The sequence below is a fragment of the Diaminobutyricimonas sp. LJ205 genome (assembly GCF_009755725.1).
In the GTDB taxonomy this organism is placed as follows: domain Bacteria; phylum Actinomycetota; class Actinomycetes; order Actinomycetales; family Microbacteriaceae; genus Ruicaihuangia.
Genome location: NZ_CP046619.1, coordinates 170,443 through 399,829 on the forward strand (window position 1 = coordinate 170,443; position 229,387 = coordinate 399,829).

The 229,387-nt window shown below is 67.1% G+C and carries 218 protein-coding genes, 7 tRNA genes, 1 other RNA gene, 2 pseudogenes and 1 riboswitch (2 of these 229 running past the window's edge); of the genes and pseudogenes, 136 read left to right on the forward strand and 92 right to left on the reverse strand.

The annotated features are described in order from the left end of the window. From GO591_RS00850 to upp, 4 genes are all read right to left on the reverse strand, one after another. Positions 1–56, reverse strand: the 5' end (the start) of a protein-coding gene (locus GO591_RS00850; RefSeq protein WP_157155075.1) for a hypothetical protein. Its footprint begins 781 nt before the window's first position; only the first 56 of its 837 coding nucleotides appear in the window; the start codon lies at positions 54–56; its stop codon lies off the left edge, out of view. A 3-nt stretch (positions 57–59) separates the two neighbouring features. Next, positions 60–500: a MarR family winged helix-turn-helix transcriptional regulator gene (locus tag GO591_RS00855; protein ID WP_157155076.1), complete on the reverse strand. Its 441-nt coding sequence runs from the start codon at positions 498–500 to the stop codon at positions 60–62. Between the two features lie 304 nt (positions 501–804). Further along, on the reverse strand, positions 805–1,545 hold the full coding sequence (locus GO591_RS00860) for a winged helix-turn-helix domain-containing protein (protein ID WP_157155077.1): 741 nt from the start codon (positions 1,543–1,545) through the stop codon (positions 805–807). A 301-nt stretch (positions 1,546–1,846) separates the two neighbouring features. Then, positions 1,847–2,479 (reverse strand): uracil phosphoribosyltransferase, encoded by a 633-nt coding sequence (gene upp / locus GO591_RS00865; protein WP_157155078.1) that lies wholly within the window; start codon positions 2,477–2,479, stop codon positions 1,847–1,849. A gap of 46 nt (positions 2,480–2,525) precedes the next feature. Between upp and GO591_RS00870 the strand changes: the two genes are divergently transcribed. Next, positions 2,526–2,957, forward strand: coding sequence for a nucleoside deaminase (locus GO591_RS00870; protein ID WP_157157710.1), 432 nt, complete (start codon positions 2,526–2,528; stop codon positions 2,955–2,957). Here GO591_RS00870 and GO591_RS00875 read toward each other — a convergent pair whose 3' ends face one another. Then, positions 2,958–3,191: a TFIIB-type zinc ribbon-containing protein gene (locus tag GO591_RS00875; protein WP_157155079.1), complete on the reverse strand. Its 234-nt coding sequence runs from the start codon at positions 3,189–3,191 to the stop codon at positions 2,958–2,960. It abuts the gene before it with no gap. 90 nt (positions 3,192–3,281) lie between these two features. Next, the gene (locus GO591_RS00880; RefSeq protein ID WP_157155080.1) at positions 3,282–4,244 is read right to left on the reverse strand and encodes a cation diffusion facilitator family transporter; all 963 of its coding nucleotides are present in this window, start codon (positions 4,242–4,244) and stop codon (positions 3,282–3,284) included. A gap of 23 nt (positions 4,245–4,267) precedes the next feature. Between GO591_RS00880 and proC the strand changes: the two genes are divergently transcribed. Beyond that, a complete protein-coding gene (gene proC / locus GO591_RS00885; RefSeq protein WP_157155081.1) occupies positions 4,268–5,101 on the forward strand; it encodes a pyrroline-5-carboxylate reductase in 834 nt (277 codons plus the stop codon). Between the two features lie 17 nt (positions 5,102–5,118). On the opposite strand, the gene GO591_RS00890 is transcribed toward proC, so the two are convergent. Together GO591_RS00890 and GO591_RS00895 are read right to left on the reverse strand one after the other, a co-directional pair. After that, positions 5,119–5,790, reverse strand: coding sequence for a potassium channel family protein (locus GO591_RS00890; protein WP_157155082.1), 672 nt, complete (start codon positions 5,788–5,790; stop codon positions 5,119–5,121). After that, entirely contained in the window at positions 5,783–7,228 is a 1,446-nt protein-coding gene (locus GO591_RS00895; protein WP_157155083.1) for a TrkH family potassium uptake protein, read from the reverse strand. The genes GO591_RS00890 and GO591_RS00895 overlap by 8 nt, the downstream gene beginning before the upstream one ends. Before the next feature lie 69 nt (positions 7,229–7,297). On the opposite strand from GO591_RS00895, the gene GO591_RS00900 reads away from it, so the two are divergent. The 3 genes from GO591_RS00900 (at position 7,298) to GO591_RS00910 (ending at position 8,238) form a co-directional block, all read left to right on the forward strand. Beyond that, positions 7,298–7,756 carry an ArsR/SmtB family transcription factor gene (locus GO591_RS00900; RefSeq protein ID WP_157155084.1) on the forward strand — a complete coding sequence of 153 codons (459 nt, stop codon included), beginning with the start codon at positions 7,298–7,300 and terminating at the stop codon, positions 7,754–7,756. Between the two features lie 86 nt (positions 7,757–7,842). Then, the gene (locus tag GO591_RS00905; protein WP_157155085.1) at positions 7,843–8,037 is read left to right on the forward strand and encodes a helix-turn-helix domain-containing protein; all 195 of its coding nucleotides are present in this window, start codon (positions 7,843–7,845) and stop codon (positions 8,035–8,037) included. A gap of 102 nt (positions 8,038–8,139) precedes the next feature. Further along, a complete protein-coding gene (locus GO591_RS00910) occupies positions 8,140–8,238 on the forward strand; it encodes a 30S ribosomal protein bS22 (RefSeq protein WP_003792170.1) in 99 nt (32 codons plus the stop codon). Between the two features lie 75 nt (positions 8,239–8,313). Here the strand turns inward: GO591_RS00910 and GO591_RS00915 are convergent, their stop codons facing one another. Continuing rightward, on the reverse strand, positions 8,314–9,078 hold the full coding sequence (locus tag GO591_RS00915) for an HAD family hydrolase (protein ID WP_157155086.1): 765 nt from the start codon (positions 9,076–9,078) through the stop codon (positions 8,314–8,316). 35 nt (positions 9,079–9,113) lie between these two features. Between GO591_RS00915 and GO591_RS00920 the strand changes: the two genes are divergently transcribed. Then, positions 9,114–9,368, forward strand: a complete 255-nt coding sequence (locus tag GO591_RS00920) for a glutaredoxin family protein (RefSeq protein ID WP_157155087.1) — start codon at positions 9,114–9,116, stop codon at positions 9,366–9,368. Then, positions 9,365–9,661: a Dabb family protein gene (locus GO591_RS00925; RefSeq protein ID WP_157155088.1), complete on the forward strand. Its 297-nt coding sequence runs from the start codon at positions 9,365–9,367 to the stop codon at positions 9,659–9,661. The genes GO591_RS00920 and GO591_RS00925 overlap by 4 nt, the downstream gene beginning before the upstream one ends. Before the next feature lie 134 nt (positions 9,662–9,795). On the opposite strand, the gene aspS is transcribed toward GO591_RS00925, so the two are convergent. After that, positions 9,796–11,136: an aspartate--tRNA(Asn) ligase gene (gene aspS / locus GO591_RS00930; protein ID WP_167137235.1), complete on the reverse strand. Its 1,341-nt coding sequence runs from the start codon at positions 11,134–11,136 to the stop codon at positions 9,796–9,798. 37 nt (positions 11,137–11,173) lie between these two features. Between aspS and GO591_RS00935 the strand changes: the two genes are divergently transcribed. Genes GO591_RS00935 through ccsB form a run of 5 tightly spaced genes read left to right on the forward strand, consistent with a single transcriptional unit; the run spans position 11,174 to position 15,684 of the window. Then, positions 11,174–11,815, forward strand: a complete 642-nt coding sequence (locus GO591_RS00935; RefSeq protein ID WP_157155089.1) for a histidine phosphatase family protein — start codon at positions 11,174–11,176, stop codon at positions 11,813–11,815. Then, positions 11,812–12,405: a TlpA family protein disulfide reductase gene (locus GO591_RS00940; protein WP_232466226.1), complete on the forward strand. Its 594-nt coding sequence runs from the start codon at positions 11,812–11,814 to the stop codon at positions 12,403–12,405. Before GO591_RS00935 ends, GO591_RS00940 begins: the two co-directional genes overlap by 4 nt. Next, the gene (locus tag GO591_RS00945; RefSeq protein WP_370455315.1) at positions 12,406–13,137 is read left to right on the forward strand and encodes a cytochrome c biogenesis CcdA family protein; all 732 of its coding nucleotides are present in this window, start codon (positions 12,406–12,408) and stop codon (positions 13,135–13,137) included. Next, positions 13,115–14,710, forward strand: a complete 1,596-nt coding sequence (gene resB / locus GO591_RS00950; RefSeq protein WP_157155090.1) for a cytochrome c biogenesis protein ResB — start codon at positions 13,115–13,117, stop codon at positions 14,708–14,710. Before GO591_RS00945 ends, resB begins: the two co-directional genes overlap by 23 nt. Next, positions 14,707–15,684 (forward strand): c-type cytochrome biogenesis protein CcsB, encoded by a 978-nt coding sequence (gene ccsB, locus GO591_RS00955; protein WP_473964363.1) that lies wholly within the window; start codon positions 14,707–14,709, stop codon positions 15,682–15,684. The genes resB and ccsB overlap by 4 nt, the downstream gene beginning before the upstream one ends. A gap of 380 nt (positions 15,685–16,064) precedes the next feature. Here ccsB and GO591_RS00960 read toward each other — a convergent pair whose 3' ends face one another. The 11 genes from GO591_RS00960 to GO591_RS01010 form a co-directional block, all read right to left on the reverse strand. Next, complete coding sequence (locus GO591_RS00960; protein ID WP_157155091.1) at positions 16,065–16,832, reverse strand: IclR family transcriptional regulator domain-containing protein; 768 nt, start codon at positions 16,830–16,832, stop codon at positions 16,065–16,067. A 9-nt stretch (positions 16,833–16,841) separates the two neighbouring features. Beyond that, positions 16,842–18,014, reverse strand: a complete 1,173-nt coding sequence (locus GO591_RS00965; RefSeq protein ID WP_157155092.1) for a thiolase family protein — start codon at positions 18,012–18,014, stop codon at positions 16,842–16,844. A 5-nt stretch (positions 18,015–18,019) separates the two neighbouring features. Further along, on the reverse strand, positions 18,020–18,655 hold the full coding sequence (locus GO591_RS00970) for a 3-oxoacid CoA-transferase subunit B (RefSeq protein WP_157155093.1): 636 nt from the start codon (positions 18,653–18,655) through the stop codon (positions 18,020–18,022). After that, positions 18,652–19,371, reverse strand: a complete 720-nt coding sequence (locus GO591_RS00975) for a 3-oxoacid CoA-transferase subunit A (RefSeq protein WP_157155094.1) — start codon at positions 19,369–19,371, stop codon at positions 18,652–18,654. The genes GO591_RS00970 and GO591_RS00975 overlap by 4 nt, the downstream gene beginning before the upstream one ends. 250 nt (positions 19,372–19,621) lie before the next feature. Next, positions 19,622–20,008 carry a 4-carboxymuconolactone decarboxylase gene (gene pcaC / locus GO591_RS00980; protein ID WP_157155095.1) on the reverse strand — a complete coding sequence of 129 codons (387 nt, stop codon included), beginning with the start codon at positions 20,006–20,008 and terminating at the stop codon, positions 19,622–19,624. Continuing rightward, positions 20,008–20,778, reverse strand: coding sequence for an alpha/beta fold hydrolase (locus GO591_RS00985; protein WP_157155096.1), 771 nt, complete (start codon positions 20,776–20,778; stop codon positions 20,008–20,010). Before GO591_RS00985 ends, pcaC begins: the two co-directional genes overlap by 1 nt. Next, positions 20,775–22,112 carry a class-II fumarase/aspartase family protein gene (locus GO591_RS00990; protein WP_232466227.1) on the reverse strand — a complete coding sequence of 446 codons (1,338 nt, stop codon included), beginning with the start codon at positions 22,110–22,112 and terminating at the stop codon, positions 20,775–20,777. Before GO591_RS00990 ends, GO591_RS00985 begins: the two co-directional genes overlap by 4 nt. Continuing rightward, positions 22,099–22,686: a protocatechuate 3,4-dioxygenase subunit alpha gene (pcaG, locus tag GO591_RS00995; protein ID WP_157155098.1), complete on the reverse strand. Its 588-nt coding sequence runs from the start codon at positions 22,684–22,686 to the stop codon at positions 22,099–22,101. The genes GO591_RS00990 and pcaG overlap by 14 nt, the downstream gene beginning before the upstream one ends. After that, entirely contained in the window at positions 22,683–23,465 is a 783-nt protein-coding gene (pcaH, locus tag GO591_RS01000; RefSeq protein WP_157155099.1) for a protocatechuate 3,4-dioxygenase subunit beta, read from the reverse strand. Before pcaH ends, pcaG begins: the two co-directional genes overlap by 4 nt. Positions 23,466–23,560: 95 nt before the next feature. After that, on the reverse strand, positions 23,561–24,322 hold the full coding sequence (locus tag GO591_RS01005; RefSeq protein ID WP_157155100.1) for an IclR family transcriptional regulator: 762 nt from the start codon (positions 24,320–24,322) through the stop codon (positions 23,561–23,563). 42 nt (positions 24,323–24,364) lie between these two features. Continuing rightward, positions 24,365–25,225: an Fpg/Nei family DNA glycosylase gene (locus tag GO591_RS01010; protein WP_157155101.1), complete on the reverse strand. Its 861-nt coding sequence runs from the start codon at positions 25,223–25,225 to the stop codon at positions 24,365–24,367. Positions 25,226–25,316: 91 nt separating this feature from the next. On the opposite strand from GO591_RS01010, the gene GO591_RS01015 reads away from it, so the two are divergent. Then, entirely contained in the window at positions 25,317–26,240 is a 924-nt protein-coding gene (locus tag GO591_RS01015) for a DMT family transporter (RefSeq protein ID WP_198295514.1), read from the forward strand. Between the two features lie 130 nt (positions 26,241–26,370). On the opposite strand, the gene GO591_RS01020 is transcribed toward GO591_RS01015, so the two are convergent. The 4 genes from GO591_RS01020 to GO591_RS01035 all read right to left on the reverse strand — a co-directional run bounded on the left by GO591_RS01020 (position 26,371) and on the right by GO591_RS01035 (position 29,907). Then, positions 26,371–27,105, reverse strand: coding sequence for a maleylpyruvate isomerase family mycothiol-dependent enzyme (locus GO591_RS01020; protein ID WP_157155103.1), 735 nt, complete (start codon positions 27,103–27,105; stop codon positions 26,371–26,373). A gap of 3 nt (positions 27,106–27,108) precedes the next feature. Next, the gene (locus GO591_RS01025; RefSeq protein ID WP_157155104.1) at positions 27,109–27,930 is read right to left on the reverse strand and encodes a fumarylacetoacetate hydrolase family protein; all 822 of its coding nucleotides are present in this window, start codon (positions 27,928–27,930) and stop codon (positions 27,109–27,111) included. 7 nt (positions 27,931–27,937) lie between these two features. Then, positions 27,938–29,020 carry a cupin domain-containing protein gene (locus tag GO591_RS01030; RefSeq protein ID WP_157155105.1) on the reverse strand — a complete coding sequence of 361 codons (1,083 nt, stop codon included), beginning with the start codon at positions 29,018–29,020 and terminating at the stop codon, positions 27,938–27,940. A 74-nt stretch (positions 29,021–29,094) separates the two neighbouring features. Beyond that, on the reverse strand, positions 29,095–29,907 hold the full coding sequence (locus GO591_RS01035; RefSeq protein ID WP_157155106.1) for an IclR family transcriptional regulator: 813 nt from the start codon (positions 29,905–29,907) through the stop codon (positions 29,095–29,097). Between the two features lie 94 nt (positions 29,908–30,001). Here GO591_RS01035 and GO591_RS01040 point away from each other — a divergent pair, with 94 nt between their 5' ends. After that, entirely contained in the window at positions 30,002–31,195 is a 1,194-nt protein-coding gene (locus tag GO591_RS01040) for an FAD-dependent oxidoreductase (RefSeq protein ID WP_157155107.1), read from the forward strand. Here GO591_RS01040 and GO591_RS01045 read toward each other — a convergent pair. Next, positions 31,185–32,165: an o-succinylbenzoate synthase gene (locus GO591_RS01045; protein ID WP_157155108.1), complete on the reverse strand. Its 981-nt coding sequence runs from the start codon at positions 32,163–32,165 to the stop codon at positions 31,185–31,187. The genes GO591_RS01040 and GO591_RS01045 overlap by 11 nt on opposite strands. Positions 32,166–32,207: 42 nt before the next feature. Between GO591_RS01045 and GO591_RS01050 the strand changes: the two genes are divergently transcribed. From GO591_RS01050 to GO591_RS01060, 3 genes are read left to right on the forward strand one after another with little or no spacing between them, the layout of a single operon-like run. After that, positions 32,208–32,633: a hypothetical protein gene (locus GO591_RS01050; RefSeq protein WP_157155109.1), complete on the forward strand. Its 426-nt coding sequence runs from the start codon at positions 32,208–32,210 to the stop codon at positions 32,631–32,633. A gap of 10 nt (positions 32,634–32,643) precedes the next feature. Next, positions 32,644–33,555 (forward strand): 1,4-dihydroxy-2-naphthoyl-CoA synthase, encoded by a 912-nt coding sequence (locus GO591_RS01055; protein WP_157155110.1) that lies wholly within the window; start codon positions 32,644–32,646, stop codon positions 33,553–33,555. Continuing rightward, positions 33,555–34,658 (forward strand): AMP-binding protein, encoded by a 1,104-nt coding sequence (locus GO591_RS01060; RefSeq protein WP_157155111.1) that lies wholly within the window; start codon positions 33,555–33,557, stop codon positions 34,656–34,658. The genes GO591_RS01055 and GO591_RS01060 overlap by 1 nt, the downstream gene beginning before the upstream one ends. Positions 34,659–34,672: 14 nt before the next feature. Here the strand turns inward: GO591_RS01060 and GO591_RS01065 are convergent, their stop codons facing one another. Continuing rightward, complete coding sequence (locus GO591_RS01065) at positions 34,673–36,385, reverse strand: cation:proton antiporter (protein ID WP_157155112.1); 1,713 nt, start codon at positions 36,383–36,385, stop codon at positions 34,673–34,675. Between the two features lie 91 nt (positions 36,386–36,476). On the opposite strand from GO591_RS01065, the gene GO591_RS01070 reads away from it, so the two are divergent. After that, on the forward strand, positions 36,477–37,436 hold the full coding sequence (locus GO591_RS01070) for a 1,4-dihydroxy-2-naphthoate polyprenyltransferase (protein WP_370455316.1): 960 nt from the start codon (positions 36,477–36,479) through the stop codon (positions 37,434–37,436). On the opposite strand, the gene GO591_RS01075 is transcribed toward GO591_RS01070, so the two are convergent. Next, on the reverse strand, positions 37,398–37,709 hold the full coding sequence (locus GO591_RS01075) for a DUF4229 domain-containing protein (protein WP_157155114.1): 312 nt from the start codon (positions 37,707–37,709) through the stop codon (positions 37,398–37,400). The genes GO591_RS01070 and GO591_RS01075 overlap by 39 nt on opposite strands. A 108-nt stretch (positions 37,710–37,817) precedes the next feature. Here GO591_RS01075 and GO591_RS01080 point away from each other — a divergent pair, with 108 nt between their 5' ends. The 5 genes from GO591_RS01080 (at position 37,818) to GO591_RS01100 (ending at position 42,012) form a co-directional block, all read left to right on the forward strand. Further along, positions 37,818–38,183, forward strand: a complete 366-nt coding sequence (locus tag GO591_RS01080) for an ArsR/SmtB family transcription factor (RefSeq protein ID WP_198295515.1) — start codon at positions 37,818–37,820, stop codon at positions 38,181–38,183. After that, entirely contained in the window at positions 38,180–38,665 is a 486-nt protein-coding gene (locus GO591_RS01085) for an SRPBCC family protein (RefSeq protein ID WP_157155116.1), read from the forward strand. Before GO591_RS01080 ends, GO591_RS01085 begins: the two co-directional genes overlap by 4 nt. A 150-nt stretch (positions 38,666–38,815) precedes the next feature. After that, positions 38,816–39,151, forward strand: coding sequence for a PLD nuclease N-terminal domain-containing protein (locus GO591_RS01090; protein WP_157155117.1), 336 nt, complete (start codon positions 38,816–38,818; stop codon positions 39,149–39,151). Then, positions 39,129–40,841 (forward strand): 2-succinyl-5-enolpyruvyl-6-hydroxy-3-cyclohexene-1-carboxylic-acid synthase, encoded by a 1,713-nt coding sequence (gene menD / locus GO591_RS01095; protein ID WP_157155118.1) that lies wholly within the window; start codon positions 39,129–39,131, stop codon positions 40,839–40,841. Before GO591_RS01090 ends, menD begins: the two co-directional genes overlap by 23 nt. Positions 40,842–41,187: 346 nt before the next feature. Next, positions 41,188–42,012, forward strand: coding sequence for a polyphosphate kinase 2 family protein (locus GO591_RS01100; protein ID WP_157155119.1), 825 nt, complete (start codon positions 41,188–41,190; stop codon positions 42,010–42,012). Positions 42,013–42,399: 387 nt separating this feature from the next. On the opposite strand, the gene GO591_RS01105 is transcribed toward GO591_RS01100, so the two are convergent. Continuing rightward, a complete protein-coding gene (locus GO591_RS01105; RefSeq protein WP_232466228.1) occupies positions 42,400–43,632 on the reverse strand; it encodes an isochorismate synthase in 1,233 nt (410 codons plus the stop codon). Between the two features lie 73 nt (positions 43,633–43,705). On the opposite strand from GO591_RS01105, the gene ubiE reads away from it, so the two are divergent. From ubiE to argG, 4 genes are all read left to right on the forward strand, one after another. Then, positions 43,706–44,467: a bifunctional demethylmenaquinone methyltransferase/2-methoxy-6-polyprenyl-1,4-benzoquinol methylase UbiE gene (gene ubiE, locus GO591_RS01110; RefSeq protein WP_157155120.1), complete on the forward strand. Its 762-nt coding sequence runs from the start codon at positions 43,706–43,708 to the stop codon at positions 44,465–44,467. 16 nt (positions 44,468–44,483) lie between these two features. After that, on the forward strand, positions 44,484–45,545 hold the full coding sequence (locus GO591_RS01115) for a polyprenyl synthetase family protein (protein WP_157155121.1): 1,062 nt from the start codon (positions 44,484–44,486) through the stop codon (positions 45,543–45,545). 43 nt (positions 45,546–45,588) lie between these two features. Then, positions 45,589–46,947 carry an FAD-dependent oxidoreductase gene (locus GO591_RS01120; RefSeq protein WP_157155122.1) on the forward strand — a complete coding sequence of 453 codons (1,359 nt, stop codon included), beginning with the start codon at positions 45,589–45,591 and terminating at the stop codon, positions 46,945–46,947. Positions 46,948–47,077: 130 nt separating this feature from the next. Then, positions 47,078–48,496, forward strand: coding sequence for an argininosuccinate synthase (argG, locus tag GO591_RS01125; protein WP_157155123.1), 1,419 nt, complete (start codon positions 47,078–47,080; stop codon positions 48,494–48,496). A 61-nt stretch (positions 48,497–48,557) separates the two neighbouring features. Here argG and cls read toward each other — a convergent pair whose 3' ends face one another. The 3 genes from cls to GO591_RS01140 form a co-directional block, all read right to left on the reverse strand. Beyond that, positions 48,558–50,021 carry a cardiolipin synthase gene (gene cls / locus GO591_RS01130; protein WP_157155124.1) on the reverse strand — a complete coding sequence of 488 codons (1,464 nt, stop codon included), beginning with the start codon at positions 50,019–50,021 and terminating at the stop codon, positions 48,558–48,560. Between the two features lie 50 nt (positions 50,022–50,071). Further along, a complete protein-coding gene (locus tag GO591_RS01135; protein ID WP_157155125.1) occupies positions 50,072–50,560 on the reverse strand; it encodes a YajQ family cyclic di-GMP-binding protein in 489 nt (162 codons plus the stop codon). A gap of 66 nt (positions 50,561–50,626) precedes the next feature. Continuing rightward, the gene (locus GO591_RS01140; RefSeq protein WP_157155126.1) at positions 50,627–51,652 is read right to left on the reverse strand and encodes a LacI family DNA-binding transcriptional regulator; all 1,026 of its coding nucleotides are present in this window, start codon (positions 51,650–51,652) and stop codon (positions 50,627–50,629) included. Positions 51,653–51,833: 181 nt separating this feature from the next. Between GO591_RS01140 and GO591_RS01145 the strand changes: the two genes are divergently transcribed. The 3 genes from GO591_RS01145 (at position 51,834) to GO591_RS01155 (ending at position 54,239) form a co-directional block, all read left to right on the forward strand. Beyond that, positions 51,834–51,918, forward strand: a tRNA-Tyr gene (locus tag GO591_RS01145). 91 nt (positions 51,919–52,009) lie between these two features. Beyond that, entirely contained in the window at positions 52,010–52,807 is a 798-nt protein-coding gene (locus GO591_RS01150; RefSeq protein WP_157155127.1) for an inositol monophosphatase family protein, read from the forward strand. Positions 52,808–52,871: 64 nt separating this feature from the next. Next, positions 52,872–54,239: a peptidoglycan DD-metalloendopeptidase family protein gene (locus GO591_RS01155; protein WP_157155128.1), complete on the forward strand. Its 1,368-nt coding sequence runs from the start codon at positions 52,872–52,874 to the stop codon at positions 54,237–54,239. Positions 54,240–54,472: 233 nt separating this feature from the next. On the opposite strand, the gene GO591_RS01160 is transcribed toward GO591_RS01155, so the two are convergent. After that, on the reverse strand, positions 54,473–56,173 hold the full coding sequence (locus tag GO591_RS01160) for a glycoside hydrolase family 13 protein (RefSeq protein ID WP_157155129.1): 1,701 nt from the start codon (positions 56,171–56,173) through the stop codon (positions 54,473–54,475). A 276-nt stretch (positions 56,174–56,449) separates the two neighbouring features. Between GO591_RS01160 and GO591_RS01165 the strand changes: the two genes are divergently transcribed. From GO591_RS01165 to GO591_RS01200, 8 genes are all read left to right on the forward strand, one after another. Continuing rightward, positions 56,450–57,676, forward strand: a complete 1,227-nt coding sequence (locus GO591_RS01165) for a sugar ABC transporter substrate-binding protein (protein ID WP_157155130.1) — start codon at positions 56,450–56,452, stop codon at positions 57,674–57,676. Positions 57,677–57,749: 73 nt separating this feature from the next. Continuing rightward, the gene (locus GO591_RS01170) at positions 57,750–59,378 is read left to right on the forward strand and encodes an ABC transporter permease subunit (RefSeq protein ID WP_157155131.1); all 1,629 of its coding nucleotides are present in this window, start codon (positions 57,750–57,752) and stop codon (positions 59,376–59,378) included. Further along, positions 59,378–60,274, forward strand: coding sequence for a sugar ABC transporter permease (locus GO591_RS01175; protein ID WP_157155132.1), 897 nt, complete (start codon positions 59,378–59,380; stop codon positions 60,272–60,274). Before GO591_RS01170 ends, GO591_RS01175 begins: the two co-directional genes overlap by 1 nt. Positions 60,275–60,293: 19 nt before the next feature. After that, on the forward strand, positions 60,294–62,147 hold the full coding sequence (locus GO591_RS01180; protein WP_157155133.1) for a glycoside hydrolase family 13 protein: 1,854 nt from the start codon (positions 60,294–60,296) through the stop codon (positions 62,145–62,147). A gap of 84 nt (positions 62,148–62,231) precedes the next feature. Then, positions 62,232–62,303: transfer RNA gene (locus GO591_RS01185), tRNA-Thr, on the forward strand. 25 nt (positions 62,304–62,328) lie between these two features. Continuing rightward, positions 62,329–62,402 (forward strand) — tRNA-Met (locus GO591_RS01190). A 270-nt stretch (positions 62,403–62,672) separates the two neighbouring features. Further along, a complete protein-coding gene (locus GO591_RS01195) occupies positions 62,673–63,581 on the forward strand; it encodes a hypothetical protein (RefSeq protein ID WP_157155134.1) in 909 nt (302 codons plus the stop codon). A 110-nt stretch (positions 63,582–63,691) separates the two neighbouring features. Next, positions 63,692–64,192 (forward strand): hypothetical protein, encoded by a 501-nt coding sequence (locus GO591_RS01200; RefSeq protein ID WP_157155135.1) that lies wholly within the window; start codon positions 63,692–63,694, stop codon positions 64,190–64,192. Between the two features lie 75 nt (positions 64,193–64,267). On the opposite strand, the gene GO591_RS01205 is transcribed toward GO591_RS01200, so the two are convergent. Both GO591_RS01205 and GO591_RS01210 read right to left on the reverse strand, forming a co-directional pair. Next, positions 64,268–64,924 carry a response regulator transcription factor gene (locus GO591_RS01205; RefSeq protein WP_157155136.1) on the reverse strand — a complete coding sequence of 219 codons (657 nt, stop codon included), beginning with the start codon at positions 64,922–64,924 and terminating at the stop codon, positions 64,268–64,270. Beyond that, a complete protein-coding gene (locus GO591_RS01210) occupies positions 64,924–66,387 on the reverse strand; it encodes a sensor histidine kinase (protein WP_157155137.1) in 1,464 nt (487 codons plus the stop codon). The genes GO591_RS01205 and GO591_RS01210 overlap by 1 nt, the downstream gene beginning before the upstream one ends. Positions 66,388–66,500: 113 nt before the next feature. On the opposite strand from GO591_RS01210, the gene GO591_RS01215 reads away from it, so the two are divergent. The 4 genes from GO591_RS01215 to GO591_RS01230 are packed head-to-tail and all read left to right on the forward strand — an operon-like array spanning position 66,501 to position 69,315. Continuing rightward, complete coding sequence (locus tag GO591_RS01215) at positions 66,501–67,328, forward strand: hypothetical protein (RefSeq protein ID WP_198295517.1); 828 nt, start codon at positions 66,501–66,503, stop codon at positions 67,326–67,328. A gap of 9 nt (positions 67,329–67,337) precedes the next feature. After that, complete coding sequence (locus GO591_RS01220) at positions 67,338–67,784, forward strand: FAS1-like dehydratase domain-containing protein (protein WP_157155139.1); 447 nt, start codon at positions 67,338–67,340, stop codon at positions 67,782–67,784. Beyond that, complete coding sequence (locus GO591_RS15830) at positions 67,781–68,191, forward strand: MaoC family dehydratase (protein ID WP_157155140.1); 411 nt, start codon at positions 67,781–67,783, stop codon at positions 68,189–68,191. The genes GO591_RS01220 and GO591_RS15830 overlap by 4 nt, the downstream gene beginning before the upstream one ends. Then, positions 68,188–69,315, forward strand: coding sequence for a UDP-N-acetylmuramate dehydrogenase (locus GO591_RS01230; protein WP_232466229.1), 1,128 nt, complete (start codon positions 68,188–68,190; stop codon positions 69,313–69,315). The genes GO591_RS15830 and GO591_RS01230 overlap by 4 nt, the downstream gene beginning before the upstream one ends. 158 nt (positions 69,316–69,473) lie before the next feature. On the opposite strand, the gene GO591_RS01235 is transcribed toward GO591_RS01230, so the two are convergent. From GO591_RS01235 to GO591_RS01260, 6 genes are all read right to left on the reverse strand, one after another. Next, positions 69,474–70,088 carry a response regulator gene (locus GO591_RS01235; protein ID WP_157155141.1) on the reverse strand — a complete coding sequence of 205 codons (615 nt, stop codon included), beginning with the start codon at positions 70,086–70,088 and terminating at the stop codon, positions 69,474–69,476. Further along, positions 70,085–71,197, reverse strand: a complete 1,113-nt coding sequence (locus tag GO591_RS01240) for a sensor histidine kinase (protein WP_157155142.1) — start codon at positions 71,195–71,197, stop codon at positions 70,085–70,087. Before GO591_RS01240 ends, GO591_RS01235 begins: the two co-directional genes overlap by 4 nt. Beyond that, positions 71,198–72,154 (reverse strand): ABC transporter permease, encoded by a 957-nt coding sequence (locus GO591_RS01245; protein ID WP_198295518.1) that lies wholly within the window; start codon positions 72,152–72,154, stop codon positions 71,198–71,200. It abuts the gene before it with no gap. Then, the gene (locus GO591_RS01250) at positions 72,151–73,032 is read right to left on the reverse strand and encodes an ABC transporter ATP-binding protein (RefSeq protein ID WP_157155143.1); all 882 of its coding nucleotides are present in this window, start codon (positions 73,030–73,032) and stop codon (positions 72,151–72,153) included. The genes GO591_RS01245 and GO591_RS01250 overlap by 4 nt, the downstream gene beginning before the upstream one ends. A 173-nt stretch (positions 73,033–73,205) precedes the next feature. Beyond that, positions 73,206–73,457, reverse strand: a complete 252-nt coding sequence (locus GO591_RS01255) for a hypothetical protein (protein ID WP_157155144.1) — start codon at positions 73,455–73,457, stop codon at positions 73,206–73,208. Further along, positions 73,454–74,971 (reverse strand): PspC domain-containing protein, encoded by a 1,518-nt coding sequence (locus GO591_RS01260; protein WP_157155145.1) that lies wholly within the window; start codon positions 74,969–74,971, stop codon positions 73,454–73,456. Before GO591_RS01260 ends, GO591_RS01255 begins: the two co-directional genes overlap by 4 nt. Positions 74,972–75,075: 104 nt before the next feature. Between GO591_RS01260 and GO591_RS01265 the strand changes: the two genes are divergently transcribed. Next, complete coding sequence (locus tag GO591_RS01265; RefSeq protein ID WP_232466230.1) at positions 75,076–76,221, forward strand: ATP-binding protein; 1,146 nt, start codon at positions 75,076–75,078, stop codon at positions 76,219–76,221. After that, a complete protein-coding gene (locus tag GO591_RS01270; protein ID WP_157155147.1) occupies positions 76,218–76,862 on the forward strand; it encodes a LuxR C-terminal-related transcriptional regulator in 645 nt (214 codons plus the stop codon). Before GO591_RS01265 ends, GO591_RS01270 begins: the two co-directional genes overlap by 4 nt. Positions 76,863–77,113: 251 nt before the next feature. On the opposite strand, the gene GO591_RS01275 is transcribed toward GO591_RS01270, so the two are convergent. Beyond that, a complete protein-coding gene (locus GO591_RS01275; RefSeq protein ID WP_157155148.1) occupies positions 77,114–78,349 on the reverse strand; it encodes a pyridoxal phosphate-dependent aminotransferase in 1,236 nt (411 codons plus the stop codon). Between the two features lie 168 nt (positions 78,350–78,517). On the opposite strand from GO591_RS01275, the gene GO591_RS01280 reads away from it, so the two are divergent. The 9 genes from GO591_RS01280 (at position 78,518) to GO591_RS01320 (ending at position 85,021) form a co-directional block, all read left to right on the forward strand. Beyond that, positions 78,518–78,590 (forward strand) — tRNA-Trp (locus GO591_RS01280). A 57-nt stretch (positions 78,591–78,647) separates the two neighbouring features. Beyond that, positions 78,648–78,926 carry a preprotein translocase subunit SecE gene (gene secE / locus GO591_RS01285; protein ID WP_157155149.1) on the forward strand — a complete coding sequence of 93 codons (279 nt, stop codon included), beginning with the start codon at positions 78,648–78,650 and terminating at the stop codon, positions 78,924–78,926. Positions 78,927–78,955: 29 nt separating this feature from the next. Further along, the gene (nusG, locus tag GO591_RS01290; protein WP_157155150.1) at positions 78,956–79,888 is read left to right on the forward strand and encodes a transcription termination/antitermination protein NusG; all 933 of its coding nucleotides are present in this window, start codon (positions 78,956–78,958) and stop codon (positions 79,886–79,888) included. Between the two features lie 122 nt (positions 79,889–80,010). Beyond that, a complete protein-coding gene (gene rplK, locus GO591_RS01295; protein WP_157155151.1) occupies positions 80,011–80,442 on the forward strand; it encodes a 50S ribosomal protein L11 in 432 nt (143 codons plus the stop codon). Between the two features lie 69 nt (positions 80,443–80,511). Further along, positions 80,512–81,201, forward strand: a complete 690-nt coding sequence (gene rplA / locus GO591_RS01300) for a 50S ribosomal protein L1 (RefSeq protein ID WP_157155152.1) — start codon at positions 80,512–80,514, stop codon at positions 81,199–81,201. 134 nt (positions 81,202–81,335) lie between these two features. Beyond that, on the forward strand, positions 81,336–82,988 hold the full coding sequence (locus GO591_RS01305) for a helix-turn-helix transcriptional regulator (RefSeq protein WP_157155153.1): 1,653 nt from the start codon (positions 81,336–81,338) through the stop codon (positions 82,986–82,988). A 75-nt stretch (positions 82,989–83,063) separates the two neighbouring features. After that, entirely contained in the window at positions 83,064–83,384 is a 321-nt protein-coding gene (locus tag GO591_RS01310; RefSeq protein ID WP_157155154.1) for a hypothetical protein, read from the forward strand. Then, the gene (locus tag GO591_RS01315; protein ID WP_157155155.1) at positions 83,381–84,442 is read left to right on the forward strand and encodes a flavin-containing monooxygenase; all 1,062 of its coding nucleotides are present in this window, start codon (positions 83,381–83,383) and stop codon (positions 84,440–84,442) included. The genes GO591_RS01310 and GO591_RS01315 overlap by 4 nt, the downstream gene beginning before the upstream one ends. A 33-nt stretch (positions 84,443–84,475) precedes the next feature. Then, positions 84,476–85,021 (forward strand): GNAT family N-acetyltransferase, encoded by a 546-nt coding sequence (locus GO591_RS01320; protein ID WP_157155156.1) that lies wholly within the window; start codon positions 84,476–84,478, stop codon positions 85,019–85,021. 15 nt (positions 85,022–85,036) lie between these two features. Here the strand turns inward: GO591_RS01320 and GO591_RS01325 are convergent, their stop codons facing one another. Further along, positions 85,037–85,729 carry a hypothetical protein gene (locus GO591_RS01325; RefSeq protein ID WP_157155157.1) on the reverse strand — a complete coding sequence of 231 codons (693 nt, stop codon included), beginning with the start codon at positions 85,727–85,729 and terminating at the stop codon, positions 85,037–85,039. A 67-nt stretch (positions 85,730–85,796) separates the two neighbouring features. Between GO591_RS01325 and GO591_RS01330 the strand changes: the two genes are divergently transcribed. Both GO591_RS01330 and GO591_RS01335 read left to right on the forward strand, forming a co-directional pair. Next, a complete protein-coding gene (locus GO591_RS01330) occupies positions 85,797–86,300 on the forward strand; it encodes a methyltransferase family protein (RefSeq protein WP_157155158.1) in 504 nt (167 codons plus the stop codon). A 2-nt stretch (positions 86,301–86,302) separates the two neighbouring features. Beyond that, the gene (locus tag GO591_RS01335; protein ID WP_157155159.1) at positions 86,303–86,659 is read left to right on the forward strand and encodes an iron chaperone; all 357 of its coding nucleotides are present in this window, start codon (positions 86,303–86,305) and stop codon (positions 86,657–86,659) included. 111 nt (positions 86,660–86,770) lie between these two features. On the opposite strand, the gene GO591_RS01340 is transcribed toward GO591_RS01335, so the two are convergent. Together GO591_RS01340 and GO591_RS01345 are read right to left on the reverse strand one after the other, a co-directional pair. After that, the gene (locus GO591_RS01340; protein ID WP_157155160.1) at positions 86,771–87,724 is read right to left on the reverse strand and encodes an NADP-dependent oxidoreductase; all 954 of its coding nucleotides are present in this window, start codon (positions 87,722–87,724) and stop codon (positions 86,771–86,773) included. Between the two features lie 37 nt (positions 87,725–87,761). Beyond that, the gene (locus GO591_RS01345; protein WP_157157718.1) at positions 87,762–88,352 is read right to left on the reverse strand and encodes a YqaJ viral recombinase family protein; all 591 of its coding nucleotides are present in this window, start codon (positions 88,350–88,352) and stop codon (positions 87,762–87,764) included. A 155-nt stretch (positions 88,353–88,507) separates the two neighbouring features. Here GO591_RS01345 and GO591_RS01350 point away from each other — a divergent pair, with 155 nt between their 5' ends. After that, a complete protein-coding gene (locus GO591_RS01350; protein ID WP_157155161.1) occupies positions 88,508–89,671 on the forward strand; it encodes a glycerate kinase in 1,164 nt (387 codons plus the stop codon). A gap of 10 nt (positions 89,672–89,681) precedes the next feature. On the opposite strand, the gene GO591_RS01355 is transcribed toward GO591_RS01350, so the two are convergent. Continuing rightward, positions 89,682–90,869, reverse strand: a complete 1,188-nt coding sequence (locus tag GO591_RS01355; RefSeq protein ID WP_157155162.1) for an ROK family transcriptional regulator — start codon at positions 90,867–90,869, stop codon at positions 89,682–89,684. A gap of 116 nt (positions 90,870–90,985) precedes the next feature. Here GO591_RS01355 and GO591_RS01360 point away from each other — a divergent pair, with 116 nt between their 5' ends. The 7 genes from GO591_RS01360 (at position 90,986) to GO591_RS01390 (ending at position 98,959) form a co-directional block, all read left to right on the forward strand. Continuing rightward, on the forward strand, positions 90,986–92,098 hold the full coding sequence (locus GO591_RS01360) for a Gfo/Idh/MocA family protein (RefSeq protein WP_157155163.1): 1,113 nt from the start codon (positions 90,986–90,988) through the stop codon (positions 92,096–92,098). Then, a complete protein-coding gene (locus GO591_RS01365) occupies positions 92,095–93,600 on the forward strand; it encodes a sugar ABC transporter ATP-binding protein (RefSeq protein ID WP_157155164.1) in 1,506 nt (501 codons plus the stop codon). Before GO591_RS01360 ends, GO591_RS01365 begins: the two co-directional genes overlap by 4 nt. Next, positions 93,597–94,610, forward strand: coding sequence for an ABC transporter permease (locus tag GO591_RS01370; protein WP_157155165.1), 1,014 nt, complete (start codon positions 93,597–93,599; stop codon positions 94,608–94,610). Before GO591_RS01365 ends, GO591_RS01370 begins: the two co-directional genes overlap by 4 nt. Further along, positions 94,591–95,685, forward strand: a complete 1,095-nt coding sequence (locus GO591_RS01375) for an ABC transporter permease (RefSeq protein WP_157155166.1) — start codon at positions 94,591–94,593, stop codon at positions 95,683–95,685. Before GO591_RS01370 ends, GO591_RS01375 begins: the two co-directional genes overlap by 20 nt. Next, entirely contained in the window at positions 95,686–96,894 is a 1,209-nt protein-coding gene (locus tag GO591_RS01380; protein WP_370455318.1) for a substrate-binding domain-containing protein, read from the forward strand. Positions 96,895–97,085: 191 nt separating this feature from the next. After that, positions 97,086–97,958, forward strand: a complete 873-nt coding sequence (locus GO591_RS01385) for a sugar phosphate isomerase/epimerase family protein (RefSeq protein WP_157155167.1) — start codon at positions 97,086–97,088, stop codon at positions 97,956–97,958. Then, positions 97,955–98,959, forward strand: a complete 1,005-nt coding sequence (locus tag GO591_RS01390; protein WP_157155168.1) for a sugar phosphate isomerase/epimerase family protein — start codon at positions 97,955–97,957, stop codon at positions 98,957–98,959. Before GO591_RS01385 ends, GO591_RS01390 begins: the two co-directional genes overlap by 4 nt. 18 nt (positions 98,960–98,977) lie before the next feature. Here the strand turns inward: GO591_RS01390 and GO591_RS01395 are convergent, their stop codons facing one another. The 3 genes from GO591_RS01395 to GO591_RS01405 are packed head-to-tail and all read right to left on the reverse strand — an operon-like array spanning position 98,978 to position 101,160. Next, positions 98,978–99,853 carry an LLM class F420-dependent oxidoreductase gene (locus GO591_RS01395; protein ID WP_157157720.1) on the reverse strand — a complete coding sequence of 292 codons (876 nt, stop codon included), beginning with the start codon at positions 99,851–99,853 and terminating at the stop codon, positions 98,978–98,980. Positions 99,854–99,856: 3 nt separating this feature from the next. After that, positions 99,857–100,123: a protealysin inhibitor emfourin gene (locus GO591_RS01400; RefSeq protein ID WP_157155169.1), complete on the reverse strand. Its 267-nt coding sequence runs from the start codon at positions 100,121–100,123 to the stop codon at positions 99,857–99,859. Further along, positions 100,120–101,160: a M4 family metallopeptidase gene (locus tag GO591_RS01405; RefSeq protein ID WP_157155170.1), complete on the reverse strand. Its 1,041-nt coding sequence runs from the start codon at positions 101,158–101,160 to the stop codon at positions 100,120–100,122. The genes GO591_RS01400 and GO591_RS01405 overlap by 4 nt, the downstream gene beginning before the upstream one ends. Positions 101,161–101,269: 109 nt before the next feature. Between GO591_RS01405 and GO591_RS01410 the strand changes: the two genes are divergently transcribed. The 8 genes from GO591_RS01410 to GO591_RS01445 all read left to right on the forward strand — a co-directional run bounded on the left by GO591_RS01410 (position 101,270) and on the right by GO591_RS01445 (position 110,329). After that, a complete protein-coding gene (locus GO591_RS01410; protein WP_157155171.1) occupies positions 101,270–101,998 on the forward strand; it encodes a response regulator transcription factor in 729 nt (242 codons plus the stop codon). Next, positions 101,995–103,464: a sensor histidine kinase gene (locus GO591_RS01415; protein WP_157155172.1), complete on the forward strand. Its 1,470-nt coding sequence runs from the start codon at positions 101,995–101,997 to the stop codon at positions 103,462–103,464. The genes GO591_RS01410 and GO591_RS01415 overlap by 4 nt, the downstream gene beginning before the upstream one ends. A gap of 287 nt (positions 103,465–103,751) precedes the next feature. After that, the gene (rplJ, locus tag GO591_RS01420; protein ID WP_157155173.1) at positions 103,752–104,267 is read left to right on the forward strand and encodes a 50S ribosomal protein L10; all 516 of its coding nucleotides are present in this window, start codon (positions 103,752–103,754) and stop codon (positions 104,265–104,267) included. A gap of 42 nt (positions 104,268–104,309) precedes the next feature. Continuing rightward, complete coding sequence (rplL, locus tag GO591_RS01425) at positions 104,310–104,693, forward strand: 50S ribosomal protein L7/L12 (RefSeq protein WP_157155174.1); 384 nt, start codon at positions 104,310–104,312, stop codon at positions 104,691–104,693. 324 nt (positions 104,694–105,017) lie between these two features. Next, positions 105,018–106,352 (forward strand): ABC transporter substrate-binding protein, encoded by a 1,335-nt coding sequence (locus GO591_RS01430; protein WP_157155175.1) that lies wholly within the window; start codon positions 105,018–105,020, stop codon positions 106,350–106,352. 78 nt (positions 106,353–106,430) lie between these two features. Then, the gene (locus GO591_RS01435) at positions 106,431–107,402 is read left to right on the forward strand and encodes a carbohydrate ABC transporter permease (protein ID WP_157155176.1); all 972 of its coding nucleotides are present in this window, start codon (positions 106,431–106,433) and stop codon (positions 107,400–107,402) included. Further along, a complete protein-coding gene (locus GO591_RS01440) occupies positions 107,399–108,370 on the forward strand; it encodes a carbohydrate ABC transporter permease (RefSeq protein WP_157155177.1) in 972 nt (323 codons plus the stop codon). Before GO591_RS01435 ends, GO591_RS01440 begins: the two co-directional genes overlap by 4 nt. Positions 108,371–108,463: 93 nt before the next feature. Next, positions 108,464–110,329 carry an ABC transporter ATP-binding protein gene (locus GO591_RS01445; protein ID WP_198295519.1) on the forward strand — a complete coding sequence of 622 codons (1,866 nt, stop codon included), beginning with the start codon at positions 108,464–108,466 and terminating at the stop codon, positions 110,327–110,329. A 21-nt stretch (positions 110,330–110,350) separates the two neighbouring features. Here GO591_RS01445 and GO591_RS01450 read toward each other — a convergent pair whose 3' ends face one another. Both GO591_RS01450 and GO591_RS01455 read right to left on the reverse strand, forming a co-directional pair. Further along, positions 110,351–110,992 carry a DUF305 domain-containing protein gene (locus GO591_RS01450; protein ID WP_232466232.1) on the reverse strand — a complete coding sequence of 214 codons (642 nt, stop codon included), beginning with the start codon at positions 110,990–110,992 and terminating at the stop codon, positions 110,351–110,353. Beyond that, on the reverse strand, positions 110,985–111,695 hold the full coding sequence (locus GO591_RS01455; protein ID WP_157155179.1) for a DUF3105 domain-containing protein: 711 nt from the start codon (positions 111,693–111,695) through the stop codon (positions 110,985–110,987). Before GO591_RS01455 ends, GO591_RS01450 begins: the two co-directional genes overlap by 8 nt. Before the next feature lie 119 nt (positions 111,696–111,814). Between GO591_RS01455 and GO591_RS01460 the strand changes: the two genes are divergently transcribed. Continuing rightward, positions 111,815–113,182 (forward strand): cystathionine beta-synthase, encoded by a 1,368-nt coding sequence (locus GO591_RS01460; RefSeq protein ID WP_157155180.1) that lies wholly within the window; start codon positions 111,815–111,817, stop codon positions 113,180–113,182. Positions 113,183–113,216: 34 nt separating this feature from the next. Beyond that, on the forward strand, positions 113,217–114,380 hold the full coding sequence (locus GO591_RS01465; RefSeq protein ID WP_198295520.1) for a cystathionine gamma-synthase: 1,164 nt from the start codon (positions 113,217–113,219) through the stop codon (positions 114,378–114,380). Positions 114,381–114,443: 63 nt separating this feature from the next. Here the strand turns inward: GO591_RS01465 and GO591_RS01470 are convergent, their stop codons facing one another. Beyond that, entirely contained in the window at positions 114,444–115,082 is a 639-nt protein-coding gene (locus tag GO591_RS01470; protein WP_157155181.1) for a hypothetical protein, read from the reverse strand. A gap of 175 nt (positions 115,083–115,257) precedes the next feature. Between GO591_RS01470 and GO591_RS01475 the strand changes: the two genes are divergently transcribed. The 5 genes and pseudogenes from GO591_RS01475 to GO591_RS01490 all read left to right on the forward strand — a co-directional run bounded on the left by GO591_RS01475 (position 115,258) and on the right by GO591_RS01490 (position 120,231). Further along, positions 115,258–117,303 carry a sensor histidine kinase gene (locus GO591_RS01475; RefSeq protein ID WP_167137048.1) on the forward strand — a complete coding sequence of 682 codons (2,046 nt, stop codon included), beginning with the start codon at positions 115,258–115,260 and terminating at the stop codon, positions 117,301–117,303. Then, positions 117,296–117,937 (forward strand): response regulator transcription factor, encoded by a 642-nt coding sequence (locus tag GO591_RS01480; protein WP_157155183.1) that lies wholly within the window; start codon positions 117,296–117,298, stop codon positions 117,935–117,937. Before GO591_RS01475 ends, GO591_RS01480 begins: the two co-directional genes overlap by 8 nt. A 191-nt stretch (positions 117,938–118,128) precedes the next feature. Further along, a pseudogene (locus tag GO591_RS16100) lies at positions 118,129–118,590 on the forward strand (amino acid permease); the annotation flags it as partial. Positions 118,591–118,624: 34 nt separating this feature from the next. Beyond that, positions 118,625–119,326 carry an amino acid permease gene (locus GO591_RS16105; protein WP_370455320.1) on the forward strand — a complete coding sequence of 234 codons (702 nt, stop codon included), beginning with the start codon at positions 118,625–118,627 and terminating at the stop codon, positions 119,324–119,326. Then, positions 119,323–120,231, forward strand: coding sequence for a cyclase family protein (locus GO591_RS01490; protein ID WP_157155184.1), 909 nt, complete (start codon positions 119,323–119,325; stop codon positions 120,229–120,231). The genes GO591_RS16105 and GO591_RS01490 overlap by 4 nt, the downstream gene beginning before the upstream one ends. A 16-nt stretch (positions 120,232–120,247) precedes the next feature. Here the strand turns inward: GO591_RS01490 and GO591_RS01495 are convergent, their stop codons facing one another. The 6 genes from GO591_RS01495 to GO591_RS01520 form a co-directional block, all read right to left on the reverse strand. Continuing rightward, entirely contained in the window at positions 120,248–121,510 is a 1,263-nt protein-coding gene (locus tag GO591_RS01495) for a sugar ABC transporter permease (protein WP_157155185.1), read from the reverse strand. Beyond that, entirely contained in the window at positions 121,507–122,346 is an 840-nt protein-coding gene (locus GO591_RS01500; protein WP_157155186.1) for an ATP-binding cassette domain-containing protein, read from the reverse strand. The genes GO591_RS01495 and GO591_RS01500 overlap by 4 nt, the downstream gene beginning before the upstream one ends. Positions 122,347–122,425: 79 nt before the next feature. Then, positions 122,426–123,511 carry a sugar ABC transporter substrate-binding protein gene (locus tag GO591_RS01505; RefSeq protein WP_157155187.1) on the reverse strand — a complete coding sequence of 362 codons (1,086 nt, stop codon included), beginning with the start codon at positions 123,509–123,511 and terminating at the stop codon, positions 122,426–122,428. A 105-nt stretch (positions 123,512–123,616) separates the two neighbouring features. After that, positions 123,617–124,801: an ROK family transcriptional regulator gene (locus GO591_RS01510; protein ID WP_232466233.1), complete on the reverse strand. Its 1,185-nt coding sequence runs from the start codon at positions 124,799–124,801 to the stop codon at positions 123,617–123,619. 150 nt (positions 124,802–124,951) lie between these two features. After that, a complete protein-coding gene (locus GO591_RS01515; RefSeq protein ID WP_157155189.1) occupies positions 124,952–126,046 on the reverse strand; it encodes a Zn-dependent alcohol dehydrogenase in 1,095 nt (364 codons plus the stop codon). Positions 126,047–126,147: 101 nt separating this feature from the next. Then, positions 126,148–126,708, reverse strand: a complete 561-nt coding sequence (locus GO591_RS01520) for a TetR/AcrR family transcriptional regulator (protein WP_157155190.1) — start codon at positions 126,706–126,708, stop codon at positions 126,148–126,150. An 89-nt stretch (positions 126,709–126,797) separates the two neighbouring features. On the opposite strand from GO591_RS01520, the gene GO591_RS01525 reads away from it, so the two are divergent. The 11 genes from GO591_RS01525 (at position 126,798) to GO591_RS15730 (ending at position 138,488) form a co-directional block, all read left to right on the forward strand. After that, positions 126,798–128,234, forward strand: a complete 1,437-nt coding sequence (locus GO591_RS01525) for a GH1 family beta-glucosidase (protein WP_157155191.1) — start codon at positions 126,798–126,800, stop codon at positions 128,232–128,234. Between the two features lie 9 nt (positions 128,235–128,243). Continuing rightward, a complete protein-coding gene (locus GO591_RS01530) occupies positions 128,244–128,918 on the forward strand; it encodes a phosphatase PAP2 family protein (RefSeq protein ID WP_157155192.1) in 675 nt (224 codons plus the stop codon). Positions 128,919–128,927: 9 nt separating this feature from the next. Further along, positions 128,928–130,211 carry a saccharopine dehydrogenase family protein gene (locus GO591_RS01535; RefSeq protein ID WP_157155193.1) on the forward strand — a complete coding sequence of 428 codons (1,284 nt, stop codon included), beginning with the start codon at positions 128,928–128,930 and terminating at the stop codon, positions 130,209–130,211. Then, a complete protein-coding gene (locus tag GO591_RS01540) occupies positions 130,208–132,019 on the forward strand; it encodes a helicase HerA-like domain-containing protein (RefSeq protein WP_157155194.1) in 1,812 nt (603 codons plus the stop codon). The genes GO591_RS01535 and GO591_RS01540 overlap by 4 nt, the downstream gene beginning before the upstream one ends. A gap of 145 nt (positions 132,020–132,164) precedes the next feature. Continuing rightward, positions 132,165–133,049 carry a LysR family transcriptional regulator gene (locus GO591_RS01545; protein ID WP_157155195.1) on the forward strand — a complete coding sequence of 295 codons (885 nt, stop codon included), beginning with the start codon at positions 132,165–132,167 and terminating at the stop codon, positions 133,047–133,049. Between the two features lie 176 nt (positions 133,050–133,225). Further along, positions 133,226–134,311 carry an ABC transporter substrate-binding protein gene (locus GO591_RS01550; RefSeq protein ID WP_157155196.1) on the forward strand — a complete coding sequence of 362 codons (1,086 nt, stop codon included), beginning with the start codon at positions 133,226–133,228 and terminating at the stop codon, positions 134,309–134,311. Positions 134,312–134,318: 7 nt separating this feature from the next. After that, positions 134,319–135,101 carry an ABC transporter ATP-binding protein gene (locus GO591_RS01555; protein WP_198295521.1) on the forward strand — a complete coding sequence of 261 codons (783 nt, stop codon included), beginning with the start codon at positions 134,319–134,321 and terminating at the stop codon, positions 135,099–135,101. Continuing rightward, positions 135,102–135,950, forward strand: a complete 849-nt coding sequence (locus GO591_RS01560) for an ABC transporter permease (RefSeq protein ID WP_157155198.1) — start codon at positions 135,102–135,104, stop codon at positions 135,948–135,950. Positions 135,951–136,039: 89 nt separating this feature from the next. Next, on the forward strand, positions 136,040–136,435 hold the full coding sequence (locus tag GO591_RS01565) for an SCP2 sterol-binding domain-containing protein (protein ID WP_157155199.1): 396 nt from the start codon (positions 136,040–136,042) through the stop codon (positions 136,433–136,435). Continuing rightward, positions 136,432–137,424: a glycogen debranching N-terminal domain-containing protein gene (locus GO591_RS15725; RefSeq protein WP_198295522.1), complete on the forward strand. Its 993-nt coding sequence runs from the start codon at positions 136,432–136,434 to the stop codon at positions 137,422–137,424. The genes GO591_RS01565 and GO591_RS15725 overlap by 4 nt, the downstream gene beginning before the upstream one ends. After that, a complete protein-coding gene (locus tag GO591_RS15730) occupies positions 137,406–138,488 on the forward strand; it encodes an amylo-alpha-1,6-glucosidase (RefSeq protein WP_198295523.1) in 1,083 nt (360 codons plus the stop codon). Before GO591_RS15725 ends, GO591_RS15730 begins: the two co-directional genes overlap by 19 nt. Positions 138,489–138,494: 6 nt before the next feature. Here GO591_RS15730 and GO591_RS01575 read toward each other — a convergent pair. The 8 genes from GO591_RS01575 to GO591_RS01610 form a co-directional block, all read right to left on the reverse strand. Then, positions 138,495–138,582, reverse strand: a tRNA-Ser gene (locus GO591_RS01575). A 132-nt stretch (positions 138,583–138,714) separates the two neighbouring features. Beyond that, positions 138,715–139,878 (reverse strand): sugar ABC transporter substrate-binding protein, encoded by a 1,164-nt coding sequence (locus GO591_RS01580; protein WP_157155200.1) that lies wholly within the window; start codon positions 139,876–139,878, stop codon positions 138,715–138,717. 87 nt (positions 139,879–139,965) lie between these two features. Then, on the reverse strand, positions 139,966–141,156 hold the full coding sequence (locus tag GO591_RS01585; protein WP_157155201.1) for a cytochrome P450: 1,191 nt from the start codon (positions 141,154–141,156) through the stop codon (positions 139,966–139,968). 33 nt (positions 141,157–141,189) lie between these two features. Then, positions 141,190–142,221: an ABC transporter permease gene (locus tag GO591_RS01590; RefSeq protein ID WP_157155202.1), complete on the reverse strand. Its 1,032-nt coding sequence runs from the start codon at positions 142,219–142,221 to the stop codon at positions 141,190–141,192. Beyond that, positions 142,218–143,747: a sugar ABC transporter ATP-binding protein gene (locus tag GO591_RS01595; protein ID WP_157155203.1), complete on the reverse strand. Its 1,530-nt coding sequence runs from the start codon at positions 143,745–143,747 to the stop codon at positions 142,218–142,220. Before GO591_RS01595 ends, GO591_RS01590 begins: the two co-directional genes overlap by 4 nt. A gap of 502 nt (positions 143,748–144,249) precedes the next feature. Next, positions 144,250–145,131, reverse strand: coding sequence for an alpha/beta hydrolase (locus tag GO591_RS01600; protein WP_157155204.1), 882 nt, complete (start codon positions 145,129–145,131; stop codon positions 144,250–144,252). A gap of 16 nt (positions 145,132–145,147) precedes the next feature. After that, a complete protein-coding gene (locus tag GO591_RS01605) occupies positions 145,148–146,866 on the reverse strand; it encodes an amidohydrolase (protein WP_157155205.1) in 1,719 nt (572 codons plus the stop codon). A 90-nt stretch (positions 146,867–146,956) separates the two neighbouring features. Then, the gene (locus tag GO591_RS01610) at positions 146,957–147,553 is read right to left on the reverse strand and encodes a TetR/AcrR family transcriptional regulator (protein ID WP_157155206.1); all 597 of its coding nucleotides are present in this window, start codon (positions 147,551–147,553) and stop codon (positions 146,957–146,959) included. 113 nt (positions 147,554–147,666) lie between these two features. Here GO591_RS01610 and pta point away from each other — a divergent pair, with 113 nt between their 5' ends. The 9 genes from pta to GO591_RS01655 all read left to right on the forward strand — a co-directional run bounded on the left by pta (position 147,667) and on the right by GO591_RS01655 (position 158,716). Next, the gene (gene pta / locus GO591_RS01615; RefSeq protein WP_157155207.1) at positions 147,667–149,757 is read left to right on the forward strand and encodes a phosphate acetyltransferase; all 2,091 of its coding nucleotides are present in this window, start codon (positions 147,667–147,669) and stop codon (positions 149,755–149,757) included. Next, positions 149,754–150,878, forward strand: a complete 1,125-nt coding sequence (locus GO591_RS01620) for an acetate/propionate family kinase (RefSeq protein WP_157155208.1) — start codon at positions 149,754–149,756, stop codon at positions 150,876–150,878. The genes pta and GO591_RS01620 overlap by 4 nt, the downstream gene beginning before the upstream one ends. A gap of 64 nt (positions 150,879–150,942) precedes the next feature. Beyond that, entirely contained in the window at positions 150,943–151,920 is a 978-nt protein-coding gene (locus GO591_RS01625) for an AraC family transcriptional regulator (protein WP_157155209.1), read from the forward strand. Between the two features lie 172 nt (positions 151,921–152,092). Further along, positions 152,093–153,214 carry a sugar ABC transporter substrate-binding protein gene (locus tag GO591_RS01630; RefSeq protein WP_157155210.1) on the forward strand — a complete coding sequence of 374 codons (1,122 nt, stop codon included), beginning with the start codon at positions 152,093–152,095 and terminating at the stop codon, positions 153,212–153,214. A gap of 65 nt (positions 153,215–153,279) precedes the next feature. Then, a complete protein-coding gene (locus GO591_RS01635; RefSeq protein ID WP_157155211.1) occupies positions 153,280–154,803 on the forward strand; it encodes a sugar ABC transporter ATP-binding protein in 1,524 nt (507 codons plus the stop codon). 17 nt (positions 154,804–154,820) lie between these two features. Further along, the gene (locus GO591_RS01640; protein ID WP_157155212.1) at positions 154,821–155,843 is read left to right on the forward strand and encodes an ABC transporter permease; all 1,023 of its coding nucleotides are present in this window, start codon (positions 154,821–154,823) and stop codon (positions 155,841–155,843) included. Between the two features lie 5 nt (positions 155,844–155,848). Continuing rightward, positions 155,849–157,306, forward strand: a complete 1,458-nt coding sequence (locus GO591_RS01645; protein WP_157155213.1) for a benzaldehyde dehydrogenase — start codon at positions 155,849–155,851, stop codon at positions 157,304–157,306. A 116-nt stretch (positions 157,307–157,422) separates the two neighbouring features. After that, positions 157,423–158,493 carry an iron-containing redox enzyme family protein gene (locus tag GO591_RS01650; protein ID WP_232466234.1) on the forward strand — a complete coding sequence of 357 codons (1,071 nt, stop codon included), beginning with the start codon at positions 157,423–157,425 and terminating at the stop codon, positions 158,491–158,493. A 1-nt stretch (position 158,494) separates the two neighbouring features. Next, positions 158,495–158,716, forward strand: a complete 222-nt coding sequence (locus GO591_RS01655; RefSeq protein WP_157155214.1) for a CDGSH iron-sulfur domain-containing protein — start codon at positions 158,495–158,497, stop codon at positions 158,714–158,716. Between the two features lie 54 nt (positions 158,717–158,770). On the opposite strand, the gene GO591_RS01660 is transcribed toward GO591_RS01655, so the two are convergent. Next, positions 158,771–159,457, reverse strand: coding sequence for an SDR family oxidoreductase (locus GO591_RS01660; RefSeq protein ID WP_157155215.1), 687 nt, complete (start codon positions 159,455–159,457; stop codon positions 158,771–158,773). 28 nt (positions 159,458–159,485) lie between these two features. On the opposite strand from GO591_RS01660, the gene ffs reads away from it, so the two are divergent. Continuing rightward, an RNA gene (gene ffs / locus GO591_RS01665) (signal recognition particle sRNA small type) lies at positions 159,486–159,582 on the forward strand. 136 nt (positions 159,583–159,718) lie between these two features. Here the strand turns inward: ffs and GO591_RS01670 are convergent. Beyond that, positions 159,719–160,585 (reverse strand): type IV toxin-antitoxin system AbiEi family antitoxin domain-containing protein, encoded by an 867-nt coding sequence (locus GO591_RS01670; protein WP_157155216.1) that lies wholly within the window; start codon positions 160,583–160,585, stop codon positions 159,719–159,721. Positions 160,586–160,941: 356 nt separating this feature from the next. Here GO591_RS01670 and GO591_RS01675 point away from each other — a divergent pair, with 356 nt between their 5' ends. Both GO591_RS01675 and recR read left to right on the forward strand, forming a co-directional pair. Further along, the gene (locus tag GO591_RS01675; RefSeq protein ID WP_157155217.1) at positions 160,942–163,056 is read left to right on the forward strand and encodes a DNA polymerase III subunit gamma and tau; all 2,115 of its coding nucleotides are present in this window, start codon (positions 160,942–160,944) and stop codon (positions 163,054–163,056) included. After that, complete coding sequence (gene recR / locus GO591_RS01680; RefSeq protein ID WP_157155218.1) at positions 163,057–163,656, forward strand: recombination mediator RecR; 600 nt, start codon at positions 163,057–163,059, stop codon at positions 163,654–163,656. It begins immediately after the preceding gene. A 79-nt stretch (positions 163,657–163,735) separates the two neighbouring features. Here the strand turns inward: recR and GO591_RS01685 are convergent, their stop codons facing one another. Together GO591_RS01685 and GO591_RS01690 are read right to left on the reverse strand one after the other, a co-directional pair. Beyond that, the gene (locus GO591_RS01685; protein ID WP_347877687.1) at positions 163,736–164,503 is read right to left on the reverse strand and encodes a PRC and DUF2382 domain-containing protein; all 768 of its coding nucleotides are present in this window, start codon (positions 164,501–164,503) and stop codon (positions 163,736–163,738) included. Between the two features lie 210 nt (positions 164,504–164,713). Further along, positions 164,714–165,358 carry a hypothetical protein gene (locus tag GO591_RS01690; RefSeq protein WP_157155220.1) on the reverse strand — a complete coding sequence of 215 codons (645 nt, stop codon included), beginning with the start codon at positions 165,356–165,358 and terminating at the stop codon, positions 164,714–164,716. Positions 165,359–165,502: 144 nt separating this feature from the next. Here GO591_RS01690 and GO591_RS01695 point away from each other — a divergent pair, with 144 nt between their 5' ends. Next, positions 165,503–166,768 (forward strand): aspartate kinase, encoded by a 1,266-nt coding sequence (locus GO591_RS01695; protein ID WP_157155221.1) that lies wholly within the window; start codon positions 165,503–165,505, stop codon positions 166,766–166,768. A 14-nt stretch (positions 166,769–166,782) separates the two neighbouring features. Then, the gene (locus tag GO591_RS01700) at positions 166,783–167,838 is read left to right on the forward strand and encodes an aspartate-semialdehyde dehydrogenase (RefSeq protein ID WP_198295524.1); all 1,056 of its coding nucleotides are present in this window, start codon (positions 166,783–166,785) and stop codon (positions 167,836–167,838) included. Between the two features lie 108 nt (positions 167,839–167,946). Here the strand turns inward: GO591_RS01700 and GO591_RS01705 are convergent, their stop codons facing one another. Continuing rightward, positions 167,947–168,831, reverse strand: coding sequence for an endonuclease domain-containing protein (locus tag GO591_RS01705; RefSeq protein WP_157155222.1), 885 nt, complete (start codon positions 168,829–168,831; stop codon positions 167,947–167,949). A 225-nt stretch (positions 168,832–169,056) separates the two neighbouring features. Further along, positions 169,057–171,066 (reverse strand): acyltransferase family protein, encoded by a 2,010-nt coding sequence (locus GO591_RS01710; protein ID WP_232466235.1) that lies wholly within the window; start codon positions 171,064–171,066, stop codon positions 169,057–169,059. A gap of 185 nt (positions 171,067–171,251) precedes the next feature. Here GO591_RS01710 and GO591_RS01715 point away from each other — a divergent pair, with 185 nt between their 5' ends. The 6 genes from GO591_RS01715 (at position 171,252) to GO591_RS01740 (ending at position 177,495) form a co-directional block, all read left to right on the forward strand. Next, complete coding sequence (locus GO591_RS01715) at positions 171,252–172,724, forward strand: malate:quinone oxidoreductase (protein WP_157155223.1); 1,473 nt, start codon at positions 171,252–171,254, stop codon at positions 172,722–172,724. Positions 172,725–172,755: 31 nt separating this feature from the next. Next, positions 172,756–173,838 (forward strand): Rv2578c family radical SAM protein, encoded by a 1,083-nt coding sequence (locus GO591_RS01720; protein ID WP_157155224.1) that lies wholly within the window; start codon positions 172,756–172,758, stop codon positions 173,836–173,838. A 62-nt stretch (positions 173,839–173,900) separates the two neighbouring features. Beyond that, positions 173,901–175,079, forward strand: a complete 1,179-nt coding sequence (locus GO591_RS01725) for a sensor histidine kinase (protein ID WP_157155225.1) — start codon at positions 173,901–173,903, stop codon at positions 175,077–175,079. Next, entirely contained in the window at positions 175,072–176,196 is a 1,125-nt protein-coding gene (locus GO591_RS01730; RefSeq protein ID WP_157155226.1) for a hypothetical protein, read from the forward strand. The genes GO591_RS01725 and GO591_RS01730 overlap by 8 nt, the downstream gene beginning before the upstream one ends. After that, positions 176,186–176,872: a response regulator transcription factor gene (locus GO591_RS01735; protein ID WP_157155227.1), complete on the forward strand. Its 687-nt coding sequence runs from the start codon at positions 176,186–176,188 to the stop codon at positions 176,870–176,872. The genes GO591_RS01730 and GO591_RS01735 overlap by 11 nt, the downstream gene beginning before the upstream one ends. After that, positions 176,872–177,495, forward strand: coding sequence for a thymidine kinase (locus GO591_RS01740; RefSeq protein WP_157155228.1), 624 nt, complete (start codon positions 176,872–176,874; stop codon positions 177,493–177,495). Before GO591_RS01735 ends, GO591_RS01740 begins: the two co-directional genes overlap by 1 nt. A 44-nt stretch (positions 177,496–177,539) precedes the next feature. Here the strand turns inward: GO591_RS01740 and GO591_RS01745 are convergent. The 3 genes from GO591_RS01745 to GO591_RS01755 form a co-directional block, all read right to left on the reverse strand. Next, positions 177,540–177,616: transfer RNA gene (locus tag GO591_RS01745), tRNA-Pro, on the reverse strand. Positions 177,617–177,634: 18 nt separating this feature from the next. After that, on the reverse strand, positions 177,635–178,606 hold the full coding sequence (locus GO591_RS01750; RefSeq protein WP_157157726.1) for a metallophosphoesterase: 972 nt from the start codon (positions 178,604–178,606) through the stop codon (positions 177,635–177,637). Next, the gene (locus GO591_RS01755; protein WP_157155229.1) at positions 178,602–181,163 is read right to left on the reverse strand and encodes a transglycosylase domain-containing protein; all 2,562 of its coding nucleotides are present in this window, start codon (positions 181,161–181,163) and stop codon (positions 178,602–178,604) included. The genes GO591_RS01750 and GO591_RS01755 overlap by 5 nt, the downstream gene beginning before the upstream one ends. A gap of 51 nt (positions 181,164–181,214) precedes the next feature. Between GO591_RS01755 and GO591_RS01760 the strand changes: the two are divergent. Together GO591_RS01760 and GO591_RS01765 are read left to right on the forward strand one after the other, a co-directional pair. Continuing rightward, positions 181,215–181,355, forward strand: a pseudogene (locus GO591_RS01760) (DUF4177 domain-containing protein); the annotation flags it as partial. 14 nt (positions 181,356–181,369) lie between these two features. Next, positions 181,370–181,831, forward strand: a complete 462-nt coding sequence (locus tag GO591_RS01765) for a RidA family protein (protein ID WP_157155231.1) — start codon at positions 181,370–181,372, stop codon at positions 181,829–181,831. 96 nt (positions 181,832–181,927) lie between these two features. Here the strand turns inward: GO591_RS01765 and GO591_RS01770 are convergent, their stop codons facing one another. After that, the gene (locus GO591_RS01770; protein WP_157155232.1) at positions 181,928–184,507 is read right to left on the reverse strand and encodes a transglycosylase domain-containing protein; all 2,580 of its coding nucleotides are present in this window, start codon (positions 184,505–184,507) and stop codon (positions 181,928–181,930) included. A 214-nt stretch (positions 184,508–184,721) separates the two neighbouring features. Next, on the reverse strand, positions 184,722–186,686 hold the full coding sequence (acs, locus tag GO591_RS01775; protein WP_157155233.1) for an acetate--CoA ligase: 1,965 nt from the start codon (positions 186,684–186,686) through the stop codon (positions 184,722–184,724). A 104-nt stretch (positions 186,687–186,790) separates the two neighbouring features. Here acs and GO591_RS01780 point away from each other — a divergent pair, with 104 nt between their 5' ends. The 7 genes from GO591_RS01780 (at position 186,791) to GO591_RS01810 (ending at position 192,858) form a co-directional block, all read left to right on the forward strand. Further along, a complete protein-coding gene (locus tag GO591_RS01780) occupies positions 186,791–188,212 on the forward strand; it encodes a lipase maturation factor family protein (protein ID WP_157155234.1) in 1,422 nt (473 codons plus the stop codon). A gap of 16 nt (positions 188,213–188,228) precedes the next feature. Next, positions 188,229–189,674, forward strand: coding sequence for a phytoene desaturase family protein (locus GO591_RS01785; protein WP_157155235.1), 1,446 nt, complete (start codon positions 188,229–188,231; stop codon positions 189,672–189,674). 251 nt (positions 189,675–189,925) lie between these two features. After that, positions 189,926–190,984, forward strand: coding sequence for a TadA family conjugal transfer-associated ATPase (locus tag GO591_RS01790; protein WP_370455321.1), 1,059 nt, complete (start codon positions 189,926–189,928; stop codon positions 190,982–190,984). Then, on the forward strand, positions 190,953–191,858 hold the full coding sequence (locus GO591_RS01795) for a type II secretion system F family protein (RefSeq protein ID WP_157155236.1): 906 nt from the start codon (positions 190,953–190,955) through the stop codon (positions 191,856–191,858). The genes GO591_RS01790 and GO591_RS01795 overlap by 32 nt, the downstream gene beginning before the upstream one ends. Positions 191,859–191,940: 82 nt before the next feature. Continuing rightward, on the forward strand, positions 191,941–192,129 hold the full coding sequence (locus GO591_RS01800) for a DUF4244 domain-containing protein (protein ID WP_157155237.1): 189 nt from the start codon (positions 191,941–191,943) through the stop codon (positions 192,127–192,129). Continuing rightward, entirely contained in the window at positions 192,107–192,448 is a 342-nt protein-coding gene (locus tag GO591_RS01805) for a TadE family type IV pilus minor pilin (RefSeq protein ID WP_255446921.1), read from the forward strand. The genes GO591_RS01800 and GO591_RS01805 overlap by 23 nt, the downstream gene beginning before the upstream one ends. An 11-nt stretch (positions 192,449–192,459) precedes the next feature. Next, a complete protein-coding gene (locus tag GO591_RS01810; RefSeq protein ID WP_232466236.1) occupies positions 192,460–192,858 on the forward strand; it encodes an Rv3654c family TadE-like protein in 399 nt (132 codons plus the stop codon). 63 nt (positions 192,859–192,921) lie between these two features. On the opposite strand, the gene GO591_RS01815 is transcribed toward GO591_RS01810, so the two are convergent. Together GO591_RS01815 and GO591_RS01820 are read right to left on the reverse strand one after the other, a co-directional pair. Next, positions 192,922–193,143: a YbdD/YjiX family protein gene (locus GO591_RS01815; RefSeq protein WP_157155239.1), complete on the reverse strand. Its 222-nt coding sequence runs from the start codon at positions 193,141–193,143 to the stop codon at positions 192,922–192,924. Further along, entirely contained in the window at positions 193,143–195,413 is a 2,271-nt protein-coding gene (locus tag GO591_RS01820) for a carbon starvation CstA family protein (protein ID WP_157155240.1), read from the reverse strand. The genes GO591_RS01815 and GO591_RS01820 overlap by 1 nt, the downstream gene beginning before the upstream one ends. Before the next feature lie 197 nt (positions 195,414–195,610). Between GO591_RS01820 and topA the strand changes: the two genes are divergently transcribed. The 7 genes from topA to GO591_RS01855 all read left to right on the forward strand — a co-directional run bounded on the left by topA (position 195,611) and on the right by GO591_RS01855 (position 203,135). After that, on the forward strand, positions 195,611–198,313 hold the full coding sequence (gene topA / locus GO591_RS01825) for a type I DNA topoisomerase (protein ID WP_157155241.1): 2,703 nt from the start codon (positions 195,611–195,613) through the stop codon (positions 198,311–198,313). Continuing rightward, positions 198,313–198,930 carry a dTMP kinase gene (gene tmk, locus GO591_RS01830; protein ID WP_157155242.1) on the forward strand — a complete coding sequence of 206 codons (618 nt, stop codon included), beginning with the start codon at positions 198,313–198,315 and terminating at the stop codon, positions 198,928–198,930. The genes topA and tmk overlap by 1 nt, the downstream gene beginning before the upstream one ends. A gap of 204 nt (positions 198,931–199,134) precedes the next feature. Beyond that, positions 199,135–200,286, forward strand: a complete 1,152-nt coding sequence (locus tag GO591_RS01835; RefSeq protein ID WP_157155243.1) for a DNA polymerase III subunit delta' — start codon at positions 199,135–199,137, stop codon at positions 200,284–200,286. After that, complete coding sequence (locus tag GO591_RS01840) at positions 200,283–201,791, forward strand: alpha/beta hydrolase (protein ID WP_157155244.1); 1,509 nt, start codon at positions 200,283–200,285, stop codon at positions 201,789–201,791. The genes GO591_RS01835 and GO591_RS01840 overlap by 4 nt, the downstream gene beginning before the upstream one ends. A 55-nt stretch (positions 201,792–201,846) precedes the next feature. After that, the gene (locus GO591_RS16015; RefSeq protein ID WP_157155245.1) at positions 201,847–202,464 is read left to right on the forward strand and encodes a TetR/AcrR family transcriptional regulator; all 618 of its coding nucleotides are present in this window, start codon (positions 201,847–201,849) and stop codon (positions 202,462–202,464) included. Positions 202,465–202,509: 45 nt separating this feature from the next. Beyond that, positions 202,510–202,585, forward strand: a tRNA-Thr gene (locus GO591_RS01850). 169 nt (positions 202,586–202,754) lie between these two features. Continuing rightward, complete coding sequence (locus tag GO591_RS01855) at positions 202,755–203,135, forward strand: YybH family protein (protein ID WP_157155246.1); 381 nt, start codon at positions 202,755–202,757, stop codon at positions 203,133–203,135. Positions 203,136–203,189: 54 nt separating this feature from the next. On the opposite strand, the gene GO591_RS01860 is transcribed toward GO591_RS01855, so the two are convergent. Continuing rightward, positions 203,190–203,687, reverse strand: a complete 498-nt coding sequence (locus tag GO591_RS01860) for an RNA polymerase sigma factor (RefSeq protein WP_232466237.1) — start codon at positions 203,685–203,687, stop codon at positions 203,190–203,192. 451 nt (positions 203,688–204,138) lie between these two features. Here GO591_RS01860 and GO591_RS01865 point away from each other — a divergent pair, with 451 nt between their 5' ends. From GO591_RS01865 to GO591_RS01885, 5 genes are all read left to right on the forward strand, one after another. Next, positions 204,139–204,768: a hypothetical protein gene (locus tag GO591_RS01865; protein ID WP_157155248.1), complete on the forward strand. Its 630-nt coding sequence runs from the start codon at positions 204,139–204,141 to the stop codon at positions 204,766–204,768. Between the two features lie 87 nt (positions 204,769–204,855). Then, positions 204,856–206,676, forward strand: a complete 1,821-nt coding sequence (dacB, locus tag GO591_RS01870) for a D-alanyl-D-alanine carboxypeptidase/D-alanyl-D-alanine endopeptidase (protein WP_232466238.1) — start codon at positions 204,856–204,858, stop codon at positions 206,674–206,676. 18 nt (positions 206,677–206,694) lie between these two features. Next, positions 206,695–207,261, forward strand: coding sequence for an isochorismatase family protein (locus GO591_RS01875; RefSeq protein ID WP_157155249.1), 567 nt, complete (start codon positions 206,695–206,697; stop codon positions 207,259–207,261). Positions 207,262–207,366: 105 nt separating this feature from the next. Beyond that, the gene (locus GO591_RS01880) at positions 207,367–208,371 is read left to right on the forward strand and encodes a hypothetical protein (protein ID WP_157155250.1); all 1,005 of its coding nucleotides are present in this window, start codon (positions 207,367–207,369) and stop codon (positions 208,369–208,371) included. 52 nt (positions 208,372–208,423) lie between these two features. Next, on the forward strand, positions 208,424–209,224 hold the full coding sequence (locus GO591_RS01885) for a TrmH family RNA methyltransferase (RefSeq protein ID WP_157155251.1): 801 nt from the start codon (positions 208,424–208,426) through the stop codon (positions 209,222–209,224). Here the strand turns inward: GO591_RS01885 and GO591_RS01890 are convergent, their stop codons facing one another. Continuing rightward, positions 209,225–209,452 carry a hypothetical protein gene (locus tag GO591_RS01890; protein WP_157155252.1) on the reverse strand — a complete coding sequence of 76 codons (228 nt, stop codon included), beginning with the start codon at positions 209,450–209,452 and terminating at the stop codon, positions 209,225–209,227. It abuts the gene before it with no gap. A 134-nt stretch (positions 209,453–209,586) separates the two neighbouring features. Between GO591_RS01890 and GO591_RS01895 the strand changes: the two genes are divergently transcribed. Then, positions 209,587–212,613: a glycoside hydrolase family 38 N-terminal domain-containing protein gene (locus GO591_RS01895; RefSeq protein WP_157155253.1), complete on the forward strand. Its 3,027-nt coding sequence runs from the start codon at positions 209,587–209,589 to the stop codon at positions 212,611–212,613. A 91-nt stretch (positions 212,614–212,704) separates the two neighbouring features. On the opposite strand, the gene GO591_RS01900 is transcribed toward GO591_RS01895, so the two are convergent. After that, a complete protein-coding gene (locus GO591_RS01900) occupies positions 212,705–214,606 on the reverse strand; it encodes an ABC transporter ATP-binding protein (protein ID WP_157155254.1) in 1,902 nt (633 codons plus the stop codon). 99 nt (positions 214,607–214,705) lie between these two features. Between GO591_RS01900 and GO591_RS01905 the strand changes: the two genes are divergently transcribed. From GO591_RS01905 to GO591_RS01915, 3 genes are read left to right on the forward strand one after another with little or no spacing between them, the layout of a single operon-like run. Continuing rightward, a complete protein-coding gene (locus GO591_RS01905; protein ID WP_157155255.1) occupies positions 214,706–215,632 on the forward strand; it encodes an ABC transporter ATP-binding protein in 927 nt (308 codons plus the stop codon). Then, a complete protein-coding gene (locus GO591_RS01910; protein ID WP_157155256.1) occupies positions 215,629–216,525 on the forward strand; it encodes an ABC transporter permease in 897 nt (298 codons plus the stop codon). The genes GO591_RS01905 and GO591_RS01910 overlap by 4 nt, the downstream gene beginning before the upstream one ends. Beyond that, positions 216,522–217,352, forward strand: coding sequence for an ABC transporter permease (locus GO591_RS01915; RefSeq protein ID WP_232466239.1), 831 nt, complete (start codon positions 216,522–216,524; stop codon positions 217,350–217,352). Before GO591_RS01910 ends, GO591_RS01915 begins: the two co-directional genes overlap by 4 nt. A 108-nt stretch (positions 217,353–217,460) precedes the next feature. Here GO591_RS01915 and GO591_RS01920 read toward each other — a convergent pair whose 3' ends face one another. The 5 genes from GO591_RS01920 to ribD all read right to left on the reverse strand — a co-directional run bounded on the left by GO591_RS01920 (position 217,461) and on the right by ribD (position 222,426). Beyond that, on the reverse strand, positions 217,461–218,822 hold the full coding sequence (locus tag GO591_RS01920) for an MFS transporter (RefSeq protein WP_157155257.1): 1,362 nt from the start codon (positions 218,820–218,822) through the stop codon (positions 217,461–217,463). A 165-nt stretch (positions 218,823–218,987) separates the two neighbouring features. After that, the gene (ribH, locus tag GO591_RS01925) at positions 218,988–219,458 is read right to left on the reverse strand and encodes a 6,7-dimethyl-8-ribityllumazine synthase (RefSeq protein ID WP_157155258.1); all 471 of its coding nucleotides are present in this window, start codon (positions 219,456–219,458) and stop codon (positions 218,988–218,990) included. Then, positions 219,455–220,735 carry a 3,4-dihydroxy-2-butanone-4-phosphate synthase gene (gene ribB / locus GO591_RS01930; RefSeq protein WP_157155259.1) on the reverse strand — a complete coding sequence of 427 codons (1,281 nt, stop codon included), beginning with the start codon at positions 220,733–220,735 and terminating at the stop codon, positions 219,455–219,457. Before ribB ends, ribH begins: the two co-directional genes overlap by 4 nt. After that, on the reverse strand, positions 220,732–221,403 hold the full coding sequence (locus tag GO591_RS01935) for a riboflavin synthase (protein ID WP_157155260.1): 672 nt from the start codon (positions 221,401–221,403) through the stop codon (positions 220,732–220,734). The genes ribB and GO591_RS01935 overlap by 4 nt, the downstream gene beginning before the upstream one ends. After that, positions 221,404–222,426, reverse strand: coding sequence for a bifunctional diaminohydroxyphosphoribosylaminopyrimidine deaminase/5-amino-6-(5-phosphoribosylamino)uracil reductase RibD (gene ribD, locus GO591_RS01940; protein ID WP_157155261.1), 1,023 nt, complete (start codon positions 222,424–222,426; stop codon positions 221,404–221,406). A 66-nt stretch (positions 222,427–222,492) separates the two neighbouring features. Then, positions 222,493–222,614, reverse strand: a riboswitch (FMN riboswitch). Between the two features lie 201 nt (positions 222,615–222,815). On the opposite strand from ribD, the gene GO591_RS01945 reads away from it, so the two are divergent. Then, positions 222,816–224,015, forward strand: coding sequence for a hypothetical protein (locus GO591_RS01945; RefSeq protein WP_157155262.1), 1,200 nt, complete (start codon positions 222,816–222,818; stop codon positions 224,013–224,015). Positions 224,016–224,124: 109 nt separating this feature from the next. On the opposite strand, the gene GO591_RS01950 is transcribed toward GO591_RS01945, so the two are convergent. From GO591_RS01950 to GO591_RS01970, 5 genes are all read right to left on the reverse strand, one after another. Then, a complete protein-coding gene (locus GO591_RS01950) occupies positions 224,125–224,868 on the reverse strand; it encodes an HAD family hydrolase (protein WP_157155263.1) in 744 nt (247 codons plus the stop codon). Continuing rightward, positions 224,856–225,413, reverse strand: a complete 558-nt coding sequence (locus GO591_RS01955) for a GNAT family N-acetyltransferase (protein ID WP_157155264.1) — start codon at positions 225,411–225,413, stop codon at positions 224,856–224,858. Before GO591_RS01955 ends, GO591_RS01950 begins: the two co-directional genes overlap by 13 nt. Next, the gene (gene trpS, locus GO591_RS01960) at positions 225,410–226,417 is read right to left on the reverse strand and encodes a tryptophan--tRNA ligase (protein ID WP_157155265.1); all 1,008 of its coding nucleotides are present in this window, start codon (positions 226,415–226,417) and stop codon (positions 225,410–225,412) included. The genes GO591_RS01955 and trpS overlap by 4 nt, the downstream gene beginning before the upstream one ends. A gap of 104 nt (positions 226,418–226,521) precedes the next feature. Then, positions 226,522–227,370 carry an exodeoxyribonuclease III gene (locus GO591_RS01965; protein ID WP_157155266.1) on the reverse strand — a complete coding sequence of 283 codons (849 nt, stop codon included), beginning with the start codon at positions 227,368–227,370 and terminating at the stop codon, positions 226,522–226,524. 9 nt (positions 227,371–227,379) lie between these two features. Beyond that, positions 227,380–228,444, reverse strand: coding sequence for a YihY/virulence factor BrkB family protein (locus GO591_RS01970; protein ID WP_157155267.1), 1,065 nt, complete (start codon positions 228,442–228,444; stop codon positions 227,380–227,382). Positions 228,445–228,482: 38 nt separating this feature from the next. Between GO591_RS01970 and ptsP the strand changes: the two genes are divergently transcribed. Further along, positions 228,483–229,387 carry the 5' portion of a phosphoenolpyruvate--protein phosphotransferase gene (gene ptsP, locus GO591_RS01975; protein ID WP_157155268.1) on the forward strand. It continues 754 nt past the right edge of the window, so the window shows 905 of its 1,659 coding nt (coding positions 1–905); it begins with the start codon at positions 228,483–228,485; its stop codon lies off the right edge, out of view.

Here is a 229,387-nt window from a genome sequence, read left to right on the forward strand (position 1 = left end):
GCGAGCGGCAGAACGAGCGGGCAGGCGAGCAGCGCGACCAGGCGTGCCCGCGGCATCCGTCAGCCCTCGCCGGCGATGCGCAGCTTGGTGCAGAGCGCGGTGAGCTGGAGCAGCTCGTCGTCGGTCAGCGCGCCACCGACGCGTCTGTTGATGGAGGCGGCGTGGCCGAGCGCCACTCGGTGGAACAGGTCATAGCCGTCGTCGGTGAGCGCCACGATGATGCCGCGGCCGTCGCCCGGGTCGGAGGCCTTGGTGACCAGCCCACGGCTGACGAGACGGTCGATCAGCCGGCTGACGCTTGGCTGCGTGAGCAGCAACACCCGGTTGAGATCGCGGATGCGCGTCCTGCGGTCAGGCTGGCGCGAGAGGTTGTAGAGCACGTCGTACTCGTTGAGGGAGAGATCGGCGGGAAACTCGCTGTTCAACTCGCGCAGCACAACCACCTGGGCGCGGAACAGCGCTTCCCAGGCATCAACGGCGATCGCGGAGTGGTCACTCACGCGCCAAGTCTATACGTATGCAACGAGTGATGGAAAATCGAGATCCGCGGATCGAACTCGTCGAGATCTCGGCAGGCTCGATCCGCGGCCGCGGCGCTTAACGTGATTGAGGGCCGGTCGTTGAGGCTAACGACCGGCCCTCTCCCTTGCACCAAGAGTGTCCTGCAATCACATTCCGCGGTAGCTGCCACAGCAAACAACTAACGCTCTATGAATATATAACGGTCCGGTAACGGCGTCTAGTTACCGAACCGTTATTTTTCTGGAAGTTTCCTATGAGCGAGATCCGGGAACCCCGAACGGCTCAGAAGAAGTCGGGGCTCGGCGTGCTGGCGTACCGGATCGAGACATCCGCATGCCGGTCGAAACGGTATCCGGCGCCGCGGACGGTGCGCACGATGTCCTCGTAGGCGCCGAGCTTGGACCGCAGGCGGCGGACGTGCACGTCGATGGTGCGCTCGTTCGGAGCTTCGCCCTCGTCGCCGTCGCTCCAGAGCGCCTCGATCAGTTCGTGGCGTTCGATGGTGCGTCCCTCGCGCAGCACGAGGTACTGCAGCAGCTCGAACTCCTTGTAGGTGAGCGGGGCGGTTTCGCCGTCGAGCACGACGCGCTTGCGGGACAGGTCGACGATGACGCCCTCGGCGGGCTTCTCGGCGGCCTCCGGTTCGGTCGCCTGGCGGCGCTTCGCCAGCGCTGCGGGATCCTGCAGGGCCAAGCGCACCACGTCCACGTCGCGTCCACCGGCACCCTCCGGCGCGAGGGCGACGGCAGCGTGGGTCTCGGCGTCCGGAGCGAGGGCAGCGGTGAGCTTCTTCAGTGCGTCGACGATGGCGCCGAGGTCGGTGCCGGCAGCGGCAGCCTTCGCCTCATCGAGTCCGACATAGAGAACGAATCCGCGGGCTTCGGTGCCTTCGGGAACGGCGCGCAGGCGCGGCGCAGCGGTCTGCGGCGCAGTCGGCCGGGGTGCGGGCGCGGCAGTCTGGGCCGGCGCGGCCTGGACGGCGGGGGAGTAGGAGGGACGGGCGAGGTCAAGTGCGAGAGTCATTACAGCGTTCCTTCAAAAGAAAGAGGAGGTGAAGGCCTCGTAATGAAGAGGGGAATTGCCTTCGGTGTTTTCGAGCGGTGCGGGGCGCGTCCTGTTATGAGAGGAACGAGCCCGGGAGTTCAGCCCACGCGATGGGTGGTGGAACTCGGCGATGGCGGCCTTTAGGCACACATTCGACAACACATGACATTGTTCGCGGGCATCATGATGCCAGCAGTCCCGTGAGCCTCAACCGAGGTCAGGGTGCGAACGTTGTCAGTCATGCGTGCAAGTTTCTTGCACGCACGCGGGAAAAGTCAAATCAGACGAGGCCGTAGAGGCGATCTCCGGCGTCGCCGAGGCCGGGCACGATGTACCCGTGCTCGTTCAGGCGCTCATCCAGCGCGCCGAGCACGATGGTGACCTCGCGGCCCTGCGTCGCGGCATCCACAGCGGCGAGCCCTTCTGGGGTGCCGAGCAGGCACACGGCCGTGACATCCACCGCCCCGCGCGCGAACAGATAGTCGATCGCCGCGATCAGCGAGCCGCCGGTGGCGAGCATCGGGTCGATCACGAAGCACTGCCGGTTCGACAGGTCGTCGGGCAGTCGCTCGGCGTAGGTCACCGGCTGCAAGGTCTCTTCATCGCGCACCAGGCCGAGGAAACCGACCTCCGCGGTCGGCAGCAGCCGGGTCATTCCTTCGAGCATGCCGAGCCCGGCACGGAGGATCGGCACGACCAGCGGCCGCGGCGAGGCGATCTGCACCCCGGTGGTCGGGGCGACCGGGGTTTCGATGTCGACCGGGGCGACGCGCACATTGCGGGTGGCCTCGTAGGCGAGCAGGGTGACCAGCTCCTCGGTCAACTGCCGGAAAGTCGGCGATGGGGTGCGCTTGTCACGCAGCACCGTCAGCTTGTGGGTGACGAGAGGGTGGTCGGCTACGTGCACTCGCATAGGCTCAAGGCTAGTGGAGGTGCTGGTGGGGCGATACGACGAGTGGATGCTCGAGGCGGTCGCCGAGGCGCGTGCCGCACTGGCGACGGGGGACGTTCCCGTCGCCGCGTTTGTGCTCGACGGCGAGGGGCGCCGTATCGGCGTCGGCCGCAATGAACGTGAACTTCTGCAGGACCCGACCGCGCACGCCGAGGTCGTCGCGATCCGGCAGGCCGCGGCATCCGTCGGCGACTGGCACCTGACCGATGCCACCCTGGTCGTCACCCTCGAGCCGTGCGTGATGTGCGCCGGCGCGATCCTGTCCGCGCGGATCCCGCGGGTGGTCTTCGGTGCGTGGGACGAGAAGGCCGGCGCGGTCGGCAGCGTGCACGACCTGCTGCGTGACCGCCGCCTGCCGCACCGGGTTGAGGTGATCGCGGGCGTTCAGGCCGAGGCCTGCGCCGAACTGCTCGTCGAATTCTTCGAGCAGCGCCGCTGATCAGTCGAACAGCTCGCTGAGCCAGTTTTCCTTCTTGCGCTTGCCGTAAGGCTGGCCGTACGAGCGGTCGCCGTAGCCGCGCTGGTTCCCGCGGTTGTCGAAGCCGGGGGCCGGCCGCGACGGAGCCGCCGGCATGCCGGCGCGTTCGATGATCTTGTCGAGTTCTCCGCGGTCGAGCCAGACGCCGCGACACTGCGGGCAGTAGTCGATCTCGACGCCCGAGCGCTCCGACATGGTCAGGGTGAGCCGTCAATGGGGCACTGCATATTGAGGAACCTTTCGTCGCCTTGACGCTATTGCGGCAAGGTTGGAGGAATCTGACGGTCAGTCGGCCGCGCGGATCACAATCGCATCCGTGGACGGATGCTCGTCGGGGTTGCCACGGTACACGTCGGGCTCGATGTAAATCACACGGGCCACCGGGACGGCCGCGCGGATGGTCTTCTCCACCTCGTCGATCGCTGCCGCGACCTGGCCAAGTTTGTCGGTGCGCGGGAACGCGATCTTCGCGGCCACCAGCAGCTCGTCCGGCCCGAGGTAGAGCGTCTTCATGTGGATGAGGGCCTCGACCGAGGAGTGCCCGTTGATCGCGTCGCGGATGCGGTTGACGTCGTCGGGACGGGCGCCTTCGCCGACCACCAGGCTCTGCGTTTCGACGCCGAGCACGAGTGCGACGACGATGAGGAGTGCACCGATCGCGAGGGTGCCGAGAGCGTCGAACAGCGGGTTTCCGGTGAGGATGGTCAGCCCGACGCCGATCAGCGCGAAGACCAGGCCGAGCAGGGCGGCGATGTCCTCGAGCAGCACGACGGGCAGCTCGGGCGACTTGGCGTGCCGCACGAATTCGGTCCAGCTGCCCTTGCCCTTGTGCGGCAGCGACTCCTTGACCGCGGTGCGCAGCGAGAACGACTCGAGCACGATCGCGATGACCAGGACGAGCACCGGCAACCAAGGCACTTCAAGCTCGTGCGGGTGGGTGAGCTTGTCGATGCCCTCGTAGATCGAGAACATGCCACCGACGCTGAACAGCACGATCGACACCACGAACGCCCACAGGTAGCGTTCGCGGCCGTACCCGAAGGGATGCTCGGCATCGGCCTGTTTCTTCGCGCGCCGGCCGCCGAGCAGCAGCAGCAGCTGGTTGCCGGCATCCGCGACCGAGTGCACCGACTCGGCGAGCATTGAACTGGATCCCGAGAACGCCCAGGCGATGAACTTCGTGATTGCGATTCCGGTGTTCGCGAGTAGTGCCGCGATGACTGCCTTAGTTCCGCCGCTAGCGCTCATAACCCTCATCTTAGAATGGCGCGATGAGCGTCGAACTGCCTGCCATTGCCATCCTTGGAACCGGTTCGATGGGAGGCGCCATCCTGTCCGGGCTGTTGAAACCCGGCGTGAACGTGAGTGGCGGCATCCGCGTCACCAATCGCACCGCGGTCAAAGCGGATGCACTGCGATCAGATGCGGTGACCAGCTACGCCACCGAGGTGGAACCCAGGGCGAACCATCTCGCGGTCGCCGGCGCGAAGCTCGTGGTGCTCGGCGTCAAGCCGGGCATGGTGCCCGACCTGCTACGCGAGGTGGGTCCGTCGCTCGATGCAGGAGCCGTCGTGGTCAGTGTCGCGGCCGGTGTGCCCATCGCCGCGATGGAGGCAATCGTGCCTGGCGCCGTGCTGCGGGCGATGCCGAACACGCCCGCGGTCGTCGGGCGCGCGGTCACCGGGTTGGCGGCGGGAACCAGGTCGACGGATGCCGAGCTCGACCTTGCCCGGACCTTGTTCGAGACCGTGGGATCAGTGCTGGTCGTGCCCGAGGAGCAGATCGACGCGTTGGGCACGATCTCGGGATCGGGTCCGGCCTACGTGTTCTACCTGATCGAGCAGCTCACGAAGACGGCGGTCGACCTTGGCTTCACGGCCGAGCAGGCCGCGACCATGGTGGGGGACACCTTCCTCGGCGCCGCCGAGCTGCTGCGGCACACCGGGGAGGACCCGGCCGAGTTGCGCCGCCGGGTGACCAGTCCGAAGGGCACCACCGAGCGGGCCGTCGCCGTGCTCGAGCAGGGCGGCCTCAAGGAGCTGTTCGACCGGGCCACTGCCGCCGCCCTCGCCCGGACGAAGGAACTGGCCGCCGAGGCTGGGTAGCCGCTGGTTGGGGAGCTCTACGCCTGCAGGGTGGCGAACTTCTCGATGTCGCCGCTGCGGCCGGACACGATGATCAGGTCGTGGCTGGAGACCACAGTCTCCGGCGTCGCATAGGTGAATTCCTTGCCGGGAGACTTCACGCCGACGACGCTGATGCCGTACTTCTTGCGCACCTGCGACTCGGCCAGTGACAGGCCGCGCACGTTCTTCGGCGGGTACATCTTGACCAGGGCGAACTCATCATCGAACTCGATGAAGTCCAGCATCCGGCCGGACACCAGGTGCGCCACGCGCTCGCCGGCTTCGGCTTCGGGGTAGATGACGTGGTTCGCGCCGATCCGGGCGAGGATCTTGCCGTGCGACTGGCTGATCGCCTTGGCCCAGATCTGCGGGATCTTGAGATCGACGAGGTTCGCGGTGATCAGCACGCTCGCCTCGATCGCCGAGGCGGTCGCGACGACCGCGATCGAGAAGTCCTGAGCGCCGATCTGCCGGAGCGCGTCAATGCTTCTGGCATCGGCCTGCACCGCGTGGGTGACCCGCTCCGACCACTTCTGCACAAGCGCGGCATCCGCGTCAACGGCCAGCACCTCGCGGCCGAGCCGGTCAAGCTGACCAGCGGTTGCGGCGCCGAACCGGCCGAGGCCGATCACCAGCACGGGCGCGTCGTGCGCGATTCTCTCAACCAACGATGGGCCTTTCTTCGGCTCGGGTGAACAACTGACGGCGCTGGCTCGCGGCAAGCGCTGCGGCGAGGGTCACTGTACCAACGCGGCCCGCCCACATCGTCGCGGCAAGAATGAGCTGCGCGCTGTCGGGTGCTTCTGCGGTGAAGCCAGTCGACAGGCCGCAGGTGGCGAACGCCGAGATGACATCGAACAGCACGAAATCGAGGCGCTCGCCGGTGATGTGCATGAGCGCAATCGACGCGCTGGCCACGATGGTCGCCCCCCACAGGACGACGCTCACCGACAGCCGCAGCACGTCGACCGGAATCCGCCGTTCGAATGCCTGCATGTCGCGGTCGCCACGGGCTTCCGCCAGCGCGGCGAGGAACAGCACCGCCAGGGTGGTCACCTTGATGCCACCTGCCGTGGACGCCGAGCCGCCGCCGACGAACATCAGCATGTCCGTCACCAGCAGCGTGGAGCCGTTCATTTCCGCAATATCGATGGTCGCGAATCCGCCCGATCTGGTCATGATCGACATGAACACCGCGGTCATCGGAGCCGCGGCGCCGTCGTGCTGCCCAAGCGTGGCCGCGTTGTTGAACTCGAGTACCCAGATCGCGATGGCGCCCAGGAACATCAGCGCGATCGTCGTGACCAGGGTGAGCTTGACGTGCAGTGACCAGCGCCGCGGGTTCCGCCAGCCGCGCGCCAGCGCGAAGATCACCGGGAAGCCGATGGCACCGAGAAAGACGCCGATCGCGATCGCGGTCAGCATCCACGGATCGGTCGCGTACGGCGCGATGCCCTCGGGCGTGGGCATGAAGCCCGTGTTGGTGAACGCCGACGTGGCGATGTAGAAGCCCTCCCAGAGAGCCGTCCACGGATCCGCGCCCGCCACCATCAGACGGGGTGCGATCAAAAGGGTGACTCCGGCTTCGATGATCAACGCGCTCACCGCGACGGTGGCCAGCAGGCTGCCGATATCGCCGAGGCGGATTGCCTGGGACTCGACGACTGGCCCGTGATGGATGCGCAGCGGGTTGCTGTCGCTCGCTGCCATCAATTTCTGCCGCAGCCCGAGTCGGCGCGAGACCACCAGGCCCATGATGCTCGCCAGCGTCAGCACGCCGATGCCGCCGATGTTCATGCCGAGCAGGATGACGACGTTGCCGAAGCCCGACCAGTGCGTGCCCATGTCCACGGTGGACAGGCCGGTCACGCAAATCGTTGACACGGCGGTGAAGAGAGCGTCGGTGAGCGGAGTGGCGCTGCGATCCCTGGTCGCGATCGGCAGCGACAGCAGCACCGTCCAGATCAGGATCAAGGAGGTGAAGACGAGGATCGCGAACCGGGACGGCGAAGATTCGGTGATTCGGTCGACGACGTCGCGCAGACGCCCGAGCGCGGTGCGGGGTTCACCGCGGGTAAACCCCCGACGGTCTACGCTCGCGCGCATGGTTCAACCCCCAACTATTGGTGACAGCGTGTCATGGTACTCCTCGTGGGTGCTGGCTACCCTGTTGGGATGGCCGACATCTTCGACGTGGTTGCCGACGCGACTAGACGTGATCTTCTGCAAGCCCTCCGCGAGCGTTACACCTCGCCCGACTCGGCGACCGGAGAGATCAGCGTTGGCGAACTCGTGGAGCGACTGGGGGTCAGTCAGCCGACCGTCTCCAAGCACCTGAAGGTGCTCCGCGAGCACGGCATGGTCACCGTCCGGGACCACGGTCAGCACCGGTACTACCGGCTGGAAGTCTCACCGCTCGAGGAACTCGAGGACTGGCTCATCCCGTTCCTCAGCGCCGATTGGGATGGCAACGCTTCGGCCGCCTACGCAGCCTGGGCCGGCACCGAAGTGGGCAGCAATATCGGCCGGGTCACGGCGGACGGTCTGCACCAGGCGCGGACCGCGATTCACGACGCTCAGGAGCAGGTCAGCAGGCGTATTCCCTGGCTGAAGAAGAAGCCCACAGGGGAGTAGACGACGAGTCACTCCAGCCCCTATTGTTGCGATCAGACACTCCAGTCACACCCGTAACGAGTGTTCCAAACAGCAAAGGGAAGACGATGGCGCGTGATCTCTCCGAGGTGCGGTTCCTCACCGTTGCGGAGGTCGCAGAGATGATGCGGGTCTCGAACATGACGGTGTACCGCATGGTGCACTCGGGCGAACTGCCCGCGATCCGTTTTGGGCGGTCCTTCCGCATCCCGGAGTCGGCCGTTGAACACCTGATCCAGCAGCCGCTCACCGACGTCGGCTGAACCGCGTTCGCTCATTCCAGCTGGGCGCGGTAGACTGCCCCGGTACATTTTCCGCGGTTCTGAACGGACCCGGTGTCTTGTTCAGAAATCAGTGAGGTCCTTATGGGTTCCGTAATTAAGAAGCGCCGCAAGCGTATGGCGAAGAAGAAGCACCGCAAGCTGCTTCGTAAGACGCGCCACCAGCGTCGCAACAAGAAGTAGCAGCCAACTGCTGAGCGCCAGCCCCTCGGGGTTGGCGCTTTTTCTTTGCCTACCGGCTCTGGCTGCCGGCTCTGCCTACCGGCGCTTTGGCTTGACCCGCACGGCCCGGGCTTCGCGCCGAACCCGGCGGCGGGCTTCCCGGATGCTCGACGGTTTCAGCTCGAGCACCGGCCAGCTGCGCGCCTTCGCGTACCGGGCGAGGCTCGCATCCGGGTTCACCACGACCCGGTTGCCGACCAAATTCAGCAGCGGGATGTCGTTGCGGGAGTCGCTGTACGCCCAGCAGTCCATCAGCCGCGCACGCTTGCGGCGCGCCAGTTCTTCGGCGACGACCGCCTTGCGCTCGCCGTGCAGCACCGGACCCTCCAGGTTGCCGGTGTAGATGCCGTCCACCGATTCGATCCGGGTTCCCAGCGCGCCGGTCAGCCCGAGCTCCTGCGCGATGACCTGTGCCACGATCTCCGGCGTCGCGCTGATCAGCCAGACTTCGTGACCCTTGGCCAGGTGCTCCTTGGCGAGTTGCACGGTTTCGGGCCACAGCCGGTGCGACAGGTCTCGCTCGTAGATCTCTTCGGCGAGGCTGCGCAGTGTCGGCTCGGAGTGCCCGCCGATCAATTCGAGCGCGCGGTCCTTGATGGTGGAGAGGTGCCGCTTGTTCTCGCCGACGGCGACGAACCGGGCCTGATGCCAGGCGAACATCATGATGTCGCGCACGGTGACGAAGCCGCGGCGGAAGGCCCGCTTCCCCAAGTGGTAGATGCTTGCGCCTCGCATGAGCGTGTTGTCCACGTCGAAGAACGCGATGATCGGGCTATCGCTCGGGGGCGTCGCGTCAGACATCGGGCACCATCGTAGTCGGCGCCTAGGCTGGGAGCGTGCCCCCCACTCGTCTCACTCTCGTCGGCAAGCCCGGCTGCCATCTCTGCGATGATGCGCGTGCCGTGGTGCAGTCCGTACTGACCGACTTCGACGACGTTGCGTTCGAGGAACTGTCGATCCTCGAGCACGAGGATCTGCACGCGAAGTACGTGGAAGAGATTCCCGTCGTGCTGATCAACGACAAGGTGCACAACATCTGGCGGGTCAACCCCGACCGTCTGCGCAAGGCTTTGGAGGAAGCATCCGAATGATCCGTCACGTCGTCACCTGGAAACTCAATGGGGCGGACGCCTCGACCCGCGCCGCGCAGGCCACCGAGATCGCCGACGCGTTGAACGCGCTCGACGGCGTCGTGCCGCAGATCCGCGCGATCAAGGTGGGCGCGGATGTGCTCGGCAACGGCAACTGGGAAGTTGCACTGGTCGCCGACTTCGACTCACTTGACGACCTCGGCGGATACCAGGAGCACCCCGCGCACCAGGCGCTGCTGCCGATGATCCGCGGGCACGTCGCCGAGCGCAGCTGCGTCGACTTCGAGGTCTAGTCACGCCCTCCAGCTGATTGAGGAGCGCCGCGAGCGTAGCGAGTGACGCGTCTCGAAATCTGTTACTCGGATAGGTGATTTCGAGACGCGTGCGACTTCGTCGCGCGCTCCTCAATCACCGGGGGAAGTGCGTCCTAGGGCAGCAGGCGGTTCGGCCCGCGGAACAGGTAAGTCACCTCGCGGATCGAGCCCAGGCCGAGCATGAGCATGATCACGCGGGCGAGGCCCATGCCGAAGCCACCGTGCGGCGGCACCCCGTAGCGGAAGAAGTCCAGGTAGAAGCCGAGCTCCTCGGGGTCCATCCCCTTGTCCTTCGCCTGCGCGACGAGCGTGTCGATGCGGTGCTCGCGCTGGGCGCCGGTGGAGATCTCCACGCCGTGGTAGATCAGGTCGTAGCTGTTGGTGAGCGACGGGTCGCCCTCGTGCCGCATGTGGTAGAACGGCCGGATGCTCGAGGCGTAGTCGGTCAGGAAGACGAAGTCGTGACCGTAGGTCTCCTTGGCCCAGGCCGCGATCTGCCGCTCGCCCTCGGGGTCCATGTCGTCGTCGTGGCGGGGAATCTCGTAACCGCGCTCGGCGACGACGCGCTTCGCCTCGGCGAGCGGGATCCGCGGGAACGGCCGGCTGGGAACCTCGAGGGTGACGTCGAACAGCGACTCGATCTCGGCGCCGTGCTTCTCCTTGACTGCGGTGATGCCGGCGACCATGAGCTCCTCGTGCAGCTCCATGACGTCCTCGTGCGACGAGATCCAGCTGATCTCGCTGTCGATCGAGGTGAACTCGGTGGAGTGCCGCGAGGTGAACGACGGGTCGGCGCGGAACGCTGGGCCGATCTCGAAGACCTTGCCGAAGCCGGCTGGCTGGGCCATCTGCTTGAAGAACTGCGGGCTCTGCGCGAGGTAAGCGGTGGTGTCGAAGTACTCGACCTCGAACAGTTCAGCGCGCGACTCCGACGCCGAGGCCATCAGCTTCGGGGTGTGGATCTCGATGAAGTCGTTGTCGATCCAGTACTGCCGCAGCGCGTGCTCGAACGTGGTCTGGATGCGGAAGATCAGGTTCTGCTTGGGGTGACGCAGGTCGAGGAAGCGCCAGTCCATGCGCTTGTCGATCGCGGTGTCATCGGCGATCGGCGTTTCGGGGATCGCCCGGCTGGCGACATCCAGCGTGCCGATCTTCACCTCGATGCCGCCCAGCTTGACCCGCTCATCGTGCTTCAGCTCACCGCTGATGCTAATGAAGCTGCCCTCGCTGAGACCCGAGATCGTCTCGGTCAGGTCGAGGCGGGCCTCGGATGCCGCATCCTCAGGGTCGATCTCACGAGTTGCCGGGTTGACCAGCTGAACCGCGCCCGACTCGTCGCGCAGCACGATGAACTGCACCTTCTTCTGATCACGCACCGTGTCCACCCATCCAGAGACAGTCACGGGGCCGTCGGCGAGGGCGGCAAGGTTCTTGATCAGGGTGCGTTCAGTCACGGCAACCGAGTCTAGCTGCCGCTCTTACACTGGACAGGTGGTAGCGAGGCAGATCCATCTCGTCCGGCACGGCGAGGTTCACAATCCCGAGGGCGTTCTTTATGGACGCATCCCCGGCTATCACCTGTCGGAACTCGGACACCGGATGGCGGCCAATGCCGCGGAGGCCCTCGACGGCCGTCCGATCACCACGCTGTACGCGAGCCCGCTGCAGCGCGCGCAGGAATCGGCCGCTCCCTGGGCGAAGAAGTTCGGCCTCGACATCCAGACCGACGACCGGCTGATCGAGCCGACGAACAAGTTCGAGGGCAAGAAGTTCGAGTTCGGCCCGCAGGTGCTCACCCGGCCGGAGTCCTGGCCGTGGATCACCAACCCGTTCAAGCCGAGCTGGGGTGAACCGTTCGTCTCGATCGCCGCCCGCATGCTCGCCGCGGTGGAGGACGCCTGGCAGGCGACCGAGGACGGCGGCGAAGCGGTGCTGGTCAGCCACCAGTTGCCGATCTGGATGGTGCACCGCAGCGTGACCGACAAGAAGCTCTACCACGACCCCCGCCGTCGACGCTGCAACCTGTCGAGCATTACCACGCTCACGCGACAGGGCACAGTGTTCGCTGAGGTGAACTATCAGGATCCTGCACGAGACTTGCTCGCAGCATCCGTCGACTTTGGAGCCGTGTGAGACGCCGTCTTCTTCCCGCCGCCCTCGCGGTCGCCGCCGCGACCCTGCTCGCCGGGTGCACGACCGATCCGCTGGCCGCGTCGTACCGGGACGGCACCACCGAGAACTACGTCTCGGGTGACGGAACGATCACCGAGATCCCCGTCGCTGAACGCGGTGAACCGGTTGATTTCGAGGGCGAGACCGATGCCGGCGAAACCGTCTCCAGCGCCGACTACGCGGAGGAGATCCTCGTGGTGAACTTCTGGTACGCCGAGTGCCCGCCCTGCCGGGTGGAGGCCCCCGACCTGCAGGACGTCTACGAGGAATTCAAGCCTGAAGGGGTCGAGTTCCTGGGCGTCAACCTCTACAACGGCGCCGAAGGTTCGCTGGCATTCGCCCGCACCTACGGCATCACCTACCCGTCGATCATCGAGGCGGGATCGGAGACCCCGGTGCTGCTGGCATTCGCCGGCAAGGTGTCGCCCAAGGCGGTGCCCACCACCCTGGTGCTCGACCGCGAGGGACGCGTGGCCGCCAGGATCAACGGCCTCGTCGACCCGTCCGTGCTCTCCACCCTGGTCAGCGACACGCTCGCCGAGGACGCGTAGGTGGGCCCCGCTGACATCGTCGCGAATGGCAGCATGCTTCTCGCGCTGCCGCTCGCGCTGCTGGCCGGGCTGATCGCCTTCGTGTCGCCGTGCGTGCTGCCGCTGGTGCCCGGGTACCTGGCGTATGTCAGCGGGATCACGGATGCCCGTGACATCCGCCGCGGCCGGATGGTGCTCGGCGCGGCGTTGTTCGTGCTCGGTTTCAGTGTCGTCTTCCTCGGCTTCTTCATCCTGATCTCCACGGTCGGCACCTTCATGGCCGTCTACGAGGACCTGCTGATGAGGATCGCCGGCGCCATCGTGATCGTGCTCGGGCTGGCTTTCATCGGGCAGGTCACCTTCCTGCAGCGCACCATCAAGCCCACCTGGCGCCCCACCGCAGGTCTTGCCGGCGCCCCGGTGCTCGGCGCCGTGTTCGCGGTGGGCTGGTCGCCATGCATGGGACCGGTGCTCGCAGCGGTGTCGACGCTGGCGCTCGGCGAAAGCCCGGGTCGGGCGGCGATCATCGGTGCCGTGTACTGCCTGGGCCTCGGCATCCCGTTCATGCTGGTCGCGCTCGGTCTGGACTGGGTGAGCGGCTCGGTGGCCTGGGTCAAGCGGCACGTGCGCACGATCAACATCGCCGGCGGCAGCCTGCTCATCCTGATGGGCCTCCTCATGGTCACCGGCGTGTGGCGACAGCTCATGCTCATGCTGCAGGGGGTGATCGATGGAACCGTTACGCCCCTCTGACCACGTCGACTCCGTCCCGACTGCGGAACCGATCACGCAGCCGAAGCTCGGCTTCGTCGGTTACGTCCGCTTCTTCTGGCGGCAGCTGACCAGCATGCGCACTGCGCTGATGCTGCTTCTGCTGCTTGCGCTGGGCGCCATCCCCGGGTCGCTCGTGCCGCAGCGCAGCTCCGACCCCAACGGCGTCGTGCAGTACAAGACCGACCACCCCGACCTGTTCCCGGTGCTGGATTGGTTCCAGCTGTTCGACGTCTACAGCTCGGCATGGTTCTCCGCGATTTACCTGCTGCTGTTCATCTCGCTGGTCGGCTGCATCATCCCGCGCACCAAGCACCACTGGCAGGCGCTCAAGGCGCGCCCGCCGAAGACCCCGGTGCGGCTGCAACGCCTCGCCGGATACACCGAAAACCACACCACCGTCGACCCCGAAACCGCCCTCGACGACGCACGCACCCTGCTCCGCAAACAGCGGTACCGGATCGAGCGCTACGGGACCTCGCTCTCGGCGGAGCGCGGCTACCTGCGGGAGACCGGCAACCTCGTCTTCCACGCGGCCATGGTCGGTCTGCTCTTCGCGGTCGGCATCGTCAGCGGCTTCGGCTACAACGGGCAGAAGGTCATCGTCGAGGGCCAGTCGTTCACGAACGTGCTCGCGAACTACGACTCGTTCAACCCCGGACGGTTCTTCAGCGAGTCCGAACTGGTGCCCTACTCGCTCACGCTGGACAGCTTCACCGCTGAATACGGCATCGACAACACCACCGGCGCCGCGGTGCCGCTGGATTACGCGGCATCCGTCACCGCCACCATCCGCGGCGAGGAGCCGCAGGAAAGCGTCGTGAAGGTCAACGAGCCGATGTCGGTCGGCAACAACGTGGCCTACCTGCTCGGCAACGGGTACGCGCCGATCATCACCGTGTACGACGGCAACGGCAACGTGGCCTTCTCGCAGGCGGTGCCGTTCCTGCCGCAGGACGGCAACCTGACCAGCGTCGGAGTGGTCAAGGTTCCGGATGCCTTGCCCGAGCAGCTCGGACTGGTTGGCTTCTTCTACCCCTGGGCCGCCGACGGGCATGGCGGCGCGCTCGCGTCGGCGCACCCGGAACCCGGGAACCCGCTGCTCACCCTGAACGTCTTCACCGGCGATCTCGGCCTGGACTCCGGCGTGCCCAAGTCCGTCTACGAGCTCAACACCGACGACATGACTCAGGTCGCCGGCGGGGAGACGGATGTCGCCGCCCTCGAACTGGCTCCGGGGGAGAGCGTCGACCTGCCGAACGGTCTCGGCAAGGTCGAGTTCACCGAACTGCGCCGCTTCGTCAGCCTCGACATCCACGACGACCCGTCGCAGGGGTGGGTTCTCGTGTTCGCGATCCTGATCCTCGCCGGGTTGGGTGCCGCGCTGTTCGTTCCGCGTCGTCGGCTCTGGGTCAAGGCGACCCAGGGTGCGGATGGCGCCACCCGCCTCGAATACGCGGGTCTCGCCCGCGGTGAGGACCCCACCCTGGATGCCGCCGTCGACGATTTCGCGCGGCAGCACACCGAAATACTGAAGCGTAGGATGCCCTCGTGAACGCTGCCCTAGATTCCTTCTCCATCGTTTTGGTGTACTCGGCGATGGCCGTGTACACGCTCGCGTTCGTCGCGTTCACGCTTGACCTCTCCCGCCGCTCGGCCGCGAAGCCCGCGGTCGCGGCAGCCACCGGCCAGCTCGCCGCTGCCGCGCAGAATCGCGCCTCGGTCGCGGTGCTTGAGAAGATCAAGCCCGCGGAGCCGCCGCGCGAGAAGGCGTCGCCGTCGCTGCGGGTCGGCATCGCACTCACGATCCTCGGCTTCGTGATCCACCTCGTCGCCACGGTGCTGCGCGGGCTTGCCGCCGGCCGGGTGCCGTGGGCGAACATGTACGAGTTCTCGCTGACGATGACGCTGATCATCACCGCGGTGTTCCTCGCCACCCTCCTGAAGGAGGACCTGCGCTTCCTGGGCACCTTCGTCGTCGGCCTGGTCCTGGTCATCCTCGGCGTCTCCACGGTCAGCTTCTACGTGGCCGTCATCCCGCTGCCGCCCGCGCTGCAGTCGTGGTGGCTGGTCATCCACGTCTTCGTCGCGTCACTGGCGACCGGATTCTTCGCGCTCGGCTTCGCGTTGTCGGTGGTGCAGCTCATGCAGAGCCACCGGGAGAGCCTGTCGGCCGAGCTGCAGCAGGTGAAGCTGCGCTTCCTGCGGTCGCTGCCCACGGCCGAGCGGCTCGAGAACCTGGCCTACCGGATCAACATCGTCGGCTTCGTGTTCTGGACCTTCACCCTGATCGCCGGCGCGGTCTGGGCCGAACGCGCCTGGGGCCGGTACTGGGGCTGGGACACCAAGGAAGTCTGGACCTTCATCATCTGGGTGCTCTACGCGGGCTACATCCACGCCCGTGCGACCCGCGGCTGGCGGGGCACCCGCTCGGCGTGGCTGGCCATCATCGGCTTCTCGGCGATCCTGTTCAACTACGGCGTGGTGAACCTGTTCTTCAAGGGGCTGCACGCGTACAGCGGGCTGTAAGCGATCGCCCTCCCCGCTGGTCGAGCCTGTCGAGACCTCCGGGTGGCCCGGAGCGCCCGACGGAGTCGGAGCTCGGGGTGGTCCGTAGCTGGATCCTTGAGTTGTCCGTAACCAAGGAGCCCCGGCGCCACGCCGTGCCGGTTGGCTTCGGGGCGCGGCGTTGCGCGGATCGTCCTCAGTTAGGGCCATCACCACGGCGATCGCGAGAATTTTCCGGGCCCTACGGCCCGCCGCCTTCGACTGCGAGACGATCCGGAAACTCCGCTGAGGTTAGAACAGGCGCGCGGTCAACGAAACACCGCGCGGAGCCTGGCCGGGTGCCCCACGCCGTGCGGAATCAGCAGGAATGGCGGACTTTCTGTCCGGCTACGCGGGCTCGCTCAGTAGTGCTCCAGGTCGTCGCTGATCGCCCGCGCCGCCTCCAGCAGCGATGGCAGCAGCCGGTCGCGGGTGTCCGCGACATCCGTCTGTCCGGCAGCGGTCGACACGTTGATCGCCGACACCACCTTGCCGCGGCGGCGCACCGGAGCGGCGAGTGAGCGCAGGCCGAATTCCAGTTCCTGGTCGACCATCGCCCAGCCCTGTTCGCGCACCCGCTCGAGCTCATCGCGCAGCGCGTCCGGTGCGGTGATGGTGTGCGACGTGAACGCCTCGGTGCCGAAGCCCACCAGGAACTCCTCGCGTGAGGTCTCCGGCAGGTTCGCCAGCAGCACCCGTCCCATCGAGGTGGCGTGCGCGGGGAACCGGGTGCCGATGGTGATGTTGACCGTCATGATCCGCCGCATCGCCACTCGGGCAACGTAGACCACATCGGTGCCGTCGAGCACCGACGCCGACGTCGACTCTCCGACCGCGCGCGACAGCTTCTCGAGGTGTGGTTGCGCGATCTCGGGCAGTGACAGCGACGACAGGAAACTGAAGCCCAGCTCGAGCACGCGGGGGGTCAGCGAGTACTCCCGGTCGTCCGATCGGACGTAGCCGAGCTCTTCGAGCGTCAGCAGGAAGCGGCGGGCGGTGGCGCGGGTCAGGTCGGTGGCCCTGGCGATGTCGCTGAGCGTCATGCGCGGTTGCTCGGCCGTGAACGCCCGGATCACCGCCAGCCCGCGCGCGAGCGACTGGACGTACTCGCCGCTGGCAGGAGTGGTCATCCGCTCAGGTTAACGCTCGAGCACCACGGCCAGGCCCTGGCCGACGCCGATGCAGATCGCGGCCACGCCGACACCGCCGCCGCGACGCTTGAGCTCGTGGGCCACGTGTCCGATGATGCGGCCGCCGGATGCCCCGAGCGGGTGCCCGATCGCGATGGCGCCGCCGTGGATGTTGACCTTCTCGGGGTCGAGCTCCGGCCACAGCTTCAGGCAGGCGAGGCTTTGCGCGGCGAACGCCTCGTTCAGTTCGACCACATCGACATCCGCCCAGGTCTTGCCGGCGCGGGCGAGCGCGCGGTTGGCGGCCTCGACGGGTCCGATGCCGAACACGTCGGGGTCGACGCCGGATGCGCCGCGGCCGATGATCCGGGCCAGCGGTTCCGCGTCAACGGCACCCTCGCCGCCGATGATCAGCGCGGATGCCCCGTCGTTGAGCGTCGACGCGTTGCCCGCGGTGACCGTGCCGTTCTCGGCGCGGAAGGCGGTCTTCAGCCCGGCGAGGGTCTCGACCGTGGTGTCGGGGCGGATGCCCTCGTCCCGGGTCAAGGTGCTGTCGGGCACCAGAACGATCTCGTTGTCGTAGATGCCGGCATCCCACGCCGCCGCCGCGTTGCGGTGGCTGCGCGCGGCGAACTCGTCCTGCTCCTCGCGGCCGATGCCATAGCGCTCAGCCAAGATCTCGGTGCTCTCGCCGAGCGACACGGTCCACTGCTTCGACATGCGCGGGTTCACCATCCGCCAGCCGAGGGTGGTCGAGTACATGGTCTCGTTGCCCGCCGGGTACGGTTTGCCCGGCTTGGGCAGCACCCAGGGGGCGCGGCTCATCGACTCGACGCCGCCGGCGACGATGAGGTCGGCATCGCCGGTCTCGATGGCGCGGCTGGCCTGCATGACCGACTCGACGCTCGAGCCGCACAGCCGGTTGACCGTGACTCCGGGGATGCTGGTCGGGAAGCCGGCAAGGATGGCCGCCATCCGCGCGACGTTCCGGTTGTCCTCGCCGGCGCCGTTCGCATCGCCGAGGATCACGTCGTCGACGCGCCCGAGATCGAAGCCCGGGTGTCGCTCGATGAGCGCCTGCAGGGTGTGCGCGGCGAGGTCATCGGGCCGCACGTCGGCGAGGCTTTTACCGATCCGGCCGAACGGGGTGCGGACGGCGTCGTAGATGAATGCAGAGCTCATGGTGCTCATTTCGTCAGGGCGAGCCCGGTGAGCTCGCGCAACTCTTCTATTGTGGTGTCGCCGAACGCCTCGATGACGGATGCCCCGTCCGGGCCGACGGCGAAAACGGCACGGTCGGTGTAAACACGGTTCACGCAGCCGACGCCGGTGAGCGGGTAGCTGCAGGCCTCAACCAGCTTCGCGACACCGTCGCGGGTGAGCAGGTCCATCATCACCCAGACACTCTTCGCGCCGATGGCGAGGTCCATTGCGCCGCCGACCGCGGGGATGGCATCCGGTGCGCCGGTGTGCCAGTTGGCGAGGTCACCGCTCACGGAGACCTGGAAGGCTCCGAGCACGCAGACGTCGAGGTGCCCGCCGCGCATCATGCCGAACGAGTCGGCGTGGTGGAAGTACGCGGCGCCGGCAGGCTCAGTCACCGGGATCTTGCCGGCGTTGATCAGGTCGGGGTCGATTTCGTCGCCCGTCGCGGCCGGCCCCATGCCGAGCATCCCGTTCTCGGTGTGCAGCGTGATGTTGCGCTCTTCGGGCAGATAGTCGGCGACCAGGGTCGGCGCACCGATGCCGAGGTTGACATAGGCGCCCACCGGGATATCGGAGGCGATTCGGGCGGCAAGCGCCTTACGGTCGAGGCCGGTCATGCTTCCGCTTCCTCCAGTTCGGCGTCGAACTCGCTGCCGACCAGCCAGGGCCGGTCGCCCACTTCGACGACCCGGCTCACGAAGATGCCGGGGGTGACGATGTTCTCGGGGTCGAGGGAGCCGACGGGCACCACCCGGTCGACCTGGGCGATGGTGACATCCGCCGCCGCCGCCATGACCGGGCCGAAGTTGCGGCTGGTCTTGCGGTAGACGAGGTTGCCGAGCTGGTCGGCGCGGTAGGCGCTGATCAGCGCGAAGTCGGCGCGGATCGGGTACTCGAGCACGTAGTTGCGGCCGTCGATGACCCGGGTCTCCTTGCCCTCGGCGAGGGTCGTGCCGTATCCGGTGGGAGTGAAGAACGCGCCGATGCCGGCACCGGCGGCGCGGATGCGTTCGGCCAGGTTGCCCTGCGGGACCAGCTCGAGCTCGATCTTGCCTGCCCGGTACAGGGCATCGAAGACGTGCGAGTCGGTCTGCCGCGGGAACGAGCAGACGATCTTGCGGACTCGACCGGCAGCGAGCAGCGCGGCCAGCCCGGTGTCACCGTTGCCGGCGTTGTTGTTGATCACGGTGAGGTTGGATGCGCCGTGCTCGAGCAGCTGGTCGATCAACTCAACCGGTTGACCCGCTCGACCGAAGCCGCCGATCATGATCGTGGCGCCGTCGGGGATGTCCGCCAGGGCATCCGACGCCGTGGGTGTCAGCTTTGACAGCATCCGCACGTCCCTCATCAGTCGTCCGTTGTGTACGCAATGCGAACACATGTTCTTATGGTGAGCGTACACCGCGGATGGGGCCGGCGGCAAGGGCTCCGGCTCGCCAAGCGGTCGTGCGTGGTCGCGGCGCGCACGTCTGTGCCCTTCCGGTACGTCTGCGCCTGCTCGAGCAGGCACGGACGTACCGAACAGGCCCAGTCAGTGGGGTCCCGGCAGGCTCGACCAGCGGGTTACCCGACCAGCCGCCCGCCTACTCGTCGGCGTCGGGCAGCGGCAGCGTCTGCTGCAGGATGCGGAACGCAGTGTTCGCCGCGGGAACTCCGCTGTAGATCGCGGTCTGCAGGAAGATCTCGCCGATCTCCTCGCGGGTCAGCCCGTTGGTGATCGCCGCGCGGATGTGCATCGCGAGTTCCTCGTGGTGCCCGTGGGCGACCAGCGACGAGAGCACGCTTATCGACCGGCTGCGACGGTCCAGTCCCGGCCGAGACCAGACGTCTCCCCAGGCGGTGCGGGTGATGAAGTCCTGGAAGTCGGCGGTGTCGGCGGTGATGCCGGCGTTGGCGCGGTCGACGTGCGCGTCACCGAGCACCTGCCGGCGCACGCCCATGCCCTGGTCATAGCGGGTCTGGTCGTCCATCAGTGCTCCTTGCCGAAGAAGTCGGTGATCAGCCTCGTCACGTCGGCCGGCTGCTCGGCGGGGGCGAGGTGTGAGGCGCCGACCACTTCGGCGACCTCGCCGCGCTGCACGGCCGTGGCGATGGCCTCGAGCTCGGTGAATGGAGTGACCTCGTCGTGCAATCCGGCGATCGCAATCACGGGGGTGGCGATTTCGCCGAGCCGATCGCGCACGTCGAACCCGGCAAGTGCCTCGCAGCAGAAGGCGTAGCTGGCGTCATCCGCGTCCGACAGCGTGTGCAGCAGCTTGCTGGTGATCTCCGGGTTCGCCTCGACCGATCCGGGAGCGAACCAACGCTGCGCCGACGCCACCACCAGATGCGGGGTGCCCATGTTGCGCACCGCCTGCGCACGTTCGTGCCAGCCCTCGGCGGTGCCGATCTTCGCCGCCGAGCAGAGCACCGCGAGTCCGCGCACTCGGGTCGGGTAGTTGAGCGCGAGCTCCAGGCCGACGGCGCCGCCGAGCGAGACCCCGGCATAGAAGAAGGTGTCGAAGCCGGCGTCGTCGGCTCGGCGGACGACCGCATCGGCCAGGTCGGCGATGGTGAACGGGGCGGACGCCGCGGGCGACTCACCGTGCCCGGGCAGATCCCACGCGAGAACGTCGAAGCTCTGGGTGAGCAGCGGCAGCGCCGGCTCCCAGAGTGCCGTTGATGTGCCGAGGCTTGGGCCGAGTATCAGGGCCGGGCCGCTGCCGGGGGAGTGCGCGGCGACGATCGCGGGTGTCGTCAATTGGTGTCCTTCCTCGAATCGGCAACCGCGCGCGCGATGATCGCGGCGGCGGCGCCGGTGTACTGCGCGGGATCGGTGAGGTCGGCCAGCCGTTGGTCGCTCCAGTCGGCGAGCTCTGGAATCGCGTGCAGGATGTCGCGAAGGCGACTTCCGCTCCGGGCGGCGTGGTCGACGGCATCCTGCACCGCGCCCTTACCGATCACCGGGCCCAGTTCCAGCATGACCCGCTCGCTGATGACGACGTCGCCGACCCGGTCCAGGTTCTGCCGCATCCGGTCGGCGTTCACCACGAGTCCGCCGACCAGTTCCCGAGCCGTCTCGGCCTGGCCGCCGACGGTACGCAGCAACTCGCGCAGCACCTGCCACTCGCTGTGCCAGGCACCCGGCGGCCGCTCGTCGACCGTGACCGCGGCGCGATGCAGGTCCGCGGCCAGCGAGGGCGCGCGCAGGGCACCCGAGCTGATCAGGGTCGACAGCACCGGGTTCTGCTTGTGCGGCATCGCCGAGGATCCGCCGCCGCCCTCGCGGCTCGGTTCGGCCAGCTCACCGATCTCGGCGCGCGCCAGCAGCGACACGTTCGCGGCGATCACCCCAAGGGCGTCGCTGAGCGCAGCAAGCCCGTCACCGAGGCTGGTGATCGGATGCCGCTGCACATGCCAGGGCGCGACCGGCGTCACGAGGCCGAGCTGCTCGGCCAGGCCATCGACGATCGGCTGCGCGTCGTCGTGCAGGGTGGTGAACGACGCCAGCGTTCCGGCCGCGCCGCCGAGTTGCACCGGCAGCGCCCCGGCGGCTGCCCGCAGCTGGCGGGTGGCTGCCACCACGCCGGTCAGCCAGCCGGCGGCCTTGAGCCCGAAGGTGGTTGGGATCGCCGACTGGGTGAGCGTGCGACCGGTCATCAGCGTCTCGACATGGGCCTCAGCCAGCCCGGCGAGCGAGCCGATCACGGCGTCGGCGTCGGCAAGAACCAGCCGGGTGGCGTCGCGGGCAACCAGCACCAGCGCACTGTCGACCACATCCTGGCTGGTGGCGCCGCGGTGCAGCCAGGTTGCCGAGTCCGCATCAAGCATCGGCCGCAGTTCGGCCAGCAACGGGATCACCGGATTTCCGCCGCCGCGCGCGGCAATGGCCAGTTGGCCGGGATCGACGGATGCCTCGCGCAGCACCTTCTCGATGGCGTCGGCTGCCGCGGTCGGCGCCTGCACGCGAGCCAGCGCGATCTCGACCTCGAGCATGGCCGCAACTATCGCGGCGTCCCCGGTCACCGGGACGACGGCCGTGCCCGCCCAGAGTGGGGCGAGCAGTCCGACGTCAGCCCCGTCACTTGAAGGCAAGGAAGACGGTCTCCTTCTCACCCTGCAGGCGGATGTCGTGGCGCAGGTGGCCGGCCTCATCGCGGCTGGCGATCAGGGTGGCGCGTTCGGCGTCGTCGAGCGAGCTGAGCAGCGGGTCGGAGGCGATCGCCTCAGCGTTCTCGGGCAGGTAGATCCTGGTGTGCAGCTTGTTCAGCAGGCCGCGCGCGAACACGACCACCGCGAAGAACGGGGCGGCGTTCTCGGCTGCCGGGCCGGGGTTCACCGTCCAGAACTGGTACTCGCCGTCCTGGGTGGTGGCGGAGCGGCCAAACCCGGTGAATTCGGTTCCCTCCCGGCGAACTGGTGCGTCCCAGCGGTAGGCGTGGCGGCGCAGGGCGGCACGTCCGCGCGGCACCTGCCCCGTGGCATCCGTCTGCCAGATCTCCACCAGGGCGTCCGGCAGCGGATCGCCGTTGCCGTCGAGCACACGACCGGATAGTCGCACGGCGCCCGGGGTTCCCGGCGGCACCAGGTCGGTGCTGCCTTCGAACTCCATGCCGTAGTGGAAGAAGGGTCCGACGGTCTGCCCGGGAGTAGCAGCGTGCGTCGTCATCGGACGTCTCCTTCCGGCTCGGTCCAGGTTCGCTCGGAACCGGTCAGCACGATGTCCCAACGGTACCCCAGCGCCCATTCCGGGCTGGTGAGGTCGTGGTCGTACGTGGCGACAAGTCGGTCGCGGGCTCGCTGGTCCTTGATCGAGTTGTAGATCGGGTCCAGTGGGAACAGCGGGTCACCCGGGAAGTACATCTGGGTGACGATGCGCTGCGTGAAGGCGTGGCCGAAGATCGAGAAGTGGATGTGGGCGGGACGCCACGCGTTGTCATGGTTGCGCCACGGGTAGGCGCCCGGCTTGATCGTCGTGAACCGGTATTCGCCGTTGGCGTTCGTGATCACCCGTCCGGCGCCGGTGAAGTTGTTGTCGAGCGGCGCCGGGTGCTGGTCGCGCTGGTGGATGTAGCGGCCGGCGGCGTTGGCCTGCCAGAGCTCAATGAGCTGGTTCGCGACCGGGCGGCCGTCGCCGTCGAGCAGCCGGCCGGTGACGACCATGCGCTCGCCGAGCGGCTCGCCGGCGTGCTGGATGGTGAGGTCAGCCTCGATCGCGGCGATGTCCCGTTCGCCGAATGCGGGGGAGAGGAGCTCGATGGTCTCGGGGTCGACCAGCTTCGGGTTCTTGGTCGGATGCCGCAGGATGCTGGAGCGGTAGGGCCGGAAGCCGATGTCGGGCTGGGTTTCTTCGGCGGCGCCGGTCTTCAGGCCGTCCTGATAGGCGGCGTGCAGCGACTGGATCTCTTCCGTGATCTCGTGCTGGCTCGACAGGTTGGGCGCAGACATCCGGGACTCCTTTGACCGAGGGGGATCGGTTCAGCGTCCCATCAGCGCGCCGACCACGCCAAGTCGGCGCGATCCACTCAGTGGGATTAGGCCGGTCAGCGGGCGGATCGAATGGTGTCGGCGATGACCTGCGCGGTGCGGACGACCTGCGGCGCGAGCGTGTCCTCGTCGACCCGCTCGAGGTGCGTGACCACACCCACCGCGGCTGGCGGCAGGCCCTCGATCGGTGGCAGCGCCGCGGCGATCGACACGTTGCCCAGCGTCATCTCCTGCCGGGTGACCGCGTAGCCGCGCTCGCGGGCGGCCTCGATATCGGCCAGCAGATGCTCGTGCGAGGTGATCGAGAAGGTGGTGTCGCGTTCCAGCTCGACGGCGGCGTAACCGGCGAACCAGGTGTCGTCCCGGGTGGTCAACAGCGCCTTACCGACGCCGGTGGTGTGCAGCGGATGCCGCCCGCCGACGCGGCTCAGCAGCCGGATCGCGCGCGGGCCGGTGATCCGCTCGAGGTAAAGCGTCTCGTAGCCGTCGAGCACCGCGAGGTGCACGTTCTCACCGGTGGCGTCGTACAGGCTCATCAGGTGCGGCATCGCCAGGTTGCGCAGGCGCAGGCTCACCGGGGCCAGTTCGCCGAGTTCCCACAACGCGGTGCCGATCGTGTAGCGGCCGTCGGGGGTGCGGCTAAGGGCGCCCTGCTCTGCAAGGTCGGTGGCCATCCGGTGCGCGGTAGACAGCGGAAGCCCAGCCCGCTGCGCGAGTTCGGCGACGGTCAACCTGTCATGGTCGGCGTCGAACGCCCGGAGCATCCGCATTGCCCTGGCGAGCACTGACTCGCCCGGGGTCTGGATGCGTCCGGCCATGTCCTCACGCTAGTGGCGGCGCTCGCCGGGCGGAAAACGTGGCTACTTGAGCAGCCGGGACAGCACCCGGTCGGCCAGCGGCTTGCCGCCGGTCTGGCAGGTGGGGCAGTACTGGAAGGTGGAGTCGTGGAAGATCACCGAGCGGACGGTGTCGCCGCAGACCGGGCAGGCCTCGCCGTCGCGGCCGTGCACCTGCATGTGCGTGCGCTTGGAGTCCTTGAGCTGGTCGGGACGGCGACCGGATGCCTCGGCCATTGCCTCGGCGAGGGTGTCACGCAGCGCGCGGTAGAGCCGCTCCACCTCGTCGGGTTTCAGCTTGGCGGCCAGCGCATACGGCGACATGCGGGCGTTGTGCAGGATCTCGTCGGAGTAGGCGTTGCCCACCCCGGCGAACACCGACTGGTCGCGCAGCAGTCCCTTGACCTGGGTGCGCCGGCCGTCCAGGATCGCGGCGAAGTCCTCGAGCGTGAAACCGTCGGCGGTGGGATCCGGGCCGAGGCGGGCGATGCCGGGCACGTCGGCCAGGTCGCGGACGACGTAGACGGCAAGGGACTTCTTCGAGCCGGCCTCGGTGAGGTCGAATCCGGCGCCGCTGTCGAGGCGCACGCGCAGCGCGATCGGCGACTTGTTCGGCTTGATCACCGTGTTCGGCAGTTCGTCTGACCAGCGCAGCCAGCCGGCCCGGGCGAGGTGGAAGACCAGGTGCAGCCCGCCCAGATCGAGGTCGATGAATTTGCCGTGCCGGGCCGCGGCGTCGATCGAGCGCCCGGCGAGATCGCTCAGCGGAGGATCGAACGTCTTCAGCGCCGAGATCGCCGCGACGGTTGCCGTCGTCACGGCATGGCCGACCGCGTGCTCACGGAGGAATCCAACGAGCGCGTCCACCTCGGGCAGCTCAGGCACGCGATCATCGTCTCATCCGCGGCCGACATTCGCTCGGGTCGCCCGATCGCCGAGTGCTGAGTGTGTCGCGTGCGGTGGCTATCGTGGAGCAGTGAATTCGCCGCGTCTCGCCGCCTGGTCGTTGGTTGCGGTCGCAGCGGTGTGGGGTGCCGCGTTCGTCATCATGAAGCCGGCGATCGAACAGCAGCCGTTCTTCGATTTCCTTGCGCTCCGGTTCACGATTGCCGCCGTGATCATGCTCGTGGTCAGACCCCGCGTGCTGGTCGCCCTGCAGCCTCGAACGCTCGCGATGGGCGGGTCGCTCGGGGTTGTCCTGGGACTCGCCTACATCACGCAGACCATCGCCCTGGAGCTGACTACCGCGGCGATCACCGGGTTCCTGACCGGCGTGTACGTCGTGCTCACCCCGGTTCTCGGCTGGCTGTTCTTCCGCCAGCGGATCGGCGCGAAAGTGGCCATCGGGTCGGTGCTCGCCCTGGTCGGTCTCGGCTTCATCTCCATCACCGGCCTGAGTATCGAGATCGGGCAGGTCTGGGGCATCGTCTGCGCGGTGCTCTTCGCGCTGCACATCGTCGGCCTGGGACGGTTCAGCCCCACGATCGACAGCTACGCCCTCACCTTCGTGCAACTGTGTGCGGTCGCCGTGGTCTGCTGGATCGGGGCGCTCCCGGACGGCTTCCAGGGACCGCCGAATCCGGATGTCTGGATCGCGGTGCTGTTCACTGCGGTGTTCGCGACCGTGTTCGCATTCTTCGTGCAGACCTGGGCGCAGGCGAAGCTGGACGCATCCCGGGTCGCGATCATCCTCACTCTCGAGGTCGTCTTCACTGCCGCGATCTCGGTGGGCGTCGGGCAGGAGGTCCTTGCCATCAAGACCGTCATCGGCGGCGCGTTGATGATCGTGGCCATGCTCATTGTCGAGTGGCCGAGCCGCGGACGCCGGGCACGCATCGCCGGCACGGGCCGGCCCGGTGACGGCGACGAAGTGGTTCCCCTGGAACCGCTGCCGCACTGATCTCCCTGGTCGGGAGGTGGGTGGGTCGCGCCGAGAAGCCAACTAACTGACTCGTGAGCCTACGCAGATGGGGGTTATGCGGCCGCATAACCCCCATTTGTGCAGGCTCGGCGAAGTGGAGTGGGGCGACTCAGAGCCAGCGCGGCGGGTCGGGCACTTCGCCGGTGCTCGACTGCACGTCGCGGCTGCGGCCGGTGGCCCAGGCGGCGACCTGCGGCAGGCTGCCGCTGATCACGGTCGGCGCGGCCGAGTCCAGGTCGCCGTACTCACGGTCGGTGCCGTCGACGCGCAACACCAGGTCGGTGTCGGTGCCGCGGGTCTTCCAGGCGCCGGTGACGTCGTCGAGCAGGCGGGACAGCACCGATTCCGGGATGTCGGAGAGCCGGGCCCCGTTGCCGAGGTCCACTGCGTGGATCCACACCTCGCGGGTGCGCATCCACACTGTCTCCGAGGCGGGCACGATCCGGCCCTGCGCGGTGCGGACCTCGTGGGTCCAGGCATCCTGGGGCGTGTCCCGCCATTCCACGTTCAGGTGGATCGCGGCGTGCTCGTACAGGTTTCGCAGGGCGATCGGATGCAGCGTGGCGCCGTACTCGATCTCATAGCCGCGAGCCTCGGTGGACTCGTACATAGGCGTCTCGACACCGGTGTTCGCCCACTCGATCAGCCGGGCGATCGCGCGTGCGTTGTAGCCGACGTGGGAGATCACGTGGGCGCGGGTCCAGCCGGGCAACAGCGACGGTTCGCCGAACTCGGCGTCGGGCAGTTCGTTCAGCTTGCGGCCGAAGAACGCTGTGCCGCGGCGCGCGACGAGCAGCGCATCAAGCAGCTCCGGATCGGTGGCGAGATCGTGACGGGCGACCATCGGTCAGGCCTTGACTGCCTTGTTCCGCAGCGTGCCCAGGCCCTCGATCGACACCTCGACCACCTGGCCGTCGGTCAGATAGCGCTGCGGTTTGCGGGCGTGGCCGACACCACCGGGGGTGCCGGTGATGATGACATCGCCCGGGTTCAGCGTGACCATCGTCGACACGTACGACACCAGGAACGCCGGGTCGTGCACCAGGTCACCGGTGGATGCCTCCTGCATCACTTCACCATCGAGCACGGTGCGGATCGCGCCGCCCGGCGCCCACTCGTCAGTGGTGACCAGTGCCGGGCCGAGCGGGGTCGACTCCTCCCAGTTCTTGCCCTGCAGCCACTCGATCGTGCGGAACTGCCAGGTGCGCATCGACACGTCATTGGCGACGGTGTAGCCGGCGATGTAGTCGGCGGCCTCGGCTTCCGGGATCCGGCGACCGGAGCGGCCGACGATCACACCGAGCTCGGCTTCCCAGTCGATCGCGGAGTCCTCCTCGGGCAGCTCGATGTCATCGTTCGGGCCGGTCAGGGTCTCCGGGAACTTCGCGAACAGGGTCGGGTACTCGGGGAGCTCGCGGCCCATCTCGAGGATGTGGTTGCGGTAGTTCAGGCCGACGCAGATGATCTTGCCTGGGTTCGGCACGACCGGTGCCAGGTCCGCGGCATCCTTCTGGTGCAGCGGGCCGGATGCCGCGGCAGCGACCTCGCGCCAGTCCGGGTTCGCGAGCAGGGCTCCGACGTCGGCGACGCCATCAACCTCGCGGTAGCCGTCCGCCGTCTCGACGGCGGCGGCGGTGCCGGTGGTGGTGCGCAGTGTGACAAGTCGCATTGGTGAATCAGGCCCTTTCGATGAACGTGCGGTTGAAGTGGAGGCGTTCCACGATCGGCTGGTCACCGAAGCGGAACAGGTCGAACTGGGTCTCGGCCTGCAGCGACCACGGCGCCCACGACGGGACGACGACCAGGTCGCCCTTCTCGAGGTTATTCACCACGCCGTCGATCACGATCGCGCCGCGACCCTCGAACACCTGGTACACGCTCGAGCCGACCTCGCGCACAGTCTCGGTCGAGGCGCCCGCCCGCAACCGGTGGAACTCGGCACGGATGGTCGGCATGACATCGCCGCCGGTGGTGGGGTTGACGAAGCGCACGGCGGCGTGGCCCTGCGACACGGTCGCCGGCTGGCCCTCGTCCTCGAGCGCCAGCTGCTCGGTGAGAGCCCGGTCGGTGTGCTCCCAGCGGTAGGCGCCGATCGGTGAGCTGATGGTGTTGTCCAGACCCGATAGCGGACGCAGGCCGGGGTGGCCCCAGAGCCGCTCGCTGCGGGAGATGTTGGGCGTGGACTCGTCGGTGACCCGCTCGGTGCCGTACTCGAAGAACGCGGTGTCGGTGTAGTGCACGAACGGGATGTCGAGGCCGTCGATCCAGGCCATCGGCTGGTCGGTCTCGTTGTGGTGCCCGTGGAAGTTCCAGCCGGGGGTGAGCAGGAAGTCGCCGCGGCTCATCCGCACCGGATCGCCGTTCACGACCGTCCAGACACCTTCACCCTCGACCACGAATCGGAACGCATTCTGCGAGTGCCGGTGCTCCGGAGCGGTCTCGTGCCCGCCGAGATACTGGATCGCCGCCCACAGGGTCGGGGTCGCGTACGGCCGGCCACCGAGACCCGGGTTCGCCAGCGCGATCGCGCGCCGCTCACCGCCACGGCCGACCGGCACCAGGTCACCGGAGCGCTCGGCCAGCGGCAGCAGGGTGTTCCAGCGCCAGACGTGGGGAACCGCCTGCGGAGTCGGGTGCATCGGCATCAATTCGCCGATCTCGGTCCACAGCGGAATCAAGTTCTCGGAATCGAAGTCCTTGTACAGCTGTTCCAGCTGGGCTTCTTCTTCAGCCGTCGGGGCGGGGGCTGCGTTTTCCATGTCTCCTCCTTGAGCGCGGCGGTTGCCTCCCGCGAGCGTAGGACGGCGGCATCCGCCCGGCCCAACACTTTCTGTCACGCAGAATCTGGGATGTCCTCAATCCTGAAGTCTGCCAGATCGCGCTCGAGTCGGCCGCGGACGGCGAACAGCACGCCCGGCATCCTGCTGCCGACCAGCGCCCGATAGCGGATGGCTGGCACCGCGATGCTCAACCCGGCGACCACCTCGCCTGCCCCGTTGCGGACGGCGACGCCGACCGCGCTGATGCCCTCCTCGGTGGACTCCGCGTTCGCGGCGAATCCGTTGCGGCGCACGCCCTCGAGCTCGGTGAGGAACGCGGCGAATTCCTGCTCGGGAATCGCGTCACCGCCGGCCTCAGCCTGCGGGCTGCGGAACAGTTGGTCGAGCACCGGCCGATCCAACTCGGCAAGCATGGCTTTGCCGGCCGAGGCGAAGCGTGCGGGCAGGATCGCGCCTTGCCGGTCGCCCACCCGCAGCACGTTGCCACCCTCGACCGTGGTGAGGAATCGGATGTGCGAGCCGGCTCGCACCACCAGGTTCGCCGATTCGCCCAGCTCGTGCGCGAGAGCCTCCAGGTGCGGCTGGGCGATTCGGCGCAGCCTCATCGTCCAGCCTGCCGTCAGCGGGCGTTCGCCAAGGGCGGGCCCGGGAAGGTACCGCCGGCGTTCGTCCTGCACGGCAAAACCGCGGTAGACGAGCATCGCCATCAGCCGATGTGCGGTCGACGGGGAGACACCGAGCTCGGCGGCGGCTTCGGTCAACCGCACTGCGCCAGCGTCGCGCAGCAGCTCGATCAGGTGAAGGGCGCTGTCGACCGCGCCCACCGCATAGGCGGGGCGCTTCCGCTGCGGCTGGGGTTTCTGCATCCCAGAATTCTATGGAGAAACCCTGGCGCCGCGGCGGAGAGTCGTCCTGCCCGCCGTGCACCCGGCGGGAACTCGACAACGAAGTGAGGACCACATGCCCGATGCAGCACAGAACCCCGATGTAGTCGTCGTCGGAGGCGGCATGGCCGGCCTCGCAGCGGCGCTGGGCCTGAGCCGCAACGGCGGCCGGGTCACGCTGCTCGAACAAGCGCCCGAGTTCGGCGAGGTAGGCGCCGGCCTGCAACTCGCGCCGAACGCCACCCGGCTGCTGAAGGAGTGGGGACTGCTCGACGAGGCCCTCGAGCGGGGTTTCCAGCCGAAGCACCTGGTCTTCCGCGACGCCATCACCGGTGAGGAACTCACTCGTCAGGAGCTGGGTGACGCCTACATCGAGCGGTACGGTGCGCCGTATCTCGTCATCCACCGCAGCGACCTGCACGGCATCCTGCTGCGCGCCTGCGAACGCGCTGGCATCGACCTGCGCACGGGCTCGCACGTGGCGTCGGTCGAGACGATCGACGGCGGAGCGCGGGTGACGCTCAGTTCTGGTGAGGTGATCGAGCCAGGAGCGGTGATCGGCGCCGACGGCTTGAAGTCGTCGCTTCGCGCGCAGGTCAGTGACGATGAGCCGGTCGGCTCGGCTTACGTCGCCTATCGCGGCACCGTCGACCGCGCGGGCAGCGGCCACGAGAACCTCGAGGACGTTGTCGTGTTCTTCGGGCCGGACTGCCACCTCGTGCAGTACCCGCTGCGCGGCGGCGCGCTGCTCAACACCGTCGCGGTGTTCAAGTCGAAGAGCTTCGAGTCCGGCATCGAACAGAGCCCCGGCCGTGAGGAGCTCGAAGAGGCTTACGCCGACTGCATCCCCGAGGTGCGTAGCGCGATCGACAACCTCTGGCACGGCATCCGCTGGCCGATGTACGACCGCAACCCGATCCCGAACTGGGTGAACGGCCGGCTGCTGCTGATCGGCGACGCGGCGCACCCGATGCTGCAGTACCTGGCGCAGGGCGCCTGCCAGGCACTCGAGGATGCCGCAGTCCTCGAGCAGGCGAGCGCTGGTGTGTTCGATGGTTCCGGCAGCTGGGATGACGCGTTCGCCCAGGTGCAGGAGGTGCGCACCGGACGCACCGCGCGGGTGCAGGCAACGGCCCGACAGTGGGGCGAGTCCTGGCATGTCGACGGCATCGCCCGCACGCTGCGCAACCTGCTGTTCAAGTCGAAGCGAGCCGATGACTACGGCTACACCGACTGGCTGTGGGGCAAGGACGCCGCTGCTACTCGCTGAGCAGCATGTAGCAACGCTCCAGCCGCTCCAGCCACCACTGGCGGCGGTCGGCGGATGCCGCGTACTGATCGAGCAGCGCCGGGTCGACCTCGACCCGGCGCACCTCGATCGCGCCGGCTGACGGCAGCAGCGGGGCATCCGTCACGTCCGCGCTGAGCAGCGCCGCGGTGCCGAGCCCGCAGTCGAACTCGAGTTCGGGCACGGCCGCGGCCAGGTGCGCCCCCATCGAGAGACCGACCGAGGTGTCCAGGGCGCTGGAGACGACGACCGGCAGCCCGGCCTCGGCCACGATTCGCAGGGCCGTGTGGACGCCGCCGAGGGGCTGAGCCTTGATCACGAGGAGGTCGGCCGCCTCGGCCCTGGCCACGGCCAGCGGGTCGGCGGCCTTGCGGACGCTCTCGTCGGCGGCGATCGGGATGCCCATATAGCGAACCCGGGAGCGGATGTCGGCGAGCTCGTCGACGCTCGCGCACGGCTGTTCGACGTACTCCAGGTCGTACGGGGCGAGCGCGTGGATCGCATGCTCGGCCTCATCGACGTTCCAGCCGCCGTTCGCGTCGACGCGCACCCGACCCTCTGCGCCGAGGAACGCCCGCGCCGCTGCCACCCTGGCGACATCGTCGGCGAGCGTCTGTCCGCGCTCGGCGACCTTGACCTTCACGGTGCGACAGCCGGGGAAGCGGGCGAGCACGGTCGCTACCTCGCTTGCGTCGACTGCGGGCAGCGTCGCATTCACCGGGATCGACGTCCGGTGAAGAACCGGCGCCTCTTGCCACCCGAAGTCAATCGCGGCCGTCAGCCAAGTGGTCGCCTCGGCGTCGTCGTACTCGGGGAACGGCGAGAACTCGGTCCAGCCCTGCGGCCCCTCGATCAGCACGGCCTCACGTTCGGTGATGCCGCGGAACCGTGCCGCCATCGGCAGGGCGACGACGCGGGCGGTGGCGAGCAGTTCGGCGAGGGTCGGCGTCATCCCCATAGTCTGCTATCCCTCGACCGCCAGTAGGGTGGCGGCATGAGTCTTGAAACGCCGGGCGGGTTGCGATCCGCCGACGTGACGGAATTCACGGCCGACCCGCTGGACCCGGCCGACCAATCGGAGTCGTCGGACCCGGCGGACGCGCGGCACGCTCCACCCGCGGACAGCGGCGGCCGCGGCATCCGGCCCTGGTTCGGCTGGGCGATGTTCGCGCTCGCCGTCGCCGCGCTCGCCGTCGACGTGGTGATCTACTCGGTCGGCGACTCTCAGCCGGTGCTCGGCTGGACCCTGCTCTGGGTCGCGATCGGCCTGAGCGGTGTGGCCGCCGTCGGCGGTGCCGTCGCCCTGATCATGGGCTGGGGCCGAATCGGCGGGGGGATCGCTCTCGTGGTCGGTATCGCGGTCAATCCGGGAGTGTTCAGCGCCGCCATCAACGCGGCCACCTCGCTCACGCCTTACTAGGCTGGAGGGCATGACTTCCGCGGTTTCCGACCTGTTTGATGCGAACGCGTGGACGGATGTCGCAGGCTTCGACACCCTCACTGACGTGACCTACCACCACGATCTCGCCGGGCGGGTCGCTCGAGTGGCGTTCAATCGCCCCGACGTGCGCAACGCGTTCCGCCCGCACACCGTCGACGAGCTGTACCGGGTGCTGGATGACGCCCGGCAGAACCCGCGGATCGGCGTCGTGCTGCTGACCGGCAACGGCCCGAGCCCGAAGGATGGCGGCTGGGCGTTCTGTTCCGGCGGCGACCAGCGCATCCGTGGCCGTGACGGGTACAAGTACGCCGAGGGCGAGACCTCATCGGGCATCGACGCCGCCCGCAGTGGCCGGCTGCACATTCTCGAGGTGCAGCGGCTGATCCGGTTCATGCCCAAGGTCGTCATCGCGGTGGTGCCCGGCTGGGCGGCCGGCGGCGGGCACTCGCTGCACGTGGTGTGCGATCTCACCATCGCCAGCCGCGAGCACGGCAAGTTCAAGCAGACCGACGCGGATGTCGGATCCTTCGACGCCGGCTACGGCAGCGCCTACTTCGCCCGGCAGGTCGGGCAGAAGTTCGCCCGCGAGGTGTTCTTCCTCGCCGACGAGTACTCCGCCGAACGCGCCTACGAGATGGGTGCGGTGAACGCGGTAGTCCCGCACGCCGAGCTCGAGACCACGGCTTTGCAGTGGGCAAACACCATCCTCACCAAGTCGCCGACCGCGATCCGCATGCTCAAGTTCGCGTTCAACGCGGTCGACGACGGCATGGTGGGCCAGCAGGTGTTCGCCGGCGAGGCCACCCGGCTCGCCTACGGCACCGACGAGGCAGTCGAAGGTCGCGACTCATTCCTCGAGAAGCGCGACCCGGACTGGTCCCCGTACCCCTGGCAGTACTGATGACTCGGCCGCTGCGGGTGGTCACCGGCGACATCCTGCCCGAACTGCGCGCCGCGCTCGCCGGCGGTCCGGCGGTCCTGCCCCGTGAGAGCGACAGCGACAGCCCGAGCGCCGGGGGAGTGCTCCCCGAAACCGTTCCGCAGCGGATCGCCGTGGTCGTCGAGACCAGCGGCTCGACCGGCACCCCGAAGCGGGTCGCGCTCTCGGCCGACGCGCTGCTGGCGAGCGCCGCCGGATCGGACACGCTGATCGGCGGCCCGGGGCAATGGCTGCTGGCGCTGCCGTCGCACTACATCGCAGGGATCAACGTGCTCGTCCGCTCGCTCGCCGCCGAAACCGAACCGGTGCGGCTGCACGGCGATCACTTCACCGCCGAAGCCTTCATCGAGGCGACCGGCAGGATGCAGCCGAAGGTCCGGCACTACTGCTCACTGGTGCCCGCCCAGTTGTCGCGGCTGGTTGACGCTCCCGAGGCGCATGCCGCGCTGGCCTCGTTCGACGCCGTGCTGGTGGGCGGCCAGGCCACCCCGCCGAGCCTGTTCGCGGCTGCGCGCGAGCTCGGCGCCCGCGTCATCCGCACCTACGGTTCAAGCGAAACCAGCGGCGGCTGCGTGTACGACGGCGTGCCGTTCGCGAATGTCGAGGTTCGCATCGTCGACGGCGAGGTGTGGCTGGCCGGTCCCGTACTCGCCGACGGCTATCTTGACGACCCGGAGCGCACCGCCGAGCGGTTCGACGGTCGCTGGTATCGCACCGGCGACACCGGCGAGTTCACCGACGGGGTGCTGCGGGTCACCGGACGCCTGGACGATGTGATCATCTCCGGCGGCGTCAAGGTCTCGCTCGGGCTCATCGAACGCGTCGTCCGTGACCTGCCCAGGCTGGCCGACGCGGTCGTCGTGCGCGCCCCGCATCCGGAATGGGGCGAGGTGCCGGTACTGGTCTCGGAACGGGCGGTGGATCTTCCCGCGGTGCGCGCCGCGGTCGAAGCATCCCTCGGCCCGGCCGGACGCCCGGATCGGGCGATCACCCTGGAACGGATGCCTCGGCTCGCCTCGGGCAAGCCCGACCGCCGTGCGCTCGAGGATCTCGCCAGGGGTTAGCGCGCCTGTCGGCTTCAGTGCGAATCGAGCCGGGTCTCCTCGAGCTCGAGCATCGCCTGCGCCCGCGACAGAACGCGCGACGGGTAAATGCCGTCACGCCGTGCGCGCAACAGTGCCTCGTACTCGGCGAGGACCACTGCCCGCCGCAGCTGCCGGTACTGCCGGTGCGGCGTGGAACTGTTCGGCTCCCTCCGTACTCGTTCCCACGCGGCATCCACCCGCAAGGTGCTGTCGCGCCGCACCCGCTCGATGACCTTCGGGTCGAACTGCACGTCATCGCCGATCGCCCGCTCCGGGTGGTCGAGCACCTGCAGTCCCTCGGTGCTGAGTTCGGCAAGCAACTCGGCGAGTTTGCGATTCTCCCAGTTGCGGTCGGCACCCTGAATCCGCAGCATGCGGATGAGCCAGGGCAGGGTTCCGCCCTGGACGACCAGGGTGACCAGGGCGACGGTGAAGGCGATCAGGATCAGCTGGGCGCGGTACGGGGTCTCCTCGGGCAACGACTGAGCCGCAGCCAGGGTGACCACGCCCCGCATGCCCGACCAGGACAGCACAAGGCCGCCGCGCCAGTCCAGCCCGTCACGGCGGACGTGCTCGAGGTCGGCGCGCAAGCGGTTGTACAGTCGCTCGGCCCGAGCCCGGCGGCGGCGTCCCCGCTCATCCGTAGGCGGGGTGCGTCTCAACTCGGCGAGCCCGAGCCGCATCTGCAGCAGTCGCTGCTCGCTGCGCTGCGCCCGGCGATGCAGGATGAACACCATCGGATTCACCCACAGGAACCGGATCACGATCAGGGTGAGCGTTGCCAGCAGGCCGATGCCGACGGCCTGGCTGGCCGAGAGTTCAGCTGGATCGATGTCGTCGATCAGAGCCCGGATCTGCACGCCCATCAGCAGGAAGACGCCGTGCTCGAGGATGAATTGCACGCTGCGCCAGTTGACCCGCTCCGCGATGCGGGATTGCGCGCTGACGTAGCGCGGCGCATTGTGTCCGACATACAGGCCCGCGACGACCACCGCGACCACTCCTGATGCGCGCAACTCCTCGGCGGGGATGAAGGCGAGGAAGGGGACGAGAAGCGAGATGGCGTTGTCCACCAGGGCATCGTTGATCCGGGAGCGGGCCCAGACCGCGGCTGCGCCCACCACCAGGCCGATGGCCACGGAGATCGCGACGGCATAGGCAAAGTCGGCGACACCGGCCAGCGCCGTCGACACGCCACCTGCCGCGACAGCGATCGCCGACCGCAGCAGCACGAGCGCGGTGGCGTCGTTGAGCAGCCCTTCGCCTTCGAGCACCGTTACCAGGCGGGGCGGCAAGCCGAGGCGCTTGCCGATGGCGGTTGCTGCGACCGCATCCGGCGGGCTGATCACGGCGCCCAGCGCAACCGCGGCCGCGAGGTCGAGATCCGGCAGCAGCATGAACAGCACAAACCCCGACCCGAACGCGGAGGCGATCACGAGCAGAACGGACAGGCTGGCGATTGTGCCGACATTGCGGCGGAAGTCGATCACCGGCACCGTGATCGCGGCCGCATAAAGGATTGGCGGCAGCACGCCGAGCAGGATGATGTCGTGCGGCAGTTCGATCTCCGGTACCCCGGGCAGGTAGGAGATGACCACGCCGACAACCACGAGCACGACCGGAGCGGCGACGCCGAGTCGTTTTGCAAAGAGCGAGAAGCCGATGATGAGCAGCACCCCGAGGACGATCACCAGTGCGATCTCCATGGCGCCCTCCAGAACTCCGCCCGAGCAAATTGTTTCACGCCGGAACGCCCGGATGACGGGCGAGAGCGCGAGAGTTCCTAGAATCAAGGGCGTGGCACATCCAAGACAGCAGCGCATCGACCCGGCCAAGGTTCAGCGGTCCATGAAGGGCCGTGGTTCTCCCGCCGCGCCGCCCCGCAAGGCGACCGCGAGCGACTGGATCGCGGGCGCGCGGCTGCGTACCCTCCCGCTGTCGATCACCCCGGTTGCGCTGGGTGCCGCCGCGGCATCCGTCGAACCCGACGGCTTCGACCTCGTGCTCTCGCTGCTGTGCCTGGCCGTCGCACTCTTCCTGCAGATCGGCGTCAATTACGCCAACGACTACTCGGATGGCGTGCGAGGCACCGACAAGTACCGGGTCGGTCCGTCGCGGCTGACCGGATCAGGGGCGGCGAAGCCCCGTGCGGTCCTCAGCGTCGCGCTCGTCTTCTTCGGCCTCGGCGCCCTGGCGGGGGCTGTGGTCATCGTGCTCAGCCAACACTGGTGGCTGTTCGCCGTGGGTGCGGTCGCGCTGGTCGCCGCCTGGTTCTACACCGGCGGCAAGCGGCCGTACGGCTACGTCGGGCTGGGTGAACTGGTCGCGTTCCTCTTCTTCGGCATCGTCGCCACCGCCGGAACCACCTACGTGCAGATCGACGGCGTGAACATCGAGTCCTGGCTTGCGGGCGCCGCCGCCGGGTTCTTCGCCGCCGCGGTGATGCTCGTGAACAACCTGCGGGACCGGGAGCAGGATGCTCTCGCCGGCAAGCGCAGCCTTGCCGTGTTGGTCGGCGACCGGGCATCCCGGATCCTGTTCGCGGTGTTCCTCGCGTTGCCCTACGGCATTCTGGTGTTCTTCGCGGTGTTCTACGCCTGGGCGCCGTACGTCTACTTCACACTGCTGCTCGCGGTGCCGACGATGCTGATCGTGATCACCGCGAAGAGCGCGCAGGAACTCATCCTCGCGCTCAAGCTGACGAGCCTGAACGCGTTGCTATTCGGGCTGGCGCTGGCTGCCGCGATCGCCTTCTAGCGGGGCCCGCGGCGCCCCCGGGGCCTCCGGAGTCGCTCCCGGGGCGTCGCCGAGCGCGGCGTCTTCGGCCACGGCATCCGTGTCCGGCTTCTCGGGCTTCGGCGTCGACTGCGGCTGCTTGAGGAAGATGTACGAGATGCAGAGCGCGATGATCGCGGCCGCCATGCCGGCGATCCAGAGGTCGACGCGCAGCAGCATCAGGATCGCGAACACCCCACCGAACAGGGCAAGGCGGACGATCGAGTACAGGATCCACTGGGCGCGCGTAGACATCTGATCAAGTGTAAGCACCCAATTCCGCGTAAAGCCCTTGACAGCTTTCGACGACCGCTCTAGCGTATTCAATGAAATGGTTGATAAACAAAGTGGTTGCAAATGATCATGGATCCTGGCGCTGACGACCGGCTCGATCGAGCCTTCATGGCGCTGGCTGACCCGGTCAGGCGACGGATCATCGCGCGGCTCAGCCGCGGCCCTGCCACCGTGAACGAACTGGCCGAGCCGTTCCAGATCAGCAAGCAGGCGGTCTCGAAGCACATCCAGGTGCTCGAGCAGGCGCACCTCGTGACCCGCACCCGGGACGCGCAGCGCCGGCCCGTGCACCTCGACGCCGCCCGGCTTGAGGCACTCACCGCGTGGATCGACCGGTACCGATTGAGCCACGAGCAGCAATATCGGACTCTCGACACCTTGCTCGAACAGGCGGCCGACGATGTCGTCGGCCCAGACGAAAAGGAAGAGAAATGACCAACCCACTGACAGTCACCGCGCCCGAAGGTGTTCCGTACATCGACTTCGAGCGTGAATTCGACGCCCCGGTCGCGGCGGTCTTCAATGCACACAAGGATCCTGAGCTGCTCAAGCAGTGGCTCGGACCCCGCGGCTACGAGATGGTGATCGACCACTTCGACTTCCGCACGGGCGGCGGATACCGCTACATCCACCGCGACCCCGACGGCCAGGAGTACGTCTTCAACGGGGTTTACCACACCGTGCGGGAGAACGAGTTCGCGATCCAGACCTTCGAATTCGAAGGTTTCCCGGATGTCGTCAGCATCGAGTCGATGACATTCGAGGATCTCGGCAACGGCCGCACCCGGCTGCGTGGCCACTCGGTGTACCCCTCGCAGGAAGCTCGCGACGGCATGGTCTCCAGCGGCATGGAGGAGGGCATGAGTGACGGCTACGAGCAGCTCGACGAACTGCTCGCCCGGGTCGCCACCCGCTGACAGCGACGGACGGATGCCGCAGCCCGCGGCATCCGTCCCGCCCGCGTTGCGCCCGAGCGCTTCCGGCCGCGCTGATAACGATTGAGGAAAGCGTTTCGGCACTCAGCCTGCTCCCGGCTCGGCGCGATGCAAACGCCGTACAATCAGGCCATGGTGCGTTTCCTGATCGTTCTCGCCGTTGTGGTTGTGGCGTTCACGATCTACGCGCTCATCGACCTGATTATGACCGAGAAGCAGCGCGTGCGAGCGTTGAACAAGCCGCTCTGGGCGGTGCTGATCATTGTGCTCCCCATCGTCGGCGGCGTGCTGTGGCTGACCCTCGGCAAGTCCCGTCGCGGACCGAGCGGACCAGCACGGAAGCTCGCCCCCGATGACGACCCGGAGTTCCTGTACGGTCTGACCCGTGACCAGGAAGCCGAGGAGCGCATCCGCAAGCTCGAACAGGAACTCGCCGATCTCGACGATGACACTCCCAACAAGGAGTGAGGCGCCGGCCACCGTGTACGCGGTGGCCCTTTTCACGGAAATGGTGCGCCTCGGCGTGCGCGATGTCGTCCTGAGTCCCGGATCCCGGTCGCAGGCCCTCGCCCTCACCGCCGCCGCGTTCGAAGAAGCCGGCCTTATCCGGCTGCGGGTACGCATCGACGAGCGGGTCGCCGGCTTCGTCGGGGTAGGCCTGGCCGTCGAGACTCAGACGCCAGTCGTCGTCATCACGACCTCGGGCACCGCGGTCGCGAACCTGCACCCGGCCGTGCTCGAGGCACACCACGCCGGTGTCCCGCTGATCGTGCTCACCGCCGACCGGCCGGAGGAACTGCGCGGCATCGGCAGCAACCAGACCACCCGGCAGGACGGCATCTTCGGCCGCGCGGTGCGCCGCGACTGGGACGTGCCCGCGCCGACCGGGGCGGCAGGCGAGGCGGATGCTGCAGCTTCCCTCGCACGGGAGGTGATTGCCGCGGCATCCGGGCCCGGCACCTCCGCAGGCCCGGTGCACGTGAACCTGGCCTTCCGTGAGCCGCTGTCGTCCGCAGTCGACCTCTCTTCGTTGGCCCCGGAGCGCCCGAGCGCAGCGAGGACGCGTCTCGAAACCAACCCGTCCGGGCCAGTCGACCCGGCGACCGTCCTCCACCCCGCGCCGCACACGATCGTCGTGGCCGGCCAGTCCGCGGGGGAGCAGGCCGAAGAAACCGCTCGGCTGCTCGGCGCGCCCCTGATCGCCGAAATCGCCAGCGGAGCCCACTTCGGCCCGAACCTCGTCGTCTCCTACCGCGAGCTGCTCCGCGACCCCGAGTTCGGCGGCCGCGTCGAACGAGTCATCGTGTTCGGGCATCCGACGCTCACCCGCGAGGTTCCCGCGCTCATCCAGCGTGACGATGTGCAGACGATCGTGGTCCGCTCGCCGGGAGCCGACGACTACAACCCGGGGCACCGGGTGCAGCAGTTCGTCGACGCGGTCACCATCGACGGCGACCTCCCCGCCGACACCCGCGCGTGGGTCGGCAGCTGGGTGCACACCAGCCGGGCGGTGATTGCCGATTCGACGCCGGCTCCGGATGTCGCAGCCTCACGCTCGTACGACCGACTCGATCGGGCGGCGTTCGCCCGCGCCGAACTCGCCGCCGTGCGCGAACCCGTCACCCGGCGGCTGCTGGCCGAGGCCGTCTGGCGGGCGACCTGGCCGCACGACCGGCTGGTGCTCGGCGCATCCCGGATCATCCGGGACGCCGACAAGGTCGTGCCAGGCAAGAAGCTGCGGGTGCACGCGAACCGCGGTCTTGCCGGCATCGACGGCACCATCTCGACAGCGGTCGGGATCGCGTTGGCAGCGCAGGACGGGGGCCAGCCCGGCACGACCCGAGTGCTGCTCGGGGACCTTACCCTGCTGCACGATGTCGGCGGCCTGTTGTTCGGCACCGGGGAGCCTCGGCCGCGACTGCAGGTCATCGTCGGCAACGACGGCGGCGGCACCATCTTCGACGGGCTGGAAGTTGCGGCATCCACGCCCGCCTCGGCCATGGACCGCGTGATGTTCACCCCGCAGACCGTCGATCTCGCTGCGCTCGCCGCCGCGTACGGCTGGGCGTATCGCCGGGTCGAGCATCGCGGAGAACTCGACCAGGCCCTCACCGCGCCGGATGCGCAACTCATCATCGAGGTCCCGCTGCCCCGCTGACCCCGTCCCGGTGGTCGAGCCGCTTCCCTGGTCGAGCCGTTCCCGCTGGTCGAGCTTGCCGAGACCCCGCGAGACTGCGCAACCGTCGACCTCGACTCGCCAAAAGATGCCCATGTTCATGCGTGGGATGGGCATCTTTGGCGAGTCGATCGAGGATGCCTGAGGTCGGGGACTTGATTGCTCGGGACTCGATTGCTCGGGGGCCTGCTTGCTTAGCGACTCGCCAAAAACGGCCCATGTGCTGGCCTGCCATGGGCATTTGCTGGCGAGTCGATGATTGCCCTGCAGTCTCCTCGGCGGTTGCAGTCATTGCCACGTGCGACTCGACGGTCAGTAGCATCGGCACATGAATGGTGCGCTCAAAGTCGAGCCAGGTTTCTCGCTCGCGGACATTGATCCCGGATCGACTCCGGGCTTCGACGGTGACAAGGCGGCTGGTGAGCAGGAGCTGAAGGATGGCACCGCCGAACTCGCCCAGTTGCAGGAGATGCTCTTTGCCGAGAGCCGCAGCGGTGGCACTCGCCGGGTGCTGCTGGTGCTGCAGGGCATGGACACCGCCGGCAAGGGCGGCATCATGCGGCACGTCGTTGGGGCGGTCGACCCGCAAGGCATCGACCACTACGCGTTCAAGGCGCCGAGCGACGAGGAGAAGAAGCACGACTTCCTCTGGCGGATCAAGCGGCAACTTCCGGGGCCGGGCATGATCGGCGTCTTCGACCGCTCGCACTACGAGGACGTGCTGATCCATCGCGTGCGACAGCTAACCCCGCTTCACGAGATCGAGCAGCGCTACGACCTGATCAACGCGTTCGAGTCGAAGGTTGCGGCATCCGAGACCAGGATCGTGAAGGTCATGCTGCACATCAGCGCCGACCAGCAGAAGAAACGCCTGAAGCAGCGGCTGGACAATCCGGACAAGCACTGGAAGTACAACCCGGGCGACGTCGACGAGCGGCTGTTGTGGGACGACTACCAGCAGGCGTACCAGACCGCGCTCGAGCGCACCTCGACCGACACCGCGCCGTGGTACGTGGTTCCCGCGGATCACAAGTGGTACGCGCGCCTGGCTGTGCAGAACCTCCTGCTGGATGCGCTGCGCCAACTCGACCTCGACTGGCCCAAAGCCACCTTCAACGTACAAGCAGAGAAGGCGAGGCTCGCGGCGTCGTAACGGGAACCAGCTACGTGCGCGAGCGTCGCTAATCGAGGACGTCCTGCACCACGCCGCACAGAACAGCCAGTTCACCCGGCCTGTGCCGTAGATCCTTGGTTAGGAACAGCGGCAGGCCCGCTCGGGCGCTCCGGGCGACGGGGGTACGCGATTCCCACGCACTCCGCAGGACTTTCTGATGACACTCCGGCGCGCGAACCCGAACACGCCGAGTTCGCGCGAACAACTCCTGCGGAACGCAGGTAGCCCCGCGAACAACAGAGCCGCAATCGGATGGTTCGCGGGGTGTCGAGTTATGAGTGGCTGAGACGGCCACGCTTTTCGGCCGTCTCAGCCACTCATTGTTTGAGCTGAGGAGCGAACTATCCGATGGAGGCGGGTCTGGACCTACGCGAACGCCTCGACGATCGGCCGGAACTTCATTCGCGTCTCGGCGAGTTCGACCTCGGGGTCGGAGTCGGCGACGATGCCCGCGCCGGCGTAAGCCCGCACCGTCCCGTCACCGAACACCTGCGCGCCGCGCAACGCGATCGCCCACTCGCCGTCGCCGTCAGCGCCCACCCAGCCCACCGGTCCGGCGTACCGGCCGCGGTCGAACGGTTCGAGCTCTTCGATGACCGACAGTGCCGCCGGGGTCGGCGTGCCCGCGACCGCCGCGGTCGGATGCAGCGCCTGCAGGAGATCCAGTGAGGTGGCGCCGCCGCTGAGCTTGCCCTCGACGTCGGTGGCCAGGTGCCACAGGTTCGGCAGCTTCAGGGTGTACGGCACCTCGTCGCTGGTCACCGCCCGGCTGTGCGGTGCGAGCGAGCGCAGCACACTCTGCACCGCGAACCGGTGCTCATCCAGATCCTTGGTGGACGTGGCCAGTGCCGCCGCGGCATCCTCATCGCTGGCCTCATCGATGCCGCGTGCGGTGCTGCCGGCGAGCACCCGGGCGCTGACCGTGCCGTCCTGAACGCGGACGAGTGTCTCCGGGCTGGAGCCGATCAGGCCGTCGACGGCGTAAGTGTGCGTATCCGGGTACCCGAGGGCCAGGGCGGCGAGCACCCGGCGCAGGTCCGCGCCCGGCGGAAGCGTGCCGATCAGGTCGCGGGCGAGCACGACCTTGCTCACCTCGTGCCGGTCGATGCGGCCGACCGCCTCGGACACCAAGGTGGCGTAACCCTCGCCTGACAGCTCGCCGTCCGCGAACCGCACCTCGTATTCGTGGCCCCACGGACGCGCCTCGGGAATCGGCGCATCGCTGTCGACCCGGGTGACCCAGCAGACCCCGTCCCGCCGGCCGATCACCATCGAAGGCACGATCAGCACGCTTCGCGCGTCTGAGTGATCGCTGAAGCTGAAGGCGCCGAGCGCAATCAGCCCGCTGCCGGGCAGCCCCACCGGGTCGGTGACATCGGCGGCCAGGGCGACGGCCTTCCACGCGGCGGCGGCCTGCGCCATCCGATCCGGCCCGCTGAACTCCAGTCGCAGTGCTTCGCCGATGCCGACGACGCCCTGGCGGCGGCGCATGAAGACGAGCGGATGCTGCGGGTCCACCCGCGGAATCATCGGGGTGATGTCGGTGATCGTTTCGGACACCACAGTCAACGCGGGTGCTGGGGTGCTCGGGTCGCTCACCCGTCCAGCGTAGCCGGGGCAGAAACGCCGCCCAGATTAGCCAAGTAGCATGGGACGCGTGAGTAGAGCGGACATGAGCAAGGAGCCCTCCGAGGTTGCCAACATGTTCGACGATGTCGCCCACCGCTATGACCGCACCAACGCGGTGCTCTCCGTCGGCAACGCCGCACTGTGGCGCATCGCCACGGTCAAGGCGATCGACCCGAAACCGGGTGAGCGGGTTCTCGACATCGCAGCCGGCACCGGAACCAGCGCCGCCGCGATCGCCAAGTCGGGTGCGGATGTCGTTGCTCTCGACTTCTCGCGCGGCATGGTCGACGAAGGCAAGCGGCGGCATCCCGAGATCGAATTCATCGAGGGCAACGCCGAGGCACTGCCGTTTGCAGACGACACCTTCGACGCCGTGACGATTAGCTTCGGGCTGCGCAACGTGCAGCATCCGAAAACCGCCCTGGACGAGATGTACCGGGTACTGAAGCCCGGCGGCCGCGTCATCATCTGCGAGTTCAGTAAGCCCCCGGTGGCGATCGTGCGGGCGAGCTACACGGCGTACCTGAAGTGGATCATGCCGATGGTCGTGAACGTGACCAGCTCGAATTCGCCCGCCTACGGCTACCTCGCCGAGTCGATCGCCAACTGGCCAGACCAGGGCACGCTCAGCCAGTGGATCCGCGCAGCAGGATTCACCCGAGTCGCCTATCGCAACCTCACCGTCGGTGTTGTCGCCCTGCACCGCGGCCGCAAACCGACTGACGCGAAGATTCGCGAGTCAGTCGCCAAGCGCCGCAACGCGCTTCGCACCCCGCCCACCCGGCCCACAGAACAGGCCACCTGAGCAGATCGGCAATCGAGTGAACACGAGCGTTCCGCTGGCTCGTCGCAGCAACACCCTGAGCTCTTCGCTCGGACTGGGCGAGAAACTCTTCGCCTCGAGTCATGAGCGCCGGTTCGCCGACGCCATCGAGAAGGGGCTCGCCGTCGTTGAAGCGGGCCTGCTGGCGGAGATGTCGTTCGCCGACAACCTCGCCGATGTGACCGCGCGTTACCTGCTCGAGGCCGGCGGCAAGCGCGTGCGCCCGGTGCTCACGCTGCTCACCGCGCAGCTCGGCGACGGCAACACCGATGACGTCATCACGGCGGCCAAGGCGATCGAGATCACCCACCTCGCCTCGCTCTACCACGACGACGTCATGGACGACGCTCCCGTGCGCCGGGGAGTCCCCTCGGCGCAGACCAAGTGGGGCAACTCGGTGGCCATCCTCACGGGTGACCTGCTGTTCGCCCGCGCCAGCAAGCTGGTCGCCTCGCTTGGCTCGAACGCGATCGACGTGCAGGCCGACACCTTCGAGCGGCTCTGCCTCGGACAGCTGCACGAGACCATCGGCCCCCAGAATGACGAAGACGCGATCCGGCACTACCTGCAGGTACTCGCCGACAAGACGGGGTCGCTGATCGCCGCCGCCGGCCACGTCGGGGTGCTCTACTCGAACGCCCCGCGCGAGTACGTCGAGCCGGTCAAGACTTACGGCGAGAAGGTCGGCGTCGCGTTCCAGCTCATCGATGACGTGATCGACCTGGCTCCCAAGGATGACAACACCGGCAAGGACGCCGGCACCGACCTGCGCGCGGGTGTCTCGACGCTGCCTCTGCTGTATCTGACGGAGCAGGCGAAGACGGATGCCGCGGCCGCGGCACTCCTCGACCGCATCAGCAGCGCGGTGCGGGACGGTGACGACGCAGCCGCTGGTGCGGTCATCGCCGAGTTGCGTGAGCACCCGGTCACCCGGCAGACCCTCGACGAGGCACACCGCTGGGCTGACGAGGCAGTGGCGGCGCTTGAGCCGCTGCCCGAGGGCCCGGTCAAGAAGGCTCTCACCCGATTCGCAGAGGTCATCGTCGAGCGCTCCAGTTGAGGCATCCGCTCGCATTACCCGTTACAACCATGAAGGAAGCACTGTGACCAAGCTGAGGCTGGCCATTGTCGGCGCCGGACCCGCAGGCATTTACGCCGCGGACATCCTGCTGAAGTACGAAAAGCAGTTCGACGTCTCGATCGACCTGTTCGAGCACCTGCCGGCCCCGTATGGACTGGTTCGGTACGGCGTCGCGCCCGACCACCCGCGGATCAAGGGCATCATCACCGCCCTGCGTGAGGTGCTCGACCGTGGAGACATCCGGATCTTCGGCAACGTGCTCTACGGCCGCGACATCACCCTCGACGACCTCAAGCAGCACTACAACGCGGTGATCTTCGCCACCGGAGCGGTGCGCGACGCCGACCTGCGCATCCCCGGCATCGAACTGCCCGGCTCGTATGGCGCCGCCGAGTTCGTGAACTGGTACGACGGACACCCGGACTTCCCCCGGGAGTGGCAACTGGATGCCTCGAGCGTCGCCGTCATCGGCAACGGCAACGTCGCCCTCGACGTCGCCCGGATGCTTGCCAAGCACGCCGATGACCTGCTGCCCACTGAGATTCCGGCGAACGTGTATGACGGGCTCAAGGCTTCGCCGGTCACCGACGTGCACGTGTTCGGCCGCCGCGGCCCCGCCCAGGTCAAGTTCACGCCGCTCGAGCTGCGCGAGCTCGGCGAACTGCGCGACGTCGACATGATCCTCTACGACGAAGACTTCGACTACGACGAGGCGTCGAAGACCGCGATCGCCTCCAACAAGCAGGTCATGGTCATCGACCGCGTGCTGCAGCAGTGGCGACAGCGGGAAGTGGGCCAGGCCAGCCGCCGGCTGCACCTGCACTTCTGGGCGAAGCCGCTCGAGGTCATCGGCAACGGCAAGGTCGAGGGTTTCCGTTTCGAACGCACCGCGCCGGATGCCCAGGGCGGCATCGTCGGCACCGGTGAGGTGCGCGAACTGCCGATCCAGGCGATCTACCGCGCCGTCGGCTACTTCGGCTCGCCGCTTGACGGCATCCCGTTCGACGAGCACCGCGGCGTCATCCCGAACCACGAGGGCCAGGTGCTCGACGACGACAACCAGCAGGTGCACGGCGTCTACGCCACCGGCTGGATCAAGCGCGGCCCGGTCGGCCTGATCGGGCACACCAAGTCCGACGCCATGCAGACCATCCAGCACCTGGTGAACGACCAGGCGAACTGGTGGTCACCCGCTCACCCGGAGGAGTCGGCGATCGTCGAACTGCTGCACTCCCGCGGCATCGAGTACACCAACCTCGATGGCTGGCACGCGCTCGACGAGCACGAGCGTGGGCTTGGCGAGCTGGAAGGCCGCGAGCGGATCAAGGTCGTGCCGCGTGACGAGATGGTGCAGATCTCCCGAGGCTCGCTGGTCGACTGACCATTCCGGTTTGAGGTGAGTTGCCCACGTCTGTGGGTGTTTCCGCTGGAAGTGGCAACTCACCGGACCTTGCTCGTATGGCCGCGGCATCCGGAATTTCGGATGTCCCTGAACTCCTAGGATTGAACGCATGTCGAAAGTGCTCTCACGTCTGCCCGCCGGTGAACGCGTCGGAATCGCCTTCTCCGGGGGACTGGACACCTCGGTCGCCGTCGCGTGGATGCGCGAGAACGGTGCCGTGCCGTGCACGTACACCGCCAACATCGGCCAGCCGGACGAGCCCGACATCGACGCGGTGCCCGACCGCGCGAAGCAGTACGGCGCCGAGATCGCGCGCCTGGTCGATGTGCAGGCACCGCTGGTCGAGGAGGGCCTGGTCGCGCTGCAGTGTGGCGCCTTCCACATCCGCAATGCCGGCAAGACCTACTTCAACACCACCCCGCTCGGACGCGCCGTCACCGGCACCAAGCTCGTGCAGGCGATGAAGGAGGACGGCGTCGACATCTGGGGCGACGGCTCCACCTATAAGGGCAACGACATCGAGCGGTTCTACCGCTACGGCCTGCTTGCCAACCCGCGCCTGCGCATCTACAAGCCCTGGCTCGACAGCGAGTTCGTCACCCAGCTCGGTGGACGCAAGGAAATGAGCGAGTGGCTCGTCGCGCATGGCTTCCCGTACCGCGACTCGGCTGAGAAGGCGTACAGCACCGACGCCAACATCTGGGGGGCGACGCACGAGGCGAAGACCCTCGAGCACCTGAACGTCGGCGCCGAGACGGTCGAGCCGATCATGGGCGTCGCATTCTGGCGCGATGACGTGCAGATCGCCACCGAAGACGTCACCATCAGCTTCGAGGCCGGCCGCCCGGTCGCCATCAACGGCGACGACTTCGGCGGCGACGCCGTCGCGCTGGTCAAGGCCGCGAACACGATCGGCGGCCGGCACGGGCTCGGCATGTCCGACCAGATCGAGAACCGCATAATCGAGGCCAAGAGCCGCGGCATCTACGAGGCCCCCGGCATGGCGCTGCTGCACATCGCCTACGAGCGGCTGCTGAACGCGATCCACAACGAGGACACCGTCGCGAACTACCACTCCCAGGGCCGCCGCCTCGGCCGCCTGATGTACGAGGGCCGCTGGCTCGACCCGCAGTCGCTCATGCTGCGCGAGTCGATCGTGCGCTGGGTTGCCTCCGCGGTGAGCGGTGAGGTCAGTCTGCGACTGCGCCGCGGCGACGACTACTCGATCATGGACACCCGGGGACCTGCGCTCAGCTACCACCCCGACAAGCTCTCGATGGAGCGGGTCGAGGATGCCGCATTCGACCCGGGCGACCGGATCGGCCAGCTCACCATGCGCAACCTCGACATCGCCGACTCCCGTTCGAGGCTCGAGCAGTACGTGACGCAGGGGATCATCGCCGGTGAGACCGCGAAGCTGATGGGCGACCTGAGGCAGGGCGAGGCTCAGGAGATCTCCGCCGGCGAGACGCCGACCGACGAGGAAGCTGCGCTCGACCGCGCCGCCATGGAGTCCGGCACCGACTAGTCGCTGCTAGTCGCTGATCGAGCTTGTCGAGATCTCGGCAGGCTCGATCAGCGGGTAGCGGCTACTGCAGGCCGGCCGTCAGCCGCGCCAGGTTGTCGAGCACCTGCGTGCGGAACGGCCGCTTCAGCCACTCGTCGAGGGTGAGTTCGCGGCTGTTCTGCCGATAATCCTCTTCAATCTCACGCATCCGCTCGACGAATTCGCGGCCGCGCACCATCACGGAGATCTCAAGGTTCAGCGTGAACGAGCGCATGTCCATGTTGCTTGAACCGACGACCGCCACCTCGTCATCAATGGTGAAGTGCTTGCCGTGCAGCACGGTCGGCGACTTGTACAGCCAGATCTTCACGCCCGCGCGCAGCAGTGCCTCGTAGTAGCTGCGCTGCGCGTGGTAGACGGTGGGCTGGTCGGCCACCTCGCTCGCGAACAGCTGCACGTCGAGGCCGCGCTGCGCGGCAGTGGTTATCGCGTACAGCATTGACTCGTCCGGCACGAAGTACGGACTGGTGATGATGATCTTCTCCTGCGCGCTGTACAGCAGCGCGTTGAACAGGCGCAGGTTGTTCTCGCCCTCGAAGCCGGGACCGCTCGGCACGACCTGGCAGTCCAGGGGGACGGATGTCTGCACCTCACGCGCTTCAACGGTCTCGCGCAGCAACAGTTCGTCGGTCTCGCTGTACCAGTCGGTGACGAACAGGGCGTCGATGCCCGCGACGATCGGACCCTCGAACCGCACCATCAGGTCCTTCCAGTGCAGGCCCCTTCGCAGGTTCTTCTTCTTGTTGTAACTGGAGTCGATCATGTTCTGCGAGCCGGTGAAGGCGAGCGTGCCGTCGATGACGAGCAGCTTGCGGTGGTTGCGCAGGTCGGGCCGCTGGTACTTCCACTTCAACGGCTGCACCGGCAGCATGAGCTGCCATTGGATGCCCATCTTCTTCAGCCGGCGGATCGTCTTGCGGTACCCCGGGTAGCGCCACGAGGCGACGTGGTCGAGCAGCACCCGCACGGTCACGCCGCGCTTATGCGCGTCCTCCAGTGCGACGAAGAACGGCTCGCTCGTCGGGTCGAGATTGAGGATGTAGAACTCGGCGTGCACGTAGCGCTCGGCGCGGCCGACGGCATCCGTCATCGCCTTGAGCGATTCGTCGTAGTCCGAAATCAGCTCCGCGCGGTTGCCACCGACCATGGGCATCGCGCCCAGCGTGCGGTTCATCTCGACGATCGGTTCCAGCCAGGTCGGCCAGGGCGGTTCCATGCTGAGGCGCTCGATACCCTCGGTGGTTTCGAGGATGTAGGTGTTGATCGCCTCCTGGCGCTCCCGGCGCTTCCTCGGCAGCTTGGTGGAGCCGATCAGCAGGAACAGCAGGATACCTATGAACGGCAGCAGGAAGATCGCGAGCAGCCACGCGGTGGCGGTTTGCGGCCGACGGTTCCGCGGAACGACGATCAGCGCGACGACACGAACGGTCAGGTCGATCGCGATCAGCGCCACCCCGATCCAAACGGTGATCGAGGCGGCTTCCATACTCCTGAATCTTAGTGATTCTCGGGACCGGAGCCCGGTTACCGGGCGGGTTAGCGGAAGTTCACGAACTGCAGCGCGACATCCAGGTCCTTGCCCTTGAGCAGCGCCATGGTGGCTTGCAGATCGTCGCGGCTCTTGGACTGCACCCGCAGCTCGTCGCCCTGGATCTGGCTCTTGACGCTCTTCGGGCCCTCATCGCGGATGATCTTCGAGATCTTCTTGGCGTCATCAGAGGCGATCCCGTTCTTCAGGTTCACCTCGATGCGGTACTCCTTGCCGCTCGCGTACGGCTCGCCGGCATCCAGCGAACGCAGGCTGATGCCGCGCTTGATGCACTTCTGCTCGAGCACCTCGAGCACCGCCTTCACGCGCTCCTCGGCACTGGCCTTGAGCAGCAGCTTCTCGCCGCTCCACTCCACGGATGCGCCGACGCCCTTGAAGTCATACCGCTGCGCGATTTCCTTCTGCGCCTGGTTGACGGCGTTCTCCGCCTCCATCTGGTCGACCTTGCTGACGATGTCGAATGATGAATCTGCCATGCAGCGAGCCTAGCCAGTTTGGGCAGGGTCAGGGCCGAGGGGCGGTTGGCGTTGCGTCGCCGGGTGTCAGTGCCGCCGGGTGTCGGGCCGCGCGGTGCTCGAGCGCACGATCAGTTCGAACGGCAGCAGTTCGTTCGAGGAGCCGCGCTCCCGCTTACCCGGGTGCAGCTGGTCCATCAGCAGTTCGACGGCGCGGCGTCCCTGCAGGGCGGGGAACTGCGCCACGGTGGACAGCCCGAAGAAGTCGGCCAGCTCGTGGTCGTCGACGCCGATGATCGAGATGTCATCCGGCACGCTGAGGCCCATGTCCCTCGCCGCCAGGATCGCCCCGATCGCCATCTCGTCCGAGCCGGCGAACACCGCCGTCGGCCGGTTGCGCGGATTGCCGAGCAGCTGCTTCGCGGCGCGGTAACCGCCCTGGATGGTGAAGTCGGCGGTCTGGAACAGCTCGGGCTGCACCGGCAGGCCGACCGCCTCGAGCGCGGCTTCGTAACCCACCCGGCGGTTGGTCGGCAGGTGGAAGTCGAGTTCGTACTCCTTGTCACCACCGATATGGGCGATTTTCTTGTGCCCCAGCGCGATCAGGTGTTCGGTGGCCAGTCGGGCGATCTCGACGTCGTCGACACTCAGCGTGCGAACCCCGGGCAACGGCCCGCCGACGCCGACGATGGGCTTGTTGATCGCGAGCAGGCGGCTGACTTCCTCGGCGCTGAGTTCGAGGCTGACCGCGATCACCGCATCTACGCGCTTACGCATCAGGAAGTGCTCGAACACGCTGCGGCGTTCTTCGGCGCCGCCGCCGAGGTTGTACAGGGTGAGGTCGTAGCCGTGGCTGAGCAGCTCCGACTCCGCGCCCTCGAGTACCGAGCTGTAGAACCAGCGGTTGAGGAACGGGATGACGATGCCGACGTTTCTCGTCCGTCCGGTGGCGAGGCTCGACGCGTTCGAGGAAGCGACGTAGCCCAGCTCTTCGGCAGCGCGCAGCACTCGCTGGCGGGTGGCGTCCAGCACCGGGCCGTTGCCGCTCAAGGCGCGGGACACGGTCGCTGTCGAGACACCGGCTAGTTCAGCGACGTCGTTGATTCCGGGCATCCGGGCGCACCTCCTTGGTGTCCCTGATAGTAGTGGGGCTAGCCGCTGGTCGAGCCACCCGATTGTCGAGCCCGTCGAGACCCCCGAGCCCGGCGGGGTGGGATGGTTTTGAGCACCCTTGCGGGCTTGTATCATTGGTGGGCGCCTTCGATTGATGACTACATTGGTCGAGCGCGCACCTGGCGAGTTACCCAAGCGGCCAAAGGGATCTGACTGTAAATCAGACTGCATCGCATTCGGGGGTTCGAATCCCTCACTCGCCACCAAGGAAAGGCTCCCGGATTCGGGAGCCTTTCGTCGTTCGGTCGCACGTTGATGGGACGCCGCGCGGCCGCGACAGCGTGAGACAGTGGAGCCATGAGCACCGAGCTGTTGTCCATCGCCCGTGACATCGCGATCGAGGCAGGCGATCTCGCCAGCCTGCGCCGTGCCGAGGGCGTCGAGGTCGCCGACCTCAAATCGTCGGCGGTGGATGTCGTCACCCATGCCGACCGCGAGACCGAGGTGCTCATCCGTGAGCGGATCGCCAAAGCACGCCCCCACGACGGGTTCCTCGGCGAGGAGGGCGGCGGCGACCAGGGGACCAGCGGGCTCACCTGGGTCGTCGATCCGATCGACGGCACGGTCAACTTCCTCTACGGGATCCCGCACTACGCGGTGAGTATCGCGGTCGTCGAGGGCGACCCCGACCCGCTCACCTGGCGGGCGCTCGCCGGCTGCGTGGTCAACCCGGCGACCGGCGAGGTGTACTCCGCTTCGGCCGGCGCGGGGGCATTCCTCGGCGCGCACCGGTTGGCGGTCGCCCCTGCGGTGCATCCGTCGCAGGCGCTGATCGCCACCGGCTTCGGCTACTCCGCGGAACGTCGCGCCGAGCAGGGCGCCGTCGTCGCCGGGCTGCTGCCGCAGGTGCGCGACATCCGCCGGATGGGCACGGCATCGCTCGATCTCTGCTTCGTCGCGGCCGGCCGGGTGAACGCGTACTACGAGCGCGGGCTCAACCCGTGGGATCACGCGGCCGGTGCGCTGATCGCTGCCGAGGCGGGCGCCCAGGTCACCGGACGGAACGGGGCGGCCGCCAGCCACGAGTTCATCCTGGCCGCGGAACCGCAGTTTGCCGCGGCTCTGCAACCTCTCCTCGACACGCTCGGGGCCTAAGAAAAATTCAACTGGCACGACGGCCGGTCAGCCGTTACTGTTTATAAATCCGTTATGTAGGTCCATGAGCGACGACATAACAAACCCCGAAGGTCTTGGCCGAGCATCCGGCCGCACACAGAGGAGCAGTGCGCTGAAGTTCGACCAGCCCGATGAGATGGCCCTGTCCGGGTCCCGTCGGTCGACCGACCCGCTGCTTGCGGCCCTCGGTTTCGGACCCTCAACGTCGACCGCTCCCATCGCGATCCAGGCACCGGATGTCGCCGCCCCCGCCGCGACCCACTCGCCGCTGCCCGCCGCTACGCAGCCGCTGACCCGCCGCGAAATGCGCGAGCGTGAGCGCGCCGCTGCTGCGGGACTTGCCAGCGCCTCGCAGATCACTCCGTCGCAGGTCGTCGCGATCCCCGAGACCCGGGCCGCGGCGCGTTCCGTCGTCGCCCAGATGCCCCCGGCAACTGAGCGGATGACGCCCGTCGTGATCGAGCAGACGCCGACTGCGGTGCTGCCTGCTGCGCCGGCCGCAGAGCGTCAGCCCGCGGCATCCGTCGCCGAACCTGCCGTCAGCGCTACTGAGCCCGTCACCGCCGAGCCGGCCTCGCCCTTCCGCGTCACTCCGACGGTCGCCGCCCCGGATGCCACCGCCTCACCTCGCCGGAGCGGGCGCCGTGCGGCTGCTTCCGCTCCCGTGGAGTCGGCCAACCGCCGGGCGAAGCCCGCCCGCACCGCCGCATCGGCCGGCCGGGTTGCGCGCCACATCATGTCGGGCGCCGCCTTCCTCTTCGCTGGCGCACTGCTGGTCGGCACCACCGTTCCGGCAAACGCCTTCCGCACCGAGAGCTACGAGGAGCTCGGAACCGACGCGCCGAAGCAGGCGGAGGCGCAGGTCGTCGAGCTCGTCGCCGCCGACGCGGCGGCGGAGGCCGCTCCGGGCCGCGACCCGTTCACGGTTACCTCCTACGCTCAGGTCCTTCGTGAGAAGTACGGAAAGCGCGACTTCTCGTTCAGCACCACGGGCATGGGCGCAGTTCGCTGGCCGTTCGCGTTCTCGGTGCCGATCAGCTCCGGCTATGGCGACCGGGCTGCCCCCTGCCGCGGCTGCTCGAGCGACCACAAGGGCGTCGACTTCGTTCCCGGCGCCGGCACTCCGATCTCCTCGATCGCGGCCGGTACCGTGCTGAAGGCCGAGTACGGCAGCGGCTTCGGCCACTTCGTCAAGATCGAGCACGAGATCAACGGCCAGACGGTCACAAGCCTGTACGCGCACATGCAGGCCGCCAGCCCGCTGAACTCCGGCGACGTCGTGGAGCCGGGCGAGTTCGTCGGCAAGGTCGGCAACACCGGCGCCTCAACGGGAGCGCACCTGCACTTCGAGATTGAGGTCGAAGGCCTGCACGTCAACCCGTTCACCTGGCTGCGCTCTAACGCCGAGTAACTTCCGCGGGCTCACCGCACGTCAAAGCTGCGGTTCTGTGACACCGCGAGGTTTGGGCTCAGCCGTTTGGGAGTGCGCGGAGTTTGGGAACTCCGCTGATGTTTGAACCTGCGCGCGGTTAGTGAAACACCGCGGTCTGCGGCAGGGCGGGGTCTCGGCAGGCTCGACCAGCGGGGTGCGGAGACGCAGAAGCGCCCCTCCTCTGTCGAGTCGGGGCGCTTCGAGTCTGCGGGTCAGCTGAGCCAGACGGTGGTGTCTCCGGGCAGGTCGTTGCCCTCGAGCGGGGAGCTCGCCAGCAACACGGCGCCCTCGGGCAGCGCGATCGGGTCTGCACCGGTGTTCGCCACGACGGTCACTCCGCCGGTGCGGAGCACCACTACGTCGGGGCCGAAACCGTCCAGCCACTCGACTTCGCCGAGGCCCAACCCGTGCTCGCGGCGCTGGTGCAGCGCGCTGCGGTACAGCTCGAGCGTGCTGTCGGGAACACCGTTCTGCAGGTCGCGGGCGTAGGTCGCCCAGTCGGTCGGCTGCGGCAGCCAGCTCTCGCCGGTCTCGCTGAACCCGTAGGCGGGCGCGGAGGCCTCCCACGGCAGCGGCACACGGCATCCGTCGCGGCCGTATCGTTCCCCGTTCGTGCGGAACCAGGTCGGGTCCTGCCGCACCTCGTCTGGCAGGTTGATCGCCTCGGGCAGCCCGAGCTCTTCGCCCTGGTAGATGTAGGCGCTGCCGGGCAGCGCGAGCATGAGGGCGGTCGCCGCCCGGGCGCGCCGCAGGCCGACCACCGGGTCAGGCAGGCCGGGAGTCTTCGGCCCGATGCCGTGACCCTGCAGGTTCTCCGCCGTCAGGGCAAGCCGCGACGCATGACGCACGACGTCGTGGTTGCTGAGCACCCAGGTGCTGGGCGCGCCCACCGCGCTGAATGCGTCGAGCGAGTTGTCGATCACACTGCGGAGAGCGGATGCCTCCCACGGCGTCTCGAGGTAGGCGAAGTTGAACGCCTGGTGCATCTCGTCGGGGCGTACCCACTTGGCAACCTTCGGCAGCGGGTCGACCCAGGCCTCAGCCGCCAGGATCCGCTCACCGGCATACCCGTCGAGCAGCTTCCGCCATTCGCGGTAGATCTCGTGCACGCCCTCCTGGGCCCAGTACGGCGGGTCGTCATTCGCTTCGTCGCTGATGCCGGGCTCGAGCGTGGCAGTGCCGCCGCCCATGCTGCCGCCCTCGGCAGGCGGGGTGTAGTCGGGCAGGCCTTCGGCCTTGATCATGCCGTGGGCGACATCGACCCGGAAGCCGTCGACCCCGCGGTCGAGCCAGAACCGCAGGATGTCGAGGAACTCATCGCGCACGATGCGGTTGTCCCAGTTGAAGTCGGGCTGGGACGAGTCGAACAGGTGCAGGTACCACTGGCCGTCCGGCACTCGCGTCCAGGCTGGACCGCCGAACACGGACTGCCAGTTGTTCGGCGGCAGTTCGCCGTCGGCGCCGGCGCCGTCCCGGAAGACGTACCGGTCCCGCTCTGCCGAGCCGACGGGAGCGGCGAGAGCCTCCTGGAACCAGCGATGCTGGTCCGAGGAGTGGTTCGGCACCAGGTCGACGATGACCCGGATGTCGAGTTCGTGCGCCCTCGCTGTCATTTCGTCAAAGTCGGCCAGGGTGCCGAACAGTGGGTCGACGTCGCAGTAGTCGGCGACGTCGTAGCCGGCATCCTTCTGCGGTGATGTGTAGAACGGCGACAGCCAGATGGCGTCGACGCCGAGTCCTGCGAGGGAGTCAAGGCGTGCGGTGATGCCGGGCAGGTCACCGATGCCGTCGCCCGAGGCGTCCGCGAATGACCGCGGATAGATCTGATAGATGACGGCGGTGCGCCACCACTCCTGCCCCGGAGTGCTGGCGGCAGAGGTGGGTGCGAAAGCTTCGTCGCGGTCGTTGGACATGAGCGACAGAGTAGCCCAGATCGCTCAGTGGATGAAAGCGCTTACATCGGCTGAGAGATCGTCGTGCCTTTGCATGGTTGCAAGGGCTTGGCCGCTTCCGAAAAGAGAGTTGGCAAATCTGATTTGAGCCTGTATGAATGGAAGCGCTTGCACTCGCAGGCGCCCTATCAAGAGAACGACCTCTCGAGCACGTTCATGGAGTCGAGCAATCACGACTCCCCGCAGCTGGCTGTGCGTGTGCGGCGAGGTTGTCCCGCACACGAAAGGTGAACACCGATGAAGGTGAACTCACGCAGCATCCTCACCGCGGGGGCGCTCGCAACGAGCGCTGCCCTGCTGCTCGCCGGCTGCGCCGGCGGCTCCTCCGACAATGCATCCGATGACACGGCCAGCACACTGACCGTGTGGGTGGACGCGGAGCGCGTCGACGCCCTCAAGGACGCTGCCGCGGCCTACACCGACAAGACCGGCGTCAAGGTCGAGCTGGTCTCGAAGGACAACGCCGACATCAAGGATGACTTCATCCAGCAGGTGCCGACCGGCAAGGGCCCGGACATCACGATGGGTGCGCACGACTGGCTCGGCGAACTGTCGACCAACGGCGTCGTCGCGCCACTCGAACTCGGTGACAGCGCCGCTGACTACCTGCCGGTAGCGATCGATGCCGCCACCTATGAGGGCACCGTCTACATGCTGCCCTACGCGGTCGAGAACATCGCCGTGCTGCGGAACGCAGACCTCGTCCCCGAGGCAGCCACAAGCTTCGACGACATGATCGCCAAGGGCACCGCGGCCGGTCTCGACCAGCCGTTCGTGGTTGAGCAGGGTGCCGAGGGCAACCCGTACCACCTGTACCCGTTCCAGACCGCGTTCGGCGCTCCGGTGTTCGGCAGCAACGATGAGGGTTACGACCCCACCGACCTGCAGATCGGCAACGCCGGCGGCGAGCAGTTCGCAGCATGGCTCGCCAGCCAGGGCAAGAACGGCACCGGCGTCTTCAACACGGACATCGACGGTGCCATCGCGAAGCAGAACTTCATCGACGGCAAGTCGGCGTTCTGGCTGACCGGCCCGTGGAACGTGGGCGCCGCTATTGACGCTGGCATCAACGTGGCGATCGACACCGTTCCGAGCCCGACCGCAGAACCTGCGCAGCCGTTCGCCGGCGTCAAGGGCTTCTTCGTGAGCTCGGAGTCGAAGAACAAGGTCGCCGCGAACGACTTCCTGGTGAACTACCTGGGCACTGAAGACGTGCAGCTCGCGTTGTTCGAGAGCGGCAACGTCCTTCCGGCGTTGTCGGCCGCAGCCGAGTCCGCATCCAGCGACCCGATCATCGAGGGCTTCGCCGCCGTCGGTGCCGAGGCTGTTCCGATGCCGGCAATCCCCGCGATGGGCGCGGTATGGCAGTACTGGGGCATCGCCCACGCCGAGGTGATCAACGGCGCCGACCCCGCCGCCACCTGGCAGAAGCTCGCCGCCGACGTGCAGGCAGCGATCCAGTAACACCTGAGACGCTTCGGGGCGGATCGGTCATCGATCCGCCCCGAAGTCCTCCCGCGGGAAGAACGGGCACTCCATGAGCACCATCACCGACGACGAAGTCGCCACCGAGCCAGAGCGCAAGCCGACCAAGCGCCAGCGTGAAGCAGCGCGCATCGCCGACGCGGCATCCGGCGGGATCAAGGTCATTCTGGGCAAGATCCTCTTGCTCGCGATCGTCGACGCTCTGGCGCTCTACGCGATCTTCGTGCTCTTCCTGAACGACCAGTGGCTGGTCCTCGGCCTCGTCGCAGTGGTCACCGGGATCGTCAACTGGATCTACTTCTCCAGGCGCAAGCTGCCGGCGAAGTACCTGACGCCCGGCGTGATCTTCCTCGTTGTATTCCAGGTGTTCGTGCTGCTGTACACCGGCTACATCGCGTTCACCAACTACGGCACCGGCCATAACGGAACGAAAGAGCAGGCCGTCTCCGCGCTGATGAGCGCGGCGCTCGAGCGCGTGCCGGATTCGCCCACCTACGGCGTCACCGTCGTCGAGCAGCCGGGCACCGGCACCCTCGGCCTGCTGGTCACCGACCCCGAGGGCGACGTGCAGGTCGGCATGAACGACGCTCCCCTCGCTCCGGTCAATGGTGCCGACATGGAGGGCGGCAAGGCGGTCGCAGCGGACGGCTGGACCAGCCTGAGCTTCCAGCAGGTGCTCGGCCGCACCGACGAGATCACCTCGCTCGCGGTGCCCTACTCAGACGATCCGAACGATGGTGCGATCCGCACGCCTGACGGAACGAGCGGATACCTCTACGTTTCGACGCTCGAATACGACGAGGCCGCGGCGACGATCACCGATGTTGCGACCGGCACCGTCTACTCCGACATCGGCACGGGCGCCTTCACCTCGGAAGACGGTGAGGAGTTGATGCCCGGCTGGCAGATCACCGTCGGCGCCGACAACTTCGTGCGCGCCGTGACCGATGAACGCCTCGGCGGCCCTCTGCTCTACGTCACCCTCTGGACCTTCGCCTTCGCGCTGATTTCCGTGGCGACCACGTTCTTTCTCGGCCTGTTCCTGGCCATCGTCTTCAACGACATGCGGATGCGCGGGCGCAAGATCTACCGGGTGCTGATGATCCTGCCCTACGCCATTCCGTCGTTCCTGTCGGCGCTGGTGTGGGCGGGCATGATGAATGAGAGCTTCGGCTTCATCAACGAAGTACTCCTCGGTGGGGCCTCCGTGCCGTGGCTCACCGATCCGACGCTTGCGAAAGTGTCGGTGCTCATCGTGAACCTGTGGCTGGGCTTCCCTTACATGTTCCTGGTCTGCACCGGCGCGCTGCAGTCGATACCCGACGAGCTCCAGGAAGCGGCCACGGTCGACGGGGCGAAGCCATGGGCGGTGTTCCGATTGATCAAACTGCCGCTCTTGCTGGTCACGGTGGCGCCGTTGCTGATCGCGTCCTTTGCGTTCAACTTCAATAACTTCAACGTGATCTACATGCTGACGGACGGTGGACCACGCGACACCGATGCCCCGATCCCCGTTGGGTTCACCGACATCCTGATCTCCATGGTTTACAAGGTGGCCTTCACCGGGCAGACGCGTGACTACGGGCTGGCGAGTGCGTACTCGATCATCATCTTCATCGTGGTGGCCGTGATCTCGATCATCGCGTTCCGCAAGACCAAGGCCCTCGAGGAGTTGAACTGATGAGCACCATCACTGGGCGCGCGGCCTCTACGCGCCGGCCGTTCAACTTCGGCCGCTGGTTCCGCACGACCGGCTGGCGGCATGTGGTCGGCGTGATCGTGGTGATCTTCTCGCTGTTCCCGATTGTGTTCGTCGTCTCGTCGTCGCTGAACCCGAACGGCACGCTGACCGGATCGAATGCGCTGTTCTCGAAGATCGGCCTCGACAGCTATATCCGCATCATCAGCGACCCGCAGGTGCCATTCACCACCTGGTTCGCGAACACGCTGATCATCGCCGGGATCACCGCGGTCTGCACCGTGTTCCTGGGCGCCCTGGCGGCGTACTCGTTCTCGCGGATGCGGTTCACCGGACGGCGGATGGGGCTGATCACGATTGTCGTCGTGCAGATGTTCCCGCAGCTGCTTGCCGTGGTCGCGATCTTCCTGCTGATGAGCGCAATCGGTGACCTGTTCCCGGCCATCGGGCTGAATACCCACGTCGGCCTGATCATGGTCTACCTGGGTGGAGCGCTCGGCGTGAACACGTATCTCATGTACGGCTTCTTCAACACCATCCCTGCCTCGATCGACGAGGCCGCAAAGATTGATGGTGCCGGTCACGCCCGGATCTTCTTCACGATCATCCTGCGACTGGTGGCGCCGATCCTCGCGGTGGTGGCGCTGCTGTCGTTCATCTCTTCGGTGAATGAGTTCGTCATCGCCAGCGTGCTACTCGTCGACACCGAGCAGCAGACGCTCGCGGTTGGCCTGACCAAGCTGGTGTCGAACCCGCGCTACGCCGACTGGAGCGCCTTCTCTGCCGGCGCGGTGATGGCCGCACTACCCGTGATGGCCCTGTTCCTGTTCCTGCAGAAGTACATCGTCGGCGGGCTCACCGCCGGTTCGGTTAAATAGCCGGATGCAGCATAGCCGGATGCAGCCGCACCACGACGGGTCAGCCCTTTACGTCTCGACGCAGCAGCCGGCACTCGGCGAACTGGTGTCGGTCAGGCTGCGTGTGCCGACCGCGTACGGGCCGGTCGACCGGGTCAGTGTGCGGTCGAACCCGAACCGCGAACCACGGTTCAGTCCGGCGGCGCGGACGCACTCCGCCGATGGCTGGGACTGGTTCCAGGGCGAGGTGCAGGTGGAGAACCCGGTCCACGGTTACCGGTTCCTCCTCGTCGGCGCCGACGGCTCCCGCCGCTGGCTGAACGCGACCGGGCTGCACGAGATCGAGACCCTCGACGCCGAGGACTTCAAACTGGTCGCACACGAGCCGGCACCCGCCTGGGCGGCCGAGCAGGTCATGTACCAGGTGTTCCCCGACCGGTTCGCGCGGTCGGGGGCGGCCGATGCGCACGCCACCCCGGACTGGGCGATCCCCGCTGCCTGGGACGACCCGGTCGACGTATCGCCGACGGCCCGTTCGCACCAGTTCTACGGCGGCGACCTCGATGGCGTCACCGAGCACCTCGACCACCTGTCACGGCTGGGTGTCACCCTGCTGTACCTGACCCCGTTCTTCCCAGCCGCATCCAATCACCGGTACGACTCGGCCTCCTTCGACGAGGTCGACCCGCTGCTCGGCGGCAATGAGGCCCTGATCCGACTCGTCGAGGCGGCTCATGCCCGCGGCATCCGGGTCATCGGCGACCTGACCAGCAATCATTCCGGTGACCAGCACGAGTGGTTCCTCGCCGCGCAGGCCGGCGGCACGGAACGCGAGTTCTACTACTTCGCTCCTGATGGCAGCTACGAGTCCTGGCTCGGGGTGCCCAGCCTGCCGAAGCTGAACTGGAAGAATCGCGAGCTGCGTCGCCGCTTCATTGACGGGCCAGACTCGGTGGTCGGACGCTGGCTGCAGCCGCCGTTCAACCTCGACGGCTGGCGGATCGACGTGGCCAACATGACCGGCCGCCTCGGCTCGGAAGACCTGAACGCCGAGGTGCGGCAGACCATCCGGCGCACCATGCTCGAGGTCAACCCGGACACCATCCTGCTCGGCGAATCGACCAACGATGCGGCGAGCGACTTCCAGGGCGATGCCTGGCACGGCGCGATGACCTACCCGAACTTCACGAGGCCGCTGTGGAGCTGGCTGTCCGAGCCGGGCAGCCCGGCCGCCGGCGGCATCGGCTTCGCCGAGGGCGTCATTCCCACCTACACCGGGCGACAGTTCCATGCCGCGCACACCCGGTTCACCGGCGGCTTCCCGTGGCGGGTGCGCCTGGCCACCATGAACGCGCTCGACACCCACGACACCCCCCGGTTCCGCACCAGTGCGCTGCCGGGCGTCGTGCCGACCGCGGTCGGGCTGTCGGTGACGCTGCCGGGCATCCCGGTTATCTTCGCCGGCGACGAGTTCGGCCTGATCGGCGTGGACGGCGAACACTCGCGCACCCCGATCCCGTGGGACCGGGTGGGGGAGCCGGATGTCTCGCAGACGCTGTCGCTCTACGAGAGCCTGATCGGCCTGCGCCGCGCGCATCCGGTGCTCTCCACAGGTGGACTGCGCTGGCTGCACGTCTCGGACGACGTGCTGGTCTTCGTGCGCGAGTCGGCCGACGAATCGGTGCTGGTCTGCGCGTCGCGCGCGGGCTTCGACGTGGAGCTCGAGCCGGGAGCGGTGGTGGGGGAGCCCCTCCCGCTGGTCGAGCTTGCCGAGACCTCCGTGCCTGGGGAGCTCATCCTGGCTGAGACGGCCCCGCAGCTCCGTCTGGCAGCCGCCGCCGCCGTGTTCGCTGCCTGGCGCCTGTCCGGGGTGGCGGTGCCTGCCTTCGGCTGAGACGTGTCCGAAGAGGCCTCCGGCAGGTGTTATTCTTGTCCGGTTGCCAAATGGCAGGCGCGGTTTCTGCGTGCGGAAACATTCGCCCCCTTAGCTCATTGGTAGAGCACTTCCTTGGTAAGGAAGAGGTAGTGGGTCCGATTCCCACAGGGGGCTCGATCGGCACTGAGTGTCGCATCGTGGCTGGGTAGCTCAGTTGGTGAGAGCGCACGACTCATAATCGTGAGGTCGCGGGTTCGAATCCCGCCCCAGCTACCGAATAGGTCCCGCGTCTCCCTCCCCGGAGGTCGAGTAAACACACACCCTCGAAACCATCACCCCAACCTTTCCCGGTGCTGACGCGTCTTCAGTAATGTGACCCTCATGCATACCCGCCTCTCGGTGGCTCTCCGCGCAACTGCTGTAGTCGCCGTCGCGCTCCTGCTCGCCGGCTGCGGTTCCCCCGGTTCGCGCGGGCCCGACGCGGAGCCGGCCGCCGCCGTCGACTGCGCGCAGATCGATGCGGATGCCCCGGCAGCCGGCCGCGTGCCGAGCGACTTCGAACCGGTCGCCGTCTATCGCTGCGATCAGTTCGGCAGCATGGAAGACGCCGAAGGCAGGTGGTCCGCGATCACTGCCGAGCGTCTCGAGGGCGACCTCGGGCCGCTGCTCGCCGCCCTGGACGAGCCCGATGACGCGCGGTGGCTCGGCCCGTGCGCCGCCATCATGATGATGGCCCCGGAGCTCTGGCTCGTCGATCTCGACGGTGTGGCGATCCGGGTGGCGCTCCCCTCGGACGGCTGCGGCCAGCCCAAGGTTGACCCGGTGAATATGGCGCTTGCCGCGCTGACGGTGGTCGAGCGGAGCAGCCAGCCGCTCGAGCTCATTGATACTTGGGCTGCTATTGAGGCCGGCTGTCCCACCCGGTGGGCACCCTTACGGATAGCGGCCGTGGATGATCTCGACGGCCAGTCACTGATGCGCGAGGACGATTTGGTTGAGAGAGGTCTCAGCGAGCCGAAGCCCGTGCCAAGCGGCGAACCTGGCGACTCGGGTGTCGAAGTGCGCGATGTCCCGATGCCGCTTCTCGTGTCACCCGACCATATCGATGGCATGCTTCTGTGCCGGTACGCGTCGGAGCACCTGTTCCCAACGCCCGAGGCGGCCGGCACATCCGTTCATATCGGTGGGCCGGAATCGGGCCGCTTTGTGGACGGCCGCAAGCTCAGCCTCGAGGACGCGCTCACGGTGCTCGCCGCCGCTGCCAACATCGACGTGATGCCCCCGATTGATTGCACGCTGCAGGCAACGGAAGTGGTCACGCTATTCCCGCTCCTCGACAGCGCCATCACCGGCTCGCCGATCACGGTCGAGGTCGATGGGTGCCAGAGACTGACCGTGTTCGGGCCGGGCGCTATGCCCGTACCCGCCGAAGTGCTGGCGATCGTTTCCTGAGCCGGTCCGTTGGCCAGATGAACGAATTTTCATCTGCGTTTCCGATTCAGGTCATCAGCGGCTGGGAGGGTGAGTCCAGCGCGCCGGAACCGGCGCAAGTTTGGAGCAACATGAAGAAGTCCCTCGTCCTGACCGCCTCCACCTTCGTCGTGGGGGCAACCCTCGTCGGCGGCAGCGCCTTCGCCGCCACTGGCCTGCTCGCGCCGCAGGAGCAGAAGCCGGTATCGATCACGGATGTCGCCGTCCCCACCGCCGAGCGCGAGCTCGCGGCTTCCGCCGAGGGCGCCGCCGACGTCGCGACCAAGGCCACCACCGACCAGGCCCAGGCCGAGGCTGCCGCAGCCGGCGCCGTGGCCGCTGAGACCACCGGCAGCGTTCGCAGCCAGGAAGTCGCCGTCGTTCCGCGTGAGGTCGCCAAGATTGCGTCCGACAAGGGCAGCGAGACCGGCGAGACCATCTCGGAGTGGGCCAAGACCCAGGCGAACCAGCCGGTAAACGCCGAGGCCGAGGCTGGCGTTGAGGTTGGCGTCGAGGTTGAGGTCGGCGATGTCACTGTCGACACCGAGGCTTCCGCGGATGTCACCGCCGAGGTTCGCGGCGGTAACCGCTAGCGAATCCTGCCCGACCCTTCGAGGTCGCGGCCCGCCCCGTTTGCGCCTTTCGGGTAGGTGCAGACGGGGCTTCTCCTATTTCAGCCGGTACCCCATCCCGCGCACCGTCTGGATCCGGTCGCGTCCGAGCTTCGCGCGCAGGTGACGCACGTAGACATCGACGATGTTCGACTCCGGGTCGAAGTCGACGCCCCACACGCGGCTGAGCAGTTGCTCGCGGCTGAGCACCTGATCGGGGTGCTCAAGGAACTCCACCGCGAGGCTGAACTCGCGTGCGGAGAGGTCGACCATCACACCGGCCACCGACAGCCGTCGGGTGCGGTGGTCGAGTTCCAGGTCGCCATGGCGCAGCGTCCCGCTTGCTGAGGGCGCGGCATCCTTCATCCTGACCCGCACCCGGGCCAGCAGTTCGTCGAAGCGGAACGGTTTCGCGAGGTAGTCGTTGGCGCCGCCCTCGAGGCCGCGCACCGTGTCCACCGACGATCCCCGTGCGGTCAGCATGATGATCGGCAGGGTGTGCCCCTCACCGCGAAGCGTGTCGAGAATGGTGAACCCATCGATGCCGGGCAGGCCGACATCGAGGATCATCAGGTCGTGCTCGAGGCTACGGGCGAGAGCGAGCGCCTCCGGCCCGGTGTGCGCGATCGACACCGCAAATCCGGCGGCGGTGAGCCCGCTGTCGATGAAGTTCGCGATGCGCGACTCATCTTCCGCGATCAGGATGCTTGCCACTAACCGTCCTCGCTCTCGTTGTTGTCGTCATCCTCGGTTGGCGCGGGGATGACGATGGTGAAGGTCGACCCGATGCCGTGTTCGGAGTCGACGCTGACCCGGCCGCCGTGGGCCGCGGCGATCGCCGAGACGATGCTCAACCCCAGGCCGGATCCTTCGATACCGCGACCGGATTCGACCCGGTGGAAACGCCCGAAGATGAGCTCCTGCTGATCAGCAGGCACGCCGATGCCCTGGTCCCGCACCCAGAGGCGGAGTTCGCGCTGCGCGCCTGCCCCGGCGGTTTCGGCGCCGAGCATCACGGTCGTGCCCGGCTCGGAGTACTTCACGGCGTTCTGGGCCAGCTGAAGCAGTGCTTGCGCGACGCGGGTCGGGTCGAGTGCCACCACGGCATCCGTGTCCGATCGGATCCGCCAGACGTGCGCCGAGGACAACGACTTCGCCTTCTCGAGCAGTGAGCTGAGCAGCTCGTCGACGCTGGTCTCGGCGGGGACGACGAAGTCACGCATGCCGGATTCGGCGAGGACCGACAGCTCAGAAACCAGGGCACTCATCCGATCAAGCTCGTCGAGCGACATGGCCCGCACTGCGTCCACCCGGTCCGGCCGGCTGCCATCCAGCAGTTCCAGCTGGCCGCGAATGATTGTGATCGGGGTGCGCAGTTCGTGACTGACATCGTCGACGAGCCGCCGCTGCGCGCCGAACGCCTGCTCCAGCCGGGCGATCAGCGCGTTCACCGTGCGGGTCAGGCGGGACACGTCGTCATTGCCGTGCACCGGAATGCGCTCGCCGAGTTGGGCTGCCGTCATCCGGTCTGCCGTCTCCTGCAGGAGCCGGATCGGCCGCAGCAGGCGCCCGGCGACGAACCAGCCGACCACACCGATCATCAGCAGGGCGATCGAAGCGACAATCAGCGACGTACGCAGAACCTCGGTCGCGCCCTTCAGCACCGGGTCCAGCGAATACGCCGAAACGTAGAACCCGGCTGCCGGATCACCGGTCACGACGACCGGCACGATGACATATCGAACCGCCCCGATCGGGCGCACCGACGTGCCCGTCACCACCGACTCGCTGTCGGCTGCCGTGACGAGCAGGTCGACGAATTTCTCGTCCTGATCGATACGGAAGGGCAATTGCGCATCGGGCACGAACGCCGGTGCGCCGTTCAGCACACCGAGCACGCTCTCGTTCGGTTCGGGCAGGATGCGCTGCATCGCGGTGCTCAGGAATTCGTCGACGGATGCCGGCGGTCTCGCCATCGCATCACCTGCCGCGATCGACTGCAGTTGCTCGACCACTTGGAGCAATTTGCTGTCGACCTCGTTCAGCGCCGATCGCCGTTCGACGAGGTACACGGCCACCGCAGACGCGCCCATTCCGATCGCCGCCACCAGCAGGATCGCCAGCATGATGCGAGCACGGACGGACAGTTGCCCGCCATGCCCGTGTCTGCCGCCCATCGCCGAACATCCTCACACGACGAACCTGCGAGTTCGGCAGGGCGGATCACGCTTTCTTGCGATAACTGCTCACCTTGGGGCAGGGTGAGGACATCGACGGGGGAGGCCGCCTGGTGCAGTTCTGGATTCTCGGGTTCGTCGCGCTCGTCTTCGCAGCAACCTTCATCTATCGGGAGAAGCGGCCGAACCGTGCACGCATGGTCCTCGCCTTCACGGAGCGATTCTCGTACCCCACATCCGACGCTGCTATCAGCCGAATCGATCAGCGCATCCGCGACAGCCTGCGTGGGTTGTGCCTGGGTGGTCTGGTCGGAGCGGTGGTGATCGCCGTCGTCTTCCTGCTGGTTCCCGCCGCAGTCCCGGGCGGAATCGGCGGAGCCGCAACGCTGGCGTTCCTCGTCGGATTCATGGCGTCGGGATCGGGCCTGTCCGCCTATCTCGGATCCGTGAGGCTCCCGGGGAACGCCCCGGATACCCCGCCCCGGACGTCGCTGTTCGACTACCTGCATCCCGGTTGGGTCGTTGCCGCGGTCGTGCTCGTCACGGCATCCGGCACGATGGCCATTGCCGTGATGCTCGATGGCAGAGCCGTACGCGCGGATCCGGGGCTCCCGCTCGCGGTCGCGATCGTGCTCACCGGCCTGGCAGTTCTCGTCGTCATCGCGTGCTGGGCGCTGAGCCGCTCGATGCTCGCGCGTGTCGGGTGGGATGAGCTGGATCGACGCTGGGCCGACGCCCTGCGTGCATCCGATCTGCGTGACCTCTGGATCAGTGCGATCGCCTTCGCGGCGGCGGCTGTCGTGGCCACAGCCGACTGGTTCCTGCCCGATGACATGCTGTGGAGGCTTCCGGTCGGACTGCTCGGCTTCGCGCCCCTCGTGCTGCTCAGCCTGCCAGCCAGCCGGCGAACCGATCAGAGGCTCGCGCACGCCGCTGGCTAGACTGTCCGGGTGCCAGTGAACCCCGAATTGCAGGGACGTGAGTTCCCGCCCACCGCCCCGTATCTGGTCGGGCGCGAGAAGATCCGCGAGTTCGCGCGGGCAGTGTTCGCGACCAACCCGATCAACGATGATCCGGATGCCGCGGCCGCCGCCGGCTACAGCGACATCGTCGCCCCGCCCACGTTCCCCGTGGTCGTGCAGGAGCAGACGCTCGCCCAGTTACTGGCCGAACCGGATGCCGGCATCGACTTCACTCGCGTCGTGCACGGCGACCAGCGGTTCAGCTACTCGCGGCCGATCGTCGCCGGTGACGAGCTCACCGCGACGCTCACGATCGCCAGCGTGAAGAGCCTCGGCGGGCACAGCATGGTCACCGCCGAGTCCCGCATGGTGGACGCCGAAGGCAAGCACGTGGTGACCGCGACATCCACTCTCGTGGTGAGGGGCGACGAATGAGCACCGTTGTAGAACTGACCGTCGGTGACATCGTCGCCGAACGCACGTTCCCGCTGACCCGCGACTCGCTTGTGCGGTACGCCGGGGCATCCGGCGACTTCAACCCGATCCACTACCGCGACGACGTCGCGGCTGCGGTCGGACTACCTGGAGTGCTCGCGCACGGCATGCTGACCATGGGTCTCGCGGTGCAGCCGGTCGTCGACTGGCTCGGCGACCCGGGCAAGGTTGTCGACTACCAGGTGAAGTTCACCCGTCCGGTCGTCGTCGACCCGGATCTCGGTGCCGTGGTGACCGTGATCGCCAAGGTCGGCGTGATCGACGACGACGGGGCAAGGATCGACCTCACCGTCACCTACGCGGGGCAGACCGTGCTCGGCAAGGCGCAGGTGCGTGTCGCGCTGTGACGCTCGCTGAACTGACTACGCTGCAGGTCGGCGGCCCCGCTGAGCGCGTCGTGGCGCCGCTCACCACCCAGGAGCTGATCCGCACCACCCGTGAAGTATGGGCCAGCGGCGAGGACTGGCTGCTCCTCGGCGGTGGCTCGAACGTGGTCATCGCCGACGAGGGCTTCGACGGCACCGTGATCCGGGTGGTGAATCCGGGTATCGAGGTGTCGCGCAGCAACTCCGCCGATGTCGCGGCAGGCTCGTCGAGCAGTCTGGCCCCGTCCACTGTCCGTCTCCGCGTTCAGGCCGGACAGAACTGGGACGAGCTGGTCGCCTGGACGGTTGAGAACGGATGGGCCGGAATCGAAGCCCTCTCGGGGATCCCCGGGTCGGTCGGCGCCGCCCCGATTCAGAACATCGGCGCATACGGGCAGGAGGTCGCATCCGCCCTCGTCGCCGTCGACTTCCTCGATTACCAGACCGGCGAACTGGAGCACCTCGAGGTCTCCGAGCTTGGCCTCGGCTACCGCACCAGCGCTTTCAAGCGGGGCCGGCTCGGGCTGGTCCTCGCGGTCGAGTTCGAGCTGCGTGACAACGGCGGCGCAAGTGAGCCGATCGCGTACTCGCAGCTGGCGTCCGCATTGGGTGTCTCGGTAGGGGACCGGGTCGCGGTGACCCAGGTGCGCGAGGCGGTGCTGGCGCTGCGCTCATCCAAGGGCATGGTGCTGAACCCAGAGGACCCGGACTCGGTGAGCGCCGGTTCGTTCTTCACCAACCCGATCGTGTCGGAGAATTTCGCCCGCAGCCTGCCCGGTGATGCGCCGCGCTGGTCGATGGCGCCCGAGGTTCAGGATGTCGCGGTGCCGCTTGGTGCGGACCCGGCTCCGCCGCCCGCCCACGAGGAGCCGACCGTGAAGCTCAGCGCCGCATGGTTGATCGAGCAGTCGGGGATCAGTCGCGGCTACCGGCTGCCGGGTTCACGGGCAGCGGTCTCAAGCAAGCACACCCTTGCGATCACCAACACCGGCGGCGCCACCGCTACTGAGATCGTGCAGCTGGCCGAGTTCATCCAGACCAGGGTGCTTGCCCAGTTCGGGGTGAGCCTGCAGCCCGAGCCGGTGTTCGTCGGGGTGCACGGTTAGCTGACGCCTGCGCGGCTCCGCGTTCTGCAGGACTTTCTGCTGACGCGCCGGTGCAGCCCGCCGTTCAGACGGCGTGTCCTTCAGAAACTCCTGCGGAACGCTGGGTGATTTCGAGACGCGTCACTCGCTTCGCTCGCGGCGCTCCTCAATCACCGCTCCTAGAGCAGGCCGCGCTCCATCGCCAGGGTGACCGCGCGGGTGCGGTCGTTCACGCCGAGTTTCTCGAAGACGTGCAGCAGGTGCGTCTTCACGGTCGCCTCGGACAGGAACAGCTGGCGGGCGATGTCCGGGTTGCTGTGCCCCTGCGCGACCAGTTGCAGTACCTCGAGCTCTCGCGGGCTCAATGTCGGGGCCGGCTGCTTCACTCGATTGACCAGCAGCGCGGCGATCGAAGGCGCCAGCGCCACTTCGCCACGCGCCACCGACCGGATCCCGGCGAGCAGTTCCTCCTGCGGTGCAGCCTTCAACAGGTAGCCGCTGGCTCCGGCCTCGATCGCCGTCAGGATCGAGGCATCCGACTCATACGTAGTGAGCACAACCACTCGTACGTCCGGCTGGGCGGCGAGGATCCGGCTGGTGGCCTCGTCGCCGTCGAGTTCGGGCATCCGCAGATCCATCAGCACGACATCCGGCTCCAGCTCGGCCGCCAGGGCGACCGCCTCGAGCCCCGTGGTCGCCTGACCGACGACCTCGACGTCGTCGGCGGCCTGCAGCATGGCGACAATCCCGCCGCGCACAATCGGGTGGTCATCGGCTACGAGTACGCGGATCAACGGGCAACCTCCTGATGGGCAAGGGTGACAGTGAGGACGGTTCCGGATGCGTCGCTGCGGATGTCGAGAAATCCACCGACCATCGCGACCCGTTCGCGCATGCCGGCAATGCCCAAGCCGACAGCCGGCGCATCAGGGTCGAAGCCGTGACCGTCGTCCCGGATCGTGAGCGTGCGACCGTCCAGGCTGATGTGCGCCGACCGGGCGCCGGAATGCTTGCGCACGTTCGCCAAGCCCTCCTGGGCGCAGCGCAGCACCACCACCTGGCTGTCACGGTCGAGCACGTCGTCGCTCGCCGACGCCGTGACGGTGATGCCGGTGTCGCGGCTGTATCGCTCGGCGAGCCGTTGCAGAGCGGCAGACAGGCCAGCGTCGAGCGAGGTCGGTGCGCTGGCGGCGACCAAGGTGCGGGTCTCCGCCAGCGCGTCACGCGCGGCGGATTCGAGCTGCTCCAGCTGCAGGGTGCGGGCGGCGGCATCCGGTTCCAGCCGTGCGCGTTCGGCGAGCATCACCATTCCGGTCAGATCCTGCGCGATGGTGTCGTGGATCTCGCGGGCGAGCCGTTCGCGTTCTGCGGTGATCCCGGCGTCCCGGCTGAGGGCGGAGAGCTGCTCCTGCGTCGCGGTGAGCTCGTCGAGAAGGGCCTTGCGCTCCTCGCTCTCGGTGGCGGTTCTGTAGAACCACAGGCCGAAGGCCAGGCTGAAACCGAGGGAGAAGGTGACGGTGAACGCGGTCTGGGCGAGATCATCGGGCGTCGTTCCCGAGCTGAACAGGAAGCCGACGCCGATCGAAAGAGCAAGGGCGACGTTCGCGATGATCGACCCGCGGAGGGTTCTCGGCAGCGTCCACATCAGCGGGTAGCCGAGGAACTGCGCGATGGCGAACAGCGGGTGGATCGCCGTGCCCAGTCCGAAGAGCACGATCACCAGCACCGTGAAGGTGATCGCCGCGCTGTGGCTGTGGTGTGCGTGCCGTCCGATCAGGAACCATGACGCGACCAGCGCGGCGGCGACGGCGGCGAGGGCTGCAAAGTTCGGTTGCCCGATGGCGGTGCCCACGAGGGTCACCGCCATCGCGCACACCGCGACGTGCCACCACCGAGATTCCACTTAGCTATCCTTGCGGATCCAGCGGAAGGTCAGGCGACAGAGCACCAGCCCGGCGACCAGCCAGACGCCGAGCCAGAGCCCGATGCCGGGGAGATCCCAGGCGCCGCCCATCTCCAGCGCCTCGAAGTTCTCGGGGAGGAAGACGTTGCGCATCCCCTGCGCCATCCACTTCAGCGGGAAGGCGCTGGCGACGTTCTGCAGCCAGTCAGGCAGCTGCGAGAACGGCAGGTAGACGCCAGAGATGAACTGCAGCAGCAGCACGATCGGGATGACCACAGCGGTCGCCGACTTGCCGCTGCGTGGCAGGCCACTGAGTGCGATTCCGAGGACGGCGGATGTCACGATCCCGAGCACGAACACCCAGGCAAAAGTCGCCCACTTGGCGGGTTCGTTGGGCAACGCCACCCCAAACGCGAGAGCCGCGACCGCGATGATGAGCACCGCCTGCAGCACGCCGGTGACGAATACCTGGCCGATCTTCCCGACGAAGTAGCTCATCATCGGCAGCGGAGAGCCGGCCAGCCGTTTCAGGGTGCCGTCGCTCTTCTCGGTGGCGATGTCCACGGCGAGGTTCTGCACCCCGCTGAGCAGCAGGCCAGCGGCGAGCATGGCGGGCAGGTAGTAGGCCGCCGCGCTGACGTCGTTGCCATCGGCATCCTGTCCGAAGCCGCCCTCGCTGAAGGCGACCGAGAAGATCAACAGCATGATGATCGGGAAGCCGAAGGTGAAGACCAGGCCGTCCTTCTGCCGGAAGTAGGCCTTCACCTCGTAGCCGATCCGGCGGGCGCCGAGCGTGAGGGCGCTGGGCCGCTTCACGTTGATCCTTCCGCTGGTCGAGCCGCTTCCGCTGGTCGAGCTTGCCGAGACCCCGCCCGCCCCGCTGGTCGAGCCCACCCGGTTGGTCGAGCTCACCCCGCTGGTCGAACCAGTCGAGGCCCTATCTGCAACCTTGCTCATGATGCCTTCTCCAATGCGACGGTCTCATCGTGCGATGTGCCGACGAGACCCAGGTAAATGTCTTCGAGGGTGGGTCGAACGATCTCGAGGCCCTCGGGTTCGGTGGCGAGTCGCTGGTAGAGCTCGGCCACGAAAGTGCCCGGCTCGGTGGTGCGCTGCTCCAGCCGGCGACCGTTCTCCCGCCATCGCACGATCGGGACTCGCGCTTCCGCGCCGCCGATCTCGTCGATCCGGCCGATCTCCACGAGCTGTCCGCCGGCGATGACGCCGGCGCGGTCGCTGAGTTGCGCGGCCTCGTCGAGGTAGTGGGTGGTCAGCAGGATCGTGGTGCCCTCCGCGCTCAGTTGGCGGATGAGGTCCCAGAACTGGCGCCGCGCCTCGGGGTCGAACCCGGTGGTCGGCTCGTCCAGGAACAGCAGCTCCGGCCGGCCGATGATGCCCAGCGCGACGTCGACGCGGCGGCGCTGCCCGCCGGACAGGTTGCGGATCAGAGCGCCCGCCTTCTGCTCGAGCCCGACCGCGGCGATTACCTCGTCGACGCGACGGGGATTCGGGTAGAAGCTGGCGAAGTGCGCGAGTTGCTCGCGCACGGTGACGTTGCCCTGCTCCCCGGTGGACTGCAGCACGATGCCGAGCTTCGCCTTCCAGTCAAGCCGGCCGTGTTGGGGGTCGACCCCGAGCACTGTCGCCTCGCCGCCGCTGCGGTCGCGATACCCCTCGAGGATCTCGATGGTCGTGGACTTGCCCGCCCCGTTCGGGCCGAGCAGGGCGAAGGTCTCGCCCCGGTGGATGTCGAAGCTCACGCCGTCTAGTGCGGTGAAGCTGCCGTAGCGTTTTCGCAGATCGCGCACGCTGACGGCCAGGTCTGATTCGGTCATGTTTCCATGCTGGCCTCCGCCGCGGCATCCCACCATTGATGCAACGGCTGAATCCGGCATCCACCGATCGGTTGATGCCGGATTGCCTCCGTTACGACGCTGAGGTGCCCAAAAGTCCTAGTGCGCAGGCGGAAACACTAGGACTTTTGGGCACTTCACGAGAGTGCGAGGGGTTAGGGCTGAGGCGGGAAGGCTGCGGATGCCTCCGGCCCAGTCTCGGCGGCGGACTCGGGCTTCCGGCCGAGCCGCAGCACGGTGCCGAGAATCGCGGCGAGGATGAGCAGCGTGCCCAGGCCGACAGCGGCGATCACGACGATCAGCGCTGGGTTCAGTCCACTCAGGTCCACAAGGCTGCCGACCAGGAACAGGGTGGCGATGCCGAGCAGCAGCGCTCCCCAGATGATGGTGTGGATGCGGGTCTTCATCGGGAAGCTCCTTCGGTGATGATGGTGACGTTGCCGAAGCCGGCGTAGACATCCACGGCCAACTCGCGGTCAGCCTCGGAGCGGCGGTCGACTCCACTCGGCAGGATCTCGTTGAGGCTGCGCAACAGGCCGTTCTGGTCGGCCGTGCTGCCCTCTACTTCAAGTCGTCCGCCGCCGACGTTGAGGTTCAGTGCGATGTACTCGTTGTCGGGCACGATGACCGTGACGTCACCGAATCCGGAGAACACCCGCACCTCGCCGATCTCGCGCAGGTCCGTTCCGCTGCGGGTGCCCTGCCAGTATTCCTCGAGGTCGATCGTGGTGTCGCCGAAGCCGGCGAAGTACACCTCGTCGCGGTCCTCGCTGTACTCGGCCTCATAATCGCTGCTCCCGAATACGGTGACGTGTGATCCGAAGGGCGAGACGGATGTCGCTACCAGCGTGATCGCCACCACAACCGCGAGCCCGCTGGAGCCGCCCGAGCGCTTGCCGATGATGCCGTTGATGATGATCGCCACGGCGAGCACCGCGAGCATCGAGGCCAGCCCGGCGGTCAACGACTGCTCGGTCAGGGCGCCCTCCCCGACGGCGAACAGGACGAGCGCGCCGACAATGAGGGATAGCCCGATCGCGCTCAGGGTGAACAGCGGGTGGGAACGAGTGCGTTCGTGTTCGGACCGGTACGCGGCGGCCCGAGCGGCGTTTGCGCGCCTGCGTTCTTCAGCAGCGGCGGCCATCGCGGCGCGCTGGGCGTCCTGGTTGGTCCGCACGTACTCGTCGCGCTCCTGCTTGAACTTGGCCTGCTGCTGCTGCCAGGCGGCCAGGTCGGCCGGATCCGTGGGAGCCTCGGAAGCCGGGACATCCGGTGCCACCAGCGGAACGGTGGCCGCGGTCGGAGACGTCGTCGTGGCGGCCGGGTACGCAGCGGTGGGATACGCGGCCGTCGCGCCGTCCGAACCCGCGGCATCACCATCGGCCGGCGGCATCGGCGTGGCCGTCGGGGTGTTGCCCGCGCGGTTCGAGAGGGCGACGACCAGCCAGATCGCCGAGCCGACGATGGCGAGCGTCCAGAACACGCCGAAGAAGCCATCGCCGACCGCCCACGGCCAGACGTTACCGTTCCACCACGGGAAGATCGGCCCGATGAACGGGAACGCGATGTTGCCGCCAGGGATCAGTTCGAGCAGCACCATCACGCCGGCACCGGCAACGGGCGGCTCGAACCGACCGTTGCCGAGTTCCTCGGCATGGATCTTGCCGGTGTGGTCGGGCAGCAGCATCCACGCTGCGGCGTAGAGCAGCAGCATCGGGGCGCCGAGCAGGGCCACCACGACGATGATGCCGCGGACGACGAGCGGGTCGATGTTCAGGCGCAGCGCGATTCCAGAGGCAACGCCGCCGATCCAGCCGGGCTGGCGGGTGAGGCCGATGGATCGCATCCAGGCGAAGAAGCGGTTGCCCTGCGGCTGCTGCTGTGGCGCGCCGGGCGTCTCGGTGGTGGGTTCAGTTGGCATGCTTCGATGCTGGCAGTTCCCTGACATTCGGCACCATGGGGTGTTCCCCTGATCCAACCCTGAGAGCGGCCCCTGAGGGCGGTTCGACGTGCTTGGATTCTTCTGTGACCGTTCTTCGTGCTCCTTTGGTGCGCCCCCGAGACGCCGTGATCGGCGGCGTCTGCGCCGGCCTGGCCGACCACCTGGGCGTGCGGGTCGGCGTGATCCGGCTGTGGACGGTGGTCGCCGCGTTCCTCGGCGGCGCCGGCCTGCTGATGTATCTCTGGCTGTGGGCGCTGGCGCCACTCGAGAAGGCGGGTCCGGATGAGCCGGCCACCCTCCATCGGCGGTTCCCGGTCGCCCCGATCCTCACCGGCGTCGCCGGGTTCAGCGCCCTCGTCTCACTGTTGCTGGCAGGAAACGGTCACGACGCGTCGAGTTGGGTGCTGGTGACCATCGTGGTCGCCGGGGCTGCTGTGGCCTGGAGTCTGGTCTTCGACCGGCAGGATCCGAACCGTTCTGAACGGTACGGAGTGATCGTGCGCACGACCGCCGCCGGGGTGATGCTGGTCACCGCGGTGCTGCTGCTGTCGATGGAGCCCGGCACGGCGGCGTCGGTGCTCTCGGTCGGCATGATCATCGCCGGAGTCGCCGTGCTGGTCGCGCCCGCGGTCGTGAAACTCTGGACCGACCTGATGGCCGAGCGCGCCGCCCGTGTGCGTGAGGAGAGCCGCGCCGAGGTCGCCGCGCACCTGCATGACTCGGTGCTGCAGACCCTCGCGCTGATCCAGAACCGGGCCGGAGCATCCAGCGAGATCGCCCGCATCGCCCGCGCGCAGGAGCGCGAACTGCGCGACTGGCTGTTCTCCGGCACCCGGCCGAGCGACGCGGACTTCTCCTCGCAACTGCGGGAGATCGCGATCGAGATCGAGCTGCAGCACCCCGTGCGATTCGACGTCGTCACGACCGGTGACTTCACCGGCAAGTCCTTCCCGGCGGTGCTCGCCGCCGCGCGCGAGGCGATGCTGAACGCAGCCCGGCACGCCGGCGGTGACGTGTCGGTGTACGTCGAGCTGGCGGCATCCGGTCTGGATGTCTTCATCCGCGACCGCGGCGCCGGATTCGACCTCGCCGCGGTGCCTGACGGTCGGCTCGGCGTGCGGGAATCGATCATCGGCCGGATGTCGCGGCACGGCGGCACCGCAACGGTGACTTCCGGCGAGACTGGTACCGAGATCCACCTGCACCTTGAGACGGGAGACCAGCAATGAGAGTACTCATCGTCGACGACCATTCGATTTTCAGATCGGGGCTGCGCGCCGACCTCGACGGGTCGCTGGAAGTGGTCGGCGAGGCCGCGACCGTGGACGACGCGATCGCGCTGATCGCCTCGCTGGAGCCGGAAGTCGTGCTGCTCGACGTGCACTTGCCCGGCGGCGAGGGCGGCGGCGGCGCGGAGGTGATCCGGCGCAGCGCCGGGCTGCTGGACCGGGTCAAGTTCCTGGCGCTCAGCGTCTCGGATTCCGCAGAGGACGTGGTCGGCGTCATCCGGGCCGGAGCGCGCGGCTACATCACCAAGGGATCCTCGGGGGCCGAGGTGTCGCGTGCGGTGGCGACGGTCGCCGCCGGGGACGCTGTGTTCTCGCCGCGGCTCGCGGGATTCGTGCTCGACGCGTTCGGTGCGGTCGCGGGGGAGCAGGCCGTGCACGACGACGAACTCGACCGGCTCTCCGCGCGGGAGCGCGAGGTGATGCGGCTGATCGCCCGCGGCTACGCCTACAAGGAGGTGGCCAGCGACCTGTTCATCTCGATCAAGACCGTCGAATCACACGTCTCGGCGGTGCTGCGCAAGCTGCAACTGTCCAGCCGGCACGAGCTCACCGCGTGGGCACTGGAGCGCAAACTGCTCTAGCGCTTTCGGTGATTGAGGAGCGCCAGCCCGCTGGTCGAGCCTGCCGAGACCGCTAACTGAGGACGATCCGCGCCGCGCCGAGTGCCTCAGGACAAGACCGCGGCATGGTGCCGCAGGTCCTTTGTTACGGACACTCAAAGCTCCGCCTCCACAACCTCGACCCCTCCGTTTTTGCAATGTCACCCTGGGGCGACACAGCAAATACGCACTGCTGCCCTCCGAAATAAGCTGGGCGGCGTGCTGAGCGGCTACTACGCGAACAGCTGCTGCAGCCGGCGCACACCCTCGAGCAGCGGCTCGTCGCCGAGCGCGTAGGACAGGCGGATGTATCCGCTCGGGCCGAATGCCTCACCCGGGACGACGGCCACCTCGGCCTTCTCGAGGATGAGGTCGGCCAGCTCGAGCGACGTCGTCGGGGTGACGCCCGCCCATTCGCGGTTCAGCAGGCCCGTGACATCCGGGTACACGTAGAACGCGCCCTCGGGCGTCGGCGTGACCATGCCGGGGATCTTGTTCAGCTCCCCGACGATCAGCTTGCGGCGCCGGTCGAACGCCTGGCGCATGTTCTCCACGGCGTCCTGCGAGCCGTTCAATGCGGCGATCGCGGCGCGCTGCGAGATGTTCGACACGTTCGACGACAGGTGCGACTGCAGGTTCGCGGCGCCCTTGATGGCGTCGGCCGGGCCGACCATCCAGCCCACCCGCCAGCCGGTCATCGCGTAAGTCTTCGCCACACCGTTGACCAGGATGGTGCGGTCGGCGAGCTCGGGCACCGCCTCGACGATCGACTGCGCACGCACACCGTCGTAAGTGAGGTTCTGGTAGATCTCGTCGGTGATCACCCAGAGGCCGTTCTCGAGCGCCCACTGGCCGATCTCGCGGGTTTGCTCGGGGGAGTAGACGGCGCCGGTCGGGTTCGACGGCGACACGAACAGCAGCACCTTGGTGCGTTCGGTGCGCGCCGCTTCGAGCTGCTCGACGGTGACCAGGTAGCCCTGGTCGCTGCCGGCGAACACCTCCACCGGCACACCTCCGGCGAGCTTGATGACCTCGGGGTAGGTGGTCCAGAACGGCGTCGGGATCAGCACTTCGTCGCCCGGGTCGAGCAGGGTGGCGAACGACTCGTAGACCGCCTGCTTGCCGCCGTTGGTGACGATGACCTGTGCGGCCTGAACCTCGAGACCGGAATCGCGCAGCGTCTTTGCGGCGATCGCCTCGCGCAGATCCGGCAGGCCCGCCGCCGGCGTGTAGCGGTGGTTCTTCGGGTCGTGCACGGCGGCAGCGGCCGCCTCGACGATGTGCTCGGGCGTGGCGAAATCGGGTTCACCCGCTGCATAGCTGATCACCGGCGCACCCTGCGCTTGCAGGGCCTTCGCCTTGGCATCGACCTTCAAGGTCGCGGACTCGCTGATCGAGCCGATCCGACGGGAGACACGGTTCAGTTCTGGCACGGGGAACAGCCTACTGATGGGTCTCGCCGAGGGCATAGACCGCTCCTTTTGCGTGGTGGTCCCGTGTCGCCTACACTCGACCGAGGTAGTTGAAATCTGCCAAGCTTTGTCGCGCCTACTTCAGGCATCCAGCCAGTTATAACGTCGCAAAGCTATGCTGATTCACTCGTATCCTTGTTGGATACCCGCACCGGCCAGGTGCATAGGGCGGTGGCTCAATTGGTAGAGCAGCGGTCTCCAAAACCGCAGGTTGCAGGTTCGAGTCCTGTCCGCCCTGCAAGTACTCCGCTACCGGCGGAGGGCTTAACACCGTGACAGCCGGCAGAAGGTAGTGATGGCCAGGAAAGTTATCGACGAACCGAGTGAGGATGTCGTCGCAAACGCCAAGAAGGAGCGCGCGGAACGTCGCGGCCCCTTCTCCCGGCTCGCCCTCTTCTTCCGGCAAGTCACCAATGAACTGAAAAAGGTTGTCACCCCGACCCGCAAGGAGCTCTTCAGCTTCACCGGGGTCGTGCTGGTGTTCGTGATCATCATGATGGGCCTGGTGTCCCTCCTCGACTTGGGGTTCGGAACCCTGGTGTCGTACGTGTTCGGTGACGGACCGGTGAACTAGGCAACCGCCTGAAACGGAAATGAGTACCAGTGTCTGAACAAGAGCACCGCGACATCGACCTCGCGACTGCTGCCGAGCAGTCCTCGGAAGTAGACGAGGTTCAGGAGGGCAACGTGCTCGCCGCCGAGGTAGAGTCCGTCGACTCGGCCGAGCACGAGGCGATCCACATCGTCAGCGACGACGAGGAAACCGTTGAAGGCGACCTGGCGGGTCTGCTCGACGCGCTGGACGCTGCGGTCGACCCGGAGGCGGATGCCGTCGTCGACGACGCTCTCGACGTCGACTCGGTCGACGAAGCCGAGGCGGCCGCTGAGGCAACCGAGGATGAGTCCACTGAGGCTGACCCGTACGAGGCGTTCCGCGCCGAGCTGCGCGCCAAGCCGGGCAAGTGGTACGTCATCCACTCCTACGCCGGCTTTGAGAAGCGCGTGAAGTCGAACATCGAGAACCGCAAGGTGAGCCTCGGCATGGAGGACTACATCTTCGAGGTGCAGGTGCCGATGGAAGACGTGGTCGAGATCAAGAACGGCCAGCGCAAGCTGGTGAACCGCGTGCGCATCCCCGGCTACGTGCTGGTTCGCATGGAACTCAACGAGGACAGCTGGTCGGCTGTTCGTCACACCCCTGGCGTCACCGGCTTCGTCGGCAACGCACACAACCCCACCCCGCTGCGCTTCGACGAGGCGTTCTCGATGCTGAAGAGCCTCGTGCAGGTGGAGGTGGCTCCCGCGGCCAAGGCCGGCACGGGCAAGGGTGGCCAGAAGGTCGCCGCGCGGGTCATCCCGGCCGAGGTCGACTTCGAGATCGGCGAGACCATCACCATCAAGGAAGGCTCGTTCGCGGGTCTGCCAGGAACCATCAGCGAGATCAAGCCCGACAGCGGCAAGCTCACCGTGCTCGTGTCGCTGTTCGAGCGTGAAACCCCGGTCGAGCTCAGCTTCGACCAGGTCACCAAACTGTAGGTCGAAAGTTCGCCGCATTCCGCGGCTGCTTGACCAACCCATAGACCACCGCGGTCCGGAACGGCCGGAAACGCGGGAGAGCAGGATGCTCCGGCATCCGGTTCGTACGAAAGGAAAACGAAATGGCACCGAAGAAGAAGGTCACAGGTCTGATTAAGCTTCAGATCCAGGCCGGCGCCGCCAACCCTGCCCCGCCGATTGGTCCGGCGCTTGGTCAGCACGGCGTCAACATCATGGAGTTCTGCAAGGCGTACAACGCCGCGACCGAGTCGCAGCGCGGCAACGTCATCCCGGTGGAGATCACCGTCTACGAGGACCGTTCCTTCACGTTCATCCTCAAGACCCCGCCGGCCGCTGAGCTGATCAAGAAGGCTGCGGGCGTGCAGAAGGGTTCCGCCACCCCGCACACCGTCAAGGTTGCGAAGCTCACCAAGGAGCAGGTGCGTCAGATCGCCGAGCAGAAGGCCGTCGACCTGAACGCCAACGACATCGAAGCCGCCGAGAAGATCATCGCCGGCACCGCCCGCTCCATGGGCATCACCGTCGACGCGTAGTCGACACCCTCAACATTCGTGGCAGCGCCGGCCAGGCGCGACAGACCACAGTCTCTGAAGGAGAACAACATGGCAAAGAACTCCAAGGCCTACCGGGCCGCGGTCGACAAGATCGAAGCCGGCAAGTTTTACACCCCCACCGAGGCCGTCGCGGTTGCCCGCGAAACCGGCTCGGCGAAGTTCAACTCGACCGTTGAGGTCGCGCTGAAGCTCGGCGTCGACCCCCGCAAGGCCGACCAGATGGTGCGCGGCACCGTCATCCTCCCGCACGGCACCGGCAAGACCGCCCGCGTCATCGTCTTCGCAACCGGCCCCGCGGCCGAGGCGGCCATCGCAGCCGGCGCTGACGAGGTCGGCGGCGACGACCTGATCGAGAAGGTCGCCGGCGGCTACACCGCGTTCGACTCCGCCGTCTCGACCCCCGAGCTCATGGGCAAGGTCGGTCGTCTCGGTAAGGTGCTTGGTCCGCGTGGCCTGATGCCGAACCCGAAGACCGGTACCGTGACCCCGGATGTCGCGAAGGCAGTTTCCGAGATCAAGGGTGGAAAGATCGAGTTCCGCGTTGACAAGCACGCCAACGTGCACTTCGTCATCGGCAAGGCGGCCTTCACCGCTGAGCAGCTCGACGAGAACCTGAAGACCGCGCTCGATGAGGTTGTGCGTCTCAAGCCGTCGAGCTCGAAGGGCCGTTACGTGCTGAAGGGTTCGCTGTCGACCACGTTCGGTCCCGGCATCCCGCTGGACGTCAACGCGATCTAATCCTGCGTTCTGCAGAAAGGGCCTGTCTTCGGACGGGCCCTTTCTCGTTGCCCGGGCGGTAACCATACGCTGGGCCGCCGCGTGGTCACCGGAGTACCCTGACTGTGACGGACGAGCGATTCCGCCCTCGGATCATGAGTGTTTCGACAGAACTCGATCGGGGTCGCGCGGCTTACGGGCAGCGCCAGTGGCAGAGTGCGCTCAGTGACCTGAGTTCGGCCGCCCAGACCGACGAGCTGTCCGCCGATGACCTGGTGCGGCTGGCGACCTCCGCAGTGATGATGGGGCGCATCAGCGAGGGCATCGACATCCTCACCCGTGCCCATGAGCAGTGTCTTGCCGCCGGCGATTTGGCTGGGGCGGCTCGAGCCGCAGGCTGGATCGGCCTGCAGCTCATGAACGCAGGCCGCCCCGCTGAAGGGAGTGGATGGCTGGCCCGAGCGGACGGCCTGGCCGACCAGATGTCCACCGCCCCGGAACTCCATGGCCTGCCCATCGTCGGCGCGGCGCTCGGCGCGCTCTACGGTGGCGACCCCGGTAGGGCAGCCAGCCAGTTCGCCGCAGTCGTTGAGGTCGGTGATGCTCGACGCGATCACGACCTGTCGGCCCTCGGCCGTCTCGGGCGCGGACAGGCGCTGGTCATGCTGGACGATGTCGCGACCGGCCTCGCGTTGCTCGATGAGGCGATGGTGGCGGTGACCGCTGGTGAGGTGTCGCCGATCCCGTCGGGCATCGTCTACTGCGCGGTGATCGGAGTGTGCCATCTTGCCAGCGATGTACAACGCGCCTACGAGTGGACGCTTGCCCTGGACCGCTGGTGCCGCTCGCAGCCCGATTTGGTCAGCTTCAACGGGCAGTGCCAGATGCATCGCGCCGCCCTCTTCCAACTGCACGGGGCGTGGGATGAGGCTCTGACTGCGGCGCACGCGGCGCAGGAACTCTTCGCCCGCGGCGACCACATGGCCGGTTTTGGTGCCTACTACCAGCAGGGTGAGGTGCAGCGGCTGCGCGGCCAATTCGAGCAGGCGGACGCGAGCTATGTGGCCGCGAACCGCTCGGGCTTCGATCCGCAGCCTGGGCTGGCGCTGCTGCGGCTGGCGCAGGGCCAGGTCACCGCGGCGCGCTCGCTGATTGACCGTGCCTCGGCTGAGGCGGACCCCGCGACCCGGCGGCTGATGTTGCCAGCGCAGGTGGAGATCGCGTTGGCCGCTGGCGATGTTCCGGCTGCCCGCGCCGCCGCGGATGAACTCTCCGCGGCCGCGGATCGACGCGCGATGCCACTGCTCTTGGCCAGTGCCGCGCAGGCGCTCGCCGCCGTGCACTTGGCCGAGGATGCCCCGGCTGAAGCCGACCGATCTGCCCGAACGGCCCTGGAGCTTTGGCGTGAGCTTGAGGCCCCGTTCGAGGAAGCGTGCTGCCGGATCCTGCACGGCCGTGCCTGCCGGGCGCTCGGTGACGAGGAGACGGCGCTCATGCAGTTCGACGTGGCCCGCGGCATCCTGTCCGAGCTGGGCGCGATCCCGGCCTTACGGGAAGTGGGTGCGTTGACCGGCGAGGCGCAATCCAGTCCGCTGACGGCACGCGAGATTGAGGTGCTTCGGCTGGTCGCGGCGGGGATGACGAACCGGGCCATCGCGGGTGAGCTGTACCTGAGCGAAAAAACCGTGGCCCGTCACCTCAGCAACATCTTCACCAAGCTGGATCTGCCTTCGCGCTCGGCGGCCACCGCCTATGCCTACGAGCACCGGCTGGTCGAGCCGGCGGCTCCGGTGGCGTCTGCGCATTAATACCCATATCGACCGGGCGCAGAATGGGTCATCCGCCCGACGAACGGCATGCCGCGGATTCCTAGCGTTGACGGCATGAACCTACCGCTCATCGCCGGTGCTATCTCCACCACGTTGTTTGCCGTGAGCATGCTGCCGATGCTTGCCAAGGCGGCGCGCAGCCGCGATCTCGCCTCGTACAGCTTCACGAATATCGCCATGACCAACCTGGCGAACGTCGTGCACTCGTTCTACGTGTTCAGCCTTCCGGTCGGCCCGATCTGGCTGCTGCACGGGTTCTACGGCGTGGCATCAGCGCTCATGCTCATCTGGTTCTTCCGCTACGCCCGGAGCGCCGATCGCGGCGAGATCGACGCCCGGCAGGTCCCAACCGCCACCAAGGAGCTCGCATCATGACCACGACAACGGTGGACACGGCGATCATCGGAGGAGGGCAGGCCGGGCTCGCCATCGGCCATTACCTCGCTCGCGCCGGCCACGATTTCGCCATCCTCGACGCCAACGCTCGCACCGGAGACGCGTGGCGTTCCCGCTGGGATTCGCTGCGGCTGTTCACTCCGGCCAAGTACGACGGGCTTCCCGGGATGCGCTTCCCGGCTGACCCGCTGGCGTTTCCCACCAAGGACGAGCAGGCGGACTACCTCGAGAGCTACGCCGAACGGTTCGGCCTGCCGGTGTCGAGGTCAGTGCGCGTCAGCGGGTTGAGCCGGCCTGATGGCAGCTTCGTCATCGATTCGGCCGACCGGAGTTGGACGGCGCGCCAGGTCGTCCTTGCCACCGGGAGCTTCGGGACGCCACGCATACCCGTGTTCGCAGGCGACCTTGACGCCACGGTCACGCAGCTGCATTCGAGCCAGTACCGGAATCCGGGGCAGCTTAAGCCCGGGCCGACCCTCGTCGTCGGCGGCGGCAACTCGGGCGCCGAGATCGCGCTCGAGCTGAGCCGATCGCACCCGACGACGCTCGCTGCCAGGCCGGGGGTCGAGATCCCGTTCCGGCATGGCAGGACGTTCGCCCGGTACGGACTGCCGGTGATCCGGTTCGCCGGCGCGCACGTGTTGAACGAGCGGTCACTGATCGGTCGTCGCGTGCTGCCGAAGATGCGCGAGCAAGCGACTCCGCTGATCCGCACCAAGAGCGCCAACCTGACCGCCGCCGGGGTCACCCGGGTTGGCCGGGTGGCCGAGGTGCGGGAGGGTCGCTGTGTCACCGAGGACGGCGACATCCTCGATATGGCCAACGTCATCTGGTGCACCGGATACCGCGCTGATTACAGCTGGATCGATTTGCCGCACCTGACGGGCAACGGGGAGCCGCCCCACCGTCGCGGGGTCGTCGAATCGACGCCGGGGCTGTTCCTGCTTGGGCAGGAGTTCTTGTTCTCGGTACTCTCGGAGACCCTCGCCGGTCTTGCCCGAGACGCCCGTTACCTGGCCGCGTGCCTGCTCGGGTGAAAGCGTCCAGCCGACGCGCCGTAGGCTCGTTCAGTGAGCCCCGAACCCGACACGATCATTGTTCGCCCCGCCACAGGGACGGATGCCGCCGCGCTGCACGTGGTCGCCGCAGCCACGTTCGCGCTCGCCTGCCCTCCCGGAACCACGCAGGAGGACATCGACGCGTTCATCGCGGAGCACCTCTCCGAGGAGCGGTTCGCGGCGTACCTGGCTGATGGCCACCGGGTGCTGCTGCTCGCCGAGGTGCAGAACCAGCTGGTCGGCTACACGATGCTGGTGTTCGGGGAACCGCAGGACCCGGATGTCGCGGCCGTGCTCAGCGTGCGGCCGACGGTCGAACTGAGCAAGTGCTACGTGCTGTCGACGCAGCACGGCAGCGGCGTCGCGTCGCACCTGATCGCGGCAAGCGTCGACGTGGCGCACGACCGCGGGGCGGCCGCGGTGTGGCTCGGCGTGAACCAGCTGAACGAGCGGGCGAACCGCTTCTACGAGAAGAACCGCTTCCGACAGGTCGGCACCAAGCGGTTCCTGGTCGGCAGCCAGTGGCACGAGGACTTCGTGCGCGAGCGCACCCTGTAGAGCGCCCGACACCCTCTACGCGGCGATCTCCGGCCGGCGCTGAAGGTCGGGCGTGCGCCGCATGTGCTGCGTCACCGTGGCAACGCTGACGAAGGCGCGACGCGCAAGCACGATCGTCCAGACCGGCAGGGCCAACCAGCACAGCACCGCGGGCACACCGCCCATCGCGATGAGCAGGTACTGCCAGGTCGAACCCATCGGCATCAGCAAACCGGCGGCGGCAATCAGCATGCCGATGATCACGGTCAGGCCGAGCACCACTCCGCCTCGCCAGAGAGCCTGCGACTCCCCGGGCAGCAGCAGCGCTCGCCGCGACACCAGCAGCACCCAGCGGAACACCGCTGCCACGCAGATCACCGCCGTCGCCCCTTGCACCTGGAAGTCGATCGCGTCGGTGAGCATCAGCATCGCACTCAACGCGAGCAACGCCATCGCTGCCGACGCGAGCACGGTCCACCGCCATAGTCGGCCATCCTGCGGCAGCAACTGCCAGAGGATGAAGCTCACCGGGATGAGCGCCAGCATGGCGACGATCGTGGTCAGGTCGTTCGCCTGCGAGAACACCGATGGTGAGGTCGGGTCGGCCGCCGGTCCTTCGGCCAGGCGAGCGGCAAGGAAGAACAGGGTTGAAACGACGCCGGCGATTCCGCTCAGCAGGCCGAGAGACCGTAGTCGATCGATGGCGCGTCGCCGAGCATTATCGTTCATGCCGCCCCTCCGTTGGGGAATGCTCGCACTCTACCCCGGGCCGCCCAAGGAGGTCTAGCATGACGCCATGAGGGCTTCCACCCGCGCGTGGACTGGCTCGGCGATCTTCCTGATCGTCGCACCCGGGGTCGTTGCGGGGCTGATTCCGTGGCTGATCACCCGTTGGGATGTCGCGGATTGGGGCATCCTGAACGGATTCATCGCGGCCGCGGCGCTGATCCTCATCATCGGCGGAATCTGGTTCCTGCTGCACTCTTTCGCGCGCTTCGCCGGGGAGGGCGAGGGCACGCCGTCACCGTTGTCACCGACCGAGCACCTCGTGGTCGGCGGGGTCTACCGGTACGTGCGCAACCCCATGTACCTGTCGGTCGTGGCGATTCTGCTCGGCCAGTGCCTGCTGTTCGCGAGCTGGATGCTGGTCGTCTACACGGTGGTCGCGATCGTCGCCGTGGTGCTCTTCGTGCGCTTCTACGAGGAGCCGACCCTGGCCCGGGTGCACGGGGCCGAGTATGACCGGTACCGCAAGAACGTGCCGGGTTGGTTCCCCCGCGGCACCCCCTGGCACTCCTAACCATGGGCGTCGTCAGCGACTACCTGGCCGGACTCGACGGCGCCGTTCGCGGCCTGTTCGAGCGGTATGACGCGCTGGTGCGTTCCCTCGCGCCGGATCTGACCGAGGGCATGAGCTACGGGATGCCCGCGCTGCTGTATCGCGGAAAGGGACTGTTCGCTGCCCGGCAGACGAAGTCCCACCTTGCGGTGTATCCGTTCAGCGGGGAGGTGCTGCCGGCGCTCTCGGCCGAGCTTGCCGGTTTCAGCACCTCACAAGGTGCGGTGCAGTTCTCGCTCGAGCATCCGCTGCCCGACGAACTGGTTCGCCGGATCGTCGACGCCCGCATGGCGGAGATCGACGCGCAGCTGAATCGCTGATCGAGTGAATCGCTGATCGAGCTTGCCGAGATCTCGGCAAGCTCGATCAGCGGATGGCGGCAGGTGTCGAGACGCGGCCGACTTCGTCGGGCGCTCCTCAACCAGCGTGGGCTAGCGGACCTGCAGGATGATCTTGCCGCGGGTGTGTCCACCCTCGAGGGCGGTGTGCGCCTGGGCTGCCTGGTCGAGCGGGAACACCTGGTCGATGTGCGGTTTCACGTCGCCGGCCTCGATCAGGCGGGTGATCACCTCGAGGGTCGCCGCCGACGGCGCCACCTTGTAGCTGGTGGCGCGCTTGCCGGCGGCCTCGGCGTCCTGCATGAAGGTTGGCCAGCTTCCGGTGGGGATGTTCACCAGCAGGCCGCCCGGACGCAGCACCTCGAGTGAGCGGGTGCCGGTGTTGTCGTGCACGTTTCCGATCAGGTCGATCACGACGTCGACCTCGTCGATCGCCTCCTCGAACCGGGTGGTGGTGTAGTCGACGACCTCGGCTGCGCCGAGTTCCTTCAGGAAGTCGAGGTTGCGCGTGGAGCCGGTCGCGATGACGTGCGCGCCGAAGTAGGACGCGAACTGCACGGCGAAGTGGCCGACACCTCCGGAGCCGGCGTGGATAAGCATCCGCTGCCCCTCATGTGCGCGCGCCACGTCGACGACGGCGCCCCACGCGGTCATCCCGGCCAGCGGCACCGCAGCGGCCTCAAGGTGGGACAGGTTCGCCGGCTTCTTCGCGACGCTCAGCACCGGGGCGGCGATGTACTCGGCATAGGTGCCGTTGGGGACCCGGGGGGTCGGCGTCATCCCGTACACCTCGGTGCCAGGCTGGAACGGGTGTGATTCGTACGGCGCCTCAACCACGACACCGCTGAAGTCGCTGCCGAGCACGGTCGGGAAACTCGGGATGCCGGCGATCACGCCGCGCCCGGCCCGGGTCTTCGCCTCGATCGGGTTGATGCTGGCCGCGTGTACCTCGATGAGGAACTCCGAGTTGACCTTCGCCGGACGCTCCCTCTCGGTCGGCACCAGCACCTCGGGCGCACCCGGTTCGGTCATCACAACTGCGCGCATCAACGTCATTCCATCCTCCAGAAATATCTCAACGAGACTAGTGCCGCAGCATGGCGAGCAATTGGTCGGCGAGTCCGACCAGACGGTGGATCTCGTTCTCGTCGCGGTCCACCCAGCGACACTGCGGTTCGGCGTGCACGGGCACGAAGTCCTGGTGCTGCTCCCAGACGACCAGGGTGCGCTCGGCGCCGAGCACATATTGCTGCCACCAGACCTGGCGCAGGTACGAGCGTGGGATCGATTTCCAGGGCGACGAGGTCGTCTTGATCTCGGCGAGCACGAGGGTGCTGCCGAGCGTCGCGACGCCGTCGGGGGTGGCCAGGTGCGCGCGTTCGCCGCGCGCGTGGAAGAGCGCGTCGCTCGGCTGAATGCCGTGCTCCGCGCGAACCCACTTGGCGATCTCGGGTTCGCGGGCTCGGCCGTGGTCGGTGTAGGCGTTGCCGCCGAAGCCGGACCCGTAGCGCTTGTCCAGCGCGACCGCATGCAGCGCCTTCGGGCCGGACAGCCGTGCGACGTCCGTAGCCGTCACACCCTGACTGCGCGCACGCAACCAGGCAATGCGATCACTTGAGCGGGCCACGATTCGGCGAGTGTGATCGGATGCCTCCTCCTCCCAGAGCGGGAGCATGGAGTGGGCGATCGTCACCCGTCCATTCTCTCGTGTCCTGCCGTTCGACCTTGCCCAGACCCGCCGCACATCGTTGGTCGAGCCTGCCGAGACCTCTGTTCATCGTTCCCGGTTACTGTCGATAGGGACGTGATGAAAGGCCAGGAAGGCAGTCCATGCGAATAGTGATCGCCCCCGACAAGTTCAAGGGGTCGCTGGACGCCGCCGGTGTGGCACGGCACATCGCGGGCGGGCTGCGCTCGGTCGACCCGACGCTCACCATCGACGAAGTGCCGGCTGCCGACGGCGGCGAGGGCACTCTCGATGCCGCGATCGCGAGCGGATTCACCCGGCACAGTGTGACCGTCACGGGGCCGCTGGGCGAGCCGGTGAACGCGGACTTCGCCGTGCGCGACACGGTCGGGGTCGTTGAGATGGCGACCGCATCCGGCTTGGCCCTGATCCCGGAGGGACGGCGGGATGCAGGCGCGGCGACCAGCCGCGGAACCGGCGAGCTCATCGCCGCGGCCCTCGACCTCGGCTGTGAAACGATCGTGCTCGCGATCGGCGGCAGCGCCAGCACCGACGCAGGCGCGGGGATGCTCGCCGGGCTTGGGGTGGTACTGCTCGACGCTCGCGGCGACGTGGTGCCGGATGGCGGTCGGGCACTGGCGGGCGTCACCCGCATCGACCTGTCACGGTTCGATACGCGGGTGGCATCCACCCGATTCGTGCTCGCGAGCGACGTGGACAACGTGTTGCTCGGACCGACCGGGGCCGCCGCGGTCTTCGGCCCGCAGAAGGGCGCCACGGCCAAGGATGTCGCCGAACTCGACGCCGCGCTCGGCACATTCAGCCGGGTACTCGCCGACGCGGTCGGCCCGGTTGCGGCCGACGCGGTCAACGGACCGGGCGCCGGGGCGGCTGGCGGAGTCGGCTACGCCGCCCTCGCGGTGCTTGGCGCCGAACGCAGGCCCGGCATCGAGGTCGTTCTTAACCTCACGGGTCTTCCACACTCGATCCAGGGCGCAGATCTGGTGATCACGGGCGAGGGCAGCCTCGACGAACAGAGTCTCGGCGGCAAGACGCCGATCGGGGTCGCCGACGCCGCTCGACGAGCGTCCGTGCCGGTGATTGCTGTGTGCGGGCGCACGAACCTCGGCCGCGACCGGCTGCGAGAGGCCGGGTTCGAGCGCACCTTCGCGATCACCGATTACGAGGCTGATCCGATGCTGTGCATGACCAACGCGGGCGCACTGCTTGAGCGGATTGGCGCCGAGATCGGCTCCCAGTTGACGGACTTGGTCAAATCGCCGCGTCCCCGCGAACCGCAGGCTTAGGCACGCCGGGTCAGACCCGCACCATGGTGTTGATCGCCTCGGGGGCGAGTGCGTGGTGAATGGCCAGCATGCTCGCCCCGATCACCCCGGCGTTCTCGGCGGCCCGGGACTGCACGATCTGCAGGTGCTCGGTCGCGAGCGGCATGGACCGGGTGTAGACGACCTCGCGAACTCCAGCGAGCAGGTGCTCACCGGCCTGCGCCATTGAGCCGCCGATCGCGATCACCGACGGGTTGATCAGGCTCACGCAGGCGCTCAGCACCTCGCCGATGTCCCGGCCGGCCTGCCGCACCGCCTGGATCGCCTCGATATTGCCCCGGCGAACGAGGTCGACGACCTGCTGGCCGGTCTGCACGTCGACGCCCGAGCGGCGCAGTTCCGCCGCGATCGCCGGCCCGGAGGCGAGGGCCTCCAGACATCCGCGATTGCCGCAGTGGCACGGGATGCCGGCACCACGCGGAATCTGCACGTGGCCGATGTCGCCCGCGATGCCCTGCGCGCCGCGCTGCAACAGACCGCCGGAGATGACGCCGCAGCCGATGCCGGTGGCGACCTTCACGAACATGACGTGCTCCTCCTGAGGCCAGGCGTACGCCTGCTCACCGAGGGCCATGATGTTGACGTCGTTGTCGACCAGGACCGGTACCTGCACGTGCTGCTGCATCCAGCCGGGCACGTCGAAACCGTCCCAGCCGGGCATGATCGGCGGGTTCGTGGGGCGGCCGGTGCTGTGCTGCACGGGTCCGGGCAGGCCGATGCCGATGGCGATCAGGTCGTCCTTGTCGCGATCGACGCTGCTCACGAGGGCTCGACCGGTGTCGGCGAGCCAACTGAGGACCTCGTCCGGTCCACGGTCGATCGGGATGCTCTCTCGATGGTGGGTCAGGATCGCGCCGGACAGGTCGCTCACCGCCACCGTGGCGTGCGTGGCGCCGAGATCCGCGGCAAGCACCACGCGGGCGCCGGGGTTCAGCGCGAACTGCGACGACGGTCGTCCGCCGGTTGAGATGGCGTCATCGACCGGGGTGACCAGCCCCAACGCCATCAGGTAGTCGACTCGCGAGGCGATGGTCGAGCGGGCGAGGCCGGTGAGGGTGGCCAGTTCTGCGCGGGTGCGCGGACGGCCGTCACGCAGCAGTTGAAACAGCTCACTCGCCCCCGAGCTGCCGAGGGTCGTTCCTCGACTGATGTCCAGCATGGCGACAGTCAAACACACCACACATGCATTGAGCGACGTCCAAGTTAGGAATGTCAAACGAAATACTTTTGCGCGTTGCTTGACAAAAGTATGGCGAGTCGGCTCACAATAAGCCCATGACAACGGACGTCATCGGCGCGGGCCTCATCGGGGGCGGCTTCATGGGGCAAGTGCACTCGCACGCCGCCCGCGTTGCCCGTGCTGACGTCATCGGTGTGGCTTCCCGCTCAGCGGAAAGTGCCAGGCGAGCTGCCGGCGATCTCGGCATCGCCACGGCCTTCGAGTCCATCGACGCTCTCGTCCAGGACGCGGCCGTCGACATCGTGCACGTCTGCTCGCCGAACGTCACGCACACCGAGTACGCGCTCGCCGTGTTGGACGCCGGCAAGCACGTCATCTGCGAGAAACCCCTCGCCACCACCGTGGCCGACGCCACCCGCCTGGCTGACCGTGCCGTAGCGGCCGGGGTGGTCGCCGCGGTGCCGTTCGTGTACCGCTATCACCCGCTCGTGCGCGAGGCCCGCGCCCGCGTCATGTCCGGGGAGACCGGGCGTCTGCTCACCATCAACGGCACCTACCTGCAGGACTGGCTGCTTGGCACCGACGCCACCGACTGGCGAGTCGACCCCGGACTCGGCGGGCCGTCACGCGCGTTCGCCGACATCGGTTCGCACCTCGCGGACCTGGTCGAGTTCGTCACCGACGATCGCATCGCCCGGCTCTGCGCGATCACCGGGCGCGCCTACGACGAGCGCGCCGGGCGAGCGGTGAACACCGAAGACACCGTGGCGCTGCTCGTGCAGACCACGCGCGGTGCGATAGGCACCCTGCTGATCTCCCAAGTGGCTCCGGGTCGCAAGAACGCCCTCGTGCTCGAGGTCGCCGGCACCGACGAGAGCCTGCGCTTCGAGCAGGAGAACCCTGAGGTGCTCTGGCTCGGCCGGCGCGCCGGCTCAGTGCTGCTGCCGCGGGATGCCACTCAAACCTCTCGTGACTCTTCGCGACTGTCGATGATTCCGGCGGGACATCCGCTCGGTTACCAGGACGCGTTCAATGCCTTCGTCGCCGACGCCTATGCGGCGACCCGGGGCGATATGCCCGAGGGAATGCCCACCTTTGAAGACGGCCTACGAGCCGCGCAGATCACCGAGGCGGTGCTCGCCTCGGCCGCATCCCAAGCCTGGGTGGACGTTGCCCCCGCCCGACACTCCCAGGAGGTCACAGCATGAGCACTCCGACGATGACCGCTCCGGTGTTGTCCGCGCGCGGGATCGAGAAGAGCTTCTTCGGCGTCACGGTGCTGAAGGGCATCGATATCGACCTCCAGCCCGGGCACGTGCACGGGCTCGTCGGTGAGAACGGCGCGGGCAAGTCCACGCTGATGAAGATCCTCGCCGGCGTTTACACCGCGGATGCCGGAACCATCCAGTTCGGCGGTGAGCAGGTCTCGTTCACCCACCCGGTGCAGGCGATGCACGCCGGCATCGTCACGGTGTTCCAGGAATTCAACCTGCTGCCCGAGCGCAGCGTTGCCGAGAACATCTTCCTCGGCCGGGAACCGCGCCGGGGGGGACTGGTCGACAACCGCAAGATGGCCCGGGACACCGCCGCCCTGCTCACCGAGTTGGGAATCGACTTCATCGAACCGGGCACCCGCGTGGGCAGCCTGACGGTGGCCGAGCAGCAGATCGTCGAGATCGCCAAGGCACTCTCGTTCGAGGCCCGGGTGATCTCGATGGACGAGCCGACCGCGGCGCTCGCCGAACATGAGGTCGAGCTGTTGTACGGGATCGTGCGACGGCTGACCGCCCGCGGGGTCGCCATCCTTTATGTCTCGCACAGGCTGAAGGAGATCTTCGATCTCTGCGACACCATCACTGTGCTGAAAGACGGTGCCATGGTGTCGACCAGCCCGGCCGCTGAGCTGAACACCGGTGAACTGGTGCGCCGTATGGTCGGCCGGTCGATCTCCGCCTTCTTCCCGGATCCGGAGCCGGACACCGTCATCGGCGAGCCGCGGCTCTCGGTGCGCGGCGGCGGCAACGCGTACCTGAAAGACATCGACCTCGATGTCCGTCGCGGCGAGATCGTCGGCATCGCCGGTTTGCAGGGCAGCGGCCGCACTGAGCTGGTGGAGGCGATTTTCGGGGTCGAGCCGTTCACCAGCGGCACCATGACCATCGACGGCGTCGCCGCGCACCCGAAGGGTCCCCGCTCGGCGGTCAAGACCGGACTGGCGCTGATCACCGAAGACCGGAAGGCGCAGGGCCTTGCCCTCAACCAGTCGGTGCTCGACAACATGCTGCTGGTGATCCGCGGAGTCTTCGCTGGGCGCACCTCGAAAGCAAGGGCTCAGGCGGCCGGCGTGCTGAGCTCGCTCGAGGTGTCCGCGCGCGGTGGCCTCGACCAGGAGGTGCAGTTCCTCTCCGGCGGCAACCAGCAGAAGGTGGTGCTCGCCAAGTGGCTGGCAACCAAACCGCGCGTCGTGCTCCTCGATGAGCCGACCCGAGGCATCGACGTGGGCGCGAAGATCGCGGTCTACCGGCTGATGCGTGAGCTCGCGGCATCCGGTGTCGCCATTCTCATGGTGTCCTCCGAACTGCCCGAGGTGATCGGCATGTCCGACCGGATCGTGGTCATGCGCGACGGCTTGCTGGCGGCCGAACTGCCCGCCGGTTCCGATGAGGAAACGGTGATGGCCGTAGCGACGGGAATGGAGGAGAACGGATGAAGCGGCGCCGACTCGACCCGACGGTCATCGTCTTGATCGCCCTCGTGGGCGTGATCGTGATCGGCGCGATTCTCGTCGCCACCGTGGGTCGCAACTTCTTCAGCCCGGGCAACATCCGGGACATCCTCACCGGAATGAGCGTGCTCGGCTTCGTCGCCATCGGGCAGACGCTCGTGATCCTCTGCGCGTCGCTGGATCTGTCGGTGCCATACGTGGTCAGCCTGTCCAGCCTTATTGCCGCGGAAACCATGAACGGGTCAGCCGGAAACATTGTGCCCGCGGTCGCGCTCACCCTCGCCGTGGCGGCGCTGATCGGTTTGGCCAACGGCCTCATCGTCACCGGGCTGAAGGTCAACGGATTCATCGCGACCCTCGGCGTCGGTTTGATCATCAAGGGCTACCTGGATACCCGATATCAGGGCACGGCCGGCAGTGTGCCGGCGGAATTCCAATTGATCGGCTCCACCGGGCTCGGACCGGTGCCGGTGTCGACGATCATCATGATCGCGGTCGCGGCGCTGGTCGCTCTGTTCCTGCGTCGCACGCGCACCGGCCACCATATCTACGCGGTGGGCGGCAACCTGGGCGTATCCAGGTTGTCTGGACTGCACACCAGCAGGCCGCTGATCATCGCGCACGTGCTCTGTTCGGTCAGTGCCGCGCTCGCCGGCCTGCTACTCGCCAGCCGCCTCGGCGTGGGCAGCCCGACCGTCGGTACCCAAGGCGGTTTGGATCTGCTCTCGATCGCCGCGGTGGTGCTCGGTGGCACCCTGCTGCTCGGCGGCCGAGGATCGATCTGGGGCACCATCGGCGGCGTCGCCATCTTCGCGGTGCTCGACAACGTGATGAGTGTCATGCAGGTGAACCCGTTCATGAAGGACGTCGTGCGTGGCGTCGTGATCGTCGCCGCGGTTGCGGTTTACACCGGTCGCTCGGTCGAGCGACGGCGGCCACGGTTCACGCCAGCAGTACAACGAGAGGAGTCCGCTCGTGAGCCAGTCGGTTCCTGAGACCTCGGCCGGCAGTCGCCTCGCGACAGTGGGCCGCAACCTGATCAGCCCGCGCGGGGCGGTGTTCCTGCTGCTGATCGTGCTGCTGATCTGGATCACGGTGCTGAACCCCAACTTCGCAGCGCCGGACAACTTCATCCGGTTCGTGGCGCGAGTGGCGCCGGTCGCGATCGCCGCCATCGGCCAGTACTTCGTGATCGTGTCGGGGGAGTTCGACCTGTCGATGGGCTCCCTCGTGACGGCACAAGTGGTGATCGCGGGCAACCTGATCGGACAGGACGACTCCAAGGTGCTGCCGGTGCTGCTCTTCATGCTCGTCTTCGGAGCCGCCATCGGCCTGGTGAACGGCCTGATCACGACCCTGCTGCGCGTGCCCTCATTCATCGTGACGCTCGGCATGATGCTCGCCCTGCTGGGCGCGGTGTTCTACATGACCGGCGGCGCGGCCACTGGCAACCCGGCCGACTCGTTCCGACAGATCGGTCGCGGGGGCATCCGCGACGTTCCGGTGCTTGAGATCATCCCGTACTCGGTGATCATCCTCGTCGTCATCCTGGTTGCGGCGGTCTGGTTCATGCGCCGCCCGTTCGGCCGCACCCTGATTGCGGTCGGCGACAACCGGGTCACCGCACACTATGCGGGCGTGCGGGTGTGGTGGGTGAAGACCAGCGCGTTCATCATGTCGGCACTGTCGGCCACAGTCGCCGGCATCCTGCTGGTCGGCTTCGCCGGAGTGCACCCTTCCGTCGGCCGTGGGTACGAGTTCGCTGCCATCACGGCCGTTGTGCTCGGTGGGGTGGTGCTCGGAGGCGGTCGCGGCTGGGTGGTTGCCGCGGCAGCCGGAGCATTCGCGCTTGAGGCGCTGTTCACCCTGCTGAACTTCGCCGATGTGCCGTCCACGCTGCGCGACAGCGTCCAGGGCGTCATCATCATCCTCGCGGTGGCCTACTCCGCCGTCACGTTCCAGGCGCGCCGTAAGGGCCGTCCGCTCGAAGCTTCTCCCGCACCGGGAGGGGAGCCCGCTCCACAAGAGAGCCGGGCCGAACCTGCATCGCAAGTAACCAAAGGAGGTTAGATGATGCGACGCCACACGCGATGGGCCCCAGCAATTCTGGGAGCCGCCGCCGTCATTGCACTCGCCGGGTGCACCACCGACCCCACCGTCACAGCACCCACCAACGGCGCCGACGAGGAGGGCGACAGCACAGAGTGGTTCAGCCAGGAGCTCTACGACAAGCAGGACGCCGAGCGCGACGTCACCCCGGAGGGCCCGGAAGGCCAGCCCTGGCTGCAACACATCAACGCCGAGATGGTCGACACCACCCAGTTCGCCAGCCCCGGCGCGAAGAAGGCGTGCTTCGCCAACGCGTCGATCTCAAACCCCTGGCGGCAGACCGGCTGGATCACCATGAACGAACAGCTCAAGGTGCTGCAGGCGGCGGGCGCCATCAGTGAGATGGAAACCCGGGACGCCCAGGACAACGACGACACGCAGATCGCGGACATCGACTACTTCATCAACGAGGGCAACTGCGATGTCTTCATCATCTCGCCGAACAGCACGGCGGCGATGACCCCAGCGGTTCAGCGTGCCTGCGACACCGGCAAGCCCGTGATCGTGTTCGACCGCGGTGTCGAGACCGACTGCCCGGTCACCTTCATTCACCCGATCGGTGGCTTTGCCTGGGGCATCGACACCGCTGAATTCCTGATCGACAACCTCGAAGAAGGCGACAAGGTGGTGGCGCTGCGCATCCTGCCCGGCGTCGACGTCCTGGAACAGCGCTGGGCCGCGGCCGAGAAGCTGTTCGAAGAGGCCGGCATCGAAGCCGTCGACTACTTCACCGGAGCGGACCCGGCCGAGATCAAGAAGATCATCTCGGACGAGCTCTCCACCGGTGATGTACAGGGAATCTGGATGGACGCCGGTGACGGCGCCGTCGCGGCGATCGAAGCCTTCGAGGACGCCGGCGTCGACTACCCGGTGATGACCGGAGAAGACGAGCTGAGCTACATGCGGAAGTGGGAGGAGACCGGGCTGACCGGGCTCGCCCCGGTGTACTCGAACTTCCAGTGGCGTACCCCGCTGCTTGCCGCTCAGATGATCTTCGCCGGCCAGGAAGTGCCCAAGGAATGGGTGCTGCCGCAGGTGCCGATCACTGAGGACGAGCGGCAGGAGTTCCTCGAAGCGAACGAAGGCATGCCCGATGGGCACTACGCCAAGTTCGGCGGCGAGGACCTGCCCGGCTACCCCGACGTGTGGCAGCAGCGGATCATCCCGTAACCTCTGCCCGCAACCGCTGATCGGCCCCAACCGCTGATCGAGCCCCACCGCTGATCGAGCTTGTCGAGATCTCGGCAAGCTCGATCAGCGGTTTGCCCGCGACCACGCGGTTTGCCCGCGACCACGCGGTTTGCCCGCGATCAGCGGTTCTCAGGGATACTCGGCACAGGATGCAGTCCGAAAGGAGCACGATGCGCAGAATCCTCGGCGTCAATACCTGGGTGTGGACCTCGCCGGTGACGGATGCCTCATTGCCGGCGATCGCGGCGAAGGCTGCCGACCTCGGCTTCGGTGCCATCGAACTGCCCATCGAGCAACCCGGCGACTGGGACCCGCACCGGGCCCGCGACGTGCTCGCCGAGCACCGCCTGCGCGCCTACGTGGTCGGCGCAATGGCTCCAGGTCGCAACCTCGTCGCCGCCCCGGCCTCCGAGATCGTGCGCACCCAGAACTACCTGGCGCGCTGCATCACCGCGGCCGCGGTACTCGGCTCACCGATCGTCGCCGGACCATTCACCGCCGCCACCGGGCGCACCTGGAGGATGACCGACACCGACCGCGCCGAGGCCTACGACAGCCTGCGCGCCTCGCTCACCCCGGTGGTCGCACGCGCCGAACGCGAGGGAGTGCGCCTGGCGATCGAGCCACTGAACCGCTACGAGACCAGCCTGATCAACACCGTCGACCAAGCGCTCGACGCGCTTGAGCCGCTACTCGGGCCGGCGCTCGGCATCGCCCTCGACAGCTACCACCTCAATATCGAGGAGAAGGATGTCGCCGCCGCAGTCCGCACCGCCGGCCGGCACATCGCCCACGTACAGGTCTGCGGCACCGACCGCGGCGCAGTCGGCGACGATCACGCCGACTGGCCGGGCTTCCTCGACGCTCTCGATGACGCGGGCTACACCGGGCCGCTGAATTTGGAGAGCTTCACCAGCGACAACGACACCATTGCCACCGCCGCGTCGATCTGGCGGCCGCTCGCCGCAAGCCAGGACGCGCTCGCCGCGCGCACGTTCGACTACCTCACCCGTTTGCAGAACGACCGAGAGGATCACCGATGACTCACCCCGTCACACTGTTCACCGGTCAATGGGCCGACCTTCCGTTTGAGGAGGTGGCGAGGCTCGCCGCCTCCTGGGGGTACGACGGACTCGAGATCGCGGCATCCGGTGACCATCTCGACCTGGAACGCGCCGACCAGGATGACGCGTACCTGCGTTCGCGGCTGGAAATCCTCGACCGCTACGACCTCAAGGTGTACGCGATCTCCAACCACCTGACCGGTCAGGCGGTCTGCGACGACCCGATCGATTTTCGGCATCAGGCGATCCTGCGCCCGTCGACTTGGGGCGACGGCGACGCCGAGGGTGTGCGTCAGCGGGCCGCCGAGGATATGAAGCGCGCCGCGCGGGTGGCCCGCAAGCTCGGCGTCGACGTCGTGGTCGGCTTCACCGGATCGAAGATCTGGCCGTACGTGGCACAGTTCCCGCCGGTGCCCGCCTCGGTGATCGACGCCGGCTACGAGGACTTCGCCACCCGCTGGAACCCGATCCTCGATGTCTTCGACGCCGAGGGCGTGCGGTTCGCGCACGAGGTGCACCCATCGGAGATCGCTTACGACTACTGGTCATCAGTGCGCTCGCTCGAAGCGATCGGGCACCGCGAGGCGTTCGGCTTCAACTGGGACCCGTCGCACATGATGTGGCAGGACATCGACCCGGTCGGCTTCATCTGGGACTTCAAGGACCGCATCTACCACGTCGATTGCAAGGACACCCGGATGCGTCCGAAGAACGGCCGCGCCGGCGTGCTCGGCTCGCACCTGCCGTGGGGCGACCCGCGACGCGGCTGGGACTTCGTCTCCACCGGGCACGGGGACGTGCCCTGGGAAGACGCGTTCCGGGCACTCGACGCGATCGGCTACACCGGTCCGATCTCGATCGAGTGGGAGGACGCCGGCATGGACCGGCTGCACGGCGCGGCCGAGGCGGTCACTTACATCCGCTCGCTGCTCTGGAAGCGGCCGGATGCCTCGTTCGACGCCGCCTTCAGCAACCAGTAGCCGACCAGCGGAAGGACATCAGCGGAGGGACAGTTCCCGTGCCAGCGCTTCGAGCGTCGGCAGCGGGTCGTCCCGCTGCGGCAGCACCTGGATCGCGACGTGGTCGGCGCCTGCCTCGATGTGTTCCCGAAGTCGTGCGGCGACATAGCTCGCCTCGCCGTGCGCGATGAGCGCATCGATCACCTCGTCGCTGCCGCCGTCGTCCAGAGACTGCTCGGTGAAGCCGCTGCGCACCAGGTTCGTCCGGTAATTGGTCAGCTCGAGGTAGGGGCCGGCGACTTTGCGTCCGACGTAGCGGGCCGCCGAGGCATCCGTCGTCAGCATGACCTTCTGCTCGGGGGCGAGGATCGTGTTCGGGCCGATCAACTCCCGGGCCGATCGGGTGTGCGCGGGGGTGGTCAGGTACGGATGCGCAGCGGCCGTGCGCGCGGCGGAGAGCTTCAGCACCCGCGGTCCAAGCGCCGCGAGCGCCCGGCGTTGCTCCGGTACCCCGAGAACATCGAGCCGATCGAGGTACTCCACGAGCGAGGTGTACGGCGCGCGGTAATGGTCGGCGGTCTCCGGATGGCCGACGCCGATGCCGAGCAGGAACCGGCCGGGATGCCTCGCCTCAATGCGGTGGAACGACGCAGCCACCTCGTCGACGGGCGCCCGCCAGATGTTCACGATGCCGGTCGCAATGGTCAGGGTAGAGGTGGCGTCGAGCAGCTCTTCCGCGTGATGCAAGTCGGCACCGGGGGAGCCGCCGAGCCACAGGGTGCCGTAGCCGAGGCCCTCGATCCCGGTCGCCTGCTCGGCAGTGGTCCTGCTTCCGGGGCGCCAGACGCCGAAGCGGCCGAGGCTCGGGGAGTGCCATTGGTCGAGCCTGCCGACACCGGTCTCGGCAAGCGGAATGCCTCAACCAACGGGGTCGCCCGCCTCGCGCACTCGGTCGACCAGTTCTCGCCAGGGCCCGGTGAGCTGCTGCTCGGGAATGGTCGCCTCGCGCCGGGCGCAGCGCACCCGGTACACGTAGCGGTCGGGCTGGGGCGGTGCCGGGTGGACCTCGTCCCAGGGCAGGTGCGCGACAAGGTCACGCCACTCGTCTTCATCGCCGGAAATCTCGATGCTCCAGCTGCGGGTGAGCCCGGCGAATCCGCCGCTGCGGGTGACCGTGATCCTCATCGAGTCACCCCGACCGAGAGCCACGCGTCGGCGACCGCGGCCAGCTCGGCCGAGCCCCCGCCGAAACGCGCCGCCGCGGCATCCGTTGTCGCCTGCGCGAACCGGGCGAAGTCCGCGTCCGCCGGCAGGTCGCCGGTGAGGGCGTCGTACCAGATCCGCCCGGCCTGATCCCAGGCGTAACCACCCAAGGTGGTTGCCACCAGGTAGAAGGCGCGGTTCGGGATGCCTGAATTCAGGTGCACACCGCCATTGTCGTCCTTGGTATTGATGTAGTCATCCATGTGAGCCGGTTGCGGATCGCGGCCGAGCACGTCGTCGTCGTACGCGGTGCCGGGCTCGGCCATCGAGCGGAGTGCCCTGCCCTCGACCTGGCTGGTGAAGATGCCCTCACCGATCAGCCAGGACGCGGCATCCGCGTCCTGCTCGAGGGCATGCTGCTCGACGAGGGCGCCAAAGACGTCAGCGATCGACTCGTTCAGTGCGCCGGATTGGCCGGAGTAGGTGAGGTTCGCGGTGTGCTGGATGACGCCATGCGCGAGCTCATGCCCGATCACGCTCAGTGCACTCGTGAATCGGCTGAACACCTGTCCGTCGCCGTCGCCGAAGACCATGCGTTCGCCGTTCCAGAAAGCGTTGTCGTACGCGTCGCCGTAGTGCACGGTGGCGTCCATGCCCATGTTCGCGTCGTCGATGGAGGCACGCGAGAAGACCTGCCCGAACAACTCGTGGGTGAGGCCGAGCCCCTCATAGGCCTCGTTCACCGTCACGTCTTCGCCCGCCGGATCGCCCTCGGAGCGGGCCACCCGGCCGGGCAGGGTCTCGGTGTTCTCGGCGTCGCTTACGGTGCGGTTCGGGGGCAGCACGCGGTGCTCGACGATCGAAGGCCCACCGCCGGGGCCGGCCTCGGTGCGCTGCGATCGGAACGGCTCGTCGTGCACGAGCGCTCGCCGGGCCGCTTCCGCCGCAGGTTGGAGTGCGGGGTCATTGACGCGGGCGATCCGAAGCAGCAGGTACGGCGGGACGATGGCGCAGCGCATGCCCCGATCCTGCCATTGACCGTTTCCGCTGGTCGAACAGAACTGTCGATCCAGCCGACATCCGGTTTTCACATAGAAAACTCATAGCCAATTCCGGCACAGTGCAGGGATGAGCACGGACCTGCCGAAACTGACCCGCATGGATGGCACCCCCATCCGCGCCCTCGTCGTCGACGATGAGACCACCCTTGTCGACCTGTTGCAGATGGCTCTTCGGTACGAGGGCTGGGACGTCAAGGCGGCATCCGACGGTCAGGACGCCCTGAAGATCGCGCGCGAGTTCCGGCCGGATGTCTGTGTGCTCGACATCATGATGCCGGGGATCGACGGGCTCGAGGTGCTGCGCCGGATGCGCGCCGATGGCAACGACGTGCCCGTGCTGTTCCTCACCGCGAAGGATGCCGTCGAAGACCGGGTGGCCGGCCTCACCGCTGGCGGGGACGACTACGTCACCAAACCATTCAGCCTGGAAGAGCTCGTCGCCCGGCTGCGTGGCCTGCTCCGGCGCAGCACGACCGTGCTCGGCGACACCGTCGACCCGGAGGTGCGCGTCGGCGACCTCGTGCTCAACGAGGACAGCTATGAGGTGTACCGCGGTGAGACCCCGATCGAGCTGACGGCGACCGAGTTCGAACTGCTGCGGTACCTGATGCGCAACCCGCGCCGGGTGCTGAGCAAGAGCCAGATCCTCGACCGGGTCTGGAGCTACGAGTTCAACGGCCGCGCCTCGATCGTCGAGATCTACGTCTCGTATCTGCGCAGGAAGATCGACTCCCTCGGCGCCCCGATGATTCACACCGTGCGCGGGGTCGGCTACATGATCAAGCCGGCGACATGAGTCGCGCGCCGTGGTCGCTGCGTCAGCGGCTGGTCGTCGGGATCGTCGCCCTGCTCGCGGTGATCAGCGTCATCGTCGGCGCCATCAGCGTGCTCTCGCTGCGCGGCTTCCTGCTCAGCCAGCTCGATGACCAGGTGGCACTCGCCACGGCGCGCAGCCAGGCCGCCCTGGGATTCCGGCCGGAAGGGTCGCCGCCGCCCGGCATCGGTGAGGCGCAGGCCAGCCGCACGCTCGGCCTGCTCGTCGTCGGCGACGCGATCATTCGCCCGCAGTACCTGGACGACGAGGCGCAACTGCGCACCCTCACCGAATCGCAGCAGAATGCGCTGCTGGCGCTCGAGGTGAGTGAGCGCCCGATGAGCGTGGACCTCGGGTCGCTCGGCACCTACCGGGTCGTGCATGTGGACTTGACTGACGAGATCTCCTTGCTCGTCGGCCTGCCGCAGTACACGGTTGACGAGGCCGTCACCCAGCTGCTGCTCACCATCGCCGGGGTCACCGCCGCCGGCCTCGTGGCGGCCGCGGTGGCGGGCACGTTCGTGGTGCGTGTCGCGCTGCGCCCGCTTGGCCGCATTGTCGGCACCGCGCGGCGGGTCGCGGAACTGCCGCTCGACAAAGGCGAGGTCGCGATCGCCGAGCGGGTGCCGGATGGCGACACCGACCCGCGCACCGAGGTCGGCCAGGTCGGGGCGGCGTTCAACCACATGCTGGATCACGTGCAGTCGGCGCTCACCGCCCGCCAGGCCAGTGAGAGCAAGGTTCGCCAGTTCGTCGCCGACGCCAGCCATGAGCTGCGCACCCCGCTCGCCTCGATCCGCGGTTACTCGGAGCTGACCCGGCGCAGTCCGCACGATCTGCCGGCGGACACTCGGCACGCGCTCAGCCGGATCGAATCGGAATCGGTGCGGATGTCGGCGCTCGTCGATGAGTTGCTGTTGCTCGCCCGCCTCGATTCGGGAGTGGAATTGCGCCGTGACGACGTCGACCTGAGCACGCTGCTCATCGACGCGGTCGCCGACGCCCACGCTGCCGGATCCGACCACGAGTGGGAGCTGGACCTTCCGGAAACCCCGATCACGGTCACCGGTGACCACGGCCGGCTGCACCAGGCGGTCGTCAACCTGCTGACCAACGCCCGGGTGCACACCCCGGCGGGAACGCTGGTCTCGGTGGCGGCCGCGACCGCGGACGGGCACGCCGTCATCTCGGTGGCTGACAACGGCCCGGGAATCGACCCCGAACTGCTGCCGACCCTGTTCGAACGTTTCGTGCGCGGCGACTCCTCGCGTTCGCGCGCGGCAGGCTCGACCGGACTGGGTCTCGCCATCGTCCGGGCGGTCATCGAACGCCACGGGGGGACCGTGGGTGTCACCAGCTCGCCATCCGGAACCCGCTTCGAACTGCACCTGCCCCTGGCAGCGTCACCGGCCTCCGCTGGCGCGACCGAACCGGGGCAATCTCGGTGATTCGCGAGCGGTTACCGCGCGGTTGCGCCGGTTCGCGGCCGAACGGAGCTTGCGTGTCCCGATTTGCGTGAGCCCGCGACATCCTCTACCCTGATCGGAGCCAAAGACCGCCGGTTATCGGCGTGCGCTCGCAAGAGGGCCCGCTGATCGAAGGTTCACCACTGGTGAAGACCCGCGCAGGTGTATGAAGTGAATCCCCGTTCTGGGGTGCCAGCTCCGTGCGCATGCGCCGGAGCTTTTTTCATGGGTGCACCTGGGGCTGCCGGCTCTAATCATCAAGGAGCGCCATGGCGAACAAGGAAGCCTCGGTTGCCGAGCTCACGGAGAAATTCCAGAGCTCGACCGCCGTTCTGCTGACCGAGTACCGCGGTCTCACTGTTGCTCAGCTGAAGCAGCTGCGTAAGAGCATCAGTGCGGACGCCACCTACGCCGTGGTGAAGAACACGCTGACCAAGATCGCGGCGAACAACGCCGGGATTACCGCCTTCGACGACGAGCTTGCTGGCCCGTCGGCGATCGCGTTCGTACACGGTGACCCTGTCGCCGTCGCGAAGAGCATGCGTGACTTTGCCAAGGCAAACCCCCTGCTGGTCGTCAAGGGTGGTTACTTCGACGGTAACCCGCTGACCGCTGCAGAGGTTTCGAAGCTCGCCGATCTCGAAAGCCGGGAGGTGCTGCTGGCCAAGCTGGCCGGTGCCTTCAAGGCCTCGCTGTTCGGTGCCGCATATCTCTTCAACGCACCGCTGTCGAAGGCCGTTCGCACGGTCGACGCGCTGCGCGAGAAGCAGGACTCCGCAAGCTAATTCAGCGTCGCGGTAATAGACAACAACACCAAGGAGAAAAACATGGCAAAGCTCACTTCTGACGAACTGATTGCAGCGTTCAAGGAACTGACCCTTATCGAGCTCAGCGAGTTCGTCAAGGCGTTCGAGGAGACCTTCGAGGTCACCGCCGCTGCCCCCGTCGCCGTTGCCGCCGCTGGTGGCCCGGCCGCTCCCGCCGAAGAGGTTGAAGAGAAGGACTCGTTCGACGTCGTTCTCGAGGCCGCCGGCGACAAGAAGATCCAGGTCATCAAGGAGGTGCGCGCCCTCACCAGCCTCGGCCTCGGTGAGGCGAAGGCTCTCGTTGACGGCGCCCCCTCGACCGTTCTCGAGGGTGCAAACAAGGAGGCAGCCGAGAAGGCAAAGGCTCAGCTCGAAGAGGCTGGCGCCACCATCACCCTCAAGTAATTCACGCCCCGGTAGGGGCATCCTGAATCACTTGGCGTGACACGCCTGCAACGCGGTAGCTCCAACGAGTTCCGTGTTCGAGGGCGTCGCCCCCTGAACGGGGCGACGCCCTTTCGGCTTTTAACAGGCCGGGGTGACATGAGACCAAAGGACCATTAGGGGCGGAGCCACGAGCTTCCGCCCTGACGTCATTCCGGAGCGGTAACGATTCGGATGATTCGTCGGCATCGCTTGTTTGGCCCTCGTTTGGGGCATAACGTGAGCGTGGAAACGCTTCCGCCCGCGCGGGGGCGTTCTCATTCAACTCAACGAGGAGGAAATGAGATGAGATCCACCTTGCGCCGACGTGTCATAGTGCCGATCGCAGCAGCAGGCGCCATCGGCCTCGTCCTGGCCGGCTGTACCGGCGACCAGGCTGCAGAGGGTCCCGCTGACTGCGGGGACTACGAGGACTACGGCACGTTTGACGGCGAAGAAGTCAGCATCTACGGCACCATCGTGGAGGTTGAACAAGAACGCCTCGAAGAGTCGTGGGCAGACTTCGCATCCTGCACCGGCATCGACATCGTCTACCAGGGCACTCAGGAATTTGAGGCGCAGGTGCGCGTGCTGGTCGAGGGTGACAACGCCCCCGACCTTGGCATCTTCCCGCAGCCTGGCCTGTTCGCGACCTTTGCAGAGAACCTCGTAGCCCCGCCAGCAGATGTCGAGGCGAACGTCGACCAGTACTGGTCTGAAGACTGGAAAGGCTTCGGTACCGTGGACGGCACGTTCCTCGGCGCTCCGCTGATGGCGAGCGTCAAGGGACTCATCTGGTACTCCCCAAGCGTGTGGGAAGAGAACGGGTGGGAGATTCCCGAGACCCTCGACGAGCTCACTGCACTGTCGGCCGACATTGCCTCCGAGGGTACGATGAAGCCTTGGTGCGCGGGATTCAGTTCGGGTGAGGCAACCGGCTGGCCGGGCACGGACTGGGTCGAGGACATGGTCCTGCGGCTGCACGGTCCGGACGTCTACGACCAGTGGGTCTCCCACGAGATCCCGTTCAACGACCCGCGGATCGTTGAGGCGTTCGACGCCGTCGGCGACATCCTGAAGAACCCCGACTACGTCAACGGTGGCTACGGAGATGTCCGTTCCATCGTCGACATCACCTTCAACGAAGGCGGATGGCCGGTGCTCGATGGCGAATGCGCCATGCACCACCAGGCTTCCTTCTACGAAGGCCTTTGGCCGGAGGGAACCGAGGTAGCAGAGGACGGCGACGTCTGGGCGTTCATCACGCCGGGTGTTGAGGCCGGAGCATCCGACGTCACCGGCGGTGGCGAGATCGTCGGTGCGTTCACCGATTCTGATGCTGTGAAGGCGGTACAGACGTTCATGTCCACTCCTGAGTGGGCCAACATCCGAGTGGAGATCGGCGGCACTGTGAGCGCTAACAACGGCGTTGACCCGGAGAACGCGTCCAGTCCGCTATTGACCGCCGTCATCGAGACGCTGCAAGACCCGGAGACAACCTTCCGGTTTGACGCGTCCGACCTGATGCCCGGAGCGGTCGGTTCCGACTCGTTCTGGAAGGGCATTGTCGCCTGGATCGGTGGTCAGGACACGCAGAGCACGGTGGACACCATCGAGGCCAGCTGGCCGGCAACTCCCTAGTATCAGTGCACCTTGTGGGGTCGTCCGGGATATCCCGGACGACCCCACGGCAAACCTCCGAACGGACGGTATGAGTCAATGACGACTGCAGACCTCATCGCCAAGATCGTCCAAGTCGCGCTGGCATTGGTGATCTTCGCCGCGGTTATCGGGCTGATCCTTTTCCTCATCGACAGGGCGCCAAAGCGGGGACGCGACTACTGGGTGCTTGGCTTGTTCCTCGCCCCCGCGATGCTGCTACTCACCATCGGACTGATCTACCCGGCAGTGCGCACCACGCTGCTCTCCTTCGCGAATAACGCAGGCACGTACATCGGCCTGGACAACTTCGTGTGGGCGTTCACTCAACCGGCCGGATTGATCTCGCTGCGGAACACCATCATCTGGGTCATCCTGGTTCCCCTTGTTTCGACCATCGTCGGACTGGGTTACGCCATCTTCATCGACAAGTCGCGCGGTGAGAAGTATTACAAGGCCTTGGTGTTCATGCCGATGGCGATCTCGTTCGTGGGCGCGAGCATCATCTGGCGGTTCGTCTACGAGTACCGCGGTCCCGGACAGGAGCAGATCGGGCTATTGAACGCGGTCGTCACCTGGCTGGGTGGCGAGCCGGTGCGGTGGATCCAGGAATCGCCGTGGAACACCGTGTTTTTGATCATCGTGATGATCTGGATTCAAACCGGATTCGCGATGGTCGTGCTCTCAGCCTCGATCAAGGGCGTGCCGACGGAGCAGCTGGAGGCCGCAGAACTGGATGGCACCAACGCCTGGCAACGCTTCCGGAACGTCACACTTCCCGGCATCCGCGGCGCCCTGGTCGTGGTCGTGACAACCATTTCCATTGCCACCCTGAAAGTCTTCGACATCGTCCGCACCATGACCGCCGGAAACTTCGAAACCAGCGTCGTCGCGAATGAGATGTACACGCAGGCGTTCCGCGCCGGTGAGGCCGGGCGCGGTGCCGCGCTCGCGGTGATCCTGTTCATCATGGTGCTGCCGATCGTCGTCTACAACGTGCGCATCCTGCGCCAGCAGAGGGAGATCCGATGACCACCTCGACCCCGGCCGTCCCGGTCACGCCCGCCGAGAAAGTCACGGCAGTCCCCGAAGCCCGCACCCGTCGCGTCAAGCGCAGGCTCACTTCCCGCACCGCCACGGTGGTGGCTCTGATCATCGCGGTGCTCTGGACCATTCCCACCTTCGGGTTGTTCGTGTCTTCCTTCCGCAGTGAAGAGAACATCAAGACCAATGGCTGGTGGACGATCTTCGAGAACCCCGGGTTCACCCTCGACAACTACCAGGAGGTACTGTTCGCGTCGTCTGGCTCAGCGCCGCAACTGGGACAGTACTTCGTCAACTCGCTCGCGATCACGATTCCGGCGACCATCTTCCCGCTGGTGCTCGCCACGATGGCCGCCTACGCGTTCGCGTGGATGAAGTTCCGGGGCAACGGCGTACTGTTCGTGCTGATCTTCGCGCTGCAGATCGTTCCGCTGCAGATGGCGCTGATTCCGCTGCTGCAGATGTTCTCGGCGTTCCTGCTGCCCGCCCAGCGAGCGCTGCACGACGCCGTGGAGATCATCCCCGACACCACGTATGCGCCGCTGTGGATCGCCCACACGATCTTCGCCCTGCCGCTCGCGATCTTCCTGCTGCACAACTTCATCTCGGAGATCCCAGGCGAACTGATCGAGGCCGCGAGGGTGGACGGCGCGACCCACGGCCAGATCTTCTTCCGGATCGTCATCCCGCTCGCGATGCCGGCGATCGCGTCGGTCGCGATCTTCCAGTTCCTCTGGGTGTGGAACGACCTGCTGGTCGCGCTGATCTTCTCGGGCGGAACGGCGGATGTCGCGCCGCTCATGCAGCGGTTGGCGGAGCTCACCGGCAGCCGGGGCCAGGAATGGCAGCGTCTCACCGCGGCGGCGTTCGTGTCGCTGGTGATCCCGCTGATCGTGTTCTTCAGCCTGCAGCGCTACTTCGTCCGCGGTCTGCTGGCAGGGTCGACGAAGGGATAACCCCCGCTGGTCGAGCGACCCCCGCTGGTCGAGCGAGCCGAGACCGAGGGGTCTCGGCAGGCTCGACCCACGGGGCGGCGGTAGCGTTGCAGAGTGACCCAGGTCGGCCAGCACGGCAAGCAACGTACCCGCATCGGAACTGCTGATGCCGCGGCGCAGCGCGCGATCAACGCTGAAGCACCGCGCATCCCGAACCTGTTCCGACGTATCTCCGAACTGTTCATTCCGCACCGAGCCGCGCTCGCGGTCACCGTTGTGCTCGTACTGGTCGGTGCGGCGCTGTCGGTGATCCCGCCGCTGCTCATCCAGCGGGCGTTCGACGAGGGGCTGTTCCCGCCTGACGGCGGTCCGAACATCCCTCAGCTGACCTGGCTGGTCGCCCTGATGATCGGCCTGTACGTGCTGTCGTCGCTGCTGGGGGTGTGGCAGACCTGGCTCACAGCGAGCGTCGGCAACAAGGTGATGGGGTCACTGCGGGTGCGGTTGTTCAGTCACCTGCAGTCGATGGAGCTGGGCTTCTTCACGAACACCAAGACCGGCATCATCCAGTCCCGGCTGCAGAACGACGTGGGCGGCGTCGCCAGCGTGCTCAGCAACACGGTCTCCAGCGTGCTCGGCAACACCGTCACTGTGCTCGCCGCGTTCGTCGCGATGCTGCTGCTGAACTGGCAACTCACCCTGATCGCCGTCGTGATCATGCCGATCCTCGCGGTGGCGCAACGCCGGGTGGGGCAGGTGCGTGCCCGGATCGCCGCCAAGACGCAGGAATCCCTGTCGGACATGACCGCGATCACCCAGGAGACGCTGAGCGTCTCGGGCATCCTGCTGAGCAAGAGCTTCAACCGGCAAGAGACCGAGACGTCTCGCTACGCCGACGAGAACCAGAACCAGATCCGGCTCCAGGTGCAGCAGCAGATGAGCGGACAGTGGTTCTTCGCGATGGTGAACATCTTCTTCTCGGCGGTACCCGCGATCGTCTACCTGGTCGCCGGCTACCTGATCGTCGGCGGGGTGACCGGCATCACCGCGGGCACCATCGTCGCCTTCACCACGGTGCAGGCGCGGCTGATGTTCCCGTTGATGGGCCTCATGCGGGTGGCCCTCGACCTGCAGACTTCGTCCGCCTTGTTCGCCCGGATCTTCGAGTACCTCGACCTTAAGCCGTCGATCTCGGACCGGCCGGATGCGCGGGCGGTGGCATCCGCGAATCTCGGCCGGGTCGCGTTCGACGACGTGACCTTCCGCTACGCGCCGGATGCCGAGCCGACCCTGTCCGAGGTGTCGTTCACCATCGAGCCCGGCCAGTTCGCGGCGTTCGTCGGCCCGAGCGGCGCCGGCAAGACGACGATCAGCTACCTCATCCCGCGCTTCCACGAAGTGTCGGACGGCCGGGTGCTCTTCGCGGGCGACGACGTCCGCGAGCTTGCCCACCAGTCGCTCATCGACCACATCGGCATCGTCAGCCAGGAGACCTACCTGTTCCACGCGTCGATCGCCGAGAACCTGCGCTACGCGAAGCCGGATGCCACCGACGCGGAACTTGAGGCGGCGGCACGGGCCGCGAACATCCACGACACGATTGTCGGCTTCCCCGAGGGATACGAAACCCTCGTCGGTGAGCGCGGGTACCGGCTGAGCGGCGGCGAGAAGCAGCGCGTCGCGATCGCCCGCGTGCTGCTCAAGGACCCCGAGGTGCTCATCCTCGACGAGGCAACCAGTGCGCTGGACACTGTGTCCGAGCGGGTGGTGCAGCGGGCGCTGGATGCCGCGGCCCGCGGCCGTACCACGATCGCCATCGCGCACCGGTTGTCGACCGTGGTGGCCGCCGATGTCATCTTCGTGGTCGAGGCCGGCCGCATCGTCGAGCGCGGCACGCACCCCGAGCTGCTCGCGGCGAACGGCACATACGCGCGGCTGTATGCCACCCAGGGTGTCGCCCCGCTGCTGGCGAACGACTGACGCTGCCGCGCGGCGGGCAGGTTACTGGCGGGCGGCCAGCATCTGCGTCATGACGTCGATCTCGCTCTGCTGCGACTTCACCATGCTCGACGCGAGTGAGGTGACGGCCCTGATCTCGGAACGGTCGAGGATCGCCTCCGCCATCTCGACACCGGCCACATGGTGGTCGATCATCAGCTCGAGGTACAGCTTCTCGGCGTCGACCCCGGAGGCTGAGCGCAACTGGTCGAGTTCGGCTTCGGTGGCCATGCCGGGCATCGGCCCGCCGGGTTCATGGGCACTGGCCTCATCGCCCCCGTGGCCGTGGGCGGCTCCGTCAAGCGTCGGCCGGGTCATCCACGTCATCGACGGTTCGGATGCCGCCTGCGGAAGTCCCCAGACATTCAGCCAGCCCGCCATCTGCCCGGCCTGCTGCTGCTGGGTCGTCGCGATGTCGTAGGCGAGGAGTCGGATGTCTTCATCCTCGGTGTTCTCCCGCACGATGATCGACATCTGCACCGCCTGCAGATGGTGCGTCTGCATGTCACGGGCGAAGCCGGCTTCGGCGCTCGTGGTGCTGGGCACCGGCGTGACCGGAGCGCTGAAGCGACCGATCGCGAAAGCCGCGGCGATCGCCAGGGCTACGCCGAGAATTGCGAGTACGAGGGTGCGAGTCTTAGGCAACCTTGCCAGGCCCATCGACAGCGCCATCACAACGCGCACCCGGCTCGGGCACATCGCTTGACTGCCAGTACTTCTCGACGAAGTCGGCGAGGCGCGGGTCGTCGACACCGTCCAGCTTCACCTGGGCTCCCCAACCTGACGCCACCACCGGGGCGTCAAGACCGACGTACGGCGACAGGATGATGTAGCTGTCCGGCAGCTGGTCGCGGAGGGTCTGCACATCCGCGTCGGAGAGCTGTGCGTCGTCGTAGGTGATCCACAGGGCGCCGTGTTCAAGAGCGTGCACGGCGCGCTCATTCTCCTGCGGCTCGGTGTACACGCCGCAGTTCAGCCAGGCGCCCCAGTGCGGGCCGCCAGCGGGCGGGTTCATGCCGAACTGGCCCGCGTAGTCGACCGGTGTCGGGTCGACGTGGCCGGCGGTCAGGTCAGGCCAGGTCTGCACGCCCTCGACCACGATGTCGTCCGGGTCACGCTCCGGCGTCGCGCTGGTCACAACGAAGGTGATCACCAGGGCGACGATCGCAAGACCGGCCACGCTGGCGAGCGAGATCCCCAAAATGCGGTTCCGCTTCTCCTTGGCCTGCTGCTTCTTCAGCGCGGCCACCTTCTCGGCGCGACGGGCTTCACGCTGCTGCTTGACCGTCAGATCCTTGGCGACCTGGGGCGGAACGGGCGCAGACTTCTCGGAATCGCGAGGAGACACAGATAAATTCCTGTCAGTTGGCGTTCAGGGGATGGGGCGATTATCGCAGACAAGCTTGAGGGTTCACGCAACTGAGGCGCCCCCGTAATGGCGGGGCCGCCGCTGGTAGCCTCGCCGATATGAAGTACGCAAACAGCGTCATCGACCTGGTCGGCAACACCCCACTGGTCAAGCTCAACAGTGTCACCAAGGGGTACGCCCCCACCATCCTCGTCAAGGTCGAGTACCTGAACCCTGGTGGTTCGTCGAAGGACCGCATCGCGACGCGCATCATCGACGCGGCCGAGCGCGACGGGCTGTTGAAGCCCGGCGGCACCATCGTGGAGCCGACCAGTGGCAACACCGGAGTGGGGCTCGCCCTGGTGGCGCAGCAGCGCGGCTACCGCTGCGTCTTCGTGCTGCCCGACAAGGTCGGCGAAGACAAGCGCAACGTGCTGACCGCGTACGGCGCCGAGATCGTGGTCACGCCGACCGCGGTGGCGCCCGACAGCCCCGAGTCGTACTACAGCGTGTCCGACCGCCTGGTGAAGGAGATCCCGGGCGCGTTCAAGCCGAACCAGTACGCCAACCAGAACGGCCCGCTCAGCCACTACGAGACCACCGGTCCCGAGATCTGGCGCGACACCGACGGCAAGATCACCCACTTCGTCGCGGGTGTCGGCACCGGCGGCACCATCAGCGGCACGGGCAAGTACCTCAAGGAGGTCTCCGGGGGCTCGGTCACCGTGATCGGCTCCGACCCCGAGGGGTCCGTCTACTCGGGCGGCACCGGCCGCCCCTACCTCGTCGAGGGCGTCGGTGAGGACTTCTGGCCCACCGCCTATGACCCGACCGTTGTGGACGAGATCATCGCGGTGTCGGATGCCGAGTCCTTCGAGATGACCCGGCGACTCGCCCGCGAGGAAGGCCTGCTCGTCGGCGGCTCCAGCGGCATGGCCGTGGTCTCGGCGCTGAAGGCCGCCGAGAAGCTCGACGCAGACGACATCATCGTGGTGCTCCTGCCGGACGGCGGCCGCGGCTACCTCGGCAAGGTCTTCAACGACAAGTGGATGCGTTCGCACGGCTTCCTCGAGGGCGGCGACAAGCGCACGGTCGCCGACGTGCTGAAGTCGAAGAGCGGCGATCTGCCCGAGCTGGTGCACGTCGGCCGCAAGGACACCGTGCACGACGCCATCCGGATCATGACCGACCACGGCGTCTCGCAGCTGCTCGTGCTCGGCGCCGAGCCGCCCGTCGTGATGGGCGAGGTGGTCGGCGCGATCGACGAGCGCCGCCTGCTCGACGCCGTGCTGGGCGGCGACGCATCGATGACGGATGCCGCGGCCGACTTCGTCGGCGCCCCGCTGCCGCTGATCGGCGTCGGTGAATCGGTCGACCAGGCCAAGGAAGCGCTCGCCAGCGCCGATGCCCTGCTGGTGAGCGCGGACGGCAAGCCCGTCGGCGTGCTCACCCGCCACGACCTGCTGGCTTTCCTGTCTGCCGAGTGACGCAGGCGTGAGCTGAGAACGAGAAGGATCTGACATGACTGAGAACATCGACCACGACTTCGCCACCCTCGCCATCCACGCCGGTCAGGAGTTCGACCCCACCACCGGAGCGGTGGTGCCGCCGATCTACCTGTCGTCAACGTTCGTGCAGGACGGCATCGGCGGCTTCCGCGGCGGCTACGAGTACGCCCGCGGCGGCAACCCCACGCGTGACTCGTTGCAGACCCTGCTTGCTGCCCTCGAGGGCGGCGAGCACGCGTTCAGCTTCGCCTCGGGCCTTGCCGCCGAGGATGCTTTGCTGCGCAGCATCCTGAGGCCCGGTGACCACGTGCTGATGGGTAACGACGTCTACGGCGGAACGCACCGCCTGGTCAACCGGGTGCACGTGCCATGGGGCGTCGAGCTGTCGACCGTCGAGATGAGCAACGCCGACGCCGTGCGCGCGGCGATCCGTCCGGGCAAGACCCGCGTGCTCTGGCTTGAGACGCCAAGCAACCCGCTGATGAAGATCACGGATATCGCCGCCCTCGCCTCGGTCGGGCACGAAGCCGGCGCGATCGTCGTCGTCGACAACACCTTCGCCTCGCCGTACCTGCAGCAGCCGTTGAAGCTCGGCGCCGACGTCGTCGTGCACTCGACCACGAAGTACCTGGGCGGACACTCCGACGTGCTCGGCGGCGCGGTGATCCTGAACGACTCCGAGCTGGCCGAGAAGGTCGGCTTCCTGCAGTTCGGCGCCGGCGCGGTCTCCTCGCCCATGGAAGCCTGGCTGACCGTGCGCGGCATCAAAACCCTTCCCGTGCGCATGGACCGGCACTCCACGAACGCGCAGGCGATCGCCGAGGCGCTGGTCGGGCACCCGGCGGTCGAGACCATCTACTACCCGGGACTCGAGTCGCACCCCGGCCACGACGTCGCCGCCAAGCAGATGCGCTCCTTCGGCGGCATGCTCTCGGTTGCCGTGCGCGGTGGGATGGCGGAGGCGAAGAAGTTCGCCGAAGGCACCTCGGTGTTCCAGCTGGCGGAGTCGCTCGGCGGTGTCGAGTCGCTGATCAGCTACCCGTCGGAAATGACGCACGCCTCGGTGAAGGGCACCGAGTTGGCCGTTCCCGAGAACGTGGTGCGCCTGTCGGCCGGCATCGAGGGCGTGGACGACCTGATCGCCGACGCCACCGGCGCGCTCGACCGCCTGAAGTAGCCGGCGCGGCGCCGCGAGGGAGCGTCACCGCCCCGCTCGCGGCGCTCACCACCGGAGTTCCGGTCAGCGCCGGGCGCCGGTGAGTTGCGGGCGGATCGCGAGCGCCAGGCCGAGCAGGGCCTGGGTCACCGCGAGGTAGGTGATGTAGACGTACCAGGACTGGCCCTGGGTGTCTTCCGTCAGCACCATCACCGGCAGCGCGACAAGCGGCCAGCTGTGCGCGGCCAGCGGCAGGTAGCGGGCGGGTCCACGCCACCGCCCGCGGGCGACCACGCCGACGCCGAGCACGAACATGCCGGCCATGGCGATGAACCAGGAGAGGTTCGTGGCGAACAGGGTCACGTCACTCGGCGCCAGTGTCCGCGTCAGCCCGCTGGCCATGGCGATCATCACGATCACGGTTACCCCGGCACCGAAGCCACGCCAGCCGAGCGCCTCGCCGACGGCGTGGGTTCGCCACATCACGAACAGCAGGATCAGCGTGCTCAACTGGAAGGCGAGCGAGCCGATGTCGCTGGTAACAGACACCGTGGAGCCGGCCGGCCAGGGCAGGGCGATCAGCACGGCGAAGCTCCCCACGAGAACCGCGACGGCTGTGCCGGCGAGACGGACGATGGTCGGTGAGAGGGTGGCCGGCAGCGGTAGGGCTCGCGGCGTGAAGGCGTCGGTGCGGGCCGGTGCCGGAGTGGTGATGGTATTCATGTTCTTCCTTCGGGTTCGGATGCCGGCGTCCCTCGCCGGCGCCCTCCTCACGTTCCTCGGGCCGGGTCCCGGGCGGACAGGGGCAGCAGACACCGGTCAGCCCCGCAAGATGTCCCGAAATCTCGGGACAGCAATCACCTGACAAGGGGACACCCGACCTGCCACGATGGTCGCTGTGACGGGGCACCCGAGGAAGCGCACCGCCGCGCGACCGGTCGCCGTTGTCGTGCTCACGCTGGCGCTGTGCCTCGGCATCGCCGCGGTCGCCTGCGACGTGATCATCGCCCGGCTCGGCGAAGAGGCCGCGGTGGCGCCCGGCTGGACCGGTGGCCTGCCCGGCATCGCGCTTGCCACGACCGGAGCCATCCTGCTCTGGCGGTTGCCGTGGCATCCGATCGCCTGCATTCTGCTGTTCTTCGGGGCGGCGCAGACGTTCTTCGGATTCTGCGCAGGATGGGTCAATATCGCGGCGATCGCATGGCGCGAAGCGCCGCTGGTCGATGTGGCCTTCCTGACGGTGCAGCAGGTGTCGGGGCTCACCTTGCTCGCCATCCCGCTGGTTCTCGTGATCTTCCCTGACGGTCGCCTGCCCAGGCGGCCACTGCTGCGCGGCATCGGTGTACTCGCGATCGCGCTGTCGGTTCCTCCCATGGTCGTGCTGCAGGTGAGTCCGCCGCTCGAATCGTGGAAGACCTTCGGCAATCCGGACTGGCGGGTGCTTCGCTGGGCACAGTACGACTGGGGCATCCCGCTGCCGGACGGCGTCTGGCCGACGATTGCGCGAGTCGCCGTCGCGTGCATGCTCACCGGGGTCGCGCTTGCCGCGGTGGTACTCGCCGGCCGCTTCGTCGGCGCCCACCGAGAAGAACGCCAGCAGCTGCGCTGGATGGTCTGGGGTGGCGCCCTGTTCAGCAGTGGCGTGGTGATCGGCTATCTGCTGCTGCCGTACTACATCGGGCAAGGGCTCATCGTGTTCGGCACTTTCGTGACCTGCTGGGCGATCCTCGTCGCTGTCACGCGGTACCGGCTTTACAGCATCGACCGGCTGATCAGCTGGACGTTTGTCTACGTGATTCTGATCGTCAGCGTGATCGCGGTCGACCTGGCGCTGGTCGCGCTGATTGGCCAGCTGGTCGGTGAACAGATGCTGGCCGCCGCCTCGATGGTGGTCGTGTTCGCGGTGTACGCGCCGATTCGCGAGCGCCTGCTCGGGTGGGTCAGCCGGGTGGTGAACGGGCGCCGTGCCGACCCATACGGGGTGATGTCATCGCTGTCGCACCGACTCGAGGACGCGGTCGATCCGGATGACCAACTCATGCACATCGCCCGGTCGCTGGCGCGCACCTTCGCCTCACCGTTCGTGCGGGTGACCATCGAGCAGACCGACGGTCGTCGCCTGGTGGCGACGCATGGCGAGCCGGTGGGATCGGCCGCGGTGATGCCGCTGACCTACCGCGGCGAGGTGATCGGCAGGCTGGAACTCGCCGAGGGCAGGCGGCCGCGGATGTCGGAACGTGACGAGCGGCTGCTCGCCGACCTGGTACGGCAGGCGGCCGCTGCCGTCCGTGCGACCGTGCTCAGCCAGGAATTGCAGGCGATCCGCGAACAGCTCGTGCGGGCGCGGGAAGCTGAGCGGCTGCGGTTGCGCCGCGACCTGCACGACGGGCTGGGTCCCGCGCTGGCCGCGGTCAGTCTGCGGCTGCAGGCGGCGCAGAACGTGCTCGACAGCGACCCATCGAGCGCTCGGACCCTGCTGGATTCGGCGGCCGCGGATGTCTCTGACGCGGTAGCCGACATCCGCCGGCTCACTCACGACCTGCGTCCGCCGGCGCTTGACGATGTCGGTCTCGTGCGCGCGGCCGTGCAGCAGTGCGAGCGGTTCGGAGCGGTCCTTGAGGTGGACGGGGTTCCTGAGGTACTGCCACCCGCGGTCGAGGTCGCCGCCTACCGGGTGCTCAGCGAGGCGCTGACCAACGTCAGCCGGCACGCGTCGGCGTCGCACATCACGGTCGCGCTGCGCGGCGAGCCCGGACGGTTGCTCGTGGAAGTCGCCGACGACGGACGCGGGATCGGCGAAGCCGCGGTGATGGGGGTCGGCTTGAAATCGATGCATGAGCGTGCCGAGGAACTCGGCGGAACGCTCACGGTGACCGCGCGCCCGGCCGGGGGAACCCTCGTGCGGGCGTGGCTGCCGATGGCGGAGGAGAGGGCCTGTGTCTGAGATCCGGATCGTGCTCGTCGACGACCACCCCGTGTTCCGGGAGGGTCTCGCGGTTCTGCTCGGCTCGATCGACGGTCTGCACGTCGTCGCGACCGCAAGCGATGGCCGCTCCGCGATCGATGTCGTCGCCGCCGAATCCCCGGACGTCGTGGTCATGGACGTGCAGATGCCCGGGATGGACGGCATCGAGGCGACGCGGCGTATCGCCGAGGCGCATCCGGGCATCGGCGTTGTGATGCTCACCATGTCTGAGGACGACGGCACCGTGTTCCAGGCCATGCGGGTCGGTGCTCGCGGCTATCTGCTGAAGGGTGCCGGGCAGGACGACATCTCGCGCGCCATCCGTGCCGTCGCCGCCGGGGACGCGGTGTTCGGTCCGTCCCTGGCCAGCCGAATCGCGGAGTTCTTCGCGCGGGCGAGCGCTCCCCAGGCTGCCGCCTTTCCGCAGCTGACCGCGCGGGAGCGCGAGATTCTCGAGCTGATCGCGGCCGGCCGCAGCAACCCGCAGATCGCCGAGGCGCTCTACCTGTCGCCGAAGACTGTGCGGAACAATGTGTCGAACATCTTCGCGAAGCTGCAGGTTGCCGGCCGTGCGGAGGCTGCCGCGGTGGCCCGCGACGCGGGCCTCGGTTGATACGCCCCTCAACCAACAGGGGACTGGCATGAAGGATCCCCAACATGGCAGGATCTAGATGGATGTCGCGTTCCTGCCGCTGGCATAGTTGACGCGTGACCACCACTCTCGCCCCCGCGAAAGCACCCGGCCTCGGCGTGCTCCGCGCGTCGTCCCTCTACATCGCGTCCGTTCTCGGCAGCGGAATCCTCGTGCTGCCCGCGCTCGCCGCGAGCGCTGCCGGACCCGCTTCTCTGGTCGGCGTTGCCGCGGTGCTGCTGCTGTCGGTGCCGCTGGCCGGCACCTTCGCCGCACTCGCTGCGCGCTATCCGGACGCCGGGGGAGTCGCCACCTTCGTGCGCCGTGCCCTGGGCGCCACCGCCGCGCGCACCGCCGGCTACTGGTTCTACTTCGGCGTGAGCATCGGCGCCCCGATCGTCGGTGTGCTCGGCGCCGAATACGTCGTCGCCCTGCTCGGCGCCGACCGGGGCTGGGTCGGAGTGGTTGCGCTGGCGATCCTCGTGCCGCCGTTCCTCGCCAACAGTTTCGGCGTGCGGGTCTCCGGCAGCGTGCAGTTCGCTCTCACCGCAGCCCTGCTGGTGCTGGTGATCGGAGTGGTCGCCCTGGCCGCCCCGGCCACCGACCCCGCGAACTTCAGCCCGTTCGCGCCGCACGGCTGGGCGCCGGTCGCCACCGTGATCAGCCTGTTTGTCTGGGCCTTCGCCGGCTGGGGCGGTCACCCATATCGCGGCCGAGTTCCGCAATCCGCGTCGCACCATCCCGCTCGCCACCGGGATCGCGATCGTCGTGGTCGGCGCCGCGTACCTTGCCCTGCAGGTGGTCACGGTCGGCGTGCTCGGCGACCGTGCTGGTCAGAGCACCGTGCCGCTCGTCGACCTGATCGCCGTCACGGCTCCTGGCGTGGGGCCGTTGATCGTCGCTGTGGTCGCCGGGCTGGTTTCGGTCGGTGTGCTGAACACCTATCTGGCGGCCTTCTCGAAGCTGGGGGCATCCCTGGGTCGTGATGGCGACCTGCCGGCGTTCCTCGCCCGCGGTGCCGAAAGCGGCGGAGTGCCCCGCCGGTCGCTCGCGGTCGTCGCTGTGCTCACCGGCGTGAACTTCACCTTGCTGGCGGTGAGCGGCTTCACGCTGACCCCGTTCATCCTGGTGCAGACCAGTTCGATCGTCGGCGTCTATGCCCTCGGGGTGGTGGCGGCGCTCCGGTTGCTCGACCGGTTCAGCCTCGGCTGGTGGTTCGCCGCGATTTCGGTGCTGCTCGTCGGCGGGCTCGCCGTGCTGGCCGGTCCCAATCTCGCGCTCGCGGCGAACCTCGCGGTCGCGGCGGTCATCGTCGGTATCGTGCAGAGACGCCGGATGCCTCGCGCCCCGGTTCTCGAGGAGGCAGTGTGACCGAGTACCGAGCGCATTTCGACGCCGCGGTGTACTTCAGCAATGGCGGATCGCTCAGCGCGGACGGATTCCGGATCGACCTGCCGGGGCCCGACGCGGACGAGAAGCTGGTCGGACGACTCTTCGTGCAGCACCTGGGGTTGGCCCTGGTCGGCGGTATCGACATCCGGAACCTCACGGTCCACGCAGAGGCCCATCGCGGCACGCGCTGGATCGAGACATCCGCCCCCGGCCCGAGGACCGATCGGCTGGTGGAACTGAGCCACGTCATCCAGAAGGGCCTGGTCACCTATCCCGGGCTGCCGGCGCCGGTGTTCACCCCACACCTGACGCGCGAGCAGTCCACCGAGAAGTACGCCGAGGGCACCCAGTTCGCGATGGACCTGATCACGATGATCGGCAACACCGGCACTTATCTGGACAGCCCGTTCCACCGCTACGCCGATGGTGCGGATCTCGCCGGCCTGCCGCTGGACAGCCTGGTCGACCTGCCGGCCGAAGTGTTCCACCTGCACGACGCCGCCGATCGGGGAATTCCGGCATCCGTCTTCTACGACCGCGATGTCGCCGGCCGTGCGGTGCTGCTGCACACCGGCTGGGATCGGCACTTCGGCACACCGGAGTATGGCCGCGGCGCTTCGTTCCTCACCGGAAGCGGGGCCCGCTACCTGGTCGAACAGGGCGCTGTCCTCGTCGGCATCGACTCGCTGAACCTCGATGACACCGAGTCCGGCGGCGAGCGTCCGGCGCACACCGAACTGCTGGCCGCGGGCGTGCACGTCGTCGAGCACCTCACCGGGCTTGGCGAGCTGCCGCCATCCGGTAGCCGCTTCACCGCGACGCCGCCACGGATCGAGTCGTTCGGCACGTTCCCGGTGCGCGCCTACGCACGCATCGGGAATTGACGGGCGCCGAGCGTCGCTAGGCGCGTCCGGCTGCACGGCGGGTCCGCCGCGAGAGCGAGTCGATGATCACTGCGAGCAGCAGCACCGCGCCGGTGATCATGTACCGGATCGACGAGTCGAGGTTGAGCAGGGTCAGTCCGGATGAGATCGAGCCGATCACCAGAACACCGAGCAGAGCCGAGAACGCCGATCCGCGTCCACCGAAGAGGCTGGCGCCACCGATGACCGCGGCCGCGATGGCGTTCAGGTTGGTGTCGCCACCGCCGGAGCCCTGGTTCGCCGCCGCGAGTCGGGCCGCCGCCATCAGCCCGCCAAGCGCCGCGAACGTGGAGCAGAGGATGAACACCGACAGGTAGACGCGTCTCACCTTGATGCCCGAACGCCGGGCAGCCTCAACGCTGCCGCCGACCGCGTAGACCGACCGTCCCCAGCGGGTGCGGGTGAGGAAGAAGTTCATCACCACGACCAGGGCCAGGAACAGCAGGAACATGAGCGCGACGCCACGCGTGAGGTTGAGATACCACGCCGAGACGCCGAGCAGCACGAGCAGCAGACCGCAGCGCACCGCGATGGCGGTCACCGACAGCGCGGAGAGGTTCGCCGACCGTCGTCGACGCGCCGCGTAGAGCAGTTCGGCCCCATAGATCAGCACCGCGACTACAACGAGAACGTACGACAGCCACGCAGGCAGGGCCATCTGCTGCGCGAACTGCACGATCCACGAGTCGAACGGAATGTTGATCGAGCCGGTATCGCCGAGTACCCACAGCTGCAATCCGAGGAAGGACAGCAACCCGGCCAGGGTGATTACGAAGCTCGGCACACCGAACTGGACGTAGAGGAACCCGTAGAGCAGGCCGATCAGCAGTCCGACGACGAGCGCGGTCACAATCGACAGGGGCAGCGGCCAGCCCAGTTGCACAAAACTCACCGCGAGAATCGCTGAGGACAGGCCGGACACCGAGCCGACCGACAGGTCGATCTCGCCTAGCAGGAGGACCAGCACGATGCCGATCGAAATCGTGCCGACGGCGGCGATCTGCAGCGTGAGGTTGAACAGGTTGGTACTCGACAGGAAATTCGGGTTCAGGAACTGGAACACCGCCCAGATGATGATGAGCCCGATGATCACCGGGAGCGACCCGAGGTCGCCGGTACGAATCCGGTTGACCGTGGCGCGGAGCCAGGGACGGAACCCGGTCTGTTGAATCAGCCGTTCGTCCTGCAGGTCGGCGGCGACCGAGCTGCCCGTCTCATCCGGGGTGGTCTTGATGCTCATGAGATGTCCTCCGTCGGTGCGGTGGAACTCGGATTCACTCGGGACGCGGCACGGCGAGTGACCACGTTGTCGGTGGCGCCGGTGATCGCCGCGATGATGTCTTCGCTGGTGACATCCGCCACCCGGAACTCGCCGTTGTTCCGACCGAGCCGGAGCACGACGACACGGTCGGCCACGGCCATCACGTCGGCCATGTTGTGGCTGATCAGGATGACGCCGAGGCCACGCTCGCGCAACCGCTCGACCAGGTTGAGCACCTCAGCCGTCTGCGCCACGCCGAGCGCGGCAGTCGGCTCATCGAGGATGACAATGCGCGGCTCGCCGATCAGCGACCGGGCGATCGCGACCGTCTGCCGCTGCCCGCCGGAGAGCGAGGCCACCGGCACGCGCACCGAGGGGATCTTCGCACTCAGCTCCCGCAGCAACGACCACGAGCGCTGCTCCATCTCCACCTCGTCGAGCTGTCCGCTCTTGGTGAGTTCACGGCCGAGCCAGAGATTTCCGACCACGTCGAGGTTGTCGCACAGGGCAAGATCCTGGAACACGGTGGCGATGCCCAAACCGATGGCAGCCGACGGGGTGGGAATCGAGACCCGAGTGCCGTTGAAGGCGATCGTTCCGCCGTCTTGCGGATGCACGCCCGCCAGCACTTTGATCAGGGTCGACTTGCCGGCGCCGTTGTCGCCGACAATGGCAACCACCTCGCCCGGGTTGACGTCCATCTCGATGTCGGAGAGCGCTTGCACGGCGCCGAAGCGCTTGCCGATGCCGTGCAACGACAGCAGATGTTCGCGCTCGGCCGTCGTGTCGGCTTCGGTGGGGGACAGCATTGTCATGGTTGATCCCTAGGCCTTCATACTTGCGCCAGCGGACGACCGACACCCCGTCAGGTCGCCGGTCGTCCACCTTGCTCGATTACTGGATGCCGGCAGCGGCGCAGGCGTCCGCGTACTCGGCGGTGCAGATGTCGTCGACGGTGACGTATTCGTCCGCGATGAGGGTGTCCATGATGTTGTCCACGGTCACGACGACGGGCGTCAGCAGGGTCGTCGGCACGCCGTCGGTGTCGGTGTCGCCCTCGACGGTTTCCCCATTCGCGAGCTTCACGGCAACCTCTGCCGCGAGTTCCGCTTCGGCCTTGTACGCCTTGTAAACGGTCATGAACTGATCGCCGGCGACGATTCGCTGAATCGCCGACAGTTCGGCGTCCTGCCCGGTGACCACAGGCCACGGATCGATATTCGCGGCCTTCATTGCCGCGACAGCTCCGCCTGCGGTGCCATCATTCGCGGCATAGACGCCGGCGATCTGCCCGCTGAACTGGGTCAGTTGGCCGGCGACCCACTCCTGGGCACGGTCCGGGCTCCAGTCCGGGGTGTCATATTCGGCGAGCACGGTGAAGTCGCTCGAGTCGATGACGCTGTGCGCGCCCTCCTTGAACAGTTTCGCGTTGCCGTCGGTGGGGGCACCGTTGACCATCAGCACGCCGCCCGTGGCGCCGTCTTCGGTGAGCTTGTCGACCAGCGCCTGACCCTGCAGGTTGCCGACCTGCTCGTTGTCGAACGAGATGTAGTAGTCCAGATCCGGGCTGTTGATCAGGCGGTCATAGGAGACCACAGGCACGTCCTGGGCCTTGGCTGCGTTGACGATGCTGACGGCTGCGTCCGCGTCGACCGGGTCGAGCACCATCACTGCTATGCCAGATGCGAGCGCCGACTCGGCCTGTTGCTGCTGTTTCGCGGCGTCCTGGTCGGCGTTGGAGTAAAGCACTTCGTAATCGCCCAGTTCGGCGATCTTGTCTTCAAACAGCGGACGGTCGTACGCCTCGTAGCGCGTGGTCTTCGATTCGGGCAGGAGCAGGGCAATCTTCGCTCCGGAACCGTCTCCGCCGCCTCCCTCGCCGCCGCCTCCGTCACCATTGTTGGCGCATGCGGTGAGCGAACCCATAGTGAATAGTGCGCCGATACCGAGGAACGTGAGGGTCTTGGTGGTTCTCTTCATTGAGCTGCCTCTCGCTGCGGACCGCCCCCGTTGGCGGCGATTCCGAGTGTGTCACCGGCCCCCTATGCCGTCAAGGCTTGAACACAAGAGCCGATCAACCGAGATTCAAGCGTTAGCCTCTGAACGCAGCGCTTCCGCCGGCCCGGATGCGCGCAGCGGGACAGGTGCCCCGAACTCCATGCTCTCGATGGCGAGCCCCAGCGCACCGACGAGTTCCGCGCGTTCGCCGTGGATGGCGGGCACCACCTCGGGCACGCCTGACTCGCCGATCAGCACCGACCGTTCCAGCGCGTGGCGGAGCGGCGCCAGCAGCGTCTCGCCTGCCTCTGCCAGCTCGCCACCGACCACAATCCGCTGCGGGTCGAACAGGTTCGCGAGGCTCGCGGCGGCGATGCCGATGTGCCTCCCGGCGTCGGCGATCGCACGTTGGCAGCCGGCATCGCCATCTGCGGCCCGCTGCACGAGATCATGCAAACGATGGATGCTCGGGTCGCTTCGGAACAGCTCGAGCAGGGCAGGAGCCGCGGCGAGGGTTTCGAGGCATCCGCGGCTGCCACACCGGCAGATCGGGCCGTTCTCGTCAATCGTGACGTGACCGATCTGCCCGGCCTTGCCGCTCGCGCCGCGGAATGGACGGCCGCCGATGACCAATCCCGCGCTGATCAGATGGCCGACGCGGATGTAGACGAACTCGCCGATGCCGCGTGCCGCGCCGGACTGCGCCTCGGCTCTGGCGCCGAGGTTGGCTTCGCTGTCGACGAAGACCGGGCGTCCGGTGCGCGACTGGAAGGCTTCGGCGACCGGTACCGCCTCCCAGCCGCGCAACAGCCCGCGGGCGCCGATCTCGCCGGTGGCCGGGTTGATTGGCGCAGGCAAGCCGAGGCCGATCGCCAACACCTCGTCCAGGGATGCACCGACCCGGTCGAGCATGTCGGTGAGCATGAGCGACGCCCGATCGAGTTCGGCGTCGTGGCGGAGATCGAGCGCGAGCGGCATATGGTGCTCGGCGACGACGGTGCCCGCGACATCCGCCACCGCGATGCGCAGCTGCCGCGTTGAGAAGTGCAGGCCGGCGACCAGGCCGAGCCGTCTGGCAAGAGTCACCTCGGTCGCGCGGCGTCCGCTGCGGGACGTGAAGGAGGTGTGTAGGAGGCCCGAGCCGGTCAGCTCCTTGACGATGTTCGACACCGTGGCGGGGGACAGACCGGTGACGCCGGCGAGCTCCACCTGGGTGAGTCGACCGTGCAGCCGGAGGGCGTCAACGATCCTCGTACGGTTGGCTTCACGCAATGAAGTTTGCGAACCAGGAGTGCGCCGCGGGCTCGTCACGAGGGAAACGATACACTTCGGCCGCTTCTCGCCGAGCTGAACGATCTCAGCTGTGTCGCCCGGCAAACGCGCGGAGCTCCTGAGGAGGATAGGAGCTCCGCGCGGCTGCTGCTAGAAGGTGATGACGGTGCGCGCGATGGCGCCCTTGCGCAGCTCGTCGTAGCCCTCGTTGATCTCCTCAAGCGGGATCGTCTGTGCGACAAGGTCATCGAGGTTGTAGCGGCCCTGCAGGTACAGGTCGGCGTAGACGGGAATGTCCAGCTTGAAGTTGGTGGAGCCCATGTAGACGCCTCGCAGGCTCTTCTGGCCCATGATCAGGTCGGACATCGGGTCGATGTCGAGGCGGGTGCCGGGCTTCTGCATCCCGATCAGGTACGCGCCGCCACCGGTGCCGAGGATCTGAACAGCCTGCTCGGCTGTCGACTTCAAGCCGATGACCTCGAACGCGTGGTCGACTCCGTCGCCGCCGGTGATCGCGCGAACCGCTGCGACAACATCGTCAACCTCGTTCGGGTTGATGGTGTCTGTTGCGCCGAACTTCTTGGCCAGTTCGAGTTTTCCGGGCTGCAGGTCGATCGCGATGACGCGGCGGGCGCCGGCGAGTGCTGCACCCTGCAAGGCGCTGAGGCCGACGCCTCCGCAGCCGATGACGGCAACCGTGTCGCCGACGCGAACCTGAGCGGTGTTGATTGCCGCTCCGGCACCGGTGACAACGCCGCAGCCGAGCAGCGCGGCCTTGTCGAACGGAATGTCCTTGTTGACCGCCACGATGTTGTTCTCGTGAGCGAGCACCTGCTCGGCGAATCCGCCGAGGTCGGAGAACTGCACGACTGGCGTGCCATCACGGGTGAGCCGCGGCGGCTGGGCCTCGGTGCGCTGAGTCTCCTGCCGGTTGCGGCACTCGTAGGACTTTCCCGCCGCACACTTGTCGCAGTGGCCGCAGTGGCTGACCAGACAACCGACGACGTGATCACCAAGCGCGAACTCGGTGACGTCGGGGCCGATGGCCGTGACGATTCCGGCGATCTCATGGCCGAGGATGCTCGGCATCGGGAAGCCGAAGTCGTTCTCGGCGACGTGGAGGTCGCTGTGGCACAGGCCACTCGCCTTCACCTGGACGAGTACCTCGCGGCCGATCGGATCTGCGATCTGAACATCCTGGATGACGAATTTCTCGCCTACCGCTTCGAGGACTGCTGCCTTCATTGTTGTTCTCCAATTCCCGCCGGCTCGGCGGAACTCACGGGTCGCCTAGGGCGCGTTCCGTGAGTCTAAGCAACAACTGTCGTTTATACAACAACTGTTGTTTAGTCAAGCCACCAGGCTGGGAGAGTCGCGAGCACCGTATCCACCAGTTCGTCCTGGCTGATGCGCGGATCCTGGAGCCAGGTTTCGATCGCTCCCACCAAGCCGTGGGCCACGAACTGCGAGGCGACAGCATGGTTGGGCAGGTCGGGTGGGCGTAGGCGGGCGAGGATCTGCTGGAGCGATTCCGCGAAGTGAGCGCAGAGCGCGTGGTGCATGACGGTGTCACCGGTGTCTTGAAGCACCAGCCGGTAGATGCCCTCGAAGCGCAGGATGTGCTCGACCACTCCGGTTATGCCGACTCTGATCACATCTTCGGAGGTGAGATCCGCCCGAGCCGCGAGTTCAGCTTCGCGTGTACGCAAGTGGTCGAGGTCGGCGTTCAGTGCGGCAACGAGGGCGGCGGTGGGGCTCGAAAAGTGGCTGTAGAAGGTTGCCCGGTTGATGCCGGCGCGGGTCGTGACATCCGTCACCGACACCTGCGAGATGGGCGACTCTGAGGCCACTTCGAGGATTGCCGCCCTGAGTGCCGCGAGAGTGCGCTCGCTCCGGGCGTCTGCCATCGTGAGTCCCCAATCGACCGCGAGACAGCCTACTCGCACGGCGTTAGTCTCGGACCAGCGCCACGAGGCGACTTGTGAGAGGCACGACCATGACGGAAACAAGCACCGACTACCGCGGCTCAGGACTCGAGTTTCCCGCAGGCTTCGTGATCGGGTCGGCAACCGCGTCGTACCAGATTGAGGGCGCAGTCGACGAGGATGGCCGCGGGCCGTCGATCTGGGATGTGTTCAGCCGCACCCCGGGGAAGGTACATCAAGGCGACACCGGGGATGTCGCGGATGACCACTACCACCGGCTGGACGCCGACCTTGATCTGATGGCCCGACTCGGGCTCGAGGCGTACCGGTTCTCGATCGCCTGGCCGAGGATTCAGGCGCGCGGTTCGGGCAAGGCGAACCAGAAGGGCCTTGCCTTCTACGAACGTCTCGTCGACGGGCTGCTGACCCGAGGCATCCGACCGATTGCCACGCTGTATCACTGGGATCTGCCGTATGCGCTTGAGGACGTGGGCGGATGGACCAACCGCGACACCGCGTACCGGTTCGCCGAGTATGCGCATTTGGTCGGGGACCGGCTCGGCGATCGGGTGCACACCTGGACCACGTTGAATGAGCCGTGGTGCTCGGCCTACCTCGGGTACGCCTCGGGCGTGCACGCGCCCGGTCGCACCGAACCCGCCGCCGCGCTGACCGCGGTGCACCACCTCAATCTGGCGCACGGGCTCGCGATCCAGGCCCTGCGGCCGACGGTGAAGAGTGACGCCCTCTTCTCGGTGACTCTCAATCTGCACGTCATCCGGGGCGATGACGACACCTCGCCGGAGGCGATCCGGCGCATCGACGCGCTCGGCAATCGGGCCTTCACCGGGCCGATGCTGCGCGGCGAGTACCCGAGCGACCTGCTCGCAGATACCGCGAAAATTACCGATTGGTCGTTCGTTCGGCCCGGCGATCTCGAGCAGATCCATCAGAGCATTGACGTGCTCGGCGTCAACTACTACTCCACCCAGACGGTGAAGTTGTGGGATGGCTCCTCCCCACGGTCGCGCGCCGACGGCCACGGAGGCGGAGCGTCGCCCTGGCCCGGCGCCGACGACGTCGAGTTCCTCGACCAGCCAGGACCGTACACGGCGATGGGCTGGAACATCGCCCCGGATGGGCTGGAGGAGCTGCTCGTCAGTCTCTCCGAACAGTTCCCGGATCTGCCGCTGATGATCACCGAGAACGGTGCCGCGTTCGACGACGAGGTGCGCGAAGGCCGGGTCCGCGACCCGCTCCGGGTGGACTACCTGATCCGGCACTTCACGGCCGCGCACCGGGCCATGGCGCGCGGTGTCGACCTGCGTGGCTACCTGGTCTGGTCACTGCTCGACAACTTCGAGTGGAGCTACGGGTATTCGAAGCGGTTCGGCATCGTCTATGTCGACTACGAAACCCAAGAGCGCACGGTGAAGGACAGTGGGCACTGGCTGACGGAACTGATTCGCACGCGGCGGCTGCCCGAGTACCGAGGTGGCCGGCAGTAGCGTGTCTGCATGACCCAGAGCGCGCCCCGGGCACGGAAGGTTACCCGGCGCTGGCCGTGGATCAGCGGACTCGTGCTGATCGCGCTGGTGCTGGCCGGCGGTGCACTACTCGCTGCTCGCACGTCGAATCTGGTCGACGACGGGTGGATGGAGGAGATCCTCGAGAACCGCAGTCCGGTCTGGGAGGTGCCCGCCCTGCTGCTGAACTTTCTCGGCGGCGGCTGGTTCGCAAGTTTCGTCGTGCCGCTCGTCATCATCGGGGCGCTGTGCCTCGTCAGACGATTCTGGGCGGCGCTGTACTTCTCGGTCACGGCGCTGTTATCGGTCGCGGCAGTGCAACTGCTGAAGTCGATCTTTGGCCGGGCGCGGCCGGTGGAGATGCTGGTCACCTCGGACTTCGGCTCGTTCCCATCTGGCCATGTGGCGAATGCGGCGACCATCGCCACAGCGCTTGCGCTGATCTTCAGCCGGGCCTGGGTCTGGTGGGTCGGTGTCGTGTACGTCGTGGCGATGATGCTCAGCCGCACCTATCTCGGTGCGCACTGGCTGACCGACACCATTGGCGGTCTGCTGCTCGGCGCGGCGGTCGCGGTGATGGTCTGGGCGCCGTTCGCCGAACGCCTGCAACAGGAGGCCCAACGGAAGCGGTTACTGCTCTGGCGTCGTGCGGATGTCGCGCGGTAGCGTCTGCCAATGCGCATACTTCTCGTGGGTGCTGGTGGCGTCGGTGATGCGATCGCGAAGATCGCAGCCCGCCGAGACTTCTTTGAGCTGATGGTGGTGAGCGACTACGACCCGGGCCGGGCCGAGCGCACCATCGCCTGGATCGAGGCCAAGCATGGGCCGCAGAACCGTCGGTTCGTCGCGGCGAAGGTGGACGCATCCGACCCCGACAGCGTCGCCCGCCTCGCCCGCGAGCACAACGTCACCCACGTGATGAACGCCGTGGAACCGAAGTTCGTGCCCACCGTGTTCTCCGGCGCGCTCGCGGCCGGCGCGAACTACCTCGACATGGCGATGAGCCTGTCCGAACCGCATCCCGCCGACCCGTTCACTCGCACCGGGATCAAACTTGGCGACGACCAGTTCGAGCAGGCGCCCGACTGGGAGACCGCCGGTCGGCTGGCGCTGGTCGGCATGGGCGTCGAACCCGGCCTCTCTGACGTCTTCGCCCGGTACGCGGCCGATCACCTGTTCAGCCAGATCGACGAGCTCGGCACCCGCGACGGCGCCAACCTCGTCGTGCGCGACGATGCGGGCAACGAGATCTTCGCGCCATCCTTCAGCATCTGGACCACGATCGAGGAATGCCTGAACCCGCCGGTGGTCTGGGAAAAAGAACGCGGCTGGTTCACCACCGCGCCGTTCTCGGATCCGGAGACCTTCGTCTTCCCGGAGGGCATCGGCCCGGTCGAATGCGTGAACGTCGAACACGAGGAGGTGCTGCTGATGCCGCGCTACCTCGACGCCAACCGGGTGACCTTCAAATACGGGCTGGGCGACGAGTTCATCGGCATCCTGAAGACGCTGCACCAGCTGGGGCTGGACTCGACCAGTCCGGTCCGGGTGCGCTCGGCGGCCGGCCCGGTCGAGGTTGCGCCGCGGGACGTGGTCGCCGCCGCCCTGCCGGATCCGGCGAGCATCGGGCCGCGGATGACCGGGAAGACCTGTGCTGGTGTGTGGGTGACCGGCCTCGGCACCGACGGGCGACCGCGCGAGGTGTACCTGTACCACGTCAGCGACAACGAGTGGACGATGGCCGAGTACGAATCCCAGTGCGTGGTCTGGCAGACCGCGCTGAACCCGGTGATCGCGCTCGAGCTGCTGGCCACGGGGGTGTGGTCGGGAATCGGCGTGCACGGCCCGGAGGCGTTCGACGCCCAGCCGTTCCTCGAGTTGATGGCGCGACCGATCGCCGACGGCGGATACGGCCAGGCCTGGGGACTGGAGGACCGGCTCGGTAGCGTGAGCGCATGACGGATGCGGCGGCCGCAGTCGAGGCGGCGAAGAAGGCGCTCGAAGAAGCTCAGCAGGCGCTGAAGGCTGCCGAGGAGGCAGCACGCCGCTCGGCCGCCCCGCCGGTCGAGCCTGCCGAGGCGGTCTCGACAGGCTCGACCAACGGAATGGGCTCGGCCAACGGAATGGGCTCGACCAGCGGAGGACCCCTCAGCGCTGAGCAGGTGGAAACCATCCGAGCCGGTTACGCGTTCGAAGCGCCCGCCCTCGAGATGGGCGCGCTGGTCAATGGGGAAGCGCTCGCCGACGTGCCGGTGCGCATCCCGATCGCGATGACCAACCGGCACGGCCTCGTTGCCGGCGCCACCGGCACCGGAAAGACGAAGACCCTGCAGGTGCTCGCCGAGCAGCTCAGCGCGAACGGGGTTCCGGTGTTCGCCGCCGATATCAAGGGCGACCTGTCCGGCATCGCCAGCGCGGGTGAACCGAATGACAAACTGCTCGCCCGGACGCGGGGGATCGGTCAGGACTGGAGCCCGCAGGCCGCCCCGACCGAGTACTACAGTCTCGGCGGCAAGGGCAGCGGCATCCCGATCCGGGCCACCGTGTCGAGCTTCGGCCCGTTGCTGCTGAGCAAGGTGCTGGGGCTGAACGAGACGCAGGAATCCAGTCTTGGCCTGGTGTTCCACTACGCCGACCAGGCCGGTCTGCCGCTGCTCGATCTGGCCGATTTGCGCGCAGTACTTGTCTATTTGACCGGCGACGAGGGCAAAGCCGAGCTCAAACAACTCGGTGGGCTGTCGAGCGCCACCGTGGGCGTCATCCTGCGTGAGCTGATCACCTTCGCCGACCAGGGCGCCGACGCGTTCTTCGGCGAGCCCGAGTTCGACACCGCCCACTTCCTGCGCACGGCAGCCGACGGCCGCGGCATCGTCAGCCTGCTCGAGGTGCCCAGCGTGCGCGACCAGCCGGCGCTGTTCTCCACCTTCCTGATGTGGCTGCTGGCCGACCTGTTCAACGACCTCCCCGAGGTCGGCGATACCGACAAGCCCAAGCTGGTGTTCTTCTTCGACGAGGCTCACCTGCTCTTCAGTGGTGCCTCGACGGACTTCATCACCCAGATCGTGCAGACCGTGCGGTTGATCCGGTCGAAGGGCGTCGGCATCTTCTTTGTCACCCAGACTCCGAAGGACGTGCCGAACGACGTGCTTGCGCAGCTCGGCAGCCGGGTGCAACACCAGTTGCGGGCGCACACCCCGGATGATGCCCAGGCGTTGCGCGCGACCGTGTCCACCTACCCGACCAGCGGCTACGAGCTGGAGGAGGTGCTCACCTCGCTCGCCACCGGCGAGGCGATCGTCACGGTGATGAACGAGAGAGGCGCGCCCAGCCCGGTCGCCTGGACGCGCATGCGGGCACCGCAAGGATCCATGGAGCCGACGGATGCCGCCGCCATTGCCGCGACCGTGAAGCAGAGCCCGCTGCTCGCCCAGTACGGCACCGCCTTCGACCGGGAGTCCGCCCGGGAGATCCTCGCCGCGCGGATGAACGCCGCGGCGGCCGCCGACGATGCCGAGCGTGCGCAGGAGGATGTCGCGAAGCAGGCCGCCGATCAGGCGAAAACGCAGGCCAAGGCGCAGGCGGACTACGAGAAGGCGCAGCGCGAGTGGGAGCAGGCCGAACGGCGTCGCACCTCACGGACCTCCACTACCCGGCGCACGACCAGCCGGCCGTCGAACCCGGCCGCTGACGTTCTCGGCTCCCAGCTCGGGAAGACCGTCGTCCGTGAAGTGCTGCGCGGCATCTTCGGAACGCTCAAGCGCCGGTAGCCGCTGCCGGCGTCAATGTCCAAGAGCTAGGGCGTCGCGGGGACGAGCCGCATTTGCCGCGGGTGAAGAACGGCGCAACGCAAACCTCAAGTAATCTCAGATTGGCAAGACACGCAGCGCTTTATCGACTTTGGAGATAACAGTCATGGAGCTTCGCCAGTTGCACTACTTCACCGTCGTCGCCGAGGAGCTCAGCTTCACTCAGGCTGCACGGCGGTTGCACGTCGCGCAGTCTTCGGTCTCGACGACGATCTCTGCACTCGAACGAGAGCTCAAGGTCATGCTCTTCGTGCGATCGACCCAGAAGGTCTCCCTCACCGAAGAGGGAGTCCATTTTCTGCGCGGCAGTCGGGAAGTCCTCTCGGCCGCGGAGCAGGCCCGTGAGGATGCCCAAGCCGCGAAATACGGGCTCGCCGGCAGGGTGCGTATCGCAATCATTCCGGTTCTGCTCAGGCGTGTTGTTGGGATGGCCAGCCAGTTCCATAAGGTCTACCCGAATGTCCTCCTGAGCCTGGTTGAAGTGGACGCCGATGGAGTGGCCGAGGCGGTCGCGCAGAGGAACCTCGACTTCGCTACCCTGCCGCTGGGCTCGCGCACTACCCCCGCGGGTGTGATGTCGCGCTCGATATTGCGCGAGGAATGCGTGGCGATCCTGCCTCCCGATTCTGGGGCGCCACCCGAGATCTCCCTGGCGGAGTTGGCCGAGTACGGTTTCATCGACTTCATTCCGAGCTGGGCCCTCCGACAGAGTGTCGATTCCACGTTTCGCGCCGCTCGGCTAACGCGCAACACGCGGTTCGAGGTGAGCGACGCACCGGTCGCCGTCGAGTTGGTGAAGGCGGGGCTGGGTGCCTCCATCCTTCCCGCCAGCGTCGCGACCCTGTTTTCGGGCGTCAGAGTCTCGAGGATCGCTGATTACAGACCCGAATGGAACGTCGTCCTGATCTGGCCGAAGGGGCCGATGCGGCCCGCGGTGAGGGAGTTGATGTCGATATTCCTTCGGTCGCTCCCCGCTGCTGAAAACAGATAATCGTGCATATTTAATAATACGAAACATGCCTGTAACATTTCCCGCTAACTTCGCGCTTTGTCGAGTCGGTCGGCGTCCTACAGTGTGAGCCAGCACCCAGCCCAGCAAGCGGTGCATTCCGAGTCGAAGGCGCCGATTGCTTCGGCTTACCCTGCAACCACAACCGAGGAGAGAGCATGTCGAAGCGCGCATATCTAACCCTGGTGGCGGCCTCCGCGCTGCTGCTGACGGCTTGTTCTGATGGCAGCGAACCTGGTCCCGCCGAGGGTCCCGCCGAGGGTCCCACCAAGGTGTCGATTGTCAGCGGCAACCAAAGCCCTGACGTCAGCACCTGGCAGGTCTACCTTCCGGAGATGCTGAAGTACTGGGAGGACGAGGGCCTGGATGTGACCGTCAACTACACCCAGGGCTCGCCTGCAGCCGTCCAGGGTCTCGTCGCCGGCCAAGCCGATTTCGCCTTCAGTACCTTGACTCCCGTGCTTGCCGCATCCAGTGACGGTGAGGATGTGCGCCCCGTTGTGAATCAGACGGTGATGGCCTGGCGGCTCGCCGTTCCGACCGACAGCGCCATCAAAGACCCCGGCGACCTCAAGGGAGCCAAGATCGGTCTGTTCGCGGCCGGCGCAGGTAGCCAGCCCTACCTCGAGAGATGGCTCACGGACGCCGGCATCGACATCCAGACGGACATCGAATACATCGTTACCGGTGGCGCGGCCGCGTCCTATGAAGCGCTGAAGAACGGCACCGTCGACGTCGCTTTCAGCTTCATCGACATGCTCGGCCAGATGGAGGCGCTGGGTGGCGAGTACCGCTACCTCGCCGACGACAAATGGCTGAAGATGCCCGACTACGGCCTTTCGACCAGTACGAAGATGATCAAGGACCGGGACACCCTTGTCGCCGTCTCTCGAGGCGTTGCAAAGGCGATGGTCTTCCTTACCGAGAATCCGCGCTGTGCAGCCGAGGTGTTCATGAAGACCCCGACTGGCATGGGTGGATCAGTTGACCAGTTCGAGGCAGCCCTTCGAGCTTCTGCAAAGCAGGCCAAGGCCTCCTTCGACAGTCAGGGCACCGGATACTGGGGATTCGTAGAGCCAAGTCGACTCCAGGCGGCAATCGACCTTCAGCTTGACCTGGGCCTCATCTCGAAGAAGCTCGATGCAAAAGCCATGGTCCCGGGCGATCTTGAACTGGCCAAGGCCGTCAATGACTTCGACGCCGACGAGATCCGCGCGGCAGCTCGCGCATGTGACCTTGGGTAGCACCCTGGTGGCTTCTTCGACCCGGCACATCCGGGTCGAAGAAGCCACCAAGACATACGCGACTCGGCTCGAACCCGCAGGCCTGCTTGCGCTGAAGCCCATCACGCTCGACATCGATGCAGGCACCTTCGTCTCGATCGTCGGACCATCGGGATGCGGGAAGAGCACGTTCATGCGGATGGTCGCCGGTCTCACCCCGATCAGCGGAGGCCGGATCGAGATCGACGGCACCGAGGTGCGTGAACCCCGGAACGATGTCGGCGTCGTTTTTCAGTCCCCGGTCCTCCTGCCGTGGAAGACCGCGCTGGAGAACGTGATCCTGCCAGCCCGTTTCGCCAAGAAGAACTTGGCCGAGGCGAGAGAGCAGGCTCGCGAGTACTTCGATCTGGTCGGGTTGAGCGGCTTCGAGAGCGCGTATCCTCGCGAGCTTTCCGGAGGTATGCAGCAACGAGTCGGGATCGTCCGGGCTCTGCTCAACCACCCGAAGCTGCTCCTGATGGACGAGCCTTTCGGCGCTCTTGACGCCATGTCTCGAGAAAAGATGAACCTGGAGCTCCTGCGGATCTGGGCGGCAACCTCGTGCACGGTGCTGTTCATCACCCACAGCATTCCCGAAGCGGTGTTGCTCGCGGATCGAGTGCTCGTGATGTCCGGTCGTCCAGGCGAGATCGTCGACGACGTAGAGGTGACGTTGCCCCGCCCACGAAGCCTGGAACAGATCAACACCGCCGAATTCGGGAGGTACACCTACAGTCTGCGCCAGCATTTCAAGTCGGAAGGACTCGACTAAATGTCCACTACTCGCAGTCAGGTCAGGCCCTTGCCCTCACCTAGCGGGCTTGCCCTGCGGTGGTTCCGCCGGCGGCTGACTGATCCCGTCAACTACCTGACAATCGGGGTGGCTCTCGGCTTCTTCGTTTTGTGGGAGATCGCTGTCAAGTCCGGTGCGATCTCACGGCTCATCCTGCCAGCACCATCCGCGATTTTTGATGCTCTGTTGCTGAATCTCGGGATGCCCGTCTTCTGGGAACACACGTGGATCACGCTTCAAGAGATTCTGGTCGGCTTCGCGGCAGGGTCCATCGCCGGTTTCGTGCTCGGCGCCGGTATCGGAGTGTCACGAGTCGCGCAGAGAGTCTTCGGGATGGGGATTCTGGTGCTTCAGGCGATACCGAAGGTGGCGGTGGCGCCGATCATCGCCGTGTGGCTCGGCTACGGTTTGACGGCCAAAGCTGTCATCACGGCCCTGCTCTGCTTCTTCCCGGTCTTCGCCAACACGGTAGCGGGCATCCGTTCCACGCCGACGGAGTATCAGGAGTTGGTCAGCGCGTACCGGGGAAGCCGCACCCAGCGTTTTTTCCATGTGACCTTGCCTAACGCCCTGCCGTCGGTATTCGTGGGGCTCAATGTTGGCTTGACCTTGGCCGTGATCGGCGCGATCGTCGCGGAGTTCGTCGGCTCGAGCAAGGGTCTTGGAGCGTACATTCTGGCGCAGGGATTCCAGCTCAATGTGGCCGGTGTATTCTGCGCCCTCCTCGTCCTCGCAGTGATCACGATCATTCTGAGCGAGGCCGTTTCGTTCCTTTCGCGTCGAGTTGTCTTCTGGGCGCCCGAGTCTGTGGCGGGCTCGACCATATGAGTGACGATCCCGGCTCCGCCCGGTAGCCGCTGCTCAGGTCATACCTCGCGGATGATGACTCGGCGCGCGGGAACACGCATCCTGAGCGGGTGAACAACACGTCGTCTCCCACCACGTCCGACGACGCGACGACCCGGTTCTTCGAGGAACTCGGGCGCCGCGGGAACGAGCCGCTGCTGCGCAGGGTCAGCGGGCGCATCCGCTTCGAAATTGTCGATGGTGAGCGCACGGATTCGTGGCTCGTGGCCGTCGACCAGGGCCGGCTGTCCGTGACCCATGAGCAGGCGACGGCCGACTGCACCATCCGCGGGGGGCGTTCCACTTTCGACGAGCTGGCCGCCGGTCGTCGAAATATGAACGCAGCGCTCGTGCGCGGTGCGCTCGCCGCCCGTGGCGACCTCGAGCTGTTCTTCGCGATCCAGCGTCTCTTCCCCAACCCGCCTCCTGGGTGGGATCCGACCGTCGAGACAAGGGGCGAATCATGACCGATACAGTCAGCATCCTGAACGGCAACACCTTTGTGGTCAGCGATGTCGTGGGAGACATCGAGTCGTCGCCGACCGACCCGACCGGGTTGTTCTCGTTCGACACGCGGTTCTTGTCGAAGTGGGTGCTTACCGTGGACGGCGAACGGCTCACCTCGTTGTCGACCGATGACCTGCACTATTTCGAGGCGCGGTTCTTCCTGGTTCCAGGGGTCGGCAGTGTCTACGTGAACGCGACGATGTCGGTCATCCGGCAGCGGTCGGTCGGCAACGGTTTCACCGAGGTGCTGTCGATCCTGAATCACGACGACCAGCCGGTCGACGTGACCGTACGAATCGACGCCGCCAGCGACTTCGCGGATCTGTTCGAGGTCAAGGACGCGCTGGCGAAGAAGGGTTCGTATTCGACGAAGGTCGCCGGGCGCAGCCTGGAACTGGAATACCAGCGCGACACCTACCATCGGTCGACCGCCATCTCATCGACCGAGGAATGCTCGGTGGACGAGGACGGGTTGACGTTCACGGTCACCATCGGGTCGCACGAAGCCTGGAGCACCGAATTGGAGGTCGCGATCGAAGTGCTTCAGCAGGAGGTTCAGGGGCAGGGGCGTTCGATCTCCGAGCAGGTGAAGCGCCCGATCCCGGACATGGCGGCGAACCTCGCCCGATGGCTGGACGAAGCGCCGCGGCTCGGATGCGACTGGGAGACCCTGGTCAGGACCTACCAGCGCAGCCTGGTCGACCTCGCGGCGCTGCGCTTCTCCCCGCTGACCGCGGGACGCAACAGCCTGCCGGCGGCAGGCTTGCCGTGGTTTATGACGATGTTCGGGCGCGACAGCATCTTCACCAGCCTCCAGGTGCTGCCGTTCGGGTCCGAATTGGCGCGCACCACCCTGCGCGAGCTGGGATTGCGGCAGGGCACGCGGACCGACGACTTCCGGACGAGGATCCCGGTCGCATCCTGCACGAGGTGCGGTTCGGCGAACTGACCGCATTCGAGGAGCGTCCCCACTCCCCGTATTTCGGCTCCGCCGACGCCACTCAGTTGTACGTGGTGTTGCTCGACGAATATGAACGGTGGACCGGTGACACCGAACTGGTTCGTGAGCTCGAGTACGAAGCCCGGGCGGCGCTGCACTGGATCGACACCTACGCGGACCTGCAAGGCAACGGCTATGTGTCTTACGAGCGGCGCAATGCGGAAACCGGTTTGGAGAACCAGTGCTGGAAGGACTCCTGGGACTCGATCTCGTACCGCGACGGCACCCTGCCCGGATTCCCGCGGGCCACTTGCGAATTGCAGGGCTACGCCTATGACGCCAAGGTGCGCGGCGCGCGACTGGCCCGAGAGGTGTGGAACGACCCGGACTACGCGGCCGAGCTGGAAAGGCAGGCCGCGGACTTGAAACGACGCTTCAACCGCGACTTCTGGGTGGCCGACGGAGAGTACTTCGCGATCGCCCTCGACGCCGACGGGCGACAAGTGGACTCGCTCACCTCGAACATCGGGCACCTGCTGTGGAGCGGCATTGTCGACGACTCGAAGGCGCAGGCAGTGGTCGACCACCTGATGAGCGACCGGTTGTTCTCAGGCTGGGGCATCCGAACGCTTGCCGTCGGCGAGGGCCGGTACAACCCGATCGGCTACCACAACGGCACCATCTGGCCATTCGACAGCTCGTTCATCGCCTGGGGTCTGCGCCGTTACGGCTACAAGGATGAGGCAGCGCTGATAGCGGCCGGCATTCTCGAAGCATCCCGGTTCTTCGACGGACGGCTGCCCGAAGCGTTCGGCGGGTACTCGAAGTCGATGACGAAGTATCCGGTGCAGTACCCGACCGCCTGCAGCCCGCAGGCGTGGTCCACCGGTGCGCCGCTGCTGCTGATGCGCACGATGCTCGGCCTGGAACCGATGGACGGGCACCTGATCGTGGACCCCGCGCTGCCGGCGAACATCGGCCGGCTGGAGCTGCTCGACATCCCGGGCCGCTGGGGGCACATCGACGCCTTCGGCCGCGGCCGGGTGGACACGTCGCGGGTGACGGGCGCGTAGGAACTGTGGCGGAGAATGGGGGATTCGAACCCCCGAGGGCTTGCACCCAACACGCTTTCCAAGCGTGCGCCATAGGCCACTAGGCGAATTCTCCGGGCGGCCTGCTCGCAGGCCTCCGGAAATCTTACAGGCTTTCGCGAGGCTCATCGTCCGCGCCAGTCAGGCGAAATGCCAGACGCCGACCATCGCGACGATGACCGGCGTCTGACTCACTGACAGAGCGGAACTACTTGGCTCCCCAGAGTTCGAGGAATCCGTTCTCGTAGTCGGCGTCGCCGTACCAGGCGCCGGATGCCTCGGCGGCTGGAGTGAGCTCCAGTTCGTTGGCGCTCTCGGCGGTGAACAGACGCCGATACGGGAACGCGAGGTTCTGCGTGCTCGGCTGCCCCGACATCATCCGCAGCGTCTGGTCGGCGGCGTACCAGGCGAACGCCTGCAGGTTCATGCCGACCTCGGCCTGCATGAACCGTTCGTCGGCGAGCATCTGCATGACCGCGAGCGAACCTTCCATGCTGATCACGTGCACTTCGTCCTGGGCGAGCCCGGCCGACTGCAGGCCCTGCTGGATCGATTGCACCAGGCTGTCAGCCTCGGCGTGGATGTATTTGATCCCGGGGTTGGCGACCAGCGTGCTGCTAATCAGGCTGGGGAGCTTGTCGAGCTGTCCGGTGTTGATGTCGACCTTGGTGACCTTGCAGTCCGGGCAGCCCTTTTCATAGGTGGCGTGCGCGCCTGCTTCCATCCAGAGAATGGTGGCCGGGGTGTCGTTGATCGTGACGGTCAGGACTTCGGCCTGGGCGTTCGAGTCGGCGATCACCCAGTTCGCGATCCAGGCTTCCATTTCGACGTTGTTCGGGGTCAGGTATCCAACCTTGGTCGGTTCACCGGGGCCCGCGGGCGCGACCTGGGTGTAGAGCAGCGGGATCCCGGCGGCGGTGACGGAGTCGAAGGCGACCGACGCCAGCTCGTAAGGGATCGATCCGGAAATGACTGCGCCTGCGCCGGCCTGCACGGCCTGATCGAGGCAGGTTGCCATCGACTGCGGGTTCGCCTTGCCATCGCAGACCTGCAGGTCGACGCCGACGTTGGAGAGCGCTGTTTCCAGGGTGTCAGCGACGACGGTGAACAGCGGGACCTGAAGCGTCGCAGCGACGTAGTGCACTGTCTTGCCTTCAAGTGCGGCGAGGTTCTCCAACGCGGGGCCGGGCGCCTCGAACTCGTCGAACGACGCGGAGATGGAGTCGACGACCCCCTGGGCTGCTGCCGCCTCCGCGGTCAGTTCGACGTCGTCGGTCGTTGCAACCTCGTCGGTGGCGGCGCTACATGCGGTGAGGGCAAGAATTGCGGCGGCGACGATCGCCGCTCGCACAGTGCTGTGATTGCGTTTCATGGTGGCGGGAGCTCCATTTCTTCTTCTCTTCGTTGAGACCGGGGTCCGGTGTCGGACGCCAGTGGTGGTGCTGGATTGACGCAACGCTCAGGCCGGCGTTGTGGCCAGTTGAGCTCGGAGGGGGAGTTCGGACAGTCCATTGATGAGCGGATGCTGCCGGTGTGCTGGTTGCCCAGCCAGTTCGAAGCGATCCACCCGCTTCAGCAGCGAGTTGATCAGGCTGTGGGCTTCCAGCCGGGCGATCGCCTGGCCGACGCAACCGTGCAGGCCGTAACCGAAGGACAGGTGATCCGTGGGGTTGCGGTTGATGTCGAAGATGTCCGGATTGTCGTAGTGGCGCTCGTCACGGTTGGCGGCAAGGAAATTGAGCAGCACGCGTGAACCCGCGGGGATGGTGACGCCCTCGACATCCACATCACGCGTCGTCAGCCGGAAGAATCCGCGCACCGGTGACCACATGCGCAGGGTCTCTTCGAATACCTGCTTCACGAGGGAAGGGTCGCGTTTCATCGCCTCCCAGACCTCCGGCTGCTCGGCGACGAGCCTGAGCAGCGAACCGAGAGCGTTCGATGTGGTGTCCAGGCCGGCGACCAGCAGGGCGTTGATCTGCAGCTGACCGCTGCGCTCATCCAGGATGCCGGCGTCGACGGCGTCGAGGATGGCTGCACCCCAACTGCCAGGCCGCAGAGCCTGACGGTTCGACACCGAGGCGATCCAGTCGACGTAGCCGATTACGGTCGGGATGAGGGCCTTCAGCCGGTCGCTGGCCGGCCCGAAGGTGTAGTTCACCGCGTCGGCACCCTCGAACAGGTGCGCGCGTGGTTCGCTCGGGATGCCGATGAGGTCTCCCACGATCTTCCGCGGGATCGATTGGGCGAGTTCGACCCCGTCGAAGGTGGGTTGCTCGAGTGCGGCCGCGACAATGTCGTCGACCTCGTCGGCGATCTGCTCGCGCAGCGCCGTTATTGCGCGAGGCGAGGTCTGCGCGGCAAGGACGCCTCGGATGACGTCGTGCTGCGGAGGGTCGGTGGCGATGATGGCCCCGATCACGGGTGCATTGCCGTCGGGAAGTAGGGCCACGCCTTCAGCGGACGAGTACGTCTGCCAGTCCATTGCAGCGCCTCGGACGATGTCGTAGCGGCTGAGTAGCCAGAACTGGTGCTCGGGAACCCACACCGCCGGTGCGATGTCGCGGAGTTCCTTGAGCAGCTCGGGGTCGCCGGTGACGTCATTGCTGAAGACGTCCAGCGTGGTGCTGAGTGCAGTGGTGTCCACCATGAGGAGCCTCCATTCGGGTGGTGCGGGTTGCGGTTAGGCGCGGATGCGCCGCTGGAGCAGGAACGAGACCGTGACGGCGGCGACCAGCACGACGCCGTAGAACACGTCGGTCACCCAGCCGGCCTGGCCGTGCAGCTGGAGCCCGAATACACCCGTGAGCAGGAAGTAGCCCGCGATGAGCATCCCGATCGGGTTGAACCGGCCGGGCACGATGGCGACGGTGCCGAGGAACACAGCAGCGAAGGTCGGCATGAGGTTGGTCGCGGCGGTGCCGGGGTTGAATCCGCCGAGCCCGATCGACAGGATGACTCCGGCGAGTCCGCAGAGCAGCGCAGAAGAGAGGTAGGCGCCGACCCGGATCCGGGTCACCGAAATGCCTGCGAGCCGCGCCACGTCCCGGTTGGAGCCGACGAACAGCATGTGGCGTCCGAGCGGGGTCGCGCTCATGATGTAGGCGACGATCGCCACGAGGATCACGCCGTACCAGAAGATCATCGGAAGTCCGAGGAATCTGCCCAGGGTGATTACGGAGAGCGCCGAGTCGAGGCCGCTCACCGTGGTTTCCCGCGACATCAGGAAGGCGAGCCCGCCTGCCACGCTGGAGACGCCGAGGGTGACAACCACCGAATTGATGCCGACGATCACGATGAGCACGGCATTGATGATTCCGAAAACGAGCGCCACACCGAAGGCTGCGAGCACGGCGGGAAGGAACGGCCAGCCTTCGAACACGACGAGCGCGGGGACGGTGACCGCGGAGATGCCAAAGATGCCGGCGAATGAGAGGTCGAACTCGCCGACCGCCATGGTGATGACAACGGCCAGCCCGAGGAAGATCAGGGGCGTTTGCGTGCTGAGTACCGCACGCATCGCCGCGATCGCACTGACATCACCGGGTGCGGTCGCGACGAGCACCACGATCATGATGAGCCAGATGAGCACCAGGCTGTAGCGCTGCAGCACGATCGAACCGATGCGCCGGGCGAGGCTCGCTCCTGTGCGCGCTGGGATGTCGGATGCCGGAGGCCGTTTGGCGTCGTTACGTGATGGGGATGTGGTGGTCATGCTGCGTCTCCTTCGACGGGAGGGAAGATGGTGTTCAAGATCGTGTCCGCGGTGAACGGTCCGCGCAGTTCGCGGGCGACGACGCCGTCCTCGAGCACCAGTACCCGGTCGCACACGGCGGCGAGGTCTTCGACTTCGGAGGAGCACAGCACGACGGCTGCGCCATCCGCGGCTGCCTGGCGCGTGGCGCGAAGCACCGCGGTGCGAGCACCGACATCCACGGCCTGCGTGGGGTCATCGAGAACGAGCAGGGCAGGCTTGCCGATGAGCCACTTGCCCATCAGCACCTTCTGCTGGTTGCCGCCACTCATGGTTGCGACCACGGCCTTGCGGTCCGCGGGCGTCACGTTGAAGTGGTCCAGGATCGCCTGGGTCTCGATGCCCTGCCAGCGTCGGCCGGTCCACCATGGCTTACCGTTCGTGCGCAGGTGCGGGAGCGTGACGTTCTCCTCGACGGTAAGCGTGGTGGCGAGTCCCTTGGCGGCTCGGTCTTGGGGGATGAATGCCACCCCGGCGCGGAGCAGGTCGATGGTGCGATTGCGGTCGAGTGGGAGGACTGTGCCGTCGATCACGAGCTCGCCGCTGGCGCTGGTCGCGCCGCCGAGCAGTGCAGCGAAGCCCGGGAGGCCGGAATCCACGGCGCCGGTGACACCGAGAACTTCGCCGTGTGCGACGTGTGCGCTGACGCCCCGAACCCGCCCGCCAGTGATGTCGCGAAGCTCAACCCCGCCGTCGCGCAGCCGGGTCGGCATCGCCTGTACGAAGTTGTCGAGCTCTCCCTCGTGCCCGAGCACGAGCCGGGTCAGGGCTGCTTCGTCGAGGTCTGCGGTGGGCAGGCCGGTTTCGACGACTCGCCCGTTGCGCAGCGCGGTGGCGCGGTCCGCGATCTCCAGCACTTCCTTGAGGTTGTGGCTGACCAGCAGCACCGCTGTGCCTTGCCGGGCGAGGAAGCGGATCATCTCGTAGAACGCGGGCAGCGCCTCGTGGGGGATGGCCCGCGAGGACTCGTCGAAGACGATGACGCCGGTGCCGGGGGTGCGCTCCTGCAAGGCCCGGGCAACCGCAACGGCGACGCGCTCACTCGGGGTGAGGGTGGCGACCTTGGCAGCGGGGTCGATATCGAGCCCGAGGAAGTCGAAACTCTGGCGCACTGCGGCGCGGTCCTTGGCGGTGTCGATCCATCGGGTGAACCGCCGGGTGCTGTGTCGGCCGACTCGAGCGTTCTCGCGAACGCTGAGGTCGGCGATCAGGCCGAGGTCTTGATGAACAAACGCCAGACCTGCCTCATGCAGCCGCTTGGGCTCAATCGGCGGGCCGATCCGTTCGCCGTCCACCAGGATGTCGGCGCCGGGGTCTGGCCGGTAGACGCCGCTGATCAGCTTGATCAGTGTCGATTTTCCGGAGCCGTTCTGGCCGACCAGGGCGTGGATCTCACCCGGGGCGATGCTGATGTGGGCATTGTCGAGCACGGTGACGCCCGCGAATGTTTTGGAGAGGTTCCGAACCTCGAGGCGCGGCGCGTTCACTTGACGCTCCGCTCAGCCGGGCGCGGCTCGCTCAGGGGCATTGCAATTTCTCGTTCGCACGACACTGCACCGCACCTCCTTGTGTGGCAGACAGGGCGCGAAAGTCGTTTCCAGCCCTTTTGGTACGACAGTTGTAGCACTCACTTGATGCTCTGTCCAGTGAAAACCCTTAAAGTCGCGCGACTGGACGAGTCATCGCCTGTCCGACTTGGGTGGGCGGCGCGAGCAGCGGCCCCATGCGTGTCGGCGGACTCGGCGGTACCGCCATCGGCGTGGCCGTCATGGGTCTCGGGCGGGTCTTCCGGACTCGCGGAAGCGCGCGGGCGCGGACGCGGGCGCGGCAACCAGCGATCGGGGCTCAGAGTTGGCGGGGCCTCGAGAGCCGGCGCGGCCCCGCCAACGGTGTCCTCGACGTGCTCTACCTGGGCATGGCTCGGCACCGTGCGTCCGTCTCGCCGAGAGGTCGCACGGTGCCGAGGATGCCCCCGTTACAACGGGAGTGTCAGTTCACGCTCAAATCCATGATCCGGTCGATCAGTTCGCTGTCCGGGGACACGAATGAGAAGAGCTCATCGAAATGATTGCGGTCGGGCTGCTTGTAGTAGTCGCCCGTGAGTCCGGCGGCACGCCAAGCATCGAAGAAGTCCTTCGACTGTCGATCGAATTCTTCGGTCTGCAGTCCGCCGAGGGTTACCAACAGTGGTGGCGCGGACGTCGGCAGGTCAAGGATTGGGCTGTACTTGATGACCTGGTCCCCCGTCAGTTGGAGTGACGGTTGCAGGAACGTGTTCCGCAGGGGGCGAATGTCGAACAGGCCACTGATGGCGCAACCACCTCGAATCGTGTTCTCTGGAAGTCCGTACACTCCCTCCCAGTCGGTGTCGAGGAGGACAGCAGTCGCGTGGCCGCCAGCGGAGTGCCCCGACACGATGAGCCGCTCGGGGTCGGCGCCAAACTCCGCCGCGTGCCGGTAGGTCCAGGCGACTGCGGCACGCTGCTGCCGGACGATCTCGTCAAGCGAGACCGTCGGGCAGAGCGCGTACGACGGGATGACCATCGTCGCGCCCCTGCCCACGAGTCCGCGCGCCATGAAGCTGAAACCCTTCCGGCTGTTGAGGCGCCAATACCCCCCATGGATGAACACCACCACGGGTCCGCCAGGCTCACCCGGGAAGACGTCTAGTCGCTCTGCCAGGGTGGGGCCATACGGAATATCCAGCACGGCGCCCAGCTCGTCACGCGCTTGGGCGCTGTCGCTAGCGAACTGCGCACCCAGCGCCATGAGCTGCTCCCGCGGCACCGTCGCCTCAATGTCGTACTGCTGATCGAGTTCTTCCTGCGAGGTGAACCGTTTGCCGGCTGGTGTCTCGTACAAGGTGTGCATGTGAGGTCCCCTTTGGTCAGTGGGCGTCGGAATCGGTGAGTGCACCGCTGTCGTAGACCGTCTTGCCGGCCACGATCGTGCGGAGAACTTCGGTCTCGGGAAGGTCGTCGAGCGCGCACGTCGAGGGATCGCGATCCACGATGGCGAGGTCGGCATGGTAACCGGGCTGCAGTGAGCCGATCCCCTCCCACTGCATCAGTCGTGCGCCGTTCCGCGTCCACGTGGCGAGCGACTGCTGGCGCGTGAGCGCCTGCCCCGGAAGGAGGTTCCGGTGGCCGCTGCCGGCGAACTCGTGGGTCTCGGCCAGCCACATCTGCTCGAATGGGCTGCTCGGGCCCCAGTCGATGCAGGACGACACGTTCAGTCCGAGATCGACGAAACGCTTCATGGGCGAGAGGTCCGCGAGGATCTCGTCGCCGATGAGCTCGGCGAAGGTGTCTCCCATTCCCCAGCCGAAGCCGGCCCCCACGGTGATCTGGAAGTTCAGTTCCGCATATCGCTTCGCCTGCGCCTCGCTGGTGATCAGGCAGTGCTGGGCCACCCAGTCCCGGCTCTTGATGTCGTACTTGTCGACGTAGGGCTCAATGGAGTCGAAGAAGTCGTCGTGATCGAGGTAGGAGTACATGTTCATGTTGAGGCGGAGGTCGTTCTTGCAGCAGTACTCGACGACCATTTCCTCCACCCATTTCGGAATGGCCGCCGCCTCCCCGCCCATTCCTCCGAGTGGGTTCCGGTAGGGCTCCCGGTGCCGGAATGCCCCAGTGGCAATCACTCCTGACCGTCCGAGGGTGACACCGTTCACGCGCATCAGGTCGTCGGTGATCTGCGTCAGCGAGGTTGCGAGTTCGAGGCGTTCCCGGATGGAGTCACGGGTCGGATCGAGCGTGGGGAAGAAGGACCAGTTGGCGACATCGAGGGTAGCCAGAACCCGCAAGGTCATCTCATCGGCCGTGCGCAGGTTCTGCCAGCCCTGAATGTGATCGGGTTCCATCGCGTGAGAGTGGTAAACGCTGGTGATGCCCGCCTGATTGGCCGTCGCCATCCCCTCACGCGCGCCCATGTCCCAGAGTCCTGGGGGCGGCGGCGGCATCTTTCCAAGGATCGAGAGCCAGAACGGGTCGTTGGTGTAGTAGTAGTAGACGGGACCGAAGAGCCGTCCGGTCGGAGCGCCGCCTTCCTTTTCGATGGTGACCGTGTTCACCACATCAGGGAGCCCGCCGTCGATCCCCACCTCGGCCAGGCCGCGGCTGTTGAATGCCGTGACGCTCGGAGTCGTCGGTGTCCACCCCTGAATGACGACGGGATGATCGGTCGTCGCGCGGTCCAGGACGTGACGGTCGGGCAAGGCCTGCTCGGGCAGGTCGCGGTAGGACCGACGGACGAAGTAGTGGGCCTCCCCGACCGGAGTCGCTCGGATCCATTGTCCAGCCGGTGTCACCGCTGCCACCGCCCGGATGCGTTCGACAATGTCATTGTGATCGCGGGCGTCGGAGAGATCCACGGTACCCAACTGGATGCCGGCGAAATGCTGGTGGTGCGAGTGGCCATCGACGAGCCCCGGCATGGCTGTCGCGCCGTCGAGATCCAGTCGCGCGGCACCTGGTCCCGCCAGACTGGCCATCTCCTCCTCGGCACCCACGGCCAGCACCCGGCCACTGTCGATGACCAATGCCTCATGCGAGGACATCGCCTCGTCGCAAGTCAGGATGGGGCCACCGGTGATAAGTGTTCGCATACGACTACTCCTTTGAAGACGCACTGAACTCGATTGAAGTCGGACTGAATTGTTCGAAAGTATAGGAGCAATCTAGTTAATTCAATACATTTAAATGGTTGAATCCTCGATGAGTAGATGGCACCAGGCATCGGTGAGTGTCTGCAGGGAGATCTCGCGCGGGACGACCCAGCCGACGCGGAACCAGCGGCGCGACAGGTACTCGAACTGCCCGAACGCCAGGATGCATCGGATCCGCCTGGTGTGCTGCTCGAAGCGGCCCGCGCGATCCAGGCCGGATTCCATCGCCTCTGCGACGTGCTCGAACCATTTCTCGATGGCGTCCGCCACTTCCGGTTCGCCGGACGCTTGCTCGGCAGCCAGCAGGTAGGGGCGGATCACCGGCCACTGGTCGAACTTGCTGCTCAGCCACTGCTCCACAAGGTCGCGGCGCCCCAGCTCGACCACGACATCAAGCGGCGGGTCGTCGATCGCCGTGAGGATCACATCAACTTCGGTGATCAGCTCGCTCATCAGCTGCGACTTCGACGCGAAGTGCAGGTAAAAGGTGGTCCGAGTAGTGCCCGCGGCGCCCGCGATGTCGTCGATCGTGGTTGGAACATAGCCCTTGGACTCGAACAGTTCGAGCGCCTTCTGGAGGAGAAGGTTGCGCGTCTGCTGCTTGTGAAGGTCTCGGAGGGTGGCCATGCGATCAGGGTAGAGGATCCGATGCAGATTGCACTGTCTCTTGACACTCTGTTATTTGAGTGGATACAGCCGGCGCCCCGGGACCGCCCACACCAGCCGCGTAGGCTGGCCCGGTGGCAACACGGATTTTCATCACGTCCGCCGAGGGTCAGACCGGCAAATCGACCGTCGCCCTCGGAGTCCTTGAAGCGTTGAACCGGCAGGCCGGCCGGGTAGGGGTGTTTCGTCCGGTCGCGCGCACGGCGGGCGGGCGCGATTACGTTCTCGAGCTGATGCTTGAACACGATTCAGCGGATCTCGACTACGACGAATGCGTCGGCGTCAGCTACGAACGGGTGCACACCGACCCCGACGCCGCGCTTGCCGAGATCATGACCCGGTTCCAGGCGATCGAGTCCCGTTGCGACGCTGTGGTGATCCTCGGCTCGGACTACACCGATGTCGCGGTGCCCACCGAGCTCTCATTCAACGCGCGCGTCGCGGCGAACCTCGGCGCGCCCGTGCTGCTCGTGCTCGGCGGACGCTCGGGCGATTCGTCGCGCACGCCCGACGACCTGCGCCAGCTGGCCGAGGTGACCGAAGCCGAGCTGCGCGCCCAGCACGCGTCACTGCTGGCGATCATCGCCAACCGCGTCGACCCGGATAAACTGGCTGAGACCGTGTCCGCGATTCAGGGCACGGTGAGCGCGGGCACCCCGGTGTGGGCGCTGCCCGAAGACCCGATCCTCGTCGCCCCCACCGTCGGGTCGCTGTTCCGGGCGACCGAATCGGAACTGCTGTTCGGCGACCCGGCACTGCTCGACCGCGAGGCGCTTGGCTTCGTGGTCGCCGGCATGTCGATGGAGAACGTGCTGCCACGACTCATCGAGGCGTCGATCCTAGTCGTGCCAGGTGACCGGATGGACGTGCTCGTCGGGGCCCTGATGGCCCAGGCATCCGGCACCTTCCCGAAGTTGTCCGGTGTCATCCTGAACGGCGGCTTCCCGGTGTCCCCGCAGATCGAGCAGCTGATCTCCGGCTCCGGCGTGACCCTTCCGATCGCCCGCACCAGCTTTGGCACCTATGACACCGCCCGGCGGCTGGCCACGACTCGGGGCCGGTTCGCCGCCGAAACCGCGCAGAAGTACACCAGGGCGCTGTCGCTGTTCGAGGCGAACGTCGACGCCGCGAAGTTGCTTGATGTCCTCAAGGTGACCACGGCATCCGTCGTCACCCCGCTGATGTTCGAGCGCGGGCTGCTTGGCCGTGCGCGTGCCGACCTCAAGCACATCGTGCTGCCGGAGGGTGGCGACGACCGCATCCTGCAGGCGGCGAACATGCTCGCGCAGCGCGGCGTGGTCAAGCTGACGGTGCTCGGCGACGAAGCGAAGATCCGCTCCAGGGCCGCGGAGCTCGGCCTTGACCTCGGGCAGGTGCAGATTCTCAGCCCGTTCGACCCCGAGTTGCGGCAGCGCTTCGCCGAGGAATACGTCCGGCTGCGCTCGCATAAGGGCATCAGCGCCGAGATGGCCGCCGACACGGTGACGGATGTCTCCTACTTCGGCACCATGATGGTTCACCTCGGGCTGGCCGACGGCATGGTCTCCGGCGCCCAGCACACCACCGCGCACACCATCCGGCCGGCATTCGAGATCATCAAGACCAAGTCGGGCGTGAAGGTCGTCTCCAGCGTGTTCCTGATGGCGCTCGCCGACCGGGTGCTCGTCTACGGCGACTGCGCCGTGATCCCGGAACCCACCGTCGAGCAGCTCGCCGACATTGCGATCTCGTCGGCGGAGACCGCCCAGCAGTTCGGGATCGAGCCGCGGGTCGCGATGCTCAGCTACTCCACCGGGGATTCCGGTTCCGGCGTCGATGTCGAGAAGGTACGCGCGGCCACCGAACTGGTTCGCGAACGCAGTCCGGACCTGCTGGTCGAGGGACCGATCCAGTACGACGCGGCCGCCGACCCGGTGGTTGCGGCGCAGAAGATGCCCGATTCGCCGGTCGCGGGCAAGGCGACGGTGTTCATCTTCCCCGACCTGAACACCGGCAACAACACCTACAAGGCGGTGCAGCGCAGCGCCAACGCGGTCGCGATGGGGCCGGTGCTGCAGGGCTTGAACAAGCCGATCAACGACCTGTCGCGCGGCGCGCTGGTGCGCGACATCGTCAACACCGTCGCGATCACCGCGATCCAGGCGCAGGGAGCTTCACCCGCATGAGCAGTGTCTTCGTCGTCAACTCAGGCTCCTCATCGATCAAGTTCCAGCTGATCGACCTGAAGACCGAGGAATCCCGGCTCAGCGGACTGATCGAACGCGTCGGTGAGCCGGGATCGGCGATCTCCGACCACGAGGTAGGCATGAGCGTCGTGCTCGCGAAGCTCGGCGACCAGACCGGCGATATCGTCGCGGTCGGTCACCGCGTGGTGCATGGCGGCAGCGACTTCGCCGGCCCGACCCTGATCGATGACGAGGTCGAGCGCGAGATCGACTCGCTGTCCCGGCTGGCGCCACTGCACAATCCCGCCAACCTGCTCGGCATCCGTGCCGCCCGCAAGGCGATGCCAGATGTGCCGCACGTGGCCGTCTTCGACACCGCCTTCCACCAGTCCATGCCGCCAGCGGCATACACCTACGCGATCGACGCGGAACTAGCCGAGCAGTACAAGGTGCGCCGCTACGGCTTCCACGGCACGTCGCATAAATACGTCTCTGAGCGTGCCGCCGAGATGCTCGGCAAGCCGCTCGACGACGTGCGCACCATCGTGCTGCATCTCGGCAATGGGGCATCCGTCACCGCGGTGGATGGGGGCCGCTCGGTCGACACCTCAATGGGGCTGACTCCGTTGCAGGGGCTCGTGATGGGCACGCGCACCGGCGACATCGACCCCGCCGTGGTGTTCCACCTGCACCGCGCGGCCGGGCTCAGCGTCGACGAGCTGGACGTGCTGTTCAATCGCAAGAGCGGACTGCTCGGACTCACCGGCATGGGTGACATGCGCGACGTCCAGGAGGCTGCGAGCAAGGGCGACGCCGCCGCGGATCTTGCCTTGCAGGTGTGGCGGCACCGGATCCGGCACTACATCGGCGCGTATTTCGCGCAGCTGGGTCGACTCGACGCGTTGGTCTTCACCGCGGGGATCGGCGAGAACAACGCCCTGCTGCGGCGCCGGGCGCTCGCCGGGCTCGAGCACCTCGGTATCCGCGTCGATGACGACCGCAACGAGCTGGCATCCCGTGAGGCACGCGTCATCTCACCGGATGGCGCGGCGGTCACGGTCATGGTGATCCCGACGAACGAAGAGCTGGAGATCGCCAGGCAGGCGGCATCCGTCGTCTGAGGGGACTCGCGAGAAAATGCTGCATTAGACTCGCGGTTCACCTCGACCCGTGAAGGAGCCGATCGTGTCCGCGCATCCGATGCTGACTCCGCTGACCACGGCAGCAGAGACGCAGCGATTCTCAACCAGCACCGTCCCCGTCGACCGGAGACTGGCCAGCTGGGAGGAATACAACGAACAGGTCCTGTTCGGGCTGCGCGCCTCCACACTGTCTGACGACGGACTCCTTGCGACGCAGAGCAACCTCGACCTCCATCGTCTGCGGTTCACCGAGATCATCGGCAATAACCATGTGATCGAACGCACCCCGCGCAACATCGCCGCGAAGCCAGTTGATGCGGTCATGCTCTGCCTGCTGCTGAAAGGCAATGCGTTCCTGTACCACGCTGACGGCTGCGACCCGGTGCGGGCAGGAGACGCCGTTCTGTACGACGCCGACCGACCGTTCATGTACGGGTTCTCGAGCAACATGCACCAGCTGATTTTGGAGCTGCCGCGCAACGTCTTCCACGGCAGTATCGGCGAGGAGGGCGTTGTCCGCCCACGCGTGCTGCACCTCGCCGACTCTCAGGTGGCACAGGGCTGGGTGCGGGCCGCCGCCAAGTCCATGCACGACGCCATCAGACAACCGTCGCTGGCGAGCCCTGATCTTGAAGACTCGCTGATCGACCTGCACGCGCTGATGCTCGGCCACGGTGCGAGCGCGACCGGCAGCGGGTACGTCCTCGCCGCCCGAGAGTTCGTGCGGGCACACCTGAACGAAACGGACCTGTCCACGGCGCGGATTGCGCGAGCGGTCGGCGTGAGCGAACGGCACCTCGCCCGCGTGTTCGCCGACGAAGGGCTGACCGTCGCCACCTACGTGATGGACCAGCGGATGTCGCGCGCCCGGGACATCCTCGGGGATCAATCCCGGCAGACACTGGCCATCTCGGAGGTCGCGGCCGCGGTTGGATTTGTGTCTGCCGCTCACTTCGCGCGGGTGTTCAAGGCGCGCTTCGACTGCAATCCGCGCGAGGCCCGCGACGCTTTCCTGCGCTGATAGCGCCCGGCTGAGTGCGTGGCCGGATTGACTCTTTCGGACATGTTCCTGCCTGTTCCGGACATCGGGGCTTAGGCCCGGCCTTCGAACGCCACGCTGATGGGGAGTGCCCGCGGGAGGCTTCGCCGTCCGCCGGGTTCAACGACGCACCCTTTTATCGAAAGGCACAGCCATGAAGCCCCTGCGCACCCCGCGCATGGTCGCGATCCTCGCCGGATCCGCGCTCTTGCTCACCCTCGCCGCCTGTAGCACCGAAGAATCCACCGCACCCGCTGGCGATGCCGCCGTGGCAGCGGAGACTGACACGGCCGCGCTCGAGGCAATGCTGGAGGAGTTCCAGCAGCCACTGAACGAAGAGGTCCCGGAAAGCTCGCCCGCGATCCAGGCCGGCAAGTCGATCGTGGTCATCCCCTGCACCTACGCCTCGGAGGCCTGCGCCCGCGGAGCGGACGCCGCCATCGAAGCGGCCGAGTCGCTCGGCTGGGAAGCCCGCATGATCGACCCCGGTGGAAACCCCGAGAAGGCTCGGCAGGCGATCGACCAGGCCATCCAATTGGATGCGGACGGCATTATCTTCACCGCCGCCGTCGGTGACCAGATCAACGAGAAGCTCGCCGAGGCCCGCGCTGCCGGCATCTTCCTGGTGAACAGCATGTCGCCCGGCGACGAGCGGTTCGACGTCGACATCTCGCCTGACGAGGACCTGAGCGGCAAGATGTCGGCCGCCGCGATCGCACTTGACAGCGGCGGCGACGCGAAGGTGCTCGTCACCACCGACCCCGCGTTCCCCTCGATTGCCGAGCGCACCGCTGCGTTCGTGAAGTGGCTGCCCGAGCTGTGCGCGGACTGCGAGATTGTCGAAACCCTCGAGACGCAGATGTCACAGCTGCAGTCCGGCCTCCCGCCGCAGATCCAGGCAACCCTCACGGCCAAGCCCCAGATCGACTACATCTGGACGCACACCGGTGCTGCAGTCGTCGGCAGCCAGGCCACCGTCGAGCGCAGCGCGAACGGCGACACCATCAAAATGCTGTCCTTTGACGGTAACTCGGCGAACCTCGACCTGATCTCGCAGGAGAAGAGCCAGTTCGTCGACGTCATCAAGCCCATGGAGTGGGCCGGCTACCTGATGGTGCATGAGATGAACCGGCTCCTCGCCGGCGAGCTCACCGAGTACGAGCTGATCGACATGCCGAAGCGCCTGGTCACGGCAGACACCATGCCTGACCTGCCCTGGACCGGCGACGCGGACTGGAAGTCCGGGTTCAAAACTCTCTGGAAGAACGCGGCGTAACACCGCCCTCCGGTGCCTGATCGTCTGATCAGGCACCGGAGTTCGCACAGCTACGGACGGATCGCATGATTACCACCCCTGCCCTCACTGTTGCCGGCCTCAGCAAAACCTTCGCCGGGCAGCGGGCCCTGGACGATGTGTCGTTCTCGATCGCCGACGGCGCCATCACGGCCCTGCTCGGCATGAACGGCTCAGGCAAGTCGACCCTGATCAAGATTCTCGCGGGGGTGTACTCGCCGGACCCTGGCGCCGCGCTCACCGTGCGCGGCGACGAGCTCGCCCTCCCGCTCCAGCCGAGCGACGCACACCGAGTAGGGCTCCGATTCCTGCATCAGGATCTGGGCCTGGTCGATGCCCTCACCGTGGCAGACAACTTCGCGCTTACTGACGGTTTTTTCGCAGCGGGTACGCTCGCTCCGATCAACCGACGCAAACAGGAACGGCACACGAGCTCAACACTGGAACGCTTTGAGATCGACGTGCGTCCCACCGCGCTGATCAGGGACCTTCCGCCGGCGACCCGAACCATGGTCGGCATCGCTCGCGCCTTCCAGGACGGCGACGACGCGGTGCGTCGCAACCTCCTGATTCTCGACGAACCCACCGCGTCGCTTCCCGCCGAGGAAGTTGAGCGGGTGCTCGGCATGCTCGAGCGACTGCGCGCCGCCGGTGGGACCGCGATCTACGTCAGCCACCGAATCGACGAAGTCCGGCGCATCGCCGACCGCCTGCTCGTGCTTCGCGACGGACAACTCGTTGCCGACGAACCGCTCGGCGCCCGGGACAACGATGACATCGTCTCGCTCGTCATCGGTCGACCGCTCGCGCGCGTCGAAGTCGCCGCACCCGCTGAACGGGAAGGCGAGGTCGTGCTGTCGGCGACCGGCCTGCGCGGATCCCGGCTGACGGGAATCGATCTGGCAGTGCGCAGCGGCGAGATCGTCGGCGTCACCGGCCTGATCGGCTGCGGGCGCAGCGAGCTGATCCGCATGCTCGCCGGTGCGCAGAAACCGGATGCCGGAACAATGACGCTTGCAAGTCAGCCATATGCCCCCGGCGTTCCGGCCGACGCTGTCGGTCTCGGTGTCGGCTGCGTACCCCAGGACCGGCGGGCCGAGGGCATCGTCGCCGACATGAGCGTGGGGGAGAACCTCACCCTTGGCCGGTTGGACCGGTTCCGCCGTGCAGGCAGCATCGACCGTGCCGCTGAGCGGGAGGCATCCGCCGGCATGGCCGCCGAATACCTGGTCAAGGCCCGATCGCTTGACGTGCCGATTCGTACGCTGTCCGGCGGCAATCAGCAGAAGGTCGTCGTTGCGCGGGCAGCCAGCACCGGCGTCCGGGTGCTGCTGCTCGATGAACCGTCCCAGGGAGTCGACGCTCTGGCCAAGCAGGAGATCGGCAACATCCTGCGCTCACTCGCCGAATCCGGGGTCGCCATCGTCGTGGCGTCAACCGACTACGCCGACTTCGTCGGTCTCGCCGACCGCGTGCTCGTCCTCAACCGAGGACGGCTGGCCGTCGAACTTGGGCCGGGCGAGATCACCGAAGACAGCATCGCGCTGGCCTGCACCGCTCAGGCCGCCTGACCACCCAGGGAAGAACTGTGACTACCGCGACATCCACCAGCCTGCTCGACCGACTTCGGCCGGGCGCCATCATGCGCCAGTACGGCATCGCCGTATTTCTCGTGCTGATGATCATCGTCTTTTCGTTGCTCATGCCGAGCACCTTCGCCACGTCGGGCAACTTCCGGCAGATCCTCGGCGACCAGGCGGTGCCCGGCATCCTCGCGCTCGCCGTGATCCTGCCGCTCGCCGCCGGGGAGTTCGACCTCTCCGTCGCCGCCAACCTCGGCGCGACCACGATCCTCGGCATTGTGCTCGCCGGGTCGGGACTCCCGCTGCCGGTGGTGATCCTGGCCACCCTCGCGGCCGGAATGCTGATCGGTGCGATCAACGCCTTCATGGTGATCGTCGTTGGGGTCAACGCCTTCATCGCCACCCTCGGCATGGCGACCATCCTGTCCGGGTTCAACCTGCTGCTCACCGGCAGCACGCTGATCATGCACGATGACGGCGCCTTCACCGCCATGACCAACACCCGCGTGGCTGGCTTCCAGATGGTGATCGTTTACTTCCTCGTCGTCGCGGTGGTGCTCTGGTATCTGCTCGAGCGCACGCCGTTCGGCCGCTACCTGCGCGCAACCGGGATGGGACGGGATGCCGCACTCATCTCTGGCGTGCGCACCAAGAAGTACCTGGCTGCAGCCTTCATCGGCGCCGGACTGCTCGCCGGGCTGGCCGGCACCCTGCAGGCGTCCCGCGCCAGCAACGCCACCCCGGATCTCGGCCCCGAGTTCCTGCTGCCCGCCTACGCCGCGGCCTTCCTCGGTGCGACCGCGATCCGGGCCGGTTACTTCAACGTGTGGGGAACCGTCATCGGCGTGTACCTGCTCGCGATCGGCGCCAACGGGCTCATCATCCTCGGTGCCCGCACCTGGGTCATCAACGTCTTCAACGGCGTCGCCCTGCTCGTTGCGGTCTCGGCAGCGACGCTCGTGCAGCGCCGCCGCAAGCGAGTCAAGCCCGCGGCATCCGACGCCTCAACCCCCGCCTCGAAGGAGTAACCGAAATGTCCCTGCTCGCCACCACAAATTGGCACGGCAAGATCTTCGTCGATGGATGGACCGCGGGCCAAGGCGGTACCGCGCCGGTCATAGAGCCCGCCACCGGGCGCGACCTCGGCAGCGTCGGAGTTGCCAGCGCCGCTGATGCGCGGCGCGCCGCAACCTCGGCGGCCCGCGTGCAGACCGAATGGGCACTGCGCACGCCCGAAGAACGTGCCGCCGTACTCCGCCGCGCCGGCCAGTTGTTTGAGGACCACGCGGAGGAGATCCAGGGGTGGATCATCCGCGAGTCCGGGGCCATTCTGCCCAAGGCGCAACTCGAAACGCATATCGCCGCCAACGAGTGCTACGAGGCCTCCGCGCTGCCCACCCACGTGCAGGGTGATGTGCTCGCCTCAAGCGGCGACCACTGGTCGTTCGCGCGGCGGCGGCCAGCAGGCGTCGTCAGTGTCATCGCGCCGTTCAACTTCCCGCTGATCCTGTCGATTCGTTCGGTCGCGCCTGCGCTCGCGCTCGGAAACACGGTGCTGCTCAAGCCGGATCCGCGCACCTCTGTCTCCGGCGGCGTCGTGCTCATGCGCGTGTTCGAAGAGGCAGGGCTGCCGACCGGAGCGCTGCAGTTGCTGCCGGGCGGCGCGGATGTCGGAGCCGCAGTCGTCGAGGCGCCCGAGGTGCGGGTGATCTCGTTCACTGGCTCGACCCCGGCCGGACGCATCGTCGGCGAGACGGCCGCGCGGCACCTGAAGCGCGCGCACCTGGAACTGGGCGGCAACAACGCCATGATCGTGCTGCCCGGCGCCGACCTCGACAAGGCGGTGTCGGCCGGAGCATTTGGGTCGTTCATGCATCAGGGGCAGATTTGTATGAGCACCGGGCGCCACCTGGTGCACGAGAGCATCGCAGCGGAATACGTCGCCAAGCTCGCGGCGAAGGCCGACAACCTGCCGGTCGGCGACCCCGCCACCGAGCAGGTCGCGCTGGGGCCGATCATCGACGCGAAGCAGCTCGCGCGTGTGGGCGAGATCATTCGCGACTCAGTGGCCGCCGGCGGTCGCGTGGCGGCGGGCGGAGCGGCGGATGGGCCGTTCTTCCGGCCGACCGTCCTCACCGATCTGACGCCCTCGAACCGGGCGTGGGCTGACGAGATCTTCGGCCCGGTCGCCCCGGTCATCGCATTCTCGACCATCGATGAAGCCGTCGACCTGGTGAACGCCAGCCCGTTCGGCTTGTCGGTGAGCATCCTCGGGGAAGTGGGGGAGGCGATGAAGGTCGCCGACCGTGTCCGCTCGGGCAAGATCCACATCAACGAGCAGACCGTCATGGACGAAGCGAACGCCCCCTTCGGCGGCGTGGGCGATTCGGGCACCGGATCCCGATTCGGCGGAGCCGCCGCGAACATCGAGGCGTTCACCGAGAACCAGTGGCTCACCATGCGACCGGACATCGCGCCGTACCCGTTCTAGTCGTGACTGTCGGGCTGCGTCTGGGAAGACGCAGCCCGGCTTACTCGATCCCGGTCGTGCGGTTTCTGGGCGCGCTCGGGGGTTGACGCCGCGTCCATCGCAATAAGACTGTCTGCATGGGACTTCCCGCTACACCCATGCAGCGCGTGCTCTTCCGCGGCCGCGGCCCGGTCAGCGAGTTGCTGATCGATGCCCTGCCGCGACCGCGCGCCGAGATCGACGCGGCGCTTGCTGGGTTGACCGCGCTCACCGAGCAGGCGGTGGATGCGACATCCGACATTCTTCGCGACGACGACCTGCAGCTGGCGTTGCTGATTCTGTACGGGCTGCACTACGGGTCGCTGGTCGAAACCGACGGGGCCTGGGAGTGGCATCCGGCCACACTGTCCGCCCGGCTGACGATCGAGGAGGCATTCGAGAGGGAGCTGCGCCGGACCGTGCCCATGCCCGACCTGCCGCAGCCGAACCGCGAGGCGGTCGCGGCCGCCCTGTTCGAACTCACCGGCCGCGACACCGGGCCGAGCCTGTCGCGCTACGTCGCTCGCGAGGCCACCGGTGAGCAGCTGATTGAGCTGGTCGTGCAGAAGTCGGTGTACACGCTGAAGGAGGCGGACGCGCAGACCTGGACGATTCCGCGGCTGCGCGGTCGGGCCAAGGCCGGGCTGGTCGAGATCCAGGCCGACGAGTACGGGGAGGGGCGGCCGGAGCGCATGCATTCGGCGATCTACGCGGGCACGATGCGTGGCGTCGGGCTCGACGACCGGTACGGCGCCTACCTCGACAGCGTGTCGGCGATCACCTTGGCGTCATTCAACATGATGACCATGTTCGGCCTGAACCGGCGCATGCGTGGTGCCTCGGTCGGGCACTTCGCCGCGTTCGAGATGACTTCGTCGGTGCCGAACCGGTTCTATGGCAACGGCTTCCGCCGACACGGGTACGGCCAGGAGGTCACCTGGTACTTCGACGAACACGTCGAGGCCGACGCGGTGCACGAACAGCTGGCGGGACGGGATGTCGCCGGCTCACTGGCCGAAGACGAACCCGACCTGCTCGCCGACATCTTCTTCGGAGCGGCCGCCTGCCTCACCGTGGACGGCTGGGTGGGAGAGCACATCCTGAACAGTTGGACCGACGGTCGGTCATCACTGCGGATGCCGCTGGCTGAGGCTACTTCGGAGGCTTGACATGAGCATCCCCGCCGTCACCCCGAGTATCATCGCCTGCCCGGATGGGCCGTTGATCGTGCGTGGGGACATCGACATCCTCTCCTCCGCAGGGGAGCCGATCGAGCCGAACCGGCGCACGTTCGCCCTCTGCCGATGCGGGGTGTCGACGATCAAGCCATTCTGTGACGGCAGTCACAAGTTGATCGGCTTCAAGACCGACGAGCCGGCGCCGGAGGGGTAGCCGCGCTTCGAGCGCGTCGTGCTTAGTGCCGGCGTGCTTGAGAGCGCGCCGTGCTTAGGCCCGGACCCGCCTGGTCGTCGGATATCGCGGTGGGGTGTCGCCGTACGGGGCCTGCTCACTCGGTGTTGACCCGCTGACCAGTTCGAACTGGCGGCGCACACCGGCGCCGGTGACCAGGAGGTGGGCGACGACGGCGGCGACATCCGCGCGTGGAATGGTGCCGCGCTCGACCGTGTCACCGACCGTGATCAGCCCGGTCGGCGGCTCATTGGTCAGGCCGCCGGGGCGAACGATCGTCCAGTCGAGGCTGCGCGGACGGATCGCGGCGTCCGCCTCGCTCTTCGCTCGCGAGTACGCCTGCATCACCTCGTCAGCGTTCGGGTCGACCCGGTCGGTGGCGATCGCCGAAATCTGGACCAGGCGACGGATGCCGGCGGCCTCCGCCGCGTCGGCGAGCAGGATCGCGGCATCCCGGTCGACGGTGGTCTTGCGTGCCGCTCCGCTGCCCGGGCCTGCGCCCGCGGCGAATACGACGGCGTCGGCGCCCTGCAGCTTCGCGGCGAGCGTTGCCACATCGGTGTGCTCGAGATCCAGCACCAGCGGCTCGGATCCGACCTGTTCCAAATCGGCGCTCTGATCGGGATTCCTGATGATGCCGACCGGTTGGTGACCGGCATTCGTCAGCAATTGCGACAGCAGCAGGGCGATCTTTCCGTGGCCTCCGGCGATGACGATGCGCATTACTCGACGTTAGCCGGGTAAACTGTTTGACGGCTCCTCGCGTGGCGCCATCCAGGCCAACTCCCCCAGGACGGAAACGTAGCAAGGGTAACCGGGCTCTGGCGGGTGCGCGAGGAGTCCTTTTTGTGTGCGGGGGACTCCTGATCGCGATCCGCCGCGTTCCGCAGGAGTTGTGAAGCGAAACGCCGGCACAGAGGACTAACTACCCGGCGTGTCTGTAGGTAAGTCCTGCGCACCGCGGGAGTGCGCGCGACGCGGGCGTCAGATCCGGTGCCCGCGGGCCCGGCGACCGTCCGCCACCATCCGCTCGATGGCTGCGAGCACCAGGTCCCAGTCGCGCGTTACATGCGCCGGCCGAAGCCGAAGTGTCGTGCGTCCCAGGGCTGCGGCGTGCAGATCTCGGTCGCGGTCGAGGGCGAACTGGTCCTCGGTGTCATGGAAATACTTGCCGTCGACCTCCAGGCCGACGATGTCTTCGACGAGCAGGTCCTGGTGGCCGAGGCCCGGCACATAAGCCTGCGACTGCACACGAAAGCCGCGCTTGAGCAGCCGGAACCGCACGATCGACTCGTACCCGGAGCCGCTCCCGAAATTCAGTTCCGGCAGATCCTCGATGAGCCTCTTTGGCGTCTCGGCCGCGAAGTGAGCCACCTCTGCGGAGCCGACCACGCCACAATGCACCGCTGATTCAAGTGCCGCCAGCGCGTTCTCGAGATCCAGGCAGTGCAGCGCTTGCCACAGCGCCTGCTGCGGAGTCGCCAACCAGCGGCTGGCCATCCCAAATCGAGGGTCGTGCCAGTGCACACGCGGTAGTCGGCCCCGAGGATCGATAGTGAGCGGGATTCGGCCATGCGTTGTCGCGACTTGCAGATGAAGTCGGATGTCGAAGCCCGACCACACACCCAGCCGACTCAGCGCCGAGACGCAGGTGAGCGCGCCGCCGACCTGCGCGGCGAAGGCCAGGTCAGCGTCGACGTGCCGGCAGGCATACGTTCCTCGGCGCGGACGCCACAGTTCCCCATGGGCGACCGCATAAGTGAGCCGCTCCCGTGAGAAGCCAGCGCGGGCGAGATCTCGTGCAGCGGCCAGATGGCCGAGAGAGCAGACGACCGCGGACAAGTCGCGCATGGGACTAGAGGATGGTGCTCGGACGTAAGTCGCCGAAGGGGAATAACGGAGTGCACGGATGGCTCGCCGTCTGAGTGACCTGTGGAGGAGGCATCCGGTGTGCTTCCCTGTCAGTCGTCCGCATTAGCTTCCCCGCGTCGATTCTCAGTTCAAGCCCGGTGATACTGACGGCGTTGAGCAGGACTTTCTCGGGACGCGCCGCGCGTCGACGCAATCACGTCGGCGTGTTGGCCGAAAACTCCTGCGGAAAGCACCTCGAGGCCAGTCGCCCGCGAGGTCTTTCGGCGGCCGATGCACCGCACGGACGGCTGTGGATGGCGGCATCCGGTGTCGGATGCGCCGACTACGCTGTAGGCGTGGTCACCGCCCTCTACCGTCGCTATCGCCCCGAGTCGTTCGCCGAACTCATCGGGCAGTCGCAGGTGACCGATCCGCTGCGCACCGCACTGCGCACCGACCGGGTCAACCATGCCTACTTGTTCAGCGGGCCGCGCGGCTGTGGCAAGACCACCTCCGCGCGCATTCTCGCTCGCTGCCTGAACTGTGCCGAGGGACCGACCGACACCCCCTGCGGCGTCTGCCCCAGCTGTGTCGAGCTCGGTCGCGACGGCGGCGGTTCGCTGGATGTCGTCGAGATCGACGCTGCCAGCCACAACGGTGTCGATGACGCCCGCGACCTGCGGGAGCGCGCCGTGTTCGCGCCCGCCCGCGACCGGTTCAAGATCTTCATCCTCGACGAGGCGCACATGGTGACGCCGCAGGGCTTCAACGCGCTGCTGAAGATCGTCGAAGAGCCGCCGGAGCACGTCAAGTTCATCTTCGCGACCACCGAGCCCGAGAAGGTCATCGGCACGATCCGGTCGCGCACGCACCACTACCCGTTCCGGCTGGTGCCGCCCGCGCAGATGCTCGAGTACGTGCAGCAGCTCTGCGACAGCGAGGGCGTCACGGTTGCTGCCGGGGTGCTGCCGCTGGTGGTCCGCGCCGGAGGCGGATCGGTGCGCGACACCCTGTCGCTGCTGGACCAGCTGATCGCCGGGTCGGAGAACAACTCGGTCGAGTACGAGCGCGCCGTCGCGCTGCTCGGCTACACCCACGGCGCGCTGCTCGACGAGGTCGTTGACGCGATCGGCGCCCGCGATGCCGGGGCGGTCTTCTCCTCGATCGACCGTGTCGTGCAGACCGGGCAGGACCCGCGCCGCTTCGTCGAGGATCTGCTTGAGCGGCTCCGCGACCTGATCGTCGTGGCGGCCACCCGCGAGAACGCCGCATCCGTGCTGCGCGGCATCCCGCAGGACGAACTCGACAACATGACCCAGCAGGCGCAGAAGTTCGGCACCGCCGAGCTCTCCCGCGCGGCCGACATCGTCAACACCGCGCTGACCGAGATGACGGGGGCGACCAGCCCGCGCCTGCACCTCGAACTGATGGCGGCACGCCTGCTGATCCCCGCCTCCGACGACACCGAGCGCGGCGCGCTCGCCCGTGTCGAGCGCCTGGAACGCCGGGTCGGAATGGCGACGGATGCCGCATCCTCCGCCCCGCCGAGGGCCGAGCCCGCCGCGCCGGAGCCTGCTGCGGCCGCGCGTCGCGAGCCCGCTCCCGCTGCCCGGCGCGAGGCGACCCCGTCCCCCGCAGCCCGGCCGGCGACGCCTGTCCCGGGGTCTGACGGCACAGCCGCGCCCGCCTCGAAGCCAGCCGCCTCTACCGCCGAGCCCGCGTCCACCCCGCCTGTCTCTGCCGCCGAGCCCGCCCCGCGCGTCGAGGCGGAGGCCCCGGCTGCACCGACCGCAGTCGGGCCGTTGACGTTGCAGCAGGTGCGGGACGCCTGGCCCGAGATTCTTGATAGCGTGCAGAAGGCCAGGCGGAGCGCCTGGACGGTCGTGTTCACCTCGCAGGCCCGCGACCTCAAGGGCGACGTGCTCACGGTCACCTTCCCCAGCCAGGTTGACGTCGAGAGCTTCAAGGTGCAGGGCCTCGACAGTGTCAGCGAGTACCTGCGCAAGGCGATCCTCGACGTTCTCGGCGTCCGCGTGAAATTCATCGCCAAGGTCGAGAGCGCCGGCGGCGGGCACGCGAGCCCTGCTGCTCCGACCGCAGCTGCTCCGACCGCGGCGGCCCCGACCAGTGTGCCCAGCGCGGAGGCTCCGCACGACCCGTACCCGGCTTCGGAGCCGGCTGTCCCGGCTGAGCCGGCGGCCGGCGGCTGGGAGGTCGCACAGATCCCTGGTGCGAAGCCACTAGCCGAGGCCGTGGTGCCGCAGGCTACGTCGTCCGCTTCAGCCTCAGTCGCCGCGCCATCCGGTTCGACTGCGCAAATTTCCCGATCGGCTCCGGGTGCGCCATCCGTCCCGTCCGCACCCGCGCCGAACGGCCGGCAGCGGTACGGCGAGTCAGTGGTGCGCGAGATCCTCGGCGCGAACTTCATCGAGGAACAGGCGATTGTGCCGCAGTCAAGGAGCGAGTTCTAGTTGTACGAAGGCATCGTCCAGGAGCTGATCGACGAACTCGGCCGGCTACCCGGCATCGGACCGAAGTCGGCGCAGCGGATTGCGTTCCATATCCTGCAGACTGAGAGCGTCGACGTGACGCGGCTCGCTCAGGTGCTGCTCGAGGTCAAAGAGAAGGTGCGTTTCTGCGCGATCTGCGGCAACGTCTCCGAGCACGAGACGTGCTCGATCTGCCGTGACCCGCGCCGTCAGCCGCAAACCATTTGTGTCGTCGAAGAAGCCAAGGACGTGGTCGCGATCGAGCGCACCCGTGAGTTCCGCGGGCTGTACCACGTGCTCGGCGGAGCGATCAGCCCGATCGATGGCATCGGCCCCGACGACCTGCGCATCCGGCAGTTGCTGCAACGCCTCGCCGACGGCACGGTCACCGAGGTGATCATCGCCACCGACCCGAACCTCGAGGGCGAGGCGACGGCGACGTACCTGACGCGGATGCTGCAGCAGCCGGGTCTGCGGGTCACCCGCCTTGCCTCCGGGCTGCCCGTCGGCGGCGACCTGGAGTATGCCGACGAGGTCACCCTCGGCCGGGCCTTCGAGGGCCGCCGACTCGTCGAGAACTAGCCGACTCGACGAGAAAGAGGCAAAGAAAGACCGGCGGGGCACAGCCCGCCGGTCTTCTGGTCAGTGCACGGCTTCCGGACTAGCGGCGCCCGCGCCCTGTCTCCGTGTCATCCACGTCGGTGTCGATCTTCTCCTTGCGCACCTGTTCGTTCACCGTTTCCTCTTCGGTCACGGTGTCCGTCTCAAGGCGCACTCGCTCCACCGGCACGGTCTTCTTCTCGACCACCGGTGTCTCAGCGTGCAGCGTCACGTCGTGCTCTGCCTCGCTGATGTCCTGACCGCGGAGCGCCTCGTCGACGTTCTCGTCGGTGATGGGCTCGCGCACCACGCGGACTTCTTCGTGGCTGACGGGAACCGTGGTCTGCACGTTCTCAGTAACGACGAACTTCCGCAGGTGGGCGTGGCCCGTGGCGTGACGTTCCTTGCCTACGCGGAGCTGCTCCTCTGAGCGGGTCATCGCGTCGTCCGTCGACCGTCCCTCGCGGTAATCCGTTCCCTCGCGGTAGTCGGTTCCGCTGGTGCCCGTGTAATCGCGGGTATCAGTGTCCGCGTAGTCCGCTTCGGACACGTGGTAGTACTCGTAAAGCCGGTCTTCCTCGGCTTCGTCGAGATGGCGGTCTGCATCGATTCGGGGAGCATCCTTGACTGTCGCCTTGTCGAACGTCACCTTCAGGCGCTCGCCCTCCAAGATGGCGTCACGCAACGGAACGAACGATTCGGACGTGCCCCACAGGCCGGTCATCACGGTCACCCACTCGGGCTTTCCGGTCTTGTCGTCCAAATAGACCTGGCCGACCTTTCCGATCTTGCTGCCACTCGGGTCGATTACCTCGACCTTTTGTTCCATCAACCGTTGAACTTCTTCTGTGCGGATCATCGTGCCCTCTAACTTCGTTTCGGGTGTTGGGCATCCATTAAGAGCACGCGGTTCTCGGTATGGGAACACCTACCCGGCCAACTGCCAGCGCGCGGTCAGCGGCCGGTCAGCGGGCTGCCAGCGCGCTAACAGCGCGCCGTCAGCGCGCGGGGAAGTGAGCACCCGCGCGCTGAAGCGCGCTCACGCCGGATACGCGGCGCGGTCGACCTTCCGGTGGAAACGCGTCCCCATGAACCCGCCGAGGATCGCTCCGCCGAGCGCGGCGAGTGCCACGATGATCGCGGTCACGATTCCGCCGACGGTCAGATCTCCCTCGTTGAGCGGGATGCGCGGGAACACATTCACATTCGCGAACAGGTCGTACTGAGTCCCGGCGATGAGCCCGATCAGGGCGACAATGATCGCGATCACCAGAGCCCACAGCCACACGGCGATTCCTTGGCGCACGCCGTTGAACCTGGCCATCCGGCCGGCGACGTAGCCGCCGCAGTAATACGCGACGAACATCACGAGGATGATCAGGATGCCGCCGACGATGCCAACTGTCTGTACTTCGCCCTCAGTGGCTTCCTCCACGTCGACGCCGGTGGCCAGCCCGAGGGCCGTCCCGGCGGCAGCCAGCAGGGCCGTCAATAGCACGGCCATGCCCACCGCGGCGAGCCAGCCGAAGAATGCCGATCCGATCTTGATGCCGCCGTACTCTTCCCTTTCCCGGGCAACAGCTGCGTCGTGTACTGCGCGGGTGTCCCCGCGAGCTACCGAGTCGCGATCGTCCCCGGGCACGGATGCCCCGGTCGAACGATTTCGATCATCATTGATACTCATCTGTTCTTCTCCGTTCGCACGGTCTTGAGGAACCTCCATTAACCCCCGCGGTACGAAGGTTGCCAACCCCGCCGCCGTGCGCGCGTAATGCCCAGCGACGCTGAATTAGAATGGGGCGTCGCCCCCCAGTAACCAGGAGAACCCGTGAGCTTGATCGTCCAGAAGTACGGTGGGTCTTCCGTCGCGGACGCAGAAAGCATCAAGCGTGTCGCCAAGCGGATCGTAGAGTCCCGTCGTGCCGGCAACGACGTGGTCGTTGTGGTGAGTGCGATGGGCGACACCACCGATGAGCTGCTCGACCTCGCGTCCGAGGTGACGCCGATCCCGGAACCGCGTGAACTGGACATGCTGCTCACCGCCGGGGAGCGCATCTCGATGGCGCTGCTCGCCATGACGATAAAGGGCATGGGGCACGACGCGCGCAGCTTCACCGGCAGCCAGGCCGGCATGATCACCGACGCGCAGCACGGAGCCGCGCGCATCGTCGACGTGACCCCGGTACGTCTGCGCGACGCTCTCGATGAAGGCGCGATCGTCATCGTCGCCGGATTCCAGGGATTCAATCGCGACACCAAGGACATCACCACCCTCGGTCGTGGTGGGTCAGACACGAGTGCGGTCGCGCTCGCCGCGGCGCTGGACGCGGATATCTGCGAGATTTACACCGACGTCGATGGTGTCTACACCGCCGACCCGCGGGTCGTGAAAGCCGCGACGAAGATCGACCGCATCTCCAGTGAGGAGATGCTGGAGCTCGCCGCGGCGGGATCGAAGGTGCTGTACATTCGTGCCGTCGAGTTCGCCCGTCGGCACGGCGTCACACTGCATGTTCGCTCCTCGTTCAACAACAACGAGGGCACCCTGGTGGTCAATCCACAGGACGGAGACAAAGTGGAAGAGTCAATCATCTCGGGCGTCGCAGCTGACCTGAGCGAGGCGAAGATCACGGTCGTTGGTGTGCCCGACATCCCGGGCAAGGCCGCGCAGATCTTCACGATCCTCGGCAAGGCGGGCGCGAACATCGACATGATCGTTCAGAACGTTTCGGCGGCGGAGACCGGACGCACCGACATCTCCTTCACGCTGCCGAAGGCGCAGGGCCCGATCGCCCTGCAGGCACTGCGCAGTGAGCGGGATGCCGTCGGCTTCGACACGCTGCAGTACGACGACCAGATCGGCAAGCTAGCGCTGGTCGGCGCCGGCATGCGTACCAACGCGGGCGTCTCGGCGAAGCTGTTCCAGGCACTGTCCGACGCGGGCATCAACATCGAGATGATCTCCACCAGTGAGATCCGCATCTCGGTTGTCACTCGCGCCGACACCATCAACGACGCCGTCCGCGTCGTGCACACCGCGTTCGGGCTTGACGGCGATGCTGAAGCCGTCGTGCATGCCGGAACCGGCCGTTAGAAAGAGGAATACCCGTGGCTGAAGGACTGAACGTCGGCGTTGTCGGCGCAACCGGGCAGGTCGGAGCGGTCATTCTTCGATTGCTCCAGGAGCGCGAATTCCCGATCCGGAGCATCCGACTCTTCGCGACCGCCCGCAGCGCGGGCAAGACCCTGCCGTTCAAGGGCGAGGACGTGCTGGTCGAGGATGTCGAGACCGCCGACCCGACAGGACTCGACATTGCGCTGTTCAGCGCCGGCGCCACCGGAAGCCGCGCGCAGGCACCTCGGTTCGCCGCAGCGGGTGTGACCGTGATCGACAACTCCAGCGCATGGCGCATGGACCCGGATGTGCCGCTGGTGGTCAGCGAGGTCAACCCGCACGCGATCGATGAAGCCAGGAAGGGCATCATCGCGAACCCGAACTGCACCACCATGGCTGCGATGCCGGTGCTCAAGGTGCTGAGCGAAGAAGCAGGTCTCGAGCGGCTGATCGTGACCACCTTCCAGGCCGTGTCCGGCAGCGGCCTCGCCGGTGCCGACGAGCTCATCTCGCAGGTGCGCGCCGTGGTCGACCAGAACCTGGAAGGCCTCGTTCACGACGGTCGTGCCGTCGACTTCCCCGAGCCGGTGAAGTACGTCAAGCCGATCGCGTTCGACGTGGTGCCGCTCGCCGGCTCGATCGTCGACGACGGCCTGTACGAGACCGACGAAGAGAAGAAGCTGCGCAACGAGAGCCGCAAGATCCTCGAGCTGCCCGAACTGCTCGTGAGCGGAACCTGCGTGCGCGTGCCGGTGGTCACTGGACACTCGCTGTCGATCAACGCCGAGTTCGGTGCGGAGATCACCCCCGAGCGGGCGATGGAACTGCTGGCGGATGCCCCGGGCGTCGCGCTCTCCGAGGTGCCGACCCCGCTCGAGGCGGCCGGTCAGGACCCGAGTTTCGTCGGTCGTATCCGTCAGGACCCGGGCGTCCCGGGCAACCGTGGTCTCGCCCTGTTCGTGTCGAACGACAACCTGCGCAAGGGTGCCGCCCTGAACGCGGTGCAGATCGCGGAACTGATCGCCGCTCGCGCGGTGGCGTCCCTCTAGTTCGCAGAACTACCGGAGTTTTACTGCCGGAACACGAACTGCCGGAGATTTTCTCCGGCAGTTCTGTGTTTCTCCGGTAGTTCTCCGGCGTTTACGGCGAGTCAGCCCTCACGCGCCGCGGGCAAGTTCCCCGTCACGGAGCGCCGCACGAATCGTTTGAAGTGTGGTCGCCCAGTCTTTGACGACATCGTGATAGCCGAATCGGAGGACGACGTACCCTTCTCGCACGAGCCGGTTGGTACGCATGCGATCAGCCTGCGGGTCATGCCACTTGTCGCCGTCGAGTTCGATCACGAGCCATCCGCCCAAGACGATGTCTACTCGATCCGGCCCGATCTGGACTTGCTGAGCTAACCGGTATCCGAGATCTTCGAGTCGCATCCTGGCCAGGGTTTCCAAGCCGGAGCCGTCCAACCAGGTGAATCGGTTGCGCAGGTGCTGCAGTCGCGAGGGGAGCCGTTCGAACACGAGCATCGCCGAGTGCCGGGTGAGCAGCTTCTTGTGCACAGCGCTCGAGATCGCCGCGACCACCTGCTCGGCGGATTCAGTCAGGCAGAAGCGGAACAACGCGTCGGTAATCGATACGCGCCACGCGGGTTCGTCGGGTCGGAGCCGGCTGAATTGCGCCCAGTGCAGAACTACACCACTCGGGCTCTCGAAGTGCTTCAGGAGCGCAAACGCCCCGAGCATGGTGGTTGGTCTGTACTGCCGCTGCTTGGCGTGCGGCGAAAGCTGCAAGTGGATACGCTGATCCGTGCCTGCCCAGACGTCGTAGGTGCGAAGTGCGGTTGCGGCAGTCAGACGTGCTCCGCGACACACCGCGAGGACCGCGATCTGCAAGGCGGCGGTCGTTGCGAGCCAGCCGCGGCGTGCCACAAGGAGCGATCCTCTCTGAATCGCGGCATCGATTTCGCGACGGCTGTACCCGAGTGCGAGCAGCTGAGCCCTTGGGGCCAGGTACCCGAGCGTGGAGAATGCTGGACGTTGCGGCATCCGCTCATCCTCCGCGAATTCGAACTCCTCGATGCGGGAGGCAGGGCACACGGGGGAGTCCGGACAGCGGGGGCTCGTGGGGAGGACCGGATGTCGCCGCCGAACTACCGGAGAAACTCAGAACTACCGGAGCAAAACTCCGTCAGTTCCGGTACATCCGGAAGAAACTCCGGTCGTTCGGGAGGAGGGCCTTCCGTTCTGAGACGACCCGCCGGATCGCGCCGGTCAGCGCGCCAGCAGCTCGGTGATCTTCTCGCCGAGCGGCTCGCCCAGAGTCGCGCTGAAGGTTGCGGTCATGTGGTGCGAGTCACGGTAGACGAGGGTGTTGCCGATCACCGCGGGGCAGGACTCGTCGTCGCAGAAGTAGGGGATGAAGTCGAGGTACTTGTCCCCGGCGGCTTCCTGCTCCGCCGCGCGGATCTCCTTGTTGATCGCCTCCACCGCTGGGCGGGCACACTCGAGCGCGTCATCGAGGTTGTTCGACAGGCAGATCGCGGGCGTCGTGCCCATGTCCGGGATGTCGGAGATCACGGCGGTGGTCGACTCCACTGGCAGCGCCTCGAGGGTGGTCTGCAGCCCGGTCTTCCAGTCCTCGACGAAGTTGTCGTCGCCGCCGACGAGGTCGGCGTGACCGTAGTTCGCGAGCAGCACCAGATCGGGCGGCGTTGCGTTCAGCCGCTCGATAACCCCATCACGCCATTCGTGGCACGAGGTGTACTCCGAGCCGTCCCGCAGCAGCTGCAGCGACACCGACGGGCAGGAACTCTTGGTGTTCGAGTCCAGACGGATCTGGCCGGCCTGGGCGAGGGTCTCCAATGCGGGGTACCACGAAGCGGCGTGTGAGTCGCCGAACAACGCCACCACCGGAGCATCCGGGTTGTCGCCGATCTGGCAGCCACTCGGGTCGGTGGAACTGAAGTCTCCGTGACATCCGGCCGCATAGATCGACGGATTGTCGTCCTCGGCTTCCTGCAGCGTCGGCTGCAGGTTGTCGGGCACGTACTCGGTGCCGACGACGGATGCCGCGGACCCGGCGGCGACCGTCTCGGCATCCCGACCCGAGCCGAGCTGCGTGTTCTGCGTGAGCACGAGGGTGCCTGCGGTGAGCGCGAGCACGGTGACGGAGGCCAGCCCGCCGATGGCCAACGACCGCCGAGGCTTATGCCCCGCCCAGAACTCCGCGCGGCGGGCCGGGTTCTCAACGAAGGTGTAGACGATGTGGGCGAGGGGGATCGCCACGAGCGCGAGGAGCGCCTTGTCGATCGGCAACAGCGGGTTGCCCAGGCCGACCGCCGCCTGCGGGATGACCAGCAGTGGCCAGTGCACCAGGTACAGCGAGTACGAGATCATGCCGAACCACTGCATCGGCTTCAGGCTGAGCAGGCCGTTCGGGCTGAACCGGTTGGCGCTCGTGCAGCCGATGATGACCGCGACGGTGCCGAGCACCGGAAGCAGTGCACTCACCCCGGGGAAGACAGTTCCGGCGTCGTAGAAGACCGCGGCGCCCAGAAGTGCGGCAAGGCCCACCCAGCCGAGCAAGGCGGCCGGGATGCCCTGCAGCCAGCGGTGCGATCCGGCCAGGACGAAGGCCAGCAGTCCGCCGATGCCGAGCTCCCAGGCGCGGGACGGCAGCGAGAAGAACGCCCACGGCTGGCTCTGGCCCATCAGCCACAGGCAGTACACGAACGAGCCGACGACCAGCAGCGTGAGCAGGACCAGCAGGCCGGTCCGCGACTTGCGCACCAGCACGAAGCCGAGGGCAAGGATCGCCGGCCAGAACAGGTAGAACTGCTCCTCGATTCCCAGTGACCAGTAGTGCTGGAACATCGATGGCGCGGTCTCGGCCAGGTAGTCGGTGTCTTCCATGGCGAACCACATGTTTGGCACATACAGCGCGGTCGCCATCGCGTCCCGCAGCACCGTCTGCAGTTGCAGGGGCGGCACCCAGATGAACGCCGCCGCCAGGGTGAGCACCAGGACCACAATCGAGGCCGGAAGGATGCGGCGGATGCGCTTGGCGTAGAAGTCGCCGAAGTTGATCCGTCCATCGCGCTCGAGGGAGCGGAGCAGCCCGCCGGTGATCAGAAAGCCGGAGACAACGAAGAAGATGTCCACGCCGACATAGCCGCCCGGCAGGAACGTGGCCCCTGCGTGATAGACGAGAACCAGCAGCACTGCGATTGCCCTCAGCCCTTGAATGTCCGACCTAAAGGCACTCTTGCTGCTGGTACTCACGATCCCCCTCTTGCTGAACCCCCCGACTCTCGCGATGGGTCAACAGCCAGAATGGCATACTTATCGGCCCCTGTTTGGGGGCCGACTCCGAGGTTCACATACTGTTAACGCGAGGTATTGTCGCGCGCGGCTCGGGCGCAAGGCGGGTGTCAAAGTGGCCGTTGTGCCGCCGCTAAGCTGAAAGGGTGACTAAACCCATCGACGTAGCTCTCATCGGTGGGGGCATTATGAGTGCGACCCTCGGTGCCATGCTCAAGCAGCTGGAACCGACATGGGACATCCAGATCTTCGAACGTCTCGGCGACGTTGCCCGCGAAAGCTCCAACCCGTGGAACAACGCCGGTACCGGTCATGCTGCCCTCTGTGAGTTGAACTACACGCCGCAGAAGCCCGACGGTTCCATCGACATCAGCAAGGCCGTCGACATCAACGAGCAGTTCCAGGTGTCGCGGCAGTTCTGGTCGTACCTCATTGACGAGGGTTTGCTGCCGGACCCGTCGTCGTTCATCAACAACGTGCCGCACATGAGCTTCGTCTGGGGTGAGGCGAACGTCGAGTACCTGCGCAAGCGGTACGAGGCGCTCAAGGATCACCCGCTGTTCAAGGGCATGGAGTACACCGAGGACGCCCGCGTCATCCGGCAGTGGAGCCCGCTGCTGATCCCCGGGCGCGCGAAGGCGCAGCCGATCGCGGCAACGCGCATTGACACCGGCACCGACGTGGACTTCGGCGCCCTGACCAGGCACCTGATTGAGTACCTCACCGACAATGGGGCGAGGATGCTCCGCGAGCACCAGGTGACCGGGCTCAAGAAGACCAAGGATGGCCTCTGGCGGATCAGCACCCGCCATCTCGTCGGACGGACCCCCGCGCAGTACACCGCACGGTTCGTGTTCGTCGGCGCGGGCGGGTACGCCCTGAACCTGCTGCAGAAGTCCGGCATCCCCGAGATCAAGGGGTTCGCCGGCTTTCCAATCAGCGGCCACTTCCTGCGCACCGATGAGCCGGCTGTGGTTGCGAAGCACAACGCCAAGGTCTACGGCAAAGCCGCGGTCGGCGCCCCGCCGATGTCGGTGCCGCACCTGGACACCCGAATCGTCGACGGATCGCCGAGCCTGATGTTCGGCCCGTACGCCGGCTTCAGCCCGAAGTTCCTCAAGGCGGGCACCTACTTCGACCTGTTCGCGTCGATCCGCTGGCACAACCTGGTGCCGATGATGCGCGTGGGCCTGACCAACCTCGATCTGGTGAAGTACCTGATCACCGAGGTGTTCGCTTCGCGGTCGAAGAAGTTCCGCGCGCTCAAGGAATTCGTGCCGAACGGCGACATGAAGGACTGGTACCAGATCACCGCAGGCCAGCGTGTTCAGGTGATCAAGAAGGATGCCGAAGGCAAGGGCGTGCTGCAGTTCGGCACCGAGGTGGTTGCCGCCGCCGACGGTTCCATCGCCGGCCTGCTCGGTGCCTCGCCGGGTGCCTCGACCGCCGTGCCGATCATGTTCCAGCTCATGGAGCGCTGCTTCCCCGAGCGGATGGTTGCCTGGCAGCCGCAGCTGAAGAAGATGGTGCCCTCGTACGGCAGCCGGTTGAGCGACGACAACGCGACGGCCACAAAGGCACTGACGCGCACCGCACAGGTTCTGCAACTCCAGGCTTGACCGATGTTCGAACGTATGTTCGAATGGATGAGTGCGATGGAATGGGCAGCAGCTTGACGCGGTTCAGGATGCCGCGCTGCCTGGGCTTGCCCGGCTGAACAACCTCGTCCGAACCGTGCGCACGCCCGAGTTCGACGGCATCACCTTCTACGAAATACTCGCGAAGACCGCGCTGAACCACGTTCCCGGGCAGAGCGCCATGCCATTCGGCTGGACCATCAACCCGTATCGGGGCTGCAGCCATGCGTGTGTCTATTGCTTCGCTCGCAACACTCACACCTATCTCGACCTCGACTCCGGACGCGACTTCGACAGCCAGCTCATCGTCAAGGTCAACGTGGCCGAGGTACTCGCCAAGGAACTCGCCAAGCCGAGCTGGGGCAGGCATCCGGTGGCTCTGGGCACCAACACAGACCCATACCAGCGTGCTGAGGGCCGCTACCGGCTGATGCCGGGAATCATCGCCGCGCTCGCGGAATCAGGGACACCCCTGTCAATCCTGACCAAGGGCTCACTGTTGCGGCGCGATCTGCCGCTGCTGGCCGAGGCCCACGAGCGCGTGCCCGTCGATCTGGCGATGTCGATCGCCGTGTTCGACGATGAGTTGCAGCAGTCGATCGAGCCCGGCACGCCGAGTGTGAAGGCGCGCCTGGCGACGGTGACTGCAGTGCGCGAGGTCGGCCTCGATTGCACGGTGTTCATGATGCCGATCCTGCCGTTCCTCACCGACACGAAGGCGCACCTCGACGAGGCGCTGAGGCGGATCAAGGCCGCCGGGGCAACCAGTGTCGTGTACAGCGCGCTGCACCTGCGACCCGGAGCGAAGGAGTGGTACTTGCACTGGGTGGAGCAGCAGCATCCGGAGCTTTCCGCGAAGTATCGCGCCATGTATCGCACGTCGTACGCGCCGAAGGAGTACCGCACGTGGCTGGCGGCCCGGATCAAACCGCTGATTCGCGCGCACGGACTCGAGCGCGGCCGCGAGGACCCGGCGACCGGGGGAGTGCGTTCGAAAGCCCTGGGCTCGATGCGGGATGCCGAGGGCGAGCGCTCGCTGATCGCCGAGGAGTTGCCGCCGAGCATGGCGGCGCAGGGGCAGCCCACGCTGTTCTAGTTCCTCGACCCGCCCGGTCGGCGCTGCCATAATGCAGAAACCACACCGGGGGAGGGGAGCCCATGTCGCTTGGACTGCCCGCGCACCTCGCCCCAGGGACGATCAGCCGGGCGCTCGCCCGGGCGTCGCACGGGGTCGCCGCGTCGTCGCTCGCCGTCGCCGCCGTGATTGTGGCGATGCTGCAGGTGGAGAACCCCGAGTTGATCCTGCTTCCGGCGATCCTTGCGCTGGTGCCCATCGGGATTGCGCTTGTCATGCATGAGCAGCGCCGGAGCATCTCGAGCGCCGCCGCCTATCTGCTGGTCGGAGCAGCGGCGACCTACTGGTTCGTTGTGACGCTGTCGGGTCAGTACCCGGCGATAGCCTCGACCGCTGCATTCACCATCGGTCAACTGAAAATTGCGCTGATTCTCGTCGCGCACGGCCGCAGCGGTTGGACCCGGCTCGGGTGGTGCACCACCGGGTACGTCGCGGCTGAGCTGGCCGTGCTCATCGCGATTGCGCAGACCGGTGGCGAACTCAGGTTCGACCTGCCCACGATGGTCGTATTCTTCTGCGTCGCCGTCATGTGCGCGGTGTCAGGCTCGGTTGCCCCGCAGGTCGACCGGGCCCGTCCCGCGTTGCACCGCGCAATCCAGGACGAGGAGGTGGCGGGCGTGCGGGAACGAGAACGAACCACGGTGACCGCGCTCGTTCACGACACCATTCTGAACACCTTGACCGCGATCGCGGCGACGCCGCCCGGTGAGCTGTCGAGTCGGCTGCAGGAACAGATTGAGAAAGACCTAGCCCAGGTCGCGGCTAGCGATCTCGCAGTCCAGACCGCCGAGCCGGGCGACCGGCGGTCGCGGCTGCTGGAGGTCCTCAACGAGTGCGCGCAACTCGGTCTCGAGATCGAGACCACTGGCGAGATCGCAGCACTCGACCGGCTGGGCGTCGAGCCGGAGTCCGCGCTTGCGCTCGCCGTCAAGCAGTGCTTGGTCAATGTTGCGACACACGCTGGCACGACGCAGGCGCAGGTAGCGATCTACGGCGGAGAAGCGGATGTCTCCGTACTGGTCATCGATACTGGGCGCGGGTTCGGCACTGACGACGCACCCGCAGATCGGCTTGGCATGCGCATGTCCGTGCATCGTCGGGTCGCCGCTGTGGGTGGCTCCACGCGGGTGTGGTCGACGCCCGGACGCGGCACCGCGGTCCTCATGGAGGTCCCGGTGGATGGGAGGCCTGCGGATGACTGAATCGACCATGCAGCGCTGGGACCCGGTGAGCGGGCTTCGGGCTCGCTCGGTCGCCTACGTGCTGGCGCCGCTGGCGTTCCTGTTCGCCTTGGCCATGACGATCGCCGGTCCCACGCCGACCGCTTCCGCATGGGCAGCCGGCGCAGCGCTGGTGGCTCTCGGGGCGGCTTGCGCGCTGCTGATGGTCGCGTCCGACCCGCTGCGGGCGCCGTACTCCCGAGCGGCCCACCTGGGTGTGATCGGGCTCGGACTCGGTGCGGTGCTGCTGAACGCGATCGCGATGTCGGGAGAGGGCCTGCACCACCCGCGCGAGCATTGGGGCCCCATTGCATTCGGGATTCTGGTGGTGGCCCACACTCCCTTCCGTCCGTCACGTGAGATCGTCCTGCTGGGCGTGTTCGGTGCCGGCTGGGCCGGTTGGGCAACTTCGCTGGACCCGCACCTGCACGCCGTCCCCGTGGGGCTGTCGCCTGTGATTGGGGCGGGGCCGGTCGTCGGGCTGACGATTTTCGCGGCGCTCCTCGCCGACTCGATGATCCGCGCGCTGCGCCGCTGGCACGAGGTGGTCACGCCGGCCGCTCGGGCCCTCGTCGCCAAGGGGCGCGAGGGCATCTCCCGCACGGTGCGGCAGCAGCAGGTCACCGCCCTCAATCAAGAAGTCGTGCCGTTCCTGTTCCGGCTGCTTGAGAGTGGCCAGACCACCGATGGTGACCGGGAAGAGGCCCTGCGCATCGCCGATGGTGTCCGCGCGTCGCTGGTAGCCGCGAGCGAACGAAGCTGGTTGGACGAACTCGTCGAACGCGAACTCGGGCTCGGCCGAGTTGACGACCCCGAATACCTTGCCGAGGCCATGGCACCCGACCAGCGGACCGCTTTTCGGGCATTGATCGTGGCCGTGGCGAGACACCCGGGATTCCACGCTCCCGCATTCGACCTGCGTCTCCGCTCCGAACATGGGCGGGCAGAGGCGACGGTCGTGGCCATGGTTCGCGGACCCGAGCATGCGGTGCGTAGCGAGTTCGCCCCCTACTTCGCTGTGATGCGAGTCGTCTTCACTGACCTTCAGATCGACGGAGAGCACCCTCTGCGCCGACTAAAGTTTTCTTATGGCCACTAGTGACGTTGGCGCGGACGTGCCCGCGCCCGGAAGCAACCGACGAGTGCGCCTGGCCCTGCTTGATGACCATGAGGTGCTGCTCGACAGCATGAGCAGTTGGATCATCGCCAATGCCCCTGATTTCCACCTCGTCCTCAGCGCGAAGAGCTGGATCGAGATGGTGCACAGCGACAATTTCCCGACGGACCTGGTCTTCATCGACTTTCAGCTCAACGAGCCGGTCTCGATTGAGGCGAGGGTTCGCACCTGCCGCGCCGCGGGAGCCACCGTCATCGTGCTCAGTGGCCTGGACACCAACGACGCCCGCGAACGTGCCCTGGCGGCCGGTGCGGCGGCGTTCCTGCCGAAGACACTGTCGATGCCAGAAGTGATGGACGCAGCGCGCGAGATCATGGGTGTCTCCCGCGATTCATCCCTCCAGCGGGATTGGCGTCCGCTGCCGATTGGCGCGACCAATCCGACGAAGCCGAAGCTCAGCGCCGGCGAGGAAGACGCCTTCCGGCTGTACGTGCGCGGGTTCTCGACCAGCGAGGTCGCGCAGCAGATGAACGTGCAATACGAAACGGCGAAAACTTACCTGCGCCGCGTGCGGGAGAAGTACGCGCGCGTGGGACGACCGGCGAGCCGTAAGGCGGAACTGATCCGTCGCGCAGCCGAGGACGGGTACCTGCAGTAGTGGCGAAGCTTTACTTCCGCTATGGAGCGATGAACAGCGGCAAGAGCACCTCACTGCTCCAGGCGGCATTCAACTATGAGGAGCGCGGACAGCACGTGCTGCTGACCAAGCCTCGGATCGACACCAAGGGCGAGGCATCCATCGTCTCCCGGCTCGGCGTCACCCGCCCGGTCGATTTCACCGTCGGGCCGGACGAGGACATCCATGCATTGTTCGCCGTCGAGCGGCAGCGGGTGCAGCGCGAGACAGGGGCGGATGTCGCGTGCCTGCTGGTCGATGAGGCGCAGTTCTTCTCGGCAGCGCAGGTCGACGACATGCTGCGCATTGCCGTACTCGACGACGTGCCGGTGATGGCGTACGGCATCCGTACCGACTTCCAGACGGCGGCGTTCCCCGGCAGTCAGCGCATGCTCGAGATTGCGCATTCGCTCGAGGAGCTGAAGACGATTTGCCGCTGTGGCCGCAAGGCGGTGTTCAACGCGCGTCAGGTCGACGGCCGGTTCGTGTTCGCCGGTGACCAGGTCGCTATCGACGGCGGGCACGTCACCTACGAGTCGCTGTGCGCGGTCTGCTACCTCGAGGAGAGCGGCGGCCAGCTCGGCTCACCCCAAACCGGTGGTTGAGGAGCTCAACCAGAAAAGGCCGCCCTACGGGCGGCCTTTTCGTTTGGTCGGGGTAACAGGATTTGAACCTGCGGCCTCGTCGTCCCGAACGACGCGCGCTACCAAGCTGCGCCATACCCCGATGTTGCGTGGCAACTCGTCAAGAATACCCGATATCCGACGCGGTCAGTGTCACGAGTACGGCTTCGGGTGGGCAGGCGAACCGTACGGGCGCGTAAATGCTGGTGCCGAGCCCGGCGGAAACGTTCAGATACGACGAGCCGCGCGCGTGGTGCCAGGTGCTGAGGCCCTGCGCCTTGCTGTGCGGGATGTCGCAGTTGACCACGAGCGCGCCGACGCCAGGCATCCGAACCTGGCCGCCGTGCGTGTGTCCGGCGAAGATCATCTCGGCGCCATTGGTGACGAACGAGTTGAGCACGCGCCGGTAGGGGGCGTGGGTGACACCGATGGTGACCGCCTCCGAGGGGTTCGGTTCGTCCTGCCAGCCGACGTTCTCGCGCATCTCGTCGATCGCGCCGGGCAGCTTGTCCAGCCGGTCCCAGCCGCGGTGAGCGTCGTTGGTGCCGAAGAACTCGATGTTCGAGCCCTTGATGGTGATCGCCCGGGCAGTGTTGTTGAGGCTCAGCCAGCCGAGCGACTGCTCGAAGTAGTGCTCAAGCGCCGGGGTGTCGAGGTTGGTCGACCGCGGCTTGTGCGAGGAGGGTCCGCTGAAGTACTTCAGCGGGTTCTTCGCCACCGGGCCGTAGTAGTCGTTCGAGCCGTGCACGTAGACGCCCGGCACGTCGCGGAACGGTTCAAGCGCCTGCTCCAGCCCGCTGAGGCCGTCTACGTGCCCGAGGTTGTCGCCGGTGTTCACGATCAGGTCGGGCTCGAGCCGCGCCAGGTCGCGCACCCAGTTCTGCTTCGCGGTCTGCCATGGAGCCATGTGCAGGTCGGACAGGTGCAGCACCGCCACTGGCCGTGCGCCGGGTTCCAGGATCGGCACGAACTCGTGTCTCACCCGGAATGCGTTCCGCTCGACCAGTGATGCATAGGCAAGGGTCGCCGATGCGGCCACCGTGACGACGGCTGCTGCGGTCAGCGGACCGCGCGCTGATGCCGCCACGCTAATCGTTGCCTCCGCCGCCGTTGCCTCCGCCGCCACCCGGATTGCCGGTGCAGAGCACAGTGAGCGTCACGGCGGCGTTCCTCGCGGTCGCGGCACCCGCTGCCGGGTCAGACCCCTCGACCATGCAGGTGCCCTTGTCCTGACCGTCGCGGTAGTTCACCTTGATAGAGCTCTGGTCGAAACCGGCGTCCTTCAGGGCGTTCTGCGCCGCCTTCAGTTCCTGACCGACCACGTTCGGCATGGTCGCGCCCTGCGATCCGTCGCTCGTGTAGATCGTGATGATCCGTCCACGCGGTGCACTCGCGCCAGCGCCCGGGTCGGTGTGCGCGACCCGGCCGGGCGCCACGGGGGATGCCACTGTGCCCCCGTCCGCGGTGGTGAAGCCGAGGCCCTGCAGGATCTGCTTGGCCTGCTCCGGCGTCTCGCCGGAGACATCCGGAACCGGGTTGTTGTTACCGCTCAGGTAGTTCGACTTCGGCGCGGGCCAGTCCTCGCCGCCCCGCCAGTCGTTCCAGACCCTGAACATCTCACTCGTGACGCGGTGACGCAGGTTGCTCGCGGTCGTGCCGGAGACGTTGGTGCGGTTCAATCGCTGGCTGCCGACGACATTGCCGATCCAGACCGCGCTGGCGACGGTGCTCGTCGCCGCGCCCATCCAAGTCTGCTTGTAGTCGTCGGTCGATCCGGTCTTACCGAACATCGGTGCGCCGGACACGCGGGACGCGCTACCGGTACCACCGGAGAGCACGCCCTTCAGTGCGTAGACCATCGCGTCGGCAACCTCGGGGTCGAGCGCCTGGCTGCACTGCGTCACAGGCGGGGTGATCTCCTCGCCGTTCGACTTGACGACCCGGTCGATCACGATCGGCGAGCAGTATTCGCCGCGCGCCGCGATCGTGGCGAACGCGCCGGCGATGGTCAGCGGGGCGAAGTCTTCGGAACCACCGATAACGGACGATGGGTTCTCCATCATCCCCTCACCGTTCTTCGGCCCTTTTGCTTCGTGCATGCCCATCGCGGCCGCGGTGGCCTCGATGTCGCAGAGATCCATTTCGGTCGCCATGTTGAGGAAGGCGAGGTTGACCGAGCTTGCCGTTGCCTGCAGCACCGATACCGACGCGGGCGAGGCGCCCGAGTTTTTCGGCCGGTACCCGTTGGATCCGACCGGGGTGCCACAGTACTCGTGGTCCCCGACGTTGAATGTGCGCACCGCGCCGGAGACATGCTCATTGAGGCCATGGCCGGACTTCAGCCACTCGGCGAGCGTGAAGATCTTGAATGTCGATCCGGCTTGGAAGCCGCTCGAGCCGCCGCGGTCGAAGTCGGTGCTGTAGTTCACGGACGTTGTGCCCGGGCCGCCGCCGTCGGCGGTGTCATCGAACGTGGTGTTCTGAGCCATGTACAGCACCCGGCCGGTGCCCGGCTCGACAGCGGTTGCCACGCCACCGATCTGGAAACGGTCGTCGGTGGGCGGAACCCACTTCGACAGCGACGCCTGCGCATGGTTCTGCATGTTCAGGTCGATGGTCGTGTAGACGTCGAAGCCGTTGCGGAAGTTGGCACGGCGCTCTTCCGGGGTCGCTCCGAACGCCTCATGGGCGAGCAGCGTCTTGACGACGTTGTCACAGAAGTACGGGCCGGTAGTCGCGCTCATGCAACCGGTGTTCAGCGGCTGCAGGTTCGGCTGGATTGGCGTGGCGATGGCCGCGTCGAACTCTTCCTGGGTGATCGAGCCGTACTTGAACATCTGGTTCAGGATGTAGTCGCGGCGCGCGTGGTTGCGCTCGAAGTTCTCTTCCTTGTCCAGGCTGCGCGCGTTCGGTGCCTGCACCATCGCGATGAGGCTCGCTGCCTGCGCGGGGCTGAGCTCGGCCGAGGTGATGCCGAAGTAGCGCTGGGCGGCGGCTTCGATGCCGTAGGTCACACCGCCGAAGTGGGCGATGTTCAGGTAGCTCAGCAGGATGGTCTGCTTGTCGTATTCCTTCTCGAGGCCGATCGCGAGCTTCATCTCCTTGAGCTTGCGATCCATCGTCTGGCGAGTGGCCTCCTTATAGGCGGCACTGCGCTCTTCGGGGTCGGTGAGCCGGTTCGCGGCCTCGACGTTGATGTTCTTGATCAGCTGCATCGTGAGGGTCGAACCACCACTCTCGATGTCCCCAGAGGCAAGGTTGCCGACCAGCGCGCGCATCACCGACTGGAGGTCGACGCCACCGTGCTCATAGAACCGGGCGTCTTCGCCGAAGACAGCGGCATCCTTCGCGTACTGCGAGATCTGGTCCCAGCCGACTTCTTCGCGGTTGGTCTCGAAGATGGTGGCGAACGGCACTTGCTGACCGTCCTGCAGGCCGTACAGGGTGACGCGCTGGGCGAGGTCGTCACCGAGCGTGGCGTACTCGGGCAGCTCGTTGAAGATGCCGATCGAGTTGTTTGCTGTCATACCCGTGACCGCGATAGCGGGGGTGACCATTACGGCTACCAGCAGACCAGCAAGTCCACTGAAGCCGAGCATTCCCAAGATGGCTCCAAGCGCACCCGAGCGCTTCGTTTTTTGGGCAGACATACCAGTAGGGTACGGGATGACCTGTGACGCCAAGCTGAACGGACCGGTGCAATGCGTACTTGGGAATATCTGACAACACCGTTGATCGTGCACAACACGGCAGCGATCCTCAACAACTGGGGAGAGCAGGGCTGGGAGCTCGTGCAAGTCGTGCAGGGTCCGGAGGGCGGCCTTGTCGCCTACCTGAAGCGGGAGAAGGTGTCCGAATGAGCCAGGTTGTGAACCGGCTCAAGGAGCTCGGACTCACCCTCCCCGCCGTCTCCGCCCCGGCCGGCGCCTACGTTCCCGCCGTGGTGTCCGGCAATCTGGTCTTCACCGCTGGTCAGCTGCCCTACGTCGACGGCGTGCTGAACGCCACCGGCAAGGTCGGCTCGGAAATCTCGGCCGAGGATGCCGCGGGCCTCGCCCGCACCTGTGCGCTGAACGCCCTGGCCGCGGCGGCGTCGGTGATCGGATCGCTTGACCGGGTGACTCGCGTGGTCAAGGTCGTCGGCTTCGTGGCATCCGACCCGGCCTTCACCGGGCAGCCCGGCGTGATCAACGGTGCCTCGAACCTGCTCGGCGAGGTGTTCGGCGAGGCCGGGCAGCATGCCCGCTCCGCCGTCGGCGTCGCGGCACTGCCGCTCGACTCGCCTGTCGAGGTTGAGCTGATCCTCGAGTTCGCGTAACCACCGCGCTGCGCCCGTATGGTTGGCGCTAGCGAAACGGCCCCGCGCCAGCGAAACTTCGCTAGCGCGGGGCCGTTTTGGCAGCGCGCCGACCGGCTAGCCGTTCTGCGGCGGGCCGGGTGGAGTGGTGCCTGGCTGACCAGGCTGACCCGGCTGGCCGGTGCAGGACGCGGTGAGCGTCACCGCAGCATTCTTCGCTGTGGCGGCGCCCGCCCCCGGATCCGAGGCCTCGACCATACAGGTGCCGCCCTGCTGGCCGCCCCGGTAATTCACGCTGATCGAGTCAAAACCGGCAGACTTCAGCTCATCGGTCGCCTGCTTCAGTTCCTTGCCGACCACGTTCGGCATGGTCGCGGCGAGCGATCCGTCACTGGTGTACACGGTGACGATGCGTCCGCGCGGTGCGCTCGCGCCGGCACCGGGGTCGGTGTGCGCAACGCGGCCGGAGGCGATTGCGGATGCCACGGGCCCACCATCGGCGTATCCGAAGCCGAGTCCTTCCAAGACCTTCTTGGCCTGCTCAGGGGTATCGCCGGCGAGATCTGGGACGGGGTTGTTCCTGCCGCTCAAGTAGTTCGACTTTGCGGCGGGCCAGTTGTCGCCGCCGCGCCAGTCGTTCCAGACATTGAACATCTCGCTCGTCAGACGGTGCCGGAGGTTGCTGGCGCTGGTGCCGTTGATGTTCGTTCGGTTGAGCGCCTGGCCGGGAACCCCTTTAACGTTCCCAATCCACACCGCACTCGCGACCTTAGTCGTCGCGGCTCCCATCCACGTCTGGTTGTAGAGGGTTGTCGATCCGGTCTTACCGAACATCGGGGCGCCGCTGGCGCGCGACGCTGACCCGGTGCCGCCACTGATGACGCCCTTCAGCGCGTGGATCATCGCGTCCGCGATCTCCGGGTCGATGCCCTGGGTGCACTGCGAAGCCGGTGGGGCGAGTTCCTCGCCATTGAACTTCACGACACGGTCGATCAGGATCGGCGAGCAGAACAGGCCGCGTGCCGCGATGCCGGCGAACGCCGCGGCGATTGTGCTCACTGAAACATGGTCTTCACCGACGCCGATCAGGTCGGAAATGTTCGACATCACGTCCTCGCCGTCTTTGGGACCCGTGGCGGTGTGCACCCCGAGTGACGCTGCGGTGTCGCGAATGTCACAGAGGTCGAGTTCGCGGGCCATGTTCAAGAAGGCGGCGTTGACTGAGCTAGCCGTCGCGGAGAGCACGCTGACGCTCGCGGCGGAGCCGCCCGAGTTCTTCGGGGCGTAATCTGTACCGCTCATCTTCGACCCGCAGTAGGTGAACTCGTTCTGCTTCCACGTTCTTGGTGTCCCCGAGACATGTTCGTTCAGGCCGTGTCCCGCTTTCAACCACTGAGCGAGCGTGAAGATCTTGAACGTCGATCCGGCCTGGAAACCGCTTGAGCCGCCGCGATCGAAGTCGGTGTTGTAGTTCACGGAAGTCGTGCCGGGTCCGCCGCCGTCTCTGGTGTCGTCAAACCGCGTGTTCTGAGTCATATACAGGGTGCGACCGGTACCGGGCTCGATACCGACAGCCGCACCACCCAGATGGAAGCGCGGGTCCGTTTCAGGAACCCACTTGACCATCGTCGCCTGCGCGTGGTTCTGCATGTTCAGATCGATGGTCGTGTAAACGTCGTACCCATTGCGGAAAGCAGCCTTCCGCTCCTCCGGGGTAGCGCCGAAGGCTTCATGGGCCTGCAACTCCTTGACCACGGCGTCGCAGAAGTACTGGCCTGTCGTCGCGCTCATGCAACCGGTCTGGAGTGGCTGCAGGTTCGGCTGGATCGGTGTGGCGATCGCCGCGTCGAACTCCTCCTGCGTGAGCGCCTCGTACTTGAACATTTGGTTCAGGACGTAGTCGCGACGCACGCGGTTGTTCTCGAAGTTCTCCTCCTTGTCCAGGCTGCGCGCGTTCGGTGCCTGCACCATCGCGATGAGACTCGCAGCCTGGGCAGGGGAGAGTTCCGCGGACGTGATGCCGAAGTAGCGCTGCGCGGCGGCCTCGATGCCGTACGTCACTCCGCCGAAGTGGGCGATGTTCAGGTAGCTCAGCAGAATGGTCTGCTTGTCGTACTCCTTCTCAAGCCCGATCGCGAGCTTCATCTCCTTGAGCTTGCGATCCATCGTTTGGCGAGTGGCCTCCTTGTAGGCCGCCGATCGCTCGTCGGGGTCGGTGAGCCGGTTCGCGGCCTCGACGTTGATGTTCTTGATCAACTGCATCGTGAGAGTTGAGCCGCCACTCTCGACCTCGCCCGAAGCGAGGTTGCCAACTAGCGCGCGCGCCACCGACTGGACGTCGACACCGCCATGCTCATAGAACCGGGCGTCCTCGCCGTAGACGGCGGCATCCTTCGCGTACTGCGAGATCTGGTCCCAGCCGACTTCCTCGCGGTTGGTCTCGAAGATCGTGGCGAACGGCACTTGCTGACCGTCCTGCAGGCCGTACAGGGTGACGCGCTGGGCGAGGTCGTCACCGAGCGTCGCGTACTCGGGCAACTCATTGAAGATGCCGATCGAGTTGTTGGCTGTCATGCCGGTGACCGCGATGGCGGGAGTGACCATGATGGCGACCAGCAGGCCGGCGACTCCACTGAGGCCGAGCATCCCCAGGAGCGCCCCAAATGCACCTGAGCGCTTCTCCTTTTTGGCAGACATAAGCAGAAGAGTACGGCATGACCTGAATCCTCGTCGCCTAATTTGATCGAGAGAATCGCGTCACGCATCAGCAGGTCGTCAACAGACGCGTGGATCCCACACTCTGGCGCTATAGAAACGGCCCCGCGCCAGCGAAACTTCGCTGGCGCGGAGCCGTTTTGCTAGCGCCGTGCGTACCGGGCGTGCCGGGCGTGCCCCGCCGTCGGGTCGCTCGCTAGTGCACCGTCTTCGCGATGATGGTCATCACCGACGTGTCGGCGAGGGTTGTCGTGTCGCCGATCTCGCGTCCCTCCGCGACATCCTGCAGCAACCTGCGCATGATCTTGCCTGAGCGGGTCTTCGGCAGCTCGCTGACCACGAACACCTGCTTCGGACGTGCGATCGCGCCGATCTGCTCGGCCACGTGCGAACGCAGCAGGACGGATGCCTCCTCCGGCGTCTGCGCGTCGGCCTGGCTCTGCCGCAGGATGACGAAGGCGACGACGGCCTGGCCGCTGGTTTCGTCGGCCGCGCCCACCACGGCGGCTTCCGCCACGATCGGGTGCGACACCAGCGCCGACTCGATCTCGGCGGTGGACAGCCGGTGCCCGGATACGTTCATCACGTCGTCGACGCGGCCCATCAGCCAGATGTCGCCGTCCTCGTCGAGGCGCGCGCCGTCGCCGGCGAAGTACATGCGCCGCTGCGGGGTGCCGGCGAAGTCGAACTTCTCCCAGTAGGTCTCGATGAACCGTTCCGGGTCGCCCCAGATGCCGCGCAGCATCGACGGCCACGGTTCGGTGACCACGAGGAGCCCGCCGTTCCCAGCGCCGACGTGTTTGCCGTCGTCGCCGAGCACGTCGATCGAGATGCCCGGGATCGGCACCTGCGCCGACCCCGGCTTGGTTGTGGTGACTCCCGGCAGGGCGGAAACCATGATCGCCCCGGTCTCGGTCTGCCACCAGGTGTCCACCACAGGAGTGGTGCCGCCGCCGATCACGTCGCGGTACCAGACCCACGCCTCGGGGTTGATCGGCTCACCGACGGAACCGAGCACACGCAGCGACGACAGGTCGAACTTCTGCGGGTGCTCGCGGCCGATCTTCATGAACGAGCGGATCGCGGTCGGCGCCGTGTACAGGATGCTGACACCGTACTTCTCGATGATCTCCCACCAGCGACCGGGGTGCGGGGTGTCCGGGGTGCCCTCGTACATCACCTGGGTGGCGCCGTTGGCAAGCGGCCCGTAGACGACGTAGCTGTGCCCGGTCACCCAGCCGACGTCGGCGGTGCACCAGTAGACGTCGGTCTCCGGGTGCAGGTCGAACACCGCCTTGTGGGTGAACGCGGTCTGGGTGAGGTAGCCGCCCGAGGTGTGCAGGATGCCCTTCGGCTTGCCCGTTGTTCCCGAGGTGTACAGGATGAACAGCGGGTTCTCGGCCTCGAACGGCTTCGCCACATGGTCGGCGTCGACCTGGGCGAGTTCTTCGTCCCACCAGAGGTCGCGGCCGGTGGTCCAGTCGATGTCGTTGCCGCCGCGCTTCACGACCAGCACGTGCTTGACCGTGGAGCCACCGGCCGCCAGCGCGGCATCCACCGTCCCCTTCAATGGGAACACCTTGCCCTTGCGGTAGCCGCCGTCGGCGGTGATGACGACCTTTGCGCTGGCGTCCTCAATGCGGGTGCGCAACGAGTCCGCGCTGAAGCCGCCGAACACCACCGAGTGCACGGCGCCGATGCGGGCGACCGCGAGCATGGCGATGACGGCCTCGGGAATCATCGGCAGGTAGATCGCCACCCGGTCACCCTGCTTCACGCCGAGCGCGGTGAGCAGGTTCGCGGCCTTCTTCACCTCGGCGGTCAGCTCCGCATAGGTGATCGAACGCGAATCACCCGGCTCACCCTCCCAGTGGATCGCCACCCGGTCGCCGTTGCCGGCGATCACGTGCCGGTCGAGGCAGTTGTAGGCGACGTTCAGCCGTCCGTCGGCGAACCAGCGCGCGAACGGGGCGTTGTTCCAATCCAGGGTCTGGGTGAACGGGGTGTTCCAGTGCAGAGTGCGGGCCTGCTCGGCCCAGAACTCGAGGCGGTCGGCTTTCGCCTGCTCGTACAGGTCAGCGGATGCCACGGCTTGGGCGGTGAACTCCGGACTCGGCGCAAAGCGGCGGTTCTCGTGCAGCAGGCTGTCGATCGCGTTCATGGGGTTTCAAGGCCTCGATTCGTCGTTGAACTCTGCTCCGATCCTATTGCGGCCGTTGCGAGGCGCGGATGCCGCGGCCTACCGTGAGAACGGCAGGTGTCGATGTGGACTGGCTATACGCGCACGACTACGACCTCGCGCGGCAAGTGCTGCAACGCGGGATCGGCGTCATGTACCTCATCGCCTTCTGCTCGACCGCCGCCCAGTTCCGGGTGCTGCTCGGCGAGCATGGGCTGCTGCCGGTGCCGCACCTGTTGCACGGCTACTCGCGGGGGCCGAGCCTGTTCCGCTTGCGGTACAGCGACCGGCTCCTGCTGGTCGTCGCCACGGCGGGCATCATCCTCGCGGCATCCGTTGTCCTGGGCTTGCCGCAACTCGGCCCGCCCTGGGTGCCGATGCTGGTCTTCCTGGCGCTGTACGGGCTCTACCTGTCGATCGTGAACGTGGGGCAGACCTTCTATGCATTCGGCTGGGAGAGCCTGATCCTCGAGGCTGGCTTCCTCGCGGCGTTCCTCGGCTCGAACCAGGTCCCGCCGCCGACGCCGATCCTGGTGCTGTTCGCCTGGCTGGTGTTCCGGCTGGAGTTCGGCGCCGGCATGATCAAGATGCGCGGCGATGTGGTGTGGCGCGACTTGACCGCACTGTATTACCACCATGAGACCCAGCCGATGCCGAATCCGGTGAGCCGGTTCGCGCACCATCTGCCGAAGCCGGTGCACAAACTGGAGGTGCTCGGCAACCACTTCGCGCAGCTGATCGTGCCGTGGCTGCTCTTCTTTCCGCAGCCGATCAAGAGCGCGGCGGCCGCGGTGATCATCCTCACCCAGCTCTGGCTGGTCACCACCGGCAACTTCGCCTGGCTGAACTGGATCACGATCGTGCTCGCCTTCTGCGGCGTGAGCGACACGGTGGCGCACTGGCTGCTGCCGGCGATCCCGCTCGGCTGGGGAGCGCCCACCGAGGCGCCGATCTGGTGGCTGGTGCTGGTCTGGGCGGTGACCCTGCTGATGGTCGTGCTCAGCTACTGGCCGGCGCGCAACCTGCTGCGCCACCGGCAGCTGATGAACGCGAGCTTCAACCCCTGGCACCTGGTGAACGCGTACGGCGCATTCGGCAGCATCACCAGACCGCGCTACGAAGTCATCGTCGAGGGCACCACCGAGGAGAATCCCGACGACGGCTGGCGGGAGTACGAGTTCAAAGGTAAACCGGGCAATGTGATGCGGATGCCCCGGCAGTACGCCCCCTACCACCTGCGCCTGGACTGGCTGATGTGGTTCCTGCCGCTGCGCGGCGGGCCGGAACGCTGGTTCCTCGTCTTCCTCACCCGGCTGCTGGAAGCCGATGCGCCAACCCTGCGGATGCTGCGGCTCGACCCATTCGACGGCGATCCGCCGCGCTGGGTCCGGGCCCGGCTGTTCATCTACCGCTACTCGACCCGCGCCGAGAAGCGGGAGACCGGCGCCTGGTGGGTGCGCGATGAGATCACCGAGTTCGTGCCGCCGCTCTCGCTGAGGGCATCATGACGCGGCTGGGGACTTCGTGATCGACGCGACGGTCGTCGGCGCCGGCCCGAACGGACTCGCCGCGGCGGTCACCCTGGCCAGGGCCGGTCTTCAGGTGCGACTCGTCGAGCGGGCCGACACGGTCGGCGGGGGAATGCGCAGCGCCGAATTGACCCTGCCCGGCCACCTCAGCGACGTCTGTTCGGCGGTGCACCCGGCTGCGCTCGCCTCGCCGTTCTTCCGAGCGTTCGGACTTACTCAGCGGGTGGACTTCGTCATCCCCGAGCTGTCCTACGCGCATCCGCTCGACGGTGGACGCGCGGGCCTCGCCTGGCGTGACCTCGAGCGCACCGCGGAAGGACTCGGCCCCGACGGCGACGCCTGGCGGCGCTTGTTCGCTCCGATCCTCGAGCACCTCGACGGTGTCGTCGACTTCACCGGCTCGCAGCTGCTCCGGGTGCCGCGCGACCCGGTTGCCACGGTCACCTACGGGCTGCGGGTGCTGGAGCAGGGCACCGGCGTCGGTCGGCTGCGATTCGCGGATGCCACGGCGCCCGCGATGCTCGCCGGGGTCGCCGCGCACGCCGGCCGACCGGTGCCATCGCTGCCGGCAGCCGGCGCCGGGCTGCTGCTCGCCGCGCACGCCCATGCCCGCGGCTGGGGGTACCCGCGCGGCGGGTCGCAGGCGATCGCCGAGGCGCTCGCTTCGGACTTTCTCGCGCACGGCGGTCGTCTCGATCTCGGCGTCATGGTTCGATCCCGCGCCGATCTGGAACCCTCCCGGGCGATCCTTCTCGACACCTCCGCGCGCTTCCTCGATGAGTTCGCCGGTGATGCGCTGCCGGCCCGCTACCGGCGGCGGCTGGCCGGCTATCGCTACGGCGTCGGCGCCGCGAAAGTCGATTTCGCCCTGTCTTCTCCGGTGCCGTGGGAGGCCGAGGCGGTGAGGTTGGCACCGACCGTGCACCTCGGCGGCACCGCCGGGGCGATCAGCCGCGCCGAGCGGCTGCCGCACAAGCACGCGGTGGCCGCGCGACCGTATGTGCTGCTCTGCCAGCCGAGTGTGCTCGATCCCACCCGGGCACCGGACGGGCACCACATGGTGTGGGCGTACATCCACGTGCCGCGCGGGTCGAGCTTCGATCCGACCGAAACGGTGACCGCGCAGATCGAACGGTTCGCGCCGGGCTTCCGGGATCTCGTGCTAGCGAGCAGTGCCCATTCGGCGCGCCAGCTGGCCGAGTACAACCCGAACTACCTGGGCGGCGACATCCTCGGCGGCGCGCTCAGCCTCACCCAATTGTTGCGCCGCCCGGTGACCTCGCCCACCCCGTGGCGGACCCCGGTCGAGGGCCTGTATCTGTGCTCGGCGGCAACTCCTCCCGGCCCTGCGGTGCACGGTATGAACGGCTGGTACGCCGCGACCTTGGCGCTGCGGGACGTCTTCGGCATCCGGCATTTGCCGTCGTTGGGGGCATCCTGAGTACGCGCCGATAATCCGTAAAAAAGCATCTCTTCGGGGGTAAGCGCTGGGGTACACTTGGGGCACCGAATCTGATTTCGGATAAGCAGCGCCAGCGATTCCCCCCAATCCGGCGTTGCTGTGGCGGCGCCGGTTCCCCCCAACAGGCGCCGCCCCTCTCGTTAACCGGCACTTCTCCCGGCCGACCTGTCTTCGTCCACAACGACTGGCCGGATGCCGCAGATTTCCACCATCCCGGGCAGCCTTGCAAGATGACCGATCCCGGCGGATCGAGCGCCCCGCACGAGCACGAACGGTTCGTTGCCGTACGCCCCGGTATGCGCCGTGATGGCTGGGGTACAACGCCTCGAACCCGCGGGTCGCTCGACGAGTTCGGACCGCTCGCCCGGCTCGCCGCGGAGCCTGCTGTCACCGACGTGTTCGCCAATGGTTCCGGCGGGGTGTGGGCGGATCGCGGCGACGGTTCGATCCGGCAGCCGATCGAACTCGGCGAGTCCGAACTGCGCGAGCTGGCGGTGCGCCTGATCGCGGCCGGCGGGCGGCACATCGACGAAGCGTCCCCGTGCGTGGACGTACGGCTGCATGACGGTATCCGGGTGCATGCCGTGCTTCCGCCGATCTCGCCGGCCGGCACCCTGCTGTCGATCCGCTTGCCCCGACTGGAACGGCTGAGCGTCGACGACCTCGATGCGCAGGGTTTCTTCGCCGCGGTCGGCTTGCGGACCGTGCGCGCCCTCGTCCGGCGACGGGCGAACCTGCTGATCACCGGGGCCGGCGGGAGCGGTAAGACGACATTGCTGTCCGCGCTGCTCGCGGACGCGACATCCGCCGAACGGATCGTCGCGATCGAGGACGTCGGCGAGCTTCGTGTGCCACATCCCCAGTTCGTCAGCCTGGAGGCGCGGCAGGCGAACCTGGAGGGGGCCGGCGAGGTCGGTCTCGCACGGCTGGTGCGTGAGGCGCTGCGGATGCGGCCGGACCGGCTGGTGCTCGGCGAGTGCCGCGGCGCCGAGGTTCGCGAACTGCTTGCCGCGTTGAACACGGGCCACGACGGCGGGGCGGGCACACTGCACGCCAACTCGCTCGGCGACGTGCCCGCGCGGTTGGAAGCCCTCGGCGCGCTCGCGGGATGTCAGCTGAAGCAGTGGCGCGGCAGACCGTCAGCGCGCTCGACGCAGTACTGCACCTGGAGCGGCGCGACGGGGTGCGCAAGCTGGTGCAGCTGGGCCGGTTCCGGCTGGATGACCGCGACCGGCTCGGCATTGAGCCGATCCGACCATGAGCCGATCCGCCGGGCCGGGCATCGGTGACGGGCCGGACGCGGTGGCCGCGGTCGTGCAGCGGCTGGCGGTGCTGTTGTCGGCGGGCGTTCCGCCACAGACGGCGTGGGGCTACCTGGACATCACACCGGCGGTGAGCACCGTGACCGAGGCTGTCGCTCGTGGTGCCGCAGTCACCGAGGCGATCGATGCCGCCGGGTCGGCCGGTGCGGCGTGGCGGGCGCTGGCTGCCGCGTGGGCGGTGGCGACTGAGGCGGGCGCGCCGCTGGCGCCCGCGCTGCGGGAGTTCGCGACATCCCTCCGCTCGCTCGCTCAGGCGGAACGGGAGATCCGCGTGGCACTCGCCGGTCCGATCGCCACCGCCAGGCTGGTGATGGTGTTGCCCGCCGTGGCGGTGCTGTTCGGGCTGGCGCTCGGCTTCAACACGCTCGAAGTGCTGACGACGTCGCCCGCGGGCATTGGCTGCCTGATTCTTGGACTGACGCTGCTCGCTGCGGGACGGGCCTGGAACCGGCGGATGGTGAAGGCGGCGACCCCGACGGATCCGGCGCCGGGGCTGCTCTTCGACCTGGTCGCCATCGCGCTGGCGGGTGGGGCGCCGCTGGATCGGGCGAGGGATGGCGCGGTTCGCGCGGCCGCGGAGCGGGGGATCGTGGGGGACGAGGTCGCGATCGATCGGGTCCTCGAGTTGTCACGGCGAGCCGGGGTGCCCGCCGGTGAACTGCTGCGCAGTGAGGCCGAAGAACTGCGGCGCACCGCCCGCAGCGATGCCCAGCAGCGGGCGGCGTCGCTGTCGGTGAAGCTGATGTTGCCGCTTGGCGCGTGCGTGCTTCCCGCGTTCATGCTGCTCGGGGTGGCGCCGCTGATGCTCAGTGTCATCTCCTCCACGGTGGTGAGTTTCTGACCTGGTCGCATTCGGCTCGGCGCTGCGTGACGCGGTGCGGCAGGCTGGTGGTGTTCGTGCCGAATCGACAGAAGGGCACGACATGACACGGATGAGGCGATTGCTGCGGCGGTTGCGCCGACAGGATGATGGCGCGGCCACCGCGGAGTACGCGATCGCGACGATGGCAGCGGTCGGTTTTGCCGGGCTGCTGGTCATCATCATGCGCTCGGACGAGGTGCGCGGCATCCTCACCGACCTGGTGCGAAGTGCGCTCACGCTCGGCGGGTAGCGAGCGCGGCAGTGTCACCGCTGAGTTCGCTGCGGCGATGCCCGCGGTGGTGCTGGTGCTCGCGGTCTGCATCGGCGGGACCAACCTGGGTGCCCAGCACGTGCGTATCCAGGATGCCGCGGCGGACGTAGCCCGCGCCCTGGCTCGCGGCGATCCCGAGATCGCTGCCGGCCGGGTGGCCTCCGTCGGAGGATCGCTCGCGGTCGATCGGCGCGGCGACCTCGTGTGCGCCGGGCTCAGCGTGGCGTCGGCCGTGCTCCCGCTCGCGGGAGCGATCACAATCCGGGCCGAGAGTTGCGCGCTCGAGGGCGGCCGGTGACGGCGGTGCTGGTGACGCGGTCACCGCCGGTGCTGTTCGGGACGCGCGCACCGCCGGTGCGGTCAGTTCGAGCCTTGTTCCGAGCGGAGACCGGTGCAGGGGGAGTGCTCGCGCTTGCCCTGGTCGGCGCCACAATTCTGCTGGCCGGGCTGACCCTGCCGATCGGGGCGGTGCTCGCCGGAAAGCAGCGGGCGATCTCCGCCGCAGACGCCGCAGCGCTCGCCGCCGCCGATGTCGCCGTCGGGATCGTCGCGGGGTTCCCGTGTGAGGCGGCGGCATCCGTTGCCGAGTCGAACGGTGCCCGGCTTGCCGCCTGCGAGGTCGACGGGCTGGTCGCGACGGTCAGCGTCACCGCCGGCGTCGCCGGACTTCCGGTGACGGCTAGCGCCACCGCGGGGCCGCCGCCATAACGCCACCGGGCCGCCACCCGTGAGGGTGACGGCCCAGCGAGGCGAGTTAGCTTGCGAGTGCGACTAGCAGCAGCGGGACTGCGGGTTGCGGTCCTGCTCGTCGTCGCGGTCCCACCAGAACTCTCGTTCGGTCATCGGCGGTTCCTCGCCGTGCGTCTCGAGGTAGTGCTCGCGGTAGGTCTGCCAGGCGTTGTCGCCCATTACCGAGTTCACGTACCAGGTGAGCCCGCGGGCTCCGCGCTTGAGCAGGTCAAGCGCGGAGACCGCGGCGGTCGGCGCATTCATCAGTGACCGCTCCGAGCGGGCTGCTTCGCGGCGGGCAGGGCGTCCCACTGCTTCTGCAGGTCACGCTCCTCCTTCGACGCGATGAACCCGGCCGGGGCGTAGATGCGCGAGGCCTCCGGGGCGTCCTCGGTGTTGTTGCCGCCACCGTTCTTGAACGCCTTGATGCTGACCACAACCGACGCGGCGATCACGATGATCGCGAGGCTGACGAACAGGATCGACAGGGTGCCCTGCACGGCGGTGTTCCGCACGACGGCCTCCATCGCCTCGACGCTCGACGCGTTGCCGAAGCTCGTCTCGCCTGCGGCGAGCGCGTCGCGGAATGCGGCGTGCTGCGCCCAGTAACCCACAGCGGGCACCGGCGAGAAGATCTTGTACATCGACGCCGTGATGGTGACTACGGCCGCGAACGCGAGCGGCAGGATGATGATCCACAACCAACGGAACGCCCCGCGCTTCGCCGCGATCGCCAGACAGACCGCCAGCGCAATGGCCGCGAGCAATTGGTTCGCGATACCGAACAGCGGGAAGAAGGTGTTGATTCCGCCGAGCGGGTCGGTGACGCCGAGGATCAGGATGGCGCCCCATCCGGCCACCATCACCGCGGTACCGATCCAGGCACCGGGACGCCACGAGGTGTCCCGGAACTTCGGGATGAAGTTGCCGAGGCTGTCCTGCAGCATGAACCGGGCCACGCGGGTGCCCGCGTCGACAGCGGTGAGGATGAACAGCGCCTCGAACATGATCGCGAAGTGGTACCAGAACGCCATCATCGCCGGTCCGCCGATAAGGCCCTGCATGATCTGGGCCAGGCCGACCGCGAGCGTCGGCGCACCACCGGTGCGCGAGACGATGCTCTCCTCGCCGACCGCGTTCGCGGTGGCGGCGAGTGCGTCCGGGGTCACGCTGACACCGGTCAGGCCGAGGCCGTTCACGAATGCAGCGGCGCCTTCCAGCGTGCCGCCGGTGGCGGCAGCCGACGCGTTCATCGCGAAGTAGATGCCCCGGTCGATCGACAGCGCGGCGACGAGCGCCATGATGGCGACGAACGACTCCATCAGCATGCCGCCGTAACCGATCAGGCGGGTCTGCTTCTCCTTCTCGATGAGCTTCGGCGTGGTTCCCGACGAGATCAGCGCGTGGAACCCGGACAGGGCGCCACAGGCGATGGTGACGAACAGGAACGGGAACAGCGACCCGGCGACCACCGGTCCGTCGGAGCGCGAGGCGAACTCGCTGAACGCGGGAACGTTGATCTCCGGGCGCACCAGGACGACCGCGCCGGCGAGCATGACGATCGTGCCGATCTTCATGAACGTCGACAGGTAGTCGCGCGGGGCGAGCAGCAGCCACACCGGCAGGATCGCGGCGACGAAGCCGTAGATGATGATGCCCCAGGCGATGGTGGTGCGGTCCAGCGTGAACATGGCCACGCCCCAGTCGGTCTCGGCGACCCAGCCACCGGCGACGATGACGAGGATCAGCAGCACGAAGCCGATGATCGAGACCTCGGTGACCTTGCCGGGACGGATGTACCGCAGGTACACGCCCATGAACAGTGCGATCGGGATGGTCATGCCAACCGAGAAGACACCCCACGGGCTCTCGCCCAGGGCGTTGACCACGACGAGGGCGAGGATCGCCACGATGATGATCATGATCAGCAAGGTCGCGATCAGGGCAGCGGTGCCACCGATCCGGCCGAGGTCCTCACGGGCCATCTGGCCGAGCGAACGGCCGCCGCGGCGCATCGAGAAGAACAGTACGAGGTAGTCCTGCACCGCGCCGGCGAGCACGACGCCGACGATGATCCAGATCGTGCCTGGCAGGTAACCCATCTGCGCGGCGAGCACGGGGCCGACCAGCGGGCCGGCGCCGGCGATCGCGGCGAAGTGGTGCCCGTAGAGCACACGCCGGTCGGTCGGCATGAAGTCCTTGCCGTTCGCCTTGTACTCCGCGGGGGTGGCCCGGCGGTCATCCGGCTTGGTGAGGTAACGCTCGATCACCTTCGAGTAGAAGCGGTAGCCAATGAGATAGGTGCACACCGCAGCGAACACGAACCAGATCGCGTTGACCGTGTCACCCCGCACAATGGCGAGGACCGTCCAGGCAACACCACCCAGCAGAGAAATGGCCACCCAGAGGGCGATCTTCGCCGGTGTCCACTTCTTGGTCCGGGCCTCCGCCTTCTCGTCGATGGCGACCGGCGGAAGTGATGGATCCTGGGGTGGGACGACGGATTCGTGTTCCGCCGTGGTTGTGTCGCTCATTCGGCTCCTTTGCTCTGTGCGAATAGGGGTTGACACATGGGTGTCGGGGGTAGACAACCCAGATGAGGGTATCTGAGAATTCGTCCCCAGCCCGCGCGGGCGATTAGGCGTCGTCGAGGGAGCGCGTTGTATGGTGTGGCAGACGCGAGGCAGCGCTACACCAGCCGCGTCCCCATCGCAACCCCCAGAGGAGAACCGTGCCAGGCACCAAGAAACTGGTCATCGTTGAGTCGCCTGCAAAGGCGAAGACGATCGGCCAGTATCTGGGCGACGACTACGAAGTGCAGGCGTCGGTCGGGCACATCCGTGACCTCATCGAACCCAAGAACCTGCCGCCCGAGCTGAAGACCGGCTCGCTCGGCAAATTCTCCGTCGATGTCGAGAACGGCTTCGAGCCTTATTACGTGGTCTCCGACGGCAAGAAGCAGACCGTCACCGCGCTGAAGCGCGCGCTGAAGGATGCCGATGAGCTCTACCTCGCCACTGATGAGGACCGCGAGGGAGAGGCCATCGCCTGGCACCTGCTCGAGGTGCTGAAGCCCAAGGTCCCGGTCAAGCGCATGGTCTTCCACGAGATCACCAAGGAAGCCATCGAGCGCGCCAAGGAGACGACGCGGGATCTGGACACCGCGCTCGTCGACGCGCAGGAGACCCGCCGGATCCTCGACCGCCTCTATGGGTTCGAGGTCTCACCAGTGCTCTGGCGCAAGGTCGGACCCGGCCTGTCTGCAGGACGCGTGCAGTCCGCCGCGACCCGCCTGGTCGTCGACCGGGAACGCGAGCGGTTGGCCTTCGTCAGCGCCGGCTACTGGGGACTGACCACCCGACTGCACCCGGCGACCGGAACCGAGCAGTTCGCCGCCCGACTCAACCGGCTGGATGGCCGCAAGGTCGCCACCGGCTCCGATTTCGACGACAAGGGGCAGCTGAAGAAATCCGAGGTCATCGCCCTCGACGAGCAGGCTGCGACGACGATCGCCGAGGCCCTGCGCGCCGACGACCTGCCGATCCGCGTCGTCAAGGTCGAGTCCAAGCCGTACACCCGTCGCCCGGCCGCGCCGTTCACCACCTCGACCCTGCAGCAGGAGGCGTCGCGCAAGCTGCGCTTCAGCTCGCGGCAGACCATGAGCGTCGCGCAGTCGCTGTACGAGAACGGCTACATCACCTACATGCGAACCGACTCCGTGTCGCTCTCGCAGCAGGCGATCGACGCCGCCCGTAACCAGGCGAAGGCGCTCTATGGCGCCGAGACCGTACCGGACAAGCCGCGCCTGTATGCAGGCAAGAGCAAGAACGCGCAGGAGGCGCACGAGGCGATTCGGCCCTCCGGCGACACCTTCCGCACCCCCCAGCAGTTGCAGGGCGAGCTGCGCGGCGACCAGTGGAAGCTGTACGACCTGATCTGGAAGCGCACCGTCGCCTCGCAGATGGCCGACACCAAGGGCACCACCGCGAGCGTCACCATCGAGGCGACTCTGCCCGAGGGCATCGCTGAGCTCGGGGCATCCGGAACCGTCATCACCTTCCCCGGCTTCCGCCTCGCCTATGAGGAGGGCAGCGACGAAGAGCGCACCGACTCCGACGCCGAGACCCGGCTGCCGGCGCTCACCGAGGGCCAGGACCTCGCCGTCGACGAGGTCGAGGCCAAGGGCAGCGCGACCACGCCGCCGGCTCGTTACACCGAGGCCAGCCTGATCAAGGCGCTCGAAGAGCTCGGCGTCGGCCGGCCGTCCACCTACAGCGCGATCATCACCACCATCGTCGACCGCGGCTACGTCACCCCGCGCGGCAGCGCCCTGGTGCCCAGCTGGATCGCGTTCTCGGTGGTCCGGCTGCTGGAGGAGTACTTCGGCGACCTGGTCCAGTACGACTTCACCGCCGAAATGGAGGAGGATCTCGACCGGATCTCCCGCGGCGAAGCGGACCGCACGACCTGGCTCGGTGGCTTCTACTTCGGCAACGAGGAGCACAAGGGCCTCCGCACCGTCATCGACAACCTCGGCGACATCGACGCCCGCGAGATCAACTCGGTGCGGATCACCGACGACATCACCGTGCGCATCGGCCGCTACGGCCCCTACCTCGAGGTTGCCCAGGAGGGCTCGGACACCCCGCGCCGGGTCAACGTGCCCGAGGAACTGGCACCCGACGAACTCACCGCCGAGAAGGCGCGGGAACTGATCGACGCCCCCGTCGCTGGCGACCGCGTGCTGGGTGTGAACCCGGAGACCGGCAAGGAGATCGTCGTCAAGGACGGCCGTTTCGGCCCCTACGTCACCGAACTCGAGCCGGAACCCGAGCCCGAGGCGGAGGTCATCGATGAGGCCACCGGTGAGGTGGTCGCGCCGAAGAAGAAGCCGAAGAAGGCTGCGGCGGTCAAGCCGCGGACCGCGTCGCTGTTCAAGTCGATGGATGTCGGGTCCGTCGACCTGGCGACCGCGCTGAAGCTGCTCGGCCTGCCTCGTGTCGTCGGCACCGACCCGGAGTCGGGTGCGGAGATCACCGCACAGAACGGCCGCTACGGCGCCTACCTGAAGAAGGGCACCGACACCCGTTCGCTCGATTCCGAAGACCAGATCTTCGACATCGACCTGGCCGGCGCACTGGAGAAGTTCGCCCAGCCGAAGTACGGCGCCCGCGGAGCCTCCAGCGCGCTCGCGGAGTTCGACGCCGACCCGGTCAGCGGCAAGCCGATCAAGGTGAAGGACGGCCGGTTCGGCCCGTACGTCACCGACGGCACCACCAACGCGACGATTCCCCGCGGTGAGGATGTCGTGGACATCGACTACGACCGGGCGGTGCAGTTGCTCGCCGACAAGCGCGCCAAGGGTCCGGCGAAGAAGCCGGCGGCGCGCAAGAAGCCAGCCGCCAAACGCACCACCAGCACGAAGAAGAAGTGATGGCGCGCGGACTGTTCATCACCCTCGAGGGCGGCGACGGTTCGGGCAAGTCGACACAGTCGGCTGCGCTCACCGACTGGTTGGAGGCATCCGGTCGCACCGTGCTGCACTCCCGAGAGCCCGGCGGAACCGACCTGGGCGTGGAATTGCGGGACATCATCCTGCACCGCCGCGGCTACATGACGCCGCGGACCGAGGCGCTGCTGTATGCCGCCGACCGTGCCCAGAACATTGCGACGAAGGTGCGCCCGGCGATCGAGCGCGGCGAGATCGTCATCCAGGACCGCTACCTCGACTCGTCGGTCGCCTACCAGGGCGCCGGCCGGGTGCTGGACGGGAGCGAGATACGAGACCTGTCGCTGTGGGCGGCCGAGGGGCTGCTGCCGGACCTGACGATCCTGCTCGACCTCGACCCGACCATCGGCCGGTCCCGGCTGGAAGGCAAGCGCTACGACCGGCTCGAGGCCGAGGCGCTGGAGTTCCACGAGCGGGTCCGGGCCGGGTACCTCGAGCTGGCGGCATCCGAACCCGACCGGTTCCTGGTGCTGCCCGCCACCGACTCGATCGACTCCCTCGCCGACCGGATCCGGGAGCGCGTCGCGCAACTGCTCGGGTAACGCTCCCGGTACGTCTGTGCCCTCCCGGTACGACCGTGCCTGCTCGAGCGGGCACCGACGTACCGAACGGGCACGGTCGCCGGCCGGACCGCCGCCAGTCGATCCCGCAGCGAGCCGTCCACAGCTACGGCAGGCCGTGCACTCTCCACAGCCTGGCGAGCCCATCAGACGGTCGCTGTCAGGCGCGGCCCCTAGGCTAGTTGCATGGCGGTCTGGGACGAACTGACGGGGCAAGACGACGCCATCGCTGTCTTCCGGCAGGCCGCCGCGGCCGCCGAAACCGGCGAGACCGGGATGACGCACGCCTGGCTGATCACCGGCCCGCCCGGCTCCGGCCGGTCGAACCTCGCCTACGCCTTCGCCACCGCGCTGCTGTCCATCGACGCCGACGAAGAGGCCGTGCGCACCCAGGTCGACGCCCGCAGCCACCCCGACCTCACCGCGCTGTCCACCTCGAACGTGATCATCAAGATCGACGACGTACGCGACGTGGTGCGCTCGGCCTACCACTCGCCGAGCGTCAGCCGCTACCGGGTGATGGTCATCGAAGACGCCGACCGCATGGTGGAGCGCACCTCCAACCTGCTGCTGAAGTCGCTCGAAGAACCGCCACCGCGCACCGTCTGGATCCTCTGCGCCCCGAGCGAGGCCGACCTGTTGCCGACCATCCGGTCGCGCGTGCGGACCGTGCGCCTGCGCACGCCCGCGGTGACGGATGTCGCGGCGCTGCTGAGCCGCCGGGACGGTATCCCCGACGACGTCGCCCTGCGTGCCGCCCGCGAGGCGCAGAGCCACATCGGCATGGCCCGGCGTCTGGCCACCAACGAGGACGCCCGCAAGCGCCGGCAGCTGACGATCGACCTGGTGCTCGACATCCGTTCCGTGTCCGACGCGGTCATCGCCGCCGGAAAACTGCTCGACCTGGCCAAGGACGACGGCGCCGCGGTCACCGCCGAACGCAATGAGGAGGAGCGTGAGCAGGCGCTGCGCTCGCTCGGCATCGAACCCGGTGGCTCCATCCCGCCGGCGCTCCGTGCCCAGCTGAAGAACCTCGAGGAGGACCAGAAGCGGCGGGCGACGCGCAGCCTGCGCGACGGCATCGACCGCATCCTCGTCGATCTGGCGTCGGTCTTCCGCGACCTGCTGCTGATCCAGCTCGGTGTCGACGGTGACCTGATCAATGCCGCCATCCGGGACGCCCTGCAGGTCGCCGCCGAACGGCGGACACCGGCGCAGACCCTCGCCGTGATGGATGCGATCAGCACGGCACGGGAACGCATCGACGGTAACGTGGCTCCCGCCCTCGCGCTTGAGGCCATGCTCATCTCGGCCACTCGGAAGGACGCCCGCGCGTGAACCACCTGAAGTCTCTGGCGATTGGTGTGCTGACGCTGCTCGCCCTCACCGGCTGCGTGTCCGCGCCGCCGAGCACCACGTCGACGCCCACCGGCGAGCAGGTCGCCGCGGAGCTGCAGCCGTTCTACAACCAGGTGCTGCAGTGGGAATCCTGCGGCGACGGGTTGCAGTGCACGACCGCGAAGGCGCCGATGGACTGGAAGAACCCCGCCGATGCCGAGATCGAACTCGCCCTGGTGCGGCATCCGGCCACGGGTGACCGGCTGGGATCGCTGCTGGTCAACCCCGGTGGCCCGGGAGCATCCGGTTACGACTTCATCATGGACAGTGTCGACTTCGCGACCAGCGAGAAACTGCAGTCGCGCTATGACATCGTCGGCTTCGACCCCCGCGGCGTGAACAAGTCCTCGGCGGTCGACTGCTACGACCAGCCGGCCGAACTGGATGAGGCCATCTACGGGGTTTCCGACCTGCCGGTGGGAACCGATGCCTGGATCGAAGACATCAAGGCATCGTCCGCCGAGTTCGCCCAGGCCTGCCTCGAGCACACGGGCGAGCTGCTCGAGCACGTCGACACTGTGAGTGCCGCGCGTGACCTGGACCTGCTGCGGGCGGTGCTTGGCGACTCCGACCTCAACTACCTCGGCTACTCTTACGGCACCCTGCTCGGCGCCACTTACGCCGACCTGTACCCCGAGAACACCGGTCGCATGGTCTTTGACGGTGCGGTCGATCCGGCGACCAGTGAGCTCGATGTGACAGCGACCCAGGCGAAGGGGTTCGAGGACGCCATGCGGGCGTTCCTCGCCGACTGCCTGGGTGCCGACGACTGCCCGTTCCAGGGCACCGTTGACCAGTCCATGGAACTGATCGACGTGCTGCTCGACAGCCTGAATGAGAGCCCGCTGCGGCACACGGATGGGCGCATGCTCAGCGGGAACACGATGTTCACCGCGATCATCCTGCCGCTGTACAACGTCGGCAACTGGCCGTACCTCAAGATCCTGTTCGACGAGGTCCTGTCTGGCGAGACCACGACGGCATTCCTGCTCGCCGACACCTACTACGACCGTGCCGCGGACGGCACCTACCAGTCCAACCAGACCGAGGCGTTCCTCTCCATCAACTGCCTCGACTACCAGGCCGAGTACAGCAACGAGACGTTGCACGAGAATGCGGCGAAGCTGGCGGAGATCGCCCCCGCCTTCGGCCCGCGGATGTCGTACGGCGTGAGCTGCGCTGACTGGCCATTCGAGTCGGAGCGCGAGCGCACAGCGATCGCCGCGGAGGGCTCGTCGGACCTGCTCGTCGTCGGCACCACGGGCGACCCCGCAACGCCGTACCAGTGGGCGGTGAACATGGCGGACCAGCTCGAGAACGGACACCTGGTCACCTACAACGGCGAGGGCCACACGGCGTACAACAAATCGAACGACTGTGTGCAGAACGCGGTTGAGGGTTACCTCATCGATGGCACGGTGCCGGAGGCCGACCCGAACTGCTGAGCGTGCGGGGGCAACCCCGGGACTGCAAATTTGCATGGCATGCAATAATTAGGCCGTGGATTCTGAACTCGGCCTGCGCGAGCGCAAGCGACTGGCCACGCGGCGAGCGATCCAGAACGCCGCGGTCCGGCTGGTCCTCGAACGCGGGCTCGATTCCGTCACGGTCGACGAGATAAGCCGCCAGGCGGATGTCTCGCCGCGCACGTTCTTCAATTACTTCCCCTCGAAGGAAGCTGCCCTGCTCGACAATGGGCCTCAATTGCCCGACGAGGCGGCGATCAGCGAATTCATTGAGGCTCGCGGCCCGATCGTCTCGGATCTGGGAGCGCTGATGGTGAAGGCCGCAGAGGGCATGTCGCCGGATCGGGAAACCCTGCAGCTGCGCCGCGACTTGGTCAAGGGCAACCCGCGGCTGCTCACCCTGCGGATGGCGAGCATGCACCAGTTCGAGGACGAACTGCAGGCAGTCGTCGAGCGCCGGATCATGGCAGAAAACCCGGAGGAGCCTGATCGCTCCAATCGGGCGCACCTGATCACCATGGTCGCCTTCGGTGTGATGCGGCATGCGTGGGGGCTGTGGGCCGATGGCTCGCCCGAACGCCAGCTGACCGACTGTCTGCGCGACGCTTTCGATGGTCTCGCTGACGTTGCTGCAACCGCGGCGGCTCGTTAATCGGCTAAGCTGACTTGCTGTGTCGCCGACCTGGTCGGTCGTCACGCCGCCCTAGCTCAGTCGGCAGAGCATCTCACTCGTAATGAGAAGGTCAAGGGTTCGATTCCCTTGGGCGGCTCCAATTCCACCTCCACACTGGCCCCCTCGAAGTGCTCGATGAAGTACTCGGTCGCCAGTTCGGGTTGATCGAACTTCTTCGGTGACTGTTGTCACACTTTCCGTGCGCAAGCGTCTTTCTCTATGAAGGCCCAAAAGCGGCCTCACCCAAACGCATTGAAAGGAAAGTCGACATGGCCTCCATAGTCAACGAACTGAACCAGCTGAACCTCGCATTCGCAGAGCGATTCAACGCCCGCGACCTCGACGGACTCGTAGCGCTGAACATTGCGGAGGTTGTTTTCGTGCCCGCACCCGGTCAGCCCGTCGAAGGCGAGGCGAACGTTCGCGCAGCGCTCGAACAGTTCCTCTCGTTGAACCTGCCGATCACCATGACCGTTCGCAATGTCTTTCAGACCGGCAACACCGGCCTCGCCATTGCCGACTGGACGATCAACGGCACCGGCCCCGACGGCTCCGAAATTGCTCTCGCCGGCACCACCGCGGATGTCGCTGTCTACGACGACGAGCACGGCTGGCGCTACGTCATCGATAACCCGTTCGGCACCGCGTAAGCTCCGAACTCCGCCTGTGAGCTGGCCCCGGACCGGGGCCAGCTCACTGTCACGTTAAGCGTCCTCTGACATGCCCGAGTGCTTGCAGGCCGAGAGTGACTTGCGGGCGCGAGTGATTCGCTGCCGGATCGCAGCCGGGGACGTGTTGAGCTTTTCAGCGATCTCGCTCGCGGAGAGCCCGTCAACAACGCTAAGCAACAGGGGATCTCGCAGGCCCGTCGGGAGCGATTGGATCGCCTGGAGCGCGCCGTCGAGAAGCTGGCGCGTCAGGGCTTCATCGGCGACATTCGAGCTATCGGGGATGTCTTCATCCAACTCGTCGGCTGGGCGCCTCATCATGTGGCGGGAGAAGTCGGTTGCTGCATTGCGGGCAATCACGTCAAGCCAGGAGCACATCTGCCCGGGATCGGGAGACTCGAGCTGCTCTATCGATCGCCAGGCACGCAGGAGTGTATTTTGCGCCACGTCATCTGCATCGCTGAAGTGCACGCCCAGTGACATCGTCCGCCGCCGCAAGCGGTGCGGGTCGGCCGTGATGAGCTCCTGAAGCACGGCACGCCGGCCATCGTCGACGGTTCGGGATCCATGCACGCTAGCTGTCATTCATCTTGCCCATATCCACTCGCCGTCAGCATCGAACTGCTGACGGAAACTCCTCGGAACCGCGATTCATTTCGAGGTGCCATGCGTGTTAACCCCCCACCGCCGTAAAGCTTCCGCAGTGGCCGACTATCACCACCTTGACCAGGCCCGCAGAGCTCGACAACGGGGCGACGTCGCACTTTCGACCGCGAGGGCTGCTTGGCAGAGAACGGGGTTCAGGGCTGTCCCCCAGATGGCGGACTTGGGCGTGAAAACGCACCCCCAGTAGGAGGGGAATCGGTTCCATCTGTACCCCGGAGGCATTGTGAGCCGCGTCTTTTCGCGGTTAGTTTTGCCCCAACGGCCAGCCCACGGATGGGATCGGCCAGAACAACCAGCCCATGGATGGGAGGTGTGCTCGATGCGAATTATCTGGATCAGCGCCGCAAGCGTTGCACTTACCGGTGCATACCTTTTTGGTGCGCCAGCCGCGGCCGGTGCGCCAGCCGCGGCCGGTGCGCCAGCCTCGGCCGAGTTCCCCGAGGCGACGGGGAGTTGCGTTGCCGCTCCCGCCGCTGAAGCCTATGAGGTTCTTTCCGTTCCCGGCGGGATGTTCGAACACGGCGTGTCGCGCACCGCCGACGGTGACCTGCAATCCTTCGCGCACGAGTACAACGCCATTCGTGCCGAGAACTGCCTGCCGGTGTTGCCGGTCGAGGCGTTCCGCTTCGACGACTGCATCGAGGCGCGACTGGTCTGGATGGCCGAGGACCCCAGCACCGACCCACTGAGCGCCTGGGGCCACCGCGGATCCGTGCGCAGTGATGGCGCTGCCGATGTCGGTTGCGACAGCAATCTCGCGGGCGGCACCGACAACACCGGCGCGATCGTCGCCCAGCGCTGGTGGGACTCCGCTCCGCACCGTTCGGCGCTCTATGCGCCGGATATGGATGTCTCCGGGCTCTGTGTGCGGTTCGCGATGACGCACGGCGGATCACCCGATGAACCCGTCTCCCTTGCCCGTGCCGGAGCCAGCCTAGGCAGCTGCTGATCGGTGACTGATCGAGCTCGTAGATCTCGACAAGCTCGATCAGCGGAGGGGACAAAGGCGTTTCCCGGCCGCCCCTATCATGGGTGGGTGACTCACCCGCTCCCGCCGGCCGACGAGGCGCCGATGACACGCCGCGCTGCTCGAGAGGCGGAAAAGGCGCAGACCGCCGGAATCCCGACTCAGGCGATGCCGTCCGTTGATTTGCCAACCCAGGCGATGGCTGCCGTCGATCTGCCAGCACCCGCCCGTTCGGCTGTTGACCTGCCGACCCAGGCGATGCCCGCGGCCGGCCAGCCGACGCCGCGACTGCAGGCACACCAGACGCAGACGCAGGCGTTCGCGACATCCGCACCGTTCTTCAGCAGCGACGCCCCGACCACCGTGCTTCCATCCCGCAGCGGCGACAGTAACGGTGGCATCGGCGGACCCGGTGACAACGGGCACGGCGGCGGGAACGGAGGTGGCAGCTCCGGCGATGACGGCGATGACGGCGATGCAGGCGGTGGCATCGGAGGCGTGTTCCGACGGCATCCGAAGGCCTGGCTTGCGGCTGGACTCAGCCTCGCGTTCGTGCTCGCCGGCACCGGCGCCGTCGCGGCCGGGCTGAACAGTGCGCCCGCGGAACCAGCGGCCGTGGCCGCCCCCGTACCCTCGCCGACCCCGACCGTCGAACCCGCCCGGCCGGTGCTGTCTCCGGCGCCCGCAGCGACGCCGCTGCGCACCTGCACCGTTGCCGGACTGGCCGGCGATCCGAGGCTCGCCAATCTGCACGCCTCAGTGCTGAATGCGGCGACCGGCGAGGTGCTCTTCGACCGCAACGCCACCACTCCGGAGCGCACCGCGAGCGTCATGAAGACGGTGACCGCGGCCGCGGCTCTCGCCGCGCTCGGGCCGGAATACCGCATCACCACCAGCGTGCAGGCCGGTCCAACCCCGGAGTCGATCGTGCTCGTCGGCGGCGGCGACGCCACCCTGAGCCAGGTCGGACCAGGCAGTCAAAGCTTCTACCGCGGTGCCCCGAAGCTGAGCGACCTGGCAGCGCAGGTGCGCGCGAGCCTGCCCGCCGAGGTGACCAGCGTTGACCTCATCCTCGACGCGAACCTGTGGGATCCGGCCGACAAGTGGGATGGCAGCTGGGAACGCCGCCAGCAGACCGTCGGCTACATGTCCGAGGTCACCGCGCTGCAGGTCGACGCCGACCGGGCCGACCCGAACAAGAACACCAGCCCGCGCAGCACCGACCCGATCGGCCGCGCCGGCGATGCGTTCAAGGCCGCCCTGGCTGCCGAGGGTATCGAGGTGCGGTCGACCACGACCGGGATTGCGGGGGACGGCGCCGCTGATCTCGCCAGCGTGCAGTCGCAGCCCGTGTCCACGCTGATCGGGCAGATGATGGACCTCAGCGACAACACCCTCGCCGAGATGCTGGCCCGGCTGATCGCCATCGAGCAGGGGCTGCCAGGCACCTTCGCCTCCCTGCAGCAGGCGTATGCGGGGGCGCTGTCCTCGTATGGCATCCCGACCACAGGCATGGTCATCCGTGACGGCTCCGGGCTCAGCGAGCACAACCGGGTCGCCCCGGTATACGTCGCCCAGCTGATGGCGAAGGCTGTGGCGGGGGAGCAGCACCTCAAGGTCATGTACGACACCCTGCCGATCTCCGGGCGCACCGGCACTTTGGCCTCCCGTTTCACCGGGGATGCCGCAGTCGCCAAGGGTTACGTCAACGCGAAGACCGGCTGGATCCAGACCGGCCGCACCCTGGCGGGCATCGTGCATGCCGCCGACGGCAGTCAGCTGGCCTTCGCCTTCTACGCGGTTGGAACCGGGGATGCCACGGCCATGCCCGCGCTCGACAGCCTCACCGCCGGGGTGTACAGCTGCGGCAACAACCTCAGCAACCACTGACGCGCGTAGTCTTTCGATATGACTCGGGCGCTGTTCATCATCGACGTTCAGAACGACTTCACCGAGGGCGGGGCGCTCGGCTGCGACGGCGGCGCCCTCGTCGCCGAGCGCATCACCCAGTGGCTCACCGAGCACGACTACGATCACGTGTTCGCCTCCCGGGACTGGCACGATGCCGACAACGACAACGGCGGTCATTTCTCTGACAAGCCGGATTTTGTCGGCACCTGGCCGCCGCACTGCGTGAGCGGCACGCCAGGCGCCGAGTATCACCCTGCCCTGGACACGAGCAAGGTCGACGTGCACGTGAAGAAGGGGCAGGGCAAGCCTGCCTACTCGATCTTCGACGGGACTACCGACGACGGCCATGCCGTGGTCAGCACGCTGGATGACCTGGCCGTCACCCACGTCGACGTCGTCGGCATCGCCACCGACCACTGCGTGCGCGCGTCGGCGATGGATGCGTTGCGGGCCGGCCGGCAGGTGCGAGTGCTAACCAGGATGGTCACCGGCGTCGGTCCGGAATCGAGCAAGGCCGCGCTCGCCGAGATGCGCTCGGCCGGTGCTGAGATCGTCACCGACTGACGCTTCGGCGTCTCGGCATCCTCGGCGCCCCTTGCAGATCGTCGACTCCGACGGTCAACTGGATGGTGCATCCGATCGCAGCGTTGCGGGAGGCGGGGCGAGTCGATGGAACAACCGGCAAGCGCATCCGAACGCCTGGCGCCTCGTGCGCGCCGGCCACTGACCGAACGGATTCTCGATCGTCTGCCCGGGCCGAACTGGTCGTGGGCGGCGACCTGGGCGCTCGTTCCCTGGCTGAACCTTCTCGTTGTGGTGGCTCTGGGGGTCACCGATGACCCGGCGGGACTTCGGCCGGTGGACATCCTCAACCGCGCAGCGGTGTCAGTCGCGATCCTGCTTTCGATCTGGGGCGCGGCGCGGATCGAGGCCGATCTGAATCGGGTCAGGGCGATCCCGGTCGTGGCGGCTCACATCACGGATACCGGAGCCGATCGCGTGTTCAGCGCACTCGGCAACGCAATCGTCCCGTTGGTGACCACCGTCGTCATCGCCCTAGTGCTGCCCTCTGACGAGCTGGTGGCCGGGTCGCCGGGCGGTGCGCTGGTGCAAGGGGTGACCTGGCTCGTGATCGGCATTCCGATGTGCACGGCAGCCTGGGCTTACCTCGTGCTTCAGGTCGGGCTGGGCAGGCTGGGCGACATCCCGCTCACCTACGACGGAGACCGCAGCCTCGGCCTGCAACCGATCGGCGGCATCGCGTTCACCGGGTTCCTGATGCTGGCCGGCATCCTCGGCCCACTGCTGCTCACCGGCGTCACCGACCTTTCTGCCGTCCTGGTCAGCAGTGCTGTGCTCCTTGCCGGAGTGATCACCTTCTTCCTGTCACTGCACAAGCTGCATCGGCGGATGGTCGCGGTCAAGCGTCGCGAGCTTGCCCGCGTACTGGCCCTTTACCGCGACGCCTACGAGCGGGTGCAGGGACCGCTGACCCCCGAAGAACTCCAGCACAACGTTGGCTTGCTGACCGCCGCGGAGACGCTGGAGAAGAGGGCCGAGAGAATTTATCAGTGGCCATTCGAGGAAGGCATGCTGGCCAGGGTCGTGACGATCGCCTCCGGGGTGATCGGTGTGATCATCGCCCGGCTTCTTCTTGCGCCGGCGGGGCTATGACGGACCGGTCGGTGATGACTGGTCGGTGACCGCGGACTGCGAGAATCGAGGCGTGCCCGTCACCCAGATCAGCGACCTCTCCGACCCGCGCCTGGTCGACTACGCCCACCTCACCGACGTCGCGCTGAAGAAGGCACAGTCCAGCGAGCATGGCCTCTACCTCGCCGAGTCTCTGCTCGTTCTCGAGCGCGCGATCCGGGCAGGTCACGTGCCGCGCTCGGTGCTGGCGCTCGGCGGGTCGGTCGAGGACGCGCTCGAAGCCACGCGCGGCTTCGACATCCCGATTTTCTCCGGCCCCGGCGAACTGCTCGCCGAACTCACCGGCTACGTGTTGCACCGCGGACTGATCGCCTCGATGCACCGCCCGGCGCTGCCGGATCCGGCCGAGCTGATCCGCGACGCCCGCCGGGTGGTCGTGCTCGAGAACGTCGTCGACCCGACCAACGTCGGCGCGATCTTCCGCTCCGTGGCCGGCATCGGCGCCGACGCGGTGCTGGTCACGCCGCGCTGCTCTGACCCGTTCTATCGCCGCGCCATCAGGGTCAGTATGGGCACCGTGCTGCAGGTGCCATGGACCAGGGTGGGTGACTGGCCCTCGACGAGGCAATTGCTGCAGGCATCCGGATTCCACATTGCCGCGCTCGCGCTCACGGACGATTCCGTCTCGCTGCGCGAGTTCTCGGCGCGGGCTCCCGAGCGGGTCGCCCTGGTGCTCGGCACCGAGGGGGAGGGGCTGACGGATGCTGCGATCGAAGCGGCGGATACCGTGGTGCAGATTCCGATGCGGCACGGCATCGATTCGCTGAACGTCGCAGCCGCGTCTGCGGTGGCTATGTATGCACTCGCCCAGTGATTACTCGCCGTCGAACGCCCGGCGGGTGAGCGCCTGCACGTCGCGGTCGAGTGCGTCGAAACGATGGTTCATCCCCTCGAAGCGGGCATTCATCTCGTGGCGCAAGCCCTCGATCTGAGCGGTGACCGTGCGCATGATCAGAGTGACCGTAAGCGTGACAAAGCCGGCGAGCGTAGCGGCAAGCACCGCGATCACCGTCCACACCTGCGCCTCGGTCAACGCGATCACCCCTCCAGTGTGCTGCCGATATCGGGGGAAGACTAGTTGTGGCCAGCGGAAGTGCTCGGTCCAACGGGCTCGATCGTGTGGATGAGTGAGCATCCGGCATTCCTGTGGAGGGGGGCGCGCGGCATAGTGATCACATGCACGACGATGCGCGGCTCGTTCAGATGCGGATCAACCGGTTCGTCACCGAGCGGCTGCAGCCGGCGATCATCCGCGAAAGCGTTCCCGCGCACGTCGAGCGCTGGGAGGCTCCCGGCGAGCCGGTTCCGTTTGAGCACGCGATCGCGCAGCAGTTCGAGCCGGTCCGGGCCGGCGTCGCCTGGGGGCGGCCGTGGGGCACGACCTGGTTCAAGGTCACCGGCATGGTTCCCGCCGGGTGGGCGGATGCTGCGGGCGCCCGAGTGGAACTGGTCATCGACCTCGGCTTCAACTCGGCGATCCCAGGATTTCAGGCTGAGGGCATGGTGTTCTCCGAGGCCGGTTCGATCATCAAGGCGGTGGAACCCCTGAACACCTCGGTCCCGTTGGCCGTTGCCCCTGGCGAGACGTTCACGGTCTACGTCGAAGCCGCCTCAAACCCTGACCTCAGTCAGGCCTGGACCTTTGCACCGACGGCGATGGGTGACCCGGAAACAGCGGGGGATCAGCCGATGTACCGCCTCACCCGCATCGACATCGCCTTGCGCGACACCGTCGTCTGGGAGCTCGGGCAAGACTTCTGGACGCTGCACGGACTGTACGCCCAACTGCCGGCTACGCTGCCCCGGCGGGCGGAGATCCTGCGTGCCCTCGACCGCGCCGTCGATGCGGTGGACCCACACGATGTCGCCGGCACCGCGCAGGCCGGCCGGGAGGTACTCGCCCCGGCGCTCGCCGCGCCCGCCTGGCACAGCTCGCATCGGGTGCATGCGGTCGGCCACGCGCACATCGACAGCGCCTGGCTGTGGCCGCTGCGGGAGACGGTTCGCAAGGTGGCGCGCACCTTCTCCAATGTCGATGCTTTGATCGAGCAGCATCCGGATTTCGTGTTCGCCGCGTCATCCGCCCAGCAGTACGCCTGGCTGAAGGAGCATTATCCCGAGCTGTTCGAGCGGATTCGCCGGCGGGTGGCCGAGGGCTCGTTCGTGCCGGTCGGCGGCATGTGGGTGGAATCAGACAGCAACCTGCCCGGTGGCGAGGCGCTCGCGCGTCAGTTCGTCGCCGGCAAGCGGTTCTTCATCGAGGAGTTCGGAGTCGAGCCGCTCGAGGTGTGGCTGCCCGACTCGTTCGGCTATTCGGGGGCGCTGCCGCAGATCGCCCGGGCGGCGGGGTCGCGCTGGTTCCTCACCCAGAAGATCTCCTGGAACGAGACCAATGTGATGCCGCATCACACCTTCCACTGGGAGGGCATCGACGGCACTCGTATCTTCACGCACTTTCCGCCGGTGGACACTTACAGTTCAGAACTCTCCGGCGCCGACCTGGCCAGGGCGCAACGCCAGTACTCCGAGAAGGGCGTCGCCAACACGTCGCTGGTGCCGTTCGGCTGGGGGGACGGCGGCGGCGGACCGACGGAAGAGATGATCGCGGCCGCCCGGCGCACCGCATCGCTCGAAGGATCGCCGAAGGTGCTGCTGTCGAGCCCGCGCGGCTTCTTCGAGGCCGCCGAGGCTGAGTATCCTCATCCCCCGGTCTGGTCGGGTGAGCTGTACCTCGAGTTCCACCGCGGCACCTACACCTCACAGGCGCGAACCAAACGCGGCAACCGGCGCAGCGAGCACCTGCTCCGCGAAGCAGAACTGTGGGCGGCAACCGCCGCAGTGCGCGGCGTCGCCGAGTATCCCTACGAGACGCTCGAGCAGGCCTGGCACACCGTGTTGCTGCTGCAATTCCACGACATCCTGCCCGGCTCCTCGATCGCCTGGGTGCACCGCGAGGCCGAACGCCGTTACGACGAGGTTCGGGTCAGCCTCGAGCAGGTCATCGACCGCTCGGTGCGGGCGCTCGCCGGTGAGGGAAGCCGGATGCTGGCGCTGAACTCAGGCCCGTTCGCCCAGCGTGGCGTGATCGCGCTCGCCGCTGCCGAGGCGGCCCCCGTCGCCGGGACCGCCACCGTCAGCTCGGTCGATGGCGGGTTCGTGTTCCGCAACGATCGGCTGGAGGCGACCCTCGACGCGGACGGATTGCTGGTGTCGCTGCGGGATCTCGCGACCGGGCGCGAGGCCATCCCGGCCGGCGAGGGCGCGAAGGTGCTGCAGCTGTTCCGGGATACCCCACGGCAATGGGATGCCTGGGATATCGACGCCGATTACGTGCGCACGATGACCGAGTTGCGCGCGGCCGAGAGCATCGAGATCGTGGCGGCCGGACCCGACCAGGCGTCGGTGCGAATCACCCGGCGGTTCGGGTCGTCCTCCATCGAGGAGACCGTGACCCTGGACGCCAGGGCCCGAGCCCTCGAAGTGGAGTTCGCGATCGACTGGCACGAGCGGCAGAAGCTGCTGAAACTCGCCTTTCCGCTCGACGTGCAGGCCGCGCAGGCGGCGTCCGAAATCCAGTTCGGCCACATCCTCCGGCCCACCCACGCGAACACGTCGTGGGATGCCGCTCGGTTCGAGACCGTCGCCCATCGCTGGGTGCACATCGGCGAGCCCGGCTACGGCGTGGCTGTGGCGAACGATTCCACCTATGGGCACGACATCCGGCGCTCCGGAGAGGGCAGGTCGACGACGGTGCGGTTGTCCCTGCTGCGTGCCCCGCTGTACCCGGATCCGGAGAGTGACCAAGGCGAGCACCGGCTGCGGGTCGCGGTTGCACCGGGGGTCGGCATCCCGGAGGCGATCGAAGAGGGCTACCGGTTGAACCTGCCACTGCGTTCGGTGGTGGGCGTCGGTGCCGAGGCGCTTGAGCCGCTGCTGCGAGTGCGCGGCGACGGCGTCGTGGTCGAGGCGGTCAAGTTGGCCGAAGACCAGAGCGGCGATGTCATCGTGCGGCTATACGAGGCGCACGGCGGCCGGGCCGTCGCGGATCTGAGCGCCGGGTTCGAGGTGGCGGATGTCTGGGAGACCGACTTGCTCGAACGATCGCTGAGCCCGTCGGGCGACGTGCTCGGACGGTCGGCAGACGGCTCGTGGCGACTCGAACTCCGGCCGTTCCAGCTGGTGACCCTCAGGTTCCGTCGGTAGCCGTTGGGCGTTTGCGCCACCCTGCCGCGTCTGAGCCAGCGCGCGGTGGCTCAACCGTGACCAAGTGGCTCAGACGAAGGACGTCCGCGCATCAGACCAGCAGCTGGTGCTTCGCCAGGTCGCGGTAGAGCGGGGTCGAGACGACCAGCTCGGAGTGCGTTCCGACACCGACGACACGACCCTGCTCGAGGACGACGATCTGGTCGCTGTCCACCACGGTGGACAGCCGGTGCGCGATCACGATCAACGTGCGATTCTCGGCGACGGCGTCGATCGCCTCCCGCAGCAGCTGTTCGTTGAGCCCGTCGAGCGACGACGTCGACTCGTCGAGCAGCAGGATCGGGGGAGCCGAGAGCAGCGTGCGGGCGATCGCCAGACGCTGGCGCTCACCGCCCGAGAGCATCACGCCGTCTTCGCCGACCTGCGCGTCCAGACCGCGCTCGTCGCGTTCGAGCACGCCGATCAAGTTCACCGAGCGCAGCACGTCGACGCACTGCTCGTCGGTGGCGTCGGGAGTGCCGAGGATGAGGTTGTCGCGGATCGTGCCGGCCAGCACCGGCGCGTCCTGCTCGACATAACCGATCTGTCCACGCAGCTCGGCGCGGTCGAGCGCGCGCACGTCGACGCCGCCCATGCGCACGACGCCAGCGGTCGGGTCGTAGAACCGCTCGATCAGCGCGAGGATCGTGGACTTGCCCGCGCCGGAGGGGCCGACCAGGGCGATCCGCTGCCCGCGCGGCACCGAGAACGAGACGCCGCGCAGCACGGTGCGGTCGCGGATCTCGCCAGGCTCGTCCGCATCCCGCGGGTTGAGCCCATCCCGCAGGTTGAGCCCATCCCGCTGGTCGAGCTTGTCGAGACCTCCGTCGCGACCCTCGGCGGGCTCGACCGGCGGCTCGGCCGGATAGGTGAACTCGACCTCCTCGAAGCTGATCGCGTCGTCGGACTCGATCGCGGCGACCGGGCGGCCGGCGACATCCGCCTCGTCCTCGCTCGGCAATTCGATGATCTCCTGGATCCGGCCGAGCGCACCGAGCGCCTGGTTGACCGAGGTGACCGCGCCGAAGGCCTGGCCGAGCGGACCGATCATCATGAACAGGAAGATGATGAACGACACCAAAGCGGCGATGGTGATCGCCCCGGTCGCCACCCGGAACCCACCCACGCCGATCACAGTGAGGAAAGTCACCTGCATGGCGATGCCGGCGACCGGGACCACGAGCGCCGAGATCTTGGCGACCTTGAGGCCCATGCGCCAAGCGCCGCGTGCCTCCTCGTCGACGATCTCGGTTTCGCGGTTGGTCGCGTTCGCGGCGCGCACCGTGCGGATGGCGCTGAGCACGCGCTCGACGCTTGCGGCCAGGTCCCCGACCTTCTGCTGCTGCGCCTGGCTGGCCTTGCGGATGCGGCCGCTCAGCAGCACCACGATCACCACGGAGAAAGTGATCACGAGCACGGTCAGGCCGAGCAGCACCGGGTCGATGAGCAGCATCGCGATGAGGGCGCCGACGAAGATCAGTGCGCCGCCGATGGCGTCAATGAGTCCCTGGGTCATCACCGCGTAGAGCATGGTGGTGTCCGAGCCGACGCGGGAGACCAGGTCGCCGGTGCGCCGACGGTCGAATTCCTTGATCGGAAGCCGCAGCATCCGGTACACCAGTCGGCGTCGAGCCGAGAGCACGACGCTCGTCCCGGTGCGCTGCAGCAGGTAGTGCTGGAAGCCGCTGATCAGCGCGGCGGCAACCACCAGCCCGGCGAGGATCCAGACCAAGGAGTCGAGCGGCTCGCTCGCCTCGACGCGGGTGATCACCTGGCTCACCAGCAATGGCTGCGCGAGTGTCGCGGCCGCACCGATGATGCTCAGCAGGATCACCCACCCGAGGACGGCTTTGTGCTCGGTGATATAGGGAAGCAGCTGGCGGAAGGTGGCGCGGGGACCATCATCGGGCTTGCGCCCGAATCCGCGCCGCGGCCGCGTGCGGGTGTCACTCATGTCGCAACAAGAGTAGCCGCGCAGGCTGGGCGAGAAGATTTCAAACTCACGGAGAATGACAGGGGCGAATGTCGCCGCCAGGGTCTACGCTCGTATCTCGTGCCAGCGCCTGTCATCACCGCTTCAAACCTCGTGAAGAAGTACAAGGAGTTCCCCGCAGTGGGGGGAATCTCGTTCGAAGTCGCGCCGGGGGAGTCCTTCGGACTTCTAGGACCGAACGGTGCAGGCAAGTCGACGACGATGCGGATGATCGGCGCCGTATCGACCCGCACCGAGGGCGACCTGTCGATCCTGGGCCTCGACCCCGATGAGTACGGCCCGGAGATCCGGTCGCAACTCGGCGTCGTGCCGCAGGCCGACAACCTGGACACCGAACTGCGGGTGAAGGACAACCTCGTGGTGTACGGCCGGTACTTCGGGCTGCCCGCCTCGTACCTCGGTAAGAAGGCGGACGAGCTGCTCGCCTTCGCGCAACTCGAGGACAAAGCCAAGTCCAAGGTCGACGACCTCTCCGGCGGCATGAAGCGGCGGCTCACCATCGCGCGCGCCCTGATCAACGACCCGAAGATCCTGCTGCTCGACGAGCCGACCACCGGCCTCGACCCTCAGGCCCGGCACGTGCTCTGGGACCGCCTGTTCCGGCTCAAGGAGCAAGGCACGACCCTGGTGCTCACCACTCACTACATGGACGAGGCAGAACAGCTCTGCGACCGGCTCATTGTGGTCGACAAGGGCCAGATCATGGCCGAGGGCACCCCTGCCTCCCTGATCCGGCAGTACTCGTCGCGGGAGGTGCTCGAGGTGCGCTTCGGGTCGGACCGAAACGCAGCTGCCGCCGAGCGCATCGCCGGCCTCGGCGACCGGATCGAAGTGCTGCCCGACCGCGTGCTCGTCTACAGCGAGAGCGGCGAAAGAGTGCTGGAGCGGCTCACCGACCTGGGCCTGCATCCGCTGACGTCGCTCGTGCGTCGGTCCAGCCTCGAGGATGTGTTCCTGCGGCTGACGGGACGGAGCTTGATCGAATGAGCGAGAAGACGCCGGATGCCGCGGGCGGGGTCTCGGCAGGCTCGACCAGCGGGGGTGAGGTCTCGGCAGGCTCGACCAGCGAGGGGGCCGTCGCGGCTGGCACCAAGCCACGCCGCTTCGGTGCCTGGTATGTCGCTGAGCACCGCTTCCGGGTGATGCGCGCCTACGCGCAGACGGTGATCGTGACCAGCATCGGCAACCCGCTGCTGTACATGTACGCGCTCGGGGTCGGGCTCGCCACCATCGTCGACCAGAACCTCGGCGAAGGCGCGATGGGCGAGGTCGGCTACCTGACCTTCGTCGCCCCGGCACTGCTGGCCAGCGCCGCGGTCACGGTCGCCACCGAGGAGTTCACCTACCCGATCATGCTCGGCTTCAAGTGGAACCCGGTGTTCTTCGGCATGAACGCTGCCCCGATCTCGGCGGGGCAGATTATTGACGGCATCGTGATCTCGGTGACCGTGCGAATGCTCGCGCAGACCGCGATCTACTACGTCTTCATGCTCTTCTTCGGGGCGGTTCCGTCGCCCTGGGGCTTCCTCACCATCTTCATCGCCACCCTTGCCGGACTCGGCTTCGGGGCGCTGATCATGGCGTACACGTCGACGCTCGAAGACGACGCCGGGCAGCTGGCGATGGTGATGCGCTTCATCGTGCTGCCGATGACGCTGTTCTCGGGAACGTTCTTCCCGCTCGACACGCTGCCCATCTACCTGCAGTGGATCGGCTGGATCTCGCCGCTCTGGCATGGCACCGAACTGGCGCGCGTCGCCGCGTATGGCTACGAGGAGCCGTTCTGGCTGAGCGTCGTGCACGTGGTCTACCTCACGGTGCTGTTCGCCTGGGGCTGGGCAGTCACCCGTCGGGTCGCGGCTCGGAGGTTGAACAAGTGACTCTCACCGAAAACAAGCCCGTGGCATCCCTCCGACGGGGCTGGCTGCTGCCGGCGCTGTACGCCGGCAACGCGCGCTCGGTGATGCGGCGCGGATGGCTGGCGGCCGCGAAGACCAACTGGCTGGTCGTGGTGTCGGGGTTCTTCGAGCCGGTGTTCTACCTGCTCGCGATGGGCATCGGGCTGGGCAGCCTCGTTGGCGGGGTGACCACCTCGAGCGGTGAGGAGGTGTCGTACGCCGCCTACATCGCGCCGGCCCTGCTCGCGGTGGCGGCGATGAACGGAGCGATCTACGACTCGACGTGGAATGTGTTCTTCAAGATGAACTTCGGCAAGCTCTACCAGGGCATGCTGGCCACCTCGCTCGGGCCGTTCGATGTCGCGCTCGGCGAGATTCTGCTGGCTCTGGCGCGCGGGCTGCTCTACGCCTGTGGATTCATGCTGATCATGCAGGTGCTCGGGCTCAACCTGGCCTGGACGGCGGTGCTTGCGCTCCCGGCGGTGGTGCTCATCGCGTTCGGCTTCGCGAGCTTCGGCATGGGCATCACGAGCTACATGAAGACGTTCCAGCAGATGGACTGGATCAGCTTCATCCTGTTGCCGATGTTCCTGTTCTCGGCCACCTTCTACCCGCTGTCGGTGTACCCGGAGTGGATCCAGTGGATCATCCAGGCGCTGCCGCTCTGGCACGGCGTCGAACTGGTGCGCGGACTGACCACCGGGGTGATCTCAATAGGGATGCTCTGGCACGTGCTCTACTACGTGGTCATGGTGGTGCTCGGGCTGACGCTCACCACCAGGCGGCTGCGGGCCCTCTTCCTCGACTGATCGCGCGTTGAACGCAGAAACGCCCCCGCACGAGGCGAGGGCGTTCCTCCAACTCCGCTGGTCGAGCTTGCCGAGACCGGTCTCGGCAAGCTCGACCAACGGGAGTGGTTACGCGTTGATGTCGTTGTCCTTGGTTTCCTTGCCGATGATCAGCGCGACCAGGGTGATCACGGCCATCACGGCGAGGTAGATGCCGACCAGGAACGGGCTGCCATCGCCGAGGCCCCACAGCCAGACGGCGATGAACGGGGCGACCGCGGCGCCGAGGATCGAGGACACGTTGTACGAGATGCCCGAACCGGTGTAGCGCACGGTGGTCGGGAACAGTTCCGGCAGCAGCGCACCCATAGGGCCGAAGGTCATGCCCATCAGCGAGAAGCCGATGATCAGCCACGCCATCACACCGACGAAGCCGGCACCGAGCAGCGGGACCCAGACCAGGCCGAAGGCGATGATGCCGAGAGTGACCCAGATCAGCGTCTTGCGGCGGCCGAACTTGTCGGCCAGCGGGCCGGAGACGAGGGTGAAGATACCGAAGAAGACAACACCGGCGATAAGCATCAGCACGAACGTGGTGTAGCTGTAGCCAAGTCCGGGCAGGACGCTGGCATCTTCCGGGGCCACCGGCGCACGGCCGTAGCTCAGCGAGAAGGTGGTCATCAGGTAGAACAGCACGTAGGTGGCCAGCATGAATAGGGTGCCGAGGATGAGCTCGCGCCAGTTGTTCTTCAGCACGGCGCCGAGCGGCAGCTTCCTGACGGTGCCCGTCTCGACAGCCTTGCTGAACGCGGGGCTCTCGACCAGGCGCAGACGCACCCAGAGGCCGACGGCAACCATGACGATCGAGAACAGGAACGGGATGCGCCAGCCCCAATCGAGGAACGCCTCAGAGGGCATCGACGGGTCTTCCGACGGCAGGATGGCCGCGATGATCAGGAACAGGCCGTTCGCGATGATGAAGCCGATCGGTGCGCCCAACTGCGGGAAAGTGCCGAACAGGGCGCGCTTGCCCTTGGGGGCGTTCTCGGTCGCGACCAGAGCCGCGCCGCTCCACTCTCCGCCGAGGGCGAAGCCCTGCGCGAGGCGCATCAGCACCAGTAGCGCGGGTGCGAGCCAACCGACCAGGGCGTAGGTCGGCAGCAAACCAATCAGGAACGTTGCAATACCCATGGTGAGCAGTGCCGCGACCAGGGTGGTCTTGCGACCGCGCTTGTCGCCCAGGTGCCCGTAGAACACCGCGCCGAGCGGGCGGGCGACCATCGCCGCACCGAACACAGCGAACGATGAGAGGAGCGCGGTGGTTGCGTCGCCGGTGGGGAAGAACAGGTGCGGGAACACCAGCACGGCCGCGGTTGCGTAGACATAGAAGTCATAGAACTCGATGGTCGTGCCGATGAGGCTGGCCATGATGACCCGGCCGCGTGGATTGGCGGGAGCGACGGTCTGAGGCGTCGCAACGGTTTGTGACATAGGAAGAAAGCTCCGAAACGGATGAGACTGTTGCGGGCTCGAAACGCAGGCGCAGGGGTCGCGCGGCGAGAGTTCGAGCGACACTGCTGCAAAGAGAAGGGGGTTCGCTTGTGACGAACCCCCTTAGTGTACGCGTTGTCCATGCGTACGAATAATCAGTGAAAGTCAGCTTTTAAGCTGTTTGAGCACCAACGCGGTCGCAACCGCGGCCTCGGCCGCCTCGACGCCCTTGTCCTCTTTCGATCCGGGGAGGCCTGCGCGGTCGAGCGCCTGCTGCTCGTCATCGACGGTGAGCACCCCGAAGCCGACCGGCTTTCCGGTCTCGATGGCGACTCGGGTGAGACCGTCGGTGGCCGCCGCGGAGACGTACTCGAAGTGCGGTGTGCCGCCGCGGATGATCACGCCGAGGGCGACGACCGCGTCCGCGCCGTTCTCAAGCGCGGCCTTCGCGACCACGGGCAGCTCAAAGCTGCCTGCGGTGCGCACCTCGGTGATCTCGACGTTCGCCGCCTGCAGCGCGCGGCGGGCGCCGCCGATGAGACCGTTCATGATCTCGGTGTGCCAGAGGCTTGCGACGACGGTGACCTTGAGGCCGGTGCCGTCGGAGGAAATGGTGGGGGCGCCGTGGCCGCTCATAGTGTGTGTCCGTTCTTCTCGCTGAGGTGAGCGTTCATGATCGTGTCGTCGGGGAGTTGATGACCCATCCGGTCGCGCTTGGCGGCCAGGTACCCCTGGTTGCGGTCGTCGAGGCCGACCATCAGTGGCACCCGCTCGGAGACCTGAATGCCCCGTTCCTCGAGCTGGCGCACCTTCTCGGGATTGTTGGTGAGCAGCTTGATCGACTTCAGGCCGTTGTCATGCAGCATGGCGACCGCGGCGGTGTAGTCACGGGAGTCCGCCGGCAGCCCGAGCGCGAGGTTCGCGTCGAGGGTGTCCAGCCCGTCCTCCTGCAGGCGGTAGGCACGGAGCTTGTTGATCAGGCCGATCCCGCGGCCCTCGTGGCCGCGCAGGTAGATCACCGCGCCGCCCTGGCTCTTCACCGTCTCCAGCGCGGCATCCAGCTGCGGACCGCACTCGCACTTCAGCGAGCCGAACGCCTCGCCGGTCAGGCACTCGGAGTGAACCCGCACCAGAGCGTCGTCCTTCAGCTCACCCGAGATGAACATGACGTGGTCGGCGCCGGTCTGTCGGTCGCGGTAAGCACGCACCCGGAAGTCGCCGTGCATGGTCGGCACCGTGGTTTCCACCTCGAAGTCGATTCGCAGCGACTCCGGGATCGAGTCCACGTTCTCGGTGCGCGGATCAGGGGAGGTCTCCAGGTACTCGATGAGTGCGCCGATAGTGACCACCGGGACGTCCTCGCGCTCGCCGAGAGCGATCAGGCCCGGCAGGCGCATCATTTCGCCGTCGTCGGCGACGATCTCGCTGATCGCGGCGACCGGGGTCAGGCCGGCGAGCTTCATCAGGTCTACGGATGCCTCGGTGTGCCCGTCGCGCTCGCGGACGCCGCCGTCCACGGCGCGCAGCGGCACGATGTGGCCCGGGCGGGACAGGCTGGCCGGAGTCGACTCCGGGTCGGCGAGCACGCGGAGGGTGTGCGCGCGGTCGGAGGCGCTGATGCCGGTCGACAGCCGGTTGGCCGCGTCGACGGTGATCGTGTACGCGGTCCCGCGCGGGTCCTCGTTGATGCTGACCATCGGCGGCAGCTGCAGCCGGTCGGCGATCTCGTTGGTCATCGGGGCGCAGATGAAGCCGGAGCTGACCCGCACCATCCAGGCCATCCACTCGCGGCTGGCGAGCTCCGCGGCGATTACGACGTCGCCCTCGTTCTCACGGCTTTCGTCGTCGACGACGATGACCGGGCGGCCGGCGCGCAGCGCGTTCAGGGCGGTGGGGATGTCGGTGAGGCTCATGCGTCACTCCGTTCGTTCTTTTCGCTGGTCGAGCTCGTCGCGACCCGGGTTTCGGACAGCGTCTCGACCGGGGGCAGCACGCCCAGGTCGACGAGCCGCAGCACGTGGCGGGCCAGGATGTCGGTCTCGATGTTCACTCGGTCGCCGACGACTCGCTCGCCGAGGGTGGTTGCGCTCAGGGTCTCGGGGATCAGCGACACCTCGAACCAGTCGCGGCCGATATTCGAGACCGTCAGCGAGATGCCGTCGATGGCGATTGAGCCCTTGGTGGTGACCAGCAACGCGAGTTCGGGGTTGAGGCTGAAGCGCAGCACTCGCCAGGCGTCGCCCTCGGTGATGCTCAGCAGTTCGCTGGTGCCGTCGATGTGGCCCTGCACGATGTGGCCTCCGAGCCGGTCGCCGACCGCGGCGGCGCGCTCGAGGTTGACCTTGCGGCCTGGCTGCACGCCATCGAGGGTGCTCATGGTCAGGGTCTGCGCCATCACATCCGCGGTGAACCAGTCGTCGCCCTGGTCGATGACGGTGAGGCAGACGCCGCTGACTGAGATGGAGTCGCCGTGCGAGGCGTCGCTGACGACGAGCGGGCCGCGCACGGTCAGGCGGCCGGCATCCGTCCCCTGCTCCCAGGCGAGGATCTCGCCGATTTCTTCGATGATTCCGGTGAACATTTAAAGCTGTCCTTCTTTCGGGCGAGCAGTGATGAGCAAGTCTTCGCCGAGCTGGTCGACGCGGTGGATGGTGAGTCGGCGGGCGTCGCCGATGGTGTCTACGCCGATCTCGCCGACGGCGGGCCGGCCGGCGCCGAGCAGTGCCGGCGCCAGATAGACGAGGTACTCGTCGACGAGGCCCGCTTCGATGAATCGGCTGGTCAGGGTGGGGCCGCCTTCGATGAACACGCGCCGGATGCCTCGGCTGCGGAGGTCGTCGAGCACGGTCTTCAGGTCCCGGGTTCCGGTCTCGAGCACACCCCGCGGGTGCTGCCGTAGCCGGGCGTTCTCGGGGACCGCGCGCTCGCCGATGACGACGGGGATGGGCTGGTGCTCCATGAGCTCGCCTGCGTCACCGCGTGCGGTCAGCGCCGGGTCGTCGGTGAGTACGGTGCCGGTGCCGACGAGGATCGCGTCCGCCTGTTCGCGCTGCTCGTGCACGCGCTGCCGGGCGGCAGTGCCGGTGATCCACTGGCTCGTGCCATCCGCGGCCGCTGCGCGACCGTCCAGGGTGGACGCCCATTTGGCGATCACGTACGGCCGGCCGAGGCGCATCGAGGTCAGCCAGGGGTGCAGGAATTGTTCGGCCTCGTCGGTGAGCACGCCACTTTCAACCTGGATGCCGGCTGCGCGCAAGCGGGCGGCACCGCCACTGGACTCGTTGCCCGGGTCGGCGACGGCGTAGACCACGCGGCTGATGCCGGCTTCGATGAGCGCCCCGGCGCAGGGACCCGTGCGGCCGGTGTGGTTGCAGGGCTCGAGGGTGACGACCGCGGTGAGGCCGGAGGCATCCGGAACCTTTGCGAGCGCATCGATCTCGGCGTGGGGAGTGCCCGCGCCGCGATGCCAGCCCTCGGCCACCATGACGCCGTCAGGGTCGAGCAGCACGCAGCCGACCTGAGGGTTGCCGCCGTGAGTCGGGCCGTGCGCGGCGAGGCTGAGCGCGTGCCGCATAGCCGCCTCGAGAGCGTCGCTCGTGATCATCCCGGTCCTTCCCTAAACGGGCTCCGGGGGTCGATTAGCGGTCGTGCGACCTGCGCGTGTGGACGCGCCGTGCTGCCTCCCATCCGGACTTTAACCGTCGGTCCCGGAATTCCACCGGATCGGCCCCCATAGGGAGGTTCGCGGACTATCACCGCCGGTTCGGACTCTCACCGACCCCGGAGCACGTTATTACTTCAACATTCAGCATACTCAAACGCGGTACGCGCGGACTTATTCCCGGGAGTGCGGATTTCTCCCCAGCAGACACCGAAACAAGCCCCTGTGAAGCGGTCTCCCGCTAACGTGTGCAGCGGAGCTGAGTATTTCTGTAGCTTTCGCTGAATCGTTCAGATGCTTGATCAAGCACCCGCCAGAGAAAGGCCCCCACTGTGACAGATGTGACAGACGCCCCCGACAAGACGTCGGCACCGAATCGGGCGAGGATGCTCGTCCTCAAGTCGATCGTCGCATCGGTGGTCGGCGCCGCTCTGGTGGCGGTGGTGTCTGTCTTGGTGGGAGAGTTCGGTTCCCTGTCGTGGCGGTTGCTCGGCACCGTGGTGCTGTTCATCCTGTTCTCGCTGATGAGCTGGTACGACGCCGAGGTGTCAGCGAAGCGCGCGACGTGGTTCGGCTTCGCCTCAGCCGGGATCTCGGTGTACCTGTTCGCGGCAGGAATGTTCAAGCTCTGGTTCCCGATCGCGTCGACCGGCCTGCTGGCAGACTTCCTCGCCTGGGGGTGGCTCGTGCTGGTCGCGCGCATCGCGCTGCTGCACGTGCACCTGCTGATCGTTCAGCAATCGAAGTTCGTTTCGCCGGTGATGAGCAGCGTCAACAAGGTGACGTTCGGCCTTGTCGTCATCCTCGCCGCGATGTTGTCTGTGCCGGCACTGCTGCCCGATCTGGAGCTCGGCGAGTTCTTCTGGCGCATCCTGTTCGCCGTGGCCATCCTCGACGTGCTGGGCACGGTGTTGATCCCGCTGGTCTATGTGCTGTTCCACCGCCCGGCGCGTCCGGCGCCGCAGCCGTACAACCCTGCTCACGCGCCTGGATACCTGCAGCAGGCGTACCCGCAGCCAGGTTCCCCGGCGCCGGTTGCACCGCAGGCGCCCGTCCCTGCCGCCGCTCCCGCTTACGGAGTGCCTGCGCCTCAGCCGACCTATGGCGTTCCCGCGACTCAGCCGACCTACGGTGTTCCTGCTCCTCAGCCGGCTTACGGTGTTCCTGCTCCTCAGCCGGCTTACGGTGTTCCTGCTCCTCAGCCGGCTTACGGTGTTCCTGCTCCTCAGCCGACTTACGGCGTGCCTGCTCCTCAGCCGGTTGCGCCTCAGCCCGTCGCTGCCGGAGGCTTCGTCGCTCCGGACGCCGCGGCGCCGGTGCCGCCCATCGAGGCACCTGTTGCCCCGGCGGCGCAGCCGATGCAGCTCGAGTGGCCGCGCTACACCAACGGCCAGCCGGTCCCCGCCCTACCGAACGGACTGCCTGACCTGAGTGCCCCGGCCGGGGGACTCGCCTGGCCCCGCTACGTCAACGGACAACCGGTTCCGGCGCTTCCGGACGGCAGCCCCGACCTGTCGGCAACCCTGCAGTAACCGGCAACCGCGCGCACTTACTCACACCATGCGCCGCTATATAGCACCGCATGGTGTGAGAAACACCGCATGTTCGCCGGCCCGTCCAGGACGGCGGACTAAACGTGGGTCAGTAGCCGAACAGCGCTGGCAGCTCAGAAAGTGACCGGATGACGCTGACCCGCGCCTCGCGCGCGGTTTCCAGTTCCACCGCCGACGCCGACCCGTCGCGGTCGATCCAGACGCCGGTGAGACCGGCCGCCGCTGCGCCGAGGGCGTCGGTGTGCAGACGATCACCGATGTAGGCGGCCTGCGATGCGGGCACATCGAACAATCCGCAGGCGTGATTGAAGATGCGCTCGTCGGGCTTGGCGTAACCGACCTCGCCCGACGCGATGACGTGTTCCAATCGTTCGGAAAGCCCAACCGCGGACAGTTTGCGCTGCTGGAATGCCAGGTCGCCGTTGGTGATCACCCCGAACCGCGCGCCAGGCATGGCGTCGAGGCTGGGAAGCGCATCGTCATGCAGGCGCCAGTTGCGCACGTATTCGACGACGAACGCGTCGAACCAGGCATCCGCTTCACTGTCTTCCAGTACGACGCCGAAGTGTTCGACGAAGGCCCGGGCGCGGGCGCGACGCTGCTCGAGGTAGGTCAGCTCGCCGGCCAGGTAACGGTGGTAGTGCTCCTCTTCGAGGGCGTGCCACCTGGCCGCTTCGAGCCGGTCGTCCGCCTCGGCGAACGGCGAGCCCAGCGTCCGCCGATGCGCGGCGATGCCGTCGATGACCGACGACCGGTGTGCGAACAACGTGTCGTCGAGATCGAACAGCACCACCTGGATTCGAGGAGTCGACGCGTCGGTCAGATCGGCCATGGCAATTCCTCCCCGGGTTCGTTTGTCAGTTCCGCGTGCCACGCCGGAGGGTGACCGCCGTCCCGGGCCGCGATTTCGGACGGGCCGACGCCGACGAACCGGAAGCCGGCATGTTGGGCAACCGTCGCTGAGCCGATGTTCCCGATGAAGCACTCCCACTTCACGGTGTGAGCGTCACCACCGAGGGCCCACTCGGAAACGAGCCGCAGGGCCTCGGTCATGTACCCCTGCCCGCGGTGCGGGGCGCCGATCCAGAACCCGACGTCCGCGACCCCTTGTTCGGATTGGTGGCGGAGCGAGATCACCCCCATCAGCGGCGATCCTTCACGCTCGCGCAGCGCCCAGGTGTACGCGTGATCCGAGGACCAGCCGTCCGGCACGTAGATGCCGACGAAGCTGACGGCGTCCTTCCATTGGTATGGCACCGGCACGGTGGTGAACCGCTGGATCTCCCGGTCCTGGCAGTACTCGAACACCCGCTTCGCATCGGCGACCACCGGAAAATCCAGTCGCAGCCGATCGGTGGCGAGCACGAAAGGCTTCATGCGCGGGGCAGGAAACCGACTGCGTCGTACACCGTGGTGAGGGTCTGCTCGGCGATCTCATTCGCGCGTGCCGCATTCCCGGCGAGCAGTCGGTCCAGTTCGGCCGGGTCGGCGAGCAGGTCGAGGGCACGTGCGCGGATGGGTTCGAAGACGGCAACGACCGCGTCCGCGACATCCTTCTTCAGGTCGCCGTAGCCGCGGCCTGCGTACTGCTCCTCGAGGGTGGGGACGTCGACGGAACTGAACGCGGAGAGGATTGTGAGCAGGTTCGAGACGCCCGGCTTGGCGCCGCGGTCGAAGCGGACCTCGGCATCAGTGTCGGTGACCGCCGACTTGATCTTCTTCGCCGTCTTGGTCGGCTCGTCGAGCAGCCAGAGGATGCCCTTCTCATTCTCAGCCGACTTCGACATCTTCCCTTCCGGGTTCTGCAGGTCGTAGATGCGCGCCGTGGAGGCCATGATCACTGGCTCCGGCACCACGAAAGTGTCGCCGAACCGCGAGTTGAAGCGGGTGGCGAGGTCGCGGGTGAGCTCGACGTGCTGCTTCTGGTCGTCGCCGACCGGCACCTTCGCGGCGTTGTAGAGCAGGATGTCGGCGGCCATCAGCGTTGGGTACGCGAACAGGCCGAGGGTGGTGGCATCCGTGCCGTACCGGGCGGACTTGTCCTTGAACTGGGTCATCCGGCTGGCCTCGCCGAACCCGGTGATGGTGTTCAGTACCCACGCGAGCTGCGCGTGCGCGGGCACGTGCGACTGCACGTACAGCGTCGACTTGGCCGGGTCGATGCCCGCCGCGATGTACTGCGCGGCGGTGCGCCGGGTCTGCTCGCGCAGCTGTGCCGGATCCTGCGGTACCGTGATGGCGTGCATGTCGACGACGCAGAACAGGGCCTCGTACTCGGCCTGCATCTGCTTCCACTGCAGCAGCGCCCCGACGTAGTTGCCTGCGTGGAGGCTGTCGGCTGAGGGCTGCATACCGGAGAACAGGCGAGTCATGCTCCCCATTCTTTCAGGACGGGCGGATGCCTCGTGCCGTAGTGCTCCGCCGCCCCGCGGGTCGAGCTTGCCGAGACCGGCCTTGACAGGCTCGACCAGCGGGAGGGGCGGGGTCAGATCTCGTAGTCGACTACGACCGGGGTGTGGTCGGACCAGCGCTGGTCGTAGGCCGGTGCCCGGTCCACCGAGTAGGCGCTGACCGTGGCAGCCAGCTCCGGGGTGGCCAGCTGGTAGTCGATCCGCCATCCGCTGTCGTTGTCGAACGCCTTGCCGCGCCAGCTCCACCAGGTGTACGGCCCGTCGACCTCGCCTGCCCACTGCCGGCCGACGTCGACCCAGCCGAGGCCGGGGCCGGTGGAACCGTCTGCGCCCTCGACGGGCTCGCCGGCAGCGCCGACGAACCGGTCGAAGTAGGCGCGCTCCTCGGGCAGGAATCCGGCCCGTTTGACGTTGCCCTTCCAGTTTTTGATGTCGAACTTGGTGTGGCCAACGTTCAGGTCGCCGAGCACGACGGCGTACTTGGAATGCCGGGCGAGCTCCGGCAGCCGCGCGTGCATCGCGTCGAGGAACTTGAACTTCTCGTCCTGCTTGGCCGTACCCACCTCGCCGGAGTGCACGTAGGTGCTGACGACCGTGATCAGCGCACCGTCGTCCAGCTCGTAGTCCGCCTCGAGCCAGCGGCCCGCGGTATCGAACTCGGGTTCGCCCAGGTCGACCCGGTGGATGGAGGCACGGTGACGGCTGGCGATCGCGACCCCGGCGCGGCCCTTCGCGGTCGCCGGGTCGTGCAGGATGTCCCATTCCTCGCCGAGCAGCTGCTGCAGGTCTTCGGTGGAGGCGCGCACCTCCTGAATGGCGAGGATGTCGACATCCCGGCCGTCAAGCCATTCGCCCATCCCCTTGCGGTAGGCGGCGCGGATTCCGTTGACGTTGATGGTGGCGATGCGGAGGGGCGTAGGCATCCCACCAGTTTAGGAAGAGCCTCCGTCATCCCCGGACCGCCCATGCCCCGACCGCCGCCCATCCTGTGACCGCACAGTCCACCGCAGCCAGCGCGGCACGAGGTTGCGTGCCTCGCGTTCAATGCGCTCCTGCTCGTCCCGCTCCCGGGCCCGATTGGCGGCGGCAATGGCCGGGTCGGCGATCAGCCCACGATCGTTCATCCCGACCGCGATCCACGCGGACCCGATCAGGATCACCTGGCAGACCAGGTTGAACCAGATGAGCAGGCCGATGATCACCACGAACGAGGCCAGCAGCGGGTTCCGCCCGGCGCCGCCGAGTAACACCGTCCCGAGCACCTTGAGCGCGCCGAGGCCTGCTGCCGCGAGCACGGAGCCCGCAATCAGCCGTCGGATCGGGATCTTCAGCCCCGACAGCACCCGGTACAACACCGCGAGGGTCGACGCGTCCAGCACGAACATCAGCGCCAGCCCGGTGATGCGGGTGAGCACCGTGGCCACCACCGACTCGGACAGGCCGACAAACCCGAGCGCCCAGTCCAATGCGGCAGTCGACCCGACCGACAGCGTGGCCGAAACCAGCACTGCGACCCCGAATCCGATCGCGAGCCCGAGGTCTTTGACTTTCAGCAGCAGGAACGAGGTGCTCGGCTCGGAAGCGTCGAAGATCTGCCGCACCGCTGACCGGCCGGAGCCGAGCCAACCGAGGGCGGTGATGAGCAGACCGATGGCGGCGATGACACCGCTCCAGCCGAGGATCTGCGCGTCAAGCAGCAGATCCACCTCGATCGCACCATTGCCGGATCCGTCGTCGATCAACCCGGGCACCGACACCGCCAGCAGTTGGATGAGCGCGTCCTGCACCGCGGGATTTCCGGCGATGACCAAGCCGGCGACAGCGAACGCCAACCACAGTCCGGCGAACACGGCGAACAGCGCCTGATACGAGAGGCCCGCGGCGAGGATCGGGCCACGGTGCGCCGAGTAAAGCATGAATACCCGCACCGGACGCCACCGCTGCACCCTGGCGATCAGGCCGGCGATCCCAGTCGGATGCCCGGGAGTCTCAGCCATGCCGTCAGCCTATCGGCGCCCTCGATAGGCTGACGGCCATGGAACTGCAGGGGGTCGGCGTCGGGCAGGCGGTCGCCGTCGGGCCGGTGCTGCGGATGCCGGACCCGCTGCCGGAACCGCCGGACGCCCAGCACGCCGGAGACGCCGCCACCGAGAACGCCGCGGTGGGGGAGGCGCTCGCCGCCGTCGCCGCCGAACTCACCGCCCGCGGCGAACAGGCCGGCGGCCCGGCCAGGGCGGTGCTGGACGCCGCCGCGCTGATGGCGCAGGACCCGATGCTGGTCGATGACATCACCGCCCGGGTGAACGCGGGCTCCACCGGAGAACGCGCGGTGTTCGACGCCTTCGCCACCTTCCAGCAGTTGCTGATCGGGATGGGCGGTTACATGGCCGAGCGCGCCGCCGACCTCGGCGACGTGGCACAGCGGGTGATCGCCCAGTTGCGCGGCGTTCCCGCTCCGGGCGTGCCCCAGAGCGACATCCCGTTCATCCTGGTCGCCGCTGACCTCGCCCCCGCCGACACCGCGCTGCTCGATCTGGGCAAGGTGCTCGCGCTGGTCACGCGAGATGGTGGGCCGACCAGTCACACCGCGATCCTCGCCCGGGCAAAGTCGATCCCGGCGATTGTCGGCGTCGAGGGTGCCATGCAGTTGACCGACGGCACGATGATCGTCGCGGACGCGGCATCCGGAACCGTCACCGTGGACCCGTCCGACGAGCAGATCGCGCACGCCCGGCGCCGGATCGCCGAACGCGCGGCACTCGTGAGCGCACCGATCAGCGACGGTGCGCTGGCGGACGGCACCCCGGTGCCGCTGCTCGCCAACCTCGGGAACCTCGACGAGATCCCCGCCGCCGTGGACCTCGGCGCGGAGGGAGTCGGCCTGTTCCGCACCGAGTTCCTCTTCCTCGGCGCACAGACCGCGCCCAGCGTCGCCAGCCA

Coding starts and splice junctions, on each gene's coding strand:
- GO591_RS00880 (WP_157155080.1), bottom strand. CDS start 4,244: ATGAGCGCTAGCGGCGGAACTAAGGCAGTCATCGCGGCACTACTCGCG.
- GO591_RS01660 (WP_157155215.1), bottom strand. CDS start 159,457: ATGCGCATCGTCATCGCCGGAGGCCACGGAAAGATCGCCCTGCTGCTG.
- GO591_RS01310 (WP_157155154.1), top strand. CDS start 83,064: ATGAACCTACCGCTCATCGCCGGTGCTATCTCCACCACGTTGTTTGCC.
- GO591_RS01620 (WP_157155208.1), top strand. CDS start 149,754: ATGAGCAGTGTCTTCGTCGTCAACTCAGGCTCCTCATCGATCAAGTTC.
- GO591_RS01335 (WP_157155159.1), top strand. CDS start 86,303: ATGGGCGTCGTCAGCGACTACCTGGCCGGACTCGACGGCGCCGTTCGC.
- GO591_RS01865 (WP_157155248.1), top strand. CDS start 204,139: ATGCGAATTATCTGGATCAGCGCCGCAAGCGTTGCACTTACCGGTGCA.
- GO591_RS01045 (WP_157155108.1), bottom strand. CDS start 32,165: ATGACGCCGACCCTCGCCGAACTGCTCGCCACCGCCCGCGTCGTCGCC.
- GO591_RS01630 (WP_157155210.1), top strand. CDS start 152,093: ATGAAGCCCCTGCGCACCCCGCGCATGGTCGCGATCCTCGCCGGATCC.
- GO591_RS01610 (WP_157155206.1), bottom strand. CDS start 147,553: ATGGCCACCCTCCGAGACCTTCACAAGCAGCAGACGCGCAACCTTCTC.
- GO591_RS01920 (WP_157155257.1), bottom strand. CDS start 218,822: ATGTCACAAACCGTTGCGACGCCTCAGACCGTCGCTCCCGCCAATCCA.
- acs (WP_157155233.1), bottom strand. CDS start 186,686: ATGAACGCGATCGACAGCCTGCTGCACGAGAACCGCCGCTTTGCGCCG.
- GO591_RS01340 (WP_157155160.1), bottom strand. CDS start 87,724: ATGCGCGCAGTTGTGATGACCGAACCGGGTGCGCCCGAGGTGCTGGTG.
- GO591_RS01410 (WP_157155171.1), top strand. CDS start 101,270: ATGAGCACGGACCTGCCGAAACTGACCCGCATGGATGGCACCCCCATC.
- GO591_RS01725 (WP_157155225.1), top strand. CDS start 173,901: ATGTCGCTTGGACTGCCCGCGCACCTCGCCCCAGGGACGATCAGCCGG.
- GO591_RS01160 (WP_157155129.1), bottom strand. CDS start 56,173: ATGTCCAACGACCGCGACGAAGCTTTCGCACCCACCTCTGCCGCCAGC.
- GO591_RS01645 (WP_157155213.1), top strand. CDS start 155,849: ATGTCCCTGCTCGCCACCACAAATTGGCACGGCAAGATCTTCGTCGAT.
- resB (WP_157155090.1), top strand. CDS start 13,115: ATGGAACCGTTACGCCCCTCTGACCACGTCGACTCCGTCCCGACTGCG.
- GO591_RS01325 (WP_157155157.1), bottom strand. CDS start 85,729: ATGAACGATAATGCTCGGCGACGCGCCATCGATCGACTACGGTCTCTC.
- GO591_RS01955 (WP_157155264.1), bottom strand. CDS start 225,413: ATGAAGCCTTTCGTGCTCGCCACCGATCGGCTGCGACTGGATTTTCCG.
- GO591_RS01970 (WP_157155267.1), bottom strand. CDS start 228,444: ATGGCTGAGACTCCCGGGCATCCGACTGGGATCGCCGGCCTGATCGCC.
- GO591_RS01060 (WP_157155111.1), top strand. CDS start 33,555: ATGACTCGGCCGCTGCGGGTGGTCACCGGCGACATCCTGCCCGAACTG.
- GO591_RS01170 (WP_157155131.1), top strand. CDS start 57,750: ATGAGCACCATCACCGACGACGAAGTCGCCACCGAGCCAGAGCGCAAG.
- GO591_RS01270 (WP_157155147.1), top strand. CDS start 76,218: ATGAGAGTACTCATCGTCGACGACCATTCGATTTTCAGATCGGGGCTG.
- GO591_RS01245 (WP_198295518.1), bottom strand. CDS start 72,154: ATGAGCAAGGTTGCAGATAGGGCCTCGACTGGTTCGACCAGCGGGGTG.
- GO591_RS00965 (WP_157155092.1), bottom strand. CDS start 18,014: ATGAGCTCTGCATTCATCTACGACGCCGTCCGCACCCCGTTCGGCCGG.
- GO591_RS01165 (WP_157155130.1), top strand. CDS start 56,450: ATGAAGGTGAACTCACGCAGCATCCTCACCGCGGGGGCGCTCGCAACG.
- GO591_RS01735 (WP_157155227.1), top strand. CDS start 176,186: ATGGCCACTAGTGACGTTGGCGCGGACGTGCCCGCGCCCGGAAGCAAC.
- GO591_RS01385 (WP_157155167.1), top strand. CDS start 97,086: ATGCGCAGAATCCTCGGCGTCAATACCTGGGTGTGGACCTCGCCGGTG.
- GO591_RS01815 (WP_157155239.1), bottom strand. CDS start 193,143: ATGAATGCGCCGACCGCCGCGGTCTCCGCGCTTGACCTGCTCAAGCGC.
- GO591_RS00910 (WP_003792170.1), top strand. CDS start 8,140: ATGGGTTCCGTAATTAAGAAGCGCCGCAAGCGTATGGCGAAGAAGAAG.
- pcaH (WP_157155099.1), bottom strand. CDS start 23,465: ATGTCTGCGCCCAACCTGTCGAGCCAGCACGAGATCACGGAAGAGATC.
- argG (WP_157155123.1), top strand. CDS start 47,078: ATGTCGAAAGTGCTCTCACGTCTGCCCGCCGGTGAACGCGTCGGAATC.
- proC (WP_157155081.1), top strand. CDS start 4,268: ATGAGCGTCGAACTGCCTGCCATTGCCATCCTTGGAACCGGTTCGATG.
- trpS (WP_157155265.1), bottom strand. CDS start 226,417: ATGGGGAGCATGACTCGCCTGTTCTCCGGTATGCAGCCCTCAGCCGAC.
- GO591_RS01470 (WP_157155181.1), bottom strand. CDS start 115,082: ATGAATACCATCACCACTCCGGCACCGGCCCGCACCGACGCCTTCACG.
- GO591_RS01790 (WP_370455321.1), top strand. CDS start 189,926: ATGACCGATCCCGGCGGATCGAGCGCCCCGCACGAGCACGAACGGTTC.
- pcaC (WP_157155095.1), bottom strand. CDS start 20,008: ATGGACGACCAGACCCGCTATGACCAGGGCATGGGCGTGCGCCGGCAG.
- GO591_RS01040 (WP_157155107.1), top strand. CDS start 30,002: ATGCCCGATGCAGCACAGAACCCCGATGTAGTCGTCGTCGGAGGCGGC.
- GO591_RS01200 (WP_157155135.1), top strand. CDS start 63,692: ATGAAGAAGTCCCTCGTCCTGACCGCCTCCACCTTCGTCGTGGGGGCA.
- GO591_RS01050 (WP_157155109.1), top strand. CDS start 32,208: ATGAGTCTTGAAACGCCGGGCGGGTTGCGATCCGCCGACGTGACGGAA.
- GO591_RS01380 (WP_370455318.1), top strand. CDS start 95,686: ATGATGCGACGCCACACGCGATGGGCCCCAGCAATTCTGGGAGCCGCC.
- GO591_RS01055 (WP_157155110.1), top strand. CDS start 32,644: ATGACTTCCGCGGTTTCCGACCTGTTTGATGCGAACGCGTGGACGGAT.
- GO591_RS01580 (WP_157155200.1), bottom strand. CDS start 139,878: ATGAAACGCAATCACAGCACTGTGCGAGCGGCGATCGTCGCCGCCGCA.
- menD (WP_157155118.1), top strand. CDS start 39,129: ATGACACTCCCAACAAGGAGTGAGGCGCCGGCCACCGTGTACGCGGTG.
- GO591_RS01730 (WP_157155226.1), top strand. CDS start 175,072: ATGACTGAATCGACCATGCAGCGCTGGGACCCGGTGAGCGGGCTTCGG.
- GO591_RS01770 (WP_157155232.1), bottom strand. CDS start 184,507: ATGTCTGCCAAAAAGGAGAAGCGCTCAGGTGCATTTGGGGCGCTCCTG.
- GO591_RS01090 (WP_157155117.1), top strand. CDS start 38,816: ATGGTGCGTTTCCTGATCGTTCTCGCCGTTGTGGTTGTGGCGTTCACG.
- GO591_RS00975 (WP_157155094.1), bottom strand. CDS start 19,371: ATGCTGTCAAAGCTGACACCCACGGCGTCGGATGCCCTGGCGGACATC.
- GO591_RS01670 (WP_157155216.1), bottom strand. CDS start 160,585: ATGCGCGACTTGTCCGCGGTCGTCTGCTCTCTCGGCCATCTGGCCGCT.
- GO591_RS01765 (WP_157155231.1), top strand. CDS start 181,370: ATGAGCCAGGTTGTGAACCGGCTCAAGGAGCTCGGACTCACCCTCCCC.
- GO591_RS01180 (WP_157155133.1), top strand. CDS start 60,294: ATGCAGCCGCACCACGACGGGTCAGCCCTTTACGTCTCGACGCAGCAG.
- GO591_RS00900 (WP_157155084.1), top strand. CDS start 7,298: ATGGCCGACATCTTCGACGTGGTTGCCGACGCGACTAGACGTGATCTT.
- GO591_RS01155 (WP_157155128.1), top strand. CDS start 52,872: ATGAGCGACGACATAACAAACCCCGAAGGTCTTGGCCGAGCATCCGGC.
- ribB (WP_157155259.1), bottom strand. CDS start 220,735: ATGAGCCTCACCGACATCCCCACCGCCCTGAACGCGCTGCGCGCCGGC.
- ribD (WP_157155261.1), bottom strand. CDS start 222,426: ATGATCACGAGCGACGCTCTCGAGGCGGCTATGCGGCACGCGCTCAGC.
- GO591_RS01585 (WP_157155201.1), bottom strand. CDS start 141,156: ATGGTGGACACCACTGCACTCAGCACCACGCTGGACGTCTTCAGCAAT.
- GO591_RS01540 (WP_157155194.1), top strand. CDS start 130,208: ATGACGGATGCGGCGGCCGCAGTCGAGGCGGCGAAGAAGGCGCTCGAA.
- GO591_RS15725 (WP_198295522.1), top strand. CDS start 136,432: ATGACCGATACAGTCAGCATCCTGAACGGCAACACCTTTGTGGTCAGC.
- rplA (WP_157155152.1), top strand. CDS start 80,512: ATGGCAAAGAACTCCAAGGCCTACCGGGCCGCGGTCGACAAGATCGAA.
- GO591_RS01415 (WP_157155172.1), top strand. CDS start 101,995: ATGAGTCGCGCGCCGTGGTCGCTGCGTCAGCGGCTGGTCGTCGGGATC.
- GO591_RS00870 (WP_157157710.1), top strand. CDS start 2,526: ATGCTCGAGGCGGTCGCCGAGGCGCGTGCCGCACTGGCGACGGGGGAC.
- GO591_RS01400 (WP_157155169.1), bottom strand. CDS start 100,123: ATGAGGATCACGGTCACCCGCAGCGGCGGATTCGCCGGGCTCACCCGC.
- GO591_RS01550 (WP_157155196.1), top strand. CDS start 133,226: ATGTCGAAGCGCGCATATCTAACCCTGGTGGCGGCCTCCGCGCTGCTG.
- GO591_RS01495 (WP_157155185.1), bottom strand. CDS start 121,510: ATGAGCATCAAGACCACCCCGGATGAGACGGGCAGCTCGGTCGCCGCC.
- GO591_RS01150 (WP_157155127.1), top strand. CDS start 52,010: ATGAGCACCGAGCTGTTGTCCATCGCCCGTGACATCGCGATCGAGGCA.
- GO591_RS01690 (WP_157155220.1), bottom strand. CDS start 165,358: ATGAGTATCAATGATGATCGAAATCGTTCGACCGGGGCATCCGTGCCC.
- GO591_RS01530 (WP_157155192.1), top strand. CDS start 128,244: ATGACCCAGAGCGCGCCCCGGGCACGGAAGGTTACCCGGCGCTGGCCG.
- GO591_RS01880 (WP_157155250.1), top strand. CDS start 207,367: ATGGAACAACCGGCAAGCGCATCCGAACGCCTGGCGCCTCGTGCGCGC.
- GO591_RS01795 (WP_157155236.1), top strand. CDS start 190,953: ATGAGCCGATCCGCCGGGCCGGGCATCGGTGACGGGCCGGACGCGGTG.
- GO591_RS01605 (WP_157155205.1), bottom strand. CDS start 146,866: ATGCGAACACTTATCACCGGTGGCCCCATCCTGACTTGCGACGAGGCG.
- GO591_RS00925 (WP_157155088.1), top strand. CDS start 9,365: ATGATCCGTCACGTCGTCACCTGGAAACTCAATGGGGCGGACGCCTCG.
- GO591_RS01075 (WP_157155114.1), bottom strand. CDS start 37,709: ATGTCTACGCGCGCCCAGTGGATCCTGTACTCGATCGTCCGCCTTGCC.
- GO591_RS01655 (WP_157155214.1), top strand. CDS start 158,495: ATGAGCATCCCCGCCGTCACCCCGAGTATCATCGCCTGCCCGGATGGG.
- GO591_RS01800 (WP_157155237.1), top strand. CDS start 191,941: ATGACACGGATGAGGCGATTGCTGCGGCGGTTGCGCCGACAGGATGAT.
- GO591_RS01020 (WP_157155103.1), bottom strand. CDS start 27,105: ATGGTCGCCCGTCACGATCTCGCCACCGATCCGGAGCTGCTTGATGCG.
- GO591_RS01895 (WP_157155253.1), top strand. CDS start 209,587: ATGCACGACGATGCGCGGCTCGTTCAGATGCGGATCAACCGGTTCGTC.
- upp (WP_157155078.1), bottom strand. CDS start 2,479: ATGCGAGTGCACGTAGCCGACCACCCTCTCGTCACCCACAAGCTGACG.
- cls (WP_157155124.1), bottom strand. CDS start 50,021: ATGGAAGCCGCCTCGATCACCGTTTGGATCGGGGTGGCGCTGATCGCG.
- GO591_RS01175 (WP_157155132.1), top strand. CDS start 59,378: ATGAGCACCATCACTGGGCGCGCGGCCTCTACGCGCCGGCCGTTCAAC.
- GO591_RS01855 (WP_157155246.1), top strand. CDS start 202,755: ATGGCCTCCATAGTCAACGAACTGAACCAGCTGAACCTCGCATTCGCA.
- GO591_RS01820 (WP_157155240.1), bottom strand. CDS start 195,413: ATGAGCGACACAACCACGGCGGAACACGAATCCGTCGTCCCACCCCAG.
- GO591_RS01835 (WP_157155243.1), top strand. CDS start 199,135: ATGGCGGTCTGGGACGAACTGACGGGGCAAGACGACGCCATCGCTGTC.
- rplK (WP_157155151.1), top strand. CDS start 80,011: ATGGCACCGAAGAAGAAGGTCACAGGTCTGATTAAGCTTCAGATCCAG.
- GO591_RS01875 (WP_157155249.1), top strand. CDS start 206,695: ATGACTCGGGCGCTGTTCATCATCGACGTTCAGAACGACTTCACCGAG.
- GO591_RS01365 (WP_157155164.1), top strand. CDS start 92,095: ATGAGCACTCCGACGATGACCGCTCCGGTGTTGTCCGCGCGCGGGATC.
- GO591_RS01390 (WP_157155168.1), top strand. CDS start 97,955: ATGACTCACCCCGTCACACTGTTCACCGGTCAATGGGCCGACCTTCCG.
- secE (WP_157155149.1), top strand. CDS start 78,648: ATGGCCAGGAAAGTTATCGACGAACCGAGTGAGGATGTCGTCGCAAAC.
- GO591_RS01360 (WP_157155163.1), top strand. CDS start 90,986: ATGACAACGGACGTCATCGGCGCGGGCCTCATCGGGGGCGGCTTCATG.
- GO591_RS01330 (WP_157155158.1), top strand. CDS start 85,797: ATGAGGGCTTCCACCCGCGCGTGGACTGGCTCGGCGATCTTCCTGATC.
- GO591_RS01910 (WP_157155256.1), top strand. CDS start 215,629: ATGAGCGAGAAGACGCCGGATGCCGCGGGCGGGGTCTCGGCAGGCTCG.
- GO591_RS01965 (WP_157155266.1), bottom strand. CDS start 227,370: ATGCCTACGCCCCTCCGCATCGCCACCATCAACGTCAACGGAATCCGC.
- GO591_RS01260 (WP_157155145.1), bottom strand. CDS start 74,971: ATGCCAACTGAACCCACCACCGAGACGCCCGGCGCGCCACAGCAGCAG.
- rplJ (WP_157155173.1), top strand. CDS start 103,752: ATGGCGAACAAGGAAGCCTCGGTTGCCGAGCTCACGGAGAAATTCCAG.
- GO591_RS01315 (WP_157155155.1), top strand. CDS start 83,381: ATGACCACGACAACGGTGGACACGGCGATCATCGGAGGAGGGCAGGCC.
- GO591_RS01005 (WP_157155100.1), bottom strand. CDS start 24,322: ATGGCCGGACGCATCCAGACCCCGGGCGAGTCAGTGCTCGCCAGGGCA.
- GO591_RS01035 (WP_157155106.1), bottom strand. CDS start 29,907: ATGCAGAAACCCCAGCCGCAGCGGAAGCGCCCCGCCTATGCGGTGGGC.
- GO591_RS00970 (WP_157155093.1), bottom strand. CDS start 18,655: ATGACCGGCCTCGACCGTAAGGCGCTTGCCGCCCGAATCGCCTCCGAT.
- GO591_RS01085 (WP_157155116.1), top strand. CDS start 38,180: ATGACCAACCCACTGACAGTCACCGCGCCCGAAGGTGTTCCGTACATC.
- GO591_RS01405 (WP_157155170.1), bottom strand. CDS start 101,160: ATGCGCTGCGCCATCGTCCCGCCGTACCTGCTGCTTCGGATCGCCCGC.
- GO591_RS01755 (WP_157155229.1), bottom strand. CDS start 181,163: ATGTCTGCCCAAAAAACGAAGCGCTCGGGTGCGCTTGGAGCCATCTTG.
- GO591_RS01135 (WP_157155125.1), bottom strand. CDS start 50,560: ATGGCAGATTCATCATTCGACATCGTCAGCAAGGTCGACCAGATGGAG.
- GO591_RS00915 (WP_157155086.1), bottom strand. CDS start 9,078: ATGTCTGACGCGACGCCCCCGAGCGATAGCCCGATCATCGCGTTCTTC.
- GO591_RS01900 (WP_157155254.1), bottom strand. CDS start 214,606: ATGAGTGACACCCGCACGCGGCCGCGGCGCGGATTCGGGCGCAAGCCC.
- GO591_RS01065 (WP_157155112.1), bottom strand. CDS start 36,385: ATGGAGATCGCACTGGTGATCGTCCTCGGGGTGCTGCTCATCATCGGC.
- GO591_RS01030 (WP_157155105.1), bottom strand. CDS start 29,020: ATGGAAAACGCAGCCCCCGCCCCGACGGCTGAAGAAGAAGCCCAGCTG.
- GO591_RS01520 (WP_157155190.1), bottom strand. CDS start 126,708: ATGGCAGACGCCCGGAGCGAGCGCACTCTCGCGGCACTCAGGGCGGCA.
- GO591_RS01685 (WP_347877687.1), bottom strand. CDS start 164,503: ATGGAACAAAAGGTCGAGGTAATCGACCCGAGTGGCAGCAAGATCGGA.
- GO591_RS01370 (WP_157155165.1), top strand. CDS start 93,597: ATGAAGCGGCGCCGACTCGACCCGACGGTCATCGTCTTGATCGCCCTC.
- ribH (WP_157155258.1), bottom strand. CDS start 219,458: ATGAGCGGCCACGGCGCCCCCACCATTTCCTCCGACGGCACCGGCCTC.
- GO591_RS01705 (WP_157155222.1), bottom strand. CDS start 168,831: ATGCCGCAACGTCCAGCATTCTCCACGCTCGGGTACCTGGCCCCAAGG.
- GO591_RS01500 (WP_157155186.1), bottom strand. CDS start 122,346: ATGACAATGCTGTCCCCCACCGAAGCCGACACGACGGCCGAGCGCGAA.
- GO591_RS01545 (WP_157155195.1), top strand. CDS start 132,165: ATGGAGCTTCGCCAGTTGCACTACTTCACCGTCGTCGCCGAGGAGCTC.
- pcaG (WP_157155098.1), bottom strand. CDS start 22,686: ATGACGACGCACGCTGCTACTCCCGGGCAGACCGTCGGACCCTTCTTC.
- GO591_RS01250 (WP_157155143.1), bottom strand. CDS start 73,032: ATGACCGAATCAGACCTGGCCGTCAGCGTGCGCGATCTGCGAAAACGC.
- GO591_RS01590 (WP_157155202.1), bottom strand. CDS start 142,221: ATGACCACCACATCCCCATCACGTAACGACGCCAAACGGCCTCCGGCA.
- GO591_RS01465 (WP_198295520.1), top strand. CDS start 113,217: ATGACTGAGAACATCGACCACGACTTCGCCACCCTCGCCATCCACGCC.
- GO591_RS01535 (WP_157155193.1), top strand. CDS start 128,928: ATGCGCATACTTCTCGTGGGTGCTGGTGGCGTCGGTGATGCGATCGCG.
- GO591_RS01635 (WP_157155211.1), top strand. CDS start 153,280: ATGATTACCACCCCTGCCCTCACTGTTGCCGGCCTCAGCAAAACCTTC.
- GO591_RS01350 (WP_157155161.1), top strand. CDS start 88,508: ATGCGAATAGTGATCGCCCCCGACAAGTTCAAGGGGTCGCTGGACGCC.
- GO591_RS00905 (WP_157155085.1), top strand. CDS start 7,843: ATGGCGCGTGATCTCTCCGAGGTGCGGTTCCTCACCGTTGCGGAGGTC.
- GO591_RS01355 (WP_157155162.1), bottom strand. CDS start 90,869: ATGCTGGACATCAGTCGAGGAACGACCCTCGGCAGCTCGGGGGCGAGT.
- GO591_RS01650 (WP_232466234.1), top strand. CDS start 157,423: ATGGGACTTCCCGCTACACCCATGCAGCGCGTGCTCTTCCGCGGCCGC.
- GO591_RS01275 (WP_157155148.1), bottom strand. CDS start 78,349: ATGCCCTCGGCGAGACCCATCAGTAGGCTGTTCCCCGTGCCAGAACTG.
- GO591_RS01505 (WP_157155187.1), bottom strand. CDS start 123,511: ATGAAGAGAACCACCAAGACCCTCACGTTCCTCGGTATCGGCGCACTA.
- GO591_RS01525 (WP_157155191.1), top strand. CDS start 126,798: ATGACGGAAACAAGCACCGACTACCGCGGCTCAGGACTCGAGTTTCCC.
- GO591_RS00860 (WP_157155077.1), bottom strand. CDS start 1,545: ATGACTCTCGCACTTGACCTCGCCCGTCCCTCCTACTCCCCCGCCGTC.
- GO591_RS00875 (WP_157155079.1), bottom strand. CDS start 3,191: ATGTCGGAGCGCTCGGGCGTCGAGATCGACTACTGCCCGCAGTGTCGC.
- rplL (WP_157155174.1), top strand. CDS start 104,310: ATGGCAAAGCTCACTTCTGACGAACTGATTGCAGCGTTCAAGGAACTG.
- GO591_RS00895 (WP_157155083.1), bottom strand. CDS start 7,228: ATGCGCGCGAGCGTAGACCGTCGGGGGTTTACCCGCGGTGAACCCCGC.
- GO591_RS01430 (WP_157155175.1), top strand. CDS start 105,018: ATGAGATCCACCTTGCGCCGACGTGTCATAGTGCCGATCGCAGCAGCA.
- GO591_RS01600 (WP_157155204.1), bottom strand. CDS start 145,131: ATGCACACCTTGTACGAGACACCAGCCGGCAAACGGTTCACCTCGCAG.
- GO591_RS01440 (WP_157155177.1), top strand. CDS start 107,399: ATGACCACCTCGACCCCGGCCGTCCCGGTCACGCCCGCCGAGAAAGTC.
- tmk (WP_157155242.1), top strand. CDS start 198,313: ATGGCGCGCGGACTGTTCATCACCCTCGAGGGCGGCGACGGTTCGGGC.
- GO591_RS01345 (WP_157157718.1), bottom strand. CDS start 88,352: ATGCTCCCGCTCTGGGAGGAGGAGGCATCCGATCACACTCGCCGAATC.
- GO591_RS01515 (WP_157155189.1), bottom strand. CDS start 126,046: ATGAAGGCAGCAGTCCTCGAAGCGGTAGGCGAGAAATTCGTCATCCAG.
- GO591_RS01435 (WP_157155176.1), top strand. CDS start 106,431: ATGACGACTGCAGACCTCATCGCCAAGATCGTCCAAGTCGCGCTGGCA.
- GO591_RS01080 (WP_198295515.1), top strand. CDS start 37,818: ATGGATCCTGGCGCTGACGACCGGCTCGATCGAGCCTTCATGGCGCTG.
- GO591_RS01935 (WP_157155260.1), bottom strand. CDS start 221,403: ATGTTCACCGGAATCATCGAAGAAATCGGCGAGATCCTCGCCTGGGAG.
- GO591_RS01210 (WP_157155137.1), bottom strand. CDS start 66,387: ATGGGCGGCAGACACGGGCATGGCGGGCAACTGTCCGTCCGTGCTCGC.
- GO591_RS01460 (WP_157155180.1), top strand. CDS start 111,815: ATGAAGTACGCAAACAGCGTCATCGACCTGGTCGGCAACACCCCACTG.
- GO591_RS01255 (WP_157155144.1), bottom strand. CDS start 73,457: ATGAAGACCCGCATCCACACCATCATCTGGGGAGCGCTGCTGCTCGGC.
- GO591_RS15830 (WP_157155140.1), top strand. CDS start 67,781: ATGAGCACCGTTGTAGAACTGACCGTCGGTGACATCGTCGCCGAACGC.
- GO591_RS01025 (WP_157155104.1), bottom strand. CDS start 27,930: ATGCGACTTGTCACACTGCGCACCACCACCGGCACCGCCGCCGCCGTC.
- GO591_RS01950 (WP_157155263.1), bottom strand. CDS start 224,868: ATGGCCGATCTGACCGACGCGTCGACTCCTCGAATCCAGGTGGTGCTG.
- ubiE (WP_157155120.1), top strand. CDS start 43,706: ATGAGCAAGGAGCCCTCCGAGGTTGCCAACATGTTCGACGATGTCGCC.
- GO591_RS01100 (WP_157155119.1), top strand. CDS start 41,188: ATGAATGGTGCGCTCAAAGTCGAGCCAGGTTTCTCGCTCGCGGACATT.
- GO591_RS00960 (WP_157155091.1), bottom strand. CDS start 16,832: ATGACCACTCCTGCCAGCGGCGAGTACGTCCAGTCGCTCGCGCGCGGG.
- GO591_RS01305 (WP_157155153.1), top strand. CDS start 81,336: ATGAGTGTTTCGACAGAACTCGATCGGGGTCGCGCGGCTTACGGGCAG.
- GO591_RS01140 (WP_157155126.1), bottom strand. CDS start 51,652: ATGCCCGGAATCAACGACGTCGCTGAACTAGCCGGTGTCTCGACAGCG.
- GO591_RS01560 (WP_157155198.1), top strand. CDS start 135,102: ATGTCCACTACTCGCAGTCAGGTCAGGCCCTTGCCCTCACCTAGCGGG.